162 protein-coding genes, 1 pseudogene and 1 riboswitch (2 of these 164 only partly in view) are annotated in these 230,686 nt (G+C 70.0%); of the genes and pseudogenes, 99 read left to right on the forward strand and 64 right to left on the reverse strand.

Going from position 1 to position 230,686, the window contains the following annotated elements; translation table 11 throughout:
- The 12 genes and pseudogenes from AL072_RS21610 to AL072_RS21660 all read right to left on the reverse strand — a co-directional run.
- Positions 1-1,024, reverse strand: the 5' portion of a protein-coding gene (locus AL072_RS21610; protein WP_045584261.1) for an AMP-binding protein. The gene continues 590 nt to the left of window position 1, outside the view; the window shows 1,024 of its 1,614 coding nt (coding positions 1-1,024); it begins with the start codon at positions 1,022-1,024; its stop codon lies off the left edge, out of view.
- Positions 1,025-1,036: 12 nt separating this feature from the next.
- On the reverse strand, positions 1,037-1,903 hold the full coding sequence (locus AL072_RS21615; protein WP_045584262.1) for a branched-chain amino acid ABC transporter permease: 867 nt from the start codon (positions 1,901-1,903) through the stop codon (positions 1,037-1,039).
- A 1-nt stretch (position 1,904) separates the two neighbouring features.
- The gene (locus AL072_RS21620) at positions 1,905-3,158 is read right to left on the reverse strand and encodes an ABC transporter substrate-binding protein (RefSeq protein WP_045584263.1); all 1,254 of its coding nucleotides are present in this window, start codon (positions 3,156-3,158) and stop codon (positions 1,905-1,907) included.
- 22 nt (positions 3,159-3,180) lie between these two features.
- Positions 3,181-4,758 carry a class I adenylate-forming enzyme family protein gene (locus AL072_RS21625; RefSeq protein WP_052710243.1) on the reverse strand — a complete coding sequence of 526 codons (1,578 nt, stop codon included), beginning with the start codon at positions 4,756-4,758 and terminating at the stop codon, positions 3,181-3,183.
- Between the two features lie 77 nt (positions 4,759-4,835).
- A pseudogene (locus tag AL072_RS36325) lies at positions 4,836-5,189 on the reverse strand (Zn-ribbon domain-containing OB-fold protein); the annotation flags it as partial.
- A 5-nt stretch (positions 5,190-5,194) separates the two neighbouring features.
- Positions 5,195-6,409, reverse strand: a complete 1,215-nt coding sequence (locus AL072_RS21630; protein ID WP_045584264.1) for a thiolase family protein — start codon at positions 6,407-6,409, stop codon at positions 5,195-5,197.
- A gap of 67 nt (positions 6,410-6,476) precedes the next feature.
- A complete protein-coding gene (locus AL072_RS21635) occupies positions 6,477-7,175 on the reverse strand; it encodes an ABC transporter ATP-binding protein (RefSeq protein WP_045584265.1) in 699 nt (232 codons plus the stop codon).
- Entirely contained in the window at positions 7,169-7,927 is a 759-nt protein-coding gene (locus AL072_RS21640; protein ID WP_045584266.1) for an ABC transporter ATP-binding protein, read from the reverse strand. The genes AL072_RS21635 and AL072_RS21640 overlap by 7 nt, the downstream gene beginning before the upstream one ends.
- Positions 7,924-8,922, reverse strand: a complete 999-nt coding sequence (locus AL072_RS21645) for a branched-chain amino acid ABC transporter permease (protein WP_158511088.1) — start codon at positions 8,920-8,922, stop codon at positions 7,924-7,926. Before AL072_RS21645 ends, AL072_RS21640 begins: the two co-directional genes overlap by 4 nt.
- Before the next feature lie 221 nt (positions 8,923-9,143).
- Positions 9,144-10,325: an iron-containing alcohol dehydrogenase gene (locus AL072_RS21650; RefSeq protein ID WP_052710245.1), complete on the reverse strand. Its 1,182-nt coding sequence runs from the start codon at positions 10,323-10,325 to the stop codon at positions 9,144-9,146.
- Positions 10,326-10,413: 88 nt separating this feature from the next.
- Entirely contained in the window at positions 10,414-11,622 is a 1,209-nt protein-coding gene (locus AL072_RS21655; protein WP_045584268.1) for an ABC transporter substrate-binding protein, read from the reverse strand.
- A 57-nt stretch (positions 11,623-11,679) separates the two neighbouring features.
- A complete protein-coding gene (locus AL072_RS21660) occupies positions 11,680-12,846 on the reverse strand; it encodes an acetyl-CoA acetyltransferase (protein WP_045584269.1) in 1,167 nt (388 codons plus the stop codon).
- A gap of 374 nt (positions 12,847-13,220) precedes the next feature.
- Between AL072_RS21660 and AL072_RS21665 the strand changes: the two genes are divergently transcribed.
- The 7 genes from AL072_RS21665 to AL072_RS21695 all read left to right on the forward strand — a co-directional run bounded on the left by AL072_RS21665 (position 13,221) and on the right by AL072_RS21695 (position 20,776).
- Positions 13,221-14,297: a phosphotransferase family protein gene (locus AL072_RS21665; RefSeq protein WP_045584270.1), complete on the forward strand. Its 1,077-nt coding sequence runs from the start codon at positions 13,221-13,223 to the stop codon at positions 14,295-14,297.
- Positions 14,298-14,343: 46 nt separating this feature from the next.
- Positions 14,344-15,525: an acyl-CoA dehydrogenase family protein gene (locus AL072_RS21670; protein ID WP_045584271.1), complete on the forward strand. Its 1,182-nt coding sequence runs from the start codon at positions 14,344-14,346 to the stop codon at positions 15,523-15,525.
- Entirely contained in the window at positions 15,522-16,322 is an 801-nt protein-coding gene (locus AL072_RS21675; RefSeq protein WP_082109186.1) for an SDR family NAD(P)-dependent oxidoreductase, read from the forward strand. The genes AL072_RS21670 and AL072_RS21675 overlap by 4 nt, the downstream gene beginning before the upstream one ends.
- The gene (locus AL072_RS21680; protein WP_045584272.1) at positions 16,319-17,530 is read left to right on the forward strand and encodes a CaiB/BaiF CoA transferase family protein; all 1,212 of its coding nucleotides are present in this window, start codon (positions 16,319-16,321) and stop codon (positions 17,528-17,530) included. The genes AL072_RS21675 and AL072_RS21680 overlap by 4 nt, the downstream gene beginning before the upstream one ends.
- Positions 17,531-17,594: 64 nt before the next feature.
- Positions 17,595-19,208, forward strand: a complete 1,614-nt coding sequence (locus AL072_RS21685) for an acetate--CoA ligase (protein WP_045584273.1) — start codon at positions 17,595-17,597, stop codon at positions 19,206-19,208.
- 97 nt (positions 19,209-19,305) lie between these two features.
- Complete coding sequence (locus tag AL072_RS21690; RefSeq protein WP_045584274.1) at positions 19,306-20,067, forward strand: SDR family NAD(P)-dependent oxidoreductase; 762 nt, start codon at positions 19,306-19,308, stop codon at positions 20,065-20,067.
- Positions 20,068-20,077: 10 nt separating this feature from the next.
- Positions 20,078-20,776: a histidine phosphatase family protein gene (locus tag AL072_RS21695; RefSeq protein ID WP_045584275.1), complete on the forward strand. Its 699-nt coding sequence runs from the start codon at positions 20,078-20,080 to the stop codon at positions 20,774-20,776.
- A gap of 13 nt (positions 20,777-20,789) precedes the next feature.
- On the opposite strand, the gene AL072_RS21700 is transcribed toward AL072_RS21695, so the two are convergent.
- Positions 20,790-21,617 carry a FadR/GntR family transcriptional regulator gene (locus AL072_RS21700; RefSeq protein WP_245636913.1) on the reverse strand — a complete coding sequence of 276 codons (828 nt, stop codon included), beginning with the start codon at positions 21,615-21,617 and terminating at the stop codon, positions 20,790-20,792.
- Between AL072_RS21700 and AL072_RS36330 the strand changes: the two genes are divergently transcribed.
- From AL072_RS36330 to AL072_RS21705, 3 genes are all read left to right on the forward strand, one after another.
- Positions 21,545-21,886: an aldehyde dehydrogenase family protein gene (locus AL072_RS36330; RefSeq protein WP_282183959.1), complete on the forward strand. Its 342-nt coding sequence runs from the start codon at positions 21,545-21,547 to the stop codon at positions 21,884-21,886. The genes AL072_RS21700 and AL072_RS36330 overlap by 73 nt on opposite strands.
- 81 nt (positions 21,887-21,967) lie before the next feature.
- Complete coding sequence (locus tag AL072_RS34435; protein ID WP_144428332.1) at positions 21,968-22,273, forward strand: hypothetical protein; 306 nt, start codon at positions 21,968-21,970, stop codon at positions 22,271-22,273.
- Between the two features lie 148 nt (positions 22,274-22,421).
- Positions 22,422-27,266 carry an NAD-glutamate dehydrogenase gene (locus tag AL072_RS21705; protein ID WP_052710246.1) on the forward strand — a complete coding sequence of 1,615 codons (4,845 nt, stop codon included), beginning with the start codon at positions 22,422-22,424 and terminating at the stop codon, positions 27,264-27,266.
- Between the two features lie 206 nt (positions 27,267-27,472).
- Here AL072_RS21705 and AL072_RS21710 read toward each other — a convergent pair whose 3' ends face one another.
- Complete coding sequence (locus AL072_RS21710) at positions 27,473-28,483, reverse strand: helix-turn-helix transcriptional regulator (RefSeq protein WP_045584653.1); 1,011 nt, start codon at positions 28,481-28,483, stop codon at positions 27,473-27,475.
- Positions 28,484-28,721: 238 nt separating this feature from the next.
- Here AL072_RS21710 and AL072_RS21715 point away from each other — a divergent pair, with 238 nt between their 5' ends.
- Both AL072_RS21715 and AL072_RS21720 read left to right on the forward strand, forming a co-directional pair.
- Positions 28,722-30,725 carry a TonB-dependent receptor domain-containing protein gene (locus tag AL072_RS21715; protein ID WP_045584277.1) on the forward strand — a complete coding sequence of 668 codons (2,004 nt, stop codon included), beginning with the start codon at positions 28,722-28,724 and terminating at the stop codon, positions 30,723-30,725.
- Between the two features lie 49 nt (positions 30,726-30,774).
- Positions 30,775-31,062: a DUF2218 domain-containing protein gene (locus tag AL072_RS21720; protein WP_045584278.1), complete on the forward strand. Its 288-nt coding sequence runs from the start codon at positions 30,775-30,777 to the stop codon at positions 31,060-31,062.
- Between the two features lie 160 nt (positions 31,063-31,222).
- On the opposite strand, the gene AL072_RS21725 is transcribed toward AL072_RS21720, so the two are convergent.
- The 3 genes from AL072_RS21725 to AL072_RS21735 all read right to left on the reverse strand — a co-directional run bounded on the left by AL072_RS21725 (position 31,223) and on the right by AL072_RS21735 (position 36,308).
- Positions 31,223-32,356 carry a glycosyltransferase family 9 protein gene (locus tag AL072_RS21725; protein ID WP_045584279.1) on the reverse strand — a complete coding sequence of 378 codons (1,134 nt, stop codon included), beginning with the start codon at positions 32,354-32,356 and terminating at the stop codon, positions 31,223-31,225.
- Positions 32,353-35,004 (reverse strand): O-linked N-acetylglucosamine transferase family protein, encoded by a 2,652-nt coding sequence (locus tag AL072_RS35705; RefSeq protein ID WP_052710248.1) that lies wholly within the window; start codon positions 35,002-35,004, stop codon positions 32,353-32,355. The genes AL072_RS21725 and AL072_RS35705 overlap by 4 nt, the downstream gene beginning before the upstream one ends.
- Before the next feature lie 554 nt (positions 35,005-35,558).
- The gene (locus tag AL072_RS21735; RefSeq protein ID WP_245636914.1) at positions 35,559-36,308 is read right to left on the reverse strand and encodes a helix-turn-helix domain-containing protein; all 750 of its coding nucleotides are present in this window, start codon (positions 36,306-36,308) and stop codon (positions 35,559-35,561) included.
- A 1,118-nt stretch (positions 36,309-37,426) separates the two neighbouring features.
- On the opposite strand from AL072_RS21735, the gene AL072_RS21740 reads away from it, so the two are divergent.
- The 4 genes from AL072_RS21740 (at position 37,427) to AL072_RS21755 (ending at position 42,047) form a co-directional block, all read left to right on the forward strand.
- Positions 37,427-38,374 carry a replication initiator protein A gene (locus tag AL072_RS21740; protein WP_045584655.1) on the forward strand — a complete coding sequence of 316 codons (948 nt, stop codon included), beginning with the start codon at positions 37,427-37,429 and terminating at the stop codon, positions 38,372-38,374.
- A 105-nt stretch (positions 38,375-38,479) separates the two neighbouring features.
- Positions 38,480-39,502 (forward strand): AAA family ATPase, encoded by a 1,023-nt coding sequence (locus AL072_RS21745; protein WP_045584281.1) that lies wholly within the window; start codon positions 38,480-38,482, stop codon positions 39,500-39,502.
- Positions 39,492-40,346, forward strand: coding sequence for a ParB/RepB/Spo0J family partition protein (locus AL072_RS21750; RefSeq protein WP_045584282.1), 855 nt, complete (start codon positions 39,492-39,494; stop codon positions 40,344-40,346). Before AL072_RS21745 ends, AL072_RS21750 begins: the two co-directional genes overlap by 11 nt.
- A gap of 255 nt (positions 40,347-40,601) precedes the next feature.
- Positions 40,602-42,047 (forward strand): ABC transporter substrate-binding protein, encoded by a 1,446-nt coding sequence (locus tag AL072_RS21755; RefSeq protein ID WP_245636915.1) that lies wholly within the window; start codon positions 40,602-40,604, stop codon positions 42,045-42,047.
- Positions 42,048-42,164: 117 nt separating this feature from the next.
- Here AL072_RS21755 and AL072_RS21760 read toward each other — a convergent pair whose 3' ends face one another.
- Both AL072_RS21760 and AL072_RS21765 read right to left on the reverse strand, forming a co-directional pair.
- Positions 42,165-42,632: a glycine-rich domain-containing protein gene (locus AL072_RS21760; RefSeq protein ID WP_144428333.1), complete on the reverse strand. Its 468-nt coding sequence runs from the start codon at positions 42,630-42,632 to the stop codon at positions 42,165-42,167.
- 144 nt (positions 42,633-42,776) lie between these two features.
- Positions 42,777-44,753, reverse strand: coding sequence for an ATP-binding response regulator (locus tag AL072_RS21765; RefSeq protein WP_082109188.1), 1,977 nt, complete (start codon positions 44,751-44,753; stop codon positions 42,777-42,779).
- Positions 44,754-45,003: 250 nt separating this feature from the next.
- On the opposite strand from AL072_RS21765, the gene AL072_RS21770 reads away from it, so the two are divergent.
- On the forward strand, positions 45,004-48,084 hold the full coding sequence (locus AL072_RS21770) for a PAS domain S-box protein (protein WP_245636916.1): 3,081 nt from the start codon (positions 45,004-45,006) through the stop codon (positions 48,082-48,084).
- Positions 48,085-48,169: 85 nt separating this feature from the next.
- Here AL072_RS21770 and AL072_RS21775 read toward each other — a convergent pair whose 3' ends face one another.
- The 3 genes from AL072_RS21775 to AL072_RS21785 form a co-directional block, all read right to left on the reverse strand.
- The gene (locus AL072_RS21775) at positions 48,170-50,341 is read right to left on the reverse strand and encodes a protein-disulfide reductase DsbD family protein (RefSeq protein WP_045584286.1); all 2,172 of its coding nucleotides are present in this window, start codon (positions 50,339-50,341) and stop codon (positions 48,170-48,172) included.
- Positions 50,342-50,395: 54 nt separating this feature from the next.
- Positions 50,396-51,061, reverse strand: a complete 666-nt coding sequence (locus AL072_RS21780) for a DsbA family protein (protein ID WP_045584287.1) — start codon at positions 51,059-51,061, stop codon at positions 50,396-50,398.
- A gap of 135 nt (positions 51,062-51,196) precedes the next feature.
- Positions 51,197-51,559 (reverse strand): hypothetical protein, encoded by a 363-nt coding sequence (locus AL072_RS21785; protein WP_045584288.1) that lies wholly within the window; start codon positions 51,557-51,559, stop codon positions 51,197-51,199.
- Positions 51,560-51,881: 322 nt separating this feature from the next.
- Between AL072_RS21785 and AL072_RS21790 the strand changes: the two genes are divergently transcribed.
- Genes AL072_RS21790 through AL072_RS36410 form a run of 6 tightly spaced genes read left to right on the forward strand, consistent with a single transcriptional unit; the run spans position 51,882 to position 58,472 of the window.
- Positions 51,882-53,423, forward strand: coding sequence for a cbb3-type cytochrome c oxidase subunit I (locus AL072_RS21790; RefSeq protein ID WP_045584289.1), 1,542 nt, complete (start codon positions 51,882-51,884; stop codon positions 53,421-53,423).
- Entirely contained in the window at positions 53,420-54,040 is a 621-nt protein-coding gene (locus AL072_RS21795) for a cbb3-type cytochrome c oxidase subunit II (RefSeq protein ID WP_045584290.1), read from the forward strand. Before AL072_RS21790 ends, AL072_RS21795 begins: the two co-directional genes overlap by 4 nt.
- On the forward strand, positions 54,037-55,290 hold the full coding sequence (locus AL072_RS33665; RefSeq protein WP_082109192.1) for a c-type cytochrome: 1,254 nt from the start codon (positions 54,037-54,039) through the stop codon (positions 55,288-55,290). Before AL072_RS21795 ends, AL072_RS33665 begins: the two co-directional genes overlap by 4 nt.
- Complete coding sequence (locus tag AL072_RS21805) at positions 55,280-56,365, forward strand: c-type cytochrome (protein ID WP_052710250.1); 1,086 nt, start codon at positions 55,280-55,282, stop codon at positions 56,363-56,365. The genes AL072_RS33665 and AL072_RS21805 overlap by 11 nt, the downstream gene beginning before the upstream one ends.
- A gap of 5 nt (positions 56,366-56,370) precedes the next feature.
- Positions 56,371-57,345 carry a cation transporter gene (locus AL072_RS36405; RefSeq protein WP_158511089.1) on the forward strand — a complete coding sequence of 325 codons (975 nt, stop codon included), beginning with the start codon at positions 56,371-56,373 and terminating at the stop codon, positions 57,343-57,345.
- A complete protein-coding gene (locus AL072_RS36410) occupies positions 57,228-58,472 on the forward strand; it encodes an HAD-IC family P-type ATPase (protein WP_045584291.1) in 1,245 nt (414 codons plus the stop codon). The genes AL072_RS36405 and AL072_RS36410 overlap by 118 nt, the downstream gene beginning before the upstream one ends.
- On the opposite strand, the gene AL072_RS21815 is transcribed toward AL072_RS36410, so the two are convergent.
- Both AL072_RS21815 and AL072_RS21820 read right to left on the reverse strand, forming a co-directional pair.
- Entirely contained in the window at positions 58,437-59,849 is a 1,413-nt protein-coding gene (locus tag AL072_RS21815; RefSeq protein ID WP_045584292.1) for an ATP-binding protein, read from the reverse strand. The two genes, AL072_RS36410 and AL072_RS21815, sit on opposite strands and share 36 nt — an antisense overlap.
- A complete protein-coding gene (locus AL072_RS21820; RefSeq protein ID WP_045584293.1) occupies positions 59,846-60,508 on the reverse strand; it encodes a response regulator in 663 nt (220 codons plus the stop codon). Before AL072_RS21820 ends, AL072_RS21815 begins: the two co-directional genes overlap by 4 nt.
- A 239-nt stretch (positions 60,509-60,747) precedes the next feature.
- Here AL072_RS21820 and AL072_RS21825 point away from each other — a divergent pair, with 239 nt between their 5' ends.
- From AL072_RS21825 to AL072_RS21885, 13 genes are all read left to right on the forward strand, one after another.
- Positions 60,748-62,703 (forward strand): sensor histidine kinase, encoded by a 1,956-nt coding sequence (locus AL072_RS21825; protein WP_245636917.1) that lies wholly within the window; start codon positions 60,748-60,750, stop codon positions 62,701-62,703.
- Entirely contained in the window at positions 62,700-63,332 is a 633-nt protein-coding gene (locus AL072_RS21830; protein ID WP_045584294.1) for a response regulator transcription factor, read from the forward strand. The genes AL072_RS21825 and AL072_RS21830 overlap by 4 nt, the downstream gene beginning before the upstream one ends.
- Positions 63,333-63,532: 200 nt before the next feature.
- Positions 63,533-64,330 carry a sulfate reduction electron transfer complex DsrMKJOP subunit DsrO gene (gene dsrO / locus AL072_RS21835; protein WP_045584295.1) on the forward strand — a complete coding sequence of 266 codons (798 nt, stop codon included), beginning with the start codon at positions 63,533-63,535 and terminating at the stop codon, positions 64,328-64,330.
- Positions 64,330-65,454 (forward strand): NrfD/PsrC family molybdoenzyme membrane anchor subunit, encoded by a 1,125-nt coding sequence (gene nrfD, locus AL072_RS21840; protein ID WP_045584296.1) that lies wholly within the window; start codon positions 64,330-64,332, stop codon positions 65,452-65,454. The genes dsrO and nrfD overlap by 1 nt, the downstream gene beginning before the upstream one ends.
- A gap of 25 nt (positions 65,455-65,479) precedes the next feature.
- Positions 65,480-68,587 (forward strand): molybdopterin dinucleotide binding domain-containing protein, encoded by a 3,108-nt coding sequence (locus tag AL072_RS21845; protein ID WP_045584297.1) that lies wholly within the window; start codon positions 65,480-65,482, stop codon positions 68,585-68,587.
- Positions 68,588-68,760: 173 nt separating this feature from the next.
- Positions 68,761-70,632: a two-component system sensor histidine kinase AtoS gene (gene atoS, locus AL072_RS21850; protein WP_045584298.1), complete on the forward strand. Its 1,872-nt coding sequence runs from the start codon at positions 68,761-68,763 to the stop codon at positions 70,630-70,632.
- The gene (gene atoC, locus AL072_RS21855) at positions 70,629-72,026 is read left to right on the forward strand and encodes an acetoacetate metabolism transcriptional regulator AtoC (protein ID WP_045584299.1); all 1,398 of its coding nucleotides are present in this window, start codon (positions 70,629-70,631) and stop codon (positions 72,024-72,026) included. Before atoS ends, atoC begins: the two co-directional genes overlap by 4 nt.
- A 403-nt stretch (positions 72,027-72,429) precedes the next feature.
- Positions 72,430-73,092 (forward strand): CoA transferase subunit A, encoded by a 663-nt coding sequence (locus AL072_RS21860; RefSeq protein ID WP_045584300.1) that lies wholly within the window; start codon positions 72,430-72,432, stop codon positions 73,090-73,092.
- The gene (locus tag AL072_RS21865; RefSeq protein ID WP_045584301.1) at positions 73,085-73,738 is read left to right on the forward strand and encodes a 3-oxoacid CoA-transferase subunit B; all 654 of its coding nucleotides are present in this window, start codon (positions 73,085-73,087) and stop codon (positions 73,736-73,738) included. Before AL072_RS21860 ends, AL072_RS21865 begins: the two co-directional genes overlap by 8 nt.
- Before the next feature lie 105 nt (positions 73,739-73,843).
- Positions 73,844-75,217 carry a TIGR00366 family protein gene (locus AL072_RS21870; protein WP_082109196.1) on the forward strand — a complete coding sequence of 458 codons (1,374 nt, stop codon included), beginning with the start codon at positions 73,844-73,846 and terminating at the stop codon, positions 75,215-75,217.
- Between the two features lie 105 nt (positions 75,218-75,322).
- Positions 75,323-76,498: an acetyl-CoA C-acetyltransferase gene (locus AL072_RS21875; RefSeq protein ID WP_045584302.1), complete on the forward strand. Its 1,176-nt coding sequence runs from the start codon at positions 75,323-75,325 to the stop codon at positions 76,496-76,498.
- An 83-nt stretch (positions 76,499-76,581) separates the two neighbouring features.
- Positions 76,582-76,797, forward strand: coding sequence for a hypothetical protein (locus AL072_RS21880; RefSeq protein WP_045584303.1), 216 nt, complete (start codon positions 76,582-76,584; stop codon positions 76,795-76,797).
- A gap of 48 nt (positions 76,798-76,845) precedes the next feature.
- The gene (locus tag AL072_RS21885; protein ID WP_045584304.1) at positions 76,846-78,537 is read left to right on the forward strand and encodes a methyl-accepting chemotaxis protein; all 1,692 of its coding nucleotides are present in this window, start codon (positions 76,846-76,848) and stop codon (positions 78,535-78,537) included.
- A gap of 6 nt (positions 78,538-78,543) precedes the next feature.
- Here AL072_RS21885 and AL072_RS21890 read toward each other — a convergent pair whose 3' ends face one another.
- From AL072_RS21890 to AL072_RS21910, 5 genes are all read right to left on the reverse strand, one after another.
- Positions 78,544-80,082, reverse strand: coding sequence for an AMP-binding protein (locus AL072_RS21890; RefSeq protein WP_045584305.1), 1,539 nt, complete (start codon positions 80,080-80,082; stop codon positions 78,544-78,546).
- A 54-nt stretch (positions 80,083-80,136) separates the two neighbouring features.
- Positions 80,137-81,900, reverse strand: coding sequence for an ABC transporter permease subunit (locus tag AL072_RS21895; RefSeq protein WP_045584306.1), 1,764 nt, complete (start codon positions 81,898-81,900; stop codon positions 80,137-80,139).
- Positions 81,897-82,997: an ABC transporter ATP-binding protein gene (locus tag AL072_RS21900; protein ID WP_045584307.1), complete on the reverse strand. Its 1,101-nt coding sequence runs from the start codon at positions 82,995-82,997 to the stop codon at positions 81,897-81,899. Before AL072_RS21900 ends, AL072_RS21895 begins: the two co-directional genes overlap by 4 nt.
- Before the next feature lie 25 nt (positions 82,998-83,022).
- Positions 83,023-84,123, reverse strand: a complete 1,101-nt coding sequence (locus tag AL072_RS21905) for an ABC transporter substrate-binding protein (protein ID WP_045584308.1) — start codon at positions 84,121-84,123, stop codon at positions 83,023-83,025.
- Between the two features lie 107 nt (positions 84,124-84,230).
- Positions 84,231-85,007: an enoyl-CoA hydratase/isomerase family protein gene (locus tag AL072_RS21910; protein WP_045584309.1), complete on the reverse strand. Its 777-nt coding sequence runs from the start codon at positions 85,005-85,007 to the stop codon at positions 84,231-84,233.
- A 202-nt stretch (positions 85,008-85,209) separates the two neighbouring features.
- Here AL072_RS21910 and AL072_RS21915 point away from each other — a divergent pair, with 202 nt between their 5' ends.
- Complete coding sequence (locus AL072_RS21915) at positions 85,210-86,073, forward strand: IclR family transcriptional regulator (protein WP_082109197.1); 864 nt, start codon at positions 85,210-85,212, stop codon at positions 86,071-86,073.
- A gap of 25 nt (positions 86,074-86,098) precedes the next feature.
- On the opposite strand, the gene prpR is transcribed toward AL072_RS21915, so the two are convergent.
- Complete coding sequence (gene prpR, locus AL072_RS21920; RefSeq protein WP_045584310.1) at positions 86,099-88,066, reverse strand: propionate catabolism operon regulatory protein PrpR; 1,968 nt, start codon at positions 88,064-88,066, stop codon at positions 86,099-86,101.
- A gap of 233 nt (positions 88,067-88,299) precedes the next feature.
- Between prpR and AL072_RS21925 the strand changes: the two genes are divergently transcribed.
- From AL072_RS21925 to AL072_RS21985, 13 genes are all read left to right on the forward strand, one after another.
- Positions 88,300-89,499, forward strand: a complete 1,200-nt coding sequence (locus AL072_RS21925) for a CaiB/BaiF CoA transferase family protein (protein ID WP_045584662.1) — start codon at positions 88,300-88,302, stop codon at positions 89,497-89,499.
- Positions 89,500-89,502: 3 nt separating this feature from the next.
- The gene (locus tag AL072_RS21930; RefSeq protein ID WP_045584311.1) at positions 89,503-90,420 is read left to right on the forward strand and encodes a hydroxymethylglutaryl-CoA lyase; all 918 of its coding nucleotides are present in this window, start codon (positions 89,503-89,505) and stop codon (positions 90,418-90,420) included.
- 96 nt (positions 90,421-90,516) lie between these two features.
- The gene (locus AL072_RS21935) at positions 90,517-92,064 is read left to right on the forward strand and encodes a class I adenylate-forming enzyme family protein (protein ID WP_052710251.1); all 1,548 of its coding nucleotides are present in this window, start codon (positions 90,517-90,519) and stop codon (positions 92,062-92,064) included.
- Positions 92,061-93,242, forward strand: coding sequence for an acyl-CoA dehydrogenase family protein (locus AL072_RS21940; protein WP_045584312.1), 1,182 nt, complete (start codon positions 92,061-92,063; stop codon positions 93,240-93,242). Before AL072_RS21935 ends, AL072_RS21940 begins: the two co-directional genes overlap by 4 nt.
- A gap of 13 nt (positions 93,243-93,255) precedes the next feature.
- Positions 93,256-94,137 (forward strand): branched-chain amino acid ABC transporter permease, encoded by an 882-nt coding sequence (locus AL072_RS21945; protein WP_045584313.1) that lies wholly within the window; start codon positions 93,256-93,258, stop codon positions 94,135-94,137.
- A complete protein-coding gene (locus AL072_RS21950; RefSeq protein WP_052710252.1) occupies positions 94,134-95,096 on the forward strand; it encodes a branched-chain amino acid ABC transporter permease in 963 nt (320 codons plus the stop codon). Before AL072_RS21945 ends, AL072_RS21950 begins: the two co-directional genes overlap by 4 nt.
- Positions 95,089-95,862 carry an ABC transporter ATP-binding protein gene (locus AL072_RS21955; protein WP_082109198.1) on the forward strand — a complete coding sequence of 258 codons (774 nt, stop codon included), beginning with the start codon at positions 95,089-95,091 and terminating at the stop codon, positions 95,860-95,862. The genes AL072_RS21950 and AL072_RS21955 overlap by 8 nt, the downstream gene beginning before the upstream one ends.
- Positions 95,859-96,581 carry an ABC transporter ATP-binding protein gene (locus AL072_RS21960; RefSeq protein WP_045584314.1) on the forward strand — a complete coding sequence of 241 codons (723 nt, stop codon included), beginning with the start codon at positions 95,859-95,861 and terminating at the stop codon, positions 96,579-96,581. Before AL072_RS21955 ends, AL072_RS21960 begins: the two co-directional genes overlap by 4 nt.
- 24 nt (positions 96,582-96,605) lie before the next feature.
- Positions 96,606-97,769: a thiolase family protein gene (locus AL072_RS21965; protein WP_045584315.1), complete on the forward strand. Its 1,164-nt coding sequence runs from the start codon at positions 96,606-96,608 to the stop codon at positions 97,767-97,769.
- The gene (locus AL072_RS21970) at positions 97,769-98,209 is read left to right on the forward strand and encodes a Zn-ribbon domain-containing OB-fold protein (RefSeq protein WP_045584316.1); all 441 of its coding nucleotides are present in this window, start codon (positions 97,769-97,771) and stop codon (positions 98,207-98,209) included. The genes AL072_RS21965 and AL072_RS21970 overlap by 1 nt, the downstream gene beginning before the upstream one ends.
- Positions 98,210-98,270: 61 nt before the next feature.
- Positions 98,271-99,473 carry an amino acid ABC transporter substrate-binding protein gene (locus tag AL072_RS21975; RefSeq protein ID WP_045584317.1) on the forward strand — a complete coding sequence of 401 codons (1,203 nt, stop codon included), beginning with the start codon at positions 98,271-98,273 and terminating at the stop codon, positions 99,471-99,473.
- A 1-nt stretch (position 99,474) separates the two neighbouring features.
- A complete protein-coding gene (locus AL072_RS21980; RefSeq protein WP_045584318.1) occupies positions 99,475-100,245 on the forward strand; it encodes an enoyl-CoA hydratase/isomerase family protein in 771 nt (256 codons plus the stop codon).
- The gene (locus AL072_RS21985; RefSeq protein ID WP_045584319.1) at positions 100,238-101,059 is read left to right on the forward strand and encodes an amidohydrolase family protein; all 822 of its coding nucleotides are present in this window, start codon (positions 100,238-100,240) and stop codon (positions 101,057-101,059) included. Before AL072_RS21980 ends, AL072_RS21985 begins: the two co-directional genes overlap by 8 nt.
- 31 nt (positions 101,060-101,090) lie before the next feature.
- Here AL072_RS21985 and AL072_RS21990 read toward each other — a convergent pair whose 3' ends face one another.
- The 8 genes from AL072_RS21990 to AL072_RS22025 all read right to left on the reverse strand — a co-directional run bounded on the left by AL072_RS21990 (position 101,091) and on the right by AL072_RS22025 (position 109,283).
- Positions 101,091-102,137 carry an ABC transporter permease gene (locus AL072_RS21990; protein WP_082109199.1) on the reverse strand — a complete coding sequence of 349 codons (1,047 nt, stop codon included), beginning with the start codon at positions 102,135-102,137 and terminating at the stop codon, positions 101,091-101,093.
- A complete protein-coding gene (locus AL072_RS21995; protein ID WP_245636918.1) occupies positions 102,134-103,687 on the reverse strand; it encodes a sugar ABC transporter ATP-binding protein in 1,554 nt (517 codons plus the stop codon). The genes AL072_RS21990 and AL072_RS21995 overlap by 4 nt, the downstream gene beginning before the upstream one ends.
- Before the next feature lie 65 nt (positions 103,688-103,752).
- Positions 103,753-104,841 carry a TMAO reductase system periplasmic protein TorT gene (gene torT / locus AL072_RS22000; RefSeq protein ID WP_045584321.1) on the reverse strand — a complete coding sequence of 363 codons (1,089 nt, stop codon included), beginning with the start codon at positions 104,839-104,841 and terminating at the stop codon, positions 103,753-103,755.
- Between the two features lie 104 nt (positions 104,842-104,945).
- Positions 104,946-105,917 carry a 5-oxoprolinase subunit C family protein gene (locus tag AL072_RS22005; protein ID WP_045584322.1) on the reverse strand — a complete coding sequence of 324 codons (972 nt, stop codon included), beginning with the start codon at positions 105,915-105,917 and terminating at the stop codon, positions 104,946-104,948.
- Positions 105,907-106,782, reverse strand: a complete 876-nt coding sequence (locus AL072_RS22010; RefSeq protein WP_045584323.1) for a 5-oxoprolinase subunit B family protein — start codon at positions 106,780-106,782, stop codon at positions 105,907-105,909. The genes AL072_RS22005 and AL072_RS22010 overlap by 11 nt, the downstream gene beginning before the upstream one ends.
- Positions 106,783-106,791: 9 nt before the next feature.
- Positions 106,792-108,171, reverse strand: coding sequence for an acetyl-CoA carboxylase biotin carboxylase subunit (locus AL072_RS22015; protein ID WP_045584324.1), 1,380 nt, complete (start codon positions 108,169-108,171; stop codon positions 106,792-106,794).
- Between the two features lie 4 nt (positions 108,172-108,175).
- Positions 108,176-108,412 (reverse strand): acetyl-CoA carboxylase, encoded by a 237-nt coding sequence (locus AL072_RS22020; RefSeq protein WP_045584325.1) that lies wholly within the window; start codon positions 108,410-108,412, stop codon positions 108,176-108,178.
- Between the two features lie 85 nt (positions 108,413-108,497).
- Positions 108,498-109,283: a 5-oxoprolinase subunit PxpA gene (locus tag AL072_RS22025; RefSeq protein ID WP_045584326.1), complete on the reverse strand. Its 786-nt coding sequence runs from the start codon at positions 109,281-109,283 to the stop codon at positions 108,498-108,500.
- 269 nt (positions 109,284-109,552) lie between these two features.
- Here AL072_RS22025 and AL072_RS22030 point away from each other — a divergent pair, with 269 nt between their 5' ends.
- A complete protein-coding gene (locus AL072_RS22030; protein ID WP_045584327.1) occupies positions 109,553-110,464 on the forward strand; it encodes a LysR family transcriptional regulator in 912 nt (303 codons plus the stop codon).
- Between the two features lie 50 nt (positions 110,465-110,514).
- Here AL072_RS22030 and AL072_RS22035 read toward each other — a convergent pair whose 3' ends face one another.
- The 10 genes from AL072_RS22035 to AL072_RS22080 all read right to left on the reverse strand — a co-directional run bounded on the left by AL072_RS22035 (position 110,515) and on the right by AL072_RS22080 (position 121,956).
- Entirely contained in the window at positions 110,515-111,441 is a 927-nt protein-coding gene (locus AL072_RS22035) for an electron transfer flavoprotein subunit alpha/FixB family protein (RefSeq protein WP_045584328.1), read from the reverse strand.
- A 190-nt stretch (positions 111,442-111,631) separates the two neighbouring features.
- The gene (locus AL072_RS22040; protein ID WP_045584329.1) at positions 111,632-112,381 is read right to left on the reverse strand and encodes an electron transfer flavoprotein subunit beta/FixA family protein; all 750 of its coding nucleotides are present in this window, start codon (positions 112,379-112,381) and stop codon (positions 111,632-111,634) included.
- A 5-nt stretch (positions 112,382-112,386) separates the two neighbouring features.
- A complete protein-coding gene (locus AL072_RS22045; RefSeq protein ID WP_045584330.1) occupies positions 112,387-113,256 on the reverse strand; it encodes an aldolase/citrate lyase family protein in 870 nt (289 codons plus the stop codon).
- The gene (locus tag AL072_RS22050) at positions 113,253-114,110 is read right to left on the reverse strand and encodes an HTD2 family dehydratase (protein ID WP_045584331.1); all 858 of its coding nucleotides are present in this window, start codon (positions 114,108-114,110) and stop codon (positions 113,253-113,255) included. Before AL072_RS22050 ends, AL072_RS22045 begins: the two co-directional genes overlap by 4 nt.
- On the reverse strand, positions 114,107-115,597 hold the full coding sequence (locus AL072_RS22055) for an FAD-binding oxidoreductase (RefSeq protein WP_245636919.1): 1,491 nt from the start codon (positions 115,595-115,597) through the stop codon (positions 114,107-114,109). Before AL072_RS22055 ends, AL072_RS22050 begins: the two co-directional genes overlap by 4 nt.
- Positions 115,598-115,626: 29 nt before the next feature.
- Positions 115,627-117,081: an aldehyde dehydrogenase family protein gene (locus AL072_RS22060; RefSeq protein WP_045584332.1), complete on the reverse strand. Its 1,455-nt coding sequence runs from the start codon at positions 117,079-117,081 to the stop codon at positions 115,627-115,629.
- A gap of 52 nt (positions 117,082-117,133) precedes the next feature.
- Positions 117,134-118,117: a ketopantoate reductase family protein gene (locus AL072_RS22065; RefSeq protein ID WP_045584333.1), complete on the reverse strand. Its 984-nt coding sequence runs from the start codon at positions 118,115-118,117 to the stop codon at positions 117,134-117,136.
- Between the two features lie 19 nt (positions 118,118-118,136).
- Complete coding sequence (locus AL072_RS22070; protein WP_045584668.1) at positions 118,137-119,927, reverse strand: TRAP transporter large permease; 1,791 nt, start codon at positions 119,925-119,927, stop codon at positions 118,137-118,139.
- Between the two features lie 169 nt (positions 119,928-120,096).
- Positions 120,097-120,759 (reverse strand): TRAP transporter small permease subunit, encoded by a 663-nt coding sequence (locus AL072_RS22075; RefSeq protein ID WP_245636920.1) that lies wholly within the window; start codon positions 120,757-120,759, stop codon positions 120,097-120,099.
- Positions 120,760-120,870: 111 nt separating this feature from the next.
- Positions 120,871-121,956: a TRAP transporter substrate-binding protein gene (locus AL072_RS22080; protein ID WP_045584334.1), complete on the reverse strand. Its 1,086-nt coding sequence runs from the start codon at positions 121,954-121,956 to the stop codon at positions 120,871-120,873.
- A 519-nt stretch (positions 121,957-122,475) separates the two neighbouring features.
- Between AL072_RS22080 and AL072_RS22085 the strand changes: the two genes are divergently transcribed.
- The 5 genes from AL072_RS22085 to AL072_RS22105 all read left to right on the forward strand — a co-directional run bounded on the left by AL072_RS22085 (position 122,476) and on the right by AL072_RS22105 (position 130,162).
- Positions 122,476-125,151, forward strand: coding sequence for a 2-oxoglutarate dehydrogenase E1 component (locus tag AL072_RS22085; RefSeq protein WP_045584335.1), 2,676 nt, complete (start codon positions 122,476-122,478; stop codon positions 125,149-125,151).
- A 58-nt stretch (positions 125,152-125,209) separates the two neighbouring features.
- Positions 125,210-126,910, forward strand: coding sequence for an acyl-CoA dehydrogenase family protein (locus AL072_RS22090; RefSeq protein ID WP_045584336.1), 1,701 nt, complete (start codon positions 125,210-125,212; stop codon positions 126,908-126,910).
- A 114-nt stretch (positions 126,911-127,024) separates the two neighbouring features.
- Complete coding sequence (locus tag AL072_RS22095) at positions 127,025-127,984, forward strand: LysR family transcriptional regulator (protein WP_052710253.1); 960 nt, start codon at positions 127,025-127,027, stop codon at positions 127,982-127,984.
- 137 nt (positions 127,985-128,121) lie between these two features.
- A complete protein-coding gene (locus AL072_RS22100) occupies positions 128,122-128,874 on the forward strand; it encodes a glucose 1-dehydrogenase (protein ID WP_045584337.1) in 753 nt (250 codons plus the stop codon).
- Positions 128,875-128,956: 82 nt separating this feature from the next.
- Positions 128,957-130,162 (forward strand): CoA transferase, encoded by a 1,206-nt coding sequence (locus tag AL072_RS22105; RefSeq protein WP_045584338.1) that lies wholly within the window; start codon positions 128,957-128,959, stop codon positions 130,160-130,162.
- An 18-nt stretch (positions 130,163-130,180) separates the two neighbouring features.
- Here AL072_RS22105 and AL072_RS22110 read toward each other — a convergent pair whose 3' ends face one another.
- Both AL072_RS22110 and AL072_RS22115 read right to left on the reverse strand, forming a co-directional pair.
- Positions 130,181-131,167 (reverse strand): ABC transporter permease, encoded by a 987-nt coding sequence (locus AL072_RS22110; RefSeq protein WP_045584339.1) that lies wholly within the window; start codon positions 131,165-131,167, stop codon positions 130,181-130,183.
- Between the two features lie 3 nt (positions 131,168-131,170).
- Positions 131,171-132,340: an ABC transporter permease gene (locus tag AL072_RS22115; protein WP_045584340.1), complete on the reverse strand. Its 1,170-nt coding sequence runs from the start codon at positions 132,338-132,340 to the stop codon at positions 131,171-131,173.
- 184 nt (positions 132,341-132,524) lie between these two features.
- Here AL072_RS22115 and AL072_RS22120 point away from each other — a divergent pair, with 184 nt between their 5' ends.
- From AL072_RS22120 to AL072_RS22155, 8 genes are all read left to right on the forward strand, one after another.
- Positions 132,525-132,857 (forward strand): (2Fe-2S) ferredoxin domain-containing protein, encoded by a 333-nt coding sequence (locus tag AL072_RS22120; protein WP_045584341.1) that lies wholly within the window; start codon positions 132,525-132,527, stop codon positions 132,855-132,857.
- 131 nt (positions 132,858-132,988) lie between these two features.
- A complete protein-coding gene (locus tag AL072_RS22125) occupies positions 132,989-133,903 on the forward strand; it encodes a DMT family transporter (RefSeq protein WP_045584342.1) in 915 nt (304 codons plus the stop codon).
- 33 nt (positions 133,904-133,936) lie between these two features.
- Positions 133,937-134,050, forward strand: a riboswitch (TPP riboswitch).
- A 57-nt stretch (positions 134,051-134,107) separates the two neighbouring features.
- Entirely contained in the window at positions 134,108-135,259 is a 1,152-nt protein-coding gene (locus tag AL072_RS22130) for an ABC transporter substrate-binding protein (protein ID WP_045584343.1), read from the forward strand.
- Between the two features lie 3 nt (positions 135,260-135,262).
- Positions 135,263-136,135, forward strand: a complete 873-nt coding sequence (locus tag AL072_RS22135) for a branched-chain amino acid ABC transporter permease (protein ID WP_045584344.1) — start codon at positions 135,263-135,265, stop codon at positions 136,133-136,135.
- Positions 136,136-136,169: 34 nt separating this feature from the next.
- On the forward strand, positions 136,170-137,876 hold the full coding sequence (locus AL072_RS22140) for a branched-chain amino acid ABC transporter ATP-binding protein/permease (RefSeq protein WP_144428337.1): 1,707 nt from the start codon (positions 136,170-136,172) through the stop codon (positions 137,874-137,876).
- Complete coding sequence (locus AL072_RS22145; protein ID WP_045584346.1) at positions 137,873-138,574, forward strand: ABC transporter ATP-binding protein; 702 nt, start codon at positions 137,873-137,875, stop codon at positions 138,572-138,574. The genes AL072_RS22140 and AL072_RS22145 overlap by 4 nt, the downstream gene beginning before the upstream one ends.
- A 126-nt stretch (positions 138,575-138,700) precedes the next feature.
- Positions 138,701-140,059 (forward strand): hypothetical protein, encoded by a 1,359-nt coding sequence (locus AL072_RS22150; protein ID WP_082109230.1) that lies wholly within the window; start codon positions 138,701-138,703, stop codon positions 140,057-140,059.
- Positions 140,060-140,120: 61 nt separating this feature from the next.
- Positions 140,121-141,962, forward strand: coding sequence for a chloride channel protein (locus AL072_RS22155; RefSeq protein ID WP_052710304.1), 1,842 nt, complete (start codon positions 140,121-140,123; stop codon positions 141,960-141,962).
- Between the two features lie 10 nt (positions 141,963-141,972).
- On the opposite strand, the gene AL072_RS22160 is transcribed toward AL072_RS22155, so the two are convergent.
- Together AL072_RS22160 and AL072_RS22165 are read right to left on the reverse strand one after the other, a co-directional pair.
- Positions 141,973-142,998 carry a LysR family transcriptional regulator gene (locus AL072_RS22160; protein ID WP_045584348.1) on the reverse strand — a complete coding sequence of 342 codons (1,026 nt, stop codon included), beginning with the start codon at positions 142,996-142,998 and terminating at the stop codon, positions 141,973-141,975.
- A gap of 295 nt (positions 142,999-143,293) precedes the next feature.
- Positions 143,294-143,989, reverse strand: a complete 696-nt coding sequence (locus AL072_RS22165) for a peptidoglycan-binding domain-containing protein (protein WP_045584349.1) — start codon at positions 143,987-143,989, stop codon at positions 143,294-143,296.
- 538 nt (positions 143,990-144,527) lie between these two features.
- Here AL072_RS22165 and AL072_RS22170 point away from each other — a divergent pair.
- The 3 genes from AL072_RS22170 (at position 144,528) to AL072_RS22180 (ending at position 146,613) form a co-directional block, all read left to right on the forward strand.
- On the forward strand, positions 144,528-145,709 hold the full coding sequence (locus AL072_RS22170; RefSeq protein ID WP_045584350.1) for an OpgC family protein: 1,182 nt from the start codon (positions 144,528-144,530) through the stop codon (positions 145,707-145,709).
- 109 nt (positions 145,710-145,818) lie between these two features.
- On the forward strand, positions 145,819-146,262 hold the full coding sequence (panD, locus tag AL072_RS22175) for an aspartate 1-decarboxylase (RefSeq protein WP_045584351.1): 444 nt from the start codon (positions 145,819-145,821) through the stop codon (positions 146,260-146,262).
- A gap of 54 nt (positions 146,263-146,316) precedes the next feature.
- Positions 146,317-146,613, forward strand: coding sequence for a hypothetical protein (locus AL072_RS22180; protein WP_045584352.1), 297 nt, complete (start codon positions 146,317-146,319; stop codon positions 146,611-146,613).
- A 73-nt stretch (positions 146,614-146,686) separates the two neighbouring features.
- Here AL072_RS22180 and AL072_RS22185 read toward each other — a convergent pair whose 3' ends face one another.
- The gene (locus tag AL072_RS22185; protein ID WP_045584353.1) at positions 146,687-147,313 is read right to left on the reverse strand and encodes an ATP-dependent Clp protease proteolytic subunit; all 627 of its coding nucleotides are present in this window, start codon (positions 147,311-147,313) and stop codon (positions 146,687-146,689) included.
- Positions 147,314-147,732: 419 nt separating this feature from the next.
- Between AL072_RS22185 and AL072_RS22190 the strand changes: the two genes are divergently transcribed.
- The 5 genes from AL072_RS22190 to AL072_RS22210 all read left to right on the forward strand — a co-directional run bounded on the left by AL072_RS22190 (position 147,733) and on the right by AL072_RS22210 (position 153,825).
- The gene (locus AL072_RS22190) at positions 147,733-148,617 is read left to right on the forward strand and encodes a glycosyltransferase family 2 protein (protein ID WP_045584354.1); all 885 of its coding nucleotides are present in this window, start codon (positions 147,733-147,735) and stop codon (positions 148,615-148,617) included.
- Positions 148,618-148,739: 122 nt separating this feature from the next.
- A complete protein-coding gene (locus tag AL072_RS22195) occupies positions 148,740-149,075 on the forward strand; it encodes a hypothetical protein (protein WP_045584355.1) in 336 nt (111 codons plus the stop codon).
- 105 nt (positions 149,076-149,180) lie between these two features.
- Positions 149,181-150,320 (forward strand): efflux RND transporter periplasmic adaptor subunit, encoded by a 1,140-nt coding sequence (locus tag AL072_RS22200; protein ID WP_045584356.1) that lies wholly within the window; start codon positions 149,181-149,183, stop codon positions 150,318-150,320.
- Positions 150,321-150,326: 6 nt separating this feature from the next.
- Positions 150,327-153,428, forward strand: coding sequence for an efflux RND transporter permease subunit (locus tag AL072_RS22205; protein ID WP_045584357.1), 3,102 nt, complete (start codon positions 150,327-150,329; stop codon positions 153,426-153,428).
- A 28-nt stretch (positions 153,429-153,456) separates the two neighbouring features.
- Positions 153,457-153,825 (forward strand): response regulator, encoded by a 369-nt coding sequence (locus AL072_RS22210; protein ID WP_045584358.1) that lies wholly within the window; start codon positions 153,457-153,459, stop codon positions 153,823-153,825.
- A gap of 37 nt (positions 153,826-153,862) precedes the next feature.
- Here the strand turns inward: AL072_RS22210 and AL072_RS22215 are convergent, their stop codons facing one another.
- From AL072_RS22215 to AL072_RS22250, 8 genes are read right to left on the reverse strand one after another with little or no spacing between them, the layout of a single operon-like run.
- Entirely contained in the window at positions 153,863-154,612 is a 750-nt protein-coding gene (locus AL072_RS22215) for a PIG-L deacetylase family protein (protein WP_045584359.1), read from the reverse strand.
- Positions 154,609-155,502, reverse strand: a complete 894-nt coding sequence (locus AL072_RS22220; RefSeq protein WP_045584360.1) for a glycosyltransferase — start codon at positions 155,500-155,502, stop codon at positions 154,609-154,611. Before AL072_RS22220 ends, AL072_RS22215 begins: the two co-directional genes overlap by 4 nt.
- A gap of 9 nt (positions 155,503-155,511) precedes the next feature.
- Positions 155,512-156,249: a GTP cyclohydrolase II gene (locus AL072_RS22225; RefSeq protein ID WP_052710254.1), complete on the reverse strand. Its 738-nt coding sequence runs from the start codon at positions 156,247-156,249 to the stop codon at positions 155,512-155,514.
- Complete coding sequence (locus tag AL072_RS22230; RefSeq protein ID WP_045584361.1) at positions 156,246-156,953, reverse strand: PIG-L deacetylase family protein; 708 nt, start codon at positions 156,951-156,953, stop codon at positions 156,246-156,248. The genes AL072_RS22225 and AL072_RS22230 overlap by 4 nt, the downstream gene beginning before the upstream one ends.
- 8 nt (positions 156,954-156,961) lie before the next feature.
- Positions 156,962-157,855: a queuosine salvage family protein gene (locus tag AL072_RS22235; RefSeq protein ID WP_045584362.1), complete on the reverse strand. Its 894-nt coding sequence runs from the start codon at positions 157,853-157,855 to the stop codon at positions 156,962-156,964.
- Positions 157,836-158,696, reverse strand: coding sequence for a glycosyltransferase family 2 protein (locus AL072_RS22240; RefSeq protein ID WP_052710255.1), 861 nt, complete (start codon positions 158,694-158,696; stop codon positions 157,836-157,838). Before AL072_RS22240 ends, AL072_RS22235 begins: the two co-directional genes overlap by 20 nt.
- Positions 158,693-159,409 carry a GNAT family N-acetyltransferase gene (locus AL072_RS22245; protein ID WP_045584363.1) on the reverse strand — a complete coding sequence of 239 codons (717 nt, stop codon included), beginning with the start codon at positions 159,407-159,409 and terminating at the stop codon, positions 158,693-158,695. The genes AL072_RS22240 and AL072_RS22245 overlap by 4 nt, the downstream gene beginning before the upstream one ends.
- A complete protein-coding gene (locus AL072_RS22250; RefSeq protein WP_045584364.1) occupies positions 159,409-160,203 on the reverse strand; it encodes a GNAT family N-acetyltransferase in 795 nt (264 codons plus the stop codon). Before AL072_RS22250 ends, AL072_RS22245 begins: the two co-directional genes overlap by 1 nt.
- 1,013 nt (positions 160,204-161,216) lie before the next feature.
- Between AL072_RS22250 and AL072_RS22255 the strand changes: the two genes are divergently transcribed.
- From AL072_RS22255 to AL072_RS22320, 14 genes are all read left to right on the forward strand, one after another.
- On the forward strand, positions 161,217-162,575 hold the full coding sequence (locus tag AL072_RS22255; protein ID WP_045584365.1) for a lysine N(6)-hydroxylase/L-ornithine N(5)-oxygenase family protein: 1,359 nt from the start codon (positions 161,217-161,219) through the stop codon (positions 162,573-162,575).
- A complete protein-coding gene (locus AL072_RS22260) occupies positions 162,575-163,840 on the forward strand; it encodes a lipase family protein (RefSeq protein WP_052710256.1) in 1,266 nt (421 codons plus the stop codon). Before AL072_RS22255 ends, AL072_RS22260 begins: the two co-directional genes overlap by 1 nt.
- A gap of 41 nt (positions 163,841-163,881) precedes the next feature.
- A complete protein-coding gene (locus AL072_RS22265; protein WP_045584366.1) occupies positions 163,882-164,961 on the forward strand; it encodes a GNAT family N-acetyltransferase in 1,080 nt (359 codons plus the stop codon).
- Between the two features lie 91 nt (positions 164,962-165,052).
- Positions 165,053-167,308 carry a TonB-dependent siderophore receptor gene (locus AL072_RS22270; RefSeq protein ID WP_045584367.1) on the forward strand — a complete coding sequence of 752 codons (2,256 nt, stop codon included), beginning with the start codon at positions 165,053-165,055 and terminating at the stop codon, positions 167,306-167,308.
- A gap of 28 nt (positions 167,309-167,336) precedes the next feature.
- Positions 167,337-168,251: an ABC transporter substrate-binding protein gene (locus AL072_RS22275; protein ID WP_052710257.1), complete on the forward strand. Its 915-nt coding sequence runs from the start codon at positions 167,337-167,339 to the stop codon at positions 168,249-168,251.
- Positions 168,244-170,238: a Fe(3+)-hydroxamate ABC transporter permease FhuB gene (fhuB, locus tag AL072_RS22280; protein WP_045584368.1), complete on the forward strand. Its 1,995-nt coding sequence runs from the start codon at positions 168,244-168,246 to the stop codon at positions 170,236-170,238. The genes AL072_RS22275 and fhuB overlap by 8 nt, the downstream gene beginning before the upstream one ends.
- Positions 170,238-171,350, forward strand: coding sequence for a siderophore-interacting protein (locus tag AL072_RS22285; RefSeq protein ID WP_052710258.1), 1,113 nt, complete (start codon positions 170,238-170,240; stop codon positions 171,348-171,350). Before fhuB ends, AL072_RS22285 begins: the two co-directional genes overlap by 1 nt.
- A gap of 83 nt (positions 171,351-171,433) precedes the next feature.
- Positions 171,434-172,183, forward strand: a complete 750-nt coding sequence (locus AL072_RS22290) for an ATP-binding cassette domain-containing protein (protein ID WP_342669614.1) — start codon at positions 171,434-171,436, stop codon at positions 172,181-172,183.
- Positions 172,184-172,335: 152 nt separating this feature from the next.
- Entirely contained in the window at positions 172,336-172,551 is a 216-nt protein-coding gene (locus tag AL072_RS22295; RefSeq protein WP_045584370.1) for an MbtH family protein, read from the forward strand.
- Positions 172,548-173,318: a thioesterase II family protein gene (locus AL072_RS22300; protein ID WP_045584371.1), complete on the forward strand. Its 771-nt coding sequence runs from the start codon at positions 172,548-172,550 to the stop codon at positions 173,316-173,318. The genes AL072_RS22295 and AL072_RS22300 overlap by 4 nt, the downstream gene beginning before the upstream one ends.
- Before the next feature lie 15 nt (positions 173,319-173,333).
- Positions 173,334-174,320 (forward strand): TauD/TfdA family dioxygenase, encoded by a 987-nt coding sequence (locus AL072_RS22305; RefSeq protein ID WP_045584372.1) that lies wholly within the window; start codon positions 173,334-173,336, stop codon positions 174,318-174,320.
- Positions 174,321-174,433: 113 nt separating this feature from the next.
- Positions 174,434-181,117, forward strand: coding sequence for a non-ribosomal peptide synthetase (locus tag AL072_RS22310; RefSeq protein WP_045584373.1), 6,684 nt, complete (start codon positions 174,434-174,436; stop codon positions 181,115-181,117).
- A complete protein-coding gene (locus AL072_RS22315; protein WP_052710261.1) occupies positions 181,114-187,677 on the forward strand; it encodes a non-ribosomal peptide synthetase in 6,564 nt (2,187 codons plus the stop codon). The genes AL072_RS22310 and AL072_RS22315 overlap by 4 nt, the downstream gene beginning before the upstream one ends.
- Positions 187,674-195,605: a non-ribosomal peptide synthetase gene (locus AL072_RS22320; RefSeq protein ID WP_052710262.1), complete on the forward strand. Its 7,932-nt coding sequence runs from the start codon at positions 187,674-187,676 to the stop codon at positions 195,603-195,605. The genes AL072_RS22315 and AL072_RS22320 overlap by 4 nt, the downstream gene beginning before the upstream one ends.
- Positions 195,606-195,685: 80 nt before the next feature.
- Here the strand turns inward: AL072_RS22320 and AL072_RS22325 are convergent, their stop codons facing one another.
- Positions 195,686-197,341 carry a cyclic peptide export ABC transporter gene (locus AL072_RS22325; RefSeq protein WP_045584374.1) on the reverse strand — a complete coding sequence of 552 codons (1,656 nt, stop codon included), beginning with the start codon at positions 197,339-197,341 and terminating at the stop codon, positions 195,686-195,688.
- 306 nt (positions 197,342-197,647) lie between these two features.
- On the opposite strand from AL072_RS22325, the gene AL072_RS22330 reads away from it, so the two are divergent.
- The 4 genes from AL072_RS22330 to AL072_RS22340 all read left to right on the forward strand — a co-directional run bounded on the left by AL072_RS22330 (position 197,648) and on the right by AL072_RS22340 (position 217,686).
- Positions 197,648-198,349, forward strand: a complete 702-nt coding sequence (locus AL072_RS22330) for a FecR family protein (protein WP_200909886.1) — start codon at positions 197,648-197,650, stop codon at positions 198,347-198,349.
- Positions 198,340-198,660 carry a FecR family protein gene (locus AL072_RS35350; protein WP_200909887.1) on the forward strand — a complete coding sequence of 107 codons (321 nt, stop codon included), beginning with the start codon at positions 198,340-198,342 and terminating at the stop codon, positions 198,658-198,660. The genes AL072_RS22330 and AL072_RS35350 overlap by 10 nt, the downstream gene beginning before the upstream one ends.
- A 203-nt stretch (positions 198,661-198,863) precedes the next feature.
- Complete coding sequence (locus AL072_RS22335) at positions 198,864-216,677, forward strand: non-ribosomal peptide synthase/polyketide synthase (RefSeq protein WP_045584376.1); 17,814 nt, start codon at positions 198,864-198,866, stop codon at positions 216,675-216,677.
- A 31-nt stretch (positions 216,678-216,708) separates the two neighbouring features.
- Positions 216,709-217,686, forward strand: coding sequence for an alpha/beta hydrolase (locus AL072_RS22340; protein ID WP_045584377.1), 978 nt, complete (start codon positions 216,709-216,711; stop codon positions 217,684-217,686).
- 6 nt (positions 217,687-217,692) lie between these two features.
- Here the strand turns inward: AL072_RS22340 and AL072_RS22345 are convergent, their stop codons facing one another.
- The gene (locus tag AL072_RS22345) at positions 217,693-220,197 is read right to left on the reverse strand and encodes a TonB-dependent siderophore receptor (RefSeq protein ID WP_082109202.1); all 2,505 of its coding nucleotides are present in this window, start codon (positions 220,195-220,197) and stop codon (positions 217,693-217,695) included.
- Positions 220,198-220,349: 152 nt separating this feature from the next.
- On the opposite strand from AL072_RS22345, the gene AL072_RS22350 reads away from it, so the two are divergent.
- Positions 220,350-220,883 carry an RNA polymerase factor sigma-70 gene (locus tag AL072_RS22350; RefSeq protein WP_045584378.1) on the forward strand — a complete coding sequence of 178 codons (534 nt, stop codon included), beginning with the start codon at positions 220,350-220,352 and terminating at the stop codon, positions 220,881-220,883.
- 25 nt (positions 220,884-220,908) lie between these two features.
- Here the strand turns inward: AL072_RS22350 and AL072_RS22355 are convergent, their stop codons facing one another.
- On the reverse strand, positions 220,909-221,622 hold the full coding sequence (locus tag AL072_RS22355) for an IclR family transcriptional regulator (protein WP_045584680.1): 714 nt from the start codon (positions 221,620-221,622) through the stop codon (positions 220,909-220,911).
- Positions 221,623-221,845: 223 nt separating this feature from the next.
- On the opposite strand from AL072_RS22355, the gene AL072_RS22360 reads away from it, so the two are divergent.
- The 8 genes from AL072_RS22360 to AL072_RS22395 all read left to right on the forward strand — a co-directional run.
- Positions 221,846-223,324, forward strand: a complete 1,479-nt coding sequence (locus tag AL072_RS22360; RefSeq protein ID WP_045584379.1) for an aldehyde dehydrogenase — start codon at positions 221,846-221,848, stop codon at positions 223,322-223,324.
- A 38-nt stretch (positions 223,325-223,362) separates the two neighbouring features.
- A complete protein-coding gene (locus tag AL072_RS22365; RefSeq protein WP_045584380.1) occupies positions 223,363-224,190 on the forward strand; it encodes a citryl-CoA lyase in 828 nt (275 codons plus the stop codon).
- Positions 224,187-225,437, forward strand: a complete 1,251-nt coding sequence (locus AL072_RS22370) for a CaiB/BaiF CoA transferase family protein (protein ID WP_045584381.1) — start codon at positions 224,187-224,189, stop codon at positions 225,435-225,437. The genes AL072_RS22365 and AL072_RS22370 overlap by 4 nt, the downstream gene beginning before the upstream one ends.
- Positions 225,438-225,482: 45 nt before the next feature.
- Positions 225,483-226,964 (forward strand): FAD-dependent oxidoreductase, encoded by a 1,482-nt coding sequence (locus tag AL072_RS22375; protein WP_045584382.1) that lies wholly within the window; start codon positions 225,483-225,485, stop codon positions 226,962-226,964.
- Between the two features lie 31 nt (positions 226,965-226,995).
- A complete protein-coding gene (locus AL072_RS22380; RefSeq protein ID WP_045584383.1) occupies positions 226,996-228,225 on the forward strand; it encodes an ABC transporter substrate-binding protein in 1,230 nt (409 codons plus the stop codon).
- A 165-nt stretch (positions 228,226-228,390) separates the two neighbouring features.
- On the forward strand, positions 228,391-229,479 hold the full coding sequence (locus tag AL072_RS22385) for a citrate synthase (RefSeq protein ID WP_200909888.1): 1,089 nt from the start codon (positions 228,391-228,393) through the stop codon (positions 229,477-229,479).
- Positions 229,476-230,243: an ABC transporter ATP-binding protein gene (locus AL072_RS22390; protein ID WP_045584385.1), complete on the forward strand. Its 768-nt coding sequence runs from the start codon at positions 229,476-229,478 to the stop codon at positions 230,241-230,243. Before AL072_RS22385 ends, AL072_RS22390 begins: the two co-directional genes overlap by 4 nt.
- Positions 230,236-230,686, forward strand: partial view of an ABC transporter ATP-binding protein gene (locus AL072_RS22395; protein ID WP_045583156.1) — the 5' portion only. Its footprint extends 287 nt past the window's final position; only the first 451 of its 738 coding nucleotides appear in the window; its start codon is at positions 230,236-230,238; its stop codon lies off the right edge, out of view. The genes AL072_RS22390 and AL072_RS22395 overlap by 8 nt, the downstream gene beginning before the upstream one ends.

Below are 230,686 nucleotides of genomic sequence, written 5' to 3' on the forward strand. Positions count from 1 at the left end.
CGCCGTTCGCCTCCGGACGCGCGGAGTCCGGCTTGGCATAGGTGATCAGCACCCCGCCGCCCTCGGTCAGCGAATAGAGGTTCACCATCGACAGGCCGAAGCGGCGCCGGAAGGTCTCTGGCACCCAGGGCGGCACCTGCCCGGTACAGCCGACGCTGGCCCGCACCCGGTGGTCGCGGTCGCCCGGCCCTTCCGGCTGCTGGCACAGCACGGTCACCATGGTACCGACCGGGTCGATCAGGGTGGCTCCGGTTGCCCGCGCCCGTTCCCAGAAGCGGGTGGCGCTGAACCGGCGCTCCAGCGCCGTCGGGATGTCGGCGACCAGCGGCCCCATCACCCCCAGCATCGTCCCGCCGACGTGGAACAGCGGCAGCACCGAATATTGCCGGTCGTCCGGGCGCACGTCGAAGGCGTCGCGGTAGCGGTATCCCGCCATGATGAAGGCGAAGTGCGGCAGGACCACGCCCTTCGGCCGGCCGGTGGTGCCACCGGTGTAGATGATGACGCCAGGGTCGGACGGCCGCACCGCGCAATCGGGCGGCTCCCCCTTCTCCGCCAGCAGATCGGCGAAGGGCGCGAAGCCTCTCTCGTCGCCCTCCTCCACCGGATCGGTGGTGAAGCGCGCGGCCGGCAGCGCCACCTCCGCCGGCCAGCCGTCGAAACGCCGGGCTGTCGCCTCCTCCACGACCAGCGCCGCCGGGGCGGCGTCGCCGATGGTGTGGACGAGATCGTCGCCCAGCAGCGCCGCGTTGAGCGGCACCCACACTGCCCCCAGCTTGCTGGCGCCGAACCAGACGAGGAGCTGCTCGATCCGGCCGTCCATCAGGCTGCACACCCGGTCGCCGGTGCCGACGCCTCGTCGGGCCAGCGCCGCCGCCACCCGGTCCGAGAGCCGGTCGATCTCCGCCCAGGAGGTGACGGTGCCGGCCACGTCCACCCGCGGGGCATCGCCATGCTGACGCGCCCGTGCGCGCAACAGTGCGTGCACCGACTCCCACGGAACCTCTTCACCCGCCAAATGCATGTCCTTCCTCCGTCAGAGCTTCCGGACGACCGGGGTGCCGAACAGACCGGTCGGCTTGACCAGCAGCACCAGAATGATGAGCAGATAGCTGAGGCTCGGCGCCCAGACAGCCGGCAGAACCGCCACCCACAGGCTTTCGCACAGCCCCAGCACGATGCCGCCGGCCACCGTTCCGGGAAGGCTGGCCAGCCCGCCCACCGCCGCCGCCGCGAAGCCCTTGACCAGCAGCCCGCCGAAGCTGGGATCGACCAGCGTCAGCGGCGCGTAGAGCACCCCGGCGATGCCGCCGAGCGCGGCACTCGCCGCCATGGCGAGCGCGAAGACGCGGTCGGTCCGGACGCCGCACAGCCCGGCCCCCAGCGAATTCTGGGTCATCGCCCGCATCGCCTTGCCCCAGCGTGTCCAGCGGAAGAAGACGGTCAGGACGGCCATCACCGTCGCGGCTCCGGCCACGATCAGGATCTGCTGGCCGGTGACGACCACCGGCTCCGACAGCACCGGGCGCAGACGCGGGCTGGGCGGGAAGGCGTAGGCGTCCGCCCCCCAGATCAGCGTCGCCAGCCCGTTCAGGATGTTGGCGACCGCCAGCGTGGCCAGCACCTGGATCATGTGGGGCGCCGCCAGCAGACGGCGGTAGACCGCATGGTGCAGGAACAGCCCGACCGCCACCGCCACGGCGACGGCGGCCAGCACCGCCGCCGGATAGCCGAGCCCGAAGCCCGTGACCGCCGTGACCCCGACATAGGCGCCGATCAGGATCACGCTGCCATGGGCGAAGTTGATCACCCCCGTTGCCTTGAAGACGAAGACCAGCCCCAGCGCCACCAGCGCATAGATGCAGCCGCTCACCACCCCGGCGGCCAGGAGTTGGGGCAGCATGTCAGTTGCCCCCCGCCGGCCCGCCGGCGGGACGGTCGGCCTTCTCCGTGCCGGACCAGTAGCCGGGCATGGTCGAGGTCTCCACCCCGGCCCTGACCTCGTAGATGTGCACCCCGCGCCCGCCCATGTGGTTCTCGGGCGAGAAGGTCACCGGGTAGGACAGCGCGCTGGTGGCGACGTCGCGCGTCCGGTCGAGCTCGGCCACCAGCGTTTCCGGCGTCACCTCGCGCCCGGCCTTGCGCAGCGCCTCCACCAGCACCTCGGCGGCGCCGACTCCCGACGCGACCAGCGGGTTGTAGGTGACCTTCGGGTAGGCGGCCTGCAACTCCGTCAGCAGCGGCTTCAGCAGCGGGCCGTTCAGGACGTCCGACGCCAGGGTGCTGCCGTAGTAATGGTCGAGCGCGCTCTGGGGCAGCGACCGGTAGATGCTGGAATCGGTGACCGAGGCCGAGGTGACGATCGTGGCGCGGAAGCCCAGCTCGTCCGCCTGACGCAGGAATGTCTGGGCAGGCACCTGATAGAGGAAGGCGATGACCACGTCCGGCTTGGCGTCGCGCAGCTTGAGAATCTGGGCACTGGCGTCGGTGGCGCGCGGCTCCATCGTCTCGTCGGCGACCAGCTTCTGGCCGTAGCGGGCGAGCATGTCCTCCACCCCCTGGCGTCCTTCCTTGCCGTAGACGTCGGTCTGGCCGATGAAGGCGACGCGGGCCGGCTTGAACCGGTTCATCGCGAAGTTGACGAGCCCGCCGCCCTGGGCGTGGACGGAGGTCGCCACGAAGAAGACGTTCGGCTTCAACCCGCCCAACGCCGGAGCGGAGGAGGTGTGCCCGCCGCTGGAGAAGGAGATGAAGGGGATCGCCGTCGTTCCGGCGACACTGTCGCGTACCGCGACGGCGGCCGAGGAGCAGGTCAGCCCCAGCACCGCCAGCACCGACTTTTCTGCGACCAGCTTGGTGGCCAGCCCGACCGACTGCCTGGACGAGCAGCCGTCGTCCTCGGGCACGACCTCCAGCTTGCGGCCGAACAGCCCGCCGGCCGCGTTGACCTTGTCGAAGACGAGACGGACGCCGTGCAGGCTGGGCGCCCCGTATTGGGAATAGGCACCGCTCAGCGAATCCTGGACGGCGATGCGGATGGTGGTGTCGGTGACGCCGGGCATGCCCTGCGCCGATGCCCCACCGGACGCGGCGGCCAACAGCGCCGCCAGACCCAGGCCGGCGGCAATCCGCCGCCCCTTCGTTCCTTGCCGATTCATGGATTTCCTCCCATCGGAAATGTCAGGCCATGGCTTGTTCCGCCATCTTCTTCAATTCGGATTTCCGGACCTTGCCGAGCGGCGTCATCGGGAACTCGCCGACCACGATGAAGGACGCCGGCACCTTGTATTTCGCGATGTTGTCGCCGCAGAAGCGGGCCAGTTCGTCCGCCGTGACGCTCCGCCCCGCCCGGAACTGCACGAAGGCGACCGGGCGCTCGCCCAGCCTGGCGTCGGGGACGCCGACGACATGGGCCTGCATCACCGCCGGATGGCCGGCCAGCAGCCCCTCGATCTCGACCGGGTAGACGTTGAAGCCGCCGACCAGGATCATGTCGGACACCCGGCCGGTGATGCGCAGGTTGCCGTCCCCGTCGACGGTCCCGAGATCGCCGGTGCGGAACCAGCCTTCCTGGAAGGGCCGGATCAGCCCGTCCCCGCCGTTGAAGTAGCCCAGCATGACGTTCGGCCCGCGCACGCAGATCTCGCCTGCCTCCGCCGGAACCAGCGCGTCCCGCATGTTCGGATCGACGATGCGCAGCTCGACGCCGGGCAGCGGGCGGCCGACCGTCTCCACCACCACCGGCACCGGGTCGCCGACGCGGGTGAGGGAGATCACCGCGCAGGTCTCCGACATCCCGTAGCCGTTCACGAGGTCGCGGACACCGAGCGTCTCGCGGATCGCGGCTGCGAGCTCCGGCGTGCAGGGGGCGCCGCCGACGATGCCGGCGCGCAGGCTCCGCGTCCGCTCCGGCTCGAAGTCGGGATGGCCGAGCAGCATCAGGAACATGGTCGGCACGCCGTAGATGCCGGTGCAGCCCTCCCGCTCGATGGTCGCCAGCGCCTCGCCCGCGTCGAAGGTCGGCAGCAGGACCAGGCAGGCGTCGTGCGTCCAGCTCGCCACCAGCGCGTTGCAGCAGCCGAACACCGAAGGCAACGGCGCGCCGTAGAGCACCCGGTCGCCGGGCCGGAACCCCATCGCGTCGCCGACCGCGCGCTCGGTGGTCAGGATGGCGCGGTGGCTGAGCATCGCCCCCTTGGGCGTCCCGGTGGTGCCGCTGGTGAAGATGCAGATGGCGGGATCCTCGGGTTCGACCGCCGCGAGCACGGCGTCGAGCCGCTCCTCCGTCACCGTCTCCGCTTCGGCCAGGAGGTCGTTCCAGCCGGTCACCCCGGCGTGCCGGCTGCCGTCGAGCGAGACCAGCCGCCGTCGCGCGCCGGAGCCCGACGAGTCCGGGCAGACCCGCCCGACGATGCCGTCGAGATCGGCCTGGAGGAAAGCGCGCTGGTAGATCAGCATCGCCGGTTGGGCACGCTCGAGGATGGCGGCCAGCTCCCGCGCGCCGTAGCGGGTCTGGATCGGCACCAGCACGGCGCCGACCAGCGTGACGGCCAGTTCGACCGCCACGAACTCCGGCCCGTTGGGCAGCCACAGGCAGACCCGGTCGCCGCGCGCGATCCCGGAGGCGAGCAGCGCGCGGGCGATGCGCCGGGCCTGCCGCACCAGCTCGCCGCCGCCGACGCTCCGCCCCTGGAAGGACAGGACGGGGTCGTCGCCCCGTTCCTCCAGCCGCCCGGCAAGCTCACGGAAGGTCCGCACGGCTCAGCCCCCACCGGGCCGGCGCCCACCGGCCGGAAGCGGGGCAGCGTCACCTCGCCGGCGTCCTGGAACACCACCTCGACCGGGTCGCCGATGCGGGCCTCCATCGCGCCGGGGCCGACGAGGTTGCTCATCATCATCGGCCCCTCCGCCAGTTGGATCAGGGCGACGACATAGGGAACCGCGCCGGCGAAGACCGGGGCGGAGGGGCGGTGGACATGGGTCAGCGAATGCACATGGCCGCGCCCGCCGACCGGCGTCCATTCCAGCCTTACCCCGCCGCAGGTCGGGCACAGATAGACCGGGTAGAAGGTGAAATCGCCGCAGTCCGCGCATCGCTGCATCGTCAGCCGGTGGTCCCGGCAGGCGTCCCAGAAGGGCTGGGAGACATCGGTCGGGCGCGGCGGGATGGTGGGCATGGTTCCGGTCATGATGATCAGTCCCTTCCGAGGATGCAGACGGAATGGTTGGAGGCGACGGCGCTGACCGAGGTGGCGAGCGCCACCCGTGCGTCCGGCACCTGCCGCGCGCCGCACTCGTGGCGGAGTTGCCGGACCGCCTCGATGAGATGGAAGATGCCGCCCGGCATGCCGGGGTGGGCGAAGGACAGCAGCCCGCCATGGGTGTTGACCGGCAGCTCCCCGCCCAGCTCGATGCGGCCGCCCTCGACGAAGGCCCCGCCCTCCCCCTTCTTGCAGAAGCCGAGATCCTCGAACTGCATCAGCGCGGTGATGGTGAAGCTGTCGTAGATCTCGGCAACGTCGATATCGGCCGGGGTCAGGCCGGCCTCGCCGAAGGCATCGCGTCCGGCAACCTTCTGCACCGTGGAGGTCAGGGTGAACTCGCCCTTGCGCGACGGCGGCAGCCCGACCCCGCCGGCCAGATGGCCCATGTGGTAGTAGGACTGCGCCTGGCCCGTGCCGAGCACCCGGATCGGCCGCTGCCGAAGGTCGCGCGCCCGCTCCAGCGTTGTGACGACGAAGGCGCCGCCGCCGTCGGAGATCAGGCTGCAATCGAGCAGCTTCAGCGGCGTCGCGATCCGCCGCGAATTCATCACGTCCTCCACCGTGATCGGCTGCCGCTTCTGTGCCGCCGGGTTGAGGGCGGCGTGCTTGCGGCAGGCGACGGCGATGGCGGCGAGCTGCTCCTCCGTCGTGCCGTACTCGTGCATGTGGCGCGCGGCGGTCAGGGCGTAGAAGGCCGGGATGTGAGCGCCGTAGGGCACCTCGAACTCCAGCGAATGGGCCCCCAGTTCGGTATAGGCGGTCACCCCCTTGCCGGCGCCGGGGCCGCTCAGCAGATTGTCGGCCGACACCACCAGCACCGCCCGGCAGCGGCCCGACTGCACCGCCCATTGCGCAAGCTGCAAGGCGTAGCCGAAGGCGGCGCCGCCGGTGCGCAACGTGTCGCACAGGGTCTTGCAGTAGAGGCCGAGATGCTCGGCGATCAGCATGTGGTGGCGGACGTTGTCGTCGACGACCGACGCGGTGGTCAGCAGCCCGTCGATCTCTTCCTTCGGGATGCCGCAATCCTCGATCGCCCGGCGCGCCGCCTCGACATAGAGACCGTTGGAGTGGGTGCCGGGCAGGTTGCCGACCGGTGTCTCTCCCACGCCGGCGATCGCGACCGCCACGGATGAACGCAAACTCATCGGGTGCAACTCCAAGACAGTGATGTCGGGATAGAGGCTGAGAGGGAGGCCGCGACGGGGCCGGCGGCTATCCGAGATAGGCCTTGCGCACAAAGTCGGTGGCGCCGAGTTCGGCGCTGCTGCCGGCGGCGATGACCCGGCCGTTCTCCAGGACGAAGCCGCGGCTCGCCACCGACAGCGCCTTGGCGACATTCTGCTCGGCGAGCAGGATGGCCAGCCCATCCTCCGCCAGCCGCCGGATGATCGCGTAGACCGCATCCACCACCACCGGGGCCAGCCCGAGCGACGGCTCGTCGAGCAACAGAAGCTTCGGGCGGGCCATCAGGGCGCGGCCGATGGCGAGCATCTGCTGTTCGCCCCCCGACAGCGTTCCCGCCGCCTGCCCCGCCCGCTCCGCCAACCGGGGAAAATGCCCGAAGACGCGGTCGAGGTCGGCCGCAATGCCGCCGTCCCGCCGCAGGAAGGCGCCGAGTTCCAGATTCTCGCGCACCGTCATCTGCGGAAAGACCTGCCGGCCCTGCGGCACCTGGACGATGCCCAGCCGAACCAGCCGGTCGTTGCCGATGTTGGCGGCCGGCCGGCCCTCGAAACGGATCTCCCCGGCGCGGACCGGCAGCAGGCCGGAAATCGCCAGCATCGTCGTGGTCTTGCCGGCCCCGTTGGCCCCCAGCAGGGCGGTGACGGCGCAAGCGCCGGCGTCGAAGGACAGATCGCGCACCGCCAGCGCCGCGCCGTAGCCGGCCTTCAGTCCCCGGACGCTCAGCATGGTTTCGCTCCTTCCGCATCGGACGCGCCGAGATAGGCGGCGACGACGGCCGGATCGCCCAGCACCCGGTCGGGCGCGCCGGTCGCGATCACCAGCCCGTGGTGCATCACCGTGATCCGGTCGGACAGCCGCCGGATCAAGGCGACGTTGTGCTCCACGAAGAGCACGCCGACCTCGAAACGCGAGGCGATGCGCCGCATCAGGTCGGCCAGCCGCTCGTTGTCCTTGCCGGCCAGCCCGGCCGCCGGCTCGTCGAGCAGCAACAGGCGTGGGTTGCAGGCCAGCGCGCGGGCCACCTCCAGCAGGCGCTGCTGGCCGTAGGCGAGCGTTTCCGCAGCCCGCTCCTCCAGCCCGGCCAGCCCGACCAGTTGGATCAGTTCACGGTCGTCCAGCACCCCCCTGCGCGTCCGCGGCAGCCGCTGGGAGGCAACCCGCAGGTTGTCGGCGACGCTGAGGCGGCCGAAGAGCTGCGGCGTCTGGAAGGTCCGGGCGATTCCGCGCCGGGTGACCGCCACAGGGTTGCAGCTGGGCAAGGCGGCGCCGTCGAGGCGGATGGTCCCGCCGCTCGGCTGCTGGAAACCGGAGACGCAGTTGATGACCGTGCTCTTGCCCGCTCCGTTGGGGCCGATCAGGGCGTGGATCTCGCCGCGCCCGATGGCGAAGCCGACGTCGGCCACCGCCGTCAGCCCGCCGAAGCGGACGCCCAGCCCGCTCACCTCCAGGAGCGGTTCGTCGGAAGGCCGCGCGGTCATGCCGACGCCCTCCCTTTGCGAAACATCAGGCCGGCCAGACCCCCGGGGAAGATCAGGAGGACGGCGAGCAGGGCAAGGCCGTAGGCGACCTCCTTCAGCCCGGCGAAATCCATGACCACCCGTTCGAGCAGGGTCAGGGCGGTGGCGCCGACCACCGCGCCGGCAAGGCTGCCGAAGCCGCCGATGGCGATCGCCGTCAACTGCTGGAGCGTCACCCCCAGATTGAAGGAATAGGGATCGATGAAGCCGATCATCGCAGCGTAGAGCGCCCCGGCGAGGCCGGCATAGGCGCCCTGGATGGCGAAGGCGAGCGTCTTGGCGCCCTGCGCGTTATAACCGACGCTGGCGAGCGCCACCTCCGAATCGCCCAGCGCGGTGAGGACCTTCCCGATCCGTCCCGTCTCCATCAGCCGGTAGAGCAGGATCGCGACCGCCGTCAGCGGCAGGAACAGCAGCGCCATGTCCGCCTGCCCCGTCAGCGCCACCCCGGCGACGACCGGACGCGGGACAGCCAGCCCGTCCGGCCCGTTGGTCAGCGCGTCGGCATGGACAAGGACGAACTGGAAGATCTCACCGAAGCCGAAGGTGATCATCGCCAGATAGAGGCCGCCGGACCGCCACGCAACGAGGCTCACCGCCGTCGACACCGCCATGGCGGCCAGCACCGCCAGGGGCAGCGCCGTCAGGAAGGGCAACCCGAGGCGCATCTGCGCCAGCGCCGCCACATAGGCCCCCACCCCGAACAGCGCGCCGGTGGACAGGGCGAACTGCCGCGCCACCCCGACGACCAGATTCGTGCCGATCGCCAGAAGGACGTTCACCAGCACGAGGTTGAGCGTGTGGAGTTCATACTCCGGCAGCAGGAAGGGAGTGGTGCCGAGCAGCCCACACAGAAGCAGCCCGCGGGCCAACCAGGTGCCGGTGCGGCGGCGCAACGGCGCGTCCGCGATCGTCGGCCCTATCCTCCGCTCCGGTCGAAGCTCGCGCCATGCCATTGCAGTCCTCCCCAGGACGTATTTGATGATTGATGACTCGTCAGTCATGAAATGAGGCGTCTTCAATATTGGGCAAACCCACGCCGCCCGGCATTTCAAAGTCAGTACGGAATTTTGGAAGTCAAAGCCTCAGGACCGGGATACAATCCGGAATATTTATCATCGGATTCAATAATAAAACAAGTCGAATTACGAGAAATTAAATACAATCTGTGCATGGATCAATATGACTCTTGAAGTATTTCCATCACATCCTCCAGGGTCGTCACCGGACGAAGATTCGCCCGGACGAAAGCGTTGCCGAGCGCGCTTTCCGCCACGCGTGGCAGGCAGTCCTTCGGCACCCCCAATTCGGACAGGCGGGTCGGCAGCCCCAGCGACGCGATGAGGTCGCGCACCACGGCATCCGCGGATCGCCCTGCCCCGCCACAAGCCGCGGCGATCCAGCGCTGCCGCTCCTCCGACACCGGCCGGTCATAGGCCAGCACCGCCGGCAGCAGCACGCAGGAGGTCAGACCATGCGGCACCCCGGCGACCGCACCCAACTGATGCCCCAGCCCATGGCTGGCCCCGAAGCGAATGCGCCCGATGCCCGCCCCCGCCAGCCAGGTGCCCTGCTGTCCGAGATGCCGCGCCTCCACCCCGCCGTCCGGTCCGGCCGAACGCCGAAGCCCGTCGGCCAGCAGGCACAGACCGCGCAAGGCGAGCGCGTCGGTGAAGGGATTGGCGTCGCGCGACAGGACGGTCTCGATGCCGTGATCGAGCGCCCGAACCCCCGTGGACAGCCACAGGTCGCGCGGCGTGTCGCCGGCCAGCCAGGGGTCGAACAGCACGATGTCCGGCGCGAGGCTGTCCGATTTGTACAGGTTCTTGATCCCGGTGACGCCATCCGTCGCCCCGGCGATCATGCCGAACTCGGCCGCCGAGAGGGTGGTGGGCACGGCCAGGATGGGCATCGGCCGCGTCACCGGCGACGGCCGGATCGTCCCGCCGGCATCGGGCACGGCGCGCAGCGCCAGCAACGACTCCCGGTCCGTCGCTCCGCCAGCCGCCGCCAGCGTTCCGATCTTGGCGGCGTCGAGCGCGCTGCCGCCGCCGATCACCAGGATCAGGTCCGGCTTCGTACGCCCGATCGCGGCGGCAAGCGCCAGCACCACCTCGAACGGCGTGTGCGGCTTCAGCCCGTCGAACACCGGCAGGGCTGCCGGCCCCAGGGAAGCCAAGGCCTTCAGCACCAGCGGATGGCGGCGCAGCGAGCCGGTTACCACCGGCAGGACCCGCGTGCAGGCCCGCTCCGCCACGATGGCGCCCAGCCTCTCGCCCAGCCGTACGCCGTAATGCACGTCCGGCTGGCGCAGCAGGGCCAGGGCACCACCCGTCACAAGCTCGGCGCTCTCGATCATATCCACCCTCGCTTTCCCGGTGCTCTGCGTGGTTGGGGGCGAGACGCGGCGTCTCGCCCCCGGCGGACGGCCTGGCCCGAACCGGCCGTCAGGGCGTGACCAGCGGGCAACCGCCCTCGGCCATCGGTCGATAGGCCTCCTCACCCGGCACACGGGCCAGCACCTTGTAATAGTCCCAGGGAGTCCTGGAGTCCGCGGGGCTCTTGACCTCGAACAGGTACATGTCGCGAACGACGCGGCCATCGGCGCGGATCTTGAAGTCGTTGCTGAACATGTCGTTGACCGGAAGCTCCTTCATGGTCTTCGACACGGTCGGGGAGTCGTCGGTGCCCGCCTTCTCGACCGCCTTCAGATAGTGGCGCACGGCGCTGTAGACTCCGGCCTGCGCCGCCGTCGGTGCGCGCCCCCCGAACTTCTCCATGAATTTCCGCGACCAGGCGCGCGTTTTCTCGTCCATGTCCCAGTAGAAGGATTCGGTGAACATCAGCCCCTGGGCGTCCTTCAGGCCGATGGAGTGTACGTCGGTGATGAAGATCAGCAGCCCGGCCAGCCGTTGGCCGCCCTGCACGATGCCGAACTCGGCGGCCTGCTTGATCGCGTTCACCGTGTCGCCGCCGGCGTTGGCGAGCCCGATGACCTTGGCCTGGGACGCCTGCGCCCGCAGAAGGAAGGAGGAGAAATCCAGCGTGTTCAGCGGATGGCGGACCGTGCCCACGACCTTGCCGCCGGCCTTCTCGACGAAGGCGATGCCGTCGCGCTCCTGCGAATGGCTGCCGGCGTTGTCGCCGGTCAGGAAGAACCAGGTGTCGCCACCGCGCTTGACCGAGGCCCGCGCGGTGACGTTGGCCATCGAATAGCTGTCGTAGGTCCAGTGGATGGTGGTCGGCGCGCACTGCTTGCCGGTGAATTCGGTCAGCGCCGGCCCCGACAGCATCAGCATCCGGTTCTTCTCGCGGGTGACGCTGAGCACGCCGAGCGCGGTGGCGGAATGCGGAACGTCGACGATGGCGTCCACCCCGTCCCGGTCGATCCATTCACGGGCGATGGCCGAACCGATGTCAGGCTTGTTCTGATGGTCGGCGCTGACGATGACGACCGGCTTGCCGGAGACCTTGCCGCCGAACTCCTCCACCGCCATTCGCGCGGCGACGACCGATCCTTCGCCGCCAAGGTCGGCGTACAGGCCCGACCGGTCGTTCAGCACGCCGATCTTGACGGTTTCATCCGAAATCTGCGCCGCCGCCGGGCCGCCCAAGGCGATGCCCGACGCCACGGCGGCGATGAACGCCGCTTTCATGCCGTTTCCTCCAGAATTCTCGTTTATCGGTTTTTGTTCGGATGCGGCCGCGGGGACTCAGCGCACGCGTTCCAGCACGCTGACGTAATTGGCGACCGCGGCGCCGCCCATGTTGAAGATGCCGCCCTTCGTCGCCCCGGGAACCTGGATGCCGCTGGCCGTCCCCATCAACTGCATGGCGGTCATCACATGCATCGACACGCCGGTCGCGCCGATCGGATGCCCCTTGGCCTTGAGCCCGCCCGACGGGTTGACGGGCAGCCGCCCGCCGACCTCGGTCCAGCCCTCCAGCAGGGCGCGGTGCCCCTCGCCCGGCGGCGTCAGGCCCATCGCCTCATACTCGATCAGCTCGGCGATGGTGAAGCAATCGTGCGTCTCGACGAAATCGAGATCGTCGAGCCCGAGCCCGGCCTGCGCCAGCGCCTTGTTCCATGCGACCGCGCAGCCCTCGAACCGGGTCATGTCGCGCCCGCCCATCGGCAGGACGTCGTTGGCCTGCGCCTGCGCCCGCAGCCCGACCGATTTGGCCGCACCCACCGCGACGTCACCATGGACCAGCACCAGCGCGGCCGCCCCGTCGGACACCATCGAACAATCCGTGCGGCGCAGCGGACCGGCGACCAGCGGGTTGCGGTCGGACACCGTCCGGCAGAACTCGAATCCCAGATCCTTCTGCATATGGGCCAGCGGGTTTGCCGCGCCGTTCCGGTGGTTTTTGGCGGCGATGCGCGCCAGCGCGTCCGACTGGTCGCCGTAGCGCTGGAAATAGAGCTGTGCGATGCGCCCGAAGATCCCGGCAAAGGACAGGTCGCCGCCGTCCCCTTCCGCCAGATAGCTGGCCGACGCCAGCGACGCCTGCACCTGCGCGGCCGGGGCCGCGGTCATCTTCTCGACGCCCACCACCAGCACCGACCGCGCCCGCCCGGAACCGATGGCCATGGCGGCCTGACGGATCGCGGCGGAGCCGGTGGCGCAGGCGTTCTCGACGCGGGTCGCCGGCTTGAAGCGCAGCGCGCCGTCCGCCTGAAGGGCGAGCGAGGCCGGGAATCCCTGCGGATCGAGCCCCTGGTTGAAATGGCCGACGACGATCTCGTCGATGTCGGCGGGGTCCAGCCCGGCGTCGGCGATCGCATCGGCGGCGACGCGGACCACCAGCGATTCCAGGTTTTCGCCATCCAACTTGCCGAAGCGGGTGTGCGCCCAGCCGATGATGTGTCCCAGCATGTCTTGCCCTTCGCTTCGAGAGGGGGTGATCGGGAAGCGGCCTTATGGAGCGGTCCGGAGCATTTTTCAGGGCGCAAAGGCCCGGCCGCTCACCCTTGAGGAGCTGCCTGTGCTGCATTTATCGTCGGACAATCGAACTATTGCTGCCGCGATCATTCGCTGTCAAGCGGCTTTCGGTCGGGTTCGATTTTTTGTGTCGCACAATATTCTGCGCTGCAGCGCGTTAATGAGCGTAATTTTCGATATTTTTCGCCCTCCCAAGCCTCTTGACGTTCAGCAAATTTTGAATCTACGATCCGATAGTCCGACTATAAATGCGCCGAGGCTGGCCGGCAACCCCGCCGCCCGCTCCATGCCCCTGCTCCGGATCGACCATGCCGCTTGAAGATTCGATGTTCCGCGCGCCCGATGAGACCGCCCGACTGGATTGGGCGGCGGTCACCGCCCACCTGGCGGCGCACGGGCTGCGGCTCGACCACGAAACCCCGCCCCGCCAGTTCAGCGGCGGACTGGCCAACCTGAATTTCCTGGTCTCGGTCGACGGGATCCCGGCGGTCCTGCGCTCGCCGCCGCCCGGACCGCTGCCGCCGGGCGCCAACGACATGGCCCGCGAGCACCGCATCCTCAGCCGGCTGTGGCGCGCCCTGCCGCTGGCGCCGAAGAGCCTGCATCTGTGCGAGGATGCCGGCGTCGCCGGCCATCCCTTCATTCTGCTGGAATACCGGCAGGGCGTGACGCTGGCCGGCGCTGCGCCGCCGCCGCTGGAGCGGCGGCCGGCGGCGGGCGCCCGGCTGGGACCGTTGCTGGTCGATGCCCTGGCCGACATCCACGCCGTCGATCCGGCCGCCGTCGGGCTCGACGGGTTCGGGCGGCCGGACGGCTTCCTCGACCGCGCAGTCGCCGGCTGGACCAGGCGTGCCCATCTCTCCGCCGGACCGGACGGCCCCCCGCCGCCGGCCGTCGAGCTGGCCGGCTGGCTGACGGACCGGCTGAACCGGGTCCGGCCCGGCCCGCCGACCCTGCTGCACAACGATTTCAAGCTGGACAACCTGATCCTCGACCCCGACCGGCTGGAACCGGTCGCGATCCTCGATTGGGACCAGGGCACGCGCGGCGACCCGCTCTTCGATCTCGCCACCCTGCTCAGCTATTGGACGGAAGCCGATGATCCGCCGGTGATGCACGATCTGGCGCAGATGCCGACGGCGCGCTTCGGCTTCCCGAGCCGGCGGGACGCGGCGGAACGCTACGCCGCCCGCACCGGCCGCGACCTGGCGGACTTCCGGTTCCATCGCGTGCTCGCCCTGTTCAAGCTGGCGGTGGTCTTCCAGCAGCTCCACGGCCGCTACCGCAGCGGCACCACCAGCGACCCGCGCTATGCCGGCTTCGGCGCCCTCGCGCGCGGCCTGTTCGATTTCACCCACGATATCGCCCAAGGGCGTGGCTTCTGAAACGCCCCCGTTCCACGACGATCATTGCCAGGGACAGGAACCCCCGATGGACTTCTCGCTGCCGCCCGACCTGATCGCGGTGAGGGACCGCACCCGGTCCTTCGTACGCGACGCCCTCATCCCTCTCGAAAACGACCCGCGCCAGGGCCCGCACGGGCCGTCCGACGAATTCCGCCGCGAGCTGAACGCGCTGGCCCGCGACGCCGGGCTGCTCGCCCCGCACATGCCCGGGGAGTGGGGCGGGCTGGGGCTCGACCACCGCGGCAAGGCGGTGGTGTTCGAAGCGGCCGGCTACGGGCTGCTGGGACCGCTGGCGCTCAACATCGCCGCGCCCGACGAAGGCAACATGCATCTGCTGGAGCAGGTGGCGGACGAGCGGCAGAAGCGCCGCTGGCTCGCCCCCCTGGCGCTCGGCGAGATCCGCTCCTGCTTCGCGATGACCGAGCCGCATCCGGGCGCCGGCTCCGACCCGTCGCTGCTGCTCACCAGCTACCGCCGAACCCCCGGCGGATACGTGATCAACGGCACCAAATGGCTGATCAGCGGCGCCGAGGGCGCGGGCGTCTGCATCATCATGGCGCGCGACGAGGACTCTCCCGACGGCGAACCGCGCGCCACCATGTTCCTCGCCGACATGGACCGGCCCGGCATCGTGATCGAGCGCACGCTCGACACGCTGGACCAGAGCTTCCCCGGCGGCCATTGCGTGGTGTCCTTCCAGGATCTTGTCGTTCCGGAGGAGGATGTGCTGGGTCGGGAGGGCGAGGGATTCCGCTACGCCCAGGTCCGGCTGGCGCCGGCCCGGCTGACCCACTGCATGCGCTGGCTGGGGGCCGCGCACCGCGCCCACGACGTCGCCACCGCCTACGCCCGCGAACGCCGCGCCTTCGGCAAGGCGCTGATCGACCATGAGGGGATCGGCTTCCAGCTCGCCGACAACGAACTGGATCTTCACACCTGCGGGCTGGTCGTCGCGCACGCCGCCTGGGTGCTCGACCAGGGCGGCAAGGGGCGCCATGAATCGAGCGTGGCCAAGGTGATCTGCTCGGAGGCCATCTGGCGCGTGGTCGACCGCAGCCTGCAGGTGCTGGGCGGGCTCGGCACCACCCGCGACACGGTGGTCGAGCGCATCTTCCGCGAGGTTCGTCCCTTCCGCATCTACGACGGCCCGTCCGAAGTCCACCGCTGGAGCATCGCGCGCAAGCTGGCGCGGGAGGGCGTGCAATGAGCGCCGTTTCGACGCCCACCCTGCAGCAGCGCATGGCCGGCCTGTTCGACCTGACCGGAAAGGTGGCGGTGGTCACCGGCGGCGGGCGCGGCATCGGCCGCTCGATCGCCGGGGGGCTGGCCGGCTTCGGGGCGGAGATCGTCCTGAGCGGCCGCAACACCGCCACGCTGGCCGCCACCGCCGGGGAGATGGACGCCCAGGGCGCCAAGGTCTGGTGGCACGCCGCCGACGTCGCGCGCGAGGAGGAGGTGGCGGCGCTGCTCGCCGCCGTCCTGGAACGGCACGGGCGGATCGACGTGCTGGTGAACAACGCCGGCATCAATCCGACCTACAAGGCGGCCGAAACGCTGACCCGCGAGGACTGGCAGCCGATCATCGACATCAATCTGGGCGGCGTCTTCCATTGCTGCCGCCATTTCGGCGCCGCGATGGTGGAGCGCGGAACGGGCAGCATCATCAACATCAGTTCGGTCGGCGGCCATGTCGGTCTGCGCAAGACGCTGCCCTACTGCGCGGCCAAGGGCGGGCTGGAGATGATGACCAAGTCGCTTGCCATCGACTGGGCGGCCTCCGGCGTCCGGGTCAACAGCATCGCCCCCGGCTTCGTCGAAACCGACCTGACCGCCGGCGTCCGCGAACACGAGCAGATTTCCCGCCGCCTGCTCGGCCAGACGCCGATGGGCCGCTTCTGCGGTCCCGACGAGCTGATCGGTGCCGCCGTGTTCCTGGCGTCGGCCGCCTCGGCCTACGTCACCGGGCACAGCATCCTGGTGGATGGCGGGTGGACCGCGCAATGACGGCCGCCCCCTCCCCCACCGCTCCCCCAGCCGCCGAGGCGCTGGCCGGGCTGGTCGTGCTCGACCTGACCCGCCTGCTGCCCGGCGCCTTCTGCACCCAGCTCCTCGCCGATCTGGGCGCCACGGTCGTCAAGATCGAGGAGCCCGGACGCGGCGACTACAACCGCGCCTTCGAACCGCTGAACGTCGCGGAATCAGGTTCCTTCCTGCTGCTGAACCGCAACAAGAAGAGCGTCACGCTGAACCTGAAGACCGGGGAGGGCAAGGCGATCCTGAAGCGTCTCGCCCTCCGGGCCGACGTGCTGGTCGAGGGCTTCCGGCCCGGCGTGATGGACCGGCTGGGCGTCGGCTACGAGACGCTGGCCCGCGACAACCCCCGTCTGGTCTATTGCGCGATCTCCGGCTTCGGGCAGGACGGCCCCTTCGCCAAGGCTCCCGGCCACGACCTCAACTACATGGCGATCGCCGGCGCCCTGCCGCTGTTCGCCAAGGCCGGGGAGGATCCCATCGTGCCGGGCCTGTCGATCGCCGACCAGGGCGGCGGCTCGCTGATGGCGGCCTTCGGCATCCTGGCGGCGGTGCTCGCCCGGCGGGCCACCGGGCGCGGCCAGTTCGTCGACGTCTCGATGACCGACGGGGTGGTGGCCTGGCTGGCCTACCACGCCGCCGACCGCTTCTTCGCCGGCATCGAGCCGAAGGGCGGCGAACGCCGCTTCCTCGGCCAGGCGCCCTGCTACAACGTCTTCCGCTGCGCCGACGGCCGCTGCATCACGCTGGGCTGCATCGAGGAGAATTTCTGGCACCGCTTCTGCGATCTGGCCGGACTTGGGGATCTGAAGGACCGGCAGTGGCCCGAGGGGGCGGAGGCAGCCGCCCAGATGGCGCGGGTCGGCGACCTGATGGCGAGCCGGACCTGCGCCGAGTGGATGGATCTGCTCGGCCCCGCCGACCTGCCGGTCGCCCCGGTCAACAGCATGAGCGAGGCGTTCGAGCACCCCCAGCTCAAGCACCGGGACATGCTGCTGCATATGGACCATCCGGTGGAGGGACGGATCCCGCAGCTGGGATTCCCGATCAAGTTCTCCGGCACGCCTGGGCGTCTGCGCACGCCACCGCCGCTGCTGGGCGAGCACACCGACGAAATTCTGGCCACGCTCGGCTATGGCGGCGACGATGTCGCGCGGCTGCGCGCGGATAAGGTCCTATAGGCGCCAGCGGCAATCAAGACCGCGCACAAGCGCGCATCAACCCGCCCAAGGGGGAGGAAACGCCATGCCCACCACCACCGCACCCGGCCAGCCCTTCGCGTGGAACATTCCGGAATCCTTCAACTTCGGGGCCGACGTCGTCGACCGCCACGCCGCCGACCCGGCGCTGACCGCGCTGCTCTGGTCGAATGCGGCGGGAAAGGAGGAGCGCTACAGCTACGCCGACATGGCGCGGCTGACCAACCGCTTCGCCAACGCGCTGGCCGCGCGCGGCATCGCCAAGGGCGACCGGGTGCTGGTCATGCTGCCGCGCATTCCCCAATGGCAGATCGCCCTGGTCGGCTGCCTGAAGCTGGGGGCCATCCCGATTCCCTGCATCGAGATGCTGACCGAGCGGGACATCGCCTACCGCCTCGCCCATTCCGAAGCGCGGGCGGTGGTGACGACGGCGGCTTCGACCGCGAAGTTTGCCGCCATCGCCGGGATGCCGGCGCTGCGCATCGCCGTGGGCGATCCGCCGACGGGCTGGACCAGCTGGGCGGCAGCGCTGGAGGAGGCGCCGGACGCCTTCGTCCCGGCGGCGGTCCAGGCGGAAGACCCCGCGATCCTCTTCTACACCTCCGGCTCGACCGGCCATCCCAAGGGCGTCACCCACGCGGCCCGCGCGCTCTACGCCTGGCGCGTCTCGGCCGAGCATTGGCATGGGCTCCAGCGCGGCGACGTCATGTGGTGCACCGCCGACACCGGCTGGAGCAAGGCCGGCACCAGCATCCTGTTCGGCCCCTGGAGCCGGGGAGCGGCGGTGGTCTTCCACGACGGTCCCTTCGACCCGCGCGCGCGCTTCGAGCGGATGGTGCGCCACCGCGTGAATGTCTTCTGCGCCGCCGCCACCGAATTCCGCCGCCTGGTGCAGGAGGACGTCGCCGGCCTCGACCTGTCGGCGCTGCGCCAGGCGATCTCCGCCGGGGAGTCGGTGAACCCGGCGGTGGTCAAGCGCTGGACCGCGCTGACCGGCGTGCCGCTACGCGAGGCCTACGGCCAGACCGAGACGCTGATGACCGTGCTGACCATGGCGGCGGACGAACCGCGCCCGGGCTCGATGGGCCGCGCCGCGCCCGGGTCCGACATCGCGGTGATCGACGAGGAGGGCCGCCGGCTGCCGCCCGACACCCCCGGCCTGCTGGCGGTCGGGCTGCCCAACCCGCAGGTCATGCTGGGCTACTGGAAGGATCCGGAACTCACCGCCGACAGCCGCCTGGAGGGGCCGGACGGCAGCTGGTTCCTGACCGGGGACAGGGCGACGCTGGATGCCGACGGCTATTTCCACTATCTCGGCCGCAATGACGATCTGATCAACTCTGCCGGCTACCGGATCGGCCCGCTGGAGGTCGAGAACGCCCTGATCGAGCATCCTGCCGTCCAGGAGGTCGCCGCCGTGCCCAGCCCGGACGAGGAGCGCGGCGAGGTGGTCAAGGCCTTCGTCGTGCTGCGCGCCGGCCTGTCCGGCTCGCCCGAGCTGGTGAAGGAGCTGCAGGACTTCGTCAAGACCCTCACCGCCCCCTACAAGTACCCGCGCCGCATCGAGTTCGTCGACGAATTGCCGAAGAACCCAAGCGGCAAGATCCTGCGCCGAGAACTGAAAGCGCGCGAATTCGCAGCCCATGGCGCCACCCCATGACCGCTCCGACGGTTTCCAGCGAGCCGGCGGACGGCGTCGCGCGCTTCGTCGGCTTCCGACCTCCCCCTCCGCTCCCCATCATTGAGGACAGCCGGACATGAATCCGTCGACCCATCCCGTCATCGTCACCGGCGCGGCCTCCGGCCTTGGCGCCGCCACCGCACGGGCCTTCGCCGAAGCCGGGTCTAAGGTCGCGCTGCTCGACCTGTCCGCCGACCGTCTGGCGTCGGTTGCCGCGGAGACCGGCGGCCTTGCCATTCCGTGCGACGTCACCGACGCCGCCTCGGCCGAACGCGCGGTGGCAATGGCCACCGCCGCCCACGGACCGGCACGCATCCTGGTCAACTGCGCCGGCATCGCTCCGGCCGGCCGCATCGTCGGCCGCGACGGGCCCCAACCGCTCGACGAGTTCGCCCGCGTCGTGTCGGTCAATCTGATCGGCACCTTCAACCTGATGCGGCTCGCCGCCGCGGCGATGACGACGCTGGAGCCGTTGGAGGACGGGGAGCGCGGCGTGATCGTCAACACCGCGTCGGTCGCCGCCTACGAGGGGCAGATCGGACAGGCCGCCTATGCGGCGTCGAAAGGGGGCGTCGCCTCCCTGACCCTTCCGGCCGCCCGCGAACTGGCCCGCCACGGCGTGCGGGTGGCGGCGATCGCGCCCGGCCTGTTCGGAACGCCAATGGTCACCGCCATGCCGCAGGAGGTCCAGGACGCCATCGTCGCCAACATCCCGTTCCCCCACCGCTTCGGCAAGCCGGAGGAGTATGCCCGCATGGTCCTGTCCATCGTCGGGAATCCGATGGTGAACGGGTCGGTCATCCGGCTCGACGCCGCGCTGCGCATGCAGCCGAAGTGAGGCGGGCAGGATGACGGGGCAGGAGACGGTCCGCCGCCGGATCCATCTGGTACGGCACGGGGAGGTGGCGTATTTCGACCGGTCGGGACAGCCGCACAACCCGCGCGACGTCGCGCTGACGCCGGCCGGGCGGAAGCAGGTGGAGGCGCTCGCCCTCCATCTGGCCGCTGTTCCCATCGATCGGGCGGTGTGCTCCGGCCTGCCGCGCACGCGGGAAACCGCCGGGATCCTCATCGCCGGGCGCGGGCTGCCGCTGGAGGAGGATGACGGCTTCCGTGAAATCCGCGGCGGCCGGCTGCGGGATCTGCCGGTGGACGGCATCGAGGAGCGGCTGGCCAGCGCCTACACGCCTTGCAGCGAGGAGGGAGGACGGTTCCTTGGCGGGGACGTCTTCGCCGCCTTCGCCGAACGGGTGGGCGCGGCCTTCCACCGGCTGGTCGCTGCACCGGACTGGCGGTCCCTGCTGCTGGTCGCGCACGACGGCGTGAACCGCGCCATCCTGTGCCACGCCCTCGGCTGCGGGTTGGCCGCTTTGGCGGCGCTGGAACAGGATTACGCCGGCCTCAACATCATCGACCTGGAACCGGACGATTCCGGTGGCTGGCGGCCGCTGGTCCGCACCGTGAACATGACCGCCTATGACGCCGTGAAGGCGGACCTTCACGCGACGTCGATGGAGCAGGTGGTCCGCAGCCGCCACCGCGCCTGACGGCGGCCCCCGGTCATTCGAAATAGCTGCTGTTGTCGACCGGCTGGTTCATGTCGAGATCAGCCAGCTCGTAGCCTCGCCGGAAATCCTTGATGTGCTTTTCCATCCACTGCGCCGCATGCTTGGGGTCGCGGTTGCGGATTCCGTTTACGACTTCCCGGTGGGCGGAGAGCAGGCGATCCTTGGCATTCAGCCGCGACATCACCTGATAGAAGGCGGGGTAGAACAGCAGGCCGATCGGCTCCCGCGCCAGCAGCAGAGCGCGGTTGCGCGACGCCTTGGCGACCAGGAGATGGAACTCGATGTCCAGGGCGACGAGCTTCTGTTCATGCTCCAGGCAATCGGCGGTCTCCCGAAGATTGACCTCGAGCCGTTCGATCTCCTCGTCTGTCGCGCGGATCGCCGCCAGTTCCGACGCACGGACCTCCAGCGGCAGCATGGTTTCCCACAATTCGAGGAATGTGATCTCGTGCAGGATCATGGCTTGGCTGACGCGGGAGGCCAGCTCCTGTTCCCGTGGCAGGCTGATGACCAGACGGCGAGCGCTCTTGCGGAACACGAGCCCGCTCTGCTCCAGCACGCGAATCGCTTCGCGCACGGTGGAACGGTTGACCCCGAGTTGCTTGGCGAGATCCAATTCGGAGGGCAACTGCTGCCCAACCTTGTAGATGCCTTGCATGATACATTTTTCGATGTTCGAAGCCACCAGATGATAGGCCGGCTGAACATCGACTTTCTCGAAGACCATGGGACTGTGTTCAATCAAGGATGCGTCCTCTTGGCTCCAAAGCTCTGCATCGACCCGGTCGACGGATCGAACAACGTCGGGCAGTCGGACCATCGTACCTTTTTCCCGAGCTGCCGACCAGCGCTAACGGCTTCCGCTTCGTCGATCTGTCAGAACTTGTTCGTAGCAGGGACGTCCCGGCTCGCGGCGGTCGGGCCACCCGCAAAATCCGGTCCGGGCAGGTCCATATCAACTATCCCGCCTGGGATCCCCATGCGCCTTTCGGAGGCTACAAGCAGTCCGGCAATGGACGAGAATATGGAGTCTTCGGGCTGGAAGAGTGCCTCGAAACCAAAGCCATCCCGGGCTATCACCCGTCATGAACGGCGTTGTTGCGCAAATCGGGAAACGGCCGATCGAGGAGGACTGCGGGTAAGGTCACGGCCCTCCGGCGGCACAGGCCAATGACCAGTGCCGCCGGTATGACACCCACGCCCGCCGTCTTGTCGATACGTTGTCGGAAAATGCCCCGACTTGATCGGCAAAGCCATTTGGTCAGCAATGCTGCCATTTTTTATCGCGAGCATCCCGTCTCTGCCAACGATTTGCCGGCAAAGCCGCTGCCGCACCGAATCGATTCGGCTTTCACCCATTTCCGGCAAGGGACCGACCACCGGGAGGTGCGGCAGATGGGCACTGTGCGCCTTTGCCGCGGAACCAGCGATGGACCGGATGTCAATGCGCTTTGGATAAATTCGGCAGATATGTGACTGGATTGTCCGAATCTTTGGAGAAATACCCCCAAAGGAGTAAAAATCACCGCTTGGTCAGAAATCCTGCCGTTTATTTGCCGTCGAATTGTCGGTTTGGGGGTGGTACTACCATTCCAAAGAATACCGAGAGGAGACATCCACCATCATGCGGACGGCGACGAAGGATCTGGCGGGCGACTTGCGGCAGCAACTGGCCGAACTGGTGCGCAGCCGGGTTCCGAACGCGCGGGCGGAGCGCTTCGTCAAGCGCTTCTACGCCAACGTGCCCCCGGACGACCTGCTGCGCGCCACACCGGAACAGCTCTACGGCGCGGCGCTGGCGATGTGGCAATGGGGGCAGCAGCGAGAGGCCGGCACGCCCAAGCTGCGGGTCTATACCCCGCGCCTGGACGAGCATGGCTGGCAATCCGAACGCTCGGTGGTGGAGATCGTCAACGACGACATGCCCTTCCTGGTCGATTCCGTGACGGCGGAGCTGAACCGGCAAGGCGTTACCGTCCATCTCGTCATCCATCCCGTCACCCGCGTCGTCCGCGACGCCGAGGGCCGCATCGCCGAGTTGCTGGAGCCGGGCGAGGAACGGGACGGCGCGCGCGACGAATCCTTCATGCACTGCTCGATCGACCCGCTGTCGGATCCCGACGCCCAGGCCCGGCTGCGCGAGGGGATCGAGCGGGTGCTGGCCGACGTCCGTGCCGCGGTGGAGGATTGGACGCCGATGCGCGAGCGTGTCCGCACCGCCCGCGACGGCATCGCCAACGCCCCGGACGCGGAGGAGTCGAAGGAGGCCGCCGATTTCCTGGGCTGGGTCGACGACGGCAACATGACACTGCTGGGCAGCCGCCAGTACATCGCCACCCTCGGCGACGGCGTCGGCGATCCCTGGCTGGAACTGGTCGAAGGCAGCGGGCTCGGCGTGCTGCGCGATCCGGAGATCACCGTGTTCGACGAGCATGGCCACGCCGCCGTGCTGCCCGCCGAGATCCGCGCCTTCCTGCACCAGCCGCGCGCCCTCCTGGTGACCAAGGGCACCCGGCAGGCCACCGTCCACCGCGCGGTGCCGCTCGACGCCATCCTGGTCAAGCGCTTCGACGACCGGGGCAAGGTGGTGGGGGGCACGCTGGCGGTCGGGCTGTTCACCTCGGTCGCTTACAACCGCAGCCCGCGCGAGATCCCGTTCCTGCGCCGCAAGGTCGCCCGCGTCATGGCGCGCGCCGGCTTCGACCCGCAAGGTCATGACGGCAAGGCGCTGCTGAATATCCTGGAAACCTTCCCGCGCGACGAGCTGTTCCAGACCCCGTCGGACGAGCTGTACGAGACCGCGCTCGGCATCCTGCACCTGCAGGAACGCCAGCGGCTCGCCCTGTTCATCCGCCGCGATCCATTCGAGCGCTTCGTCTCCGCCCTGGTCTTCGTGCCGCGAGACCGCTACGACACCGTGCTCCGCCGCAAGATCCAGGCGCTGCTCGAGTCCGCCTACCAGGGAGCCTGCGCCTCCAGCCACACCCAGCTGTCGGACAGCGCGCTCGCCCGCCTGCACCTGATGGTGAAGACCGAGCCGGGCAAGGTTCCCGTCGTAGACGTCGGCGAGATCGAGGCACGGCTGGTCCAGGCCTCCCGCAGCTGGGCCGACCGGCTGCGCGACGCGCTGGTCGAGGCCCATGGCGAGGAGATCGGCAACGCCCGCCTGCGCCGCTACGCCGACGCCTTCCCCGCCGGCTACCGCGAGACCTTCTCGGCGGAATCCGCGGTGCACGACATCAGCCAGATCGAACGCGCACTCACCGAACAGCGGCTGGGCATCGTGCTGTTCCACCCGCTGGAAGCCGATGGCGACGAACTGCATGTCAAGATCTACCACCAGGGCCGGCCGGTGCCGCTGTCCGACGTGCTGCCGATGCTGGAGCACATGGACCTGAAGGTCATCACCGAGCAGCCCTACGAGGTGCGCCCGGCCGGCGGTGCGCCGGCGGCCCCCCCGGTCTGGATCCACGACTTCGCCGCCCGCACCCAGACCGGCATGCCGGTCGACTGCGTCAAGGTCAAGCAGACCTTCCAGGATGCCTTCGCCGACATCTGGGACGGCCGGATGGAGGATGACGGCTTCAACCGGCTGGTGCTGCGCGCCGGGTTGACGGGTCGCGAGGTCACGGTGCTGCGCGCCTATGCGAAGTACCTGAAGCAGGCCCGTTTCACCTATGGCCAGGACACGCTCGAGGCGACGCTGGCCGCCCACCCGCAGACCGCGCGCCTGCTGGCCCGGCTGTTCGCCGCCCGCTTCGATCCGCAGGCCCGGTCCGCGCCAACGGACACGGAAAAGGGCGAGGCGCATATCCTGGAGCAGATCGAGGAAGCGCTGGACGCCGTCACCAACCTGGATGACGACCGCATCCTGCGCCGCTTCGCCAATCTGATCCGCGCCACGCTGCGCACCAACGCCTATCAGGCCGGTGCGGGCGGTGCACCGAAGCCGCATCTGTCCTTCAAGCTCGACAGCGGCTCGATCGATGAACTGCCGCTGCCGCGCCCGTGGGTCGAGGTCTTCGTCTACAGCCCGCGCATGGAAGGCGTCCATCTGCGCGGCGGCAAGGTCGCCCGCGGCGGCATCCGCTGGTCCGACCGGCGCGAGGATTTCCGCACCGAGATCCTCGGGCTGATGAAGGCGCAGATGGTGAAGAACACCGTCATCGTGCCGGTGGGCTCCAAGGGCGGCTTCGTCGTCAAGCGTCCGCCGGCGCCCGGCGCCGGACGCGAGGCGGCGCTGGCCGAAGGCATCGAGTGCTACAAGATCCTGATGCGCGGCCTGCTGGACATCACCGACAATTTCGCCGCCGATGGCTCGGTCGTGCCGCCGAAGGACGTGGTGCGCCACGACGCCGACGACCCCTATCTGGTGGTCGCCGCCGACAAGGGCACGGCCACCTTCTCCGACATCGCCAACGGGGTTTCGGTCGACCATGGCTTCTGGCTGGGCGACGCCTTCGCGTCGGGCGGTTCGGCCGGCTACGACCACAAGGCGATGGGCATCACCGCCCGCGGCGCCTGGGAATCGGTGAAGCGCCATTTCCGCGAGATGGGCACCGACATCCAGACCACAGACTTCACAGTCGTCGGCGTCGGCGACATGTCGGGCGACGTGTTCGGCAACGGCATGCTGCTGTCCCGCCACATCCGCCTGCTGGCCGCCTTCGACCACCGCCACATCTTCCTCGATCCCGATCCGGACGCCGAAGCCAGTTGGGAGGAGCGCAACCGGCTGTTCGCCCTGCCCCGCTCCTCCTGGGCGGATTACGACCGCAGCCGGATGTCGAGCGGCGCCATGATCATCGACCGCAGCGCCAAGACGGTGGAGTTGTCGGCCGAGGTCCGTGCCCGCTTCGGCATCGAGCAGGCCCATTTGTCACCGGCCGAGCTGATGCGCCGCCTGCTGACGGCGGAGGTCGACCTGCTGTGGTTCGGCGGCATCGGCACCTACATCAAGGCGTCGACCGAGACCAATGCCGAAGCCGGCGACAAGGCCAACGACGCGCTTCGCATCGACGGCGGCCAGATCCGCGCCAGGGTGGTCGGCGAAGGCGCCAACCTGGGCGTCACCCAGCGCGGCCGCATCGAGGCTGCCGGGAAAGGAGTGCGGCTGAACACCGATGCCATCGACAATTCGGCCGGCGTCGACACCTCCGACCATGAGGTGAACATCAAGATCCTGCTGGGCGACGTCATGGCGCGCGGCGACATGACGCTGAAGCAGCGCGACATGCTCTTGTCGGCGATGACCGACGAGGTGGCCGGTCTGGTGCTGGCCGACAACTACCGCCAGAGCCAGGCCCTGACCATCGCCGAGGCGCAAGGGGCGTCGCTGCTGGAGGCCCAGGCCCGCTTCATCCGCAACCTGGAAAAGACCGGCCGCCTGAACCGCGCCATCGAGTATCTGCCGACCGACGAGGAACTGGCCCAGCGCATGGCGGAACGCCGCGGTCTGACCCGGCCGGAGCTGGCGGTGCTGCTGGCCTACGCCAAGATCACGCTGTACGACGAGTTGCTGGCGTCGGAGCTGCCGGACGACCCGGCAACGGTCGAGGATCTGCTGCGCTACTTCCCGCAGCCGCTGCGCGAAGGCCAGCGCGAGGCGATCTTCCGCCACCGGCTGCGCCGCGAGATCGTGGCGACGGCGGTGACCAACAGCCTGGTCAACCGCGTCGGCCCGACCTTCGTCCGCGACATGGTGGAGAAGACCGGCCTGGGTCCGGCGGATGTCGCCCGCGCCTATGCCATCGCCCGCGACGTGTTCCAGCTGCGCCCGCTGTGGGACGCCATCGACGCGCTCGACACCGTCGTTCCGGCAGCGCTACAGACCGCGCTGATGCTGGAGACGGTCCATCTTATGGACCGGGCGGTCGCCTGGTTCCTGGCGCACAGCCCGCATCCGCTGGACATGGGCGGCGAATCCGCCGCCTTCCGTCCGGGGGTGGAGGCTCTGGCCGCCGGGTTGGACCGCTTCCTCGATGCCGAGGAATCCTCCCGCCTCGCCGCCCGCGTCGCCGACGCCATCGCCCAGGGCGTGCCGGAGGATCTGGCCCGCCGGATCGCGGCGTTGCCGGTGCTGGCCGCCGCCCCCGATCTGGTGCGGATCGCCGAACGCACCGGCCGCGCGGTCGAGGGTGTCGCCTCGGTCTATTTTGGGCTGGGCCGCCGCTTCGGCCTGGAATGGCTGCGCGACCGTGCCAGCGGCGCCAAGGTCGACAACCACTGGCAGCGCCAGGCGGTCGCCGCGATCGTCGACGACCTGTTCGCCCACCAGAGCGCGCTGACCGTGCGCGTTCTGGAAAGCGAGGGCGACGAGGCCGCCGCGGTCGATGCCTGGATCGCCAGCCGCAGCCTGGTGGTGGACCGGGTGGAACAGCTTCTGGCCGAGCTGCGCGCCCAGCCGGTGGTCGACCTCGCCATGCTGGCGGTCGCCAACCGGCAGCTGCGCGGCCTGATCGCCGGGTAACGGGATAGGAGACGGCTCGGTTCGGCCGGATCGGCCGCGCAGTTCGCGCGACCGATCCGCCGGAGCGTCGGCGCCTTCGCAAGGCACGTTCGGGCGCCGGCCTTCAGTCTCCTCGCCTCGGGCGGATCCGCTTGACCGCGGGTCCGCCCACTTTCTTTTTCGAAAGCAACCTTTGCGATTGCCGGATCGCTCCAGGACTCATCCCGTCAGCCGGCGACGGCCGGAAGGGCGATGCGGGCGCCCCGCACCTGCCGCGGGGTATGGCCGAAGCGCCGTTTGAAGGCGGTGGCGAAATTGGCCGGGCTGGAATAGCCGGCGAGATAGGCGGCCTCCATCACGCTGACGCCATCCCGTTCCAGCGCCGTCCGCGCCCGTTCCATCCGGCGCGCCCGTTCATACTCGAACACCGACATGCCATGGCCGGCGCGGAACAGCCGGTGCAGCGTGCTGACGCTCATCCCGGCATGGCGGGCGACCTCCTCCAGCCGCAGCGGCGCGTCGTCGTCGACATCGCGGCTTTCCAGATAGTCGCAGGCGATGCGCAGGCGGGCATGGTCGCGGGTGCTCAGCGTCTGCATGGCCGGCGTGTCCAGCATCCCCAGGGCGTCGGCGACGATCTCAAGGGCATGGCTTTCCAGATAGAGGCTTTCCAGCAAGGGCGTGCAGGTGGCCGGACCAGTCAGCCGTTCCGCCAGCGCGACCTGCCGTGGTGTCGGCCGCAACATCAGACTGGCACCATGCGACCGGCGGAGACGCTGCAAGCCCTTCTCTCCCGCCATACGGTCGTCGGCCGGACCGCCCGCGCCGTCGAACCAGTCCGGGGGCAGGCCCAGCGTGATCTTGCGCACCCAGTTGCCGCGCATCGCCCGCCGCTGGAACCAATCCTCTTCAGTGCGGGACAGCAGGAACAGGATCGGCTCTTGCGCGGCGGACAAGGCGTAGCGGCGCCGGCCGAGCGAGATGTCGACCTCCCCCCGCAGGAACAGCGCCACCGTCAGCCCCGGCCCGGCCACGGCCGCCGTCGTCATGTCGCGCAGGTCGACCGCATCGGTGGCGTGCAGCGACAGGCCGCTGCGCAGCATCTCCATGCGGAAGCGGCCGCGCAGGACGATGTCGTCGGGATCGAGCTCCGGCATGATCGCAGGAAGACTCTCACCGCCGCGGTTGCCCCGCACCACCAGATCCCGCCAGCGGAGCGGACTGTCGGGAACCGTCATTCCGGGCACCATCCCCTCGCCATCCGTCATCGGCCATCCCCGTCATCTGGCGATCCGGCAAAGAAGTTTGACCGGCGCGCAAAGGCATTGTCGGCGCAGCACGGGCTATACCAGCGTGAACAGCGTCCAGGACGCTGGACCAGATTTGCGAATGCGTCTCATTCTCCGATATCACGATGCCGGCCGGTGGTCCAGCGGGCGTGTGCCGGGGGTGGCGCGAAAGGATGGACCGCCGACCATGACCTGCCGATTCCGTCACCGGATCACCAGCACGACCGCCCTCATCACCCTGTCCCTGCTCGGCCTTTTCCCGGTTGCGCAGGCCGCCCCGGCCCTGGCGCACGACAAGGAGACCGCCCTCACCCTGCCCTCCGTCGCGGTGGAAGGCGAAGCACCCCGCCCGGTGGAGGCGGCGACCGTCATCGACCAGAAGGCGATCGACCGCGAGGTGCCGCAAAACCTGCGCGACCTGTTCCAGGGCGAGCCGAGCATCACCATCCCCGGCAGCAGCACCGCGGCACAGAAGATCTATCTGCACGGCATCGACCAGAGCAAGCTGAACGTCACCATCGACGGCGCCGCCCAGCGCGCCGGCATCTGGCACCACAACGGCAACCTGACGCTCGACCCCACCTTCCTGAAGTCGGTTGAGGTCGATCCCGGCGTGTCGCCGGCCGATGCCGGTCCGGGCGCACTCGGCGGTACAGTGGCCTTCAAGACCAAGAACGCCACCGACATGCTGCTGCCGGGACAGGAGGTCGGCGGCACCGCCATCCTCGGCTACGACACCAATTCCGAGACCTGGCGGACCACCGGCGCCGGCTATGCCGCCAAGCACGGCTTCGAGCTCCTGGGCATCGGCACCCTGTCGCGCGGCAGGAATTACGAGAACGGCAACGGCGTCACCGAAGCCGGCACCGGCACCGATCTGGTCAGCGGCCTGGGCAAGCTGGCCTATGAGTCCGACGGCGGCCATCGCCTGTCGGTGTCGGGCGAGCATGTGCGCGACGACGCGGTCCGCCGCCTGCGGTCCAACCTCGGCCTCGTCGGCGGGCCGACCGGTCCGCTGATGAACAGCAACACCGCGACCCGCACCACCGCCGTCGTCAGCTACGAGACCACGCAGCCGACCGACTGGTTCAACCCCGGCGTTACCTTCTCCTACACCCGCAACCGGCTGGAACGTCCGAACGAGAACCGCCGCACCACGGCGCACGGCGCCTTCGACAGCCAGGTCGACACCATCGGGCTGACGGTGAAGAACAGCTTCGCCATCCCGACCGGCACCCTGACCGCCGGCTTCGATCTCTCCCGCGACGACATCCACATTGACCGCTTCCACTTCACCACCGACGCGGACGAGCGGATCACCAATGTCGGCGGCTTCCTGCAGGCACGTCTGGCACCGCTGGAGCGGCTGCGCCTGTCGACCGGCGTCCGCCTGGACCACCAGAGTTACCGGTCGGTCGACAAGAAGACCTTTGAGAATACCGGCCTCAGCCCCAATCTGTCGGCCGACTACGGCCTGACCGACAGCCTGACCGCCTTCGGCGGCTACAGCTACAACTGGGGCGGGCTGGAGATGGCGGAGGCCGCGCTGTTCCATGCCGCCAACTACCGCTACTCCAGCGACCTGGAGCCGGTGACCGCCCACAACATGCGGGCCGGGCTGCGTTATGCCCACCAGGGCCTGCGGCTGGAGGCGGCGGCCTTCCTGACCTACATGGAAAACCCGGTCGCCTGGAACTACACCACCTACACCCGCGTCAACGGCGAGGATTTGCGCACCCGGGGCTTCGACCTCACCGTCGGCCATGACTGGAGCAATGCCGGCATCAACGCGAAATACACCCACACCGCCGTGACGTACGGCAACCGCATGGCGCTGTCGTCCGACTACAACACCGCGGTGCCGGTCGGCGACCTCTTCGCGCTGCGCGGCCATTACAGCTTCGAGGACCTGCGGCTGACGCTGGGCGCCTCGTCGGAGATCGCGCTGAAGATCGAGGACGACGCGCTCCGGGCCAACGGTTTCCGCTCCATCGACGGCTATCAGGTCGTCAATCTCTTCACCGAATGGAAGCCGATGGAAACGGCGCCCAACTGGACGCTGCGGGCCGAGGCCAACAACATCTTCGACGCCGCCTATGTCAGCCGCTCCAGCTACGGCCAGACTTCCACCGTACAGCCGGCATTGGCGGAAGGGCGGAGCGTCTACCTGACCTCGACCGTCAAATTCTGATCGGGATGGCGCCGACCGGACCGGAAACCATCATCAAGGGAGCGCAACGATGCTGACCGAAACGGCCACGGTTCCGACGGCCCTCGCCAGCCGATACCTGCAGCAGCTCTGCAAGCATTTCGCCCACAAGATCACGGTGCGCTACGACACCGCCAGCGGCGATGCGCAATTCCCGTGGGGAGCTTGCGCAATGACGGCGGCGGACGGCGCCCTGACCCTGCGTTGCGAGGCGGAGGATGCCGAGGCGCTGGCCCGGGTCAAGGCGGTGGTGGAGGACCATCTGGTCCGCTTCGCCTGGAAGGAGGGGCTGAAGCCGGACTGGACCCCGGTCGGCTGACCCGGCCAATCATTGTCGGTACGCTCCAGGCAGGCGGCATCCGGGTCGAAGCGGCGCGACAGCGCCTCGAACACGTAGCGGCTGAGCTGGGCATGCCAGTGCAGCATCTTCGGGAAGGCGTCGGGCGGCTGGGGAAAGGAGACGCGGATGGTCGGGTCGGTCATCGCGGCTCCTCCGCATCGGCTGCCGCCAGTGCAAGGATGCGGCTGGCGGCAAGGCTTGGATCGATGGCGGCGATGCAGTGCGCCTCCGCCGCGATGCAGGCGGTCGTGCAGGGCGGAACAGCCGCGGCCGGGCGCAGGACCAGCGCTCGCCCGTCCCGTCCCCCGGTCCAGGGCCGGAAACGCTCCGGCGCATGGATGTGGTTGGGGTCGCCGCCCTCGGGATGGCAGGAGAAGACCGCCACCGGCACACCAGCCGCTGCGGCCAGATGGGCGGGAGCGGAATCCATGGTGATCGCCAGCACCGCCTCGCCCATCGCCGCCGCAGCGACCCGCAGGCCGGTGGCGCCGGTCAGGTCGGTGATCCGGCCACGCAGCGCGGCGGCCAAAGCGATGGCGGCAGGCCCCTCCGCCAGGGTGCCAAGCACGGCGACCCGTGCGTCCAGCCCGGCCGCGACGGCGGCGATCACGGCGGTCAGCCGGTCGAGCGGATAGTCCCGCCGCGGGCTTGCAGCGCCGGGCGCCACGACGATCAGCGGACGGCCACCGGACGGGCCGAGCAGCCGGCGCGCCTGTTGGCGGTCCTCCGCCGTCAAACTCATTTCCAGCGGGCCGAGATCCGGACGGGCGCCGAGCGCCTCCAGCAGGGCGGCATTCTGTTCCACCTCGTGCCGGCCGGGCGGCGGGGCCAGCGCCAGGGTGAAGGCCCGGTCGAAACCGCGGTTGCCCTCGGCCTTCCAGGGCGTGACCGTCTCGGAGAAGCCGGCGACCACCCGTGCCCGGCTGTTGGCTGCGAGCGTCGTCGCCCCGTGCCGGTCGAAGTCGTAGCGCGGCACCAGCGCCAGATCGAAGCCGGCACGGTAACACTCCGCGAACAGGGCCAGCCCGCCGGGGGTGATGCCGCGGAAATCGAGGCCGCCGCCCTCCTTCGGCCGCGGCGCCACCACGCCGTCGACATGGCGGCAGGTCGCCGCCAGATCCGCCACCGCCTCGCGCACCGCCAGCAGGATGCGCGCCTGCGGGGCGGCGGCGCGCAGGCCGCGCAGGAAGGGGGTCGCCATCACGAAATCGCCGGCCTCGTCCAGCTTGACGACCAGGATGCTGCGGACGGCGGACAGGTCGCAGACGGTCATGCCCTCCCCTCCCCGTCCGGCGCCGTGACGTGGATGGCCGCCGGCGGCAGTCCGGCGCACCAGCGGCGCCAGGCGGTGCGATAGCCCGCCTCCACCGCGCGGGCGTAGCCGGCTTCGTCCATCAGGGCGGAGCGGCGCATCCGCTCGCGCAGGCCTTTGCGCTGTATCTCGAGGAAGCCGCGGTCGGTCGCCAGCCGGACGCCCATCGCCAGATAAGCGTCATCGTCCGGCGTCACCAGATCCCCCAGCCCTACGGCAGCGAGCAAGCTTGCCCCCCAACGGCCGATCTTGGTCGGTCCGGTCTGGTTCAGCACCGGCACGCCCATCCACAGCGCGTCGCAGATGGTGGTGCCGCCATTGGCGAAGACGGGATCCAATGCCACGTCGATGGCGGTGTAACCCTGGTAGGGATCGGGGGTTATGCCGCGCAGATCCAGCCGCTCCGCCGCGATGCCATGCGCGGCGAAGGCCGCCAGCAGGCGCCGGTCGGCTCCGCCGCCATTGCCCAGCCCCCGCCATTTCAGCACCAGCCTTGCGGTCGGAACGGCCGCCAGCAGCCGCGCCCACAGCGCGATGGTGGCGGCGTTGACCTTGGTGATGTTGTTGAAGGACCCGAAGGTGACATGGCCGTTGCGCGTCCAAGGCGGCCGCTCGGGCGGGGCGCAGGCCGACTCCGCCGGGCGGTAGCACAGCACGCAGCCAGGCAGCCGGATCAGCGATTCCACATGCAGCGCCTCCACCCCCGGCGGGGCGAGGCGGACATCGGCCAACTGGTAATCGACGGCGCTCAATCCCGTCGTGTTGGGATAGAGCGGCAGGCTGACCTGCAGCGGCGCCGGCCGCCGCGCCATCAGCGGCATGCGGTTTCGCGACATGTGGCCGCCGGCATCGACCAGGATGTCGATGCGGTCGTCCCGGATCCGGCGGTCGAGTTCCTCATCCGTCATCGCCGCAACGTCGCGCCAGCGGTCGGCCGCCGCCCGGAAACGGTCGGTGGTGGCATCGCGGCTGCGGTCGTTGTGGTAGCAGGTGACCTCCACCGCCGCGCGGTCGTGCCCCTCGACCAACGGCAGCAGGAAATGATAGCCCGGCCCCGGATAGCGCTGGAAATCGGGCGACAGATAGCCGATGCGCAGGCGCCGCTCCGGATCCCGGCTCTCCACCGCATGGGAGACGGCCGGCAGAGAGGGCAGATGCCGCTCGAAGCCGCGATGGTCGCGGAAGACGTCCGCCGGATCGGCGCCGTCGTCGAAACACAAGCAGAACAGCAGGTTGGACCGGATCGCCGCATCCCCGGGCGCCCGCTCCAGCGCGGCACGGAAGGCCGCCACCGCCTCGGCATGCAGGCCGAGCGCCATCCGGGCAACGCCGAGATTCGAATTGGCCAAAGCCTCCTGTCCCGGATCGGCGAGCCGCAGCGCCCGGTCGAGCGGCGGGATCGCCTCCTCCACTGCGTCGGCGTCGAGCCGATGGGTGCCGATGTTGACCCAGGCTGCGGCATCGTCCGGCCGCAGCACGAGCGCCCGGCGGTGCCAGGACAGCGCCGCATCCGGTTGCGCCGCAAGATGGAAGGCGGATCCGGCATTGGCGGCGAGCGCCGAATCCTCCGGCGCCACCCGAACCGCCCGCAGAACCGCCGGCGTCGCCCCCTCCAGCCCAAGCGTCGCCCGGGCCAGTCCCAACCCAGACAGCGCCAGTCCCGCGGACGGCGCCAGAGCCAGAATATGCCGGTAGCACCGCTCCGCCGCCGCCGCCCGCCCCTGGGCGTAGAGCCGGCCGGCGAGCGTCAGCAGCGCATCCTCCGCCATCGGGTCCAGCGCCGCCGCCCGAACCAGCCAGAGCGGACTGTCCGGCATCAGCGCCCCCAGGATCCGGGCCGCCGCCGTATGGCCGGGGACCAGCGCCAGCAGGCGGCGTGCCGCCGCCGTCGCGCCCGCCGGGTCGCCGATCCCGTGGCAGAGCTGCATGCGCTGCTCCAACGGTTCCACCATCTGCGGCGCCAGCGCGCACAACGCCTGAAAGGCCGCCGCCGCATCCTGCATCAGGCCGGCGTCGCGCAACGCCGCCCCCCGGTTGAAGGCCGCCAGGATCCGGTGCGGCTCCAGCGTCGCGGCGCGTCCGTACCAGGCGGCCGCCGGCAGGAACCGGTTGCCGTCGTACAAGGCGTCGCCCAGCGAGCCCGCGCTCTCGACATCCGCCGGCTCCAGCGCCATCGCCCGCAGCAGCGCCTGCGCCGCCGGGCCGTGCTGTCCCAGCCGCGTCCGCGCCGCCGACTCCATCCGCGGCAGCGTCGGGTCGAGCGGCGCCAGACGGGCGGCGGCGCGGAAGGCCGTCGCCGCCTCCTCCCACCGCTCCGCCGCGCCGAGAAGCCGGCCCAGATTGGCATGGAACAGCGGTTGCCGTGCGTCGGCCCTCACCGCCTGCCGGATCCGCTCGATCCCGTCCGCCAGCGCCCCGGTCTGCGCCTTGACCAGGCCAGACAGATGCAGGGCGTCCGCTTGCCTCGGCAAGCGTTTCAGCACCTGATCGTAGAGCGTCGCGGCCTCGGCCAGCTGCCCGCCCTGGTGAAGTGCGACCGCACGGGCCAGCAGGGCCTGCGCATCGGCCGTCCCGGCCGGGCGATGCGTCTGGCGATGGTTCGGTTTCATCCGCTGTCCGCATTCTTTGAGGGTCGGGCGGATAATGCTGGGCGGCCGCCGTCGATTGCAACAGCGGCGATTGCGCGCACGCGGCCAGCTCGCGCTGCCGGCCTGCCAATGCCGCTTCCCGGTCGCGGGTGCGACGGCGCTGCTCCTCCGTGCGGGCACGCAACAGCTCCTCCTGGCGCAGCCGGGCGGCCAGCCGCCGCAGATCGGCGGCGGCGCGGCTGTCCGCCGATGGTGACCGGCGGGCCAGAGCCTCGCGGAAATCGCCGAGCGTCGGAAAGCGGCTCCAACCGCTGCGGAAGCCGGCCCATACCTCGTCGAACGCCGCCATCCAGCGGTCGGCCGGCCAATCGGCCATCGCCCGCACATCCGCTTCCAGCAACTCGGCGTCCGGCAGATCCAGGGCGAAGCGGTCGGCGAGCTTTTCCAGCCCGGTCAGGACATTGTCCACCCCGATCGCGGGAGTCAGGACGCTGATGGCCTGCTCCACCCGGTCGGCAAGCGCCCCGATCTCGGCGGGCGACAGATCCTGCGTCTCGAACCTGAGGTCGGCCGCCTCAAGCCTGGCCAGCGAGGCGAAGGCGCAGGGCGGCGAGGGTCTCGCGGTTGCGGCCGGCGCCTTCGCCGGTGGACTGGGAATGTCCGGCACGCAAGGGGGCTGAACGGCGGTCATGGCGGGGCTCCCGGCGGTACTGGGGGACGGAGGGCGGCGCAGAGGACGAGATCGTGGGCGAAATCGCCGGCGGTTCGGCCGGCGCCACCAGCTCCCGCGAGATCCAGCGGCGCCATGCCGCTCCCGGATCCGGAGGCCGGTAGCCGTTGCGGCGGTGCGCCTTGCGACACCAGGCGACGAATTTCGCCGTCACCCGTCCTGCATCGACCTCCGGCCGTTCCCGAGCCGCCCAGGCGAGGTCCGATGGTTCCGGCTGCCAGTCGGCTGCCAGAGCGTCGTCGCTTCGGCTCGATCCCCCGTCCGATGGAGAGGAGGAGGATTCAGGATTCCAGGATTCCAAGGAAATGCCGGCCGGGTGACGGCTGCTGTCAGCCGGCTGACAGGAAATGCCGGCGGTTGCGCCGTCCATCCCAGCCAGCTGATAGGCGAAGCCGCGCAGGCCGCGGCGCGATCTGGCACAGACCAGTGCCGCTTCCGGTTCCTGCAGGCCCTTCAGCACGGCGTTGAACCACGCGCGGCTCTGCCCAAGCTCCTCGGCCAGTTCGCCTTGCGTGACGGTGCAGACACCGTCGGGGTCGGCGTGGGCGTAGAGCGCGGACAACACCGCGATATCGGCCGCCTGAATGCCGGGCATGGCAATCCAGCGCCTGTACATATCGATGTATGGCTTCATTGGGATACCCGTCTGTCGGTCGATCCGTGGACGGGCGAAGACAAAGGGAGAGCGTCGACGGACTCCATGGAATCCGCTTGGCTTTGTGGGCCTGCCCTGCCATCATGGAGTCGCCAAACAGCCAGATGTGGGGTGCCCGGGTTTCCCTCGGTCTCCTCCGTCCGACACGAAGGGCCCGGAGCAATCCGGGCCTTTTGTGTTTGCGGAGGCGGTTCCTCCGTTAAGTCATGGTGCGCTCCTTCAAGGCTGCACGAACCCGTGGCACCGGCCAGCAACTGGCATGGGCGCACGACGATGGCATGAGGGCGGTTTTCGCCCGTTTTTTGAAATGTGTACGTCGCGTTGCGCGTCTGTCCATGGTCTTGGGAAAACGGCGTTTCGGCGTCACTTCAAGGCGGGGCGGAGCGATTCTCCTGGAGGAATCAATAGCTTGGCTCTCCGAATGCCCGGCTCGCCGGTGCCGAGTGTCGCTGTTGTGCCGAAAGATTCGGATAGGAACGTCGCCGTTGTGCCGAAAGATTCTTTTGACTGGCGGCCTCAAGTCCAAGGATTGGCCTCGGCGAGTGTCGCCGTTATGCCGAATAATCCTGCCCTCCCCTCCCCCCACCAGCCGCGGAGCTGCCAGAATCGGCGGAGAATCGGGAGGGAATCGGCCCGACAGCCGATCTGCCGAATGTCGCCGTTCTGCCAGTCACAGGCACTATATGAAGCGTAATGGGGCCTAAGCTCTGTGGAGCGTCGGACAATATAATAGTAAAATCAATGGCTTGATTGGCGATCCTTCGTCCTCTTGCCTCTCCGCCGCGGCAGAACGGAGACGCTGCCCGCCCCTCCGGTCCGGATGACTCCCGGGCGGGAGCCGATCGCCCCGCAAACTGCGGCCACAAACAGAAAGCTGGCAGAACGGCGACATTCGGTCCGCGTTTTCCCGCCGGTTCCGGGAATCTTTCGGCAGAACGGCGACGTTTGAGCAGGAGCTGTGGAACAGGGTGGCAGGCTTGTGGATTATGGCTTTGATGGACCGCTTCACCATCCCATCGATCCCATTCCAGTTCGGACAGGAGCCGCGGAGAGACGGCATGACCCAGACCAACACCGCCGAGCTGCTCGACCGGCCGCTGCAATTGGCTCTGCGGCTGGATTCGCCGTTGACCGGCGACGTCCAGAACGACCGGCACATGATGGTCTACAGCCTGTTCGGCCTGTCGAAGGACAAGGCGGAATCGCTGCCGACCTATGATGACGGCAAGGTGCGGATCGAGGTGCGGGCGCCGAAGAATGTCGGCGTTGCGACGATCTGGGACAAGGCGGTGCTGCTCTACGCCATCTCGCTGCTGCGCGAGAAGATGGAACAGGGCAAGATTCCGGCCAAGCTGGGTGAACTGCATTTTACCACCAGCGACCTGCAGCGGATCGTCGGCAAGACCGCCGGCGGCAGCGCCTATGACAAGATCGAAGGGGCGCTGGAGCGCCTGCAGGGCACGCAGATCAAGACCAACCTGGAAACCGGCGGCGAGGGCGAGAGCGGCGCCTTCTCATGGATTTCCGACTACAAGCTGCTCTACCAGCGGAAGAAGGACGGCGAGCGGGCGGTGCGCGGGCTGAAGCTGACGCTGTCGGGCTGGGTCACCCGCGCGGCACTGGGCCACAATCTGCTGATCTACCATGACCAGTATTTCGCGCTGAAGCCGGTGGAGAAGCGGCTGTACGAGATCGCGCGGGCCCATCTGGCCCGCGGACATGCCTTCTGGATGGCGCTGGAACCGTTGCGCAAGCGCGTCGGCTCCGACAACGACCTGCGCAAGTTCAAGAACGCGCTGGGTCCCGTGCTGGCCGCCGACCGCATTCCCGGCTACGGCGTGCGCATCGTCGAGACGGCGGAATACAAGGAGACGATGAAATCCCGCGGTGCCGTGTTGGGACGTGTTCTGAACGCCGAGCTGCCGGTGCTGTTCTGGAAGAAGGACCAGGGCCAGCCGGAAAATTGGATCGACGCCCCGAAGGTGGAGTACGACGAGACCGTGTAGCGCCCCTGCCCCTTTGGCGGACACCCGTTCGGTAGACACCCGTTGCCGGAGTCGCGACAACTTGATAGGGTCGGCGCAACCGGTGACGGGGCAGGAGGACGGGGCGTGACAGGGGACCAGTTGAAGGCGTTGCGGGAACGGCGGGGCCTAACCCAGACGCAGATGGCGGCGTTCGTCAACGAACTGACCGGCCGCAAATACGACAAGCAGCGCCTGAGCAAATGGGAAACCGGCAAGGAGGCCCTGCCCCGCGATCTGTTGGGCCGGCTGCTGCTGCTGGATCTGGAACGGCCGGAAAGCCCCCTGCCCCGCCGCGGCACCACCGTCGCCGTCGGCCTGCAGAAGGGCGGCACCGCCAAGACCGCGACTTCGATCAACCTCGCCTTCATTCTGGCGCGTGCCGGCAACCGGGTGCTGCTGGTCGACGCCGACCCGCAGGGCAACGCCACCATCCATGTCGGCGTGCCGCAGACCGACATCGTGGCACTGACCGAGGCCGGCAAGGTCCTCTATCATGCACTGATGGGCAAGACGACGCTGGACGAGGTGATCCGTCCGACCAGTGTCGAGGGGCTGGACGTGGTGCCCTCCAGCATCGCGCTGGCGAGCGCCGATACCGAGCTGCCCGGCAACCTGACCAATGCACAGACGGCGCTGGCCGAGATCCTGGACGGGGTGAAGGCGCGCTACGACGTGATCGTCATCGACTGCGCCCCCAACCTGGGCGCGGTGACGATCAACGCGCTGACCGCGGCCGATTACGTGCTGGTGCCCTGCCAGGCCGAGCCGCACGCCATCCTGGGGGTCAGCGCCTTCCTCGACACCGTCGCCAAGATCCAGCGGCGGCTGAATCCGCGGCTGGAGGTCCTGGGCATCCTGCCGACCATGGTGAACCCGCGCCAGACCCAGGACCGGTCCTCGCTGGACGATATCCAGCGGCTGTGGGGTAACGACCGCCGCGTGTTCCCGCCGGTGCCGCGCGCGACGATCTACGCCCAGGCGGCCGGTGCCAATGTCATCACGCTGGATGCCGACATCGGCGCGCCGGGGGTGGAGAGCTATGCCGCCATCGCGTCCGCGCTGCTGACCGCCACGGGCCGACTGCAGGAGACCGTCGATGCCGCCTAAGAAGCTGACCCGCCAGACTGCCGCCACCGTGCTCCAGGCCAAGGAAGCCGGCTTCGCGGCTGAGACCGACCGCATGTTCGGGCTGAGCGGCGTGCTTCCCCGGCTGGTCGAGGTCGATCTCGACGTCATCGAGACCAATCCGGGACAGCCGCGCACGGTGTTCGACGACGAGTCCCTGCGGTCGCTGGCGGATTCAATCGCCCGTCACGGGTTGCAGCAGCCGGTGCTGGTGCAGGAGGGAACGGACAAGGGCCGTTACCGGCTGGTCGCCGGCGAGCGGCGGCTGCGTGCCCACCGGCTGCTCGGCCGCGGCACCATCGCCGCGATCATCACCAAGGGCCGCCCGGAAGAGATCGCGCTGATCGAGAATGTCCAGCGTGTCGACCTGGATGCCATCGACCTCGCCCGCGGCCTGTCCCAGCTGATCGAGGCGCATGGCTACACCCAGGCCGAGGTAGCAGCGGCGGTCGGTTGTTCGGAGGCGGAGGTGTCCAAGCGCCTGAAGGTGTTGCGCCTGCCCGACGATATCCTGGCCGATTACCGCGCCAACCCGGATGCGGTGTCGCGCTCCGCCCTGGTCGAGCTGGCTTTCGTCGAGGACGGGGCGGAGCTGCGCCGGCTGTGGCAGACCGCCCGCACCGGCGGGCTGACCGTCGGCGCGGTGCGGGCCGCCCGTCCGGCGGCATCCAGCTCGGCGGAGCCGCTGCGGGTGCTGGGCAAGGCGATCAACCGGATGGACAAGGATCTGGCGGCGATAGACGGCATCGCCGGGGCCCTGCAGCGCGAGCATCGCGAGCGGTTGCAGGCGTTGCGCGACCGCATCGACGCTCTGCTGAAGGCCTGAGGCTTTCGAACGCGAAAGCGCGCTGTGGTTGTTTTCACAGATCTCCTCTCCCAAGGGTTGCTTTCGAACGCGAAAGCCTCTCCCCGTCGGCCAGGGTGACCGCCTGCCCTGCCCCATGGTAAGGGTTGGGGGCAACAACATCGATGCTATGGGACGGCAATGCCGGCTGTGCGGAGACGACATTTCCTTGGCCTTCTCGGCGCCGCCGCATTGGCAGGCGCGGCGCCGCGGCCGGCCGGTGCCGCGGCCGGTGCCTTGCGCATCGGGCTCAAGTCCCTGCCCGCCCTCCTCAATCCGCTCTCCGTCAGCGATCTGGTGGCGCGGCAGGTGCTGGGCTCGATGTATGAGAGCCTGACCAGTGTCGATCCCCAGGGACGCATCCTGCCGGGCCTCGCCACCGCCTGGGAGGCGTCGGAGGATGCCCGGCGCTGGCGCTTGACCCTGCGCGAGGGCGCGACCTTCCACACCGGCCGGCCATTTGCCGCCCGTGACGTGAAACGCAGCTTCGAAGCCGCGCTGGCGACCGAGGGCGCCAACTTCGCGGTGCTGGCACTGGCCAAGGTCCGGGGCTTCCGCGAGGTCCGGGCCAAGACCGCCCGCGAACTGTCCGGCGTCGCCGTAATCGACGACCGCACCCTGGACGTCGTCTGCGACGAGCCCTGTGCCGTCTTCCCCTTTGCCCGCTTCAACATCGTCGATGTGGACGCGGTGGAGAAAGCCGGGCCCGATTGGTTCCGCACCATGTCGGCGGGCACCGGTCCCTATCGCCTCCTCCGCTCCAACGAGGGGATCCGCATCGATGTGGAGGCGAACCCCGCCTGGCGTGGCGGTGCGGTGCCGTTCGAGCGGGTGTCCTTCCTTGCCACCGGCATCGGCAATGACGGCATCACCCTGTTCAACGACAGCCAGGTCGATTTCACCTTCGTCGACACCGACGCGCTGCGCGGGGTGATGGACGATCCCGGCTTCAAGCGGTCGCTGTCCAACGTGCCGCGGATGCAGATGCGTGTGCTGGCTCTCGACCCGCGCCGGGTAAAGGCCTTCGCCGACCTGCGGGTGCGCCGGGCGATGTCGCTGCTGATCGATCGTCAGGCGATGGCCGAACGGTTCTTCCGCGGCGTGGCGACGGTCCACAATGGCGTGGTGCCGCCGGCGCTGCTGTCGAACGAACGGCTGGAGCCGTTGGCCTACGATCCGATGCTGGCAAAGCAGTTGCTTGAGGAGGCCGGCTATCCGGAAGGCCGCGGCATCGATCCCTTCACGGTGGCTGTCGTGCCGGAGTACCGGCGCGAGTTCGTCTACTATGTCTCGCAATGGAACAACGCCGGCATCCCGGCGAAGCTGGCGACGTCTCCGCGGCAGGAATTCATCGCCCGTTCCCGGCGCCGCGACTATGACGCCTTCCTGTTCGGCTGGACCGCGACCTACCCCGATCCGATGAATTTCCTGGACGAGCTGTTCACCAGCCGCAGCAGATTCAACCCGGTGGGTTGGACGAACGCGGAATTCGACGGCCTGATCGAACGGGCGATGGCCATCCCGGATCCGGACCGCCGGGCCGAGGTCTACAAGGACGCCGAGCACATCGTGATGACCGACATGCCGGTGATCCCGCTGGTGGTTCCGGACTATGTGGCTTTGCGCGGCAATGTCCTGAGCGACAACTTCATCACGCCGTTCGGCGGGCTGAACTTCGCCTGAGGCCGCCGCCGGCCGGCCAGGGGACCGTCGACGGGCAGGGTGGGGCGAGAGCCTGAAAAAAAGCCCCTGTCCGGCGAGGCGGACAGGGGCTTTTTTCCGAGCCTTCTCGGCGGCGCCTTAAGAGCGAGCTTCCCGCAGGCAGTCGGCGCCCTTCGCCTCGCGCAGGCAGTCCGCCGGCTTGGCTTCGCGGAGGCAGTCCGCGCCTGCTGCCTCGCGCAGGCAATCGGCGGTGGCGAACAGGCCGGTGCCGCCGGCGCGGGCGGCGGCCATGCGTTCGGCTGGGACGGTCGCGCCGTTGTGGTGAAGATACTCACCGTAGACCGCGTCGCAGAAGCGGGAATAGGCACGGGTGTCGGCAACGATGAATTCATGCCACAGCCCGTCGCAGGCGGCGGACTGCGGAACGATGTCGCGGTCGGGATGTTCGGCGCAGGCCAGCAGGAAAGCCTTCAACTGGGGCAGGGCGGCTTCGGAAGCTGCGCGGGGCATCCCCGCGGCGATGGCCCGCTCGACGACGTAGCCGAAGTCGAAACCGGCGATGATGTCGCGGGTTCGCGTGATATCGGTCGTAATGGCGCCGCGCATGGAATCCTCCAGGGTTGCATCCTCCGTACCCAAGGCTTGGCGGCTTGTGCTGTTCTTGGGCGATGTCCCAATGTTGTGTCACAGGGCGGGTGGCCGTGTGAGATCACTTTTGGTTCTAAGTCCTGGGTTAGAGGCGAACCCTGGTTACTTGGCCGGAGTATTAAGCGGAACGGCCTGCTCCACTGCCGTCTGTCCAGGCGGCACGTGTCCGGATGCCGCTTGCCGTGCGCCGGTCATCGCCGCCACCAGGGTCGTCAGCCTGTCGGGCAGGATCGGCTTGGCGGCGACCGTTACCCCCATCTCCGCCGCCCGGCGCGTCACCACGCCTTCCAGGCGGCCCGAAATCAGCACCGCCGGTATGCGCACGCCCAGCCGCTGCCAAATCTCGGCGATGAAATCGAGGCCGTTCTCGGTGGCGGACAGATGATAGTCGGCGATGATGGCGTCGGGCCGGACGGTGTCGTCCTCGACCGCGCGCAGCCCCTGGGCGACGGTGGCGGCGCTGACGACGCGATGGCCGGCCGTGGTCAGGAACATCGCAATGGCGGACAGCACGAAGCTGTCGTCGTCGATCACCAGGATGGTGATCCCGCTGCCGTTGGCTGCTGCGTCCGCCAATGTCGTCAGCGATGCGGTGCCGGTGTCCGTCGCGACCACTGTTTCGGCAACGGCAGCCGCATCGGGGGCTGCACCGCCTGCGGCATCGCTTGCGACACCCGGCGTGACATCGCTTGCAACATCGGGCGCCAGCGGCACCATGACCGAGAAGACCGACCCCTTGCCCAGCATCGAGCGCAGCTTCACCGGATGGTCCAGCACCGTGGCCAGCCGCTTGACGATCGACAGGCCGAGACCGATGCCGTTGTCACGGTTGCGCTCCGGGTTGCCGATCTGGTGGAACTCCTCCCAGATGGCGTCGAGCCGGTCTTCCGGGATGCCGATGCCGCTGTCGCGCACCTCGACGATCAGGGTGCCGCCCGATTCCAGGCAGGCGATCTGGATCTGGCCCGAGGGCGTATAGCGGATGGCGTTATCGATCAGGTTGCCCAGCAGGCGCAGCAGCAGCACGCGGTCGGTCACCACCGATGCGCGGGAATGCGGCACGCCGAAAGCCAGGCCCTTGGCGCGCGCCACCGGGCCGAACTGCGCCTCCAGCGCTTCGAGCAGATCGGCGATCTCATGGACGCCCATGTTGGCGGTGACGCCGCCGGCATCCAGCCGCGACACCTCCAGCAGGTCGTCCAGCAACTGCTTCAGGGTCATCACCACCTGTTCGATCTTGCGCGCCGAGTCCGCCACCGCCGGGGTCGGCGCGGTCGCGCGCAGCATGGCGGTCAGCATCAGCAGCGACTGGGCGGGCTGGCGCAGGTCGTGGCTGGCGGCGGCCATGAACTTGGCCTTCGAGGCCACCGCCTGTTCGGCCCGTTCCTTGGCGACGCGCAGGTCGATGGCGTTCTGCCGGAAGGTGCCGAGCGCCTTGGCCATGCGGCCGATCTCGTCGTCGCGGTGGCGCACCGGCACGTCGACCGTCACGTCGCCGGCGGCCAGATCGGCCATGGCGCGGGTCATGCCGGCGATGGGCAGCGTCATGCCGCGCGTCGCCCACACCACGCCCAGCACCACCAGCAGCAGCGTGAATGCACCGACTCCGGTCAGAACCAGGACATGATGGCGAATGGCCGCGTCGGTCGCGGCGGTGTCGAGCCTGACCAGCAGCGTGCCGATGTTGCGGACGGCACCGCCGCGGTCCTGATGGGTCAGCGGCACGGCGGCGGCGGTCGCGGCCGCATCGCCGATCGCCCCCGCCCCCGGCTTGCGGTAGGTGGCGAAACGCTCGCCATGGGTGCCGAGGATCACCGCTTCGGCGAAGCTGTCGATCGACCGCAGCGGGGTCAGCGCGGCCATCGCCTCCTCAGGATCGAGATCCCACAGGGCGCTGGAGACGCCGTCCAGGACGATCCTGGTCGCCATCTCCGCCCGGATGGCCAGCTCGGCCCGCGTGTTGCTGACATCGGCCTGGATCAGGACCGCCATGGGCACGGCGATCAGCACCGACACCAGCAGCACCGCCGATGCCGTCGTTCGGGCGACCAGGCTCCGCGAGAATACCTTCAACAGCATACCGACGCCTACGAGAGCATGATGACCGGGAATAATCGCCGGAACATCCTAGCCGACCCGACGCGAAAACTCGACCGCCCCGTAGTCCCCGGGAGCGGGCGTCCGGCGGAGCGGAAGCAGCCAGGATGGCAGGAGACGAAAAGGCGGTATGACTGTTTCGAATCGCGTCTTCATCTCGATTGATTGCCTGTGTAAGAGTCAGGATCGGGGATCTGGTTCCGGTGACCCGCCGGGGGGCGGAGCAATGGGAATGGCCATCATCATCGCTCTTGCGCACGGCGTCGGGCTGCTGGCGCTGGTTCTGCTCGCCTATCGATTCATATTGCGGCGGTTCGGCGCCCGGCGCCACGCCTTCCCCTTTCTCTCCGGCCTGCTGTTCGGCCTCGCGGCGGCCATCTCGATGCTGGATGCCTATCCCGTCGATGCCGGGGTTCTGATCGACCTGCGCAACACGATGGTCGGGCTGGCCGGGCTGTTCGGCGGCTGGCCGGCGGCGCTGGTCTCGGCCGGGTTGGCCGGCGCGGTGCGGCTGTGGCTCGGTGGCGTGGGCGCGCCGAGCGGTGCCGCCGGCATCCTGCTGACCGCACTGGCGGCGCCGCTGCTGGCGCGGCTTCTGGCGCGGTTGATCGACCGGCGCGCCGCGCGGAAGGGCGGGCCGCGGCAGGGGCTGGGAAAAGGCGCGCTCGGTTTCGGGCAGCTGACGCTGTTCGGGCTTGCCGTCGCGCCGCTGACGCTGGCGGCCCTGCTGCTGTTGCCCGAGATGGCTCTCGCCCTGCGGGTACTGGCGGTGGCGGCGTTGCCGCTGACCGTCTTCACCAGCCTGGGCATCGGTCTGCTGGGGACCATGCTGGCACGCGAGCACCGCCGCTTTGCCGATGAACATGCGCTCGGCGAGAGCGAGGCACTGTTCCGTGCGGTGTTCGACACCTCGGCCGACAGCCTCGTCATCGTCCGTGTCCGCGAGGACGGCGGTTTCGTCCTGCACTGCGCCAACGCCGCCGCCTGCTGCACGCTGGGCGTCTCTGCGGAGGGGGCGGAAGGGCGGCCGCTCGACACGCTGCTGTCGCCGGACCTTGCCGCCAAGGTGGTGGCCGACCTGCAATCCTGCATCGATGCCGGCGCTCCCACCCGGTTCGAGGAGCAGCATAGCCGGGATGGCGTCACCCGCTGGTGGGAGGTGTCGCAGGTGCCGATCCGCGACGCCGGCGGCACCATCGTCATGGTGTCGGTCGGCGCCCGCGACATCACCCGGCGGCATGAGGCGGAGCGGGCGATCCGCGCCAGCGAGGCACGCTACCGCCTGCTGGCGCGCAGCGTCACCGACATCATTGGCCGCATTGGGCTGGACGGCGTGCGACGCTTCTGTTCGGAGGCGGCGCGCGACAGCCTTGGTTGCGCACCGGCCGATCTGGTCGGCCGCCCGCTGGTGGAGCGCATGCATCCCGACGACCGCGCCGCGGTGGCCGCCGGGCTGGCGCAGCTGACACCGGATCATCCGACCCTGAAGACGACCTATCGGCTGCGCCACGCCGACGGCCGCTGGGTATGGGTGGAGGGCGCGGTGCGGCTGGTCACCGACGATTGGGGGGCGCCGCAGGATTATGTCATCGTCGAGCGCGACGTCACCGCCCGCAAGATGATGGAGGCCGAGCTTCAGGACGCCCGCCATGCAGCGGAGGCCGCCAGCCGGACCAAGACGGAATTTCTGGCGAGCCTGAGCCACGAGCTGCGCACGCCGATGAACGCCGTCATCGGCTTCGCCGACCTGATCGCGCGTGAATCGGAGGGACCGGTCGGCAACGCCCACTACCGCGACTTCGCCGTCAACATCCGCGACAGCGGCCAGCATCTGCTGGAGCTGATCAACGAGATCCTGGACCATGTCCGGGCGGAGGCCGGGCAGCTGGTGCTGGACGACGAGGTGGTCGACCTCGATGCCGCCGCCGTCTTCGCCATCCGGCTTCTGTCGCCGCGGGCGGCGCGCGCCGGCATCGCCATCGGGGCGCGGGTGGACCCTGCCGCCCGCTATCTGCGCGGCGACGAGCGCCGTATCCGCCAGATCCTGCTGAACCTGCTGTCCAACGCGGTCAAATACACCCCGTCCGGCGGCGCCGTGTCGCTGACCGCCGGACCGGCGCCGGACGGCGGCCTGCTGCTGGAGGTGCGCGACAACGGGGTCGGCATCCCCGAACAGGATCTTGGCCGCGTCCTGCAGGCCTACTCCCGCGTCGACAGCCCGGCGAACCGCCAGACCGAGGGTGCCGGGCTGGGACTGCCGCTGACCCGCCGGCTGGTCGAGCTGCATGGCGGCACGTTGGCCCTGACCAGCCGGGTCGGGCAGGGCACCGCCGCGATCGCCCATTTCCCGCCGGACCGGCTGGCCGACGCGAGCGGCCGGCCTGCTGGCGCTGTGCAAGGTCTGACCGGTCTGTCAATCCTGATGGTCGAGGACGACCACAACATCCTGGAGAATGGCTGCGCCCTGCTGCGCAGCTGGGGACATCGGGTGACCGGCGCGTCCGGGGCGGGGGAGGCCTTGGTGGTGCTGCGCGGCGGCGAGCCGCTCGACCTGCTGTTCAGCGACATCGTGATGCCGCCGGGCATGACCGGGGCGGAGCTGGCACGCGAGGCGCGGCGGCTGCGGCCCGGCCTGCCGGTGCTGCTCGCGTCGGGCTTCGCCGCCCATGCCGTGGTCGCCGACGATGTGGCGCTGGGCGGCTACGACATGATCGCCAAGCCCTACGCCCCGGCCGAACTGCGCGACCGGCTGAACCGGCTGCGTCCGCCGGCGGGTGCGCAGGCGCAAACGCAGGCGGACTTGCCGCCGCCGCCGCCGGTTCCGGCACCGGCCCAACCTGATCCCCCCATCGTACCGGCCGCCGACCGTTCCGTTCCGGCTTCCCCGCGCGCGGACTCCCTGCGCATTCTGGTGGCCGAGGATGTGGAGATGAACCGCTTGCTGGCGGTCACGCTGCTGAAGCAGGCCGGCCACGCCGTCGTGGCGGTGGAGGACGGCGCGCAGGCTCTGGCCGCGGTCGGGCGCGAAGCCTTCGACGTGATCCTGATGGACCTCAACATGCCGGTGATGGACGGGCTGGAGGCGACGCGGGCGATCCGCGGGTTGCCGGGGCCGGCCGGCCGGACCGCCATCGTGGCGCTGACCGCCAATGCCTTTCCGGACGACATCGCCGGTTGCCATGAGGCGGGAATGGACGGCCATGTGCCCAAGCCGATCGACCGCACCCTGTTGCAGCGGGAGATCCAGCGTTGCGTCGCCTCCCGTCGCGCAGCGGAAGCGATGACCGGCCCCTTGCAGGATCGCGGCGCCTGACGGGTGCATGGTCGTCGTGGCGCCGCCCTGCCGGATGCAGCGTATCCGATGGCGGCAGGGGCGAGCGCGTCCACGTCATCCCCGGTCAGCTCCCGGCGCCGGCTTGGCCCAGCGCGTCCAGGACGGCATTGCTGGACAGCAGTTCCGGCAGGGCGATGCCTCGGGGCGCGCCGGGGCCGTAGACCATGTTGTAAGGGATGCCGTACCGGCCATGCTGTGCCAGATAGGCCATGATGGCATCGTTCGGGCTGGTCATGTCGGCCTTCATCGTGACGACAGGGCCGTCGGACAGGGCGCCCGCCACCGGGTCGCGGTCGAGCACCAAGCGCTTGTTGACGATGCAGGTGACGCACCAATCGGCGGTCACATCGACGAAGACCGTCCGACCCTGGGCGACCAGCGGTGCGATGTCCGCTTCGTCGAACTTTTGCCACCGGGCTGACGGGGAGATGGACGGGGTGGCTTCCCCCGGCTCCGCCGTGCGAGAGAGAAGAGACGGCATGCCGGCGGAAGCCAGCAGCAGCAGGACCGCCACCGGTCCGGCGGCCCGGCGCGACCGGTCGCCGCCGCGCAGGGAGCCGACGAAGGCGGCGGCAAGGGCTGCGACGGCGGCCATGGCGGTCGCCGCGACGATCCCGGCGACCGCCATGGAAGTCTGGGCGGCGAGAACCGTCAGCAGCCAGACAGCCGTCCCACCCAGCGCCACCGCGAGCAGGCGGCGCAGCACGCCCATCCACCGTCCGGGCCGCGGCAGCAGCCGGATCGTGCCGGGCAGGGCCGCCACCATCAGGTAGGGGGCGGCAAGCCCGATGCCGAGGGCGCCGAACACCGCCAGGATTTCAAGAGGGCCGCGCGCGAGCGCGAAGCCGACCGCGGTGCCGAGAAACGGTGCCGAGCAGGGCGTCGCCAGCAGCGTGGCGAAAGCGCCCATGGCGAAATGGCCGGCCGGCCCGTTTCCACCGGCTTGGCCCAGCACGGACATCGCAGCGGACGGCAGACGGAATTCGAACGCCCCGGCCAGGTTGGCGGCGAAGACCAGCAGCAGCGCCGCCATGGCCGCGATGAAGACGGGTTGCTGGAACTGCATGCCCCAGCCGACCAGGCCGCCTGCCATCCGGGTTGCGGCAAGCATGCCGCCCAGCACCAGCATGGCGGCGATGGCGCCGGCCGCCGTGGCGAGGAAGCCATGGCGAACCCGCCGCCGTTCCAGCCCCTGCTGGCCGATGACGGTCATCAGCTTCAGCGACAGCACCGGCAGGACGCAGGGCATCAGGTTGAGGATCAGCCCGCCCAGCAGAGCAACGGCCAGCATCGGTACGAGGTCCGCAAGCCCGCCGTCCGGTGCCGCCGCCGTGACGGTGAGCGCGGTCTCCACCGCGCGGGTGCCGCCCCCGGCCGTGCGATCCACCGCTGTGATGGTCAGCGGCTTGCCGGCGAGGGGGGCGGAGCCGGGAGCGCTTGCGACCGGGATCGTCAGGACCGCCGCCCGTCCGCCATCCTCAAGCGCGACATCGGGGGTGCCGAACGTCCCGTCGCCGCCTTCTACATAGGCCTCCGGTGCGGTGAGGGGCAGGGCGGACGACGACAGGCGCAGGGTCAGCGTCCCCTGCACCGGATCGGCCGCGACCCCGTCGACCGTCAGACCGCCGGCCCCGGCCTCGCCCACGCCCCGAAGGCGGGGAACCTGTGCGTCGAAGCGGCCGATCAGGGTCGCCGCGTCCGCATCGGGTGCCGCCGGACCGGCGGGCAGGTCGAGCCGCAGGTCGTGGGTGACGGGAACGCAAATGTCGCTGCAGACCAGCAGGTCGATCCGGCCATGCAGGGTCACCGGCTCGCCCGGCCGTTCGACCGTGACGGTCAGCGGAAGGACGATGTCGCCCTTGTAGCCCAGGGTTTCGATGCCGAGGGTGGAGAAGCGATGCGGCACCGGCCAGCGAACCGCGACCGATTTCACGTTGGCGGACCCGCTCCAGTCCATCCGTGGCGGCAGGCCGGCATCCCCGGGCGAACGCCAATAGGTCTTCCAGCCGACCTTCAGCTGGAGTTGCAGGCCGGCGGGAACGGTCGTCCGGTCTCCGGCGGCGTCGACCGCGGAGACCAGCCGCGCGTCCGAGGTCGCATCGCCGGACACCGGTCCGGTGGCAGCCGCGGCGGCTCCCGGCGTCGCCAGAACGGCAAGGGCCGCGACGAAGCCCACCCCCGCAATCGCCCTCGCAAACGCTGCCGGCCGGCGGCATCCATTCAGAATCGGGATCATGTCTTCATCCATCGATGGCATCGGGCCGGTCGGTGCCGAAGGGCAGGGGAGCGTTCATCCCGGGCCTCCGGGACTCCGTTTGGCCCGGACCTTGGCGACCATGGTCCGCATCGTCTTCAGATCGAGACCGCCGGGCACCAGATAGTCGCCGATGACGAAGGCCGGCGTGCCACGCAGATCGAGGGCTTCCGCCTGCGCCGAACCGTCGTCGAGGATCGCGCCGATCTCGGTCCCGCGGTCCTTCAGGTCGCGCTCGGCGCGTGCCAGATCGAGGCCGGCACCGGCAGCCGCCTTGCGGATTTTCTCTTCGTCCAGCCGGCCATGGATGTCCATCAGGGCATCGTGCACCGCTTCGTACCTGTCCTGCCAGCGCGCGGCCAGCGCCATCCGTGCGGCGTAGACCGATGCGGCGCCGAACACCGGCCAATGCTTGTGGATCACGCGGACGCCCTTGTCCTCGGCGGCAAGCTGCTTGACGAAGGGGTGGATCCGGCGGCAGACCGGGCATTGATAATCGAAATACTCGATCAGCACGACGTCGCCGTCGCGGTTGGCAGCCACGACGGCGCTCGGCCCCCGCGCGAGATCGTCGGGGCCGAGGTCCGCGACGGCGGTCGCAGCCGCCGCCGGCTGGGCGTGCGCGACGACGCCGGCCATGAGCAGGACGGCCGAAGCCAGCAGGGCGCGAAGGCGTGAAGGTCTGGGAAAGCGAGAGGTCATGATGACGCGCTTCTCCGTGGTCGGGGATGTGCGAAACCGCATGCGCGGGAGCGAAAGCCGGCAATGGCGGGGCGCGGGCCGACGCGGGCGCCGCGTCCGGCCGCGCAGGTCGATGACCGGTGCCGCCGGCCGGTATCAGACCGCCGGGCGCGGCGGCGGCAGGTCGGGGATGGTGGAAAGTCCGCGCAGAGGTTCGTCGATGGCACGGGCATGGCGGCCGGCGTCGTCGACGGAGGGGACGGGCGACCCCGCTGCCGCGGGCAGGGCGCCGCAGGCAGGTAGGCAGGGCGTCGCCTGGCAGCGGACCGCGCCGCCCGCTGCGCTCCCCCGTTCGGAGTGGCCTTCGCAGGGGCGTTCGCCCTGCGCGACGGACCGATGATCGAGGCTGTGCATCGACAGGGCGCCGGTCCCGCCATTCCTGTCAGGCGGGAGCGTGCCGGAGGCAAGAATCAGCAGGCCGGCCAGCACGAGCAGACCGGCCGTCAGCCTTCCAAGCATGTTCGCCGCACGCGCCAATCGGCCACCCCGCAATTCCGCCGTCCGGATTGCCACCGCCCCGATTGCCACCACCCGGATGGCAATCGTCCATGGTTCCGGGCGTCAGGCTAATCCGGTTCCGGGCGCCGCCGCAACCCGGCCCGGGCCGGCGCCGCCGAAGGGGGGACCTGCGTGGCGGGGATGGCACCTTAAGGTCCATTTAAGCTTCGGCGGGAAAATGAGCCGTCCAACCATTTCGCCGATCGAACCATCGGCCGCGCGTCGGCGCCGTCCCGAACGGCGGCGCGCCATTCGTTCTGTACGGGAGATCCGCGCTTTGCCATTGACGATCGGGCTCCTGCTGGCCCTCTCCTTCGTCGTCTCGCTTCTGGCGCTGGCCTTCCTCATCTGGGCCATCGCCACGCGGCAGATCACGCTGGACGGCGGTGCCGCCGCCACCATGTTCCAACCGGGGGAGGAGGGACATCCCGACCTGGATGGAACGCACCTCTACGATACGACCGGAATCGACCGGATTTCCGCCCGGCCGGTGGCCGTGCTGCTGGGCGGGGCCATCGTCTGGCTGATCGTCGGGTCGCTGTTCGGGCTGGGTGCATCGCTGAAGCTCCACTGGCCGGACTGGCTGACGCACTATGCGCCGCTGACCTTCGGGCGGATGCGGACGCTGCACCTCAATCTCGTCGCCTATGGCTGGCTGTCGCAGGCCGGCGTGGCGGCGATGATGTGGATCCTGCCGCGCATCTTCCATACCCCGCTGCGGTCGCCGCGCCTTCCGCTGATCGGGGCGGCGCTTTGGAATGTCGCGGTCGCCGCCGGAGCCGCCGCCATCGCCTCCGGCTGGACCGACGGCGAGGAATGGCTGGAGATCCCGTGGCAGATCGACGGCCTGCTGGCGCTGGCCGGCGTGTTCTTCGTCGTGCCCCTGGTGAAGACCGCGCGGGCGCGAACCGTGCATCACATCTACGTGACCGGCTGGTATTTCCTGGCGGCGATGGTGTGGTTCCCGGTTCTGTTCGTCGTCGCCAATCTTCCCGGCATCCATTACGGGACGGAGGAGGCGACGACCAACTGGTGGTTCGCGCACAATGTCCTCGGGCTCTGGCTGACGCCGCTGGGGGTCGGGACCGCCTATTACCTCATCCCGAAGATCATTGGAAAGCCGATCTTCTCCTATTCGGTTTCGCTGCTGGGCTTCTGGGGGCTGGCGCTGTTCTACAGCCAGGTCGGCATCCATCATCTGATCGGCGGGCCGATCCCCACATGGCTGGTCACGCTGTCGGTGGTGCATTCGGTGATGATGTTCATTCCCGTGATCGCCGTCGCCATCAACCAGCATGTGACGGTGGCCCGCAACCTGTGGGCGTTGAGGGAATCGCTGCCGCTGCGCTTCATCGTGTTCGGGGCGGTGTCCTACACGCTGGCCTCCTTCCAAGGGTCGGTGGAGGCGTTGCGGTCGGTCAACACCATCACGCATTTCACCCAATACACCGTCGGGCACGCCCATCTCGGCGCCTACGCCTTCGTGACGCTGGTGATGTTCGGCGCCGCCTATCACATCCTGCCGCGGCTGACCGGGCGCGACTTCGCCCATCCCGGCCTGATCCGTGCGCATTTCTGGCTGGTGGCAGCCGGCTTCGCCATCTATTTCGTCTCGCTTTCGGTGGGCGGGATCCTGCAGGGGCTGGCCATGCTCGACGCCACGCGCCCGTTCTCCGACAGCGTGATCCTGACCAAACCCTATCTGGAGGCCCGGTCGGTCGGCGGTGCGCTGATGACGCTGGGCCATCTCCTGTTCGCGATCAACGTCATCGGCATCGCGCTGCCGCGCCGCGCCGATGCCGTCACTCCGGTGGCCGCCGAATGAACCGCTATCTTCCGCTTTCGATCCTGGCGCTCGGCATCCTCGCCTTCGCCACGCTGATGCTGGTGATCGCGCCGGGCATGCAGATGGCCGCGCATCCGGCCCCCGCCGGGCTGAAGCCCTACACCGCCCAGGAGTTGCGCGGGCGCGACCAGTATGTCGGTCTCGGCTGCGTCTATTGCCACAGCCAACAGCCGCGCTCCCCCGACCAGGGGCCGGACGGCCAGCGGGGATGGGGGCGGCCGTCCGTCGCCGGCGACTACGCCTATGATCGGCCGCACCTGCTCGGCACCATGCGCACCGGCCCCGACCTGCTGAATGTGGGCGTGCGCCTGCCGTCGCAGTCCTGGCACCTGACCCACCTTTTCCAGCCGCGCGCCATCTTCGGCTGGTCGATCATGCCGTCCTACCCCTTCGTGTTCGAGGTGAAGGACCGGGCGGAGAACGGCGACACGGTGGTGCGCCTTCCCCCCGGCTACGCCCCGCCTTCGGGCGTGGTGGTGGCGAAGCCCGAGGCCGTCGACCTGGTGGCCTATCTGCTGTCGCTCGACCGCAGCTATCCGGTTCCGCCGGACGCGCTGCGCGACGAAGGCTATGCCAAGGCGGAGGGCGGCCGATGACCGTGAAGGACAAGGGCTTGCGGCAGCGCACGGCCGAGCATTTCGAACCGTGGGAGATGCATCGGCGCGTTCCGCTTCCGGTGATCTGGGTGGCGGTCGCGCTCGGCATCTGGGGAACCGGCACGCTGTTCCACGGCGCCGGCAGCGAAACGGTCGCCCGTGCGGAAAAGGTGCAGGCCGCGGCCGAGGCGGTGCGGCCGACGGATGCGCCGTCGCCCGGAGCGGCGCTGTTCGCCGCCAACTGCGCCACCTGCCATCAGGCGAACGGGGCCGGCGTGCGCCTTGCCGTGCCGCCGCTGGCCGGGTCGGAATTCCCGGCTTCCGGGCCGGAGACGGTCGCCCGCATCCTGCTGCGCGGCATCGACGGTCCGATCCGCGTCGCCGGGTCCGACTATGACGGCCACATGCCGCGTTTCGCATTCCTGGACGACGAACGCATCGCCATGCTCGCCACCCATGTCGCCGAACGTTTCGGCGGCCGTCCGGATGGGACGGCCGCACCGCTGGCGGCGGCCGACGTGGCGGTGCTGCGCAAGGCTGCGGACGGGCGGCAAAGCTGGGCAGGGGGGGCCGAACTGGCCGGGGCCGTCGCCGGCCTGCCGGACCAGCGGGCCGCCGTGCCGGCATCCTCGCCGTCCGTCGATGCGGCGGTGTCGGGCCTGATCTTCCAAGGCCGGGGGCAGGTGTGGGCCTGCGCGAGCTGCCATGGCGATCTGGGGCAGGGGACCGGCTCCACGCCGCGGCTGGCCGGCCTGCCTGCCTCCTACATCGCCCGCCAGTTGGCCGATTTCCGCGGCGGTCATCGTGCCGGCGAGAACATGCGGGTGGTGGCCTCGGGGCTGAGCGATGGCGAGATCGCCGGTCTGAGCACCTATTACGCCGGCCTGCGGGTGCCGTCGAACGCCGCCCCGGCGCTGGGCGGCGACCTTGCGCGCGGGGAGGAGATCGCGCTGCGCGGCGACTGGCGCAAGGACATTCCAGCCTGCTTCTCCTGTCACGGCCCGTCGGGCTTCGGCGTCGCGCCCGATTTTCCGGCGCTGGCCGCCCAGCACCCGGCCTATGTCGCCGGACAGCTCGCGGCCTGGGCCGGGGGCACGCGCGGCACTGCCCGGCTCGGCCTGATGGACCGGATTTCGGCGGCACTGCCGGACGCCGACCGCCGGGCAATCGCCGACTATCTCGCCTCGCTCGCCGCCGTGCCGGCGGTTGCCACCGTCACCGCCCAGGGAGTTCCGACCAATGGCCAGTGAGCCGCAAAACGCCGGCCCGCAGCATGCCGGCCCCGCATCGCCCAATCGCGGGCGCGTCGCGAAACAGGTGATCTACGCGCTGGGCGGGGGGCTGGCGCTGGCGGCGTTCGGCGCCCTGCTGCTGGAGGCCGGGCTGGTGCCGGGCTGGATCAGCGGGCGCGGGACCGAAGCCGCAGCCCGGCCGGTGACATTCTTCCGGCCGCCGCCGGCCGACCGGCTGCCCGAGGGGCCCTTCGGCGAAGCGGTCGCCCGTGGCCGGGAGATATTCACCAATACCCCGACCAATGCCGGGCAATTCGTCGGCAACGGCCTGTCCTGCTCGAACTGCCACCTCGACGCCGGCCGGCACCCCTATTCCGCGCCGATGTGGGCGGCCTGGACGAGCTATCCCATGTACCGCTCGAAGAACAAGCAGATCAACACCATGGAAGACCGGGTGATGGGCTGCTTCACGTATTCGATGAATGCGCAGCATTCGGTGTCCGGCGGGCCTCCGCCCCACGGTCACGACATCTATCGCGATCTGGAGGCCTATTTCTTCTGGCTGGCGACCGGGGCGCCGACCAACGGCAAGATGCAGGGAGGCGGCTTCGGCAAGGTGGAGAAGGCCGACGGCGGCTACGACCCCGGGCGCGGCGCCGCGGTCTTCGCCGAGAACTGCGCCGTCTGCCATGGAGCCGACGGCCAGGGGCGCACGGACATCAACGGGCGCATCGTCTTCCCGCCGCTGTGGGGACCGGACAGCTACAATTGGGGGGCGGGCATGGCGCGGATCGACACCGCCGCCGCCTTCATCAAGCACAACATGCCGCTGTCGCAGCCGGGCCGGCTGTCCGATCGGGAGGCCTGGGACGTCGCCGCCTTCATCGACAGCCAGGAGCGGCCCAAGGATCCGCGCCAGAAGGCCGGCATGACGGTGGAGGAGGCGGCCAGGCGCTGGCATGGCGGGGCGAGCTTCTACGGCAAGACGGTGGACGGGACGCTGCGCGGGATCGGCACGCCGCCGCCGGCCCATCCGGCCGGTGCCCCCGCCCTTCCCGCCGCCGCCCCCGCCACGGCACCGAACGGAGGCTGAAGCCGGTGCGACGCCTGTTCGGGATCGGCGGACTGGCCTGCGCCGGCTGTGCGCACGGTCTGGAACGCCGCCTGCGGACGCTGCCCGGCGTCCGGTCGGTCGGGGTCCATCATCTCACGGCCTCGGCGCTGATCGACTGGGACGAGAGCCGGCTGTCGCCGGACGATCTGCGGGCGGCGACGCGGTCGGCCGGATACGACATGATCGCCCGCCACCGGCCGGAGGAGATGTCGGCCGCCCTGGGGGCCGAGATCCGCCGCCTCGGCATCCGCCTCGCCGTCGCGGTGGTGGCCGGCATGTGGTCGATGGCGCCGGCGGTCGCGATCTATGCGGCGGATCTGCCGGCATCGGTCGCGTGGTGGCTGGCGCTGGCGTCCGGACTGTTCGCCTTGCCGGTGGTATTCTGGGCAGGGGCGGGGTTCCTGTGGATGGCATGGCGGTCGGTGCGGCTGCGGGCACCGGGCATGGACCTGCTGGTCGCTGTCGGCGCTGTGGCCGCGATGGCGGTATCCGCGGGGGCGTTGGTCCAGGGATCGTCGCGGGTGTGGTTCGACACGGCGACCATGCTGGTCACCCTGCTGCTGCTGGGGCGTCTGGTCGATGCCGTCACCCGCCGCGGCGCGCTGGACGCCTTGACGGCGATGGAGGCGGCTGCCCCGGAAACCGCGCTGGTGCCGGCACCGACATCGATGCCGATGCCGGAGAACGGCGGCTGGGTGCGGGTGCCGTGCTCCATGGTGGAACCCGGCGACATCGTGGCCGTCGATGCCGGGGACGCGGTGAGCATGGACGGGGTGGTCACCTCGGGCAGCGCCTGTGCCTGCGGGTCGATCGCACCTTCGGCGAACGCGAGATCGACCGGATGGGCGGTGCCATCGCCCTGGAGGTCGCGCGACGCGGGATCGCACGATCCCCCGCGGACCGCTGGGCCGGCGGGCTTTCCCTGGCGATTCCGGCGCTCGGCCTCAATGCCGGGCTGATCGCGGTGGCCGGGGGCGCCGATGCCGGCGAGGCTCTGCTGCGCGGCCTGACGGTGCTGGTGGCGGTGTGCCCCTGCGCCCTGTCCATTGCCCTGCCGCTCGCCCGGATGCGCGCGGCGCGGGTGGCGGCCGGGCTGGGGCTGGGGCTGCGCGACCTGGATGCCTTCGCGGCACTCGCATCGGCAAGGTCCATCGTCTTCGACAAGACCGGCACCCTGACCGCCGGGGACCTGCGGGTGACGGCGCTCGATCCGGTCCCCGGCGTCGGCGGGGCGGAATTGCTGGCATTGGCCGCCCGCGCGGAAACCGGCATCGCGCATCCCATCGCGCGGGCGATCGTCGCCGCCCATGGCGGAGATGCGGGGACCGGCGGGCAGCGGCATGCACGGGGTGCGGAGGCGACCGCCGCGGACGGGCGCCGCATCAGGATCGGGGCCGGCCCGGTCCGCGGCGACGGGCGGAGCTGGCTGGCGGTGACGGTCGACGGCGACCCGGCCGGCGCCATCGCGCTGAGCGACACGCCGGCCGGCGAGGCGGGTGACGTGATCGCCGCGCTGCGCAGACGCGGCCTGACGCCGCGCATCGCCACCGGCGACGGACGCGATGCCGCGCTGGCGCTGGCGCGGCGGATCGGGCTGGACGACGGCGCCGTCACCGCCGGCTGCTCCCCTTCCGGCAAGGCGGGGCTGCTGGGCGGCTTGGCCGGCCCGGTGGTCTTCGTCGGTGACGGAGTCAACGATGGTCCGGCGCTGGCGGTGGCGGATTGCGGGATTTCGGTTGCCGGGGCGCATTCGGCGGCGGCCCAGACGGCCGGCGTGGTGGTGACCGAGGGCGGATTGCACCGGGTCGTCGCCGCCATCGACCTGTCGCGGCGGTTCCGTTCGGTGGTCCGGCTCAATCTTGGGTTGGCGCTGGCCTACAACGCGATGATCGTTCCGGCGGCCCTTCTGGGCCTGCTGGAACCGGTGGGAGCGGCGCTGGCGATGGTCGCCAGTTCGCTGTCGGTCATCGCCAACAGCGCGCGCATCGGAACCGCCCCGTCCCCGGAACCCGCCGGGGAAACCGGACACGAAACTGGGCACCGGTCCCCGTCAGGCGCCTTCGTCCGGAGCGGGATGGACGGCTGAGAGCGTCTTGCCGGCACCGGAAGCGGTGGCGGGCAGAACCAGCTCCGCCAGTTCGCCGCCGCCGTCGCGGGGCAACAGGCGCAGGGTGCCCCGCATGCGGTCCATCGCCGCCGCGACGATGGCGAGACCCAGTCCGCTTCCGGCCTCCCGGCTGCCGGCTCCGCGATAGAAGCGCTCGGTCACATGCGGCCGGTCGCGTTCGGAAATGCCGGGTCCGCGGTCGGCGATGCGGAAGACCGCCCGGCCGTCCTCGCAGTGCAGGACGGCGTCCACCGCGGCGCCGGGCGGAGAGGCGGCGATGGCGTTTTCGATCAGGTTGCGCAGCGCCGATGCCAGCAGGGTGCCGCCGGGCGTGGCCCATCGGCAATCGCCCGGATCGATGCGCAGCGCCACCCCGCGCGATACCGCCAGCGCCGACAGGTCGTCGGCGACCTCGGTCAGGACGCGGCCACCCGGTATCGGCGTGCTGCCCGCCGGATCCGGCGCGTTTTCCACCGCCGTCATGTCCAGAAGCTGGCGGACCATCCGGTCGGTCCGGTCCACCCCTCCGGCAAGTTGGGTCAGCGCCCGGCGGCGGGTCGGTTCGTCCGGGGCGATGACGGCGATCTGCGCCTGCGTCTTCAGCCCGGCCAGCGGCGTCTTCAGTTCATGGGCGGCGAAGGCGGTGAAGCTGCGCTCGCGCTCGCGCGCCAGATCGACCCGCCGGAACAGGCCGTTCAGCGCCGCGATCATCGGGCGAAGCTCCTTCGGCGCCGTTTCTTCGTCGAGCGCGCCGAGGTCGTTCGCCGTCCGCCGGGCCAGAGTTTCCGCCATGCGGTCCAGCGGGGCCAGCCCAGCCCCCACCGCCCACCAGATCAGGAAGGCGATGAAGGGCAGGACGAGCAGGGCCGGCGGCAGCAGGCCCAGCGTCACGCCGCTGACCAGCCGGTCGCGCATGGTGCGCGTGTCCCCCACCATCACGCGGATGCCCAGGCCGCGGTCGACCAGGCTGTAGACCCGCCACACCTCGCTGCCGACCGCCTTCTCGCTGAACCCCTCGTCATCGTCCGCCAGGCGGCCGTCCGGCGCGCCCTTGGACCCGCCGATCAGCCGTCCGTCCAGCCCCCAGACCTGACAGGACATCTGCCGGGCGTAATCGTGGCGTCCGGCACCGGGCAAGGCCGGGGCGCTGTCCACCTGTTCGGCCGCGGTCGCCGCCGTGACGCCGGCCTGCCCGATCAGCGAGGCGACCATATGGGCCGATTCCTGCAAGCGACGGTCGAGCACATGCTCGACGTCGTCGCGGGTCCAGGTCTGGATCCAGAGTACGGCGGCGAGCCAGATGGTTCCGATGGCAGCCAGCAGAATGACGAACAGGCGCTTGCGGATCGACATCATGCCCCGGCCGCCAGCCGATAGCCCGCGCCGCGCACCGTCTCGATGTAGCGGGCCCCCAGCTTGGCGCGCAGCTTGTGGACATGGACCTCGATCGTGTTGCTTTCCACATCCTCCTGCCAGCCATAGAGCCGCTCTTCGAGGACGGATTTGGCCAGGATGGCGCCCGGCCGTTCCATCAGGGCCAGCAGAATGGTGAATTCGTTCCTGGAGAACCCCAATTCGCACCCGTTCATCAGGCCGCGCATCCGCGCCGGATCCAGCCGCAGCCCGTTCCATTCCAGCAGATTTTCCGCCCGGCCCCTCGCACGTCTCAGCAGCGCCCGCAGCCGTGCCGCCAACTCGTCAAGTTCGAACGGTTTGCCGAGATGATCGTCCGCCCCGGCATCCAGGCCGTAGACCCGGTCGCCCAGGCTGTCGCGCGCGGTCAGGAGCAGGACGGGCAAGTCGGAGCCTCGCGCCCGCAGATCGCGCAGCAGGTCCATGCCCGATCCATCGGGCAGCATGACGTCGAACACCGCGGCCTCGAAGCCTCCGAGCCCCAGCGCGTGTCCGGCATCGGTGCAGTTGCTCACCGCCTCGGTGGAGAAGCCGGCAATCCGCAATCCGACGGACAGACCGTCGCGCAGCATGTCGTCGTCCTCCACGATCAGGATTCGCATGGTTGTGGTGCTTCCGGCAACTGGTGGGACTATCGATCCCACAGGTCTATATGGCAATGCACCTGTCGATCGCGAGCTGGGATCGCCGGCGGTGGCGGAAGGGAGCCATGCGGGATGCCGAACCGGAAGGACCGTCCATACATGCGGTTCCTTGACCTGAATCAGCGTCGGTGGCCCCGGACTGGGCTATCGCTCGGCCGATGGGACGGCGTGGTGGATCGCAGGCGGGAACCGGGTGGGTGGGTGTGTTCGGTATCGGCATTGGCGGCGGGAAGCGGGGTGGCCTCCGCCCGCCCGGCTTGGCTTTCGGCTTGGTTCCCGGCCCGGTTCTCGGGGCGCTGGGACTGCTGTGCGCGGCGCTCGGCCCGGCGGTGGCCGCCGATCCGCCGATCCGGGTCGGGGTGCTGGCCTATCGGGGCGACGACCATGCCAACGCCGTCTGGGAGCCGACCGTCCGCTATCTGGCCGACCGTTTTCCCGAGCGTGGGGCGGAGATGGTGCCGCTCGACCTTGCCGGCATGGATGCGGCGGTGCGGACGGGGGCGGTCGATTTCGTTCTGACCAACACCGGCAATTATGTGGAGCTCGAGGCGCGCCATGGCGTGACCCGCATCGCGACGTTGCATTCGGCGCGCAGCGGGCCAACGGGCGCGGCCATCGGCTCGACCCTGATCGTGCGCGCCGACCGCGACGACATCCGTGGGGTCGCCGATCTCGCCGGCCATACGGTGATGGCGAGCGACCCGGAAGCGTTCGGCGGCTTTCAAATCGCCTGGGGCCTCATGCAGAAGGCGGGCCTGGATCCCTTCGGCGACCTGCGGGACCTGCGCTTCTCGGGATTTCCGGTCGACCGCCTCGCCTTCGCCGTGCGCGACGGCGAGGCGGACGCCGGGATCCTGCGCGCCTGCGTGCTGGAGGAGCTGGCGGCCGAGGGGCGCATCGATCCCAGCCGATTCCGCATCCTCGCTCCCCGGACGGCGCCGGGCTTCGGCTGCGCGCTGTCCAGCGACCTGTATCCGGACTGGCCGCTGGCGCGGTTGGCCGCGACGCCGGAGGCGCTGGCCAAGGATGTCGTCGTCGCCCTGTTCCAGATGCCGGAGAAGCATCCGGCGGCGCTGGCCGGCGGCTATCTCGGCTGGACGGTGCCGCTGGACTACCAGCCGGTCCACGGCCTGTTCCAGGCCCTGCGCATCGGGCCGTACCGGCATCTGCGGGAGGTGTCGCTGGCCGACCTGCTGTGGCGCTACTGGAAATGGCTGGCCTTCGCCGCCGCCGCCTTGCTGTGGTGGGCGATCCATTCGCTCCGGGTCGAGCATCTGGTCAAGGTGCGCACGGCGGAATTGCGGGCTGCCAACGGCAGCCTCGTCCACGAGATGGCCGAACGCCGACGGGCGGAGGAAAGCGCCCGCGCCCGGCGGCGCGAAATGGACCATGTCGCCCGCCTGTCCATCCTGGGCGAGATGGCGAGCAACCTCGCCCATGAGCTGAACCAGCCGCTGGGCGCCATCGCCAATTACGCCCGCGGCTGTACCCGCCGGCTGGAGATGGGGGCCGGCGATCCGGTGGAGCTGGCCGGTATCACCCGCGCCATCGCCGAACAGGCCGAGCGCGCCGGGCGGATCATCGCGCGCATCCGCGGCTTCGCCCGCGGCCGGACCGGCCAGGGCGGCGGCCACATCGAGCGGGTGGACGTGAACGAGGCGGTACGTGCGGCCATCGTCCTGTGCGAAGCCAACGCGCGGAGCGACGGCATCGCCATCGCCGCAGAGCTGGCCGACGGGCTGCCGCCGGTGCAGGCCGATGCGGTGCAGGTCGAGCAGGTCGTGCTCAATCTGGTCAAGAACGCGCTGGATGCCATGGAGGGGGTGGAACCCGGCGCGGCGCGGGTGACCGTCCGCACGCATATGGAATTGCCGGGGGAAGGTCCGGGGCGGATCGGAATAGCCGTCGCCGATCGGGGCCATGGCCTGTCCGATGCGGCACGGGCGCGACTGTTCGAACCCTTCTTCACCACCAAGCCGGACGGGATGGGGCTGGGCCTGTCGATCTGCCGGACCATCGTCGAAGCGCACGGCGGCCACCTGGAGGCGTCGGACAATCCCGGTGGCGGCACCGTCATGCGCGTGGTCCTGCCCATCGCCGACAACTGCGGACCGGCCGCCGGCCCGGATCATCGGGGAGAGACGTCATCATGACCGCAACCGCCGCCGGGACTGCCGATCACGCCGCCCGCACCGTCTATGTCGTCGACGACGATCCGGCGATGCGCCATTCCCTGGTCTGGCTGATCGGCGCGCTGGGGGTGCCGGTGCTGCCCTTCGCCTCGGGGGAGGAGTTCCTGCGCGCGGTCGGCACCGGCCGGCCGGGATGCCTCGTCACCGACGTGCGGATGCCGGGGATGAGCGGGCTGGAGTTGCAGGACACGCTTGCCCGTGCGGACTCGCCGCTGGCGGTCGTGGTCGTCACCGGCCATGGCGACGTGCCGATGGCGGCGCGCAGCTTCCGTGCCGGCGCGGTGGATTTCATCGAGAAGCCGTTCAACGACCAGATGCTGCTCGACCGCGTGCATGAGGCGCTGGAGAAGTCGGCCGCCCTCTGGCGGGACCGGGCGCGCAAGGCCGAGCTGCACGCCCGGCTGGCCCGCCTGACCGCGCGCGAACGGCAGGTGGCGGAGCTGGTGGTGGCCGGCAAGCCGAACAAGGTCATTGCCGCCGAGATCAATCTCAGCCTGAAGACGGTGGAGGTCCACCGCCACAACGCGATGGAAAAGCTGGAGGTCGCCTCCATCACCGACCTGACCCGCCTGCTGATGGAATCCCGGTAGGGACGGGGAGCAAGCGCCGGAGAAAGTGCCGGAAAATCGTTCCGGTATCCCAACGGACTGCGACAGATCGTCCTTGCGGTAAACCCTAAAAACTCTAGGGGGTACCGCAATGGGCCGGCAGGCCGGTCCCCGGTAGCATCGCGGACAGAACGCCCGATGGGGACACCCATGGGCGGGATTTCCGTGCGAAGGGGCCTGCCATGGACCGATCACGACGCAACTTCTGCCTGGGAGCGGGGGCGGCCGCCATCGGCGCGGCCGCGCTGGCCCCGGCGCCGGCCGCCGCCTCCGACACCGGCCAGGCGCGCAAGGGGGGCGATCCGGCGCATCGCTGGGGCATGGTGGTGGACGTGCGCAAATGCGTCGGCTGTCAGGCCTGCACGGTGTCCTGCATCATGGAGAACGCGGTTCCCGACAACAGCTTCCGCACCATCGTCTCGACCTACGAGGTGACGGAACAGGGGGCGTCCGGCACCTACATGCTGCCGCGCCTGTGCAACCATTGCGAGGATCCACCCTGCATCCCGGTCTGTCCGACCGGCGCCACCTTCCAGCGGCGGGACGGCATCGTGGTGGTGGACAACACGGTGTGCGTCGGCTGCGCCTATTGCGTCCAGGCCTGCCCCTACGATGCGCGCTTCATCAACCACGATACCCAGACCGCCGACAAATGCACCTTCTGCGTCCACCGGGTGGATGCCGGGCTGCTGCCCGCCTGCGTCGAGACCTGTGTCGGCGGCGCCCGCATCTTCGGCGACCTGAACGACCCGAACAGCACTGTGTCGGTGCTGGTGCGCGGCCATGCGTCCGACCATACGTCCGACAGGGCGCCCGACCAGATGCCCAAGGTGCTGAAGCCCGAACAGGGCACCCAGCCGCGCGTCTTCTACATCGGCCTCCAGCCGGCCTTCGCCGGCAAGGTCGACGGAACGCCGACGCTGTGGCGCCCCAGCGACGCGCCGCATGCGCGATCCCACGCAGACAAGGAGTCCGCGTGATGGACACCAACATCGTCGAGGTCATCAACGTGACCCGCGAGGTCGCGTGGCTTCCCTGGGCCGTGCAGTATTTCTTCCTGATCGGCCTGTCGGTCGGCGGCCTGCTGCTGAGCCTGCCCGGCTATGCCTTCGCGCGCGACGCGTGGCGCAGGCTGGGACGCGTGGCGCTGCTGGTGGCGCTGACCTGCGGGCTGACCGCGCCGGTGGCCTTGCTGTCCGACCTGCACCAGCCCGGCCGCTTCTGGCATTTCTACGTGGTGCTGCGCCCCTCCTCCTGGATGTGGTGGGGATCGATCTTCATCCCGGTCTATCTCGGCGGCCTGCTGGCCTATGGCTGGGCCTGCCTGCGCGAGGAGTTGCAGGCGCATGGCCGGGTGGACAGCCGGCTGGCCCCGCTCTACCGGCTGGCCGCGCTGGGCGGCGGGCGGGACGACCGGCTGATCCGCATCACCGGCCTCGTCGCCCTGGCCGGGGCGGCGCTGGTGGCGCTCTACACCGGGTCGGAGGTGATGGTGGTGAAGGCACGGCCACTGTGGCACACGCCCTTGCTGCCGGTGCAGTTCCTGCTGACGGCGCTGGCCGGGGCGGCCGGGCTGGTGCTGGTGCTGAACCGCTTCGCTTCAGGCAACGACCGGGAGGTGGAGGTGCGGGCGAACCGCCTGCTGGCGCTCGTTCTGGGCGGCGTGATGGCCGCCGGCGCGCTGTGGCTGGCGCTCGGCCTCTTCGCGCTCGACCCCTGGCATGCCCGGGCGCTGGCCAGCGTGGCCGGGTCGGAGGCGTGGCGGGTCACGGCTGCCTGGGCGGCGGCGGCGACGCTGGTGCCCCTCGTCATCGCGATCGTCCGTCCGGCGGGCAGCGGGCTGCTGACCGGGCTGATCGCACTGCACAGCGCCTGGATGTTCCGCTGGACCGTGTTCATCGGCGGCCAGACGGTGCCGAAGACCGGGGCCGGTTTCTACGACTACACGCTGCCGGCGGGGCCGGACGGGTTGATGGGCATCCTCGGGTCGGCCGGGCTGTGGCTGTTCCTGCTGATCCTCATCACCGCGGTCCTGCCGACGCCGTCGCGGTCGCGGCCGGCGGACTCCGCTCCCGCCTTCCCCACGCCCGCCGCGGCCGAATGAACGGCCGAGTGACCGGAGACGCATCATGTCGATCAACCGTCGCCTTCTCCTGAAGACCACCGCCGCCGGTGGCGCGCTGGCCGCCTTCGCCGCCGGCTTCTCCGAAACCGGGCGCAAGCTCGCCCGCGGGGCCTGGGCCGGGGACCATCCGGCAAGCGCCCTGTCCGGCAACGCCCTTCCTCCGGAATTCCGCGTCGATCCGGCCAGCGGCGATGTCGTCCCCACGCCCGGCCAGATCGTGGCCTATACCGGCTGCATCGGCTGCACCACGCTCTGCGGCGTGCGGGTGCGGGTGGACACCGCGACCAACCGCGTGCTGCGGGTGGCCGGCAACCCCTACAGCCCGATGTCGACCGATCCCTTCCTGTCCTACGGCACGCCGGTCAAGGAGAGCTTCCGGGCGCTGTCCCGCTTCCACGAGCAGGGGCTGGCCGGGCGCTCGACCGCCTGCGGGCGCGGCAACGCGGTGCTGGAAAACGTGACCTCTCCCTTCCGTGTGACCACGCCGCTGAAGCGGGTGGGGCCGCGCGGGTCGGGCGAATGGCTGCCGATCTCCTTCGAGCAGCTGGTGCAGGAGGTGTGCGAGGGCGGCGACCTGTTCGGCGAGGGGGCGGTGGAGGGGCTGCGCGCCTTGCGCGACCTCAAGACCCCGATCGATCCGGCCGCGCCGGAGCTGGGGCCGAAGGCCAATCAGGTCGCCCTGATCTCCGGCGTGCCGGACGGCCGGGAAGCGCTGGTGCAGCGTTTCCACCAGCAGTCCTACGGCAGCATCAACTATGTCGGCCATGGTTCCTATTGCGGCGGCGCCTATCGGGCTGGGTCCGGCGCGGTGTTCGGCGACACCAAGACCCAGCCGCACGCCAAGGCCGACATCGCGAACGCCGAGTTCGTCGTCTTCATCGGCACCGCCCCGTCCAATGCCGGCAACCCATTCAAGCGGCAGGCGACCCTGCTGTCCAAGGCGCGCACCGACGGCGTGCTGACCTATGTCGTGGTCGATCCGGTCCTGACCAATGCCAAGGCGGCGGCGGCCGGCGACCGCGCCGACTGGATCCCGATCCGGCCGGGCACCGACGGCGCCTTCGCCATGGGCATCGTCCGCTGGATGTTCGAGAACGGGCGGATCGACACAAGCTATCTTGCCCAGCCCAACGGCAAGGCGGCCGAGGCGGCGGGGGAGGCCGGATGGTGCAACGCCACCCATCTGGTGGTGGTCCAGAAGGGCCACCCGCGCGAGGGGCGGATGCTGCGCGCCTCCGACATGGGATGGGGCGCGCTGGCGGAGGCGGACCGCTTTGGCGAGCGCGATGCCTTCGTCGTGCTCGACCCGGCCGGCGGCCAGCCGGCCGCCCATGACGCGCTGGCCGGACCGGCCATCCTGTTCCATGCGGGATCCGTCGCCACCCCCGGCGGCGAGGTGGCGGTGAAGACCGCCCTGACCCTGCTGCGCGAGGAGGCGATGACGCGGGATCTCGCCGCCTGCGCCGGGATCTGCGGGGTGCCGGCCGACGTCATCGCCGGGCTGGCGCGCGAGCTGACCAGCCATGGCAAGAAGGCCGCGGTCAATTCGCATGGCGGCATGATGTCGGGCAGCGGCTTCTACAACGCCTTCGCGGTCGTCACCATCAACACGCTGCTGGGCAACCTGAACTGGAAGGGCGGCACCATCGTCGGCGGCGGGCGCTTCCCGCCGGACGGCGACGGCCCGCGCTACAAGCTCGCCAGCTTCCCCGGCAAGGTCAAGCCGGCGGGCGTGCCGCTCGGCCGCAACGTGCCGTACGAGAAGACGGCGGAGTTCAAGGCCGGCAAGGCGGCCGGCCGGCCCTATCCGGCGGCGGCCCCCTGGTATCCGACCGCCCCCGGGCTGACCACGGAATGGATGTCAGGCGGCATCGCGGAGGGCTATCCCTATCCGGTGAAGGCGCTGCTGCTGTGGAACGCCAACCCGGTCTACGGCATCCCCGGCGGCCACCGCTTCCTGGAACGGCTGGCCGATCCCAAGGCGCTGCCGCTGGTCGTCGCCATCGACCCCTTCATCAACGAGACCTCGGCCTATGCCGACTATATCGTGCCCGACACGGTGCTGTACGAGACCTGGGGCTGGACCTCGGCCTGGGGGGGCGTGCCGACCAGGATGACGACGGCGCGCTGGCCGGTGCTGACCCCGCGCACCGACAGCCTGCCGGACGGCCAGCACATCCAGCTCGAACCCTTCCTGATCGCCGTCGCCAAGCGGCTTGGCCTGCCCGGCTTCGGGCGCGAGGCCATCGAGGACATGGAGGGCAACCGCCATCCGCTGGAAACCGCCGCGGACTGGCATCTGCGGGCGGGTGCCAACATCGCCTGGGCGGGCAAGCAGCCGGTGTCCGACGCCACCGACGAGGACATCGCCCTGTCCGGCGTCGGGCGGCTGCTGTCGGAGTTGCAGGCGACGCTGAAGCCGGAGGAATGGCGCAAGGTCGCCTTCATCCTGGCGCGCGGCGGGCGCTACCAGAACCAGGCGGAGGGCTTCGAGGGCGACCGCGCGACCCATCGCTTCGCCAAGCCGCTTCAGATCTACAACGAGACGGTCGGCACCTCGCGCAGCAGCATCACCGGGCGGTGCTGGCCGGGAACCGCGGCGTGGATGCCGGCGCTGTTCGCCGACGGCACGCCGGTCGCAGAGGTCTACAAGCCGGCGGACTGGCCGTTCCAGCTGGTCAGCTCCAAGTCGGTGCTGATCAGCGCCTACACCATCGCCGCCAGCCGCCTGCGCCACCTGCATCCGGACAACCCGGTCGGCATCAATGCGGAGGATGCCCGCCGCCTGGGCATCGAGACCGGCGACCGCATCCGCCTCGCCACCCCCGGCGGCGAGGCGACGGCCACCGCCATCGTCCGCCATGGCGTCATGCCGGGGGTGCTGGCGGTGGAGCACGGCTTCGGCCACCGCGAATACGGCGCGCGGGCGCACCGCATCGGCGACCGGCACCAGCCGCGCATGGAGGAGATCGGGGCGGGCCTGAACCTGAACGATCTCGGCATCGCCGATCCGACCCGCCCGGGTGGTGCGGTGTGGGTGGACCCGGTCGCCGGAACCGCGGTGCGCCAGGGCATCCCGGCCCGGCTGGAGCGCGCCGCCGCCTCGGCTTGATGCCGCGGGCGCCCAGCCCGGCCCGGGCCGGGGCCCGACCGGCCCGCCGGCCACCGTCACGGAATCGCCGTGGCTGCCCTGCGCAGCTTGGGCCTCCCGCCGCGCCGGCAAATCTGCTATCGCCGCGGGATCGGGCGGGCGGAAGCCGCGCCCTTCCGGGAGGAGTGGGCGTCATGCGGCCCCTGGAACGGTTTCAAGACTGGTTTCGCGGCTGTCTGCCGAACACCCTGCGCGGCAAGCTGCTCCTGGTTTCCCTGGTGGTGGTCGTCCTGCCGATCTCGCTGACCGGCTATCTGCTGGAGCGGGAAGGGCGTCAGGCGCTGGTCCGGGAAAAGACCGAGAAGCTGTTCGGGCTGACCCGGCTCCTGGATGCGCATCTCGGCCCCGGCTTCGATGGGGGTTTCGATGAGCTGGCGGCCGGAACTGGGATCGCGGCCACCGGCCGGGACACCGCGATCCGGGCGCTGTCGGAGCGGCTGACGCCCTTCACCGACCTCGTCGCCGGGGCCAATCCGGGGGTCGGGGTCGGCTATTACAACAAGGCGCTCGACGCCATCATCACCTATGGGCCGAGCCGGGACTACAGCGCCACCGTCGGCACCAGCATCCCGCCCGACCATCCCGGTTGGCGTGTGCTGGAAAGCGGCCGGCAGGCGGTGGAAAGCGGCCGGCAGGTGCGCGGCTTCATCCTCAACGCGATGCTGCCGATCATCCGCGACGGCGGCGTGATCGGCTATATCTGGGCCAACGAGCTGTCCGACGACGTCGAGCGTCAGGCCGCGGCGATGGACCGGGCGGTGCTGACGGTCAGCATTGCCGGCATCCTGCTGGGCCTCCTGCTGACTCATCTGCTGTCGCGCGGGGTCGGCCGGGACATCCGGCGGATCATCGACGGGCTGCTCCGCATGCGGAGCGACCTCGGCCATGCCATCCTGCCGCCGCCGGGCGAGGTCGGCGAGATCGCGGTCGAGGTCAACGGCATGGCCCGCGCCCTGCTGGACGCCCGGTCGCTGACCGAGAACATCCTGCACAGCATCGCCGACGGGGTGATCGCCGTGGATCGGGCTGGGCAGGTCACCGCCGTCAACCCGGCGGCGGCGGCGATGGTCGGGGTGACGGCCGCCGAGGTGATCGGCAAACCGTACGATTCGCTGTTCAAGCCGGATGGGCAGTTCGCCAGCCCGCTGCTGGACACGCTGAAGACCGGGCAGCCGCATGTCGGGGTGACGCTGGACTTTCCCGGCACCCGCCAGACCCTGCATCTCAACGTGTCCAGCAGCCTGCTGCGCAACAGCCGGAGCGAGGCCATCGGCGCCGTGGTGGTGCTGAAGGACCTGACCGAGCAGCGGCGGCTGCGCACGCAGATCATGCGGGCCGACCGGCTGGCGGCGCTGGGCGAGCTGGTCGCCGGCCTCGCCCACGAGGTGCGCAACCCACTGACCTCGATCCGCGGCTTCATGCAGTTCCTGGAGACGTCCGACGACGTCAAGGAATGGCAGCGCTATGCCCCGCTGATCGTGCGGCAGGTCGACAGCCTGAACCGGCTCGTCACCGAACTGCTGGAGTTCGGGCGCCCCCGGCCGCCGACGATCCGGCCGGTGCAGCTGAACGACCTGATCCGCGAGGTGTCGCTGCTGGCCGGGCGCAAGTCGAATGCCAGGATCACGCTCGACCTCGCCGCCGACCTGCCGCAGGTGGAGGCCGATGGCGAGGCGCTGAAGCAGGTCGTGCTCAACCTGATCATCAACGCCATCCAGGCGACGCCGGATACCGGCATCATCGCCATTTCCACCGCCGCCCCGGACGGGCGGGAGGCGGTCATCGCCGTGAGCGACGACGGCGAAGGCATCGCGCCGGAGAATGTCGACAAGGTGTTCGATCCCTTCTTCTCGACCAAGCCCAACGGGACCGGGCTGGGGCTTGCGATGGCGCACCGCATCGTCGATGCCCATCACGGCACCATCGCCATCGCCAGCACGCCCGGTGCCGGCACCGTGGTAACCCTGCGCATCCCCTTTCTTCACAGCCCGGTGGCCGAGACATGACGATCCGACTTCCCGCCGCGACGGCCCTGGTGGTGGATGACGACGAGGGCATCCGCCAGATGCTCGCCGCCGTGCTGTCGCGCGAGGGGCTGGCGGTCGCCACTGCCGCCGACGGGGTCGAGGCGGTCGCCGCCTTCGCCGCGCAGCGGCCGGCCGTGGTGCTGATGGACATCCGCATGCCGCGGATGACCGGCCTGCAGGCGCTGGCGGAGATCCGCAAGCTCGACCGCTCGACCGCGGTGATCCTGATGACCGCCTTCGCCGAGGTGGGAACCGCGGTGCAGGCGATCAGGGACGGCGCCTTCGACTATGTCATCAAGCCCTTCGACATCGCGGAAATCCTGCTGCTGGTCGGGCGGGCGCTGCAGATGCGGACGATGCGCGACGACATCGCCACCCTGCATCGGGAGTTGTCCAGCAGCTACCGCACCGACCGCATCCTCACCGCCAGCCCGCGCATGACCGAGCTGCTGCAGACCATCGCCAAGGTCGCCAAGAGCAACGCGACCGTGCTGGTGACCGGCGAGAGCGGCACCGGCAAGGAGCTGGTGGCGGCGGCCATCCACTACAACAGCCCGCGCAACGCCGGCCCCTTCGTCAAGGTCAACTGCGCCGCCGTCCCGGAAGGGCTGCTGGAAAGCGAATTCTTCGGCCATGAGAAGGGCGCCTTCACCGGCGCGCAGGCCCGCCGCCGCGGCCGGTTCGAACAGGCCGAGCACGGCACCCTGTTCCTCGACGAGATCGGCGACATCTCGCCCGGCCTCCAGGTCAAGCTGTTGCGGGTGCTTCAGGAGCGCGAGTTCGAGCGGGTCGGCGGCACGGATCTGGTGCGCACCGACGTGCGCGTCATCGTCGCCACCAACCGCAACCTGGAAGAGATGGTCCGCCAGGGGCTGTTCCGGCAGGATCTCTATTTCCGCCTCAACGTCGTGACGCTGCGGACGGTGCCGTTGCGCGACCGTCCGGAGGATGTCCGGCTGCTCGCCAGCCATTTCCTGCAACGCTTCGCGGCGGAGAACGGGATCGAGGTCGGGGGCATCGACGAACAGGCGATGGAGCGGCTGCTGGCCTATCGCTGGCCGGGCAACATCCGCGAGCTGTCCAACGCCATGGAGCGGGCGGTGGTGATGAGCACCGGCGCGATGATCGTCGCCGAGGATCTGCCGGAACAGATCGCCGGCCGGCCGGGGGAGGACGAGGAGGCCGTCGGGGCGACCGATGCCCGGCCCATCGCCGGCGGCGGCAGTTTGCGTGAACAGGTCAGCCGGTTCGAGGCCCGCGTGGTGGCCGAGGCGCTGGCCCGCAACGACGGCAACCGGATGCGGACGGCCCAGGAACTCGGCATCAGCCGCCGCTCGCTGCTCTACAAGCTGCAGGAATACGGCATCTCCTGAGCGGGGCGGCAGCGCCCGGGCCGGGCGGCGCCGGCCACTGCGCAAGATCTTGCGCAGCACGCACAAAGTTGCGCACCCGCCAGGGCGAAACAGGCCGACCGGCGGTCTGTTCGTCCGGCTTCCACGGCGGAAACCAAGGCTCCGGGCCACCCTGTCCCGGTGCCGCCCTCTGGCATACCCCTTGCGTATGTGTGGATAGGCCGGCCGGCCCCGACGATCCACCGCGATGGCGTGGATGTCGCGCCCGCTCCGGTCGCAGCGCTACGAAACCAAGGCCACGAAACCAAGAATGAGCGCGAGTGTCCGCCCCACCGGTTCACCGCCGGTTCCGGGCGGGTCCGCGCCCGCGGGGTTGTCGGCGGGCTCCGGCCCGCGGCACCCCGACGTCCAAGGGAGACGTCGAATGAGTAAAGTGCGAAAGCTTGAAGAGACCGTCGCCATGATTCCCGACGGCGCGGTCCTGATGATCGGGGGATTCATGGGGGTCGGCACGCCGCCCCGCCTGATCGACGAGTTGCTCCGCCAGGGCAAGCGCGGCCTGACGGTCATCGCCAACGACACCGCCCGCCCCGCGGTCGGCATCGGCCGGCTGATCGCGGCCAAGGCGGTGCGCAAGGTGATCGCCAGCCACATCGGCACCAATCCCGAAACCCAGCGCCAGATGATCGCCGGCGAGACGGAGGTAGAGCTGGTGCCGCAGGGCACGCTGGCCGAGCGGGTGCGCGCCGGCGGCTTCGGCCTCGGCGGGGTGCTGACGCCCACCGGCGTCGGCACCGTGGTCGAGGAGGGCAAGCAGCGCATCGAGCTGGACGGCACGGTCTATCTGCTGGAAAAGGCGCTGAAGGCCGATTTCGCCCTGATCGCCGCTAAGCGCGCCGACTATCTGGGCAACCTCGAATACGCGCTGACGGCGCGCAACTTCAATCCGCTGATGGCGATGGCCGCCGGATTGGTGATCGTCGAGGCCGAGGACATCGTGCCGGTCGGCGTCATCCCGCCCGACAGCGTCGTCACCCCGAATGTGCTGGTCGACTGCCTGGTCGCCAAGGAGCATCGCCATGGATGAGAAAACCCTGATCGCCAAGCGCGTTGCGCTGGAACTGCGGGCGGGCAACCTGGTGAATCTCGGCATCGGCCTGCCCACCTTGGTCGCCGCCCATCTGCCGGCCGGCGTCAACGTGTTCTTCCAGTCGGAGAACGGCATCGTCGGCATGGCCCCGGTGCCCGAGCCGGGGGCCGAGAACGAGGATCTGAGCGATGCCGGCGGCAGCCCGATCGGTGCCGTCCCCGGGGCCGCGTCCTTCGACAGTGCCATGTCCTTCGGCCTGATCCGCGGCGGCCACCTGGACGTCACCGTGCTCGGCGGTCTCCAGGTCGACGAGGAAGGCCGGCTCGCCAACTGGATGGTGCCCGGCAAGATGGTGCCCGGCATGGGCGGTGCGATGGATCTGGTCTCCGGCGCCAAGCGGGTGATCGTCGCCATGCAGCACAGCGCCAAGGGCACGCCCAAGATCGTCAAGCGCTGCGAGTTGCCGCTGACCTCGGTGCGGCGGGTCGACCTGATCGTCACCGACCTCGCGGTGATCGAGCCGACCGACAAGGGGCTGGTGCTGTTGGAAACCGCTCCCGGCGTCACGGTCGCCGACGTCTTGGCCCAGACCGGCGCCGAGCTGATCGTGCCGTCCGACGTGCAGGTCATGCCCGTCGGCTGAGCCGACCATACTCGCCGTCTGACGTTCCTTTTTGGGCATCGGGGAGGCTGGCCGCCGCGCCGTACGATGGCGCGGACGGGCCTCCCTCCTTGCCGGAGACCTGCCATGAGCGTCACCACTGCTCCCCCGCCGGCACCGGAGGCCGGCGCCCGCTTCAACCCGATCACTCCGATTTCCCGCGCCCTGACCTGGCTGGTCAGCCGCTATCTGCCCGACCCGCTGGTCTTCGCCATCCTGCTGACCGTCCTCACCTTCGCCCTGGCATGGTGGCTGACGCCGAGCGGCCCCGTCGCCCTCGTGCAGATGTGGGGCGGCGGATTCTGGAACCTGCTGGCCTTCTCGATGCAGATGGCGCTGGTCCTGGTCACCGGCCATGCGCTGGCCAGCTCCGAACCGATCCGCAAGGTGCTGGGGCGGGTGGCCTCCATCGCCAAGACGCCGGCCCAGGGTGTCATGCTGGTCTGCTTCGCCGCCGCCGTCACCAACATCGTCAACTGGGGCTTCGGCCTCGTCGTCGGCGCGATGTTCGCCCGCGAGGTGGCCCGCCGCGTGCCGAAATCGGACTACCGGCTGCTGATCGCCTCGGCCTATATCGGCTTCATGACGTGGCATGGCGGCTTCTCCGGCTCGGTGCCGCTGGTCGCCGCGACCAAGGGCAACCCGATGGAGAAGACGGTCGGGCTGATCCCGATCGGCGACACCCTGTTCACCGGCTACAACATCGGCATCACGCTGGCCCTCATCGTCGTCCTGCCGCTGATCTGCTGGATGATGCATCCGAAGGCGAACGAGGTGGTGGCGGTCGACCCGGCGCTGCTGAAGCCGGAGGCGTCGACCCGCCGCATCCTCGGCCCCGACGCCAGCCCGGCCGAGCGCCTGGAGGAAAGCCGCATCCTGGGCTTCGTCGTCGGCGCCTTCGGTCTGGTCTACCTGTTCCTGTATTTCCGGGCCAAGGGCTTCGACCTCAACATCAACACCGTCAACCTGATCATGCTGATCGCCGGCGTCATCCTGCACGGCACGCCGATGGCCTACGCCCGCGCCGTCGCCAACGCGGCACGCGGCACGGCCGGGATCATGATCCAGTTTCCCTTCTATGCCGGCATCCAGATCATGATGGAGCATTCCGGCCTGGGCGGTCTGATCACCAACTGGTTCGTGGACGTCGCCACCAAGGAAACCTTCCCGGTCCTCGCCTTCCTGTCGTCGGGCCTGATCAACTTCGCGGTTCCGTCGGGCGGCGGCCATTGGGTGGTGCAGGGGCCCTTCATCATGCCGGCGGCCCAGCAGCTCGGCGTCGATCTCGGCAAGGCGGCGATGGCCATCGCCTATGGCGAGGAGTGGATGAACATGGCGCAACCCTTCTGGGCGCTGCCGGCACTGGCCATCGCCGGGCTGGGGGTGCGCGACATCATGGGCTACTGCGCCACGGCGCTGATCCTGACGCTGCCCATCTTCCTCATCGGCCTCTACCTGTGACCTTCGATGTCTGACCGGCCGGCCGCCGCGATCCACCGGACGGACGCGGCAGCCCAGCCATCCAACTGCGATCCTTCAAGAAACACCGTTCCGGAGGAGTCCTCCATGACCGAGATCGTCATCGCCAGCGCGGCGCGCACCGCCATCGGCAGCTTCAACGGCGCGCTGGCCGCCGTTCCCGCCCACGAGCTGGGTGCCACGGTGATCCGCGAGGCGCTGTCGCGCGCCCACACCGATGCCGCCGAGGTGACGGAAGTCATCCTGGGCCAGGTGCTGACCGCCGGCCAGGGCCAGAACCCGGCCCGCCAGGCCGCCGTCGCCGCCGGCATCCCGGTCGAGAAGACCGCCTTCGGCATCAATCAGGTCTGCGGCTCCGGCCTGCGCTCGGTCGCGCTCGGCTATCAGGCGATCCGCACCGGCGACGCCGAGGTGATGGTGGTCGGCGGCCAGGAGAACATGAGCCTGTCGCCCCACCTCATGCATCTGCGCAACGGCACCAAGATGGGCACCGCCGAGATGCTGGACAGCATGATCCGCGACGGGCTGTGGGAGGCCTTCCACGGCTACCACATGGGCGTCACCGCCGAGAATGTCGCCCGTGTCTGGACCCTCTCCCGCGAACAGCAGGATCTGTTCGCGCTCGCCTCGCAGCAGAAGGCCGAGGCGGCGCAGACGGCCGGCCGCTTCCGGGCCGAGATCGTTCCCGTCACCATCAAGGGCCGCAAGGGCGACATCGTCGTCGAGGCCGACGAATACCCGAAGCACGGCACCACCATCGAGGCGCTGGCCAAGCTGCGCCCGGCATTCGCCAAGGACGGTACGGTGACCGCCGGCAATGCGTCGGGCCTGAACGACGGCGCCGCCGCGCTGGTGCTGATGACGGCGGAGAACGCCGCCCGCCGCGGCATCGCGCCGCTGGCCCGCATCGCCTCCTGGGCCACCGCCGGCGTCGATCCGGCACTGATGGGCAGCGGGCCGATCCCTGCCTCGCAACTGGCGCTCAAGAAGGCCGGCTGGGGTGTGGACGAACTGGATCTGATCGAGGCGAACGAAGCGTTCGCTGCCCAGGCGCTGGCGGTCAATGCCGGCATGGGCTGGGACGCCGCCAAGGTCAACGTCAATGGCGGCGCCATCGCGCTCGGCCATCCCATCGGGGCGTCGGGCGCCCGCATCCTGGTCAGCCTGTTGCATGAGATGGGCCGGCGCGACGCGAAGAAGGGCCTTGCCACCCTGTGCATCGGCGGCGGCATGGGCGTCGCCCTCTGCGTCGAGCGGACCTGACCGGCAGGCTTGCGGCGCATCCCCCCGACGACATGTCGGGGGGATGCGCCGCGACCATTTGTACCCTTTCGGAGGTTAGTAGTATGGTAGAGGTTATCGATGTGTCCGTCACGCTGCGCATCGCAGTCGCCGATGCGGCGGACGGGCAGGCCGCGGCCCTGCGGGCGGCGGAACAGTTCAGCCATGTCAGCCATGCCCGGATCGCCGCATTCAATGAAGTGAGCCGCGTCCATTCCGCGGACCAGGGAACCGTGGAAGCGGTCACCAGCATCGTGGCCGGTGCGGGCAGCATCCCGTGACGTCCAGCCGGTCCCGACGAGTGGGCCGGGAACAGGGAAGATAGAATCATGCGCCTCTCGGAACTGCCATTACGGTGGCGGATCGGATTTCTCGCGTCGCTGTCGATCATCGCCGCCGGTCTGGTGGCGGCGGTCGGCGGGCACTTCGTCAACCGTGCGCTGGTCGAGCAGCGGATGAACAGCGTCCGCTTCATCGCCGAAAGCGGCGGTGCCATCGCCGCGCGCTTCCACAAGCTGGCGCAGGACGGCGTGATGAGCGAGGAGGACGCGAAGGAGCGCGCGAAGACCGCGATCGGCGCGATGCGCTATGCCGACGGCGAATATCTCTGGATCTGGACCTCGCAGATCATCAGCGTCATGCACGCGAACCCCGCCCTGATCGGCAAGAGCGGCGCCGAGATCCGTGACCGCAACGGCGTCTACGTCATCCGCGAGGCGGTGCGGGGCGCCCTGATGCCGGTGCCGGAGTTCGTGACCTACGAATGGCCGCGGCCCAACGATCCGAAGGGGCCGACCTACGAGAAACTGGCCTATTCCATCCATTACAAGCCATGGGACTGGGTCATCGGCACCGGCGTCTACACCGACGACCTGCGCTCGGCCTTCCTTGGCATGATGACGGTGTTCGGGCTGGTGGTCGCCGGGCTGTCCGCGCTGGCCCTGCTGCTGGGCTGGGCGGTCGCCCGCAGCGTGACGCGGCCGCTGTCGCGCGTCCATGGCGTGATGTTGCGGCTGGCGGAGCAGGACATGGAGGCCGAGGTGCCGGAGCGCGGCCGGCGCGACGAGATCGGCGGCATGGCCCGGACCCTGGAGGTCTTCAAGGCGAGCATCCTGCGCACCCACCAGATGGAGCGGGAGAACCGCGACGCGGCGGAGCGGGCTGCAGCCGACAAGCGCGCCGCGATGCTGGATCTGGCCTCCCGCTTCGAGGCCAGCGTCGGGCGCATCGTCGATCAGGTCAGCGAGTCCGCCACCGGCTTCCAGGCGACGGCGGCCCAGGTGTCCGGCGCGGTCGAGAAGGTGGAGCGCGAATGCGTCGTCGTCGCCTCCGCCTCCGAACAGGCATCGATGAGTGTGCAGACCGTCGCGTCCGCGGCGGAGGAGATGTCGACGGCGATCCACGATCTTTCGGTGCGCGTGGCGCAGGCCGCCCAGCGTTCGAAATCGACCGCCGAACGGGCCGAGCAGGCGCGGACCCACCTGGATGCGCTGTCCTCCGCCATCGAGCAGGTGGACCAGATCGTGGCCTCGATCAACGCGGTGGCGTCGCAGACCAACCTGCTGGCGCTGAACGCCACCATCGAAGCCGCAAGGGCCGGCGAGGCCGGCAAGGGATTTGCCGTCGTGGCGAGCGAGGTCAAGAACCTGGCGAGCCAGACCCATGCGATGACCGAGCAGATCGGCCAGCAGATCGGCACGGTGAAAGCGGCGTCCGGCCGCACCGTGGAGGCGATGCGGGGGATCATCGGGCAGGTCGACCACATCGACCGCTCGACCGCCGAGATGGCCTCCTCGGTCGAGCAGCAGAGCGCCGCCACCGCCGAGATCAGCCGCAACGCCCAGCAGGCGGCGGTCGGCACCAGCGAGGTTTCGCGCAACGTGCTGGACATCCAGCGCGCAGAGCGGGAAACCGGCGATGCGACCCAGCAGGCCAAGCGGTCGGCCGACACGCTCGCGGACCGGGCGACGCTGCTGAAGCGCGAGGTCAGGGCTTTCCTGGAGGAGATCCGCGCCGCCTGACCGGCCTCATCCCACTGCCTGCCGGTCCCAGCTGTCGTTCGTGGCCGCGGACAGGCGGTGCTTCATGATGCGCTGGCTCGGCGTGCGTTCGAACTCCTCGACCAGCGCGATGTAGCGGGGGTTCTGATAGGGGGCGAGCTGGCGGCCGAGCCAATCGGAGAGAGCGGGGACATCCACCGTCGCCCCCGTCTTGGGCTTGACGAACAGCTTGATGTCCTGCTCGCCGATCTCCGCCTTCACGCCGATGACGGCGCAATCCTCGATGGCGGGATGGGTGGCGGCGATGTGCTCGATCTCCCAGGCGGAGACGTTCTCGCCCTTGCAGCGCATGCTGTCGGTCATCCGGCCGTGGAACAGCAGCGTGCCGTCCGGCAGCAGGGAGCCCAGGTCGCCGGTGTGCAGGGCACCGTCGCGCAGCGTCCGCGCCGTCGCCTCCGGATTGCGGAAATAGCCGGCGAACAGGGCGCCGGGCAGGGTGGTGCGCACCACGATCTCGCCGCGGGCGCCGTGGGGAACCGGGGCGCCGCTCCCGTCCAGCAGATCCACGGTGAACCAGGGCATCGGCCGGCCGACCGCGCCGACCGAGCCCTCGTCGTTGCAGGTGGTGATGCTCGATGCCTCGGTCATGCCGTAGCATTCGCGGATCTGCACGCCGAACCGCTCCTCGAACGGTGTCCAGGTCTCCTTCGGGCAGCCGCCGCCCCAGGCGATGCGCACCGGATGGTCATGGTCTTGCGGGCTCGGTGGCTGTTTCAGCAGGATTTGCAGGATGCCGCCCAGGTAATGGATGTGGGTGGCGCCATACGCGCGCACCTGATCCCAGAAGCGGCTGGCGCTGAAGCGGTCGACCATCGCCAGCGACACGTCGCGGATCAGCGGCAGCACGATCATCTGTGCGCCGCCGATGTGATAGAGCGGCTCCCACACGAACAGCACGTCGCCGTCGCGGGCAGTGGACACGCGGGCGACCGCCTCGCCCGCCAGCCGCATCATGCGGTGGGTGACCTGTGCGCCCTTCGGCCGGCCGGTGGTGCCCGACGTGTACATGATGGCGAACAGGTCGTCGGGGCCGGGAAGCGCCCCCTCGAGGCGGGTGCCGCACTCCAGCATCGGCTCCAGCCGCAGGGAGGCTGCGGAGGTGTCGGCGCCGGCCACCACCAGCGGCTTGCCCGACAGGTCGGCGCCGCAGTCGGCGATGACCGGGACGAGGTCGGCGTCGGCCAGCACGGCGGCGGGATCGGAATGCTCCAGGATGTAGCGCAACCCGTCGCCGCGCTGCTGGGCGTTGATCGGGACCCACACCAGCCCGGCCTTGGCGAGGCCGAACAGGGTGGACAGCACCGCCGGGCTGTTGCGCAGCATCAGCGCCACGCGGTCGCCGGGGACCAGCCCCATCCGCCGGAGTTCCGCCGCCATGCTGTCGGACTGGCGGTCGAGCGTGCCGACGGTCAGCGGGGTGCCGTTGTAGCGGGCGAACGGACGCTCGCCGTCGGTCCGCGCGGCCTGGGTCAGCAGGCCGGCGAACCCGGTGTCGAAATCGGACATGGTCGGACAGTCTCGGACAAAGGGAATGGGGGAGGGGAAGCGGGAAGGGGCGGCTCAGCGGCCGGACCGGCGTAGCCGTTCGGCGATCAGCAGGAGCGCCATGACGATGACGAAGACGACGACCGACACCGCGGCCAGGGTCGGGTTCAACTGCAGGATCATGTCGTCCCACATCTGCTTGGGCAGCGTGGTCTTCACCCCACCGCTGACGAAGATGGCCACCGTCAGCTCGTCGAAGGAGGTGATGAAGGCGAACAGGAAGGCGGCCACCAGACCGCCGCGGATCAGCGGCACCGTTACCCGCAGCAGCGTCTGGACCCGGTTGGCGCCGAGCGTCGCCGCCGCCTGGTCCAGGCGCCAGTCATGGCCCTTGACCACGGCGGCGATGGCGACGAAGGCGAAGGGCAGGGCCAGCACCGTATGGCCGATGACGAGGCCGAGGTCGGTGGCGACCAGCCCGATTTGGGCGAACAGGTAGAACAGCCCGACGGCGATGACGATGCGCGGGACGATCATCGGCGCCAGGAACAGGGCGAAGATGGTGCCGCGCCAGCGCGAGGTGGACCGGGCCAGCGCCAGGGCGGCCAGTCCAGCGACCAGCGTCGCCACGACGGCGGTGGCGAAGGCGACGCCGAAGGAGCGCAGCGTGGCCCCCAGCCACAGGTCCGAGCCGAAATAGACCTCGAACCATTTCAGGCTGTAGCCCGGCGGCGGGAAATCGAGGAAGGGCGAACTGGTGAAGGCGATCGGCACCACCACGATGGCCGGCGCCACCAGGAAGACCAGCACCAGCGCCGAATAGAGCGCCGGCAGCCGGTCGCGGCCCCGCTCGCCCAGCACCGGCGCCGTCGCCCGCGCCGCCGCGGCGGTCAGTGCCGCCATCGCCGACAGGATGCGCTGGCCGGCCCTGCGCATGGCGCCGCCGCCCTTGCCGCGCCGCGCCCCCTCGCCCGACAGGGTCGACAGGCCGAAGATGCGGTCGTAGACCCAGCAGGTGACCAGCGCCGCCGCCAGCATGAAGGTGGCGAGCGCCCCGGCGAAGGCCCAGTTCAGCATCTCCTGGATCTGGGTGATGATGAGCTGGGCCAGCATGGTCTGCTGCGGCCCGCCCAGCAGGGCCGGAACGATGAAGAAGCCTAGCGACGAGATGAAGGTCAGCAGCCCCGCCGCGGCGACGCCGGGCAGCGACAGCTGGAAATAGACCAGCCAGAAGGCATGCCCGGGGGCGGCCCCCAGCGTTTCCGCCGCCTGCACCAGCCGGCGGTCGATGCCGGTCATCACCGGCAGCATGGTCAGCACCGCCAGCGGCAGCATGGCGTGGACCATGCCGACCATCACGCCGAACTCGTTGTGCAGCATCTCCGGCGCCGGCAGGCCGCCGGCCGACAGGATGCCGCCGATGACGCCGGTGCGCCCCAGGATCACCATCCAGGCGAAGGTCTTCACCAGATAGCTGGTCCAGAACGGCACCATCACCGCCAGGATCATGGTGCCGCGCCGGCGCTCCGGCAACTGCGCCAGCCAGTAGGCGAGCGGATAGCCCAGCAGCAGGGAGAACAGCGCCGTCAGCCCGGCGATGCGGAAGGTGCCCATCAGCACGCGGAAATAGACGCCGGTGTCGACGATGCGGGCGTAATGCTCCCCCGTCCACGCGCCGGTGTCGGCATCCTGGATGCTGAGCCCCAGCAGCCGCAGGACCGGATAGAGGAAGAAGATGGCGAGGAAGGCGATGCCGGGCGCCGCCAGCCACAGCGGGCCGAAGCGCAGCCGCTGCCTTAGGCCGCCCTCGGCGGAGCCGTGCAGGAGGACGGCGCTCATGACACCAATACCCCGGCCTCGCTGCGCCAGCGCACGGCGACCCGGTCGCCCAGCGGCGGCGGGGACATGCCGCGCCGCAGCCGCACGGTGATGGTGGACCGGTCGCCCAGCGTCACCAGCACGCGGGTTTCCGACCCGGCATAGACGGTGTCGACCACCTCGCCCGACACCTCGTTGTCGCCCTCGCCCTCCAGGTCGAGCTGTTCCGGGCGGACGATCAGCGACACCTCGGCGTTGCCGGTCATCACGGCGTTGGCGGCGGGATCGGATGCGGCGGACAGGCGGAAACGGCCGCCGCCGGTCACCAGGATCGGCGCCCCGCCCTCGTCCCGCTGGACGCGGCCGCGGAAGATGTTCGACACGCCGATGAAGTCGGCGGCGAAGGCGGTCTTCGGCCGGGCGTAGATGTCGTGCGGCGTGCCGATCTGCTCGATGCGGGCATGGTTCATCAGGCAGATGCGGTCGGACATCGCCAGCGCCTCTTCCTGGTCATGGGTGACGTAGATGATGGTGGCGCCGGTCTCGCGGTGCAGCCGCTTGATCTCGTACTGCATGTGCTCGCGCAGCTTCTTGTCCAGCGCCCCCAGCGGTTCGTCCATCAGGATGACCGAGGGCTGGTAGACGAAGCAGCGCGCCAGCGCCACGCGCTGCTGCTGGCCGCCCGACAGCTCCTTGGGGAAGCGGTCGCCGAGATGGCCGAGATGCACCATGTCGAGCGCGTCGCGCACCCGGCGGTCGAGGTCGGATGCGGCGACCCCCCGCATGCGCAGGGGGAAACCGATATTCTCCGCCACCGTCAGGTGGGGGAACAGGGCGTAATGCTGGAACACCAGCCCGATGTCGCGCTTGTGCACCGGCGTCCGCGTCTCGTCGCGGCCGTCGATCAGGATGCGTCCGCCGCTCGGCTCCACCAGCCCGCAGATCATCTGCAGCAGCGTGGTCTTGCCCGAGCCGGAGGGGCCGAGCAGCGTCAGGAACTCGCCCGCCGGAACCTCCAGGCGGGTGGGTTGCAGGGCGACGACCGATCCGTAGCTCTTGGTGAGGCCGTCGACCAGCAGCTTGCAGGCGGGAGGGGCCGTTCCTTGGGAGAGGGACATGGCGGCGGGTCTCCTGTGATGAACGTCAGCCGAGGATCCAGGCGTTGAACCGCTCGCTCATCTTGGAGCGGTTGGCACCCCACCAATCCTCCCGCGCGATGGTCATGCCCTTCAGGTTGCCCGGGAAAGTCGGTAGCGCCGGGGCGCGCTCCTTAGGAATGCTGTCATAGGCCTTGAGGTTGGTCGGGCCGTAGGCCAACACCTCGGTGAAGATCGCCTGGCGCTGCGGGTCGGCGCAGAACTTGATGAACTTTCGGGCGGCGTCGGCGCGCGGGTTGCCGCGCGGGATGCCCCAGCCCTCGATCGAATAGAGGCCCTGGTTCCACGAGATCTTCACCGGCGCCCCGCCGTCGATGGCGGCCTGGGCGCGGGCGTTCCACAGGGCGATCATGTCGACCTCGCCGCTCTGGATCAGTTGGGTCGACTGGGCGCCGCCGGTCCACCAGGCGGCGATGTGCGGGCGGATGCGCTCCAGGCTCTTGTAGGCGCGCTCGACATCGAGCGGATACAGCGCCTCCAGCGGCACGCCGTCGGCCAGCAGCGCCTGTTCCAGCGTGTCGATCGGGTTCTTGCGCAGCGACCGGCGGCCGGGGAACTTCTCGACGTTCCAGAAATCGGCCCAGCTCTGCGGCGGGTTGGACGGGAACTTGTCGGTGCGGTAGGCGAGGATGGTCGAATAGACGTCGGTGCCCATCCACTGGCCGGTCAGCGCCTCCGGCATCAGGCCGGGCGCGTCGGCGGCGGCGAAGTCCAGCGGCTCCAGCAGATTCTGGCGGGCCAGGATGTCGCGGGCCGACAGGGTCAGCGTGCAGACGTCCCAGCTGTAGGACTTGGTCTCGACGATCGCCTTGAACTGGGCGGTCGGCTCGGCCTCGCGGGCGACGTTGACGACCTTGATGCCGGTCGCCTTCTCGAACGGATCGTAGAACGCCTTGCGGAAGGCCGGGCTGTAGGGGCCGCCCGGATCGGCCACGGTGATCTGCGTCGTCTGCGCCATCGCCGGCCGGCTCGTCCCGGCGGTCAGCGCGGCCGGCAGGGCGGCGGCCAGCGCGGTGCCGGCGGCGCCCGTCAGCGTGGTGGCGAGCAGGCTGCGGCGGTCGATGGCGAAATCGTCGGTCTTTCCCATGGTCTTAACCCCTGTTCGCTGGCCGGGTCTTGCGGTCGCCCGGCTTGGAAGGTTTCGTCGGTGGGGGAGGGGACGGCCGGAAGCCGTCCCTGCTTTTCAAGGGCCGGTCAGGCCGCCGTCTTGCGCGCGGCGCGCTTGGCCAGAAACTCCTCCATCATCCGCGCCGGTTCGCCCGACGCGTAGGCCTCGCGCTGGATGCGCACGCCGGCGGCCAGACAGTCGCGGAACCCGGCCTCGGTCATCTCGCGGAAGCGCTGCTTGTCGAGGCGCATGGCGACCGGCGGCTTGGCGGCCAGCTCGCCGGCCAGCTCGAGCGCCTCTTCCATCACGCGGTCCTGCGGGACGAGGCGGTTGATCAGGCCGACGGCGCGGCATTCCTCGGCCTCCATCAGCCGGCCGGTCAGGGTCAGGTCGATGGTGCGGGCCAGCCCGATCATCTCCTTCATGATCCATGGGCCGGTGGTGCTGGCGATGCCGGAATTGATCTCCGGCTGGCCCATGCGCACGCCGGGATGGCCGACGCGCAGGTCGCCCAGCAGCGCCACCTGGAAGGCCGAGCCGGCGGCGATGCCGTTCAGCGCCACCACCAGTGGCTTCGACAGGCTGCGCATGCGGTGATAGAGCCGCTCCCACTCCGCCACCCATTCCTCGGCGCGGTCGGCATCGAAGCTCTTGGTTTCGTTGAGATCCTGCCCGGCGCCGAAGGCACGGTCGCCGGCACCCGTCAGGATGAGGGCGCGGATGGAGGGATCGGCCTCCAGCCGGTCGAAGGCGACGACCAGATCGTCGCGCATCGCCTTGTTCCAGGCGTTCAGCACCTCCGGACGGTTCAGCGTGATGACGCCGACCGGTCCGCGGGTTTCGATGAGGATGAAGTCGGTCACGGGATGCGCTCCTGTCGAACGGCAGGGGAAACCGGCCCGGCGGGACGCCGCCCATGGCCGGAATGCCCCGTCGCAAAGAGGGGGTCGAAGAGGTGTCGGAAGGTAATGTATTGAATAGCAATATCTTGTATTGAATAGCTTGGCTTGCTTTGGGTACTCTGTCAACGGTATCTCTCACCGCGCACTTTCAGGACCGACCGACATGGCACCGCGCCGCTCCACCGCCTCCGCGTCCAAGGCCGGGCTTCCGGCCGACACCGCCGCCGCTGTCGAAAACGCATCGGCCGACACCGCTGGCGCCGAAGGCCGGGCTACCGACCCGCTGATGGTGATGTCGGTGGACAAGGCGTTCCGCGTGCTGCACGCCTTCGATTCCTCCCGCCCGTCCATGAGCCTGACCCAGGTCGCCGCCGCCGTCGGCATGGACAAGAGCGCGGCGCAGCGCTTCACCTACACGTTGGAGAAGCTGGGCTACCTGCGGAAGGATCCGGTGACCAAGCGGTTCGAGCTGACCGTCCGCACGCTGGATCTCGCGCACCACTATCTTCGCAGCAACGCGATGCTGGAGCGCGCGATGCCGTACCTGATGCATCTCAGCAAGACGACCGAGGAGACGATCAACCTGACCGTGATGGACGGGACGGAGATCGTCTTCGTGTCGCGCTTCATGAGCCGTCATGTGCTGAACACCGACGTCATCGTCGGCACGCGGATGCCGGCCTTCTGCACCGCCCCCGGCGTCGCCATCCTGTCGCGCCTGCCGGCGGCGGAGGCGGCGGCGCTGGTCGACAGGATGGATTTGCAGGACTTCACCCCGCACACCACCTGGCGGCGCGAGGATTTGCTGGCGAAGATCGCCAAGTCGGCGGTGCGCGGCTATGCCACCGCGTTCGAGGAGTTCTATCACGGCGACCTGTCGGTCGCCGCCGCCATCACCGGGCCGGGCGGCGTGCCGGTGGGCGCGCTGAACATCGCCGTCTCCCGCGCGCGCTTCACCCCGGAGGAGATGGAGGAGCGCTTCGCCCCGCTGGTGGTGGCCGCCGCCGGATCGGTCTCGCAGCGCTGAACGGTCCCGCCGCGATCCGGCCCCCTCAGCGGCTCCCGGCGCCGGCAGGCGGATCGATGCCCAGCTGCCGCATGCGCCGCCACAGCGTCGCCCGGCTGATGCCCAGCAGCCGCGCCGCCTCGGCACGGTTGCCGCTGCTGTGCGACAGAGCGCTTTCGATGGCGGCGCGCGGGTCGTCGCCGTCATGCGCTGCCGCCCCGGCCTCTCCCAGGCCGGGCGGTTCGGGGAACAGTTCCGGGCAGTCGTACCGCAGGATGTCGGGCGGAATGGCGGCGACGCCGCCGAACTGCAGCACCAGCATGGTCAGCCGCTCGCAGATGTTCTCCAACTCGCGGACATTGCCGGGCCAGCCATAGGCGGTGAACCAGGGCCCCAGCGGGCCGACCACCGCCGACGGCGCCATGTCCGCCTGCGCCCGCTCCAGGCAGGCGGCGACGAAGCCCTCGGCCAGAGTCGTGACATCCTCCACCCGGTCGCGCAGCGGCGGCAGGCGCAGGCGCAGCGTGTTCAGCCGGTAGAGCAGGTCGGCGCGGAAGCTGCGCTGTGCAACCAGCTCCTCCAGCGGCTGATGGGTGGCTGCGATCACGCGCAGGTCGACCGGGATCGGCACCACGCTGCCGAGCCGCACGATCTCGCGTTCCTGGAGGACGCGCAGCAGCCGGGTCTGCAGCGGCAGCGGCATGTCGCCGATCTCGTCCAGGAACAGCGTGCCGGTGTGTGCCGCCTCGAACAGTCCGACCTTGCCGCCCTTGCGCGAACCGGTGAAGGCGCCTTCCTCATGCCCGAACAGCTCGCTTTCCAGCAGGGTGTCGGGAAAGGCCGAGCAGTTGATCGCGACGAAGGGCCGGCCGGCGCGCGAACCGAGATTGTGGATGGCCTGGGCGAACAGCTCCTTGCCGGTGCCGCTCTCGCCGGAGATCAGCACGGTCAGGTCGCTTGCGGCGAAGCGTCGCGCGGTGGCGCGTGCCCGTTCGATGGCGGGGCTGCCGCCCCCGATGTCGGCCAGCGCGTAGCGGGTCGTCCGGTTGGAGCGCCGCCGCGTCTGCGAGCGCAGGCTGACGTCGGCCTCGCTGATGGTGCGGGCGTCGTAGACGGTGATCATGGCCCCGGTGATCTGGCCATGCTCGCGGATCGGGATGCGGTTGGCGATCCAGTCGCGGCTGCGGAAGCGCAGGACGCTGCCCTTGACCGCCTCGCCGCTGGCCAGCACGCCGCGCAGCGACAAATCCGGCTCCACCTCCGCCGCGATGCGGCCCAGAACGGCGTTGGGCGGGATTCCCAGCAGGGCCTCCATCGCCGGGTTGACCGCCGTCACCCGGTCGTCGGGATCGACCGCCAGGACCGCTTCCTGCACATTCTGCAGCACCCCGTTCAACTGGCCGTAGCGGGCGTTCTCCAGCCGGGCGATGCGGGCCAGTTCCAAGGCGTCGTCGAGCCCCTGGCGCACGCCCGCCACCGAATAGGCCAGGATGCCCTCCATCCCCAGCCGTTCGGTCGCCTCCACCACCACGCTCGACCCGATGATGACGGGAAAGCCGCGCTCTGCCATGCCCTTGACGCAGGCTACCGCCTCGTCCGGCGTTTCGTAGGCGCCCTGTTCCACCTCGGTGCGCAGCAAGCCCTTGATCGCATCCAGTTCCGGGATGGTGCGGCGGTGCATGACGATGCCGACGCGGTTGGAGCGCTCCCGCGCCCGCAGCAGCGCCAGCAGGATGTCGTAGCCGCCGACATTGATGGTGGCGACCGGCGATTTCAGGGTGCTGCGCAGATAGCTGGCATTGGCGCCGGCGCTGACGAAGGCATCCACCGTGCCCGACGCCTCGCGTTCGCGCGCCACGGCGAGCGCCGCCTCGTAGGCCTGGTCGATAACCTCGATCTCGGCCTTCTTGGCATATTCGTCCAGCACGCTGCGGGCCAGATTGGTCAGATGGCGGTAGCTGAGAAAGCAGAGGCGCAGGCGGCCGTTGTGCCGATGGCCCAGCAATGCGGGCATGGTTCCCTCCCGTGATCCGGCCCGGCTTCATGGGCGGACGTTTCACCCGTTTGTTTCATGAAGCGTTTCATCACGCCGTTCTTTCCGTTTCATGAAACATGGCTCGCCTGCCGCAAATGGCCAAGGAGATTGATTTTCCTTGGAATGTGCGATGCCCGGCATGTTGGCACACCCCTTGCTATTTGTTGAACAAACAAATCATCCGACAGATGAAGCATTGGGGCATGAAGGGCATGGCACCACTGAAGGGCATCCGGTTGATCGACCTGACTCACATGCTGTCCGGTCCATACGGCACCATGCTGTTGACCGACCTCGGCGCCGAGACGATCAAGGTCGAGCCTCCCGGCCGGGGCGAGGGCACGCGGCAATTGCTGGCGGGCGATCCCGATTATTCGCGTCACGGCATGGGCGCCTATTTCCTCACCCTCAACCGCGGCAAGCGCAGCGTCTGCATCGATTTGAAGAGCGAGGAGGGACGCGCGGTCTTCCTGGATCTCGTCCGCAAGAGCGACGTGGTCTTCGACAATTTCAGCGCCGGGGTGACGGAGCGGCTCGGTATCGACTTCGCCGCGCTGTCGGCGGTCAATCCCCGGATCATCACCTGTTCGGTCACCGGCTTCGGCAGCGACGGTCCCGATCCGCACCGACCCGCCTTCGATCAGGTCGTGCAGGCGATGGGCGGCGGGATGAGCATCACCGGACTGCCCGACGGGCCGCCGCTGCGCTCCGGCATTCCGATCGGTGATCTGGCCGGCGGCCTCTTCGGCGCCATGGGCGTGCTCGCCGCGTTGAACGAGCGGGCACAGACGGGGGTGGGGCGTCATGTCGACGTGTCGATGCTGGACGCCCAGATCTCGCTGCTGAACTACATGGGCACGATGCACCTGATGTCGGGCCATGTCCCGGAACGGCTGGGCAACGGGCATTTCGTCCATGTCCCCTACAACGCGTTCCGGACCGCCGACGGCTACATCATCATCGCCTGCATCGGCGACGCCTTCTTCGAGCGCCTGCTGCCGGTGATCCGGCGACCCGAACTGGAGGCGCCCGAATACCGCCTCCAGCCCGGCCGCTATGCCGACAAGGCGCGGATCGAGCGGATCGTGGAAGAGGAGCTGGTCAAGGACACCGCCGCCAACTGGCTGACGCGGCTGCGCGAGGCGCGGGTTCCCTGCGGCCCGGTCTATGACTTCGCCCAGGCGCTGTCGGATCCGCAGGTGGTCGCCCGTGACATGGTCGTCGACCTGCCGCTGTCGCAGGGCGGGTCGGTGCGGGTGCCGGGCAACCCGATCAAGTTTTCCGGCGCCGGCCCCGACAGCTTCGCGCCACCGCCCGAACTTGGCCGCGACACCGACGCGGTGCTGGGCTCGCTCCTGGGCTATGGGCCGGACCGCATCGGCGACCTGCGCCGCGCCGGACGGGTGGGGTGAGCGATGGACCAGCTGCTGCTGACCGAAGTCGCCCCGCGCGACGGGCTCCAGAACCAGCCGGTGCGGATCGCGACGGCGGACAAGCTCGATCTGCTGTCGCGGCTGGCCGCCGCCGGCCTGACGCGGATCGAGGCCGCCAGCTTCGCCTCGCCCAGGGCGGTGCCGCAGATGGCCGACGCGGAGGAGGTCGTCGCCGGAGCCCGCCATCTCGACGGCGTCGCGCTGTCGGCCCTGACCATGAACCTGCGCGGGCTGGAACGGGCGCTGGCCTGCGGGACGCCGCAGGTCGCCACCGTGGTTGCGGCGACCGGGCAGATGAACCTGCGCAACATCAACATGACGCTAGACCAGGCCACCGCCGTCGCAATGGACGTGATCGGACGGGCCATGCAGGCGGGCTGCGGGGTGCGGGCCTATGTCGCCGTCGCCTTCGAATGCCCGTTCGAGGGGCCCGTCGATCCCGGCATCGTCGTCCGGCTGGCCGAGCGCTTCGCCGCGATGGGGGTGGACGAGGTGGTGATCGCCGACACCATCGGCGCCGCCGGCCCCGCGCAGGTGACGGGCCTGCTGCGGGCGTTGCTGTCCAGCCTGCCGGCGGAGCGTATCGGCATGCATTTCCACGACACGCGCGGCTTCGGCGTCGCCAATGCCCATGCCGCCATCGAGGCCGGCATCCGGCGGCTGGACGCCAGCGCAGGCGGAATCGGCGGCTGCCCCTTCGCTCCCGGCGCCGCCGGCAATGTGGCGACCGAGGATTTGGTCCTGCTGGCCGAGACGTCCGGCCTGGCGACCGGCGTCGATCTGCACGCGCTGGTCGGTGCGGTGGATTTCGCCGGCGGGCTCCTAGGCCGCGAGTTGGGCGGCCGGGCCATGCCCTGGCTGAGACGCAGGTTCGCGTCTGCTGCCCGAGATGGTCGTTGAAGGCACCGTAACCCGTCCTGCACCATTCGGAGCCTAAGCAATCATGAGTACAAAAGGAATAAATACTTAATAAAACGAACGGGGAGGAGCAAGACGATGAGCCTGACACAAAGTTCGGCCGACAGCGCCGCGGCCCTGGTGGCGCGGGCGGCGGCATCGACGGTGGGAAGCCTGTTCGCTTCCATCGCACGCCTTCATCCGCAGCGCATCGCCGTCGAGGACGGCGACCGCGTCGTGACCTTCGCCCAGCTCGCCGAACGGGTGAACCGCAGTGCGTCGGCGCTGGCGGCACTGGGGGTCGGGCGCGGCGCCCGTGTCGCAGTGCTGTCGGAAAACCGCCTGGAATACATCGAGGTCCAACTGGCCTGCGCCCGGCTGGGCGCCATCACCGCCTGCCAGAACTGGCGCCTCAGTGCGAAGGAGCTGGACCACTGCATCGGGCTGGTCGGTCCGGTGGTTGTCCTGGTGTCGCCCCGCCATGCCGGCAAGCTGTCGGATACCGCCGCCGGCCGGGTTCCGGCGATCGAATTCGGCATGGAGTGGGAACGCCGGCTCGCCGCCGCACCCGAGGCGCCGCCCGACGTGGCGGAGCCGGAGGATCCCCTGCTGATCCTCTACACCAGCGGCACCACCGGCATGCCGAAAGGGGCCGTGCTGACCCACCGCTGCGAGCTGGCCCGCATGGGCGCCATGCCGTTCGACCTTGGAGTGCGGCCGGGCAACACCAACCTGTGCTGGCCGCCGCTCTACCACATGGGCGGCACCGAGCCGGCGCTCTACGCCCTGCTGACCGGCGGACGGGTGATCGTGCTGGATGCCTTCGATCCCGAACGCATCGCCGACAAGATCGAGACGGAGGCGTTCGAATGGGTGTCGATCATGCCGGGCACGCTGGGCCGGATGATCGAGGTGCTGGAACGCCGGTCGACGAGGCCGCGCGGCATCCGCACCTGCGGCGTGATGGCCGACCTGTCGCCGCCCGGCGAGGTGGCGCGGCTGAGCGACCTGCTCGGCGCCGATTTCCTCAACTGCTTCGGCTCGACCGAAACCGGAACCCCGCCGCTGTCGGGCCGCCAGCTGCCCTGCGGCGACACCGCCGACCTCGGCAAGGCGCCCAGCGTCGGCGCCGAGATCCGGCTGGTCGACGCGGATGACAAGGATGTGGCCGAGGGCGGCATCGGCGAACTCGCCATGCGCGGGCCGACGCTGTTCAGCGGCTATTGGAACAACGACGAGGCGACGCGCAAGGACTTCCGCAACGGCTGGTTCCACATGGGCGACCTGTTCCGCCGCCGTCCCAACGGCCTTTACGACTTCGTGGACCGGGCGAAGTACCTGATCAAGTCGGGCGGCGAGAACATCTATCCCGCCGAGATCGAACGCGTCCTGGTCGGCCATCCCGACGTGCGCGACGCCGTGGTCGTCCGCAAGAAGGACGACCGCTGGGGCGAGATTCCGGTGGCGGTCGTGGTGTCGAGCAACCCGCGGCTGGAGGCCGCCGAACTCTCCGCCCTCTGCCGCCGGGAACTGGCCGGCTACAAGCAGCCCAAGGCGATCCATTTCGTGCCGCCCGAGCGCATCGCCCGCTCCACCACCGGCAAGGTGCAGCGCACAGTCATCGAAAGCTGGGTGGAAAGCCAATGACGGACGCTCTTTCGACCTATGCCGCCGCCGACGTCGCCGGCAATGCCGACGACATCGACGCGCTGGTCCGCACCGTGCGCGGGTTCGTCGAGACCGCCCTGCGCCCGCACGAGGAGGCCGTCGACCGCGCCGACGACGTCGATCCCGCCCTGATGCGCGACCTGCGGCGGTCGGCCGCCGAGCTCGGCATCTACGGCTACAACATGCCGGAGGAGATCGGCGGACCCGGGCTGAGCCGCGTCGCCATCTCGGCCATCGACGAGGCGATCGGCCACACCAGCATGCCGCTGGCCGAGGCCTGCGGGCACCTGCCCGGCTCGCTGCTGTTCGCCGACGAAAGCCAGCGCGAGTGGTTCGTCGGGCCGCTGATGCGCGCCGAGCGCACCGTCGCCTACGCCCTGACCGAACCGGACGCCGGTTCCGACCTGAACGCGCTGAAGACGCGGGCGCGGCGCACCGACGGCGGCTGGCTGCTGTCGGGGGCGAAGACCTTCATCTCGCATGCGGAGACCGCGGACCACACCATCGTGCTGGCGGTGACCGACCGCGAGGCGCCGCTGAAAGGCCGGCTGACCACCTTCATCGTGCCGCGCGGGGCGAAGGGCTATGCGATCGACCGCCGCTTCCGCAAGCTGGGCTGGCACGGCTACCACATCTCGGCGCTGAGCTTCGACGAGTGCTTCGTGCCGGATGGCCATGTGCTGGGCGCCCCCGGCGCCGGCTTCGGCGTGATGATGGCGACCATCAACAACGACCGGCTCTTCGTATCCTGCCGCTGCGTCGGCATGGCCCAGCGGCTGATCGATCTGGCGGTGCCCCATGCCCGCGACCGCACGACCTTCGGACGGCGTCTCGCCGACCATCAGGCCATCGCCTTCATGCTGGCCGACTGCGACGTCGAGATCGACGCCGCCCGGCTGCTCTGCGCCAAGGCGGCCCGGCTGTCCGACCTGAAGCATCCGGATGCCCGCATCGCGGCGTCGCGCGCCAAGCTCTACGCGACCGAGATGGTCGGGCGGGTGGCAGACCGCGTGCTCCAGATCTTCGGCGGCGCCGGCTTCATGGCCGACCTGCCGGTCGAGCGCATCTACCGCGATGCGCGCGGCTTCCGCATCGGCGAGGGCACCTCGGAAATGCAGCGCCTGCAGATCGCGCGCAGCCTGATCGATCGGACCTGAGGGAGGCATTCGCATGGAAAGCGCACTCCTTGCCCAGTCGCTGCTTCTCGCCCTGACCACGGCCGGACTCTACGCGGCCATCGCGTCGGGCCTGACGCTGGAATTCGGCGTGACCGGCATCGTCAACTTCGCGCACGGCGAATTCGTCATGCTGGGCGCGTTCCTGACCTATTTCCTCTACGAGTCGGTCGGCGTGCCGCCGCTGGCCGGCATGCTGCTGTCCGGTCTGGCGATGACGGCGCTGTCCTGGCTGGTCTTCGACAGCTTCCTGTCGCGCGTCCTGAAGCAGGACGAGCACAACCAGATCCTCGCCACCATCGGGCTGTCGATCCTGCTGATCAATCTGGCGATGATCGCCTGGACGCCCGACGCCCGCGTCATGCATGCCCCGGCGCTGCTGCCGCCGCTGGAAATCGGCAGCGTCATCGTTCCGGGCAACAACGTGGTCGTGCTGCTGGTCGGCATCGCGCTCTATGCCGGGATGATCTGGTTCATGCGGGGCACCCGCCATGGGCTGCTGCTGCGCCTGGCCGCCGACGATCCGCAGCTCGCCGTGCTGACCGGGGTGGACGTGACGCGGATGTTCCGCCTGTCCTTCCTGATCGGCGGGCTGACGGCGGGCATCAGCGGCGGTCTCGTTGCCCTGATCCTCTATGTGCAGCCGCTGGTGGGCGTCGATCTGGTGATGCGCGCCTTCGCCATCGTGGCGCTGGGCGGGCTCGGCAGCATCGGCGGCGCGCTGATCGGCGCCGTCCTGCTGTCCGCCGCGGAGAACCTGACCGCCACCTTCGTTCCGGGGGGCGGCAGCTGGGGCTACGGCGTCGCCTTCGTCATCATCGTCCTCGTCCTGGTGGTTCGTCCCACCGGACTGTTCGGATCGGAGCGGCGGGCATGAAGACCGGCCTCACCCGCATCCTTCCCTATGCCGCCATCCTGCTGGTCACGCTGACGCTGATCTGGATCGACAGGCCCTTCTGGATCCAGCTCGCCATCGGTGTCGCCATCACCGCCGTCACGGCGCTGGCCTGGGACATCCTGTCCCGCACCGGCCAGGTGTCGCTGGGATCGGCCGCCTTCTTCGGCATCGGCTCCTATGCGCTGGCGCTGTTCGAGCCGCTGGTCGGGCTGGCGCTGGCCTGGGTCGCGGTGGTGGTGGTCTGCGCGCTGGCCGCCACCCTGCTCGGACTGCTGACCCTGCGGCTGAGGCGGATGTATTTCGCCATCGCCACGCTGGGCTTCGCCCTGTCGATGCAGGTGCTGGTCGTTGTGTTCCCCGACTGGACCGGCGGGGCCGGCGGCATCGCGCCGCCGGTGCTGGCCGGCGGCGATCCGCGCTGGCAGCTCGCGTTGATCGGGTTGCTGCTGCTGGCCGCGGCGGGGATTTCCGACCTGCTGCTCGGCCTGCGCTTCCGCCCCGCCTTCTTCATGATCCGCACCAAGCCCGAACTGGCGACCGCCAGCGGCGTGCCGGTGGTGCGGATGAAGATCTTCGCCTTCATCGTGTCGGGGGTGCTGATCGGGCTGGCCGGGGCCTGCTACGGCGGACTGTACGGCTACGTCGTGCCGACCGACGTGTTCACCACGAACTGGAGCGTGCTGCCGCTGGCCATCGCGACGCTGGGCGGGATGGACACCACGATCGGCCCCCTGCTGGGCGCCGTCGTCCTGAAGGCGCTGGAGGAGGTGGCGCGCTCGACCATCGGCGGCACCGGCTATCAGGTCGTCTACGGCGCGGTGATCATCCTGTTCGTCATCGGCATGCCCCAGGGGATCGTCGGGCTGCTGCGCCGCGGCAGGGGCCTGCTGGCCCGCTCCGGCACCGCGAAGAAGAAGGAGAGGGAGCGCCATGCCTGATACCGGAACTCCCGATGCCGGTGCCGCTGGCGCCCGCGCGGACATCCTCTCGATCCGCGACCTGACCGTGGCGTTCGGCGGGCTGAAGGCGCTGGACGGGGTGTCGCTGTCCATCGCGGCGGGCGAGATCACCGGCCTGATCGGCCCCAACGGCTCGGGCAAGAGCACACTGGTCAACACCGTGTCCGGCCAGCTTCCCGTCCGCGGCGGCCGTGTCCACCTCGAGCGCGAGGACGTGACCGGCCGGCGGCCCGACCTGATCGTCCGGTCCGGTCTGGCGCGGACCTACCAGATCCCGCGCGTGCCGCCGGCCCTGACGGTGGAGGAGGTGCTGTCGGTTCCCCTGCTCTATGCCGGGCGCGAGCGCCACCGGCTGGAGGGGCTGGACAACGCCGCCGCCATCGCCGCCTTCTGCGGGCTGGGGCCGCTGTTCCGCCGCCGCTGCGGCGACCTGTCGGTCACCGACCTTCGCCGGCTGGAGATCGCCCGCGCGCTGGCCTGCGCGCCCAAACTGCTGCTGCTGGACGAGGCGATGGCCGGCCTGTCGCACGAGGATTCGGTGGACGTCATGGCCCTCATCCGCGACGTCCATGCCCGGGGGATCAGCATCGTGATCATCGAGCATCTGATGCGTGTCATCACGACGCTGTGCCATCGCGTCGTCGTCCTCAACAACGGCCGCCTGCTGGCCGAGGGCGCGCCGGCAGCCGTGCTGGCCGACGGGGCGGTCCGCGAAGCCTATCTCGGCAAGGGGTTCGCCCAATGAGCCGCTTCGTCGGACGGATCGGCGGCGCTTCCTACGAGCGGCTGCGCGTGCTCCACCAGCTGGATTTCGCGGTGGAGAGCGGGCACATGCTGGTCGTTCTCGGCTCCAACGGCGCCGGCAAGACCACCGCGCTGCGGGCCCTGGTCGGCACCGTCGCCACCAGCGGGCGCCAGCTCTCGCTCGACGGCCGCGATCTCAGCGGCTACGCGCCCTGGCAACTGCCGGCCCATGGCGTCGTGCTGGTGCCGGACGGGGCGCGCTGCTTCCCCAACCTCACCGTCGAGGACAATCTGCGCGGCGCCCATTGCGCGGCGGCCGGCGTGCGCAGGCTGGCGCCCTACGAGCGGCTGAGGGAGACGGTCTGCGGCTATTTCCCCATCCTGCGCGAACGCAGCCGCCAGATCGCCGGCACGATGAGCGGCGGCCAGCGCCAGATGCTGGCGATCGGGCGGGCGCTGATGACGGAGCCGGCGGCCCTGATCCTGGACGAGCCGTCGGCCGGGCTGGCACCGATCATCGTCGAGGACATGTTTGCCACGCTGGCCAAGATCAAGCGGGAGAGCGGCTGCGCCATCGTCATGGCCGAACAGAATGTCGGCTACGCCACCCACATCGCCGACCACTGCATCGTGCTGGAGGAGGGGCGCACCGCGCTCGCCGGCCCGATGGCCGAGGTGGTCAACCACCAGAAACTGCGCAGCGCCTATCTCGGCATCTGACGCATCACGTTCGGAGGACACCCAATGCCGACCGTCGGTTCCGACGTCGTCATCACGGGCATCGGCGAGACCCCGGTCGGCCGCCTGCCCGGACTGTCATCGGTCGAAATCCAGGCGATGGCGGTCCTCGCCGCCCTTCGCGATGCCGGATTCGCCCTGTCCGACCTCGACGGGCTGATCAACCTCGATCCCTACGCGACGCCGAACAGCATGTTCTCCTCGACGCTGGCGGAATATCTGGGGGTGGCGCCGCGCTTCGCCTGCACCGTCGATGTCGGCGGCACCGTCACCGGCATGACCATGCTGCAACAGGCGGTCTGGGCGGTCGAAAGCGGCTATTGCGAGGTCGTCGCCTGCGTCTATGGCGAGAATGCGCTGACCGGCCGGCCGGCCGGCGCCCAGGGGCTGCACATGCGCAACCTGCTGGGCGGCGAGGAGTGGGAGGAACCGTTCGGCGTCCACGGCATGGTCATCCCCTATGCCCTGCTCGCCCAGCGCTATCTCGACCTCCATGGCGCGGGCGACGAGGATCTCGCCGCCGTCGCCCTGGTGACGCGCCGTCACGCGCTGCTGAACGACAACGCGCAGATGAGGAAGCCGATCACGCTGGAGGATTACCGGGCCAGCCGGACGATCAGCAGCCCCCTGCGCCTGCTCGACTGCTCGCTGGTGTCGGACGGCGGCGGGGCGCTGGTGCTGACGCGGGCCGGGCGTGCTCCTCAGGGCCGGTCGCGGTCGGTCAACATCCGCGCCATCGGCATGAAGACCACGCACAATTCGGTCGCCCTGATGCCCGACATCCCGCAGCTGGGCATGGCGGCGGCCGGAGCCGACGCCTATGAGGCCGCCGGCATCGGCCCGGAGGACATCCAGGTCGCCAACCTGCACGACGCCTTCACCATCTCGGTGCTGGTGTCGCTGGAGGCGCTGGGCTTCGCCCGTCCGGGAGAGGCCGGGGCGCTGGTCCGGTCCGGCGCCATGGATCTCGGCGGGCGCTGGCCGCTGAACCCCCATGGCGGGCTGCTGTCGCAGGCCCACATCGGCGGCATGCTCCACATCACCGAGGCGGTGCGCCAGCTGCGCGGCGAGGCCGGGCGCCGGCAGGTCGAGGGTGCCCGCCGCGCCCTGGTCAGCGGGAACGGCGGCATCTTCTCCGTCTGCGGCGCCATGATCCTGGAGCGAAACTGATGCTCGACCTGTTCGCCACCCCGCCCGAGCCGACCGAGGCCAGCGCCCCCTTCTGGGCCGGCTGCGACCGGCAGGAGCTGCTGTTTCCCAAATGCGGAAGCTGCGGGCACCTCTTCTACTACCCGCGCCGCCATTGCCCGCGCTGCAGCGGCACCGCGCTCGGCTGGCAGCGGCTGTCGGGCAGGGGAACGGTCTTCTCCTTCACCCATGTCGCCGTCGCCTTCCAGGGGGCGGAGTGGGAGGGACAGCTTCCCTATACCGTGGTGCTGGTCGATCTGGCCGAGGGCCCCCGCATGCTGAGCCGGCTTGTCGGCCGGTCGGACAGCGGGTCGGAAGGCCCGGCACCCGTCGAGGTGCGCTCGGGCGACGCGGTCACCGTCGTCTTCCCGCAGATCGGCGGACGGCGCTTTCCCTTCTTCGAGCGCGCCGCCGCCGGCTGAGCAGTCCGGCTGAGCAGGCCGGACGAACGCGCTGAACAACCATAAGAACCAGGAGGAAACCATGCCCATTCTGAAGACGCTCGCGGCGGGTGCCGCAGCGCTCGCCATGGCCGCCCTGTGGGTGCCGCAGGCGGTTGCCCAGGCACCGGCCCAGACGGCCGGGCCGATCAGAATCGGCGTCCCGCTGCCGTTGACCGGCGTGCTGGCGGTCGGCGGCCAGACGATCCTGTCCGGCGTGAAGTTCGCCGCCGAGGAGATCAACGCCGGCGGCGGCTTGCTGGGCCGGCCGGTCGAACTGCTGATCGAGGACACCAAGAGCGAGCCGAACACCGCCGCTACCATCGCCGCCAAGATGGTGACCGAGGACAAGGTCTACGCCTTCGTCGGCGGCTACGGCAGCACGGCCGATTTCGCCCTGCTGTCCAGCGTGAAGCGCTACAAGCCACTGTTCATCCACACCGGCTCCTCCTCGGTCCGGCTGGAGACCAGCTTCGGCAAGGAGGACTGGTACTATCACATCTACATCTGGGACTATCACCGCCAGAAGGCCGCCTCGCGCTTCCTCGCCTCCATCGAGCCGAAGGTGAACACGGTGGCGCTGGCCTATGAGGACGGGCTCTACGGCGCCGATGCGGCGAAATACGCCGAGGAGTATTTCTCCAAGGCCGGGATGAAGCTGGTGATGAAGGAGCCGTTCAAGTCCGGCTCGCCCGATTTCTCGCCGGTCCTTTCCCGCGTCAAGTCGCTGAACCCGGACGCCTTCTTCTCGGTCGGCTATTCGGGCGACAATCTCCAGCTCGTCCGCCAGATGAAGAGCCTGGGCATCAAGCCGAAGCTGACCATGGTGGTGTCGGCCGGGGACCGCCGCGCCGATTACGGCGACATGAGCGAGGGGCTGACCATGATCACCGAATGGTCCACCGCCGACCGCACCCCGGCCGCCGCCGAACTGATCCGCAAGGTTGAGGCGAAGGGACAGGCCATCGCCCCGGTCTTCCCCCAGGGCTATGCCGGCATGATGACGCTGGCGGACGCGATCAGGACGGCCGGCAGCCTCGATCAGGACAAGGTGCGCAAGGTGCTGTCGACCGCGACCTTCGACACTCCGTACGGCAAGATCGGTTACCGCGCGTCAGAGGGCGGCGGCCTGCACCAGTTGCTGTCCGACGAGACGATGGTCATCGTCCAGCACCGCAAGGAGGGCGAGGAGGTGGTCTATCCCGCCGCCAAGGCCGGCGGCAAGCTCGCCTATCCGGCGCCCTGAGATGGCCGTCCGTTTCGAACGGCGCGGGACGGTCGGGCTGGTCACCCTGTCGAAGCCCGACCGTCACAACGCGCTGGCCGGCGATCTGGTGGCGGCGCTGCTCGACACCCTCGACCGGCCGGAAGCCCGGCAGGCCAGCGCCCTGGTCATAGCCGGGGACGGGCCATCCTTCTGCGCCGGGGCCGACATCGGCGACCTGCTGCAGGCCGGATGGATGACGCCTCAGCCGTCCGGCCCGACGCCGATGGACCTGTTCGAACGGCTGGACAGCCATCAGCGCCCGACCGTCGCGGCGGTCCATGGCCGGGCGCTGGGCGGCGGGTTCGAGCTGATGCTGTGCTGCGACCTCGCCGTCGCGGCGGAGGATGCGATCTTCGCCCTGCCGGAACTGGGGCTTGGGGTGGTGCCCAACACCGGGCTCGCCCGGCTGGTGCAGATCGCCGGTCCCCGCCACGCGCTGGACCTGATCCTGACCCGCCGCCGGATCGGCGCGGCGGAGGCCGCGGCGCTGGGTCTCGTGTCGCGCGTCGTGCCGGCGGCCGAACTGGTGGACCGTGCGGTGGAGCTTGCCCGCGCCATCACCGACGGGGCGCCGCCCGGTGCCGTCGCCGCGGTCAAGCGGGCGGTGCGCCGCACCGCGCCGCTCGACTGGGCCGAGGTGCGCGGCATGCTGGCCGAGGTGCCTGCCGGGGAATGGGCGGAGGGGCTTGGCGCCTTCCGCGACAGACGGCCTCCCGACTACAGCGAATTCTGGAGAAAATCCGATGCGTAACGCCCAATCCTTCGACGTCTTCGATCTGCACCACCATGTCGGCTCGCTCGACATCGTCGGCAAGGGGCCGCAGTGCGCCGGTGACATGGTGGCCGACGCCGACAAGCGGATCGCCTTCATGGACCGCCACGGCATCGCCCAGGCTTTGCTGATGCCGTCCAACGGCTACCAGGCGCCCGACGGCATCGCCGACACCCGCCGGGTGAACGACAGGGTGGCGGAGTACCGCGACCGCTGGAGCGCCCGGTTCCCGGCGGCGCTCGGCACCGTCTCGCCGCTGGAGGGGGACGCGGCGCTGGACGAGATCGACCGCTGCGTCGAGGTGCTGCAGATGAAGGGCATCGTCTGGCACCATCGCTTCCAGGGCTGCGCCATCGACCATCCGCGGATGGACGCCCTGCTGGAGCGGGTGCGGCACCATGGCGTGCCGGCCTTCATCCACATCATCGGCGACTCCAAGCTGGAATCGCCCTGGAAGCTGGAGGTGCTGGCGGAGCGTTTTCCGGATGTCCGCTTCGTGGCGCTGGACGCCTTCTCCTCGCCCGACTTCGCCCACTGGATGCCGCACATCGCGCGCAGGCACCCCAACATCGTCTTCGATACCGGGGTGATGGTTCCGGTGTCGCACATGATCGAGACCTTCGTCCGGAGCGCCGGGGCGCACCGTCTGCTGCTGGGCACCGATTTCTATTCGTCGCCCAAGCTGTTCAGTTCGCCCTTTCCGTTGACCGAAATCCTGGCCTCCGACCTGCCGGACGAGGAGTGCGCGCTGATCCTGGGCGGCAATGCCAGACTCCTGCTGGGGCTCGCCTGACCGGCGCCGTCCGGGGCCCCGGCATCCATCATCATGCGCCCATCATCATGCGATAGCGGAGCTGGTCGAAGATCACCGCGAGGATCAGCAGGCCCCCGAGCAGGACCATCTGCAGATAGGAGCCGATCTGCGCCAGATTCATCCCATTCTGCACCAGCACGATGAAGAAGGCGCCCAGAACCACGGTTTCCACCCGGCCGATGCCGCCGCGCAGGGACACGCCGGCGATCACGCATGCGGCGATGGATTCCAGCGCAATGGTTCCGCCCAGGTTGGCTTCCCCCGATTCCACGCGGGCGGTCAGCAGCAGCCCGGTCAGCGCCGCGATCAGGGCGCACAGGACATAGGCGACGACCAGGGTGCGCCGGGTGTTGATCGCCGACAGCTTGGCGGCCTTGATGTTGCCGCCCACGGCATAGAGATGGGCGCCGGTCCGGGTGCGCGTCATGACGATCCAGGCGGCGGCGATCGCAACCGCGGCGACCATGACCGGCACCGGAATGCCGAGCCAACGGCCGAAGCCGAACATGTCGGCGAATTGCGGCGGCAGGCCGGACACCGGGACGCCGCCGGTCAGGAACAGCGAGCCGCCGGCCGCCACCGAACTGACGCCCAGCGTCATGATGAAGGGGGACACGCCGAAGACGGCGACGCCGGTGCCGTTCACCAGCCCGACCAGCCCGGCGACCGCGAAGCCGGCCAGTGCGCCGCAGGCGATCGCCAGGACCGGCATGTCGGGAAAGGCCGTGCCGAGCCCCGCCATCACCAGCGCCGACACGACGGACGTGAGGGCGACGGTCGCCCCGACCGCCAGATCGAATCCGCCGGTGATCAGCACCATCATCTGGCCCATCGACACCAGCACCAGATAGACCGACTGCCGGGCGACATTGATCAGGTTGTCCGCGGTCAGGAAGCGGTCGGACGCCAGCCCGAAGACGATCAGCGCCGCTGCCAGGAAGAAGGGCAGCACGCCCAGGCGGATGAACAGCGCCCGTCCTGCCGTCCGCAGCCGGACGGTGGTGGTGACCGGCGCTGTGTTGGAGGATGGGGGAGCGGCGGAGGAGGTGGCGCTCATGCGGGCAGTCTCGCTTCGTCGAGGGTGAAGGCGGGAGTGGAGGCGGAAGGAACCGGATCGAAGAAATGGGCGAGGATGGCCGCCTCGGTGATGGCGTCGCCTTCCAGCTCGGCGGCGATGCGGCCATGGGCGAAGACCAGCAGGCGATGGGCGAGGTTCATGACCTCCGGCAGATCGGAGGAGATCACCACCACCGCCTTGCCGGCCTCCGCCAGCTCGCGGATCAGCCGGTAGATGGCGGCGCGCGCGCCCATGTCGACGCCGACGGTCGGTTCGTCGAGGATGTAGAGATCGTAGTCGCGGCCCAGCGCCCGGCCGAACAGCGCCTTCTGCTGGTTCCCGCCCGACAGCTGGGCCACGGCACGGCCGCGGTAGGAGACCGGCAGCTCGACCCGCTCGGCGGTCGCCTCGCAGCGCCTGCGGATGCGCCGCCAGGGCAGCAGGCCGAAGCGGCTTTCGGCGCCGGCCAACTCCCCCTGCGCGAGGTTTTCGCGCGTGCTGAAGGCCAACTGAAGCCCCTCGTTCTTGCGGTCGGGCGGCACATAGCAGGCGCCTGCCCGCATCAGGTCGCCGGTGTCGGCCCCGGTGACGTCGGCTCCATGCAGCGTCACCCGTCCGCTATGGATCGGCAGCAGCCCCATCAGTGCGCGGAAGCTGCGCGACTTGCCGGACCCGACCAGCCCGGCCACGCCCAGCACCTCGCCGGGACGAACCTCCAGGTCGATGCCGTGGACGCCCCAGGCATGCAGGCCCTCGACCCTCAGCAGGGCGGGGCCGGGATTGCGGGTGATCGACGGATACACTTCGGCGATGGCGCGGCCGGCCATCATCTCCAGCAGGGCCGCCTCGCTGGTGTCGGCCATCGCCACGGTCCCGATCCGTCGGCCGTCGCGCAGGACGGTGACGCGGTCGGCGATGCGGGCGAACTCCTGCATCCGGTGCGAGATGTAGACGATCCCGACGCCGCGCGCCTTCATGCGGGCGATGACGGCGAACAGATGGTCGACCTCGCGATCGGTGAGCGACGCCGTCGGCTCGTCGAGGATCAGGATGCCGACCTCGCCGTGCAGGGCCTTGGCGATCTCGACCATCTGCTGCTCGGCACGGCTCATTGTGGCGACCAGACGCTTCGGGTCGATGGCGAAGTCGAGGTCGGCGAACAGCGCGGCGGCCTTGCGTCGCATCGCCTTGCGGTCGAGGAAGGGGCCGGTGCGCGGCTCGTCGCCGAGGAACAGGTTTTCCGCTACCGTCAGGGTCGGAACCAGCGAGAACTCCTGGAAGACGGCGGAGATGCCGGCGGCGCGGGCATCGGCGACGCCGGTGAAGCGGGCGTGGTTGCCGCGCACCAGGATCTCGCCGTCCGTCGGGGGGGACACGCCGGCCAGCAGCGAGATCAGGGTCGATTTGCCGGCACCATTCTCCCCGAACAGCACATGCACCTCGCCCGCACGCAGGTCGAAATCGATCCGGTCGAGGGCGGTGACGCCGGGATAGCGCTTGGTCAGGGCGACCGTCCGGATCAGGACGGGCGGGAGCATTGGCGGGGGCATAGGCGCGCTCCGGATGGGGGCTCCCGCGCGGACCGTCGGTCGGCCCGCACGGGATGGGGGCGGGATCACTTCACGCCGAAGATCGGGCTGAAATTGTCGGGCGGCAGGATGCTGTCGCGGGGCACGGTGCCGACGTTGGTCTTGTCGACGACGAAGATCTTCGGGCCGACATGGCGGACCAGATCCCGCTTTTCCAGCGCGCGCACCGCCTGGTCGATCGCGATCCGGCCCTGGATGACCATGGAATCGGCCGGGGCCGCCTGGATGAAGCCGCGCTTGATGCCCTGGTAGACTCCGGGGGTCATGTAGAAGGCGATCAGGCCGATCTTGTCGGTCAACCCGCGTTCGCGCAGCAGGCCCTGGGCCGCCTCGGCGGTCACGGCGGTGCCGGCGATGTATGTGACGTCGGGCGTGGCCTGCAGCACGTCCTCCACCAGCCGCAGCTGCGCCTCCTTTCCGGTGTCGCCGTAGCGCGGCTCCAGCACCTGCACCGCCGATCCGGCGACCGCCTCCTGGAATCCCTTGTTGGCGGCTTCGACCCAGCCGGCACCGGCCGGGCCGGGGAACCAGCCGACCTTCACCGGCGGGCTGCCGGCCGGGTGCTTGGCCGCGAGGTAGCGGCCGGCCTCGGCGCCCATGGTGTGGAAGGACACCAGCGACTTGGCGGTCAGTGCCGGCGAGGAGATGCCGTTGATGACGTCGATCACCGGGATGTTCTTCTTCGCCAGTTCGGCGACCAGATTGTTGAGCCCGTCGAAGGAGATGGCGCCGATCACCACGGCGTTGGCCCCGCGGGCGACGCAATCCTCGATCTGGCTGATCTGCTTGTTCAGTTCGGTGTAGCCGCCGGCCTCGACGATGTTGGCCTTCACGCCCAGCCGCCTGGCCTCTTCGACCACGCCGTAATCGACGCCCAGCCAGTAGGCGTCCTTCATGTGCGGGAAGGACACGCAGATGTCCCATGCCTTGGCCGCCTTGGCCGCCTTGGGCAGCGGGCTGTAGGAGATGTCCTTCGGCTTGCCATCGGTGGAGAAGGCGGGCGTCACCTCCACCGCCGGATAGGGAAACCACTCGGCGGCGGAGGCCGGCAGGGTGGCGGCGAGGCTGCATCCAAGAACGGTACCGGCGACGAGAGCGCGAGCAAGGGCGTTCATGCGGGTGGTCTCCACGGCATGGGATTGGGCAGTGCGGATTTTCAGGAATGCGGATTTTCGGAAGGCGGAGGGAGGCGGCGGACGGGGGCCGCCTCCGCTAGAACTCAGGCCAGGGCTTCGCGCAGGCGGGCGAGCCGCTGCGCCTCGCAGGCGCGGGCGGCCAGCGCCTGTTCCATGTCGACCTTGACGAAGCGGACGCCGGTGTGGGGCTGCATCTGGCCGATCAGGTCCATGTCGGCGGAAACCACCGCGCCCAGCGTGAAATAGCCGCCGCCCGACACGGCGTCGCGATGCAGCACGATCGGTTCGGTGCCGCCGGGTACCTGGATCGACCCGTAGGGATAGCAGGCGTCGACGATGTTGGAGGGGTTGGAGCCGGCGCCGAAGGGCTGGTCGCGTGGCTCGAAGCTGAAGGGGCGGCCGCCGCGGAAGCGGTAGCCCATGCGGTCGGCCTCCGGCGCCACCTTCCAGCTGTCCTCGAAGAAGTTGCGCCCGGCCTCCTCGGTGATGAGGCGCCAGTACAGGCCGGGCAGCACGCGCAGCTCGGCGCTCTTGCCGACCGTGCGGCGCAGCGCCTCGGGCACCTCCATCCCATGCTGGACGGCGCGCGGCGTCCCCAGCGGCACCATATCGCCGGCCGCCAGCGCCCGGCCGTGATAGCCGCCCAGCGCGCCGATGATGTAGGTGGAGCGACTGCCCAGTGCCGGCGGCGTGTCGATGCCGCCGGAGATCGCGATGTAGGCGCGGGCGCCGCCCTTCAGATAGTCGAAGGACAGCACCTGTCCGGCGCGGACCGGGAAGGCCGTCCATGCCGGGTGCGGTTCGCCGTCGACCCGTGCCGGCAGGTCGGCGCCGGCGACGGCGACGGTCGCGTCCACCTCGAACTCGAGCTGCGGGCCCATGAAGACCGCCTCCAGGGCGGCGGCGCCTTCGGGGTTGCCGACCAGCAGGTTGGCGGCGCGCAGCGCGTAGCGGTCCATCGCCCCCGACATCGGGATGCCGAGATGGAAATAGCCGGGCCGGCCGAGATCCTGGACCGTCGTCAGCAGGCCGGGGTTGAGAACCTTAAACGCCATGGAGGGTCTCCATCAGCCGCTGGTTGGTGCCGTCGATGTCCGCGTTGAAGCCGTCGAGGTCGAAGGTGACCTTGCGGATGCGCGGCTCATAGCGGTTGGCCGCGACGTCGGCGGTGATGGCGTCGTACTCCTCGCGGTCGATCGGCTTCCATTTCACGATGTCGCCCGGCCGGAAAAACACCATGAACTCGCGCAGATAGGAGACCTTCTGGGTCGGGTCGTAGATCGGCATCGGCGTGATGCCGAACATCTGGTAGCCGCCGGCCCCGCGCACGGAATAGACGCAGCCGAAGCAGCCGCCATGGCCGATGGTGTGCTTGGGCGTGTCGGTGCGCGGGCGCAGGTATTTCGGCACCTGGATCTGCCGCGACCGTTCGACCAGCTGGTAGAGGAAGGGCAGGCCGGCGACGAACCCAACCATCGAGACGAACCAGGGGGCGGCATGGTGGGCGTGGATGAACTGCTCCACCGTGTCGTAGCCGTTCATCCGCGCCGCATAGTCCAGATCCGTGCTCTGGGGATCCTGGTGCCGCTCGCGGAAGCGCCTCAGCGTCTCGGTGGTCCAGGGATCGCGGTAGAAGACCGGGACTTCGATGATGCGGGTCTCCAGCCGCTTGTCAGCCTGCTCCGCCGCCTGTTCGAGCGCTTGCAACGCGCCCATCAGGGCATCGGGCGCGATGCGGTCGGGATCGAACTTGATCTGGAAGCTGCCGTTGGCCGGGCAGATCTCGGTGATTCCCTCGATCCGCGCGGCGCGGACCGCATTGGTGATCGACATGCTCTTGAAGAAGGCTTCGAGCGACATCTCCTCGTCCATCTCGACGAAGATGTGCTCGTCGCCACCGTAGGAATAGCGGGTCTGCATCCGGTGCTCCTATTGCGCGGCCTTCGGGGGAGTGAATGCGGGGTTCCCGGCCAGCCAGCCTTCCAGGAACCGGGTGTGCGCCTTGCCCGCCCGGACATCCGGATCGGCGGCAAGCGCCTTGTGCAGCGGGATGGTGGTCTTGACGCCGGTGACGGCGAAGCCTTCCAGCGCCGCGGCGAGGCGGTCGATGGCCTCGGCACGGGTCGCGCCATGGACGATCAGCTTGCCGAGCAGCGAATCGTAGAAGGGTGGAACCGTGTAGCCCTCGTAGATCATGCCGTCGAAGCGCACCGCCGGGTCCTGCGGCACGGCCAGCCTTTCGATGGTGCCGGGATCGGGCATGAAGCCGGCTGCCGGATCCTCGGCATTGATGCGCACTTCGATGGCGTGGCCGGTCCGCATCACCCGATCCTGGGTGACGGGCAGCGGCTCGCCGCCGGCGATGCGGATCATCGCCGCCACCAGATCGATGCCGGTGATCATCTCCGTCACCGGATGCTCGACCTGGATGCGGGTGTTCATCTCGATGAAGTAGAAGGCGCCGGTCGTCTCGTCATAGAGATATTCCAGCGTGCCGGCGCCGCGGTAGCCGACGCTTTCGGCCAGATCGACGGCCGAGGCGCACAGCCGCGCCCGGGTGGCCTCGTCGAGGCAGGCGGCCGGCGCCTCCTCCCACACCTTCTGGCGACGGCGCTGGAGCGAGCATTCGCGCTCGAAGCAATGCACCGCCCGCGTGCCGTCGCCGAGGATCTGCACCTCGATGTGGCGGGCATTGTCGATGATCCGCTCCAGATAGAGCCCGCCGTCGCCGAAGGCGGCCTGGGCCTCCGACTGCGCCTGCGGGGCGAGGCGGCGCAGCTCGTCCGGCGTCTCGGCGATGCGGATGCCGCGCCCGCCGCCGCCGGCCGCCGCCTTGATCATCACCGGATAGCCGATGTCCTCCGCGGCGGCGAGCGCCGCCTCGACATCGGCGACACGCCCCTGCGAGCCGGGCACCACCGGCACGCCGGCTGCGATGGCGGCGGTGCGGGCGGCGGCCTTGTCGCCCATGCGGCGGATGGTGTCTGCCTTCGGCCCGACGAAGACCAGCCCGAACGCTTCCACCATCTCGGCGAACTCGGCGTTCTCGGCCAGGAAACCATAGCCGGGATGGATGGCGTCGCAGCCGGCTTCCCGCGCCGCGGCGACCAGCCCGGCGGCGTTGAGGTAGGAGTGGCGGGCGGCCGGACGGCCGACGCAGACCGCTCCATCGGCAAGCCGGACCGCCAGCATGTCGCGGTCGGCTTCGGAATAGGCCTGGACCGTTTCGATCCCCAGGCTTCTGGCGGCGCGGATGATCCGCACCGCGATCTCGCCGCGGTTGGCGATGAACAGGCGACGGATCGTCATCGTCTCAGCCTTCCAGTTCGACGAGGACCGCACCGGCCATCACCGGCTCCTCGTCCTCCACCGCGAAACTCAAGATGGTGCCGGCGACGTCGGCCCTGATCTCGTTGAAGCTCTTCATGACCTCGACCAGGCCGATGACGTCGCCCGGCTCCACCCGGTCGCCGACCTCCTTGAAGGGCGGCTGGTCTGGCGCGGGGCGCCGGTAGAAGGAGCCGGGCAAGGGAGAGCGGATCTCGGGCATCGAAACAATCCTTCTTGAGCGGGCCTTCGGGGGCGGGAGGAGGAAGGCCGGAGGTTCCGGGTGTGTCTGTCCGGGGCTGCGGCGATCAGGTGGAGTGGGCGGCCAGATCGGCGGCCGCGACGATGCGGATGCCGTCCTTCAGCAGGGCGCTGCGCAAGGCGGTGCCGATCGCCAGAGCCCCCGGCGTGTCGGAATGGAAGCAGATCGAGTCGAAGGCGATGTCGATGTCGTCGCCGTCGACCGTGCGGACCTTGCCGTCGCGGCAGGCACGGACGCACTTGTCGGCGACCTCCGCCGGATCGAGCGGGCGCATGCGGCGGGCGAAGACGATCGAGCCGCTGCGGTCATAATCGCGGTCGGCGTAGAATTCACGGATCACCGGCAGGCCGGCGGCCCGGGCGACCGCGCAGGTCTTCGACACCTCCATGCAGAACAGCAGCGTATCCGGGCTGGATTTCAGCAGCGCGTCGACCATCAGGCGCGACAGGGTCTCGTCCTTCGCGGCCTCCATGTAGAGGGCGCCGTGCGGTTTGACGTGCTGCAGGCGGGTTCCGTGCCGGCGGGTGAATTCGCGCAGCGCGCCGACCTGATAGAGGATGTCGTTCACCAGCTCGTCGGGCTTGGCCTGGATGACGCGGCGGCCGAAGCCCTGGAGATCGCGGTATCCTGGGTGGGCACCGAGCGCCACGCCACGTTCGACGCCCAGACGCACCACGCGATCCATCAGGTTCGGATCGCCTGCATGGAAGCCGGTGGCGACATTGGCCGAGCTGATGAGATCCATCAGCGCGTCGTCGGTGGCCTCGCCGAGAGTCCATTGGCCGTACCCCTCGCCGAGGTCACAGTTGAGATCGACCATTGTGCGAGCCAACGCCTTACTCCCTTGCTTGCTTGTGGGCCGGACTTGCCCCGAGTTGAGTTTCAAGAATGGCTGCCTTGCCATATGAGCGTATGTTGTTTGCGTTGCTTTGCAATTTTTAATTTTTTAGATTGCTTTATCGATTTTTCAGATGGGAAAATCCGCCTCGAAATCAGGCAGAAAAGCCAATTTCAGCGGGTCTTTGCCAGGAACTTTGTGTCTATGAATTAGGCATATTCTGATATTCCGATAAATGAGCACGCCAAAATCCGGGGGGCGAGATGCTGAATTTCCGCCATGTGAAATATTTCATCGCCACCGCCAATCTGGGACAGGTGTCGCGTGCCGCGCGCGAGCTGTCGATTTCGCAATCGGCGATCACCTCGGCGATCAAGGAGCTTGAAGCGGAGGTGGGCGGGCGTCTGTTCGTCCGCACCGCACAGGGGATGGAACTGACCGACACCGGCCGCCGCTTCCTGGCGGCAAGCCATCGCATCATGGCGAGCGTGGAGGAGGCCCTGCATCCTGCCGACACCGCGGCGGAGATCGCCGGCAGCCTGACGATCGGTGCCAGCTATACGGTGCTGGGATATTTCCTGCCGCAGCATCTGGAGCGGTTGGAGCGGCGCTATCCAAATCTGCGCCTCCATATCCATGAACTGACGCGTGAGATGATCGAGGACAATCTGATCACCGGCCGGCTGGACATGGCGGTGGTCCTGACCTCCAACATCAGCAATCCGGAATTGACGACCGAAACGCTGACCGGGAGCCAGCGGCGGCTGTGGGTCCCGGCCGGGCATCGGCTGCTTGAGCTCGATTCGGTGGGATTGCAGGACGTGGCGGAGCACCCCTACATCATGCTGACCGTGGACGAAGCCGCCCATTGGACGACACGCTACTGGAGCGCCTCGCCCTTCCGCCCCAATGTCCGGCTGCGCACCTCATCGATCGAGGCGGTGCGTTCCACCGTGGCCAACGGCCAGGGGGTGACCATCCTGTCCGACATGGTGTACCGGCCATGGTCACTCGAAGGGAAACGCATCGAGACGATCATCATGCGCGAGCGCGTACCGGCCATGGATGTCGGGCTGGCCTGGCGCCAGGGGGTCGAACTGACGCCGGCCATGCGCTTGTTCCGCACCCATTTCAGCGAGGTCTACCAGACCCCGCAGAGCCGCATGCCGCGGTGAGCGCATCGGCCGGAACCCGGTTGGAACCCATAATGCTCAGGGCTGCTTGATCAGAGCGCCTGTTGCAGCTCCGGCACGGCCTTGAACAGGTCGGCGACGAGGCCGTAATCGGCGACCTGGAAGATCGGCGCCTCCTCGTCCTTGTTGATGGCGACGATGACCTTGCTGTCCTTCATGCCGGCCAGATGCTGGATCGCGCCGGAGATGCCGACGGCGATGTAGAGGTCCGGCGCCACGATCTTGCCGGTCTGGCCGACCTGATAGTCGTTCGGCACGAAGCCGGCATCGACGGCGGCACGGCTTGCACCCACGGCGGCGCCCAGCCTGTCGGCCAGCGCCTCCAGCATTGGGAAATTATCGCCCGACTGCATGCCGCGCCCGCCCGACACGACGATGCGCGCGCTGGTCAGCTCCGGCCGCTCCGACTTCGACAGCTCGGCCGAGACGAAGCCCGACAGGCCGGGATCGGCCACGGCGGCGACCGGCTCCACCGGGGCGCTTCCGCCGGAGCCTGCCGCCTCGAAGGCGGTGGTGCGGACGGTGAGGATCTTCACCGGGTCGGCGGACTGCACGGTGGCGATGGCGTTGCCGGCATAGATCGGCCGCTCGAAGCTGTCGACCGAGACCACCGCGGTGATGTCGGAGATCATCGCCACGTCGAGCAGCGCCGCGACCCGCGGCAGCACGTTCTTGCCCGTCGAAGTGGCGGCGGCGAGGATATGGCCGTAGCCGGGGGCGAGCGACACCAGCAGCGCCGCCAGCGGTTCGGCAAGGGCGTGCTCATAGGCGGCATCGTCGGCGACCAGCACCTTGGCGACACCGTCCAGCCTGGAGGCTGCGTCGGCGGCGGACGCGGCGTTGCGGCCGGCGACCAGGACATGGATGTCGGAACCAAGCTTGGCGGCTGCGGTCACCGCATGGGCGGTGGCGGGCTTGAGGGTCGCGTTGTCGTGGTCGGCGAGGATCAGGATGGGCATGGGGGTTGGTCCTTTGGTAACGGAGCGGTTGAGTGTCGGCTGCGGATGCCCCCTCCCTAACCCTCCCCCGTTTCACGGGAGAGGGGACTGCCGCCGCTGCGCGAGCAATTCACGCCGGCAAGCGTCCTACCCCCTCTCCCGCGGGAGCGGGGGAGGGATGGGGAGGGGGCAAACGGGACGGCCACTCCCCTCAGATCACGCGCGCTTCGGTCTTCAGCTTGTCGACCAGCGCGGCGACATCGGCCACCTTGACGCCGGCCTTGCGCTTGGGCGGCTCGACCACCTTCAAGGTCGTCAGCCGCGGCTTGACGTCGACGCCGAGCGCGTCAGGCGTGACCGTCTCCAGCGGCTTCTTCTTCGCCTTCATGATGTTGGGCAGCGAGGCATAGCGCGGTTCGTTCAGCCGCAGATCGGCGGTGACCACCGCCGGCAGCGTGAGCGACACGACCTCCAGCCCGCCGTCGATCTCGCGCGTCACCGCGACCGTGCCGTCACCGGCGACGATCTTCGAGGCGAAGGTGCCCTGGCCCCAGCCGAGCAGCGCCGCCAGCATCTGGCCGGTCTGGTTGCAATCGTCGTCGATCGCCTGCTTGCCGAGGATCACCATCCCCGGCGCCTCCTTCTCCACCAGCGCCTTCAACACCTTGGCGACCGCCAGCGGTTCGGTCGTCCCATCGGTCTGCACCAGGATGGCGCGGTCGGCCCCCATGGCGAGTGCGGTGCGCAGCGTTTCCTGGGCCTGGGCCGGGCCGACCGACACCACGACGATCTCGGTCGCCGTGCCGGCCTCTTTCAAACGAATCGCCTCTTCGACGGCGATCTCGTCGAAGGGATTCATGCTCATCTTCACGTTGGCGGTCTCGACGCCGCTGCCATCCGCCTTCACGCGGATCTTCACATTGTAGTCGACGACCCGCTTGACGGGGACGAGGAGTTTCATGGAGGTCAGTCCTCTTGCGGCTGGGCCGCGTTCGCGGCGCGGGACAGGATGCGGCGGGCCTTGCGCGCCATCGCCTCGTCGATCATGCGGCCATCGACCACCGCGACGCCCTTGGCGCTTTCCGCCAGGATGCGGCGTGCCTGGGCGGCTTCGGCCTCGGTCGGGGTCAGGGTCGCATTGATGGTGGCGATCTGGCCGGGGTGGATCGCCGCCTTCGCGCCGAAACCAAGCGCCAGGGCGGCGGCTGTCTCCCGTTCCAGCCCGGCGGCATCGTTGAGGGCGAAGAAGGGCGAATCGACCGCTTCGATGCCGGCCAGCGCCGCGGCGTTGACCAGCCGGGAGCGCGCCGACAGCAACGGCTCCCAGGCGGTGGCGCAGCCGAGGTCGGCGGACAGGTCGGCGGCGCCGAAGAACAGCGCGGCCAGCCGGGGCGATGCGCCGGCGATGTCCTCCGCTGCGGCGACGCCGCGGGCCGATTCGATCAGCGCCACCAGCGGCAACGGGGTTCCGGCTCCGGTCAGCAGCGTGTCGATCCAGCGGATCGTCTCGGCGCTGTCGACCTTCGGCACGATGAGGCAATCGGGCCGGGCGGACTGCGGCCCGCGGATCAGCGCCAGCAGATCTTCCAGCCCATCGGGCGTGACCGGCGCATTGATGCGCAGCACCCGCAGGATCGGAACGGCCGGCGGCGTGGCCAAAGCGTCCAGCGCCGTGCTGCGCGCAGCCGCCTTGTCGGCCGGCGGAACGGCGTCCTCCAGGTCGATGATCAGCACATCGGCACCGGATCGGGCGGCACGGTCGAAACGGTCGGGCCGGGTCGCAGGGGTGAACAGCCAGCTGCGGCAGGGCTGTCCGGCAGTCAGCAGCCCGCTCATGGCGCGACCGCGAATTCGGCGGTCATGGCCGCCGCGCCGTCCGGCCCGGCGGCCCAGCCGTCGATCCGGCCGTCCCCCCTGTCCGCCGCGTTCAGGGAGATGGGCGCGGTGTCGAACAGCGGACGGCGGGCGCGGAAGCGGAAACCGCAGACCTGTCGGCTACCGATGTTGCGCAACACCAGATCCATCAACAGGGTCGCGGTCAGCGGTCCATGCACCACCAGCCCGGGGTAGCCTTCGACGTCCCGGCAATAGGGACGGTCGTAATGGATGCGATGGCCGTTGAAAGTCAGCGCCGAATAGCGGAACAGCAAGACGGGATCGGGGGTGATGCCACGGCTCCAGTCGGCGGCGGGCAGGGACTCGGTGGTGGCGGCAGCCGGCTGCTGTGCCGCTTCGCCCGGCTTCGCGGCTTCGCGATAGACGATGTCCTGCCGCTCGCGGATGGCGACGCCGGCATCGGTCGCGATCTCGTGCAGCACGCTGACGAACACCATGTCGCCCGACCGGCCGGCCTTGTGCTCCACCGCTTCGATGGTGGAGGTGCGGCGCATCTCCGCCCCAAGCGGAATCGGGGCCAGGAAACGCATGTCGCTGCCGGCCCACATCCGCCGGGGCAGCGGCACCGGCGGCAGGAAGCCGCCCGTGTGCGGATGCCCATCCGCGCCGATTTCGCGCTGCGGCGCGCGGGGCAGGAAATGCAGCCAATGGGCGAGCGGCGGCAGCTCTCCCGCCGGCCAGGGTGGGGTGTCGTGGTCCAGCGTCGCGGCCAGCCCGGCCAGCGGGGCGGCGGCGGCGATGTCGGTCCGCAGCTCGACCCCTCCGATCCAGTCCTTCAGATGGTCGAACGTCACGGCGCCACCCCGGAGGAATGCAGGATCTTGCCCGGATTCATGATGTTGTGCGGGTCGAAGGCGCGCTTCAGCGTCGCCATCATCTCCAGCTCGACCGCCGATTTGTAGCGCGGCATCTCGTCGATGCGCAGCCGGCCGATGCCGTGCTCGGCCGAGATCGAGCCGCCGAGTTCGACGACGATGTCATGGACGATGGCGTTGACCGTCGCCAACTTCGCCCGCCATTCGGCCGGGTCGCCGTCCTCCGCCTGGATCGGGTTGTAGTGGATGTTGCCATCGCCGAGATGGCCGAAGGAGAAGGGGCGGATGCCCGGGCAGGCCCGCTCCAGAGCCGCGTCGGTGCGGTCGAGGAAGCGCGCCACCCGCGAGATCGGCACCGAGACGTCATGCTTGAAGGACACGCCTTCGCGCTTCTGCCCTTCCGGGATGCCTTCGCGGATACGCCACAGCGAATCGCCCTGGGCCTTCGACGCGGCGACCACCCCGTCGAGCACCTCGCCGGCCTCCATCCCCGCTTCCAGGATGGCTTCCAGCATCTCGGCCAGCCGGTTGCCCGAATCCTGGTCGGCCAGCTCCACCAGCACGTACCAGGGATAGCGGTCGCGCAGGGGATCGGGCACGTCCGGCACATGGCGGCGGGCCACGTCGATGCAGGCGCGCTGGATCAGCTCGAAGGTGACGATGCGGTCGCCGGCCACGCCCTTGGCACGTGTCAGCAGATCGACGGCGTCGCTGGGGGCCGACACCGCGACGAGCGCCGTCGCCGTGGCGCGCGGCAGCGGCGACAGCTTCAGCACCGCTGCGGTGACGATGCCCAGCGTGCCTTCCGAGCCGATGAAGATCTGCTTCAGGTCATAGCCGGCATTGTCCTTGCGCAGGCCGCGCAGCCCGTCCCAGATCCGTCCGTCGGGCAGCACCACCTCCAGCCCGGCCACGAGGTTGCGCATGTTGCCGTACCGCACCACCTGCACGCCGCCGGCATTGGTGGCGATGTTGCCGCCGATCTGGCAGGAGCCTTCGGCGGCGAGGCTCATCGGGAACAGCCGGCCGACGTCGCGCGCCGCGTTCTGGATGTTGGCGAGAATGCAGCCGGCCTCGACCGTCATCGTGTCGTTGTCGATGTCGATCTCGCGGATGCGGTTCAGCCGGTTGGTGGAGATGACGATCTCCGACCCGTCGGCATGCGGCTGGCTGGCGCCGGTCAGGCCGGTGTTGCCGCCCTGGGGCACGATCGGCGTGCCGGTTTCGGCACAGATGCGCACGACGGCGGCGAGATCCTCGGTGCTGTCGGGCAGCACCACGGCCGGCGACCGGCCGACCCAGCCGTCCCGCCAGGATTCCATGAACGGCTTCATGGTGTCGGGGTCGGTGATCAGGCCGCGGTCGCCGACGATGGCGCGGATGGGGGCGAGCACGGCCGTCGCGAAGTCCGGCCGCAAGGCGGTTTGTCCGCTGCTCTGCCCGCTGGTTTGGATGTCGTTCGGCAAGGGAGCTCTCCCTGGGCTTCGGGCCTGCGTCACAGCGCGCGGTAGGCCGTCTTGATGATGGTGTAGAACTCGATGGCCGAGCGTCCCTGCTCGCGCGGGCCATAGCTCGACATCTTCCGGCCGCCGAACGGGACATGATAGTCGACGCCTGCCGTCGGCAGGTTCAGCATGGTCATGCCGGCCTGGATGTTGGCCTGGAAATGGCGGGCATGCTTCATCGAGTTGGTGATGATGCCCGACGACAGGCCATAGTCGGTGTCGTTGGCGACGGCCAGCGCCTCCTCGTAATCCCTGACGCGGATGACGCTGGCGACCGGGCCGAACACCTCCTCCCGGTTGATGGTCATGGCGTTGCTGGTGTCGGTGAACAGGGCCGGGGCCAGGAACCAGCCGCGGGTCGGCCGCTCCAGCCGGGTGCCGCCCGACGCCAGCCGGGCGCCCTCGCCGAGCCCGGTGTCGATGTATTGCATGTTCTTGGTCAGCTGGAACTCGTCGATCACCGGGCCGATCTGCGTTTCCGGCAACAGGGCATGGCCGATGCGCAGCGCCGCCATCCGCTCCGCCATCGCGGCGACGAAGGCGTCGTGGATGCTGTCCTCGACGATGAAGCGGCCGGTGGCGGTGCAGCGTTGGCCGGCGTGGAAATAGGCGCTGTTGACGCCGATGTCGGCGGCGCGTTCCGGATCGGCATCGCCCAGCACCACCAGCGGATTCTGGCCGCCCAACTCCAGCTGGACGCGGATCATGCGCTCGGCGCAGCGCACGGCGATGCGCCGTCCGGTGTTGACCGACCCGGTGAAGGACACCGCGTCCACCGCGTCGACCACCGCCGCGCCGACCTCCGGACCAGCGCCGATCACCAGATTGAACAGGCCGGTCGGCATGCCGTGCGCCTCCAGCGCCGCCGCGATGATGCGGGTGACGGCGATGGAGATGCCGGGGGTCTTTTCCGACGGCTTCCAGATCACCGCGTTGCCGAAGGCCAGCGCCGGGGCGATCTTCCACATCGGCGTGGCGACCGGGAAGTTCCAGGGCGTCACCAGACCGATGACGCCGACCGGCTCGCGCGTCACGTCGACCTCGACCCCCGGGCGCACCGAGCCCAGCGTCTCGCCCGGTGCCCGCAGCGCTTCGGCCGAGAAGAAGCGCGCGAGATGGGCTGCGCGGGTGATCTCGCCCAGCGCGTCGGGGATGGTCTTGCCGCCTTCGGCGGCGGCGATCCGCGCCAGCTCGTCCTTGCCGTCGAACAGCGCGCGGGAGATGGCGTCGAGCACCAGGGAACGCTGTTCGACCGTGGCGGCGCGCCAGCGCGGTTGGGCGGTACGGGCGGCGGCCACCGCCTCCGCCACGTCGTCGGCGCCGGCCAGGGAGTAGGAGCCGGCCAGCTCGTCCAGGTCCGACGGATTGAAGATGTCGAGCCGGTCGCGGCCCGGCCGCCAGCTGCCTGCGATGAAATTGGTGAGCGGACGGGTATCGGGGGGCATGTCGGGTCTTCTCCGGAAATCGGTTCGTTCGGGGCGGCGATAGCGGCCGGGATCAGCCGGTGTGCGCCACCCGCTCCTTGAGGGCGGTCAGCGCCCACAGCGTCTCGATGGTCGGCACCGGCACGCTGCGGCGGCGGGCCAACTCCAGGACGGCGGTCACGATGGGATCGATCTCCATGCTGCGTCCCGCTTCGAAATCCTGCAGCATCGACGGCTTGTGGCCGGGGACGCCGCTGCCGCGCGCCAGCCGCTCGTCGATGTCGTCGGGCAGCTCAACGCCCCAGGCGCGGGCGACGGCGAGGCATTCGCGCATCAGCCGGCCCTGGACGGCGGCCATGCCGGGGGCCTGCTCCATGGCGCCCATGGTGGCGCCGGTCAGCACGCTGGTCGGGCCGACCGCCATGTTCAGCATCAGCTTGCTCCACAGCGGCACGCGGATGTCGGCGGGCAGCCGGGCGGTGGCGCCTGCCGCGGCGAAGCTGTCGGCCAGCGCCGCCAGCCGGTCGGCATGGTCGCCCGGCCGCGGCGCGCCGAAGGCCAGCACCGGCATGGCGGTGTGGGCGACGACGCCCGGTTCGACGATGCGGGCCGGCAGCACCTCGATCACGCAGGCGGCGATCCGCTCCGGGCCGATGGCCGACCACATGGCGCCGCCGGGATCGACCACCTCCAGCGGCTCCGCCGCGACGCCGTTCCCGGCGCCGTGCAGATACCACCAGGGAATGCCGTTCTGCGCCGCCACCACCAGCGTGTCCGGCCCGCACAGCGCCGGGAAGGCCGGGGCCAAGGCCGGCAGCCCGTGCCCCTTGACGGTGACGATCACCACGTCCTGCGGACCCAGATCGGCGGCGTCGTCGCTGGCCCGCGGCCGGCAGGTCAGCGTGTCCTTCGGCGTCCGGACGGTCAGGCCGCGCTCGCGGATCGCCGCCAGATGGGCGCCGCGCGCCAGCAGCGACAGGTCGTGCCGGCCGGTTGCGGCGAGATATCCGGCGAGCGCCCCGCCCACGGCGCCGGCCCCTACGACGGCGATGCGCATATCGCTTTCCCTTCCTGTCTCACTTGAATTCCAGCGGCGGCAGCATGTCGTCCAGATTGTCGCCCAGGCCCTGGAACTGCTCCTCGATCTGCTTGTCGTCGAGTTTCACGGCAGTCGACTTGTAATGCATGACCATCTGCGGGAAGGCGATCACCAGCGCCACCATCACCAGCTGGATGACGACGAAGGGCACCGCTCCCCAATAGATCTGGCTGGTCAGGACGGGCGCCGTCTCCTTCTTCGTCACGCGGTCGATGTAGGGCAGCTTCGGCGCCACCGAGCGCAGGAAGAACAGCGAGAAGCCGAAGGGCGGGTGCATGAAGCTGGTCTGCATGTTCACCGCCAGGATGATGCCGAACCACACCAGATCGATGCCGAGCCGGTCCGCCGCCGGGGCCAGCAGCGGGATGACGATGAAGGCCAGCTCGAAGAAGTCGAGGAAGAAGGCGAGCAGGAACACCATGACGCTGACCGCGATCAGGAAACCCATTTGCCCGCCCGGCAGCGAGACCATCAGCTCCTCGACCCAGACATGGCCGTTGACGCCGTAGAAGGTCAGCGAGAACACCCGCGCGCCGATCAGGATGAACAGCACGAAGGCCGCCAGCTTCGCCGTCGAATAGGTGGCCTGACGCATCATGTCGAGGGTCAGCCGCTTCTTCGTCGCCGCCAGCGCCAGCGCGCCGACGGCACCCATGGCACCGCCCTCCGTCGGGGTGGCGAGGCCGATGAAGATGGTGCCGAGCACCAGGAAGATCAGCGCCAGCGGCGGCACCATGACGAAGGTCGCCTGCTCGGCCATGCGGGAGATCAGGCGCCGGCCGCTCGCCCGTTCCACCAGCGCGACGGCCAGGGCGTAGAGCGCACCCGCCGCAACGGAATCGCCCAGCAACGCCCAGCTGGTCCAGCCGTTCAGCGTCAGCCACGCCGCCCCCGCGGTCAGCGCCGCCGTCACCGCGGCCTGAAGGACCAGACGCTGCGCGCCGAAGGTCCGGTTGAAGGTGGCGGCCAGGAAGGCCACCAGCACTGCGACCGACAGCAGCAGCACGACATAGTCGGCACCGGACTTCACCCCGGTTCGGCCCATCACCCAATAGGCGACGGCGCCCGAGAACAGGGCGAGCAGGCCGAGCTGCCAGACGCCGCGCGTCCCGTTCGGCTCGCGATAGGCGATGGCCTCCGGCGGCAGGCCGGGAGCGGCCTTGGGGAAGACCATCGAGACGACGAAGACGTAGAGCGCATACAGGCTCGACAGCAGCAGGCCCGGCACGAAGGCGGCCTCGTACATGTCGCCGACGGAGCGGCCGAGCTGGTCGGCCATGACGATCAGGACCAGCGACGGCGGGATGATCTGGGCCAGCGTGCCCGAGGCGGCGATGATGCCCGACGCCAGCCGGCGGTCGTAGCCGTAGCGCAGCATGATCGGCAGCGAGATCAGCCCCATCGAGATGACCGAGGCGGCGACCACGCCGGTCGTCGCCGCCAGCAGCGCGCCGACGAAGATGACGGCGTAGGCGAGGCCGCCGCGGATCGATCCGAACAGCTGGCCGATGGTGTCGAGCAGATCCTCCGCCATGCCGGAGCGTTCCAGCACCAGCCCCATGAAGGTGAAGAAGGGCACCGCCAGCAGCACGTCGTTGTTCATCGTGCCGTAGACCCGCTCCGGCAGCGCCTGGAACAGGTCGGGGCGGAACAGGCCGAGTTCGATGCCGATCAGCCCGAACAGCAGGCCGTTGGCGGCCAGCGCGAAGGCGACCGGATAGCCCAGCAGCAGCATGACCACCAGCACGGCGAACATGATCGGCGCCATGTTGTGGCCGAACCAGCCGCGCCAGCCGTCCTGTTCGGCGAGCGCGCCGGCACCCGGCACCGGCAGCACATAGAGCGCCACGGCGACCGCTGCCAGCAGCAGCAGGGAGATGACGGACAGCCGGACGGCGCGCGGCGAAAGGGAGGGGGATGTCATGCTCATCGCGCGCCTACCGGCTGGGAATGGTGTCGGGATGGGTGGACCGCTCGCGCTCGGCGGCGAGCAGCCTTTCGGCCTCCGCCTCGGCAGCCGCCTGATGGCCTCCGGCCCGCTGGGCCGATTCCTCCAGATGGCCGGTCATGACCGCGGCCCGCTTGGCCAGTTCGGACAGGCCCTGGATGAACAGGATGGTGAAACCCAGCGGAATCAGCAGCTTCGCCGGCCATTGCGGCAGGCCTCCCGCATTCATCGACTGTTCCTCGATCGCGAAGGAGGCGAGGGCGAACGGCCAGGAGGTGATCATCATCACCAGGCTGAAGGGCAGCAGGAAGGCCAGATGGCCGAACAGGTCCACGCCGTCGCGCGCGCGCTTGGTCAGCATCGCGTTGACGATGTCGATGCGGATGTGCTCGTCCTCCTTCAGCGTCCAGGGCGAGCAGAGCAGGAACACGGCGGCGAACAGCACCCATTGCAGTTCCAGCCACGAGTTCGAGCTGACGTCGAACAGCTTGCGGATGACGGCGTTGGCGGCCGACACCAGGATCGCCAGCAGGATCAGCCAGGATATCGCCTTGCCCAGCCGCGCGGTGACCGCGTCGACCAGCCGGCAAGCCCCGATCAGGGCCGTCATCAGGGGGGCCGTCATCTGGGGGGAGGGGGTGGGGCTCGTCATGGGGGCAGCTTCTCCCGGAATGGCCGGTCGCGAACGCCGCGACGACGCCATGGCCGGGGCCGGCTGTGCCGAACCCGGTCATGGCTGGGAAATCGCAGGATTGGCGGCGGGTCAGCGCCGGGTCAGGCGCAGGACCGCGCTGTCATAGGCGTATTCCGATGCCTGCACCCACAGGTTCGAATCGTTCTGGAAGCGGCGGTAGCTCTCGTAGAACTTCTTGAAGGCCGGATTCTTCTCCGACAGCTCGTCATAGAGCTCCATCGCCGCCTTGTGGCTGGCCTGCAGCACGTCCTGCGGGAAGGCGCGCAGTTTGGCGCCGTTGGCGACCACACGCTTCAGGGCTGCCGGGTTCAGCACGTCGTAGCGCGCCACGCTGTCGATGTTGGCCAGTGCCGCGGATGCGGTCAGGGCCGCCTGGTAATGCTTGGGCAGGCTGTTCCAGCGGTTGGTGTTGATGAAGAAATGCTGGAGCGAGGTGCCGTCCCACCAGCCCGGATAATAATAGTTCGGCGCGATCTTGTAGAGGCCGAGTTTCTCGTCGTCATAGGGGCCGTTGAACTCGGCGGCATCGATGGTGCCGCGTTCCAGCGCCGGGTAGATGTCACCGCCGCCGACCTGCTGCGCCACCACGCCGAGCTTGGCCAGGATCTGGCCGCCCAGGCCGGAGATGCGGAACTTCAGCCCCTTGAGGTCGTCGACGCTCTTGATCTCGTTGCGGAACCAGCCGCCCATCTGGGAGCCGGTGTTGCCGCCGGCGAGCGCCTTCAGATTGTAGCCGGCATAGAACTCCTCCAGGAGCTTGCCGCCTTCGCCGTGATAGAACCAGGCGTTCTGCTGGCGGGTGTTCAGGCCGAAGGGCAGGCAGCAGCCGAAGGCGAAGGTCGGATCCTTGCCCACATAATAATAGGACGCGGTGTGGCACATCTCCACCGTGTCGTTGCTGGCAGCGTCCAGCGCCTGAAGCGCCGGGACCACCTCGCCAGCGGCGAAGACCTGGATCTGGAACTTGCCGTCGGTGGCCTCGGCGAGATTCTTCGCCATCACCTCGGCGCTGCCGTAGAGCACGTCGATGTTTTTCGGGAAGCTGGACACGCAACGCCAGCGGATCGTCGGCTCCGACTGCGCGATGGCCGGTGCGGCGAGCGTGGAGGCACCGGCGGCGACGGCGGCACCCTTGAAGAATTGACGACGCTTCATGCTGTTGTTCCTCCCGAAATTCTTGTTGTGTGACGGCATGATGCCGGCCTGGCGCGTTCTGTCTCTGTTGTCGGAAAGAGATCGCTCTTCCCGGTGACGCTGGGAAACCACCCGGTTTTCCGATCTCCGACGATGCCCGCGCTTTCTCCTTTGCGCATATTCCGCGGAGTGGATGGCGTGTGTTCCAGGGATCGGCAAGGATTGTCCGGGAACGGCCGGGGACGAAGTGTGACCCTGACAGTGGAGCAACCCACCGCACAGAGGAATGTGTTTCGTGGGCATACCAGCCATAAGCTGGGCAAGCCGTCAGTCATACGGATTATCAGGCCAAACCCGGCGGCAGGCTTCGGAACCGGGGCCGGAACGGACGGTTTGCTATGCCCGCAATGAATATCTGGTACAGGCACGCCATGCGCTCCGCACGGCGCGGCCGGCCGATAGTCTGTGGAGGATTTTTCCCAACCGCCCCTCCAACCGCCATCAACCGACGGATGTCCAATCGCATGAACGGTGTGCGCCATGTCTAGGCTGTCCTCCCCGCTCAACGCCGCCGGGGCCGCCTATCTCGAAGCGTTGCAGGAACGCTTCCGCGACGATCCCGCCTCGGTGGATGTGAGCTGGCGCGCCGTCTTCCAGATCCTGGACGAGCTGGGCGCCGTCGCTCCAGGGGCTCCGGCACCCGGTCCTGCGGTGGCCGACCCGTCGCCACTGCTGCTGCGCGAGGAGATCCGCCAGCGTGGGCATGCTGTCGCCGGCCTCGATCCGCTGGGCCGCAACGCCCCCCCTGCGGCACCGGTGTCCGAGGATGCCGAGACCGCAAGGCTGCGCCGGCTCTACCAGGGGACGCTGACGCTGGAGACCGCCCATATCGACGATCCGGCGCTGCGCTCCTGGCTGCAGGAGGCCTATGAGGGTGCGGACGCCGTTCCTCCGGCCGAGGCCCGTCGCCGGGCGCTGGCGCTGCTGAGCGCGGCGGAGGAGTTCGAAAGGCTGCTGGGCACCCGCTATCCGACGAAGAAGCGGTTCGGGGCGGAAGGGATCGAGACGCTGATCCCCCTGCTGGACCGCATCCTCGCGGCGGCTGCGGCGGCGGGCGTCACCGAGGTTCAGGTCGGCACCATGCACCGCGGCCGGCTCAGCCTGATGGCCAATGTGCTGGGCAAGCCGCTGGTCGAGCTGTTCGCCGGCATCAAGGGCATGCATCCGTTCCTGGCCGACCCGCCGGTTCCCGCCGACGTGCCCTATCACATGGGGGTGGACAGCAGCCTGTCCTTCGGCGACCGGACGCTGGCGCTGACCCTGTCGCCCAACCCGTCGCATCTGGAGGCGGTCAACCCGGTCATCATGGGCCGGGCGCGGGCACGCCAGGATCTGGCCCGCGATCAGGGCGGCGATGCAGGCCAAGTGCTGTGCGTGCTGCTGCACACCGACGCCAGCGTGATCGGCCAAGGCAGCGTGACCGAGGCGCTGCAACTGTCCGGCGTCGCCGGCTTCACCGTCGCCGGCACCATCCACATCGTCGTCAACAACCAGATCGGCTTCACCACCGAGCGTGACGAGGCGCGGACCTCGCTCCATTGCACCGGCCTGTGGAAGGCGGTGGACAGCCCCATCCTGCACGTCAATGCCGACGATCCGGACGCGGCGCTGCGGGCTGCCGACCTCGCCGTGTCCTTCCGTCAGGCGCATGGGCGAGATGCGGTGATCGACCTCGTCGGCTACCGCCGCAACGGGCACAACGAAATCGATGAGCCACGCTTCACCCAGCCGCTGGACTACAAGGCGATCGAGGGGCACCCGCCGGTCGGTGCCCTCTATGCCGGGCGGCTGGCCGCCGACGGTGTGGTCGGGGCCGATGCCGCCGAGATTCTGGCCGCCGACCACAAGGCCCGCTTCCAGCAGGCGCTGGCCGCGGCATCCGACCACCGGCCGAACCATGACGGCTTCCCCGGCGGCCGCTGGACGCCCTTCGCCTCCGGCGGCACGGCTCCTGCCGAGCCGGACACCGGCATCGCGGCCGACCGGTTGCAGGGATTGCTGGCGGCGCTGGCCGCCATCCCGGACGGGTTTGCGGCCGACCGCAAGGTCGAGCGAGTCATCCGCCGCCGTGCCGAAGAGCCGCTGGACTGGGCGACCGGTGAGGCGCTGGCCTTCGCCACCCTGCTGGCCGACGGGGTGCCGGTGCGGCTGACCGGCCAGGACGTGGTGCGCGGCGCCTTCTCCCACCGGCATTTCGCCCTGACCGATGCCGTCACCGGACGCCGCCATGTCAGCCTGAACCATCTTGGGGTGGAACAGGCCCGCTTCGAGGTGATCAACAGTCCGCTGTCCGAATATGCCGTGCTCGGCTTCGAATATGGCTATAGCCTGGAGCGGCCCGACGCGCTGGTGATCTGGGAGGCGCAGTTCGGCGACTTCGCCAACGGCGCCCAGATCATGATCGACCAGTTCATCGTCAGCGCCGAAGACAAATGGCGCCAGCCCTCCGGCCTCGTCATCCTGCTGCCGCACGGGCTGGAGGGGCAGGGGCCGGAGCATTCCTCCGCCCGGCCGGAACGCTTCCTCCAGATGGCGGCGCGCGACAACATCCGGGTGGCGCACCCGTCCACCCCGGCGAACTACTTCCACCTGCTGCGCCGGCAGATGCTGCGCCGCGACCGCAAGCCGCTGGTGGTGCTGAGCCCGAAGACGCTGCTGCGCCTGCCCGCCGCGGTGTCGGCGCTGGCCGACCTTGCGCCCGGCACCGGGTTCCGGCCGGTCGTCGCCACCGCCGGGGAGCGGGCGGAGCGCATCCTGCTGTGCAGCGGCAAGCTGGCCTACGAGTTGGAGCGCGAGCGTGCCGCCCTGGGGGCCGAGGAGGCGGCGGTGGTGCGGCTGGAGATGCTGTATCCGCTGCCGGAGGCCGAGCTGTCGGCGCTGTTCCGCCGCTGGCCGGGTGCCTCCTGCGTCTGGGTGCAGGAGGAGCCGCGCAATCTGGGCGCCTGGAGCTATCTCGACCGCCGGCTGGAGGCGGTGCGGGCATCGGCCGGCTGTGCCGAGCCGCGCGTCGCCTGCGTGGCCCGCGCCGAGGCGGCCTCGCCGGCCGGCAGCTTCCACGGCGACCATGACGCCGACCAGCGCCGGCTGGTGGAGCAGGCCTTCGCCGGGCTCGCCGTTTCCCTGCCGTCCCGCGAAAAGGCTGCTGCGGCGGAGTGACGACCCGGCCGTCCCCCGCGGCGGCCGGACTGGACAACAAGAACCGAGGAAACGCGCCATGTCTTCCACCTCCACGGCTTCCACCACCACCGGCTTGCCGCTTCTGCTTCCCGACCTGCTGCCGGCCACGGCGGCGGCGCTCGACGCGGTGGCGCGGCTGGCCCAGGCCGCCGAACGTGGCGTCGCGGCGCTGGTGGCGCCGGACGGCCGCGTGGATGCCGCAGCGCTCGACCGCCATCAGGTGGCGGCGCATGGCTTCGCCTGGGTCGCCACCTATGCCGAGGCGCTGCGCCAGATGCGCGGCTGGGCGGAGCGGCTGGACCGCGCCGGCCGGCTGGGCGAGCTGGAATCCTGCATGCTCCAGGCGGCGTTCGGCGAGTATCTGGCCCAGCTCGACGGCGGTCTGGCGATGAGCCAGGGCGAGATCGTCCGCCCCGCCGATTTCGGGCTGGACGAGGAGGAGCGGGCCGCCTTCCGTATCGATCCGGTCCGCCGGCTGATCGCCGCCGGCAACGCATCCGGCCTGCGGCTGCGCATCGCCGAACTGCTGGCCGACGCGCTGCATGGCGGCGGCTTCGGCGCCGCGGCGCTGGAGGACGAGGCGCTGGACATGGTGCGCGACCAGTTCCGCCGCTTCGTCGCCGACGCGGTGGAGCCGCATGCCCATGACTGGCACCTGAAGGACGAGCTGATCCCGCTCGCCGTCGTCGAGCAGATGGCGGAGATGGGCGTGTTCGGCCTGACCGTGCCGGAGGAGGATGGCGGGCTCGGCATGGGCAAGCTCGCCATGTGCGTGGTGACGGAGGAGCTGTCGCGCGGCTACATCGGCGTCGGCTCGCTTGGCACCCGCGCGGAGATCGCCGCCGAACTGATCCGCATGGGCGGCACCGCCGAGCAGCGGGCGCGCTGGCTGCCGCGCATCGCCTCGGGCGAGATCCTGCCGACCGCCGTCTTCACCGAGCCCAACACCGGTTCCGACCTGGGCAGCCTGCGCACCCGCGCGGTGCTGGAGGGTGATACCTATCGCGTCACCGGGGCGAAGACCTGGATCACCCATGGCAGCCGGTCGGACCTGATGACGCTGCTGGTACGCACCGATCCGGACGCCCCCGGCTATCGCGGCCTGTCGATGCTGCTGGCCGAGAAGCCGCGCGGCACCGAGGCGGACCCGTTCCCGGCCGAGGGGATGAGCGGCGGAGAGATCCCGGTGCTGGGCTATCGCGGCATGAAGGAATACGAGATCGGCTTCGACGGCTTCGCCGTTCCGCGCGGGAACCTGCTGGGCGGCGTCGAGGGCCAGGGCTTCAAGCAGCTGATGGCGACCTTCGAGTCCGCCCGGGTGCAGACCGCCGCCCGCGCCGTCGGCGTGGCGCAGAACGCGATGGAGCTAGGCCTGCGCTATGCCCAGGAGCGCGTCCAGTTCGGCCGTCCGCTGACCGCCTTCCCGCGGGTCGCCGGCAAGCTGGCCTGGATGGCGGTGGAGACGATGATCGCCCGCCAGCTGACCTATTTCGCCGCGCGCGAGAAGGACGGCGACCGCCGTTGCGACATCGAGGCGGGCATGGCGAAGCTGCTGGCGGCGCGGGTGGCCTGGTCGAACGCCGACAACGCGGTGCAAATTCACGGCGGAAACGGCTATGCCGTCGAATATCCGATCAGCCGCGTGCTGTGCGATGCCCGCATCCTGAATATTTTCGAGGGCGCCGCGGAAATCCAGGCCCAGGTCGTCGCCCGCGGTCTGCTGTCGCGCCGCAACTGAGGACTGCAACTGAGGACTGCCGGCCGGGTGCAACTGACCTGCCGCGACCACGCTTGTGCCATACCGGCGTATTCGCTATTCGACGGGGAGACCGAAAGACGAGACCCGCCCGCCATGGAACTTCTGGAACTGCGCTATTTCGTTCAGGTGGCCGACCTTGGCAGCTTTTCCAAGGCGTCGGTCAAGCTGGGCATCACCCAGCCGGCGCTGAGCCGGCAGGTCCAGAAGCTGGAGCACGAGCTGCGCACCAGCCTGTTCTACCGCCATGGCCGCGGCGTCTCGCTGACCCAGCAAGGACGCAAGCTGTATGACGTGGTGCGCCATCTGCTGGGGGCGCTGGCCGAGATCAAGGAGGAGATCCAGGATCAGTCGGAACGCCTGACCGGCTCGGTCACGCTGGGGCTTCCGCCGTCGATCTGCGCCACGCTGGGCGCCCCGCTGGCCCGCCGCTTCCACGAGAATTATCCCGACGCCACCTTGCGCATCCACGAGGTGTTCAGCGGCACGCTGCTGGAATGGGTGGAGGGCGGCAGGCTCGATCTCGCCGTTCTCTACGATGCCCGGCGCGGGCGCAGCATGCTGTCGTCGCCGCTGCTGGTCGAAAACCTGCTGCTGGTCCAGTCCGCCAAGGAGGCCGGGGCCGTCGACGACGGGCCGGTCGGGGTGGAGATGCTGGGCGACCTGCATTTCGTGCTGCCCGGACTGGAGAATGGCCTGCGCCGGGTGGTGGATGCGGCGGTGCGGCGGGCCGACATCGATCTGCAGGTCGATATGGAGATCGATTCCGTCACCGCGATCAAGCAGCTGGTGGAGGAGGGGATGGGATCGACGATCCTCCCCTTCGGCGCCGTCCACCGCGAGGTGCGCCAGGGCCGGCTGGTTGCGCGCGAGATCGCATCGAAGGACATGCACGCCATGCTGGTCACCGCGACCCCGCTGCATCAGCCGGTGTCGAAGGCCACGCGCGCCCTGCTGCGGCTGATCCATGCGGAGGTCGTCAAATGCGTCGCCAACGGCGTGCTGAAGGGCAAGGTCGTCGCCCCCGGCAGCGCGGGGGAGACCGGCGCGCCCTGATCCGGCCGGCATCCGATATGCCGGGCCCTGATATGCTTTTGGGGCTGATAGCAGTTATGACGGATGGTCCATAGCACCGCCGGTCCGGCGCGGATAGCCTCCCCCCGATCACATAATCCCTTGGGGAGGAACCGAGAATGACGAAGCGCCTGGACGGCAAGGTCGCCCTGGTCACCGGAGCGGCGCAGGGCCTGGGCCTTGCGATGGCCGAGACCTTCGTGCGCGAGGGCGCCCGCGTGGCGGTCGTGGACATCAACGGCGACGCCGCCCGTGCGGTGGCGGAGCGTCTGGGCGGGAACGCCGTCGGCATCGCCGCCAACGTGACGAAGACCGCCGACGTGGAGATGACCATCGCCACGACGGTCGAGACGTTCGGGCGGCTCGACATCCTGGTCAACAACGCCGGCTCCACCCACGCCAACGGCCCGTTCGAAGCGGTGACCGAGGAGGAGTTCGACCGTGTCTTCGCCCTGAACGTCAAGTCGATCTATCTCTATTCCAAGGCGGTGGTGGCGACGATGCGGGCGCAGAAGTCCGGCGTGATCCTGAATCTCGGCTCCACCGCCGGGCTGCGGCCGCGTCCGGGGCTGGTCTGGTACAACGCCACCAAGGGGGCGGTTCACAACATCACCCAGTCGCTGGCGCTGGAGCTGGCGCCCGACAACATCCGCGTCTGCGCGCTGGCCCCCGTCGCCACCGAGACGCCGCTGCTCGCCACCTTCATGGGCGGCGACACCCCGGAGAAGCGGGCGCGCATGCTGGGCATCGTCCCGCTCGGCCGGCTGGGCCAACCGTCGGACGTCGCCAACGCCGCGCTGTATCTGGCGTCCGACGAGGCGGCTTTCATCACCGGCGTGGTGCTGGAGGTCGACGGCGGGCGGTGCGTGTGAGGCCTCTTTGCCTGTGAGGCCGGGGCGCCGCGGCGCCCCCTCCTGATCCATCCTTTGTTCACACCGACCGGAATCCCCTCACATGTCCTCGCTGCTATCCGACCTGCGCGTCGTCGAGGTCTCGGCCTTCGTCGCCGCTCCGCTGGGCGGCATGACGCTGGCCCAACTGGGCGCGGAGGTGATCCGCATCGACCCGATCGGCGGCAACATCGATTACCGGCGCTGGCCGCTGGCGCCCAACGGCACCAGCCTCTATTGGACGGCGCTGAACAAGGCGAAGCGGTCGGTCGCCCTGGCGCTCGACCAGCCGGAGGGGCGGGAGATCGCCCAGGCGATCATCACCGCGTCGGGTGAGGATGCCGGCTTCCTGCTGACCAACCTGCCGGCCAGCGGCTGGATGGGGTACGAGGCGTTGTCCGCCAAGCGCGACGACCTGATCATGCTGCGGCTGACCGGGAACCCGGACGGATCGGCGGCGGTGGATTACACCGTCAATTGTGCCAGCGGTTTCCCGATGGCGACCGGGCACGGAGGGGAGCCGGTCAACCATGTGCTGCCGGCCTGGGACGTCGCCGCCGGCCTGTACCTCGCCACCGGGCTGTTGGCGGCCGAACGCCACCGCCGCCGCACCGGCCGGGGGCAGGAGGTGACGGTGGCGCTGGCCGACGTGATGCTGGCGACCGTCGGCAATCTCGGCTACCTCGCCGACGTGCGGGTGAACGGTGCCGTGCGTCCGCCGATGGGCAACGATCTGTATGGCGCCTATGGCCGCGACTTCGCCACCGCCGACGGACGGCGGGCGATGGTCGTCGCCATCTCCAACCGCCAGTGGAAGGCGCTGGGCAAGGCGACTGGGCTGGCCGACCGGCTGGCGATGATCGGCCCGTTGATGGGTGTCGACATGGATGACGAGGGCGGGCGTTTCCACGCGCGCGATGCCATCTCCGCCGTGCTCGCCCCCTGGTTCGCCGCACGCAGTCTGGCGGAGGTGGAGGGCGCCTTCGCCGGGGCGGGCGTGCTGTGGGGGCCGTATCGCGACTTCGGCCAGCTCGTGGCGGAGGATGCGCGCTGCTCCACCGCCAACCCGCTGTTCCGCGAGATCGACCAGCCCGGGGTCGGGCCGCTGCTGGTTCCCGGATCGCCGCTCGGTTTTCCCGGGCTGGGCGAGCGCGCCGACCATCGGCCGGCGCCCCGGCTGGGACAGGACACCGACGCGGTGCTGGCCGGCCTGCTCGGCCTGCCGTCGGCCGAGATCGGCCGCCTGCACGATGCCGGGATCGTCGCCTAGCGACGGTGCGCGGGACCGTCAGCGCTCCTTGACGTAGGGGATGCCGCTGGCCCTGGGGGCGACGGCCTTGCCGACGAAACCGGCCAGCAGCAGGACGGTCAGCACATAGGGCAGCATCTGGATGAACTGCACCGGGATGACTCCGATCACCGGCAGCGCCACGCCCTGGAGGCGGACCTGCACCGCGTCGGTGAAGGCGAACAGCAGGCAGGCGAACAGGGTGGGGCCGGGCCGCCATTTGCCGAAGATCAGCGCCGCGAGCGCCAGGTATCCCTTGCCGGCGGTCATGTCGCGGACGAAGCCGGCGCCGTGTCCGGTGGACAGATAGGCGCCGGCCATGCCGGTCAGCGCGCCGGTCACCAGCAGCGCCTGATAGCGCAGCTTTGCCACCGACAGGCCGGCGGTGTCGACCGCCGCCGGATTCTCGCCGACCGCCCGCAGCCGCAGCCCGAAGCGGGAGCGGTAGAGCACCCATTGCGTCGTCACGACCAGCGCCAGCGTCACCCAGATCAGGATGTTATTGCCGTCGATCAGCTCCCGCCAGACCATTTGCAGGGCGGGCCCCAGCACCGGCACGCCGGCCAGCGCGTCCATTCCCGGCAAATCCACTGCCGGGAGGCGGGCGGCGGACGGCAGGAGCGGGGTCTGTCCGCCCTGCTGGAACCAGGCATAGGCCAGCGTCGGAGCCAGCCCGGCGACCAGGATGTTGATCGCCATGCCCGACACCACCTGATTGCCGTTGTGGGTGACGCAGGCGAAGCCGTGGACCAGTGCCAGCGCCACCCCGGCGGCGATGCCGGCCAGCAGCCCGAGCCACGGGTTGACGGTGGCCGAGGCGACGGCGGCGGCGAAGAAGGCGCCGGCCAGCATCTTGCCCTCCAGCCCGATGTCGACCACGCCGGCCCGCTCGCAATACAGGCCGGCGAAGGCCGCCAGGACCAGCGGCGTCGCCACGCGGATCGTGGCGCCGAGCAGCTGCAACGCCAGTAGAAGCGCGTCCTCCATCGCTCAGCTCCTCCCCGTTCCGCCGGGGCCGGCTTCGGTCGGGCCGGCTGGGATCGTTGGCGCCCCGCGGCGGCGGAACAGCGCCTCGATCTGCGGCTTGAACAGGTTTTCCATGGCTCCGGCGAACAGGATGACCAGACCCTGGATGACCATCACCAGTTCGCGGTTGATCGTCGGATAGTCGAAGGACAGCTGGCCGCCGCCCTGCGCCAGGATGCCGAACAGCAGGGCCGCCAGGATGATCCCGACAGGATGGTTGCGCCCCATCAGCGCCACCGCGATGCCGACGAAGCCGACCCCGCCGGTGAAGTTCAGGATGACGCGATGCTGCACCCCCAGGATCTCGTTGACGCCGACGAAGCCGGCCAGGGCACCGGAGATCAGCATGGCGATTATGATGTTCCGGGCGGGCGAGATGCCGGCATAGACCGCCGCCCGTTCGTTCCTCCCCACGGTCCGCAGCTCGTAGCCCCAGCGGGTCCGGCGCAGGAAGAGATGGAACAGGGCGCAGCAGGCCAGCGCCCACAGGAATGACAGGTTCAGGGGCGAGGCCGGGATGGCGATGCCGAACCAGCCGAGCGCCCGGTCCATCGACGGCAGCCAGACGCCGAGATCGAACTCGCGGGTTTCCGGCGACTGGCTGCCGGGGCGGATCAGCACGTCCACCAGCAGCCAGGTCATCAGCGAGGCGGCGATGAAATTGAACATGATCGTCGTGATGACGATGTGGCTGCCGCGCTTGGCCTGCAGCCAGGCCGGAATGAAGGCCCAGGCGGCTCCGAACAGTGCCGAGGCCAGCACCGCCAGCAAGGCCACCACCGGCCAGGGCCAGCCGGTCAGCGCCAGCGCCACCAGCCCGGCGCCGAGCCCGCCCAGATAGGCCTGTCCCTCGCCGCCGATGTTGAAGAGTCCGCAATGGAAGGCGATGGCGACCGCCAATCCGGTGAAGATGTAGTCGGTGGCGTAGTAGAGGGTGTAGCCAATGGCCTCCGGGTAGCCCACCGCCTCCGTCAGCATCAGCGACAGCACGTCGACCGGATTCTCGCCGATGACCAGGATCACCAGCCCCGACAGCACGAAGGCCGCGACGAGGTTGAGGACCGGCAGCAGCGCATACCCGACCCAGCCCGGCACGGCGCCCGGCTGTCCCCTGACCGACCCGCTCAGAACCACCGGCGTCTCCTGTTCAACCCATGCCTGGAGTCTTAACCGGCAACCCCTGCGCTGACCAAGCATTTCGTCCGCAGGCGGATCGAGGCTGATCCCCAACTTAGAAGCATTACAAAAATCTTGCCGCGGCGCAGCAATCTGGCATGATCATTACCCATACAAACTGTATGGCCATGGAGCACGCCCGATGCCGCTCGACGTTCCGCAGACCTTCCGCCACCACGTCTTCTGCTGCGCCCAGCAGCGCCCGCCCGGCCATCCCCGCGGTAGCTGCGCCGCCAATGGCGCCCATCCGCTGTGGCAGCGGCTTGACCAGAAAATCCAGGGCAAGGGGCTGGCCGATATCGGCATGGCGATGACGGGATGCCTCGGCTTCTGTTCCGCCGGTCCGCTGATGGTGGTCTATCCGGAAGGCATCTGGTATCGGCCCGAAACGCCGGAGGACATCGACGAGATCGTCGACTCGCATCTGGTCAACGACGCGCCGGTGGAACGGCTGGTGATGGTGCTGACCCGGTGAGGTGTCGGCTGACGATGCCCCCACCCCGCCGAAATTCCACGCCGGTCTGACCTGCGGTTGTGGCATTGGGACGCGATGGGGATTGCCCATAATGTGGGCATCTTCCGCCATTGCCGTCCCGATTCCCTGCCATGACCGACGCCGAGACCGCCGATCTGCTGCCCGCCGAGGCCGATTCGGTTCCCTATGCCGTCGGCTGCTTCCTGATCGCCATCCTGCTGTTCGCGGCGATGGATACGCTGATCAAGGTCCTGACGGCCGATTACCCGGTGCCGCAGCTGATGTTCGTGCGCTCGCTGGTCGCCTTCCTGCTGGTGGGCGGCTATACGCTGGTGCGCGGCGGCGGGATTGCCGCGATGCGGACACGGCGGCCCTGGGGCCATGTCTGGCGCGCCTTCGCCGGCCTGATCTCGATGGGCTGCTTCTTCTATGCCTTCAGGGAACTGCCGCTCGCCGACGTCTATGTGCTGAGCTTCGCCGGTCCGCTGTTCATCACTGCGCTGTCGGCCCCGCTGCTGGGCGAGCCGGTGGGCTGGCGCCGCTGGGCCGCCGTTGTCGTGGGATTCGGCGGTGTGGTGGTGATGGCGCAGCCATCGGCCGGGGCGCCGCTGGTGCCGGTGCTGGTCGGGCTGGTCGCCGCGCTGTTCTATGCCCTGGCGGCGCTGGCGGTGCGTGGCCTGTCGCGGACCGAGACCAGCGCATCGATCGTGCTTTATCTCCTGTTGACGACGACGGTGGTCAGCGGCGCGCTCGCGGTCCCGGTCTGGACGGCGCCGACCGCCTTCGGATTGGGGCTGATGTCGCTGGTGGGGGTGCTGGGCGCCGGGGCCCAGGTTCTGCTGACCCAGGCCTTCCGCCGGGCACCGCCGGCGGTGGTGGCGCCGTTCGAATATACCGGCATGGTGTGGGCCAGCCTGTTCGGCTGGCTGGTGTTCGGCGACCTGCCGACGGTGCCGGTGCTGGTCGGTGCCATGGTCATCATCGGCAGCGGCCTCTATATCCTGCATCGTGAAACGATGATGGCACGCCGCCGGCTGGGTTCTTGACAACAGGCGCTTGGCGGCGACACTCTCGCCGCTCGTTCACGGCTGGGGTGCCTGTGCCGACGCATGCTGTGCGGACGCATGGGCTGAGACACACCCATCGAACCTGATCCGGGTCATGCCGGCGAAGGGAGCCGACCGGATCCGCAAGGCGGCTCCGTTCCTCCGCGTCGCCACGCTGCCGGCGCGCGTAGGGAGTTACAGGTCATGCGGCGCACGCTTTCCCTTCTGATCGGCCTGCTGGCGGCCACGTCGGCGCTGGCATCCTTCGGTGCATTCCCCGGCGCCCGGGCCGACGACGCCCTGTCCTTTCCGGTGCTGGTGCCGCTGACCGGCTTCCTGTCGCTGGAGGGCACCAGCCAGCGCAACGGCGCGGTGCTGGCGCTGAAGCAGACCCCGGCCGGCATCGCCATCGCATCCGAGGTGGTCGACACCGGCACCTCGCCGGAAGCGGCGGTGACGGCGCTGGAGCGTGCGGCCGGCAGCGGCAGGGTGGGCGCGGTCGCTGCCAGCATGCTCGGCACCCAGATGCTGGCGATGCTGCCGCTGGCGCAGGAGCTGAAGCTTCCGCTGGTCACCGTCTCCGGCACCGCATCGATCACCGAGCAGGGCAACCCCTGGGTCTTCCGATTCTTCCCCGGCGACGCGGTGACCAAATCCGCCCATGCCCGCTATGTGGTGGAGGAGTTGGGCAAGCGGCAGCCCGCCGTCATCTACCAGACCACCGCCTATGGCCAGAGCGGCAAGGCGCATCTCGACGCCGCCTTCAAGGCGCTGGGCGTCACCCCGGTGTTCGAGGAGGGGGTGGACCCAGCCGCCAAGGATCTGCTGCCGGTGCTGACCAAGGCGCTGGCCGCCAAGCCCGACGTGCTGGTGCTGCACCTGCATTCCGGCCCGACCGCGCTGCTGCTGAAGCAGGCGGCGTCCAGCGGTGTGACGGTGCCGATCGTCGCCGGCTCCGCCATGCACCAGCCGAGCACCGCGGCCCTGCTGGAGCCGGCGGAGCTGAAGGGCGTCTGCGCCGAGACGGCGGCTTCGCCGGTTTCCGGCGGCACACCGGAGGTCGAGGCCTTCACCGACGCCTACCGCGCCGCCTTCGGCAAGGAGCCGGACGCCTTCGCGCTCGGCCAGTATGACGGCATGACCATGGTGCTGGAGGCGGTGAAGGCCGGCGCCCGCAGCCCCGACGCCATCCGCAAGGCGCTGGCGGCCGGGACCTTCCAGGGCCTCGCCATGACCTACCGGTCGGACGGCAAGGGCAACATGGCCCATTCCGCCGTCATCGTCTGCTATGACGGGACCAGCCGCGTGCCGGCGCTGGTGAAGCGCTACGACGACCCGACGCTTGCGGCGAAGTGACGGATGGCGGCGCTTCAACTGCTGGTCAACGGCTTGGCGCTGGGGGCGGCCTACGCCCTGGTGGCGCTCGGATTCGTTCTGGTGCTGAACGCCACCTCGGCGGTGAATTTCGCCCAGGGCGACCTCGTGATGGCCGGCGGCCTGCTGGCGGTGGCGCTCGCGCCGCTCATTCCTCTTCCGGGCATCGTGCTGTTGCCGGCGGTGCTGGTCCTGATGGCAGGGCTCGGGCTGCTGCTGGCGCTGGCGGCCTATCTGCCGCTGCGGCGCCGGCCGCCGGTGTCGGTCTTCATCAGCACCATCGCCGTCGGCATCATCCTGCAGAACGGCGCCGCCATCCTGTTCGGGCCGGAGCCGCGCGCCGCCCCGCCGCTGATCGTCGACGACACTCTCCATGTCGGCGGGCTGGCGCTGCCGGTGCAATCGCTCGCCATCATCGCGGTGGCGGCGCTGCTGATCGGTGCGCAGCAATGGGTGTTCGCCCGCACCCAGCTCGGCCGCCGGCTGCGGGCGACGGCGCAGGATCCGGAGATGGCGCGCGCCTGCGGTGTGCCGGTCACCGCGATGATCCTGGTGACCTTCGCCATCGCCGCCGCCTGCGCCGGGGCGGCCGGGCTGCTGCTCGCCAACCGCTATTTCGTCACCCCGACATCGGGCGGTGACCTGATCCTCAAGGCCTACATCGCGGTGACGATCGGCGGCTGGGGGTCGGTGCCCGGCGCGGTGGTGGGGGCGCTGCTGATCGCACTGTTCGAGGTGGGGGTGTCGTCGGTGCTGTCCTACCCGGTGGCGCTGGGGGCGCTGTACCTGACGCTGCTGGCGATCCTGGTTCTGCGGCCGCAAGGGCTGTTCGGCGAAGCGGTGCGGCGCCGTGGGTGAGAGGCGCTTCCCTCGCTGGAGAGGGGCGGATGCCGTGTTGTCCGCGGCTGCCCTCGCCCTGCTGATCTATGCGTTCGCTTTCGCAACTCCCTACGGCCTGCGCGTCCTCACCGTCGCCGGGGTCTATGCGCTGGCCGGCTTCGGTTTCCAGATCGTCTTCGGGCTGGGCGGGGCGCTGTCGCTGGCGCAGGGCGCCTTCTTCGGCGTGGGCGCCTATGTCACGGGCATCCTCGGCAGCCGCTACGGGCTGGGCTTCGAGGCGACCTTTCCGCTGTCGCTGCTGGTGCCGCTGGCAGTGGCTCTGCCGGTCGGGCTGGCGGTGCTGCGGCTGGAGTCGCACTATTTCGCGCTGGCGACGCTGGGGATCGCGCAGGTGCTGCATCTGCTGGCGGTCAATCTGCCGGAGCTGACCGGCGGCGCAAACGGGCTGGCCGGGGTGCCGGGGGTGGTGCTGTTCGGCTGGGCGGTGCCGCGCGGGCTGCCGATGGCGGCGCTGGTCTGGGGATTGGTGGCGCTGGGCGGGCTGGCCGGCTGGCGGCTGACGCGCGGCCGGCTCGGCCGGTCGCTGGAGACCCTGCGCGACGACCCGCTGGCGGCAGCGACGCTCGGGCTCGACGTCGGCCGGCTGCGGCTGACCGCCTTCGGCATCAGCGCATCGTTCGCCGGGGCCGCCGGGGCGCTGGCGGTGCACACCCAGCGCGTCGTCTCGCCGGAGGTGCTGGAATTCCCGGTGATGGTCTCGATCCTCACCATCGCCATCGTCGGCGGGCGCGGACGGATGGCCGGGGCGGTGCTGGGGGCCGTGCTGCTGCTGCATCTGCCGGAATGGTTCCGCTTCCTGGAGCGCGGCTATCTGGTGGTCTACGGCATGGCCCTGCTGCTGACCGTGCTGCTGGCGCCGGATGGACTGACCGGCCTGATCGACCGCGCAGTCCATTTCCGCCTGACCGGTCGCCGTCCGCGCCCGCTGCCCGCCGCGCAGGAGCCGCCGCGGGCCTCGATCCTGGAATGTGGCCCGGCAGGTGGCATGACCGTGGACGGGCTGGAGAAATCCTTCGGTGGCGTGCGTGCGGTGGACGGCGTCTCGTTCGACCTGCCGCCGGGCGGCATCACCGGCCTGATCGGCCCCAACGGATCGGGCAAGACCACCGTCATCAACCTGCTGTCCGGGCTGGAGCGGCCGGACGGCGGGCGGGTGCTGCTTGCCGGCCGCGACATGACCGGCGCCCGTGCCGACCGACTGGCCCGCGCCGGGCTGGCCCGCAGCTTCCAGGCGGCGACGCTGCCGCAGGGCGTCGGCGTGCTGGAGGCGGTGGCCGCCGCCCGCCTCGCCATCGACCCAGACATCGAAACGGCGGAGGCGCATGCGCGGTGGGCGCTCGACCGGCTCGGCGTCGGCGATCTTGCCGGCCGCTTCTGCGACGGGTTGCCGGCGGCTTTGCGGCGGCGGGTGGAACTGGCCCGGGCAGTGGTCCGCCGCCCGGCGGTGCTGCTGCTGGACGAACCGGCAGCCGGCCTGACCGACGGCGAGAAGGCGGAATTGGCCGCCCTGCTGCGCGAGTTGGCGGGCGAGGGGATGGCGATCCTGCTGGTGGAGCACGACATGGGCTTCCTGCTGCCACTGGCCGGCCGCGTGCTGTGCCTCGACCGTGGATGGGTGATCTATGACGGCCCGGCCGACGGCGTGCGCCGGGACGCCGCGGTGGTCGCCGCCTATCTCGGCCCGGCGAGGCCGGCATGAACGCGCTGCTGTCCATCCGCGGCCTGAGCGCCGGCTATGGCGGGTCGCTTGCGCTCGACGACGTGTCGCTGACCCTTGCCGCGGGGGAGACGGTGGCCTTGCTCGGCGCAAACGGGGCCGGGAAGTCCACCTTGTTGAAGGCTTTGCTCGGCCTCGTCCCGGCGCGGGGGGAGCTGCGCTTCGACGGCGACGACCTTGCCGGGCTGGCGACGGAGGCACGGGTGCGCCGTGGCATCGGCTATGTTCCGGAGGGGCGGCGGGTCTTTCCCGGCATGAGCGTGCGCGACAATCTGGAGGTCGCCGGACTGGCCGCCGCCCGCGACCGCGCGCAGGATGTCGAGCGCGTCTTCGCCCTGTTCCCCGACCTCGCCCGCAAGAGCGGGGAAGGCGCCTGGCGCCTGTCCGGCGGCCAGCAGCAGATGCTGAGCCTGGGCCGTGCGCTGATGGGGCGGCCGCGCCTGCTTCTGCTCGACGAACCGTCGCTCGGCCTGTCGCCCAAGCTGGCCGACGAGGTCTTCGCCGCCGTCCGCCGCATCGCCGCCCACGGAACCGCCGTGCTGCTCGCCGAACAAAGCGCCGCCCGTGCCCTCTCCATCGCTCCGCGCGCTATCCTGCTGCGGCTGGGTCGTGTGGTGGCGGACGGTCCGGCGGCCGGCCTCTCGGAGGAGACGGTGCGGGACGCGTTCTTCGGAGGATAGGGGGCTCCCCTGCGTGCTCTGCGCAACAGGTGATGGCTTCCGGCAACGGTGCGGGCGGTTGCGCTTGCGGATGGCGGCGGGCGCGGATAGCTTCGCCGCCACAACCATACTATGGACTACCTCGTCATGACCGCCCGCTTCGCCGCTTCGCTGTCCGCGCTTCTCCTGCTGGGGGTGGCGCCGGTTCCGGCGATGGCCGAGCTGGTGCCGGTCGAGCCGAACATCCCCCCCGCCGCCTATTACGGCCTGCCCCCGCCGGAGGCCGAGGTGGTGATCCCCGGCGCCCCGGCGCAGGGCGCGGCCAATCCCGCCGCCAAGCCTGCTGATGCTGCCGCCGCCAATCCCGCCGACAAGCCCGATGGGCCGGGGGAGCTGATCGAAAGCTGGGACGGCGGGGCCGCCAAGAAGAAGGACGGCAGCTTCGCCTATTGCGTGGTGGAGGGCGAGTTCACCTCGGGCCATGTGCTGATGATCGCCCGCAGCCCGAAGGGGGAGACCAACATCGGCATCGGCATTCCGGGCGCCGACCTGCCCAAGGGTGGCGAATGGCCGGTGACCGTCGAGGTCGACAAGAAGCTGAAGCGCGAGCGGGTCGCCATTGCCTCGCAGCCGGACATGCTGGTGGTCTCCAACGGCAGGGACGAGGAACTGGTCGGCGCCCTGATGAGCGGGAACGAACTGGTGGTCTCCTCCGCCTCCGACCGCATCGCCTTCAAGCTCAGCGGAACGAAGAAGGTGTTGGGCGACCTGAAGACCTGCGTCGACAAGAGCGGCAACGTCCCGCCGATCAAGGTCGCCGCCGGCCGCCCGGCGGAAAAGCCGGCGGAGAAGAAGGATCGCCTGCCGGAGGGGCTGGACAGCCTGCTGACCGCCGCCGGAATCCATGATGCCGAACTGGTGCCGATGGACAAGCTGCCGCCCGAACGGCGCCCGGCCGACGTCGCCTGGCGCTTCGGCCCCATCGTCGGCGGAATCCGCGAACGCGCGGTGGGCGAGGGCTCGAAGCTCGATGAATTGTCGGACAGCTTCGCCGACGCCATGAAGCAGCGCTGCGAGGGCACGGCCACCGTCGCGCTCGATCCGCCCGAACAGGCCGGTTCCGTCTGGATCCGCACCGGCTCGGTCGACTGCGCCATGCCGCAGGGCAAGCTGCACGTCACGCTCAATTTCCTGCTGTCGCAGCGCCGGCTGTTCACCGTCCTGTTCCACGAGGCGGCCGAGCAGGACGTGCAACTGGCCGACAAGGTGCGCGAGAACCTGGCGCAGGTGCTGCGCCGCGCCGGCACTGCCGCGCCGGCCCTCGCCCCGGCGGACGGCGCGGCCTCCCCGACCACTCCCCCATCCGTCCCCCCCTCCGCCGATGCGGCACCGGCCAGCCCGCCGCCCGCCGCGCCGGCTGCTCCCTCCAACCCGGCCCCGGCTCCGGCCCCGGCAGCTCCGGCAGCGGTGAAGCCGCAGACAAAGCCGCAACCGGCCAAGCCCTGACGGAACCCACGCCCTTCCGGTCCATTGTCCTTGGACGGAAGGGCCATCAACGCGCGTGATCATGCCGGACAGCACCACCTCCATCGACGGCGTGGGCGAGAATGCCCGCGCCGGCTCGGATCCCTATGCGTCGCTCGACGCATCCGCCGCCACCAGCCTGTCGGACCGCTGGACCGTGCGCGACAGCGTGCTGGCGGTGGTGCTGCTCGCAGCATTGGTCGGCGGGGTGGTCGGGTTGGCCGTCGGTCTGCTGCATGAAGGGGTGCTGCTGATGCAGGCGCTGGCCTTCGACCTGCCGGACGGCGAGCGGCTCGGGCAGGGCGCGCCCGGCCTGCTGCGGACGCTGGGCGTTCCGGTGGCGGGCGGTCTGCTGCTGGGCGTGCTGTCGATGCTGGTGCGGCGCTGGCGTCCCAACGACATCGTCGACGCGGTGGAGGCGAACGCGCTGTATGGCGGCAAGATGTCGCTGATCGACAGCCTGCGGCTGACGGTGACGACGGCGCTGTCCAACGGCTCCGGCGCGTCGGTCGGGATGGAGGCCGCCTATACCCAGGCAGGGGCCGGGCTGGCCTCCGCACTGGGCCAGCGGCTGCGGCTGCGGCGGGCGGATTTGCGGACCATGGTGGGGTGCGGGGCTGCTGCTGCCATCGCCGCGGCCTATCACGCGCCGCTGGCCGGCGCCTTCTATGCCTTCGAACTGGTGCTGGGCGGCTATACGCTGGCGGTGCTGGCCCCGGTCGGGGCGGCGGCGGTGCTGGGGGTGGCGGTGTCCTCCCTGCTGACCGGCGGCGAGATCCCGCTGGCGCTGGGCCGGCCGGTGGAGATCGCCGGCTGGGATTACGCCGCCTGCGGCGTCGTCGGCTTCCTGGCCGGCTGGCTCAGCATCCTCGCCATGCAGGCGGTGACGGTGGCGGAGCGCGGGTTCAAGCGGCTGCCGGTCCCGCGCTGGCTGCGGCCGGCGATCGGCGGGCTGGCCTTCGGCGGCGTGGCGCTGGCGGTGCCGGCGGTGATGGGCAGCGGCCCCGGCGCCGTCCCGCCGGAACTGGCGGGCGGCGCGCTTGCGCTTGCGCTGACGCTGGTGGCCAAGATCCTGGCTTCGGCCCTGTCGCTGGGATCGGGGTTCCGCGGCGGCCTGTTCAGCGCCTCGCTGTTCATCGGCGGGCTGTTCGGCGGGCTGCTGAGCGTCGCCACGGCCAGTCTCCTGCCAGGGCTCGGCATCGACGGCGGCCTGCTGCTGCTGGTCGGCATGGGCTCGGTCGCTGCCGGCATCGTCGGCGCGCCGGTCACCATGGTGCTGCTGGTGCTGGAGACGACACAGGATCTGTGGGCGGCATCCGGCGTGCTGATCGGGGTGGTTCTGTCGACCACCGTGGTGCGGCAGGCCTTCGGCTACTCCTTCTCGACCTGGCGTTTCCACCTGCGCGGCGTGCCGATCCGCGGTGCCTACGACATCGGCTGGCTGTCGGAGCTGACGGCCTTCCGCCTCATGCGCCGCGACGCCAAGACGGTGCCGGCCGCCCTGACGGTGGAGGCGCTGCGCCGCCTCTACCCGCTGGGCTCTGCCAAGATGGTCTTCGCGGTGGACGAGGGGGGCCGGTATGCCGGCCTCGTCGACATGGCGGCGATCCACGATCCGGACCTCGACGCGGCCGCCGCCGAAACCCGCATCGCCGCGCTCGCCCGCAAGGCCGACGCGGTGCTGATGCCCGGCGACGACGCCCGCACGGTGCTGAGCCGCTTCGGCAAGGCGGAGGTGGAGGTGCTGCCGGTCCTGTCGTCCCCGACCGACCGGCGGATCATCGGCTATGTGACGGAGTCCTTCGCGCTCCGCCGTTACTCCCAGGCGCTGGAGCGCCAGCGTGGCGAGGATCTTGGCGAGCGGGGCCTGTGGGGACGCGACTGAGGAAGAAGCCTCAAACCACGCAGAGGCAGGCGCCTTCGGGATCCATCGCCACCGAATCGATGGCGACCGGCAGTTTCTCCGGCTTGGTCGGCCGCACCGCTTCGCCACGGCAGGCGTCGAGCGGCAGATCCTCGCCCTGCATCAGCGGGCAGCGTTCGAAGATCTCCGCGATCCAGTCGACGAAGACGCGGACCTTCGGCGACAAATGTCGGTTCTGCGGGTAGAGGGCGGAGATCGGCATCAGGGCCGGGCGGTATTCGGCCAGGATCTCCACCAGGGCGCCGCTGCGCAGATGGGGCAGGGCCATGAAGCGGGCGGCCTGAACGATGCCCAGCCCCTCTACGCCGCAGGTCACATAGGCATCCGCATCGTTGACCGAGACGGTGCCGGCCATCTTCACTTCATGGTCCTTGCCGTCGCGCTCGAAGCTCGGTTCATGGAGCTTGCCGGTCCGGCTGAAATATTTGACGGAGACATGGCGCTCCAACTCCTCCAGGGTCGTCGGGGTGCCGTGGGCGGCCAGATAGGACGGGCTGGCGCAGGTCACCGGGCGAAAGGCGCCGACCCGACGGGCGATCAGGCTCGAATCCTGAAGCTCGCCCACACGCAGCACGCAATCGACCCCTTCCTGGATGAGGTCGATGGGCCGGTCGCTGAGGCCCAGCATCAGTTCGATCTCGGGATAGGCGCTGTGGAACTCGTGGATGGCCGGGATGATCACCAGCCGGCCGATGGACCCGGGCATGTCGACGCGCAGCCGGCCGCGCGGCGTCTTGCGGGCGCTGGTGAACGAGGATTCCACCTCTTCCAGATCCTGCAGGATGCGGGTGGCGCCCTCCAGATAGGCAGCGCCGTCCAGCGTCAGGTTCAGCTTGCGCGTCGTCCGCTGCAGCAGCCGCACGCCCAGCGCCGCCTCCAGGTTCTGGATGGTGGTTGTGACGGAGGCTCGTGGCAGGCCCAGCGTATCGGCGGCCTTGGTGAAGCTGTTGACCTCCACCACACGAACGAAGACGCGCATCGCGTGAAGCTTGTCCATGGCCGACCTGTCCCGCTCTGGTTCACCGCCGCCTATTTAACCATGCCCGGCGATGCTGTCGACCGTCCGGACGGACATGACAGGGGCGAGCGCCATGGCCAGCCGTGGCAGAGGGGGAGGGTGCGCGGCTTGCGGCGGCCGGGGGAGGCTGCCGGCCCCCCGTTCCCCGCCATCGTCCGACGGGGGCAAAGGCCGGAAAGAACTTCACCGGCTCCGGGGCATCGGCGACGGCTTGGAGAAAGCCGCCGCGTGCCGCGGAACCGGTGTCACGGAACCGGTGCCGGTGACGTCCGCCTTATTGCTGGGTGCCGGTCTGGCCCCCGGTCTGATCCACGGAGCCTTGCGGCGAGGTCTGGTTCTGCGGGTTCCCGCTACCGGACATATCGCCCGCCGCGCCGCCGGTCGTGCTGCCGGCCGTGCCGCCCGCCGTGCCGCCTGTCGTCCGGTCGGCCGGGGTGGTCGCGCTGCCGGTGGTCCCCTGGGAGGTGTTCAGGTTCAGCGCGGCCATGGTCTGCTCGTCGGCGCGGCCGGTGGCGCGCAGGCCGTTGTCGCGCTGGAACTGCATCAGGGCGCGACGGGTGTCGGCGCCCCAGAGGCCATCCACGGAGATATCGCGGCCGTCGGTGCGATCGTTCAGCGCCTGCTGGATTTCACGGACCTGGTCGTGGCTCATGCCCTGCATCGAGGCGGTGCCATGACGGGCGGACGTACGGCTGGAGGTGCCCGAGGTCTCCTCGCGAACCTCCTTGGTGGCCCGGTCGGTCACGCGGTCGGTCTTCTTGCTGAGGCTCTCGTCCATGCTGTTGCCGGCGACCGCACCGCCGACGCCGCCGACCACTGCGCCGACCGGGCCGCCGACCACGGCGCCAGCCACGGCACCGCTGCCGGCGCCGGTCGCCGTCCGCGAGGTGTCCGTGCTGCCGCAGGCGCTCAGGGCGAACAGCGCGCCGGCGGCGGTGGCCGTCATGACGATCTTCGAAATCCCACGCATGGTTGCCATCCTTCTCGATAACGCTTCGATGTTGGCGACCCGCCGCCCGGTGCGGCCTGCACTGTCCCGCCGCACGGCAAGCGACAGCTGGGTCATATCATCAACAATCAGCAGCGGGCCTTCTTGTTCCCCGGTGTCGTGCCAGGATTTTCCTTCGGCACCGTTTCCCATGGCGTGGATGGGGGCCGGCGGTCGCAATGCTCCGCCACCGCATCGGTCTTGCGCGACCGTCAGGCCGTGGCTGCAACAGGGAACCTGTTGGCCGCCGGGGCGGATCGGGCCGATTTCGGGGGGAGGCGCACAGCGCGCGCGAGAAGGGCGTACCACCTTTCTGCCCTCCGGCCGCGATGGAAGGGGCTCCCATCGCGTTCGCCACCCGGCCGGCAAAATTGGCCATGGTGGGGTACGCCTCCGGTGGCGTGCCGGACCGATGGCGGTTCGCGATGGCCGTTCGCGATGGCGATCGATGGCGCACCCAGCCTCATGGTTCCGGGCCGGCGGCGTCCGGGAGCCGCGACAGCAGGAGAGGCATGGCTGCATGCAGCAACGTCAGACACGCGACGTCCGGCTCGATCTGTTCAAGGGCGTGGCCCTGCTGATCATCTTCGTCAACCATGTCGGCGGCAACCCGCTGGCGAAGGTGACGCCCGGCCGGTTCGGCCCGTCGGATTCGGCGGAGATCTTCGTTTTCATTTCCGGCTACGCCATCGCGCTCGCCTATGGGCCGGTGCTGGCGGAGCGCGGCTTCGCCGCCTGCCAGCGCAAGGCGCTGGGCCGTTGCCGCCAGCTATGGGCGGCCAACATCGCCACCATGCTGGCCAGCGCGCTCGTCGTCGCGCTTGCGGTCCATGTCGCCGGCCTGCCGATGGAGGCCTCCAACCGGCTGGCCAGCTTCGCGCCGCTGTTCGAGAGTCCGGCGACGGCGATGGCCTGGCATCTGGTGCTCATGTATCTGCCCTTCGCGCTCGACATCCTGGCGCTCTACATCCTGCTGGTCGCGGCGGCGCCGTTGTTCCTGTGGTCCTATGCCCGCTTCGGCATGGCGGCGGTGGCGATGTCGGTGGCCCTCTACCTGATCGCCCAGGCGGTGCCCGGCCTGATGCCGCCCAACCTGTGGGAAGGCGGCTGGAATTTCAGCCCACTGGCCTGGCAATGCGTCTTCTTCCTCGGTGCCAGCTTGGCGCTGGCGGTGCGCAGCGGCCAGGTGCCGCTGCCACGTTCCCCCTGGCTGCTGGCGGCGGCGCTGGCGGTGGTGATCGGCATGGCGCTGTGGAAGGGGGCGGCCTCCGACCTCGGCCGCGCGTTGACGCCCGACGATCTGGAGGTGTGGCTGCCGACCCGGACGATCCCCTGGGCGGACAAGGACACGCTGGGGCCGATGCGGCTGCTGCATTTCCTCGCCCTGGTCTGCGTGGCGGCGCTGCTGGTGCCGCGCGACGCGGCATGGCTGAATTCTGGCCCGGCGCGGATGCTGACCGCCTGCGGTCGGCACTCGCTGCCGGTCTTCTGCGTCGGCGTGGTGCTGGCCATCGCCGGCACGGCGGTGCTGCTGGCCGGGAAGAGCCTGCCGGTGGTGCTGGCGGTCAATCTCGGCGGGGTCGCCATCCTGCTGGTGCTGGCGACGGTGCTGGAGCGGCGGCGGACCCGGCGGCAGCCGGCGGCGCAGGTGGCATCGCCCGCCCCGTCGCCATCCGGGACGGCGGTGGCGGAAACACACTGAGCCGTTGCCCTGAACCGTGCTGCGCCGCGGCGAGACTCCGCTTGCCCTTTCGTTCGTTGTCGCTACAAACGGCCGCCAGGGACGGAACCGCTATCCAGGGGGCTGGACGATGATCAAGGTGGTGCGGGCGAAGCTGCATGGAATCCGCGTGACGGACGCCAACCTGAACTATCAGGGCTCCATCACGCTGGACCCGGAGCATTGCGAGGCGGTGGGCATCGTCCCGCTGGAGTTCGTGGAGATCTGGAACAAGAATTCCGGAACCCGCATCAGCACCTATGTGATCTATGGCGAACGCGGGTCGCGCGCCTGCGTGCTGAACGGCTCGGCGGCGCGCAGCTGCCAGCCCGGCGACGAGGTGATCATCGCCGCGTCCTGGTACTGCCAACCGACGGAGATCGCGGCGCTGAAGCCGCGCGTGCTGACCTTCAACGCCGACAACAGCATCGCCAAGGCGCTGCATTACGATGTAACGGCGCTGGAGGAGGGCCGCTACGGCTTCGCCATCCGCGATGGCCTGACCCCGGCCGACGTGCTGGAGCCAGCCGAATGACCGGCTACGGCCGGGCGTCTTGAATCCTGCGCCGGATAGGCGCATATTTCTCTTATGCAATTAAATCCGGCCATACCGTCCTACCAGGCGACGAAGCCGACCCCGCTGCTGACGCCCGCGGCGCAGATCGCCATGTCCCCGGCGGTCCAGGCGGCGCAGCAGACGGCGCCTGCGGTGCGAACCCAGACCGTCAGCGCTCCCCAGGCGGCCGGCAAGGCCGATCAGACCCGCGAGACCCGCAGCGCCACCCAGGGAAACCAGGCGGTCGACACCAACGCTGCGGCGCTGTCGGCCCAGGTGAATGGCCGGGGCTATCGTCCGCGCGGATCGCTGCTCGACGTTTCCGTTTGAATGCTTGAAAAAGAAAAGGGCCTTTCCCCGAGCGGGGAAAGGCCCTTTTCTTTGCAGATATGGACGACGCCGGTTACTTCAGCTCGTCCATCGTGTTGATGACGTGGGTCACGATGCCATAGTCCTTGGCCTCGTCCGCCATCATCCAGTAATTGCGGTCGGTGTCCTTGGAAACCTTTTCCAACGACTGGCCGGTTTCACGCGCGATGATCTTGTTCAGACGCTCGCGCATGCGGATGATTTCCTTCGCCTCGATGGCGATGTCCGTCGCCCGGCCGCCCGTTCCGCCCAGCGGCTGGTGGATCAGGAAGCGGGTGTTGGGCAGGCAGAAGCGGTCTTCCTTCTTCGCCGCCAGGAAGATGTGGCAGCCGGCGCTGGCGACCCAGCCCGTGCCCAGCATCTTCACCCGCGGCTTGATGAAGCGGATCATGTCGTGGATGGTGTCGCCCGCCTCGACATGGCCGCCCGGCGAGTTGACCACGACGGTGATGTCGTCGTCGTTCTCATGCGCGAGCGCCAGCAGCTGAGCCGACACGACCTGCGCCAGCTTCATGTCGATCTGACCAAAGATCAGGACCGTGCGCGCCTTGAACAGGCTCTGCTGCACGGCGGCGAACTGCGGCTGGGCGCTTTCCTTCGACTTCTCGTCCGGTTCCTTTTCGGGTTCGTCGTCGAACCGGGTGTATCCGACCTGCGCCATTGATGTTCTTCTCCCTCATATCGGAAGCGGGGGTATCGGGACCGGGATGCGATGTGGGGAATGCCCCGACCGCCGTCCCGCTGCCGCATGCGCCTTGCCTGTTCACCACATAGCCCGTCCGGGCTTCATGTTCAACGTCCGGAAGGTCAAAATCGAAGGGTCGGGCCGCGGCCGAATGGAACGTTTGAAACGCCGTGCAACAGTTTTCCGGCCCTGTTCCACTGTTCCACGCGCCGAACATGGGGTGTTCTCCAAGGTCGCGGGGCACGACGGTCCTTCCTATCACGCGGCGGCGGCGCGGGTAAGGGCCGGCTCCGAAATCCGTCTCGGGGCCGGGGAACGGCGCGGTTCCGGGCGGTTGACGCCGTTCGCCTTCCACGGCCAAACTTTGCCGTCAGGCGGGTGGGGAGCGCGGTGGAATGGCGGGGAACGGACCGGGGGTGGCCCGGGCGAATAGATCGGCGAACATATCGGCCGGCGTGTCGGTGATCGTCGCGGCCCATCGCGCCCACGGCACCATCGCGCGGGCGGTGCGGAGCCTGCTGGACCAGGACTGGACGGCGTGGGAGGCGGTGATCGTCAGCGACGACGGCACCGACTATCGCCCGACGCTGCGGGACGCCGGCATCGATGATCCGCGGCTGGTCTTCACCGGCACCGGCCGGGTCGGCGCCGGGGCTCCCGCCGCGCGCAATGCCGGGCTGGCGGCGGCGCGGCTGGAACTGCTGGCGCCGCTGGATGCCGACGACCGCTTCCGGCCCGGCCGGCTGTCCGCCCTGGCACCGCTGGCGCTGGCCCATGGCGCCGCCTTCGACAATGTCGCGGTGGTGCGGGACGAGGACGACCAGCCGCTGCTGCGGCTGTTCGGGGACGGTCATGCGCCCGGCCTGCTGGACGCCGACGGCTTCCTGGCGACCGTCGTCCCTATGTTTCCGCTGGTGCGGCGCGACCGGATGCCCGGCTGGGACGAGGACGTGGATTTCTGCGACGACGTGGTGTTCAACGTCCGGGTCCTGGACGCCGCCGGGCCGGTGCCGCTGGTCGCCACCCCCTTCTACGAATACCGCCAGCGCGCCGGCTCCATCACCTTCTCGTCCGACAGCGGCCGGCGGGCGGAGCGCTGCTACCGCCATCTGCTGGACCGGCTGGCCGGCGACGGGTTCGGCATCGGCGATGCCGGGCTGCGCAGCCGATTCGCCGCCGCCATCGCCGTCAAGCGTGCCCGCAACGCCGCCTTCGAGGCCGCCTTTGAGGCCGGGCGCTGCGCCAATTTCCAGGAGTTCCTGGCGCTGGGCGAAGGATAGGCCCGTTCCGGGGCAAGGGAACCGGCAAAGGCCGGATCGGTGACGGTCCCGCTGGCTTTTCTTTACCATTCCGTGTCAGCCTTGCTGCATTGCACACCGTCGCACCGGACATGGTGGAGCCCATGAATGCCCCGACCTGCTGCCTCGCCCGCATCCCCGCCAACGGGAAATTCTGGCTGAGGAATGCGCGGGTTGCCGATGGATTGCGGGACATCCGCATCGAGGACGGCCGGGTCCGCGCCCTGCTGGCGGCCGGCGAGTCGCCCTGCTGCGCCCCCGGCCTCGACCTCGACGGCGGGGCGGTGCGGCCGATGGCCGGCGACGGGCCGGTGGCGGCCGGCGATCCGGCCGACCTTTGGGTGACCCTGTGCGGCGGCCGGACGGTACCGATGCGGGCCGGCCGGCTCGATGAGAACAGGTCGCAAAATGCAGGACCTCTTGACGGTTCGGATCGCTGAACCTTCTCGACATCGGATGTGAACTGAACGATATAGTTCAGTTCACCCGGCGCGCTTTCCGGTTGCGCCGCGGCAAGACGACCCCCGTCCGGATCCCGGTCTCCCATGCGCCACACGCTTCGCATCGCAGCTCTTCTCGTCCTGGCGGCCTTGGCCGGCGGGGCCTATTGGTACTTCGTCAAGCAGGGCGGGACCGTCGCCGGGCTGACCGCGATGGTGAACGGCGCCGTTTCCGGTGCTGCTCCGGCGCCCGGCGCCTCCAACGGTGCCAAGCCGGCGGGCGGCATGCCGCCGACGCCGGTGGAGGCGGCCCAGGTCCGCATCGGCACGGTCGAGCGCACGGTGACCGCCGTGGGGTCGCTGCTGTCCAACGAATCGGTGGTGATCCGGCCGGAGATCGTCGGCCGCATCGCCGAGATCGCCTTCAAGGAAGGGCAGCGCGTCACCAAGGGAGCCGTCCTGGTCCGGCTGGACGATGCCATCGCCCGCGCGACGCTGGCCCAGGCCCAGGCGAGCATTGCCTTTTCCCGCGCCGAGCTGTCGCGCGCCGACCAGCTGGTCCGCCAGAACACCGGCCCGCTGCGCAACCGCGAACAGGCCTCGGCCAAGCTGCTGGCCGACGAGGCGGCGGTGCAGCTGGCGAAGGCGCAGCTCGACAAGCTGGTCATCGCCGCGCCCTTCGACGGGGTGCTGGGCCTGCGCAAGGTGTCGGTCGGCGACTTCGTCCAGGCCGGCAGGGACATCGTGAACCTCGAGGACATCGACACGCTGAAGCTGGATTTCCGGGTGCCGGAGATGTTCCTGCCGGCGGTGCGGATCGGCCAGACGGTGAAGGTGGCGGTCGATGCGTTCGGCGGCCGCAGCTTCGACGGCGCGGTCTATGCCATCGACCCGCTGCTGGACGTCAACGGCCGCGCCCTGGTGATCCGCGCCCGCGTCGCCAATCCGGACGGCGCGCTGCGCCCCGGCCTGTTCGCCCGCGTGTCGCTGACCCTGACGACGGTGCCGAACGCGGTGCTGGTGCCCGAACAGGCCATCGTCGCCTTCGGCAAGGACCAGTATGTGTTCAAGGTGGTGGACGGCAAGGTGGCGCAGACCCGTGTCGTGCTGGGCGAGCGCCGCAACGCCGAGGTGGAGATCGCCCGGGGGCTGGCCCCCGGCGACATGGTGGTCACCGCCGGCCAGCTGAAGATCCGCGACGGCGCCCCGGTCGCGGTGGTGCCCGGCAAAGCGACGGGGAGCTGACGCGCCATGGTGCTGTCCGAACTCTCGATCCGCCGTCCCGTCCTGGCGACGGTTATGAGCCTCGCCCTGATGCTGATCGGCATCGTGTCGTACCAGCGGCTGTCGGTGCGCGAATATCCCAAGATCGACGAGCCGGTCGTCACGGTGGAGACGACCTACAAGGGCGCGTCGGCCCAGATCATCGAAAGCCAGGTGACGCAGACGCTGGAGGACAGCCTCGCCGGCATCGAGGGCATCGACGTGATGTCCTCGATCAGCCGGGCGGAGAAGTCGCAGATCACCCTGCGCTTCCGGCTGGACCGCAATGTCGATGTTGCCGCCAGCGACGTGCGCGACCGGGTCGGCCGTGTCCGCGCCCAGCTGCCGGGCGAGATCGACGAGCCGGTGATCGCCAAGGTCGAGGCCGACGCCCAGCCGATCATGTATCTGGCCTTCTCGTCCGACCGGCATTCGCCGCTGGAGGTGACGGACTTCGCCGACCGCTACGTCAAGGACCGCTTGCAGAACCTGCCCGGCGTGGCCCAGGTCCGCATCTTCGGAGAGCGGCGATTCGCCATGCGCCTGTGGCTCGACCCGCAGCGGATGGCCGCCTACCGGGTGACGCCGCAGGATGTCGAGGCGGCGCTGCGCCGCCAGAATGTCGAGATCCCGGCCGGCCGCGTCGAGAGCGTGGCGCGCGAGTTCACCGTGGTGTCGGAGACCGACCTGCGCAGCCCGGCCGAGTTCGAGGCCATCATCCTGCGCGACGATTCGGGCTATCTGGTCCGCCTGCGCGACGTCGGCCGGGCGGAGCTGGGGGCGCTCGACGAGCGGGTCAGCGCCCGCTTCAACGGCCGCGGTGCCGTCGCCATCGGCGTGGTGAAGCAATCCACCGCCAACCCGCTCGACGTGTCGAAGGCGGTGAACGACGCCCTGCCCAAGATCCGCGCCGCGGTGCCCGCGGGCATGGGGGTGGATGTCGGCTATGACAGCTCGGTTTTCATCGCCAAGTCGATCGACGCGGTGTTCCACACCATCTTCGAGGCGATCATCCTGGTCGTTCTGGTCATCTTCTTCTTCCTGCGCTCGCTGCGGGCGACGCTGGTGCCGCTGGTGACCATCCCGGTGTCGCTGATCGGCGGCTTCGCCCTGATGTACGCCTTCGGCTTCTCGATCAACACGCTGACCCTGCTGTCAATGGTGCTGGCCATCGGCCTCGTCGTCGACGACGCCATCGTCATGCTGGAGAACATCTTCCGCTACGTGGAGGAGGGGATGGACCCCTTCCAGGCGGCGCTGAAGGGATCGCGCGAGATCGGCTTCGCCGTCATCGCCATGACCATCACGCTGGCGGCGGTCTATGCGCCCATCGGCTTCATGACCGGCCGCACCGGACGGCTGTTCACCGAATTCGCCCTGACGCTGGCCGGCGCGGTCATCGTCTCGGGCTTCGTCGCGCTGACCCTGTCGCCGATGATGTGCTCCAAGCTGTTGCGGCACGAGGCGAAGCACGGGGTCGTCTACCGCGCCATCGAACGGCTGCTGGAGGGGATGACCAACGGCTACCGCGCGCTGCTGCGCCTGTCTCTGCGGGCCCGGCCGCTGGTGCTGCTGGTCGGGCTGGGCGTCGCCGCCGCCAGCTATTTCCTGTTCACCGGGCTGAAATCGGAACTGGCGCCGGTGGAGGACCGCGGCACCATCGTCGGCATCGCCATCGCGCCGGAAGGCTCGACGCTCGACTACACCATGGGCTATGCCCAGCGGATGGAGGCGCTGTTCCGCCAGATCCCGGTACTGGAGAAGTTCTTCGTCGTCGTCGGATTCCCGGTGGTGAACCAGGGCATCGCCTTCGTCCGCCTGATCGACTGGGACGAGCGCGAGGTGAAGCAGCAGGCGATCACCGCCCAGCTGTTCCCCAAGATGTTCGGCATCCCCGGCATCCTGGGATTCGTCACCAACCCGCCGTCGCTGGGCCAGAGCCCGACCGAGAAGCCGGTGAACTTCGTCATCCAGACCTCGCTGCCCTTCGAGGAGTTGCAGGCGATGGTCAACGCGATGATGGCGGAGGCCCGCAACTTCCCCGGCCTGACCAACCTCGACACCGACCTGAAGCTGAACAAGCCGGAGCTGCGGGTGTCGCTGGACCGCGACAAGGCGGCCGACCTGGGGGTCGACGTCGATGCCGTCGGCCGCACGCTGGAAACCCTGCTGGGCGGCCGGCAGGTGACGCGGTTCAAGAAGGACGGCAAGCAGTATGACGTGATCGTCCAGGTCGCCAACATCGACCGCCGCAACCCGGACGACATCGCCTCCATCTATGTCCGCGGCGGCACCTCCGCCACCGGGGGAGCGGGACAGATGATCTCGCTCGCCAACCTGGTGAAGATCGAGGAGCGGGTGTCGCCCAAGGAGCTGAACCATTTCAACAAGCTGCGCTCCGCCACCATCACCGCGACCCTGGCGCCGGGCACCTCGCTGGGCGAGGCGCTGGCGGTGATGCAGGCGGCGGCGAACAAGGTGCTGCCGGCCACCGCCCAGACCGACTATGCCGGGCAGAGCCGCGAGTTCCGCGAATCGGCGACCGGGCTCTATTTCGTCTTCGTGCTGGCGCTGGCCTTCATCTATCTGGTGCTGGCGGCCCAGTTCGAGAGCTTCGTCGATCCTTTCGTCATCATGCTGACGGTGCCGCTGTCGATGACCGGCGCGCTGGCCGCCCTGCATCTCGGCGGCGGGACGATGAATGTCTACAGCCAGATCGGCCTCGTCACCTTGGTCGGGCTGATCACCAAGCACGGCATCCTGATCGTGGAGTTCGCCAACCAGCTCCAGCGGGCGGGCACCGACGTCCGCAAGGCGGTGGAGGAGGCGGCCGTGCTGCGGCTGCGCCCGATCCTGATGACCACCGGCGCCATGGTGCTGGGCGCCGTGCCGCTGGCCTATGCCAAGGGGGCGGGGGCGGAAAGCCGGCAGGCGATCGGCGCCGTCATCGTCGGCGGCATGACGCTGGGGACGCTGCTGACACTGTTTGTCGTGCCGACGGTCTACAGCTATCTTGCCCGCAAGAAGCCGCTGCCGGACGAGGCTGCCGGGCCGGGCCCGGCACATGGCGTCGCCCATCCGGCGGAGTGAGTGACGGGCTGCGGGATAAGGGGGCGTCTTGGCCAGCGTACTGATCATCGATGACGACGACGTGGCGCGGGCGGTGCTGCTGCGCACGCTGGCGATGGCCGGCCATGAAGCGGTCGGCGCCCGCGACGGCGTGGAGGGGATGGAGCGCTTCCGTGCCCATTCCGCCGATCTCGTCATCACCGACATCTTCATGCCGAACCAGGAAGGGCTGGCGACGATCATGCAGCTTCGGCGCAGCGCGCCGGCCCTGAAAATCATCGCGATCTCGGGCGGCGGAGCCCGCGCCTCGCTCGACGTGCTGCCGGTGGCCGAGGCGCTGGGCGCGCACCGAACCTTGCGCAAGCCCTTCACCCCGGCGGAGGTGATGGAAGCCGTACGCACCGTTCTGGGGGACTGACCGCCCAGTCCGGTGGACAAAGGCTTTCCGCAGCTCTTCACACCTTGCCGTTGCGGCGAACCGCCGAGGCGGCCGGGCGCCGCAGGGGGGCGCTCCGGTCGAGCCGGGCGATGCGGTGGGCGTCCCGGGGTTTCAGTTCCCACACCACCTCATACGTGATGGAATTGCAGAGGAAGGCGCGGCGCTCCGGCGAGAGCTGGGACGGGTAGAAAGCCAGCATGGCGGCGGTTGCAGCCGGCCGGATGCGCTGGCGTACCGCCCGCCGCCCCGCCATGAGGCACCGCAGGCGATGGTCGTGGGCGCTGAGGAGCAGGTAGGGGTGTTCGGCATAGAGCATCACCCGCCGTCGGCTGCGGCCGAGCGCGTCGAGCGCCGCGAGGAGCGCCAGCCGGTGGTCCGGATGCATGCCGACGGCCGCCGGCAGGTACAGGCACGCGGCACCGCCGGAGTCCCCCAGCCGCAGCGACAGCCAGCGCGCAGCCCGCGCCAGCAGGGCACGGTCGAGCGGTGCCCGGGCATCGTCCCAGGCGACACCGCGCACGCTCGAATCCGGCAGCCCGGCATAGTCGAACCGGTGGCCGAACGCCGCGGCCACCCTCGCGTCCTCCGCATGGCGGAGCGCCGTCACCTGCCCAGGCGGCGTGCCGTCGATGGTCGCCCGGGACCGGTCGAACAGTGTCAGCACGCGGACGGGGCGCCGGGCGCGCGCCAGCACCGTTCCCAGCGACAGAACGGCGTCGTCGCAATGCGGCGACACGACCAGGATCTCGCCGCGCCGCCCGATCATGGAAGCGGCCCCCGCGCCAGCGCATCGATCCGGTCGAAAAACCGGTGCGGATGATAGCGGTCGAGGGCCGTCGCCTCCGGACCGGTCTCTCCCGTGGCGTCAAGGGCGAGCAGCCGCTCGACGGCGGCCCGGGCGGTCAGGGCCGTGTAGCGGTATCGCGCCGGGCACCAGTCGCGGAATCCGCTATGATCGGGCACCACCGGAACGCACCCGAGCGCCACCGCCTCCAGCGCCGAAAGGCACAGAGATTCCGAAAAGCTGGTCGCCACGTAGAAGCCGCAGTGCGCCACTGCCTCCAGATAGGCCTCCCGTCGGGATTCCGTCACGATCTGCGCCCCGGCCCTCTCCAGCCTGTCGCGCCAATCGCGGTCGAGCCAGCCGATGTGGACGCAGTCGTAGCCATGGGAACGCAAGGCCCGCACCACCTCCACCTCAAGCGCCGGATTCTTGATCGGACGGAGTTGGCCGATGAAACAGACCCGGCGCCGAACCCGCCGGACCGCTGCCGGCCCTGGGTCCGTCAGCACCTGCAACGGGGCGCCGACGACGTGCAGCTTGCCGGGCGGGCTGCCGGCCGCGACCAGCTTGTCGCGCTCGCTCGCGCTGACCAGCAGGACGGCGTCGACGCGCGCGATGTTGGCGGCCTCCTCCGCCCAGTCGCCCTCGTCATCGTTGGGCGGCAGCGAGCAGGCTGCGAGGAAGTAAAGCTCGCGCCGGACCGCGGCACGCGGCGGCAGCCGGTCGCCCAGGTAGACGACGGTTCCCGTGCGGTCGTCTTCGGGTGTGGTCAGCCGGGGAATGCCGGACCACGCGGCGCAACGGTCCAGCGACGCCGCCCAGGTGACGCCGGGGTCCAGGTTGAAGACGAGGCTGAAGGAGGGGGGCGTCATGGCATCCCGTCAATCGGCTGAAACATGGTCGTGCCGCGCATAGCGGTAATGCCTCGTCTCCTTCTGCTTCAGTTCGCGCCACGCCGTGTCCGACAGGGTGGGGGACCAAACGTCGATCAGTTCGTCGACCGTGATGCCGTGCCGGCGCACCCCGTTCACCTTTTCCAGGTTCCCCGTGACGAGCCGGACGGATCCCACGCCAAGCGCCGACAGCAGCCCGGCGGCGGCCTGGTAGTCCCGGTGATCGACATCATAGCCGGCGGCCAGGTTGGCCATGTCCGGCGACAGGGGCTCGGCGACGCGGCGCCCGCCGACGACGCCGAACTGGCGGGCCAGGCAGTCCAGCTTGGCCCGCATGCCGATGCCGCGCCCCTCCTGGCGCAGATAGACGAGGATCCCGCTGCCCTCCCGCCGCATCAGGCCGAGGCTGCCTTGAAGCTGGTCGCCGCAGTCGCACAGCGACGATCCCATGGCGTCGCCCAGCAGGCATTCGGAGTGAAGCCGGGTGCAGACGCCGCGGCGGCCGGCGAAGTGATGGCGCACCAGCGCATACAGATCCTCCGCCTCGTCCAGCGCGGCGCCCGGCATGCGCAGCAGGGCGAGGTGCATGAAATCGCCCCTGTCGTGGCCGGCTTCCTCGAAGCCCAGGCACACCCAGCGCTCCTCCCGGATTTCGACGGGGGTGATCGAGACCGCCTGCAGACCGTTGGCGGCAAGAGCTCCACGCAAGTCCGACGCATCCATCATTTTGCCGCTCCTGGACTGTTGAACAGATCGATCAGGTCCCGGGCGTCCAGCCGCATCCGGCGCAACGTGAACGCCTCGGCGAGGCCGCCGCCGAGCAGTGTCGTGCCCCGATAGGTGGACAGCCCCATTCCCCCGGCCCCCCAGCCCGACGCGTCGTCCTGGCTTACGTAGCAAGACAGCGCGGCGCGCTTGCGCTCGGCCTGGGCGGTGATGTCGACGGTGAGGGCGGCATCGGCGATCGGCGTCCACACCTCGTAGCCGAGCAGCGCCGAGAGAGGGGCGCAGGGCACGCCCAGTTCCGGAAACATCGGAGACGAGGCCATCCAGAACGCCTCCTCCATCGCCGCGGCGACCAGCCGGTGCTCATGATCGCGGTCCCCGGCATGTGGACCGAGCAGCAGCGCCGGACGCGTCCGCCGCAGCAGCGCGATCAGCGGCCTTATCAGCGCTCCGGGCTCATGAGGCATTCGGTCGGGCAGGTCCAGTCCCGGAACCAGCCGGCAGCCGAGGATCCTCGCCGCCGCCTCGGCCTCCGCGCGGCGCGCCTCGCGGCAGGCGGCGGCCGTCAGGTCGGCGATGCCGGTCGAGCCGTCGAACACATGGGACACCAGCACCTCGGCACCGGCTGCGGCGAAGCCCGCCAGCGTGCCGCCGCAGCCGATGGTTTCGTCGTCGTGATGGGGGGCAAGCACAAGGACGCGCATGGGTTCCCCTAAAACTGATCGGTCAGCACGAGCACCGGCGGGACGCGCAACGCCCCGTCCGCCTCCAGGAGCTTGGCCAGGCTCCACAGGCGCTTGTCCCACAGGGCGGGGAAGCCGCCTTCCAGGAACCCGCCGCACAGCACGACCGCCGCCCGCAGCGCCAGCGTCTCCGGCGCGTCCGCCGCCAGGGGGCGGCGTTCCAGGATGCGGCGGTTCAGCGCCGCGCTCTCGACGACGATCACGCCGGCGTGGAGAAAGAGCTGGATGAGCCGGTAGTCCGCGAGGAGCGTCAGCTCCTCGATCCCGTCGAGGTGCCGGCCGGTGCGCGCCTCGGCCAATTGCGACACGTCGAAGACGGTCGATTGCGCGCGCTTCAGGAACGGATCCGCGAAAACACCGGAGTCGACCAGCCCCAGCAGCAGGGTCTCGGCCGTCGGCATGGCGGCCAGCGCGTCGGTGGTCCTGTCCAGGCCGCGCGCCAGAAGATGCCGTGCGAATCCCGTCAGCCTTGCGTGCCGCCCGTCGGTGTCGTACAGCGGCCCGCCGACCAACGTCCGCCATCGGCCGATGGGCAAGTCCGCCACGGCGCGCAGGTCGGTCCAGTCGACGGCCGCCTCCGCCATGGCGCGGCGCAGGGCCGCCGATCCGCCCGGCGCCGCGCCATGCGGGCGATAGGGTTCACCTTGCGCCGTGAAGAAGCAGTGGTTCACCGGCCCGAACAGGAGGGCCAGGGCCGTTCCCCGGTCGTCGGTGGTCTGGGGGGCGGTCTGGGGGGCGGTCTGGGGGGTGGCTCCGGCTTCGGGAGCCTGCGCGCACAGCGCCGGCAGGGCGCCGGGTTCCAGGCGGACCGCCCGCTGGCCGGAAAAGACCGCCCGGGCGGTCTCAACTACGTGGCGGGACACGGCGGGGATCCTCGTCGATGATCAGGTCGGCGCTGGTCAGCAGCCGCAGCTTCGTCCAGAGATAACCGGCGGTGTACACGCGGTTGCGGAACAGCATGTAGAGCGCCGGCAGGACGCCCTGGCTGCGGAGGGTGCTCAGCACCGAGCGGGGCACGTCGGTCAGCGTCTTGCCCAGCGCGTCGGCCAGCGCCTCTCCCACCCCGTAACGGAAGGTGCTCCGCAGGTCGGAGGCGATTTCGAGTGGCTCGTGGTGGATGAGGCAACCGTCCACCGGCCGGATGGCGATGCCCGCCTGCCGGATCCGGTGGTCGAGGTCGGCATCCTCGCGCCACACGAGGCGGCGGTCGAACAGATAGCCGCCGATGCGCGCCGCGATGCGCCGATCGAGCGCGAGCGGCGGCTTGTAGGCGGTCAGCACCTCCGCCGTGTGATGCTGGCGGGAACGGGCCACCAGACGGCTTTGCAGCCCCCCGTCGTCGCGGAACAGCACGCGGCCCTTGAAGACCTCGTCCAGCAAATTGCCGCCGTCCATGGCCGCCGCCGCCGCCTCCACCGCTCCCGCCGCGAACACGCAATCGGCGTCCATCAGCAGGACGCGATCGCCCGGCGCCATCCAGATGCCCGTCTCCAGCGCCAGCGACAGGTTGGCCTCGCCGAGCACCCGGTGACCGATGCCGTCGCGCCGGATCCGCGCCAGCACCGCTTCGGGAAAGCCGTCGGCGCAGCCGTTGAAAACGATCGCGACGGGAAAGCCGTCCGGGATCGACGCGACGCAATCGACGACGGCCCAGTCGTCCTTGCAGGGGATCACGATGGACAGGGGGATATGGGGATCGGTCATGGCTCAGGTTCGAACAGGGCGACCCGATGGCCGAAGTCGCGCTTGAAGCGGTTGATGGATTGGGCCCGCGCATCGGCCAGCGCGGGCGGGGTAAAGCCGCTGAGATCAAGGAGCAGGCCGGGGTGGCCGTTCCGGATGGCGGCGATGAGGAGGCGCATCGGCTGGAGCCGCCCGTATCGGCGGTCCACCGCCGAGAAGCGGAGGTTGACGATGTCCGGCGACCGCAGCACCAGGGCGGCCGCGCAGGCCGCGCCGTCGGGCGCGCGGGCGGCGAACAGCTCGCCCGCGCCCGCCGTCCTCACCGCGTCCGCGAGCGCGGCGAAGCGGTCGCCGTCCAGGTCGCCGCGCAGCTGCGGGTGGGGGGAGAACAGGGCCATGGCATCCGCCGCCGCGTCGCCCGACACCACCGTCACGCCCGCCCGTCGCGCCGCCTCGATCTTGCGGCGGCAGGCGGGTGAGAACCCCGCCTCATCGTCCGCCAACAGCGTGTGATAGCCCCCGGGCCGCCACTGCACCGCGTCGAGCGGACGGATGTCGCGGAACACGAAGGCGGGCCATGGCAGCCGCCGCCCGGCGGCGGGGGCCAGCTCCCAGGCGATCAGGCCACCGCCACCCAGAGCGTTGGCGAGAACCTCCTCCTCGGCCGCCGTGGCGATCCCGGCGGCGGCCAGGGCGCCGGCTACGGCGGCGCTCTGATACGGGCTGCGCCACATCACTCGACCAGGCTTTCGAAAAAGGCGGGGGTTTCCGGCGCGGCGTCCGGCGCGAGCCAGAGATGCTTGTCCATGACCATCGTGGTGGTCGCCATGTGCCGCTTGTACGGCTCGTCCCCGCGCAGGAAGTCGACGTAGCGCAGCCCGCGGCGGAACGCGTCCTCGATGACGAAGACGAACAGCCCGGTTCCCGGGGAGAGGTGGTGCCAGTGCGGGGCGAAGGCCTGCGCGTAGATTCCGATGGCGTCCCCGTCCACGAGCAACAGCAGGGCTCCAGCACACTCGCCATTCAGCCGCAGCGTCGCCACCCGCGCGATGCCGGCTCCGGCCAGCGAGCGGATCAGGGCCGCGAAATCGGGCATGGTGGCGAAGCTGTCGAGGCCGGCCTGCCCCGATCGCTGGTTCTGGAGGTCCAGCAGGGTTTCGAGGGTCTCCTCCGTCGCGGGTTCGATGGCGAAGATTCCGCCGGCCTCCAGCGCCTTCCGCCGGTAGCGGTCCAGGCGGCGGCGGCTTTCCTTGCCGCGCGATGCCCACCATGCGCTGCTCCCCATGGCCGCATCGACGCCGAGGGTCGGTTGGCAGGCGAGCGTGCGGAACCCCTCGTCCCGCCGTGCCGCGTCGCGGAGAAGCCGGCCCAGGTTCCCGGAGCGCGGGACGTGCGAGAACAGGACGAACGCACAGCCGGCGTCCCGCGCCGCGTCGAGCAGGCGGCGCAGCCCCCGCTCGTCGAACGCCTCCAGGTCCGGAAAATCGAGGTAATCGGTATGATGGACGGCGCCGACCCGCCATCCCATCGCCGACCTCCCGCCGGGCAACCGGAATGTGTCCTGGACGACGGGGACGCCGATCCGGCGATTGTCGGAACCGGGAACCGTGACGCAATGGCGCGGCGCGGCGCGGCACGCCGCAGCGACACGGTCCAGCCAAGCCGGTTCCGCGAACACTCGAAGGGGGTTTGGCAACGCTGCGCTCCTGTCGTCTCCCCGGGATGTGCCCGTCCACGGCGGCTGCCAGGAAGGCAATCCGGCTCGGCCTGAACCGGCACTTGTTCTTATCCCCATCTTGGCGGGCAGATCGCCGCCGTGGCTTTGTGCGTCGACTTCGGGAATCGGTGTCGACTTCGCGGAAACGGTGAGCAATGATTCAACAAAGACTCTGGGTATCTGGATTGAATTCACCAAACAAACCCCCATAATTTCATGAGGACTCGAAGAAAATTATGTTTTACCATCAATTGAATGAATCTTATGAGAGATAGCCATAATGATACAACAAGATTTTCGCATTGACGGATGTTTATTTTTTGAAATAGACATATTCATGCACTCGTATTTGCAAGTCTGCAAAAAGAACTTTTAGTACATGCTTGTGAGTGCGATTTCCGGCAATTAATCTTCGATGCTCGTGCGCGAGACGGTCGTCCACCTGGATGATCTTGCGCCGGTTCGGTGGCCACAACCGCAAAGCTCCGAGTGGAGCGGGAAGATCGCGTCCTGATCGGGCCGAGCGGCCGGATGCTGCGTTCTTCAAATTTCACGAGGGTGGCTGCGCTGTCGGCGTCTTGGCTCTCCTGTGCAGCCGGCAGGAGCGGCGAAGACGGCCCGGATAAGAAAGAGCCTAAATTTCCGCGTGGTGCGTTCGTCGTCTTTCAGGAATCCGGCGAAGTAAGGCGGCGGTCGGCCGATGCCGGTCGGCATCCGGCTGGAGACCCGCCCCGCCATCGACCGGCACAGGCAACAGGACCGGTCCATGCGTCCGGCAACCGTGGCGGCGTTTTTTGGGATTCTCAACAGGGGACGACGATTCCATGACTCAGTTCAGCCTCTCCGAAAAGCCCCTGGATCTTGCCGGGATCGGATTCGGGCCTTCCAACATCGGGCTGGCGATTGCCCTCGAAGAACAGGCGGAGCGCTCCGGACGGGCGCTGGACACGGCCTATTTCGACCGTCAGGCCTCCTACAGCTGGCATGGCGGCACTCTCGTGCAGCAGAGCGACCTGCAGATCTCCTTCCTCAAGGATTTGGTGACGCTGCGCAATCCGCGAAGCCCCTACAGCTTCGTGAACTATCTGCACCGGAAGGAACGGCTGATCGACTTCATCAACATCGGCACCTTCTATCCCTGCCGGATGGAGTTCAACGACTATCTCCGCTGGGTGGCGTCCCATTTCGCCGAGCTCTGCCGCTACGGCACGGAGGTGCTGCGGGTCGAGCCGGTCGCCGACCGGTCCGGCGCCATCGGCATGCTGGATGTCGTGACCCGCGGCCCCGACGGGATCGAACGGGTGCGCCGGACCCGCTCGCTGGTGGTGGGCACCGGCGGAACGCCGCGCATCCCGGCCCTGTTCGCCGGGCTGAAGGACGATCCCCGCGTGTTCCACCATGCCGACTATGTGCAGCGGATCGCCACCCAGCCCTGTACCGCCGGAACGCCGATGCGCATCGCCCTGGTCGGCGGCGGGCAGAGTGCCGCAGAGGCTTTCATCGACCTCAACGACAGCTTCCCGTCGGTGCGGGCCGACATGATCCTGCGGTCGGCGGTCCTGCGTCCGGCCGACGACACGCCCTTCGTCAACGAGATCTTCGCGCCCGCCTACACCGACGTGATGTTCAACCTGTCGGAGGACGAACGGGCGCAACTGATCCGCGACTATCACAACACCAACTATTCGGTTGTCGACGGCGAACTGATCGACCGCATCTACGGCATCCTCTACCGCCAGAAGGTGTCCGGGGTGCAACGCCACGGCTTCCTGTGCCGGCGGCAGATCGAGGCTGTCGCCTCCGACGGGGCCGGCATCACGCTCGCCCTGCGCGACCTGTCCAGCGGTACCCTGGAGGAGATCCGCTATGACGCGGTGGTGCTGGCGACCGGGTATGAGCGCAATTCCCATCGCCGGCTGCTGGAGCCGTTGGGCGACCTGATCGGCGGCCTGCGGGTCGACCGGGAGTATCGCGTCCGCACCGATCCCAAGCTGACGGCACCGGTCTTCATCCAGGGCTTCTGTGAGGAGACCCATGGGCTGAGCGACACGTTGCTGTCGGTCCTGCCGGTCCGCGCGGCGGAGATCGCCACCGCCCTCTACCGCGACCTGGCGCCGGCCGACGGCCGGTCCCGCCATCAGTCCGGACCGACCGGGCTGGTTGCCGGTGCGCTGAACCGCTGATGGACGCGATGATGCGGCACGGACGCGCCACGCTGTGGCTGATGTGTTTCCTGTCCGCCGTCTGCTCGGCCGGAGTGGCAGCCGCGCATGAACTTGTTCGCGGCGCGGTGCTCGAGGTGGCGACGCTGGCGACCTTCCGGCGGGATGCGATCGAAGCGGGGCTTGGACCACGCGCCGGCTATATCGGCCGCCCGCGCTGCGACGTCACGCTGTCGCGGGTGACCTATGCCACCATCGGCGTGCATGGCGAACCGGCGACCGCCTCGGCCATGCTGCTGTTGCCCGGCGGCCCGGATTGCGGGGAGCCGCATGAACTGCTGGGCTGGGCGCAGGGCACCCAGACGCGGCGGGACGCCAGTCAGGCCGACGACGTGCTGGCCGCGGGCGACAGTCCGCTGCTGACCTTCTATGCCGCACGCGGGGTCGCGGTCGCCGCCACCGACTATCTCGGGCTCGGCCGGTCGGACTATCCGTTCCATCCCTACCTGCATGCCGAGAGCGAGGCGTCCGCCATCGTCGATGCGCTTCGCGCCGCCCGCAGCGTGGCGGGGGAGGCGCGGATCCCGCTGTCGGGGAAGGTGATGCTGGCCGGCTACTCCCAGGGCGGCCACGCGTCCATGGCCGCCCAGCGCACCATCGAGCGTGACCACGCCGACGAGTTCCGCCTTGCCGGGACGGCGCCGATGTCCGGCCCCTATGCGCTGGAGCGGACCTTCGTCGATGGCTGGTCGGCAACCGGGCCGGCGGGGCCGAACGGTCTGGCGACGGCGCTGTTCGCCTATGCCGCGGTGGCGATGCAGCGCGTCTACGGCAACGTCTATGCCTCGCCCGCCGAGCTGTTCCGGCCGCCCTACGACGCCACGGTCGAGGCGTTCATGCCGGGCCGCCTCGACATCTTCGAAATGCTCCGGCAAGGAGTGCTGCCGCCGGGACCGGAGATGGCGCGGCTTCGCCAGGACGGCTTCACGCGGGCCTTCGACGATCCGCAAATCCCGTTCCGCCGCGCTCTTGCCCGCAACGGCCTGCTGGACTGGACGCCACGCGCGCCGATGGTCCTGTGCGGCGCCGGCCGGGATGCCGTGGTGCCCTTCGCCAACGCCCTCACCGCCCGGCAGCTCTTCACCGGCCGCGGGGCGGCGGTGGAGGTGCTGGACATGGACGGACGCATTCCGGCCGAGGTGGACGGGGTGTCGGTCCATACCAGCGCCGCCGTCTATCTGTGCTTCGGGGCGACCCGCGACCGGCTGCTCGCCTTTGCCCGGTGAGCGGACGGCGGCAGCGGGCGCAAACACTGGAAACCGCCACCATGACATCATCGCATACCCTGCCGTTGCCTGATGGCCGCCGGCTGACCGCCGGGGCGGAGCCCGGCCGTGTGCGGCTGTCCATCGACGGCCGTCCGCTGCTGTCGGCCGCCTGCGAACCGATGGAGGGCGGCGTCGCCCTTATTCCCGACCGGCCCCCGGGTCTGCCCCCCGGTCTGCCCGACCCGCTTTCGGCGGATGCCGCCTGGGCGGCGGCCTGCTGGCTGTTCACCCGCGATCCGGCCTGCCGAATCCTTGTCTGGCGCGGCATCGAGCCCGATCCGGAGGCGCTGCGATCCGGCCTGCTGCTCGCCGATGGCGGAGGCGGTGCCATCTGCCGGCGCGACGCCTTCTGGCAACTGCCCGGCCCCTGGCTGCGCGGTCCGGGCACCACCGGTTATCCGGCCATTGCGCACGGCGATGGGGCGCATCTTTGCAGGCCGCCGAAGCCGGCGGGGGAACTGTACCGCCGGTTCGACCCGGCGCTCGGCCTGTGGATTTCGCTGCGCAGCCTCGACATCGACGCCGACCTGGAGCGCTTCAACCGCTGGCAGAACAATCCGCGGGTGCTGGCCTTCTGGCAGGAGGGCGGCGACTTCCTGAGGCACCGCGCCTACCTGGAGGGGCTGGCCGGGGATCCGCATGTCCAGACGCTGATCGGCTGCTTCGACGACGAACCCTTCGCCTATTTCGAGGCCTATTGGGCGAAGGAGGACCGTATCGCGCCCTTCTGCGCGCCGGGCGATCATGACCGCGGCATCCACATGCTGGTGGGGGAGGAGCATCACCGTGGACCGCACAAGGTCCGGTCCTGGCTGCCGGCGCTGGTGCATTGGCTGTTCCTGTCCGATGCCCGCACCGGCCGCGTGGTGTCGGAGCCGCGGGCCGACAACGCCCGCATGATCGGGCACATGCAGTCCCTGGGGTTCCTGCGCGAACGGGAATTCGATTTCCCGCACAAGCGCGCCGCGCTGATGGTGCTCGACCGCCGCGACTTCTTCGACCGCTGCCCCGGCCTGTCGGAGCCGTCGTCGACGACGGCCGCGCACGATAAATCCGTACGTATGAAAGATTCCCCTTAATATTCGCCTACCCCCTTCGTCTTAGAGCCGGGAGACGGATTTCGCGAGGGAGCGGAGCCCGTCGGATAGAGCTTCAGCTGGGGGTATTGAGATGGAGATCGAGGTTGGGACGGCCGCACCGGCCGGTCGTCTGCCGACGGGCAAGCGCGGGCGTTTGAAAGCCTTCCTGCTGGCGACGACGATGGCCGGTCTGGCGCTGCTGGCGAACCAGCCGGCCGGTCTGGCGCAGCAGGCGACGGACGGCGGCAAAGCCGGCCAGGGCGACGGGCAGGCCGCCAACGGCATGGTTCTCGACCCGATTTCCGTTCAGGGCGTCGTCGGCGGCACCGAGGGGTATGTCGCGACCCGCAGCGCCGTCGGCACCAAGGTCGAGACGCCGCTGATCGAAATCCCCCAGACGATCTCCGTCGTGACCCGCAAGGAGCTGGACCAGCGCGCGGTGCAGGATTTCGCCGGTGCGGTCGCCTACTCGCCCGGCATCGCCGTGGTCGATTATCCGGGTGGCCCCGGCGCCCCGGACTTCTCGATGCGCGGCTTCCGCGACTTCAATCTGTTCGGCATCTACCGCGACGGCCTGCGGGCCGGCTTCAACAACTACGACACCAATTTCGAGCCCTACGGGCTGGAGCGCGTCGATGTCGTGAAGGGGCCCTCGTCGGTCCTGTTCGGCCAGACCTCGCCCGGCGGCGTGGTGAATCTCACCACCAAGCGACCGACCGCCAAGCCGCTGCATGAAATCCAGCTGCAGACCGGCAGCTTCGACCGCCGCCAGGCCGCCTTCGACTTCGGCGGGCCGGTCGACGGCGACGGCAAGGTGCTGTACCGCCTGACCGGTCTCGGCCGCCTGTCCGACACCCAGGTCGACCACGCGCCGGACGACCGCCTCTACATCGCGCCGGCCGTGACCTTCAAGCCGACCGACAAGACCAAGATGACCCTGCTCGCCAGCTATCAGAAGCTGAAGATGAGCGGGGCGGAGCAGAGCATTCCCCGCAATGCGCTGGACCAGATCGGCACCGATCTCTTTTTCGGCGTTCCCGGCTATTCCGACTGGAAGGTGCAGAACACCTCGGTCGGCTATGAGATCGAGCACGAGATCAGCCCGAACTGGACCGTCCACCAGAATGCCCGCTACATGCATTCGCGGGTCAACTTCGTCAGCGCCTTCAGCACCGCCTGGCCGGTGGAGGTGGTGGACGGGCGTTATTACCCGGTCGGGGTGCAGGACCGCCCGAAGAGCACCAACACCTATCTGCTCGACACCAACGTCCAGGGGAAGATGACCACCGGTCCGGTGTCGCACACCATCCTGGCCGGCGTCGACTACGGCTATTATTCCGGCAAGGAGCAGCGGCGGAATTCGCTGAACGCGCTGGTGGTCGACATCTTCAACCCGACCTACCCGGCGACGGACTTCACCTATGCCGACCCCTGGGTGAACGGGAAGAGCAACCTGACCCAGATCGGCGCCTATATCCAGGACCAGCTGCGCTACGAGAACTGGATCCTGACCCTCAGCGGCCGGCAGGACTGGGTGGTGGACAAGGAGATCGACAACCTGTCCAGCAGCTTCCAGACCGCGCGCGACAAGCATTTCACCGGCCGTGCCGGCATCGGCTACGTCTTCGACAACGGGATCGCGCCCTATGCCAGCTACGCGACCTCGTTCCAGCCGGCAACCGGCACCTATGCGCCGGAACGTGGCGGCGGGACGTTCGAGCCGACCACCGGCACCCAGTACGAGGTGGGCGTGAAGTACCAGCCGAATGGCTGGAACAGCTTCATCTCCGCATCGTTCTACCACATCACCCAGCAGAACGTGACGACCAACGACCCCGTCTTCAGCGGCTATGCCGTGCAGGAGGGCGAGATCCGCAGCCGCGGCATCGAGCTGGAAGGCAAGATGGAGCTGACCGAGGAGGCCAGCCTGATCGCCTCCTACGCCTTCGTCGATGCCGAAATCACGAAGGACAATCCGGCCGTCGGCTCCACCGCCAGCTCGGTCGGGCTGCGTCCGAAGGGGATTCCGCGCCACATGGCGTCGGCCTGGGGCGACTATACCTTCAAGTCCGGTCCGCTCACCGGTCTCGGCCTCGGGGTTGGCGCGCGCTATGTCGGCACGTCCAAGAACGCCGGCAACACCGAGACCATCCCCGACTACACGCTGGTCGACGCCGCCGTCCGCTACGACCTGGGCGCCCTGCGGTCCGAACTGGAGGGGGCCAGCGTGGCGCTCAACGTCAGCAACCTGACCGACAAGAAGTATTATTCGGCAGGCTTCTACGACAACACCGTGCTGTACGGCAACCGCCGCCAGATCCTGGCGACGCTGAAGTACAGCTGGTAAGGCGGGACCGTTGCGGCCGATGCCCGGGATGATCGGAGCCGTCGACCGGCGCCGGTTCCTCCACGCCGCCGCAGCGCTGTCGTTCGGCCTCCTGGCCGGCGGCGCGCGGCCGGCGGTGGCTGAGGCGGCCGGCGGGATTTGCGCGCTCGACTGGACGAGCGCGCAGGCCCTGCTGTCGCTGGGCATCGTTCCGCGCGGCCTGCCCGAGATCGACCGGTATCGTCGCTCCGTGATCGAGCCGGCGGTGCCGGACGGCGTTGCGGACATCGGTGCCAGGGCGGAGCCGAACCTGGAACTTCTCGACCGGCTGGCGCCGGCGCGTTTCGTCACCGACGGCATGCTGTCCGCCGTGCGCGGCCGGCTGGAACGGATCGCCCCGCTGACCCTCTATCAATCCTTCGACACCGGATCCGTCGAGGGCGGGCGACCGCGCGGTCAGCTCGCCTTCGCCATCGCCTCCCTGCGCGGGCTGGCGGACGGCCTCGGCATGGTGGATGCGGCTGACCGTGCAATCGCCCGGCTCGACGAAGCACTGGAGGAGGCGCGTGCCGGCCTGATCGGGCGGGAGCGGCGCCCGCTCTATGTTCTCAGCGTCCTCGACGGGCGCCGCGTCCTCATCCACGGGCGCAACAGCCTTTACCAGGATGTCCTCGACCGGCTTGGGATCGAGAATGCCTGGACCGGTCCAAGCGGCCCCTACGGCCACGCCACCGTGACCATGGACCGGCTTACCGGACGCCCCGATGCCGGACTGGTCAACATCGGCAGCGAGGGCAAGCGGGCGCTGGAGGCGCTGGCCGACCTGCCGCTGTTCGCCGGGCTGCCCTTCCTGCGCGAAGACCGGGTCACCATCCTGCCGCCCATCCTGTTCTATGGCGGCGTCCCGACGGCGGAACGCTTCGTCCGCCTGCTCGGCGAAAGGCTTCCGCAGCGCCATGGCTGACACCGCGATCCCGACCCCGCCCCGCCGGTTCGGTCCCGCATGGCCGGTGACCGGCCTGTTCCTGCTGGCCGGACTGGCTTCCCTTCTGGTCCTCGACCGGCAACTGCCGCCGGCGCTGTGGTGGAGGGCGCTGGTCGATCCCGATCCGGCGCGGCTCGACCAGCTTGCCGCCCATTACGTCCTGTTTCCGCGCTTCGCGGTCGCCTTGCTGGTCGGGGCGGCGCTTGGGCTTGCCGGCACCATCCTGCAGCAGGTTCTGCGCAACCCGTTGGCCGAGCCCGCCACCCTCGGCATATCCGCCGGCGCGCACCTGTCGCTGGCCGTCGCCACCCTGTGGCTGCCGGACGTTCTGGCGCTGGGGCGGGAATGGGTCGCCCTGGCCGGGGCCGGGCTGTCGGCGGCGGCGCTGCTGGCGCTGTCCTGGCGCAAGGGGTTGTCGCCGGTCACCGTCGTGCTGGCCGGCCTCGTCCTCAGCCTCTATGCCGGGTCGGTCAGCGGCGTGATGGTGCTGTTCAACCACGATTTGCTGATCGGCCTGTTCCTGTGGGGCGCCGGCTTCCTCGACCAGCAGGATTGGGGCATGGCCGCCTTCCTGGCGCCCCGGCTGGCGGTGCTGGCGGTCGCCGCCATGCTGGTGCTGCGCCCGCTGGTCCTGCTTGGCCTGGGGGAGGGCGGGGCGCGCAGCCTGGGGCTGTCGGTGGCGGGCGCCCGTCTGGCCGGGCTGCTGATCGCGGTGATGCTGGCCGCCCTGACGGTCGCCGCCGTCGGCGTGGTCAGCTTCGTCGGGCTGGCGGCGCCGACCATCGTCGGCATGGCCGGCGCCCGCCGGCTGGGGCAGCGGATGCTGTGGGCGCCCCTGTGCGGCGCCGCCCTGCTGTGGGCGACCGACGCCCTGGTGCTGATGGCGCCCATCACCTACCGGGAACTGCCGACCGGCGCCGTCACGGCGGTGCTCGGCGTGCCGATGCTGCTGTGGCTGCTGCCGCGGCTGCGCAGTTCGGCACCTCCGGCCCTGTCCAGCGCGCCACCGCCGCCACGAGCGTCCCGGCCGGCCCTGGTGCTCGCCGGGGCCGCCCTGCTGCTGCCGCTTGCCTTGTGGATGGCCGTCGCCTTCGGTTCCGGGCCGGGTGGCTGGGAGTGGAGTGCCGGCGGCGACCTTGCCGCGCTGGCATCCTGGCGCCTGCCGCGGGCGCTGGCCGCCCTGTCCGGCGGGGCCATGCTTGCGGTCGCGGGCGCGATGCTGCAGCGGATGACCGGCAACCCGCTGGCGGCGCCCGAAATCCTCGGCGTCTCATCCGGTGCGATTCTCGGCGTGATCGTGCTGATGTTCTCGGCGGACGCCCCGGACCGCGGCGCGCAGATCGCGGCCGGCGGGGCGGGGGCGGTCGCGGTGCTGGCGGCGATGCTGGCGCTCGGCCGCAAGGACGGCTTCTCGCCCGACCGGCTGCTGCTGGCCGGCATCGCCACCAGTTCGATTTCCGGCGTCGTCGTCGCCGTCCTGATGGCCGGCCAGGATCCGCGCCTGCAAACACTCGTCACCTGGCTGTCCGGTTCCACCTACATGGTGGGGTGGACCGACGGGCTGGTGGCGCTTCTCCTGGCGCTGCTCGCCATCGGCGCCATTCCCTTCGTCGCCCGCTGGCTCGACCTGCTGCCGCTCGGCGGCGGGGTGGCCGCCGCGCTGGGGGTCAGCCCGTCGCTCAGCCGCATCGCGCTGTTCAGCCTGTCGGCACTGCTGACCGCGGCGGCGACGCTGATCGTCGGACCGCTGAGCTTCGTCGGGCTGATGGGGCCGCATCTGGCCCGCATGCTCGGCCTGCAGCGGGCGGCGGCCCATCTCGCCGGCTCCGCCATGCTCGGCGGCCTGATCATGCTGATGGCCGACTGGCTCGGCCGCAGCGTGATCTTTCCCTATCAGGTGCCGGCCGGGCTGCTCGCCTCGGTGATCGGCGGACCCTTTCTTCTCTGGCTGCTGGGACGGCGCTGATGCCCCGCTTCTCCTGCGATACCGCGATCCCCCACGACCGGCCCTCCGCTGCCGCCGGCCGGCTGGTCGCCGCCGCCGAGCCCTACGGCCTGTCCTTTGTCCGGGAGGGCGGCACGCTGGCGGCGAGCGGCGCGTTCGGACGGCTGGCGCTGACCGTCGGGGCCGATGGGCTGCATCTGCGGGCGGAGGCGGAGGACCGGGGGCTCCTGGAGCGGCTGCGCGCTTCCGTCGGCGAGCAGCTGGTCGGCCTGCTGGGGGAGGATGTCGCCATCGTCTGGACCGGCGACGTGGAGACCGGACCGCTTTTCGCCGACTTCCGCGAGATCCGGGTCACCGCCGTCCTGGATCTGACGCCGCGCCTGCGCCGCGTCACCTTCCAGGGCTGCGATCTCGGCCGCTTCGCCACGCCGGACAACCTGCATGTCCGCCTCTATCTGCCGCCGGATGGGGCGACGGTTCCGTCCTGGCCGCGCCCCGGCCCCGACGGGCGGCCACTCTGGCCCGAGCCGGACCGGCGGCCGGCGGTCCGCTACTACACCCTTCGGCGCATCGACGCCGAGGCGGGCGAACTGGACATCGACTTCGTCCTTCATGCCGATGGCGGGCATCCCGCCGGAGCTTCCGATGGCGCTCCCGGTGCCGGTTTCGCCCGGCGGGCGCGGCCCGGCGACCTCTGCGGCATGTCCGGTCCCTGCGGGCTCGGCATCCGCCCGGCATCCTGGCACCTGCTTGCCGGCGACGAGACCGCACTTCCCGCCATCGCCCGCATCCTGGAGGAGCTGCCCGCCGACGCCCGCGGCATCGCCCTGATCGAGGTGGAGGACGCGGCGGACGAAGTGCCGCTTCGGACCCCTGCCGGCATCGCCGTCCGCTGGCTGCACCGCCGGGATGCCGGGGCCGACGAGGGGCCGCTGGTGGAGGCGGTGCGCGCCCTGGCGCTGCCGTCCGACCCGTCCACCCTGTTCGCCTGGGTCGCTTGCGAGTTCGACGACCTCGGCCGCCTGCGCGACCATCTGCGCGGACGCGGCATCGACCGCGACCGCATGCTGACCGTCGCCTACTGGCGGCGGACCCCGCCGGCCGCTCCATCAGACCGCAGGACTTCCGCATGACGTCTCCAGCTGCGCCTTTGGCAGCGCACCCGGCAGTGCTCCCGGCCACGCCGCCTGCCGAGCCTATGTTCCGGATCGAGGGGGTGAGCTTCTCCTTGCCCGGCCGCCTGCTGCTCGACCTGCCGTCCTGCGACCTGTTTCCCCGCCGGGTGACCGCGCTGATCGGCCATAACGGTTCCGGCAAATCGACCCTGCTGAAGATCCTCGCCCGTCAACAGTTGCCCAGCGGCGGGCGGGTGCTGTTCGACGGCCAGCCGCTGGACCGCTGGAAGCAACGGGCGCTCGCCCGCCGGATCGGCTACCTGCCGCAACACATGCCGCCGGCTTCCGGGCTGCTGGTGCGGGAGCTGGTGGCGCTCGGCCGCTATCCCTGGCACGGGGCGCTCGGAGCCTTCCGGGCGGAGGATGCCCGCAAGGTGGAGGAGGCGCTGGCGCTGACCGACACCGCGCGGTTCGCCGACCGCCTCGTGGACAGCCTGTCGGGCGGCGAGCGGCAGCGGGTGTGGCTGGCCATGCTGATCGCGCAGGACGCCGGCTGCCTGCTGCTCGACGAGCCGATCTCGGCGCTCGACGTCGCCCATCAGGTGGAGGTGCTGGCGCTGGTCCGCCGCCTGTCGCGCGAGCGCGGCATCGGGGTGATCGCGGTGCTGCACGACGTGAACATGGCGGCCCGCTTCTGCGACGACATCGTCGCCCTGCATGGCGGACGGCTGATCGACCGCGGCATGCCGGCCGAGATCATGACCTCCGCCCGGCTGGGCGCCATCTACGGCCTGCCGATGGCGGTGATCCCGCATCCGGATTCCGGAGAGCCGGTCGGGCTGGTCCGCTGACCCTCCTGCCGGTTGTTGCGAAGGAATCGCAAATTCCTCCTAACGATTCGCCGCGCTGCTTCGTCCAATAGTGCAGGAAGGCGCCGGGTGCTGACCGCGTGAGCGGCTGGACCGGGATGCCGTCCCACTCCCGACAGTGAACGAGGACAGCGATGGCGTTCGACCGCGAGGACATCACCTTCAAGGTGCTGGTCAACCACGAGGAACAATATTCCATCTGGCCGGACTACAAGGCGGTTCCGGCCGGCTGGCGCGAGGCGGGCAAGAGCGGCCCCAAGGCCGACTGCCTCGCCTTTGTCGAGCAGGTGTGGACCGACATGCGGCCGCTCAGCCTGCGCCGCCAGATGGACGAAGCCGCCGCGCGATGACGTCCGCGACCACGCCCGCTTCCGGCCGCGCGGCAGCACCGGCGATGCGGTTGCTCTGCCTCCCCTATTCCGGCGCCAGCGCGATGATCTATGCGCGCTGGAAGCGCCTCGTTCCGTCCTGGCTGGAGGTGGTGCCGGTGGAGCTGCCGGGCCGCGGCCGGCGGATGGACGAGCCGCCCAGGACCGACCTGACGGCCCTGGCCGTCGAGCTGGCGGACGAGCTGGCTCCGGAAACGCGCGGTCCCTTCGCCCTGTTCGGGCACAGCCTGGGCGGTCTCCTCGCCTTCGAGCTGGCCCATGCGCTGCGTGGGCGTGGCCTGGGGGAGCCGCGGATGCTCTTCGCCTCGGCCGCCGCCGCTCCCAGCCGGCGCGAGGACGGGCGCTGGGCCGAGCCGCTGGACGATGACGGGCTGATCGCCGAGATGCGCCGGCTCAGCGGCACGGCGGAGGAGGTGTTCGGCAACCGCGACCTGCTGGAGATGGCCCTGCCGGTCCTGCGCGCCGACTTCCTGCTGTGCGGCCGCTATGCCTACCGCCGCCGTCCGCCGCTGGACTGCCCGATCCGGGTGTTCGGCGGTATGCAGGACGACATCGCCGCCGACCGGCTGCGGGCCTGGTCGGCGGAGACACGGGGGGAATCCACCCTGGAGATGTTCGACGGCGACCATTTCTTCCTGCGCGCCCACGAGCGTCCGCTTCTCGACCGGCTGGCGGAATGGCTGGGCCGGCCGGCGGACCGCCCCGACGCCATCGCCGCGACCGCCTGATTTCATGAGGGTCCCATGGCCGAGCGTAGTTTCACGATCGAAGACTTTCCCCATGCGCGCGGCGGCCTGCCGCTGCTGGTGCGGGCGCGCGATCCGCAGGTGGACCTGCTCGACGCCTTCGCCGCCGTGGAGCCGCTGGTGCGCGACTGGCTGCCGCGCTGCGCCGGCATCCTCTTCCGCGGCTTCGCGCTGGGCCCGGCGGCGCAGTCGGTCGAGCGCTTCCGCGCCTTCGCCGCCGCCTTCGGCCATCCGCTGCTGAGCTACGAGTTCGGGTCGACCCCGCGGACCAACGTGACGTCGGGCGTCTACACCTCCACCGAATATCCGGCCGACCAGCACATCCCGCTGCACAACGAGCAGGCCTATACCCGCGACTGGCCGATGCGGATCTGGTTCCATTGCGTCCAGGCGGCTCCGGTCGGCGGCGAGACGCCGATCGCCGACAGCCGGGCGATCCACCGGCGGATTCCCGCGGACATCCGCGAACGGTTCGAGCGGCGCGGCCTGATGTATGTCCGCAATTACGGCAACGGCCTGGACGTGCCCTGGCAGCGGGTGTTCAACACCGACGACCGCGCGGCGGTGGAGGCCTATTGCCGCGACCATCGCATCCTCTGCGACTGGAAGGAGGATGGCGAACTGCGCACGCGCCAGATCTGCCAGGCGACGGCCCGCCATCCGGTGACCGGCGAGGCGGTGTGGTTCAACCAGGCCCACCTCTTCCACGTCTCCAACCTGCCGGAGGAAGCCAGGGCGGCGCTGCTCGACATCCTCGACGAGGAGGATCTGCCGCGCAACGTCTATCACGCCGACGGCGGCCCCATCGATCCGGCCGACCTCGCCGCCATCCGTGCGGTCCTGGCCGAGGAGACGGTGCTGTTCCCGTGGCAGACCGGCGACGTGATGATGCTCGACAACATGCTGGCCGCCCATGCCCGCACGCCCTTCAGCGGGCCGCGCAAGGTGGTGGTCGCCATGGCCGACCCCCATTCCGCCGGCTGACGGCTCCGCGGCCGGCGCACTGGCCGGCCTTTGCTTTACCCGTGACCGCTCCGCCCCATGATCTGCCCCATGGCCGCCGGGGGCGCGCCCTTCTGCCTGCACAGGTGACTCCCATGGACAACCGTTCAGACGCCGCCTCCCTTTCGTCGGCCCGGCCTGCGCGCATCCCCGCCGAGACGCTGGTCGGCACGTTGCTCGGACGGGCCGCGGAGACGCCCGACGGCATCGCCCTGCGCTTCATCGCCGAGGGGACGGACGACCCGCTCAGCTATGCGGAGCTGGATCGGCGGGCGCGCGCCATCGCCGTCCGCCTGCGCGGGCGGGCCGGGCCGGGCGACCGCGCCGTCCTGCTGCTGCCGAGCGGTCCCGATTATGTCGCCGCCTTCTTCGGTTGCCTCTATGCCGGCGTCATCGCCGTGCCGGCCTATCCGCCGGAATCGGTCCGGCCGCAGCATCTGGCCCGGCTCCAGGGCATCCTTGCCGATGCGCAGCCGCGCTTCATCCTGACGGATTCGGTCCTGCACGGCATGCTGCTGGAGGCATGCCGGGCCATGGCGGGCGGCGGAACGCCGGAGCTGCTGGCGGTGGACGGAGTGGATGGCGGGCTTGCCGGCGACTGGTCGATGCCGCCGCTGTCAGGCGAGGACATCGCCTTCCTGCAATACACCTCCGGCTCCACCTCGGCGCCCAAGGGGGTGCGGGTCAGCCACGGCACCCTGATCGCCAACGAGCGGCTGATCCATCACGGCTTCGGCATCGGCCCCGACGACTGCATCGTCAGCTGGCTGCCGTTGTTCCATGACATGGGCCTGATCGGCGGCCTGCTGCAGCCGATCCACACCGGCATTCCCTGCGTGCTGATGTCGCCGCGCTATTTCCTGGAGCGGCCGCGGCGCTGGCTGGAGGCCATCGGCCGCTATGGCGGCACCATCAGCGGCGGGCCCGACTTCGCCTTCCGCCTGTGCTGCGAGCGCATCGCCGACGGCGCGCTGGAGGGGCTGGATCTGCGGTCCTGGCGCCTTGCCTTCTCCGGCTCCGAGCCGATCCGTCCCGACACGCTGGCCCGCTTCGCCGAGCGCTTCGCCCCGGCGGGGTTCGATCGCCGGTCCTATTTCGCCTGCTACGGGCTGGCCGAGGCGACGCTGTTCGTCACCGGCGGCCGGCGCGGGGAGGGCATCACCCTGGCGCCGTTCGACGGGCCGGCGCTGGCGGCGAACCGGGCGGTGCCGGCGGCGGCCGGCGCGGCGGCGACGGTGCTGGCCGGCTGCGGCCATGTGCAGCCCGATCATCCCGTGCGGCTGGTCGATCCGGCCAGCGGCGCGGAGGTCGGAGAGGGAACGGTCGGCGAGATCTGGGCCGGCGGACCCAGCATCGCCGACGGCTATTGGAGCAATGCGGAGGCGACGGCCCGCAGCTTCGTCGAGCGTGACGGCATCGTCTGGCTGCGCACCGGCGACCTGGGATTTCTGAAGGACGGCGAGCTGTTCGTCACCGGCCGGCTCAAGGACATGCTGATCGTGCGCGGCCAGAACATCTATCCGCAGGATCTGGAGCGCAGCGTCGAGGAAGAGGTCGAGGTCGTCCGCAAGGGGCGGGTCGCCGCCTTCGCCGTCGAGCAGGATGGCCGCGAGGGGATCGGCATCGCCGCCGAGATCGGCAGGACGGTGCTGAAGCTGGTGACGCCGGAGGCGCTGTGCGGCGCCATCGCCGCCGCGGTGGCCGACGCCTGCCAGGAGGCGCCGGCGCTGGTCGCCCTGCTGGAGCCGGGCGCCCTGCCCAAGACCTCCAGCGGCAAGCTGCAACGCTCCGCCTGCCGGTCCCTGCTCGACGCGGGCGAACTGCCGGCCTTTCATGTCCAGCGCCGGGGAGCGGCGGCTTCGGCCGCGGACACCGCTCCCCGTCCCCTGACGGGGCGGGAATGCGAGGTCGCCACGGTCTGGGCGGAGGTGCTGGGAACCGCCGTCACCGATGCCGGGGCCCATTTCTTCGCGTTGGGCGGCAATTCCGTGTCGGTGGTGCAGGTGGTCGCCCGGCTGCGCGAGCGCTGCGGACTGGCGGCCGACGTCGCCGACCTGTTCCGCCATCCGACGTTGGCGGAGTTTGCCGGCCGGCTGTCCAACGCCGTCCCCGCCATGCTCCGGGCGGCGTCGCCGCAGACAGGCGGGACGGAGCGCATCGCCGAACCGTCGGCGGCCCAGGCCCGCATGTGGTTCAACTGGAAGCTCGACCCGCGGGACTGCGGCTACACCATTTCCGGGCGGGTCCAACTGCGCGGGCCGCTGCGACGCGATCTCGTCCAGGCGGCGGTCGACGTGCTGGTCGGTCGCCACGAGAGCCTGCGCACCGTCTTCCGCGAGGAGGCCGGCCGGCCGGTTCAGCTTGTGCGGCCCGCCGGAACGCTGCCGGTCGCCGTCCGTCTCGCCGATCTGTCCGGCGACGGGGACCGCGAAGCCGCGCTGCGCCGCCTGCTGGAGGAGGAGGTCCGCGCGCCCTTCGATCTGGTGGACGGCCCGCTGATGCGGGTGCAGCTGATCGCCTGCGACGCCGACGACCATCATCTGCAGGTCACCCTGCATCACGCCATCGCCGACGGCTGGTCGATGAACGTCCTGCTCGACGAGTTCGGCGAGGCCTATGCCGCCGGCTGCGAGGGCAGGGCGCCCGAGCTGCCGGCACTGGCCGTCCAGTATGCCGACGTCGCCCGCTGGCAGCGCGACCTGCTGGAGGCGGGGGAGGGGGCACGCCAGCTCGCCTATTGGGCCGGCCGGCTGGGCGACCGACAGCCGGTGCTGGACCTGCCGGCCGACCGTCCGCGCTCCGCCGGCGGCAGCCAGCGCGGGGCGGCGGTCCATTGCGCCATCGACGACGGGCTCGCCACCGGCCTGCGTGCGCTGGCGCGGCGGATGGGGGTGACGCTGCCGACCCTGCTGCTCGCCAGCTACGCGGCATTACTGCACCGCTATTCCGGCCAGGACGACATCCGCGTCGGCTGCACGCTGGCCAACCGGCGCAGCGTGGACAGCGAAAGGCTGATCGGCTTCTTCGTCAACATGGTGGTGCTGTGCGCCGACCTGTCGGACGATCCCGCCTTCGACGCGCTGCTCCGCCGGATCGGCGAGGCGGCGCTCGACGCCCAGGCCAACCAGGATCTGCCCTTCGACCGGCTGGTGGAGGAGTTGCAGCCCCAGCGCGACCTTGCCCACCATCCGCTGTTCCAGGCCGCCTACGACCACCAGTGGCAGCGGCTGGACGGTCTCGACCGGCTGCCGGGCCTGCGGGTGGAGTCCGTCGAGCATCTGCAGCTCGCCACCCAGTTCGACCTGATCCTGCACACCACCGAGCGGGCCGGACCGGACGGGACCGGCCGGCTCGGCGCCTTCTTCACCTACAGCCTCGACCTGTTCGAGCCGGAAAGCGTGGAGCGGATGGCGCGGCACTGGCTGACCCTGCTGCGCGGCATCGTCGCCGACCCGGCGCTGCCGGTCACCTGCCTGCCGCTGATGGATGCGGCGGAGACGGCGGCGCTGGTCGCCGGCTGGAACGCCCCCGTCCGCAACATCGCCCGCCGTCCGGCACCGCTTCCGGCCGACGCCCCCGGCCTACATGCCCGCATCGCGGCCCAAGCGCACCGGCATCCCGATGCCCCGGCCGTGACCTGCGATGGCCTGACCCTGAGCTATGGCGAGCTCGACCGCCGCAGCGACCGGCTGGCGCGGCAGCTGCGCGGGCTCGGCGTCGGGCCGGACCGGCTGGTCGGGCTGGCGGCGGAGCGCTCCTTCGACCTGATCGTCGGCATGCTCGGCATCCTGAAGGCGGGCGGCGCCTATCTGCCGCTCGACCCCTCCTATCCCGCCGACCGGCTGCTCTACATGCAGGCCGACAGCGGCATCGGGCTGGTCGTCACCCAGGCCCATCTGCGCGGCAAGCTGCCGCTGGCCGATGGTGTGCAGGCGATCTGCGTCGGCGAGGAGCCCGACGCGCCGGACGGACCGCCGCCGGATGGACCGCCACCGGACCTGGGCCGGGCCGGATCGCTCGCCTACTGCATCTACACGTCGGGGTCCACCGGCCAGCCGAAGGGCGTGGCTGTCACCCATGCCAATGTGCTGCGGCTGTTCGATGCCTGCCCGCCCGACATGCGCTTCGACCGGCACGACGTCTGGGCGCTGTTCCATTCCTATGCCTTCGACTTCTCGGTCTGGGAAATCTTCGGCGCCCTGCTGCATGGCGGGCGGCTGCTGGTGGTGCCCTACTACACCAGCCGGTCGCCGGCCGACTGCTTCGCCCTGCTGCGGGACGAGGGAGTGACGGTGCTGAACCAGACGCCGTCCGCCTTCCGGCAGCTGGTGCCGGTGGCTCTGGGCTCGCCGCGCGACTCCCTGTCACTCCGGCTGGTGGTGTTCGGTGGCGAAGCGCTGGAGATGGAGAGCCTGCGCGGCTGGTTCGAGCATTTCGGCGACAGCCGTCCGCTGCTGGTCAACATGTACGGCATCACCGAGACCACCGTCCATGTCACCCATCGCCTGCTTGCCATGGCCGACCTGCCGAAGCCCGGCGAGGTAACCGACCAGCCGGAAGCCGGTGCCCCGGTCGGCATGCCGCTCGGCGACCTGCGCTGGTACTTCCTCGACCGGCATCTCCAGCCGGTGCCGCCCGGCGTGGCGGGTGAGATCCATGTCGGCGGAGCCGGGCTGGCGCGGGCCTATCTGAACCGTCCCGGCCTGACCGCAGGGCGTTTCGTCGCCGATCCCTTCGGCGGTTCCTTTGGCGATCCGGGTGGGCGCCTCTACCGCAGCGGCGATCTCGCGCGCTTTCGGCCCGATGGCCGGGTCGAGTATCTCGGCCGGGCCGACCAGCAGATCAAGCTGCGCGGTTTCCGCATCGAGCCGGGCGAGATCGAGGCGGCGATCCGCCGCCAGCCCGCCGTCGCCGACGCCGCCGTGCTGCTGCGCGGCGATGCGGCCGACCGCCGTCTCGTCGCCTATGCCGTCGCCGACGAGGCGGCCCTGCGCGACCGGCCGGAGGAGGTGAGCGGCGAGCTGGTCGGGCAGTGGAACACGGTGTTCGACGGCACCTATTCGCGCGCGGACGCTGCGGCAGGACCGGGCTTCACCGGCTGGAACGACAGCTACGACGACCGGCCGATCCCCGAGGCGCAGATGCGGGAATGGCTGGATGCCACAGTCGCGCGCATCCTGGCCTTGGCCCCCGAACGGCTGTTGGAGATCGGCTGCGGCGTCGGTCTGCTGACCCAGGCGGTGGCGCCGCACTGCGCCGTCTATCATGGAACCGACTTCTCGGCACAGGCCATCGCCGATCTTGGCGCCTGGGCGGCCGGGAGGCCGGAACTGGCCCATGTCCGGCTCAGCCGGCGCGAGGCCACCGATTTCGCCGGGGTGGAGGAAGGCGGCTACGACACCGTCGTCATCAACTCCGTCGCCCAGTATTTTCCTGACGGCGACTATCTGCTGCGCGTGCTGGAGGGAGCGGTCCGGGCCTTGCGGCCGGGCGGGCGCATCTTCCTGGGTGATCTGCGGCCGCTGCATCTCCAGCCGCTGTTCCATGCGTCGGTGGCGCTCTGGCGGGCGGAGGCGCAGGCGAGCCCCGCCCAGCTGCGCGCCCGCGTGGTCCGCGCCACGGCCGAGGACGGCGAACTGCTGCTCGCCCCCGGCTTCTTTGCCGCCCTGCGCGGCCGGATTCCGGGGATCGGCCGCATCGACATCGACCTGCGCCGCGGCCGGGCCGACAACGAGCTGACCCGCTACCGCTTCGACGCCGTCCTGCACATCGGTGCGGAGGAGGTGGCGCCGGCCGGCGGCTGGCGCGAGGCCGGGGAAGACCTGCCCCGCCTCGACCGCCTGCTGGCGGAGGAGCGGCCCGCCGGCCTGCGGATCGCCGGGATCGCCAACCGCCGGCTCGCCCGCGACCTCGCCGCCTGGACGGCGATGTCCGCCGCATCCTCGCCCGCGGCAGACGCATTGCGGGAGCGGATCGACCGGCTGGACCCCGCCGGCGCCGATCCCGACGCCTACCGGGCGCTCGCCGAGGCGCATGGCTACCGCGCCCGCATCGGCTGGAGCGTCGGTCCGGACGGTGCCGGCGATGCGGACGGCCGCTTCGACGTGGAGATCTTCGATCCGGCGCGGCTGGAGCGTTCCCCGGCGGTGTCCGAACCGGCGACTGCCGGCGGCTGGCGCGCGCAGTGCAGCGACCCTCTGCTCGCCCGGCAGCGGCGGTCCTTCGCGCCGCACCTGCTGTCCGCCCTGCGCGGCAGCCTGCCGGCGCATATGGTGCCCTCCCAGCTGTTGCGCGTCGACCGGCTGCCGCTGACCGTCAACGGCAAGCTGGACCGCGACCGGCTGGCCGACCATGACCAGCCCATGCAGGTGACCGCCGCCGCCCATGTCCCGCCGGAAAGCCCGGTGGAGCAGGCGCTGGCCGCCATCTGGGCGGAGGTGCTTGGCCTCACCCGTGTCGGCCTGGACGACGACTTCTTCGAATTGGGGGGCCATTCGCTGCTGGCGACCCAGGTGGCCTCGCGCATCGCGGCCGATCTGGGGGTGACGCTGGACATCCGCGCCCTGTTCGAGGCGCCCGTCCTGCGGAGCCTTGCCCGCCGGGTGGAGGAGCGGCGTGCCGCCGCCCAGCCGGCCGCCGCATCCGCCATCGAAGACGAGCTGACCGCCGCGCTGAAGGCCATCGAAGGCCTGTCGGAGGTCGAACTGAACGCGCTCGCGGATGCCGCCCTGACCGGCGGCGCCAATACAGACAGTGCCAATACGGGGACCGCCCGATGACCCGCAGCCCGTCCACTCCGTCCCAGCCGACCGTCCCGGCCATCTCCCTCGACGGTCTGTCGCACAGCCAGCGCCGGGCGCTCGCCGCCGTTCTGGCCGCCAAGGGCATCGACATCCATACCCGGCTTCCGATTCCCCGCGCCGACCGGTCGGCGCCGCTGCCGCTCTCCTATGCGCAGCAGCGGCTGTGGTTCCTCTGGCGGATGGACCCCGGCGGAGCGGCCTACAACATTCCCGGCGCCATCCGGGTGACCGGGCCGCTCGACCCCGTCCTGCTGGAGGCGGTGTTCGCCCATCTGTCGGACCGGCACGAGGCGCTGCGCACCAGTTTCGCCGAGCATGACGGCCAGCCCGTCCAGGTCATCCATCCCCGGCTGGCGCCGGTGCTCGCCGCCATCGACCTGTCGGCGCTTGCCCCTGCCGAACGCGAGGCGCGCGCACGGGATCTGGTGCGCGAGGAGGCGCTGGCCCCCTTCGACCTCGGCACCGGGCCGCTGCTGCGGCTGACGCTGGTGCGGTTGGCGGCGGCGGAGCATCTGCTGCTGGTCACCCTGCACCACATCGTCGCCGACGGCTGGTCGGTGGAGCGCTTCCTGGCGGAATTCGCCAGCAGCTACGACGCCCTGCGGGCCGGATGCCCGCCCGACCTGCCGGCGCTGCCGGTCCAGTATGCCGATTACGCCCAGTGGCAGCGCGACTGGCTGGAGGCCGGGGAGCGCGACCGGCAGCTCGCCTACTGGCGCGACCGGCTCGGCACCGAGCACCCGGTCCTGTCGCTGCCGTTCGACCGGCCGCGTCCGGCGGTGCTGGGCGCCCATGGCGGCACGGTGGCCTTCCGGCTGGGCGGGCGGCGCAGCCGCGACCTGAAGGCGCTGGCCCAGGCCCGCGGCGTGACCCCCTTCGTCCTGCTGCTGGCCGCCTTCAAGCTGCTGTTGATGCATCATAGCGGCGAGACCGACCTGCGGGTCGGCGTGCCCTTCGCCAACCGCAACCGCAAAGAGACGGAAGGGGTGGTCGGCTTCTTCGTCAACACCCTGGTCCTGCGCAGCCGGCTGGACAGCCGCGAGGGCTTCGGCACCCTGCTGGCCCGGCTGCGCGACACCGCGCTGGAGGCCCAGGCGCATCAGGATCTGCCCTTCGAACAGCTGGTCGAGGCGCTCCAGCCCGAACGCCGCCTCAGCCACAACCCGCTGTTCCAGGTGAAGTTCAACTACGGCTTCGACACCTCCACCCTGCCGGCACCGGAGGGGCTGGCGCTGGCGCCCGAACCGACCGAGTTCCTGGGCGCCCATTTCGACCTGGCGCTGGATATCGCCGATGCCCCGGAGGATTTGCACGGCTCGATGACCTATGCCCGCGACCTGTTCGACGTCGCGAGCGTGGAGGGTCTGGTCGCCGACTATCGCGGTCTGCTGGATGCCGTCCTGCGCCAGCCCGACGCCCCGCTCTGGCGCCTGCGTCCGCAAGGCTGCGCTCCGGCCGGCGAGGCCGTCAGCCGGCGCGATCCGGCGCCGGGCGTGCTGGAGCTGTGGAACGCCCGTGTCGCGGCCGATCCGGAAGCCGTCGCGGTGTGCGACAACGGGCGGACGCTCACCGTGCGTGAGGTGGACGGCCTTGCCAACCGGCTGGCGAACGAGCTGCGCGAAGCCGGCGTCCGGCCGGGCGACCGGGTGCTGTTGTGTTTCGAGCGCTCCTGCGGCCTGATCGCCGCGCTGCTCGGCGTCATGAAGGCCGGAGCCGCCTATGTGCCGCTCGATCCGTTCCAGCCGGCGGAGCGGCTGCGCCGCCTCGCCCTGTCCAGCGGTGCCCGCCGTGCCGTCGCGGCGGGGGCGACATCGGCCGCCGCGCAGGCGACCGGGCTGCCTTGCCTCGACCTCGACGGTCCGCACATCGCGGCAAGGCCGGACCGCTTCGACGGCCCGGTCCCGGCCGGAGCGCTTCCGGCCTACGTCATCTACACCTCCGGCTCGACCGGCGAACCCAAGGGGGTCGTCGTCAGCCACGGCGCGCTCGGGAGCTATCTGTGCGGCGTTCTGGAGCGTCTGGCCGTGCCGAAGGGCACCTCCATGGCGATGGCCTCGACCGTCGCCGCCGACCTGGGGCACACGGTGCTGTTCGGCGCGCTCTGCCACGGCGGCGCCCTGCATCTGGCCGACGACGCCACCGCGCGCGATGCCGACCGCTTCGCCGGCTGGATGGCAGCGTGCGGCGCCGGGGTCCTGAAGATCGTGCCGAGCCATCTGCGCGGCCTGCTCCATGCCGACCGCGCCGCCGACGTGCTGCCGCGGGATCTGCTGGTCCTGGGTGGAGAGGCCTGCGACGGCGGGCTGGTGGAACGGGTGCGGCGGTTGCGGCCGGGCCTGCGCGTCCTCAACCACTATGGCCCGACCGAGACGACGGTCGGCGTCCTCACCCACGAGATTCCGGCAGCCGTGCCGCCTGTCGTTCCGCTGGGCCTGCCGCTGGCGGATGTCCGCGCCTGCGTGCTCGACGCCGACCTGGAGCCGGCGCTTCCCGGGGCCGTCGGCGAGCTGTACCTCGGCGGCGACAGCCTTGCCGACGGCTATCTCGGCCAGCCGGCCCTGACCGCGGCCCGCTTCGTTCCCGATCCGCAGCCGCGCCGGCCGGGCGACCGGCTCTACCGCACCGGCGACCGTGTCCGCCTGCGCCGGGACGGAGTTCTGGAGTTCGTCGGCCGCCTCGACGATCAGGTGAAGATCCGCGGCCACCGCGTCGAGCCCGGAGAGGTCGCCCTGATCCTGAAGTCCCTGCCCGGACTGGCGGACGTGCTGGTGGTCGCCGGCACCGCCGACCATGGCCCGGCCGCCGGGCAGCTGATCGCCTATTGCGTGCCTTCCGCCGCAAAGCCCGATATCGCGGCCCTGCGCGAGACGGCTGCGGGCCTGCTGCCGGATCACATGGTCCCGGCCCATTGGGTGACGCTGGACCGCCTGCCGCTGACCGCCAACGGCAAGCCGGACCGCAAGGCCCTGCCGGTCCCGGCCGCCGCCGAACCGGCGCCTCAAAACGTGATGACGGAGACGGAGCAACGCCTCGCCCGCATCTGGACCGAGGTCTTGAAGCGTGAGGCGGTGGATGTCGGCGCCAGCTTCTTCGCCCTGGGCGGCGATTCGATTCTCAGCCTGCAGCTGATCGCCCGCGCCCGCAAGCAAGGATTGAAGTTCACCCCGAAACAGCTGTTCGAGGCGCAGAGCATCCGCGCGCTCGCCGTCCTGTTGGATGCCCGGGCGCAAGGCAGCGCTCCGGTTCCAGCCCCGGCCCCGGCCGCGGAGCCGCAGGTCGTGCCGGAAGAGGCGGCGATACCCGCCGTGCCGCGTGGCGACAGCCTGTCCCTGTCCTCCACCCAGCGCCGCCTGTGGTTCCTGTGGCGCCTCGACCCTGCCAGCACGGCCTACACCATCTCGACGGCGCTCCGCCTGCGCGGCCGGCTCGATAGCGAAAGCCTGCGGCGGGCCTTCGCGCTGGTGTCCATGCGGCACGAGACACTGCGCACCCGCTTCATCGATCGGGGCGGCGAGCCCCGGCAGGTCATCGACGCGGATCCCGCCTTCGACTGGACGGTCGAGGCGCTGGAAGACGCCGCGCTGCTGGAAAGCCGGCTGCGCGGCGAGGCAGCCCGTCCCTTCGACCTGGAACGGGGGCCGCTGCTGCGGTTGCGGCTGTTCCGCCTGCCGGGCGGGGACAAGCATGCGCTGTCCCTGGCGATGCACCACATCATCTCCGACGGCTGGTCGATGAACGTCCTGGTGGATGAGATCGCCCAAACCTATGCGCTGCTGGCGGCCGGCCAGCCGGTGGCACTGCCGCCGCCGCCGCTCCAATATGCCGACTATGCCGCATGGCAGGAGCGCTGGATGGAGGGCGCCGAAGCGCGTCGGCAGCTCGACCATTGGCGGGGGCGGCTGGGCGGCGAACAGCCGGCGCTCGATCTGCCGGCCGACCGTCCGCGCCCGCCGATGCAGAGCCATCGCGGCGCGGCGGTGGAGTTCCAACTGGATGCCTCCCTGGTTGCCGGTCTGGTCGCCGTCGGGCGGGAACAGGGGGCGAGCCTCTTCATGGTCCTGCTCGCCGCCTTCGCCGCCCTGTTGCACCGCCACGGCGGCCAATCCGATCTGCGGATCGGCGTGCCGACCGCCAACCGCGGACGGGTCGAGTTGGAAGGGCTGATCGGCTTTTTCGCCAACACCCAGGTCCTGCGCATCGAACCCGACGGGCGCCTGCCCTTCGACCGCTTCCTGGCCCATGTGCGCGATGAAGTCCTGGCGGCCCAGGCCAACCAGGAGCTGCCCTTCGACGCCCTGGTGGAGGTCCTGCAACCCGACCGCAGCCTCGACCGCAACCCGCTGTTCCAGGTGATGGCCAGCCACAGCCGGCCGCGTTCCGACGCGCTGCGCCACCTGCCTGGCCTGGACATCGCCGAGTATCCGCGGCTTCACCACGCCGCCCAGTTCGACCTGTCGCTGCACAGCGAGGAGCAGGCCGATGGCTCCCTGCGTGCGACCCTGATCCATGCCACCGACCTGTTCGACGAGGCGACGGTCCAGCGCTTCCGCAGCCATCTGGAGCGTATCCTCCACGGCGTGGTCGAGGCGCCCACGGTGACGCTGGGCTATCTGCCGGTCCTCGACGCCGCCGACTGGCCGGAGGTGCTGCCCACCCCCCGTCATCCGGCCGGTCCGCTTGTTCCCGAGCTGATCTCCGGTCAGGCTGGTGTGCATGGCGGTCTTCCGGCGGTGAGCTTCGGCGGGCGGACGCTGAGCTATGCCGAGCTGGAGGCGCAGGCGAACCGGCTGGCCCACCGGCTGCAGGCGCTGGGCGTCGGGCCGGAGGTGACGGTCGGCGTCGCCGCGGAGCGCTCGCTGGAGCTGGTCGTCGGCCTGCTGGCGGTGATGAAGGCCGGCGGCGCCTATCTGCCGCTCGACCCGGAACTGCCGCCGGCCCGTCTCAAGGCCATGGCTGCGGACGGTGGCATCGCCCTGCTGCTCACCCAAAGCCACCTTGCCGGCCGGCTGGGCGGCGGGGTGGTGCCCCAGGCCGTGCGCCTGCTGCTGCTCGACGCCGAGGACACCGCCGGGCTGCCGGACACGCCGCCGGTCTCCGGGCTGCAGCCGGACAACCTCGCCTACCTGATCTACACCTCGGGCTCCACCGGCACGCCCAAGGGGGCGGGCAACAGCCATGGCGCCCTGCTGAACCGGCTGGCCTGGATGCAGAAGGCCTACGGGCTGGCGCCGGGCGAGCGGGTGCTGCAGAAGACGCCGTTCGGCTTCGACGTCTCGGTCTGGGAGTTCTTCTGGCCGCTGATGGTGGGGGCGCATCTGGTGGTGGCGGCTCCTGGCGCGCACCGCGACGCGGCCCGGCTGGTGGCGCTGATCCGCGAGCAGTCGATCGACACGCTGCATTTCGTGCCCTCCATGCTGCAGGCCTTCCTGGAGGAGCCGGGGGTGGAGCAGTGCACCTGCCTGCGCCGGGTGGTGTGCAGCGGCGAGGCGCTGCCTGCGGCATTGCAGGACCGGCTGTTCGCCCGGCTGCCCGGGGTGGGGCTGTACAACCTGTACGGCCCGACGGAGGCGGCGATCGATGTCAGCCACTGGACCTGCCGATCGGGCGGGGCCGGGGAGGCCGGAGCGGGCGGCAGTGTGCCGATCGGCGTGGCGATCGACAATCTGCGGCTTTATGTGCTGGACGAGTGCCTGAACCCGCTGCCGGCAGGGGCGGTCGGCGAGCTTTACATCGCCGGCGCCGGCCTGGCGCGCGGCTACCATCGGCGGGCCGGGCTGACGGCGGAGCGTTTCGTGGCCGATCCGTTCGCCGGGGACGGCGGACGGATGTACCGGACGGGCGATCTGGCGCGCCGTCGCGGCGACGGGGTGATCGAGTATGTCGGGCGCATCGACCATCAGGTGAAGATCCGCGGCCTGCGAATCGAGCTTGGCGAGATCGAGGCTGCGCTGCGCGGGCATCCGGCGGTACGGGACGCGGTGGTGGTGGCGCGGGACGGCAGCTCCGGCAAGCGGCTGGTCGGCTATGTCGCCGCCGCTGCCGAAGCGGAGCTGCCGCGGCGGTTGCGGGAGCATCTCGGCCGTGATCTGCCGGACTACATGGTTCCGGCCCATATCCTGGTGCTGGAGCGGCTGCCGCTGACCCCCAACGGCAAGCTCGACCGCAAGGCCCTGCCGGAGCCGGAGGCGGATGCCGGCGTCGTGCATGTTCCACCATCCACGGCGACCGAACATGCGCTGGCGGAGGTGTGGCGCGCGATCCTGGGGGTGGAGCGTGTCGGCGCCGCCGACAACTTCTTCGCGCTCGGCGGCCACTCGCTGCTGGCGGCGCGGGTGGCGGCACAGATCCGCGACGGCCTCGCCGTGGATCTGCCCCTGCGCACCCTGTTCGAAGCGCCGACCCTCGCTGCGCTGGCGGCACGGATCGACCGGGAAAAGGCGGACGGCGCTGACGAGGAGGAGATCGGCCGCATGGACGCCCTGCTGTCCGACCTCGAAGCCGATCTCGAGGCCATGCCGCCGGAGGCCGCGCAATGACCACGCCCGTCCAGCACGAACCGGCGCGGCAACCGGCCGACGCGCTCGACCGGATCGCCCGGCGCCTCGACGCATTGCCCGCCGACCGGCAGGAGGAGTTCCTCCGGCGCCTCGCCGAGACGGGAATATCCTTCGCCCGGCTGCCGATCCTGTCGGGCCGCCGGCCGGACCGGCTGCCGCTGTCCCATGCTCAGCGGCGGCTGTGGGTTCTCTGGCAGCTCGACCGCCGCAGCCGGGCATACCACATCCCGATCGGCCTGAGCCTGACCGGCCACCTCGACCGGGAGGCGCTTGCCGGCGCCTTCGCCGATATCCTGGCCCGGCATGAGGTGCTGCGTACCAGCTACCCGGCCCGCGACGGCGAGGCGGAGCAGCGTGTCCATCCCGCCGTTCCGCCGGACATCGGCTGGACCGACCTGTCGGCCCTGGCGCCGGCGGAACGGGACGTCCGGCTGAAAGTCCTGGCAGAAGAAACCGCTGCGACTCCCTTCGACCTGGAAGCGGCACCGCCGGTCCGCCTGCGGCTGGTGCGGCTGGCCGAGGAGGAGCATGCGCTTTTTCTGACGCTCCACCACATCGCCGCCGATGGCTGGTCGGTGAACCGGCTGGTGGAGGAGTTCGCCGCCCTCTATGCCGCCCGGCGGGAGGGGCGGGACGCCGGGCTTCACGCGCTGCCGATCCAGTATGCCGACCATGCGTTGTGGCAGGACCGGCTCCTGCGCAGCGGCGAAGGCGCCCGCCAACTGGATCATTGGCGTGGCTTGCTCGGCGACGAGCAGCCGGAGCTGATGCTTCCGCGCGACGAAGAGGATGTCGGGGATGGCCAGCAGGGGCATGACCGGCGCGAGGCCGGCATCCCGATCCTCCTCGACGATGCCCTGACCGTCCGGCTGCGCAGCGTGGCGGGCAAGGAGGGGGCGACCGTCGCCAATCTTCTGCTGGCAGCCTTTCTGATTCTGCTTTGCCGCCACACCGGGCAGGGTGACTTGCGGGTGGGGGTGCCGGTCGCCGGGCGTCACCGTGCCGAGACCGAGCGCTTGATCGGCCTGTTCGTGAACAGTCTGGTCGTCCGTGCGGACCTGCATGGCGGGCTCGGACTGCATGAGGTGCTGGCGCAGGTCCGCGGCCGGTCGGCCGACGCCCAGGCCAACCAGGATCTGCCCTTCGAGCATCTGGTGGACGCCCTGAAGCCGGAACGCCGGCTCGACCGCAATCCGCTGTTCCAGGTGATGTTCAACCATCAGCATCGCCGGCTGTCGGCGCTGGATCGGATCGCCGGGCTGACGATCAAGCCCCTGCCCGGCGGTCCCCGCGTCGCCCTGTTCGACCTGTCGCTCGAGGTCGAGGAGGATGACGGTGGGTGCATTCGCTGCGATCTGCGCTACGCTGCCGGCCGTTTTGCGGCGGAGCGGATCGCCGCGATGGCGGAGGATTACCGGCGCATCCTCGCCGCCTTCGCCGCGGAGGAGGGTGGTTCCCTCGCCACCATCCGCCTGACGGCCGACGACCGCGCGGACGCCACGCCTGCCCTGTCCGCATGGACGATTCCGGGGGCCGGCCTGTCGCCCGCGACGCAGTTCGATGTCCGCGCGACGGAGACTCCCGAAGCCGTCGCCCTGGTGGCCGATGGACGGCCGGTGACCTTCGGTGCCTTGAAGGACCGGTCGGACCGGTTGGCCCGGCGGCTCCGCGCGCTGGGTGTCGGACCGGATGTCCGGGTTGGGCTGGCGGTCGAGCCGTCGCCCGCCATGGTGGTCGCCCTGCTGGCGATTTTGAAGGCGGGCGGGGGCTATGTGCCGCTCGATCCCCGGCTTCCCCGCGACCGTTTGGCGGGTATGATCGCCGACAGCGGCATGATTCTGATGCTGGCACAGGACAGCGTGCTTGGGTCGGTGCCGGCCGGGTTGACCTGCCTGACGCTGGACACCGACGGGGCATGTGTGGACGGGCCGGAGGCCGAGGGCACTCCTCCGGCGCCGCTGGACACGGCATTGGCCTATCTGATCTACACCTCCGGTTCGACCGGGACGCCCAAGGGCGTCATGGTCTCCCACGGGGCGCTCGCCCGCCACTGTCTGGCTGCGGCCGAGGCTTACGGGATGACTGCCGGGGACCAGCTGCTGCATTTCGCCTCTTTCGGCTTCGATGCCGCGAGCGAACAGATCCTGATGCCCCTGCTGGCCGGGGCCGGCGTCGTTCTCGGCGCCATGGCCGATTCCACGCCGGAACGGCTGGCGGCGCTGATCCGGCGCGACGGCGTCACCGTCGCCGACCTGCCGCCGGCCTATCTCGCCCACCATGCCGAGGCTCTCTCGGCAGCCATGCCCGGCCATCGTCTGCGCGCCTGTATCCTCGGTGGCGAGGCCTGGGACCTGTCGCTCGCCGGCCGTCTTGCCGGCTGGGTCGACGCTGTCTTCAACGCCTATGGGCCGACCGAGGCAGTGATCACTCCGCTGGTCTGGAAGGCCGGCGGAAAGGGGCAGGCCGGAACCGCCCCCATCGGCCGCACCATCGGCGAGCGTCGGGCGCTGGTGCTCGACGGCTCGCTGAACCCGCTGCCGGCCGGAGCGGTCGGCGAGCTGTATCTCGGCGGGTCCGGTCTGGCGCGCGGCTACCTGAACCGCCCCGGCCTGACGGCGGAGCGCTTCGTGGCCGATCCGTTCGCCGGGGACGGCGGCCGGCTCTACCGCACCGGCGACCTCGTGCGCCAGCGGGCGGACGGGGTGATCGAGTATGTCGGCCGCATCGACCATCAGGTGAAGATCCGCGGCTTCCGCATCGAGCTGGGCGAGGTGGAGGCCCGGCTGCGGGCGCAGGAGGGCGTGCGCGAGGCGGCGGTGGTGGCACGGGACGGCAGCTCCGGCAAGCGGCTGGTCGGCTATGTCGTGCCGGCGGCTCGGACGGATGACGGCTTCGTCGAGCGGCTGCGCGCCGGGCTGAAGGCGGCGCTGCCGGACTACATGGTTCCGTCCCACATCCTGGTGCTGGAGCGGCTGCCGCTGACCCCCAACGGCAAGCTCGACCGCAAGGCCCTGCCGGAGCCGGAGGTGGTCTCGTCGGCGGCCCAGGTGGCTCCGCGCAGCGAGGCCGAGCGCGCCCTGGCGGCCTTGTGGTGCGAGCTGCTGCGGCTGGAGAGCGTCGGCGTCACCGACAATTTCTTCGAGCTGGGCGGCGACTCCATCCTCTCCATCCAGCTGGTCAGCCGCGCCCGTCGCCACGGCCTGTCCTTCACCCCGCGCGACGTCTTCGAGCATCAGACCCTGGAGGCGCTCGCCCGTGCCGCCCGCAGCGACACCACAGCGGCTCCGACAGCCGAGCAGGGCCTCGTCACCGGCGCGCTGGCGCTGACGCCGATCCAGCGCTGGTTCTTCGAGGAGGCGATCCCCAACCGCAGCCACTGGAACCAGTCCGTGCTGCTGCGCCTGCGCCGGCCCGTCGATCCGGCGCTGCTGGAGCGTGCGCTGGCGGCCCTGGTCGCCCATCACGACGCCCTGCGGCTGGTCTTCGCGACGGATGGACGCGCGGAGCATCTGGCGCCCGCTGCGCTGCCGCTGCTGCTGTGGCAGCGCTCCGCCGCCGATGCCACGGCACAGGAGCGGCTGTGCGAGGAGGCCCAGCGCAGCCTGGAGCTGGAGCATGGCCCGCTGCTGCGCGCCCTGCTGGTCGAGCGCGGGGATGACGGTTGCCAACGCCTGCTGCTGGCGATCCATCACCTGGTGGTGGACGGCGTGTCCTGGCGCGTGCTGCTGGAGGATCTGCAGCTGGCCTGCACCCAGCTGGAGCGGGGCGGGCCGGTGGCGCTTGCGGCCAAGACGGCGTCCTTCCAATCCTGGGGCGAGGCCCTGCGCAGCCACGCCGCGAGCGAAGCGCTGCGGAATGAGTTGTCCTGGTGGCGCGACAGCCTGGGGGATGCTCCGGCCGGGCTGCCGGGCGTGGTGGAGCCGGTGCCGGCCGATGCGCTGACGGTTGCGAAGTCGGCGGTTGCGCGGACGCGGCTGGATGCGGGCTGGACGAAGCGGCTGCTGTCGTCGGCGCCTGCGGCCTACCGGACGCGGGTGAACGACCTGCTGCTGACGGCGCTGGCGCGGGTTCTGTGCCGGTGGAGCGGCGCGGGCTCGGCGCTGGTGCAACTGGAGGGGCATGGCCGCGAGGAGCTTGTGGCGGGGATGGACCTCAGCCGCAGCGTCGGCTGGTTCACCACCGCCTATCCGGTGCATCTGCACCCCTGCGGGGAGCCCGGCGCGGCGATCAAGGCGGTGAAGGAACAGCTTCGGGCGGTGCCGGCCAACGGCCTTGGCTACGGCGTGCTGCGCCATCTCGGCGACGCGGAGAGCCAAGCGGTGCTGCGGGCGCTGCCCGAGGCGCGGGTGACCTTCAACTATCTCGGCCAGTTCGACGGCAGCTTCGATGCCCAGGCCCGCTTCGTCCCGGCCGACGAGCCGGCGGGAGCCCGTCTCGATCCCGACGCTCCGCTCGGCAATTGGCTGGGCATCGACGGCAGGGTCTATGACGGGGAGCTTGTGTTCGACTGGAGCTACAGCCGGTCCGTCCTGGCGCCGGCGGTGGTGGAGGGGCTGGCTTCGGCCTATGCGGAGGAGCTGCGGGCACTGGTGGCGCATTGCGAGGCGTCGGCGGGCGGGCTGACGCCGTCGGACGTTCCGCTTGCGGGTCTGACGCAGGGGCAGCTGGACACCCTGGCGTTGCCGGCGCGCGAGCTGGAGGACCTCTATCCGCTGAGCCCGATGCAGCAGGGCATGCTGTTCCACGCGCTGGAAGGCGCCGCGGAGGGCGAGAGCCCTTATGTGACGCAGCTCGCCGTCGAGGTCGAGGGCCTGGAGGAGGAGCGGTTCGCCGCGGCCTGGGCCTGGGTGACGTCCCGCCATGCGGTGCTGCGCACCGGCTTCCTGTGGGGCGGCGCGCTGTCGACCCCGCTTCAGGCGGTGTGGGAGCGGGTGCCCGACGCGGTGTCGGTGCTGGACTGGCGGGAGATCGGGCTTGCCGGTGACACGCTGGAGGAGGCTTTGGGGAGGCTGGCGCGGGAGGACCGTGCCCGTGGCTTCGAGCTCGGGCGTCCGCCGCTTCAGCGTGTTCTGCTGGTCCGGCTTGGGCAGGGGCGGCACCGTCTGGTGTGGACCAGCCATCACCTGCTGCTGGACGGCTGGAGCAGCGCGCGCCTGGTGGCGGAGGCGCTGGGCCGCTACCGGGGAGCGGCCGTCACCGGCGCGCCGGGCCGTTACCGCGACTACATCGCGTGGCTCTGCCGGCAGGATGCAGCGGCGTCGGAGCGGTTCTGGCGCGGGCGCCTGTCGGGTCTGGAGGCGCCGACGCTGCTGGCGGCCAGCCTGCCCTGCCGCGATCCGCAGGCGGGGCATGGCGTGGTGCGGCTGCGGCTGGATGGCGGTGCGACGCAGCGGCTGCAGGGCTTTGCGCAGGCGCAGCGGGTGACGCTGAGCACGCTGGTGCAGGGGGCGTGGGCGCTGCTTCTGCAACGCTACGGCGGTCAGGAGACGGTGGCGTTCGGAGCGACGGTGTCGGGGCGTCCGGCGGAGCTTGCCGGGGTCGAGGAGACGCTCGGGCTGTTCATCAACACGCTTCCGGTGGTGGAGCGTCCGCCGTCGGGCGAGCGGGTCGGGGAGTGGCTGCGCGGGCTGCAGCGGCGGAACCTCGAACTGCGCGAGCATGAGCACACGCCGCTGCACGAGGTGCAGCGCTGGGCCGGGGCCAGCCTCGGCACCAGCGGCGGTGCGCGGGCGCTGTTCGACAGCATCGTCGTGTTCGAGAATTATCCGGTCGACGAGGCCATCAGGGACCAGACCGACGACAGCCTGAGGTTCGGCTCCGCAGAAACCGCCGATGACACCCACTATGCGATGACGCTGACGGTCCGGGCCGGCGGCGCGCTGGATTTTGCATTCGGCTACCGGCGCGACCACTTCGACGCCGGTCATGCAGAGGAGCTGTCACAGCTGTTCGGCGGACTGCTGGACCGCATGGCGTCGAATGCCGAAACCCGCGTCGGAATGCTGGAACTGCTGGAGGGCGACCGCCGCCGCCAGGTTCTGGAGAGGTGGAGCGGCCTGACCGATCCAAATCACCCGTCCCTTCCGATCCCGCGCCTGCATCAGCTCATCGAAGCCCAGGTCCGCCGCAAGCCGGAAGCGACCGCCCTGGTCCATCCGGGCGGCAGCCTGAGCTATGGTGACTTGAACGCCCGCGCCAACCGGCTGGCCCGCCTGCTGCGCGCGGAGGGGATCGGGCCGGACGACCGGGTCGCCATTGCGCTCGAACGCTCTCCCGAGCTGGTGGTCGCCATTCTTGCGGTTCTGAAGGCCGGCGCCGCCTATCTGCCGCTCGATCCCGGCTATCCGCCCCAGCGTCTGGCCTACATGCTGGAGGATGGCGGAGCAGCGCTGCTGCTGACCTCGGAGGCGTTGCAAGGCGGCATATCCTTGCCGACCGCTCTGCCGGCGATCCGGCTCGACGCCGACCGGGACCGGCTGGCGGCCTTCGCCGACGACGACCTGCCGCCGGCCGGCACGCCCGACGACCTGATCTACCTGATCTACACCTCCGGCTCCACCGGCCAGCCCAAGGGAGCCGGGGTGACGCAGGCCGGGTTCGTGAACCTGATGCGCTGGTACTGCGACCATGTCGGCTTCGATGCCGGCAGCCGCCTGCTGCTGATGAGTTCGCACGCCTTCGACCTGACCCAGAAGAACCTGTTCGCACCGCTCCTGACCGGCGGTCAGCTGCACATGGCGGGCGACGGCTACGACCCGCAACAGCTTCTGGAGTGGATCGCCCGGCACGGCATCACCGCGCTGAACGCCACCCCCAGCACCTTCCAGCCGCTGGTGGCGCTGGAACGGGATGGGGAGCTGGAGTCCCTGCGCGACGTGATCCTGGGCGGCGAGCCGATCCGCACCGATGCGCTGCGTCCCTGGCTGGACAGGCGGGGTGGGTCGATGCCGCGCATCCACAACAGCTACGGCCCGACCGAATGCGCGGACGTCGTCGCCTTCCATCGCTGGGACGGCATCGCGGCCGACATCCCGACCGGGCGGCCGGTGCCCGGCCTTCGCCTCTACATCCTGGATGGCCGCGGCTGCCCGGTGCCGCCGGGGGTGGCGGGCGAACTGCACATCGGCGGCATCGGGGTCGGGCGCGGCTATCACCGCCAGCCGGGCCTGACCGCCGACCGCTTCGTCCCCGATCCCTTCGGCGAGCCGGGCGGACGGCTCTACCGCAGCGGCGACCTCGCCCGCCATCGTGAGGACGGCGTGATCGAGTATCTCGGCCGCATCGACCAGCAGGTGAAGATCCGCGGCCTGCGCATCGAACTGGGGGAGATCGAGGCGGCGCTGCAGGCGGAGGCGGCAGTCCGGGATGCGGCGGTCGCCGCGGTCGAAGGCCCCGGTGGCGGGCAGCTCTGCGCCTATATCGTCCCCGCCGCGGAGGAAGACCGGCAAGGCGATGCCCTCTGGCCGTTGCTGCGCCGGCGGCTGGGGGAGCGGCTGCCCGACCATATGGTCCCCACCCTCTGGGTCCGGCTGGACCGGCTGCCGCTGACGCCCAGCGGCAAGCTCGACCGGCGGGCGCTGCCCCAGCCCGAGTTGAGGCAGCGGAGCCATGTACCGCCCTCCACGGATCTGGAGCGTCGGCTGGCCGCCCTGTGGGAGGAGCTGCTGCGGGTCGAGCGGGTCGGCCTGGACGACGACTTCTTCGAGCTGGGCGGCCATTCGCTGCTGGCGGTGCAACTGATCGCCCGTCTGCGGTGCGACTTCGGGATCGCCCTGTCGCCCGGCCAGATCTTCGGCAACGCCAGCTTGCGGGCTTTGGCGGCCCATGTCGCCGAACGTCCGGCCGCGCCCGATCCCGGCAAGCTGTCGCGGATGAGCGCGCTGATGGATATGCTGGAATCCGGCTGATCGGCCGGATCAGGCAAGGGATAAGGGGCGCAACCGGCCGGTTGCGCCCCTTTCCCGTTCCGCTTTCCTTGCAGACTCAGTCACAGCGCCGGCTGGCGATCCTCCACGACCTTGCCGGCGGTCAGCCGGAGCAGATGGTCGGCCACGTCGAAATAGCGGTCGTCGTGGGAGATGACGATGATGGTCTTGCCCATCGCCTTCAGGCTCGGCAACAGTTCGGTGTAGAAGATCCGCCGGAAGGTCGGGTCCTGGTCGGCGGCCCATTCGTCGAACACCAGCACCGGCCGCTTCTCCGTCCAGGCCTGGAGCAGGGCCAGCCGCTTGCGCTGACCGGTGGACAGGTCGGTGGTGCTGAACACCCCGTCCACCACGCTGACCTTGTGGGCGATCTCCAGCCGTTCCAGATAGGCCTGGGCGTCCTCCGGCACGCTGTCGTTCGCCTGGATCAGGTCGTCGAACAGGAAATAATCGGCGAAGATGGTGGTGAACAGCTGGCGGTAGTCGTCGCGCGTCTCCGGCGTCACCGGCCGTCCGTCCAGCAGGATCTGCCCTTCGTGAGGGGGGTAGAGGCCGAGCAGCATCTTGATCAGCGTGGTCTTGCCGCAGCCGTTCTCGCCGACGATGAACAGGATTTCGCCGCGTCCGACCCTCAGCGAGACGGGGCCGAGCACGAAGGGCTCCGCATCCGGACCGGCCGGCGGATAGACGTAGCGGGCGTTCCGCAGCTCCAGCCGGTCGATCGTCGCGGGCGGGCGGGCGTCGTCCTTCATCAGCAGATGCGGTTCCGGCGAGGCGAATTCCGCCGACAGCTCTGCGATCCGGCGGAAGGCGACCTGGGCACGGCTGACGATGGGCAGGGTGCCGATCAGATGCTCCAGCGGTCCCTTCATGTAGAGCAGCACCAGGATGAAGCCGCTCAGAGTCCCGCGGTCGGTGCTGGGCCACAGCACCTCGATGCCGAGCGCCACCCCGATGACGATGAAGAACAGCGTCGACCCGAAGCCCTTGGCGATGACGAAGAGGTTGATCGAGCGGATCTGGATGTCGCAGATGCGGTCGATGGTCCCTCGCAGTGCTTCGCCCTGCAGCCGCAGCCGCCGCGGCCGGTTGATGCGCAGCTCCTTCGCCCCTTCCGCCAGGGAGCGGTAGTGCTTCTGCAACTCGTCCTCGTGGGTGCGCGCCTCGTTGAAGCCCTCGATGCCGCGGACGCGCGCCACATACTGCACGGCGCTGCCGATCAGGATGGCGGCGGCGGTCGCCAGGAACATCGGCCAGGACAGCATCGCCAGATAGCCCAGGCTGCCCAGCGTGACGCTGAGCGACACCGCCAGCGGCGCGAAGGCGAAGGCGAAGTCGCTGATGGTATCGACATCGTGGGTCAGCACGGGGATCAGCCGGTGGCTGCGGTAACGCTCCAGCTGGTCGATCGGCGCGGTCAGGATGCGGTCGCCCAGATCCTTGCGCAGCCGGGCGATGACCTTCTGCCCGATCCGGTTGGTGCCGATGTCGGACAGCACCGACCCGGCGAGCGCCAGGGCGCACAGGCCGGCGAAGGCGAGCAGAACCCCGGCGCCAGGGCTTTCCTCGGCATGCAGGATGCGGTTGATGGTGGCCAGCAGGCCGGTCACGCTGAGCCCGCCCAGCACTCCCAGCAGGGTGGCGGCGGTCAGCAGCGGCCAGAAGGGGCGGAGCAGCTGGAGCAGAGCGGCGGGGCTGGTGCGGGGTGGCGTCGGCATCGGGGTTCCTGCGGGACGGGAGCGAAGGCGGCCGGCACGAAAACCCCGCCGTGGAGGCGGATGCGCGCAGCCGTCCTGACTAGGACGAACGAGCGGGCCGAAACTGAAACCGTTCTCTTCCGGAACCGGCACCCCGATCCGTGCCTGCTCCCCCACCTGTTGCGGAAGGTCGCAGCCTTCGCCGCAGACGCGGGGTTTCCCTGACCGGACAGCTCGCGTAGAGTTCGGCATGTCCGGCTCGCCTTGCGATCCCGCTCCCGCTTGCCCTATAGCTGCCGAACGCCTTCCGGAGTCGAGCGCGCCCGTATGCCTCCGTCACATCCCTCCGACGACGACCGCGTGACCGAAGAGGCTGCGGACTGGTGCCTGCGCCTGCAATCGTCCGATGTCGGCGACGCCGACCGCGCGGCTTTCGAATGCTGGTGCCTGGCGGATCCGCGCCATCTGGCGGAATTCGACGCGATGCGGGAGATCTGGGGACTGTCCGCCGGCCTGCGCCCGCGGGTGACCATGGTTCCCGTGACGGCGGCGGTGCCGCCTGGGGCGGACGGCGGGCGGGCGGCACCGGCTGCCGTTGTCCGGGTCTCGTCCCGGCGGCGGCGCTGGGCGATGGCGGCCTGCGTGACGGCGGCCCTGGCCGCCTGCTGGCCGGTGGGTTGGTCGTTCGGCGTACTGCCCGGGAGCGTCGATGTCTTCCTCGGTGGCGGCCGGCACCGCCTGGTCGAGCTGCCCGACGGTTCGACGGTCGATCTGAACGTCCACACCACCCTGTTCTTTGCCCAGTTCCGCGACAGGCGCAGCGCCCTGATGGACCATGGGGAGGCCTATTTCGCGGTCGCGCACGATGCGGCGCTTCCCTTCACCGTCTTCACCGCCGGCCATCAGGTCCGGGTGACGGGGACGAAGTTCAATGTCTGGGCCAATGACGGCGATCTTGCCGTGACGCTGACCGAAGGCTCGGTCACGGTTGCGTCGTCCGCGGCGGCGGGGGGGAGCCCTTGCGGCTGACGCCTGGCATGCAGGGCCGTTTCGCCCGGGACAGCCGGTTCGGCAGCGTCGCGCGCGTCGATCCGCAGCATGTCCTGTCCTGGCGCGAGGGCAAGCTGGTGTTCGACAACATCACGCTGGCCGAAGCGGTCCCGTTGCTGAACCCCTATCTGTCGCAGCCGCTGCGGCTGGCGGACCGCAGGGTCGGGGCGATGCGGATCGGCGGGGTGTACGACGTCACCGACCTCGATCGCGTGGCGGCGTCGCTTCCGCGGGTGCTGCCGGTGACGCTGGCCCCCAAGGACGGCGGACTCCTCGTTTCGGCCCGCTGAATCCGGCCTCCGCCGGACATCGCCCTTTCACCGCCGGCCATTTCACGTCGGCGGGGTAAATCCGGCCATCTCTTCTTCGTCACTACTGGAGACCGCGGCGCACCTGATGGTGCGACCGCGCACAGTCTGGCCGCCCCGGTCGACCGTACCGGAACCCCGGCGGCCGGATCAGCGTCAAGCCAGCCGGCGATGGGAAATTCCAGATGGTTGCTCAAGACTCCGTGGACCTGGTCCGCCGCTTCATCGGTCTGCCGGTGGAAAAGCGCAAGCTGTTCTGGCGCGCCATGCGCGACGAGGCGGTGGATCTTTCGCTGCTGCCGATTCCGGCAGACCTCGCCCCGGCCACGGAGGCACCGCTGTCCCATGCGCAACGGCGGATGTGGGCGTTGTGGAAGCTCGATCCGGCCAGCGGCGCCAACAACATCTTCAGTGCGACGCGCCTTGCCGGAGACCTCGATCGCGCAGCCCTGTCCCGCGCCTTCGGACTTCTGCTGCGCCGCCACGCCGCCCTGCGGACGGTGTTCCGCCAGGGCGACGGCGAACCGGTGCAGACCATTCTCGACGAGGCGGATTTCCGGCTGGCCGTCGACGACCTCGGCCATCTTCCGGCGGACGAGCGAGAGCAGGCGGCCCGCCGCCTGATGGAGGAGGAGGCGCAGGCGCCCTTCGATCTGGAGACCGGCCCGCTCCTGCGCGCGCGCCTCCTCCGGCTGGCGGAGCAGGATCACCGGCTTCTGGTGACGATGCACCACATCGCGTCGGACGGCTGGTCGATGGCGGTGCTGATCCGGGAGTTCGCGGAGCTCTACCGCGCCATCCGGCAGGGCGGGCGGGTCGACCTGCCCCCGCCGCCGATCCGCTACGCCGATTACGCCCTGTGGCAGAAGAACTTGCTGGGGGCTGGCGAGGCGGAGCGGCAGCTTGCCTTCTGGCTCGACCGGCTGGGGGGAGACCGGGCGCCGCTGGAACTGCCTTCCGACCGGCCCCGGCCGGCGAGGCAGAGCCACCGCGGCGCCCTCCTGCGCTTCACGCTCGACGCGGAGCTGGCCGGAAGGCTGCGCGCCTTCGCCCGCGAGCGGGATGTCACGCTGTTCATGCTGCTGCTGTCGGCATTCTCGCTGCTTCTCCATCGCCACAGCGGGCAGGGCGACATCGCCATCGGCGTGCCGGTGGCCAACCGCGACCGTGCGGAGTGCGAGGCGGTGGTCGGCTTCTTCGTCAACACCCAGGTCCTGCGCCTGCGGATCGATGGGCGCGACCGCGTCGCCGACCTGCTCGCTCAGATCAGGCAAACGGCGCTGGAGGCGCAGGCGAACCAGGATCTCCCCTTCGAACAGTTGCTGGAGGCGCTGAGGCTGGAGCGCAGCCTCAGCTACAATCCGCTGTTCCAGGTGATGTTCAACCACCAGCGCCGCGATGGCCGGGCCTTCTCGGCGATGGATGGGCTGCGGGTGGAGCCGATGGCGCTCGACAGCGCCGTGGCCAGCTACGACCTGACCCTCGACACCGTGGAGGAGGAGGGCGGCGGGATCGAGGCCTCCTTCACCTACGCGACCGATCTCTACGACCATGACCGGATCGACCGGTTGCGCCGCCATTTCGAGACGCTTCTGTCCGGCCTTGCCGGCGATGCCGGCCGTCGGTTGGGAGAGGTGCCGCTGCTGACGGCGGACGAGCGGGCTCGGTTCGCGTCGTGGAACGCGCCGGTTGCCGCCGAAGCGTTCGAGCCGGTCCACCAGCGCATCGCCGCCGTCGCCGCCGCCTTTGCCGGCCGGCCGGCGGTGATCGACGGCGGTCCCGATGGGTCTGCCCTCGGCTTCGCCGCGCTCGACCGCCGGGCCAATGCCCTGGCATGCCGGCTGGCCGCGGCCGGCGTCGGGCCGGAGGTGCGCGTCGGCGTCGCCCTGCCGCGCGGCCCCGGCATGATCGTCGCCCTGCTGGCGGTGCTCAAGGCCGGCGGTGCCTATGTTCCGCTCGACGCCGCCTATCCGCGCGAGCGCCTCGCCTACCTGATCGGGGATGCCGGCATCGCCCTGCTGCTGACCGACAGCAGCCTCGCCGACCGGCTGCCGGTGCCGGACGGGCTGCCCAGCCTGCTGCTCGACCGCCTGCCGGCGGAGGAGGCCGACGCCCCGCCGCCGGTGGCGGTGCTTCCCGGCAGCCTCGCCTATGTCATCTACACCTCCGGCTCCACCGGGCTGCCCAAGGGGGTTGCGGTGGCGCATGGCCCGCTCGCCATGCATTGCCGGGCCATCGGCGCGCTCTATGCCATGAGCCCGCAGGACTGCGAGCTGCATTTCATGTCCTTCGCCTTCGACGGCGCGCATGAACGCTGGCTGACCGCGCTGACCCATGGCAGCCGCCTGCTGGTCCGCGACGACAGCCTGTGGACGCCGGAGCAGACCTACACGGCGATGCACCGGCATGGCGTGACGGTGGCGGCCTTCCCGCCGGTGTACCTGCAGCAGCTGGCCGAGCATGCAAGGCGGGAGCAGGCGGACCACGGGACCGCGCCGCCGCCGGTGCGGGTCTACTGCTTCGGCGGCGACGCGGTGGGGGAGGCGGCCTTCGAGCTTGCCAAGGAGGCCCTGCAGCCGCAGCACATCATCAACGGCTACGGCCCGACCGAGACGGTGGTGACGCCGCTGATCTGGAAGGCGGGGCGGGAGGACCATTGCGGTGCGGCCTATGCGCCGATCGGCCTGCGGGTGGGCAACCGCAGCACCCATGTCCTGGACGGCGACCTGGCCCCGGTTCCGCTGGGGGTGGTGGGGGAGCTGTATCTCGGCGGGTCCGGGCTGGCGCGCGGCTACCTGAACCGCCCGGGCCTGACGGCGGAGCGCTTCGTGGCCGATCCGTTCGCCGGGGACGGCGGCCGGCTCTACCGCACCGGCGACCTCGTGCGCCAGCGGGTGGACGGGGTGATCGAGTATGTCGGCCGCATCGACCATCAGGTGAAGATCCGCGGCTTCCGCATCGAACTGGGCGAGGTGGAGGCCCGGCTGCGGGCGCAGGAGGGCGTGCGCGAGGCGGCGGTGGTGGCACGGGACGGCAGCTCCGGCAAGCGGCTGGTCGGCTATGTCGTGCCGGCGGCTCGGACGGATGACGGCTTCGTCGAGCGGCTGCGCGCCGGGCTGAAGGCGGCGCTGCCGGACTACATGGTTCCGTCCCACATCCTGGTGCTGGAGCGGCTGCCGCTGACCCCCAACGGCAAGCTCGACCGCAAGGCCCTGCCGGAGCCGGAGGTGGTCTCGTCGGCGGCCCAGGTGGCTCCGCGCAGCGAGGCCGAGCGCGCCCTGGCGGCCTTGTGGTGCGAGCTGCTGCGGCTGGAGAGCGTCGGCGTCACCGACAATTTCTTCGAGCTGGGCGGCGACTCCATCCTCTCCATCCAGCTGGTCAGCCGCGCCCGTCGCCACGGCCTGTCCTTCACCCCGCGCGACGTCTTCGAGCACCAGACCCTGGAGGCGCTCGCCCGTGCCGCCCGCAGCGACACCACAGCGGCTCCGACAGCCGAGCAGGGCCTCGTCACCGGCGCGCTGGCGCTGACGCCGATCCAGCGCTGGTTCTTCGAGGAGCCGATCCCCAACCGCAGCCACTGGAACCAGTCCGTGCTGCTGCGCCCGCGCCGGCCCGTCGATCCGGCGCTGCTGGAGCGTGCGCTGGCGGCCCTGGTCGCCCATCACGACGCCCTGCGGCTGGTCTTCGCGACGGATGGACGCGCGGAGCACCTGGCGCCCGCTGCGCTGCCGCCGCTGCTGTGGCATCGCTCCGCCGCCGATGCCACGGCACAGGAGCGGCTGTGCGAGGAGGCCCAGCGCAGCCTGGAGCTGGAGCATGGCCCGCTGCTGCGCGCCCTGCTGGTCGAGCGTGCGGATGACGGGGGCGGCCAGCGCCTGCTGCTGGCGATCCATCATCTGGTGGTGGACGGCGTGTCCTGGCGCGTGCTGCTGGAGGATTTGCAGCTGGCCTGCACCCAGCTGGAGCGGGGCGGGCCGGTGGCGCTTGCGGCCAAGACGGCGTCCTTCCAATCCTGGGGCGAGGCCCTGCGCAGCCACGCCGCGAGCGAAGCGCTGCGGAATGAGTTGTCCTGGTGGCGCGACAGCCTGGGGGATGCGCCTGCGGGCCTGCCCGGTGTCACCGGACCGGTGCCGGCCGATGCGCTGACGGTTGCGAAGTCGGCGGTCGCGCGGACGCGGCTGGATGCGGGCTGGACGAAGCGGCTGCTGTCGTCGGCGCCTGCGGCCTACCGGACACGGGTGAACGACCTGCTGCTGACGGCGCTGGCGCGGGTTCTGTGCCGGTGGAGCGGCGCGGGCTCGGCGCTGGTGCAGCTGGAGGGGCATGGCCGCGAGGAGCTTGTGGCGGGGATGGACCTCAGCCGCAGCGTCGGCTGGTTCACCACCGCCTATCCGGTGCATCTGCGCCCGGGAGAGGAGCCCGGCGCGGCGATCAGGGCGGTGAAGGAGCAGCTTCGGGCGGTGCCGGCCAACGGCCTTGGCTACGGCGTGCTGCGCCATCTCGGCGACGCGGAGAGCCAAGCGGTGCTGCGGGCGCTGCCCGAGGCGCGGGTGACCTTCAACTATCTCGGCCAGTTCGACGGCAGCTTCGATGCCCAGGCCCGCTTCGTCCCGGCCGACGAGCCGGCGGGCAGCAGCCAGGATGCCGATGCGCCCCTGGGCAACTGGCTGACGCTGAACGGTCAGGTCTATGACGGGGAGCTTGTGTTCGACTGGAGCTACAGCCGGTCCGTCCTGGCGTCGCCGGTGGTTGAGGGGCTGGCTGCGGCCTATGCGGAGGAACTGCGGGCGCTGGTTGCGCATTGCGAGGTGTCGGCGGGCGGGCTGACCCCGTCGGACGTTCCGCTTGCCGGGCTGACGCAGGGGCAGTTGGACGCCCTGACGTTGCCGGCGCGCGAGCTGGAAGACCTCTACCCGCTGACGCCGATGCAGCAGGGCATGCTGTTCCACGCGCTCTATGAGCCGGGGGGAGATGCCTACATCAACCAGATGCGGGTGGATGTGGAGGGGCTGGAGGTGGCGCGCTTCCATGCGGCCTGGCAGGGAGCGCTCGATGCGCATGACAGCCTGCGGGCCGGCTTCCTGTGGGACGGTCTGGACCAGCCGCTGCAGGCTGTCATGCGCAAGGTGGCGGTGCCGCTGCGGGTGGAGGACTGGCGCGACGATCCGGACGCGGCGGCCCGCGTGGATGCGCTCGCGGCGGCCGAGCGGCAGGCCGGTTTCGACCTTGCCGCGCCGCCGCTGCTGCGGCTGGCGGTGGTGCGCACGGGTGGCGAGCGGGGTGGGGAGCGCCATCATGTGATCCTGACCAGCCACCATATCCTGCTGGACGGCTGGAGCAGCTCGCAGCTTCTGGGAGAGGTGCTGCAGCGCTATGCCGGCCATGCCCCGGCGGCGGATGGCGGGCGCTTCCGCGACCATGTGGCGTGGCTGCAGGGGCGCGACCGGGCGGCTTCGGAGGCCTTCTGGCGCGCCCGCATCGCCGATCTCGAACAGCCGACGAGGATCGTTTCGCTGCTGCCGTCCGGCTCGCAGGCGGATTCCCTGCAGGACCGGGAGGGGCAGGGTGAGCATCGCTGCGTCTTCACGGTGGAGGAAACCCGCCGCCTCACCGACCTCGCGCGGCACTGCGACGTCACGCTGAACACGGTGATGCAGGCGGCCTGGGCCGTCCTGCTGCGCCAGCATGGCGGCCAGGACACAGTCGCCTTCGGCACCACCGTTTCCGGCCGCCCGGCGGATCTGCCCGGGGTGGAGCATCGGCTCGGCCTGTTCATCAACACGCTTCCGGTGATACTGACACCCCATCCGGCAATGCAGGTGGCGGACTGGCTCCGCACGGTTCAGCGCCGCAATCTCGACTTGCGCGAGCATGAGCATACGCCGCTCGCCGACATTCAGCACTGGTCGGGTCAGACCGCGTCGGGCGATGCTGGCGGCGCCCTGTTCGACAGCCTGCTGGTGTTCGAAAGCTATCCGGTCGCCGAGGCCTTGCGCCAGGGAAGCCCGGATGGCCTGCGCTTCTCCCCGGTGATCGGCTATGAACGGACCAGCTATCCGCTGACCATCGCGATCATGCCCGCGATCATGCCCGGTGACCGGCTGGAACTGCACCACCGCTACGACCTCGCCCATTTGACGGAGCCGGCGGTGGTGGGTGTGGCCGGCCATCTGCGCCGCCTGCTGCTGGCGATGGCCGACGCTCCGGACCGGCCGCTCGGCGCCCTCTCCGGGCTGGATACGACCGACCGCGACCGCATTCCCGGCGCCTGGAACCGGCCGGAGCCGATGGATGCCACGCCCTTGCCGCGTCTGTTCGAAGCCCAGGCCGCCCGCACGCCCGATGCCACCGCGGTGATCGCCGGCACGCGGAGCCTGAGCTATGCCGATCTGAACCGGCAGGCCAACCGGCTCGCCCACCGGCTGCGCGCCCTCGGCGTCGCGCCCGGCGTGCCGGTCGCCATCATGCTCGAGCGGACGGAGGTTCTGCCGACCGGCCTTCTGGCGATCCTCAAGGCTGGTGGCGCCTATGTCCCGCTCGACCCGGACTATCCCGCCGACCGTGTCGCCTACATGCTGGCCGACAGCCAGGCGGCGCTTGTCCTGACACAGCGCAGTCTGCTGCCGCGGCTTCCCGTGTGCGAGGGCCTGCGCGTGGTGGCGCTCGACGACCCGGCGCTCGATTTGGAGCACGGCCCGGAGGATGATCCGCGGCCGGTCAACAGGGCGGAGGACGCTGCCTACGTCATCTACACCTCCGGCTCGACCGGCCGGCCGAAGGGCGTGGTGATCGAGCATCGCAACGCCTCCGCCCTTATCGACTGGGCATTGCGGCTCTACCGGCCGGAGCAGTTGCAGGGGGTGCTGGCCTCGACCTCCGTCTGTTTCGATCTTTCGGTTTGGGAGTTCTTTGTCACGCTGAGCGCCGGCGGCCATGTGGTGATGGCCGACAATGCCCTGGCCCTGCCCGACCTACCGGCCCGCGACCGCGTGCGCCTGATCAACACCGTGCCGTCGGCGATCGCCGGCCTCCTGCGCTCGGGCGGGATTCCCCCCGGTGTTCGCACCGTCAATCTGGCGGGCGAGCCGCTGGCCCAGTCGCTGGTGGACGACCTCTATGCCGCCGGTATCGCCGACGTCTACGACCTCTATGGCCCGTCGGAGGACACGACCTACTCCACCGTGACCCGCCGCGAGGCGGGAGGGCGTGCCAACATCGGTCGCCCCATCGATGGAACCTGCGGCTATGTCCTGGACGGCGACCTGACCCCGGTTCCGCTGGGTGTGGTGGGGGAGCTGTATCTCGGCGGGTCCGGCCTGGCGCGCGGCTACCTGAACCGCCCGGGCCTGACGGCGGAGCGCTTCGTCGCCGATCCGTTCTCGGCGGAGGGAGGCCGGCTCTACCGCACGGGCGACCTCGTGCGCCAGCGCGGGGACGGGGTGATCGAGTATGTCGGCCGGATCGACCATCAGGTGAAGATCCGCGGCTTCCGCATCGAGCTGGGCGAGGTGGAAGCGCGGCTACGGGCGCAGGAGGGCGTGCGCGAGGCGGTGGTGGTCGCGCGGGACGGCAATTCCGGCAAGCGGCTGGTCGGCTATGTCGTGCCGGTTGGCAAGGAGGCCGGCGGCGGTTTGGTCGAGCGGCTGCGTGCCGGGCTGAAGGCGGCGCTGCCGGACTACATGGTTCCGTCCCACATCCTGGTGCTGGAGCGGCTGCCGCTGACCCCCAACGGCAAGCTCGACCGCAAGGCCCTGCCGGAGCCTGAGGTGGTCTCGTCGGCGGCCCAGGTGGCTCCGCGCAGCGAGGCCGAGCGCGCCCTGGCGGCCTTGTGGTGCGAGCTGCTGCGGCTGGAGAGCGTCGGCGTCACCGACAATTTCTTCGAGCTGGGCGGCGATTCCATCCTCTCCATCCAGCTGGTCAGCCGCGCCCGTCGCCACGGCCTGTCCTTCACCCCGCGCGACGTCTTCGAGCATCAGACCCTGGAGGCGCTCGCCCGTGCCGCCCGCAGCGACACCACAGCGGCTCCGACAGCCGAGCAGGGCCTCGTCACCGGCGCGCTGGCGCTGACGCCGATCCAGCGCTGGTTCTTCGAGGAGCCGATCCCCAACCGCAGCCACTGGAACCAGTCCGTGCTGCTGCGCCTGCGCCGGCCCGTCGATCCGGGGCTGCTGGAGCGTGCGCTGGCGGCCCTGGTCGCCCATCACGACGCCCTGCGGCTGGTCTTCGCGACGGATGGACGCGCGGAGCATCTGGCGCCCGCTGCGCTGCCGCCGCTGCTGTGGCATCGCTCCGCCGCCGATGCCGCGGCACAGGAGCGGCTGTGCGAGGAGGCCCAGCGCAGCCTGGAGCTGGAGCATGGCCCGCTGCTGCGCGCCCTGCTGGTCGAGCGTGCGGATGACGGGGGCGGCCAGCGCCTGCTGCTGGCGATCCATCATCTGGTGGTGGACGGCGTGTCCTGGCGCGTGCTGCTGGAGGATTTGCAACTGGCCTGCACCCAGCTGGAGCGGGGCGGGCCGGTGGCGCTTGCGGCCAAGACGGCGTCCTTCCAATCCTGGGGCGAGGCCCTGCGCAGCCACGCGGCGAGCGAGGCGCTGAAGGCGGAGCTCGGCTGGTGGTGCGACAGCCTGGGGGATGCGCCCGCGGGCCTGCCCGGTGTCACCGGACCGGTGCCGGCCGATGCGTTGACGGTTGCGAAGTCGGCGGTTGCGCGGACGCGGCTGGATGCGGGCTGGACGAAGCGGCTGCTGTCGTCGGCGCCTGCGGCCTACCGGACACGGGTGAACGACCTGCTGCTGACGGCGCTGGCGCGGGTTCTGTGCCGGTGGAGCGGCGCGGGCTCGGCGCTGGTGCAGCTGGAGGGGCATGGCCGCGAGGAGCTTGTGGCGGGGATGGACCTCAGCCGCAGCGTCGGCTGGTTCACCACCGCCTATCCGGTGCATCTGCGCCCGGGAGAGGAGCCCGGCGCGGCGATCAGGGCGGTGAAGGAGCAGCTTCGGGCGGTGCCGGCCAACGGCCTTGGCTACGGCGTGCTGCGCCATCTCGGCGACGCGGAGAGCCAAGCGGTGCTGCGGGCGCTGCCCGAGGCGCGGGTGACCTTCAACTATCTCGGCCAGTTCGACGGCAGCTTCGATGCCGAGGCCCGCTTCGTCCCGGCCGACGAGCCGGCGGGCAGCAGCCAGGATGCCGATGCGCCCCTGGGCAACTGGCTGACGCTGAACGGTCAGGTCTATGACGGGGAGCTTGTGTTCGACTGGAGCTACAGCCGGTCCGTCCTGGCGTCGCCGGTGGTTGAGGGGCTGGCTGCGGCCTATGCGGAGGAACTGCGGGCGCTGGTTGCGCATTGCGAGGTGTCGGCGGGCGGGCTGACCCCGTCGGACGTTCCGCTTGCCGGTCTGACGCAGGCGCAGCTGGACGCCCTGGCGTTGCCTGTGCGCGAGTTGGAGGACCTGTATCCGCTGACGCCGATGCAGCAGGGCATGCTGTTCCATGCGCTCTACGAGCCGGGGGGAGACGCCTACATCAACCAGATGCGGGTGGATGTGGAGGGGCTGGAGGTGGCGCGCTTCCATGCGGCCTGGCAGGGAGCGCTCGATGCGCATGACAGCCTGCGGGCCGGCTTCCTGTGGGACGGTCTGGAGCAGCCGCTGCAGGCTGTCATGCGCAAGGCGGCGGTGCCGCTGCGTTTGGAGGACTGGGGCGACGATCCGGAGGCGGCTGCCCGCGTGGATGCGCTTGCGGCGGCCGAGCGGCAGGCCGGTTTCGACCTTGCCGCGCCGCCGCTGCTGCGGCTGGCGGTGGTGCGCACGGGTGGCGAGCGGGGTGGGGAGCGCCATCATGTGATCCTGACCAGCCACCATATCCTGCTGGACGGCTGGAGCAGCTCGCAGCTTCTGGGAGAGGTGCTGCAGCGCTATGCCGGCCATGCCCCGGCGGCGGATGGCGGGCGCTTCCGCGACCATGTGGCGTGGCTGCAGGGGCGCGACCGGGCGGCTTCGGAGGCCTTCTGGCGCGCCCGCATCGCCGATCTCGAACAGCCGACGAGGATCGCCACCGGGCAATCTGATGCCGGCCAAGGGCATGGAACCCTCGAACTGGTCTTCGACGAACGGGAAGCCTTGCGGCTGACCCGCTTCGCCCGTCAGAATCAGGTTACGCTCAATACGCTGGTTCAGGCCGCGTGGCTGTTGCTTTTGCACCGGCGGACCGGACAGGGCACGGTGGCAACGGGCGTGACGGTCTCCGGCCGGCCGGCCGAACTGCCGGGCATCGAGCGGCAGGTCGGCCTGTTCATCAACACGCTGCCGCTGGTCGGCACGCCGCACCCGGCCCTGGCTGTGTCGGAGTGGCTGACCGATCTCCAGGCACGCAACCTCGAGATGCGGGAACACGAACACACGGCTTTGGCCGACATCCAGCGCTGGTCCGGCCATGGCGGGGAGATGCTGTTCGACAGCCTTCTGGTGTTCGAGAATTATCCGCTGTCCGAGGCGCTCGGCCGCGGTGAAACCGGCGGACTGCGCTTCGGGGTTCCGCAAAACCATGAGCTCACCTCCGTCCCCTTGACCCTGCTGATGGGAGCCGGAGAGCGGCTGATGCTCACCTTCAGCCATTGGCGCGACCGGATCGGCGACGAGGAGGTCCGCCAACTCGCTGCACAGACCCGATGGTTTCTGCTCGCCCTGAGCGGGGATGCCGGGCGCCGGTTGGGCGAGATCGGGTTGCTCGACGAAGAAGGATCGCTGAGCTTTGCCGGATGGAATGCGTCCCGAGACGAAGGCCTGACCTCCGGCCCGCTTGTTCCCGAGCTGATCTCCGGTCAGGCTGGTGTGCATGGCGGTCTTCCGGCGGTGAGCTTCGGCGGGCGGACGCTGAGCTATGCCGAGCTGGAGGCGCAGGCGAACCGCCTGGCCCACCGGCTGCAGGCGCTGGGCGTCGGGCCGGAGGTGACGGTCGGCGTCGCCGCGGAGCGCTCGCTGGAGCTGGTCGTCGGCCTGCTGGCGGTGATGAAGGCCGGCGGCGCCTATCTGCCGCTCGACCCGGAACTGCCGCCGGCCCGTCTCAAGGCCATGGCAGCGGACGGCGGCATCGCCCTGCTGCTCACCCAAAGCCACCTTGCCGGCCGGCTGGGCGGCGGGGTGGTGCCCCAGGCCGTGCGCCTGCTGCTGCTCGACGCCGAGGACACCGCCGGGCTGCCGGACACGCCGCCGGTCTCCGGGCTGCGGCCGGACAACCTCGCCTACCTGATCTACACCTCGGGCTCCACCGGCACGCCCAAGGGGGCGGGCAACAGCCATGGCGCCCTGCTGAACCGGCTGGCCTGGATGCAGAAGGCCTACGGGCTGGCGCCGGGCGAGCGGGTGCTGCAGAAGACGCCGTTCGGCTTCGACGTCTCGGTCTGGGAGTTCTTCTGGCCGCTGATGGTGGGGGCGCATCTGGTGGTGGCGGCTCCTGGCGAGCACCGCGACGCGGCCCGGCTGGTGGCGCTGATCCGCGAGCAGTCGATCGACACGCTGCATTTCGTGCCCTCCATGCTGCAGGCCTTCCTGGAGGAGCCGGGGGTGGAGCAGTGCACCTGCCTGCGCCGGGTGGTGTGCAGCGGCGAGGCGCTGCCTGCGGCATTGCAGGACCGGCTGTTCGCCCGGCTGCCCGGGGTGGGGCTGTACAACCTGTACGGCCCGACGGAGGCGGCGATCGATGTCAGCCACTGGACCTGCCGATCGGGCGGGGCCGGGGAGGCCGGAGCGGGCGGCGGTGTGCCGATCGGCGTGGCGATCGACAATCTGCGGCTTTATGTGCTGGACGAGTGCCTGAACCCGCTGCCGGCAGGGGCGGTCGGCGAGCTTTACATCGCCGGCGCCGGCCTGGCGCGCGGCTACCACCGGCGGGCCGGGCTGACGGCGGAGCGCTTCGTGGCCGATCCGTTCGCCGGGGACGGCGGGCGGATGTACCGGACGGGCGATCTGGCGCGCCGTCGCGGCGACGGGGTGATCGAGTATGTCGGCCGCATCGACCATCAGGTGAAGATCCGCGGTCTGCGGATCGAGCTTGGCGAGATCGAGGCGGCGCTGCGCGGGCATCCGGCGGTGCGGGACGCGGTGGTGGTGGCGCGGGACGGCAGCTCCGGCAAGCGGCTGGTCGGCTATGTCGCCGCCGATGCCGAAGCGGAGCTGCCGCGGCGGTTGCGGGAGCATCTCGGCCGTGATCTGCCGGACTACATGGTTCCGGCCCATATCCTGGTGCTGGAGCGGCTGCCGCTGACCCCCAACGGCAAGCTCGACCGCAAGGCCCTGCCGGAGCCGGAGGCGGCATCGTCGGCGGTGCAGGTGGCTCCGCGCAGCGAGGCCGAGCGCGCCCTGGCGGCCTTGTGGTGCGAGCTGCTGCGGCTGGAGAGCGTCGGCGTCACCGACAACTTCTTCGAGCTGGGCGGCGATTCCATCCTCTCCATCCAGCTGGTCAGCCGCGCCCGTCACCACGGCCTGTCCTTCACCCCGCGCGACGTCTTCGAGCACCAGACCCTGGAGGCGCTCGCCCGCGCCGCCCGCAGCGACACCACGGCCGCTCCGACAGCCGAGCAGGGCCTCGTCACCGGCGCGCTGGCGCTGACGCCGATCCAGCGCTGGTTCTTCGAGGAGCCGATCCCCAACCGCAGCCACTGGAACCAGTCCGTGCTGCTGCGCCTGCGCCGGCCCGTCGATCCGGGGCTGCTGGAGCGTGCGCTGGCGGCCCTGGTCGCCCATCACGACGCCCTGCGGCTGGTCTTCGCGACGGATGGACGCGCGGAGCATCTGGCGCCCGCTGCGCTGCCGCCGCTGCTGTGGCATCGCTCCGCCGCCGATGCCACGGCACAGGAGCGGCTGTGCGAGGAGGCCCAGCGCTGCCTGGAGCTGGAGCATGGCCCGCTGCTGCGCGCCCTGCTGGTCGAGCGTGCGGATGACGGGGGCGGCCAGCGCCTGCTGCTGGCGATCCATCATCTGGTGGTGGACGGCGTGTCCTGGCGCGTGCTGCTGGAGGATTTGCAGCTGGCCTGCACCCAGCTGGAGCGGGGCGGGCCGGTGGCGCTTGCGGCCAAGACGGCGTCCTTCCAATCCTGGGGCGAGGCCCTGCGCAGCCACGCCGTGAGCGAAGCGCTGCGGAATGAGTTGTCCTGGTGGCGCGACAGCCTGGGGGATGCGCCTGCGGGCCTGCCCGGTGTCACCGGACCGGTGCCGGCCGATGCGCTGACGGTGGCGAAGTCGGCGGTCGCGCGGACGCGGCTGGATGCGGGCTGGACGAAGCGGCTGCTGTCGTCGGCGCCTGCGGCTTACCGGACACGGGTGAACGACCTGCTGCTGACGGCGCTGGCGCGGGTTCTGTGCCGGTGGAGCGGCGCGGGCTCGGCGCTGGTGCAGCTGGAGGGGCATGGCCGCGAGGAGCTTGTGGCGGGGATGGACCTCAGCCGCAGCGTCGGCTGGTTCACCACCGCCTATCCGGTGCATCTGCGCCCGGGAGAGGAGCCCGGCGCGGCGATCAGGGCGGTGAAGGAACAGCTTCGGGCGGTGCCGGCCAACGGCCTTGGCTACGGCGTGCTGCGCCATCTCGGCGACGCGGAGAGCCAAGCGGTGCTGCGGGCGCTGCCCGAGGCGCGGGTGACCTTCAATTATCTCGGCCAGTTCGACGGCAGCTTCGATGCCCAGGCCCGCTTCGTCCCGGCCGACGAGCCGGCGGGAGCCCGTCTCGATCCCGACGCTCCGCTCGGCAATTGGCTGGGCATCGACGGCAGGGTCTATGACGGCGAGCTTGTGTTCGACTGGAGCTACAGCCGGTCCGTCCTGGCGGCCCCGGTGGTGGAGGGGCTGGCTGCGGCCTATGCGGAGGAGCTGCGGGCGCTGGTGGCGCATTGCGAGGACAGCGCTGGGGGCTTGACGCCGTCGGACGTTCCGCTTGCCGGGCTGACGCAGGGGCAGCTGGACACCCTGGCGTTGCCGGCGCGCGAACTGGAGGACCTGTATCCGCTGAGCCCGATGCAGCAGGGCATGCTGTTCCACGCGCTGGAAGGCGCCGCGGAGGGCGAGACCCCCTATGTGACGCAGCTCGCTGTCGAGGTCGAGGGCCTGGAGGAGGAGCGGTTCGCCGCGGCCTGGGCCTGGGTGACGGCACGGCATGCGGTGCTGCGCACCGGCTTCCTGTGGGGCGGCGCGCTGTCGACCCCGCTTCAGGCGGTGTGGGAGCGGGTGCCCGACGCGGTGTCGGTGCTGGACTGGCGGGAGATCGGGCTTGCCGGTGACGCGCTGGAGGAGGCCTTGGGGAGGCTGGCGCGGGAGGAGCGTGCCCGCGGCTTCGAGCTCGGGCGTCCGCCGCTGCAGCGTGTTCTGCTGGTGCGGCTTGGGCAGGGGCGGCACCGTCTGGTGTGGACCAGCCATCACCTGCTGCTGGACGGCTGGAGCAGCGCGCGCCTGGTGGCGGAGGCGCTGGGCCGCTACCGGGGAGCGGCCGTCACCGGCGCGCCGGGCCGCTACCGCGACTACATTGCGTGGCTCTGCCGGCAGGATGCAGCGGCGTCGGAGCGGTTCTGGCGCGGGCGCCTGTCGGGTCTGGAGGCGCCGACGCTGCTGGCGGCCAGCCTGCCCTGCCGGCATCCGCAGGCGGGGCATGGCGTGGTGCGGCTGCGGCTGGATGGCGGTGCGACGCAGCGGCTGCAGGGCTTTGCGCAGGCGCAGCGGGTGACGCTGAGCACGCTGGTGCAGGGGGCGTGGGCGCTGCTTCTGCAACGCTACGGCGGTCAGGAGACGGTGGCGTTCGGAGCGACGGTGTCGGGGCGTCCGGCGGAGCTTGCCGGGGTCGAGGAGACGCTCGGGCTGTTCATCAACACGCTTCCGGTGGTGGAGCGTCCGCCGTCGGGCGAGCGGGTCGGGGAGTGGCTGCGCGGGCTGCAGCGGCGGAACCTCGAGCTGCGCGAGCACGAGCACACGCCGCTGCACGAGGTGCAGCGCTGGGCCGGGGCCAGCCTCGGCACCAGCGGCGGCGCGCGGGCGCTGTTCGACAGCATCGTCGTGTTCGAGAACTACCCCGTCGACGAGGCCATCAGGGACCAGACCGACGACAGCCTGAGGTTCGGGGCGACGGATCGGGTCGATGTGACCGGTTTCGCCATGGATCTGGAGGTGTCGGTCGGTGAGGAGCTGGAGGTCAAGTTCATCCACCGCCGGGACCTGATAGACGGCGACCTGTGTGACCGTATCCGAGGCCATTTCGAGACGCTTCTGTTGGGGCTTGCCGCCGATGCCGGCCGCCGGGTTGGAGAGGTGCCGCTGCTGACGGCTGAGGAGCAGGCTCGGTTCGCGTCGTGGAACGCGCCGGTTGCCGCCGAAGCGTTCGAGCCGGTGCACCAGCGCATCGCCGCGGTCGCCGCCGCCTTTGCCGGCCGGCCGGCGGTGATCGACGGCGGTCCCGATGGGGCTGTCCTCGGCTTCGCCGCGCTCGACCGCCGGGCCAATGCCCTTGCATGCCGGCTGGCCGCGGCCGGCGTCGGGCCGGAGGTCCGCGTCGGCGTCGCCCTGCCGCGCGGCCCCGGCATGATCGTCGCCCTGCTGGCGGTGCTCAAGGCCGGCGGCGCCTATGTTCCGCTCGACGCCGCCTATCCGCGCGAGCGCCTCGCCTACCTGATCGGGGATGCCGGCATCGCCCTGCTGCTGACCGACGGCAGCCTCGCCGACCGGCTGCCGGTGCCGGACGGGCTGCCCAGCCTGCTGCTCGACCGCCTGCCGGCGGAGGAGGCCGACGCCCCGCCGCCGGTGGCGGTGCTGCCCGGCAGCCTCGCCTATGTCATCTACACCTCCGGCTCCACCGGGCTGCCCAAGGGGGTTGCGGTGGCGCATGGCCCGCTCGCCATGCATTGCCGGGCCATCGGCGCGCTCTATGCCATGACCCCGCAGGATTGCGAGCTGCATTTCATGTCCTTCGCCTTCGACGGCGCGCATGAACGCTGGCTGACCGCGCTGACCCATGGCAGCCGCCTGCTGGTCCGCGACGACAGCCTGTGGACGCCGGAGCAGACCTACACGGCGATGCACCGGCATGGCGTGACGGTGGCGGCCTTCCCGCCGGTGTACCTGCAGCAGCTGGCCGAGCATGCAAGGCGGGAGCAGGCGGACCACGGGACCGCGCCGCCGCCGGTGCGGGTCTACTGCTTCGGCGGCGACGCGGTGGGGGAGGCGGCCTTCGAGCTTGCCAAGGAGGCCCTGCAGCCGCAGCACATCATCAACGGCTACGGCCCGACCGAGACGGTGGTGACGCCGCTGATCTGGAAGGCGGGGCGGGAGGACCATTGCGGTGCGGCCTATGCGCCGATCGGCCTGCGGGTGGGCAACCGCAGCACCCATGTCCTGGACGGCGACCTGGCCCCGGTTCCGCTGGGGGTGGTGGGGGAGCTGTATCTCGGCGGGTCCGGGCTGGCGCGCGGCTACCTGAACCGCCCGGGCCTGACGGCGGAGCGCTTCGTGGCCGATCCGTTCGCCGGGGACGGCGGCCGGCTCTACCGCACCGGCGACCTCGTGCGCCAGCGGGTGGACGGGGTGATCGAGTATGTCGGCCGCATCGACCATCAGGTGAAGATCCGCGGCTTCCGCATCGAACTGGGCGAGGTGGAGGCCCGGCTGCGGGCGCAGGAGGGTGTGCGCGAGGTGGCGGTGGTCGCGCGGGACGGCGGCACCGGCAAGCGGCTGGTCGGCTATGTCGTGCCGGCGGCTCGGACGGATGACGGCTTCGTCGAGCGGCTGCGTGCCGGGCTGAAGGCGGCGCTGCCGGACTACATGGTTCCGGCCCATATCCTGGTGCTGGAGCGGCTGCCGCTGACCCCCAACGGCAAGCTCGACCGCAAGGCCCTGCCGGAGCCGGAGGTGGTCTCGTCGGCGGCCCAGGTGGCTCCGCGCAGCGAGGCCGAGCGCGCCCTGGCGGCGCTGTGGTGCGAGCTGCTGCGGCTGGAGAGCGTCGGCGTCACTGACAATTTCTTCGAGCTGGGCGGCGACTCCATCCTCTCCATCCAGCTGGTGACCCGTGCACGGGCGCTGAAGCCGCTGGGAGTGTCCTTCAAGCTGCGCGACCTGATCCGCAAGCCGACCATCGCCGAACTGGCCGGCACGGCTGCGGGGGCGACGGCGTCGCAGGCCCGGCATTCGCCGATCCTGGCGCTGAACCGGCAGATGGCCGGGCAGCCGCCGCTGGTCTGCGTCCATGCCGGCTTCGGTACGGTCTTCGATTATGAACCGCTGGCCCGTCGCCTGGAGGGCCGGCGGGGCGTGCTGGCGATCCAGTCGCGCATGCTGCTCGATCCGGCATGGCGGGACCGTTCGCTGGAGGAGATGGCGCGCGACTATGTCGACCTGCTACGCGAACGGCAGCCGCAAGGCCCCTATGACCTGCTCGGCTGGTCGCTGGGGGGAACGCTTGCCGCGCTGATGGCCGCCGAGCTGGAGCGCCGGGGCGAGGTCGTGCGGCAGCTTGCCCTGCTCGATCCCTTCGTGCCATCGCCGGACATCCGTGAGCGCGGGTTGGGTGACTGGCGCGACGATCTGGCCGGCTTTCTGTCGGTGATGCTGCCGGGGGCGGCTTTTGTCCGGCCCGGGGCGGAAATGGAAGATGCCGATGCGATTCGAAGCGTCATCTCGCAGGCGTTCGATCACCCCCGTACCGGCGGCACCGAGGGATTGGGGGCCGTGATGGGAGCGGAGGATCTCACCCAGGCCTTCCTGACCGCCCGCCATCTGAAGCGGCTGTCCGGAGCCCTGCCTGCCTGCCGGCCGGTTGCCGCCGCTGTGCTGAGTTGGTGGATCGCCGGCCGCGATGCCGATCGGCTGCGTATGGAGGTGCAGCTCGGCGGACGCCCGCTGCCCTGGCGGACGCTCGGCTGCGGTCATTTCGAGGCGCCGCGCGACGAGGGCTTTTTGGACGGCTTTCTGGACGAGGGCTTTCCGGCGGCACGGCCCGACGCCACGACCACCAACCTAGCGGATGCCGCGGAATGAGCGCGCCCATCCGGACCGGGAGCACCAATCGATGCCTGTGAACCCCGATATCGCCGCCTTCCTCGCGCTCGCTGCGGGTGGACGGGAGGATGGCAGGGTGAAACCGATGCACGCCCTGCCGCCGGCGGAGGCCCGGCTGGCCTTCGAGCGGACCTCCCGCATGATGGATCCCGGCGGCGAGCCGGTCGGGCGGGTGGAGGACCTGTCCATCCCGGCCCGCGACGGCGCCGTCCTGCCGGCCCGCCTCTATGCCGCGGACCCGGCCGCTGCGGTGCCGGCACCGGTGCTGCTCTTCTTCCATGGCGGCGGCTATGTCGTCGGTAGCCTGGAGTCCCATGACGGGCTTTGCCGGGCGATCGCGTCGAAGAGCGGGGTTGCGGTCCTCTCGGTGGGCTACCGGCTGGCCCCGGAGCACCGCTTTCCCACGGCCTTCGACGATGCGCTGGATGCGCTGGACTGGCTTGGCAGGACCGGCGCCGGTCTGGGGCTCGACAGTGGCCGGCTGGCGGTGGGGGGCGACAGCGTCGGCGGCAGCCTGGCGGCGGCGATCAGCCTGCGGGCCGCCACCGATCCCGGCCTGCCGCGCCCGCGGCTCCAGGTGCTGATCTATCCGGTGACCGATGCCACCGCCGATACCGCTTCGCTGCACCGCTATGGCGAAGGGCATCTGCTGGAGCGGGCGACGCTGGACTGGTTCTATCGCCAGTATTCCCGCGAGGAGGCCGACCGGCGGGACGGGCGCTTCTCGCCATTGCTGGCGGAGCTTCCGCCCGGTGTCGCGTCATCCCTGGCGCCGGTACTGCTCGTGCTGGCCGAATGCGATCCTCTGGTCGATGAGGGGATCGCATTCGGGCGCAAGCTGGCGGCGGCCGGCGTGGACATCGATGTGCGGGTCCATGCCGGCATGACCCACGACTTCCTGCGGATGGGCGCCCTGGTGGACGAGGCGGAGGAGGCGCAGGATCTCATCGCCGATGCCTTGGTCCGGTATCTGGGAGCGTCCGGCTGACCGTCGTCACCAGCTGTAGGACAGGGTCGCCAGCACCATCCGGCGGTTTCCGTAGAAGACGGAGTTGTCATAGAAACCCGGCGAGAAATAGCGGCGGTCGAACAGGTTGGTCGCCGTCAAGGTGAGGGCGGCGCCGTCGAGCGCCGGGCCGAGCCGCCCCAGATCGTAACCCAGGCTGACATCGGCCAGCATGTAGGAGGGGACGCGCACGCTGTTCGCGGCATTGAAGGTTGCACCGACATAGCGCACCCCGATGCCGGCGGTCAGGCCGCCGGCCGCTCCCTCGTCGATATGCCGCCGCAGCCAGACCGCGGCGGCGTGGCGGGGAACCGAGGCCACGCGCTTTCCTGTCTTGTCGGTCCCGCCGGGGTAGGGGCTGTCGCGGGTGACCTGCGCGTCGGTGTAGCTGTAGGCCGCCGTCAGATCGGTGCCGGTTCCGAGCGCCGCCTTCGCCTCCAGCTCGACGCCGCGCGACCGCACTTCCCCGGTTTGGACGGAGTAGCCGGGATTGTCCGGGTCGGCGGTGGTGAGGTTGCGTTGGACGGCACGGAACAGCGACAGGGTGAAGAGTCCGTCGAAGCCCTTGGGCCGGTAGCGCAGACCGGTTTCCAGCTGTGTCCCCCGGCTCGGCGAGAAGGGACGGCCCTGCACGTCGCTGTCGCTGTTCGGCTGGAAGGAGGTCGAATAGCCGGCATAGGGCGTCAGGCCGCCTTCGAACCGGTAGGCCAGCCCGATGCGTTTGGTGAAGGCCCGGTCGAACTGGGTCGTCTCCACCAGCGGACCGTCCGACAGACGGCCGACCGCCCCGGTGCTGCTCCAGTCCAGCCGTCCGCCGAGCGTCAGCCGCCAGTTGCCGGCGGCGATCTGGTCCTGGGCATAGAGGCCGGTCTGGCGGATGCTGTCGGTCAGGTCGCGGGCAAGCGTCGTGTCCCAGCCATAGGCGCCGCCATAGACGGGATCGAAGACGTCGAGCGCGTCGGCCACCGTGCCGTTCCGCCGCGTCTCGTGCGCCCGGTAGCGGCCATGGTCGATCCCGGCCAGCAGGCTGTGACGAAGCGGGCCGGTATTGGCGTTGCCTTGCAGGTTGGTATCCACCAGCAGGGTCGAACTGGTCTTGGGCCGGTCCTGCAGCCCGAAACGATAGTAGCGGTCCGCCTCCAGCAAGCCCGACGACGCCCAGCTCGACAGATAGCCGACGCGGCTGCGGCTGTAGCGCAAGGTTTGATTCAGCGTCCAGTCCCCGGCCAGGGCATGCCGGATGTCGTAGCCGGCCGACAGGGTGCGCGAGCGGTAGGAACTCAATCCCGGATAGCCCAAAAACAGGCTTGAGCCCAGGCGGCCATAGGGATTGTCCAGCACGGTTCCCGATGCCGGAAAACTCTGCTCCGCACCCATCTTGCGGAAATCGAGATAGCTGGCGAGCAGCGTGATGTCGGTTCGATCGCCGGTGGACCAGGACAGGGCGGGCGCGACATAGAGCCGGTCGTCCGGCGTCCGATCTACCTGTGTGCCGCTTCGCCGTGACAGCATCGTCAGGCGGTAGCGAAGCGTCCCCTCGGCATCGAGCCGGTCGCTGAGGTCGGCCGTGACCTGCCGCCGGTCATGGCTGCCGCCCTGCAACTGGAGCCGATGGAGCGGGCTGTCGGTCGGGCGCTTGCTGACCAATGCGATGGCTCCGCCGGGCGGCATTGCCCCGTAGAGCGTGGAGGCCGGGCCCTTCAGCACCTCCACCCGCTCCACACCGAAAGGCTCGTACTCAAGTCCATAAGGGTTGTAGCCGCTTCGCAGCCCGTCAATCATGACGGATTCCGAGCTTTGGCGGAAGCCGCGCACGAAGACGTCGATGGCGCCCTGGCCACCGGGATAGTCGATGGGGCGGACCCCGGCGCTGTAGGCGAGGGCACTGTTGATGTCCTGGGCGTCGCGCTGGTCCAGATCTTCCCGTGTGACGATGGAAAGCCCTTGCGGCAGATCCTCGACAGGGGTTGCGGCTTTGCCGGCGCTGCGGCTCTGGCCGGGGATCCGCGGCGCGCCTGCCGACGGTGTGCGGCCTTCCACCGTCAGACCCGGAAGAAAGCCGGGATTCTCCTGCAGCCGGCCGATCGTCACCATCCGGTCCCGCATCTCGAAGGCGAGGTCGGTTCCGCTCAGCAGAATGGAAAGGGCGACCGCCGGGTCCATTCGTCCCGACAGTGCCCGCGACCGCTGGTCGGACAAGACGTCGGGGCTGTAGAGAATCTGCAGGCCGGTCTGGCGGCCGAAGCTGGTCAGCGACTCCCGAAGGGGGAGGGCAGGGATCTCCAGCAGCATCTCCTGCACTGCCGGCCGATCGATATCGGTTGGAGCGGGAGCCGGATCGGTGGAGGTCGAAAGGGCATGAGCCGGCAAGCCCGGCAACACCGTCCAGCCGCCCGCGACCCAGAAGACCGTCAGCCAGCCGAGCGCAGGCGCCCTGCGTCCGGCACCGTGGCGCCGTATGGTCGGGCGGAGCCCTGCGAGACGATCGGTCATCCAAAGCCCCTACAACGCACGCTGGAAACCGCGCAGGGAAATTCTGCTATTTCCCTGTTTGCAAATGATTGTCAGTTGCATTAACTTGCGGCAGCTTGTCAAGCCATAGGGATTGCAGTCCCGCTACCGCTTCCCTCTGCAAGGAGATCTCCATGCGACAGGTAGGATCCGTCGAAAGCCAGACCCTGTGCGACGTCTTCACCACGCACCGGCGCTCGTTGGTCGGCATAGCCGAGCGGATCACCGGCTGTCGTCACCATGCCGAAGATGTCGTCCAGGATGCCTTTCTGAAGCTGTTGGGAGCAGAGTCGACCAGTTCCATCCGGGCCAAGGCGGGCTACCTTATGATGGTCGTCCGCAACCTGGCCATCGATCATTACCGCCGGAAGGGCATGGAGTCACGCCTGCTCGCAGCGGAAGAGGAAGGGCAGGCGGTAAGCACGCCGGACGCAGCATCGCCGGAAAGCGTGAGCGTAAACCGCCAATTTCTACAGACGCTCGAATTCGCCTTGGCCGATCTGCCGGAGCGGACCCGCTATGCCTTCGAGATGCACCGGATCCATGGCCACAGCCAGAAGGACATCGCGGCCAGTCTCGGCGTATCGCCGACGCTGGTCAACTTCATGATTCGCGACGCGCTGATCCATTGCCGCAAGACGATGAAGCGACTCGACCCGTCGTCTTGAAGAGCGGGTTCTTCCTGACGAAATTTCAATTTGGATAATGCCCACCCAGAGTCTCCGACAGCCGGTGGCCGGCAGCCAGCAGCAGGCGCGCCATCACCGTCACACGCTCCTCGGTGAAACGGGTCAGCGGGCCCGATAGGGTAAGGGCGCCGATCAGCCCTTCCCGCTGGGAAAAGACCGGCACGGCGGCGGCCCCGGTTTCGGACTCGCGTTCGCCGAAAGAGAGCAGGGGCAGGGCGGCAAAGTCGGCCGCCGATACCGTCCCGGCGAAGCGCGTGAGCACATGGCCGGCCGCCCCCCGATCCAGGGGCAGGCGGTCGCCTTCGTGGACATGGTCGCGGATCGCCTGCGTGGAATCCTCGCGGAATGCGCAGATGCGCCAAGCCCCTTCGCGCCGGAAGAAGGACGCGCTTTCCCCGCTCTCGCGCATCAAGCGGCGCAGCACCGGCCGGACATGGTCCTCCAGCCGCAGCGAACGCTGGTAGAGCCCTCCCAGCCGCATCAACTCCGGGCCGAGCCGATAGGATTTGTCCTGATGGCGGACGAGATAGCCGGCCTTCTCCAGCGACACGGTCAGCCGCAGGATGGTGCTCTTATAAAGGCCGGTCCGTGCTGCGATCTCCGTCAAACTCAGCGCGTGATCGCCCGCCTGGAAGCAGCCGACGATGCTCAGCGCCCGGTCGACGGACTCCACCCCGCCGGCGGATGCGGTGGTCGTGTTCGGCTTCGCGTCGGTCATCTCGCATCCTTCATTGGCAGCCTGGGCCATTGGCAGCCTGGGCCATTGGCAGCCTGGGCGCGCATTTTTCCCCGACACCACCATCGGACGTCAAGGATGGCCGGCGCAAGGCACAGGCCGGAAAAGTGGGGAGGCAAACGGTTCGGACTTGACGCATTTAGCATGCGTATGTTCTCTTAGATGAAACATGGTTCTATCTAACAGAACTTTTGCGAGGCGAAGGGTGGAACGCTACAAGCTGTTCATCGATGGGGACTGGTGCGATCCGGTTTCCAACGAGTGGTTCGAAACGACGGAGCCCTTTTCGGGGCTGGCCTGGGCGGAGATCCCGCGCGGCACCCAAGGCGATGCCGACCTTGCGGTCGAAGCGGCGCACCGTGCCTTCCTGTCGCCGGAATGGGCCGGGCTGACCGCGACCCAGCGCGGCGCCCTGCTGCGCCGGCTGGCCGAACTGATCGAGAGCAACGTCGACCGGCTGGGCGCCATCGAGCAGCGCGACAACGGCAAGCTGATGGCCGAGGTCAGCGGACAGGTGCGGAACGTCGCCCAGTGGTTCCATTACTATGCCGGCCTCGCCGACAAGGTTCAGGGCGCCGTCGTGCCGATCAACAAGGCCGACGTCTTCAACTATGTGAAGTACGAGCCGCTCGGCGTCGTCGTCGCCATCACGCCGTGGAACTCGCCGCTGGCGCTGACCACCTGGAAGATGGCCCCGGCGCTGGCGGCCGGGAACACCATCGTCATCAAGCCGTCGGAATACACCTCCGCCTCCATCCTGGAGCTGGCGAAGCTGGCGCATGAGGCGGGATTCCCGCGCGGCGTCGTCAATGTCGTCACCGGTTTCGGCGGCGAGGTGGGCGAGCCGCTGGTCCGCCACCGCCTGACCGCCAAGGTCGCCTTCACCGGCGGTGACATCGGCGGCCAGCGCGTCAACGAGGCCGCGGCGCCGGGCCTGAAGAAGGTGACGCTGGAACTGGGCGGCAAGTCGCCGAACATCGTCTTCGACGACGCCGACCTCGACCAGGCGGTGAAGGGGGCCATCTCCGGCGTGTTCGGCGCCTCGGGCCAGACCTGCATGGCCGGTTCGCGCCTGCTGGTGCAGAAGACCATCCACGACGCCTTCGTCGGGAAGCTGGTCGCGGCGGCCGGCGAGGCCCGCATCGGCGACCCGTCGTCGATGGAGACGCAGATCGGCCCCATCGCCACCCGTCCGCAATGGGAGAAGATCCTGCGGATGATCGACATGGCGAAGGCGGAGGGGGCGGTCTGCGCTCTCGGTGGCCATGCCCTGTCGGGGCCGGATTACGGCCAGGGGCAGTTCGTGGCGCCGACCATCTTCACGCAGGTGCGCAACGACATGCGCATCGCCCAGGAGGAGGTGTTCGGCCCGGTCCTCTGTGTCATCCCCTTCGAGGACGAGGACGATGCGCTGCACATCGCCAACGACGTCGAGTTCGGTTTGGCGGCCGGCGTGTGGACGCGCGACCTGCACCGCGCGATGCATTGCGTCGACCGGCTGCGCGCCGGGACGGTGTGGGTGAACAACTACCGCTCGACCAGCTTCACCACGCCCTTCGGCGGCTACAAGCGCTCCGGTCTCGGCCGCGAGGGGGGAGTGGAGGCGATCAAGGAATATCTCCAGACCAAGAGCGTCTGGATCACCACCAAGCCCAACCGCGCCAACCCCTTCGTGCTCGGCTGAGGCCGGGCCTGCAGGGGCATTGCCCCGGGAGCATTCCCATGTCCGAAGCGACCATCGATACCGCCGCCGGCTGGTGGCGGACGTCGATCATCGACATCCATCCGGGTTCCATCCGGGTGCGCGGCTACGCCATCGAGGAACTGATCGGCACGATCGGCTTTCCCGACATGGTCTGGCTGATGCTCCGCGGCGAATTGCCGTCAGAGGCGCAGGGCCGGCTGCTGGGTGCCGCGCTGGTGGCGGCGGTGGACCACGGGCCGCAGGCGCCGTCCATCGCCACGGCCCGCATGGCCGCCACCTGCGGCGTCGGGCTGAACAACGCCATGGCCTCCGGCATCAACGCGCTGGGCGACGTCCATGGCGGCGCGGGCCAGCAATGCATGGAGCTGTACGCCGCCGTCGCCGCACGCATGGCCGAAGGCATGCCCGCGGCCGTGGCGGCGGAGAGCGAGATCGCCGGCCGGCTGGAGCGGCGCGAGCATATCCCGGGCTTCGGCCACCGCTTCCATCCCGTCGACCCGCGCGCCGGCCGGCTGCTGGCCCTGGTGGAGACGGCGAAGGGGGAGGGCGCCGTGACGGGAGAGGCTGCCGCCATCGGCCGTGCGGTGGAGGATGCCCTTGCCTCGCGCAAGGGCAGGCGGCTGCCGATGAACATCGACGGAGCCACCGCCGTGGTGTTCGCCGAACTCGGCTTCCCGGCCGGGCTGGGGCGCGGGCTGTTCGTGCTGTCGCGCTCGGTCGGCATCCTGGCGCATGCCTGGGAGCAGTCGCAGCAGGGCGGCCGCATCAAGGGACCGATGCCGCCGTCCATCCCCTACCGCTACGACGGAGCGTCGCCGCGCCCTGTTCCAGGAGACGGCGCATGACCGACCAGTCCCCCGCCCGATCCCCCGACAAGCCGCTTCCCCTGGCCGGCGTCAAAATCCTCGATTTCGGCCACACGGTGATGGGGCCGTCCTGCGCGATGATCCTCGCCGACCTCGGCGCCGACGTGGTGAAGATCGAACCGGTGCCCAACGGCGAGCCGACCCGCCATCTGAAGGGCTTCGGCACCGGCTATTTCGGCTATTTCAACCGCAACAAGCGCTCCTTGGCGGTCGACCTGAAGACGCAGGAAGGCCGCGACATCGCACGCCGTCTCGTTGCAGAGGCCGATGTGCTGGTGGAGAATTTCGCCCCAGGCACGATGGAGCGGCTGGGGCTGGGTGCCGACGCGCTCACCCGCGTCAACCCGCGCCTGATCTATGCCAGCCTGAAGGGATTCCTCGACGGCCCCTATGCCGGCCGCCTCGCGCTCGACGAGGTGGTGCAGATGATGACAGGGCTCGCCTACATGACCGGGCCGAGCGGCCGGCCGCTGCGGGCCGGCACCTCGGTCGTGGACATCACCGGCGGCATGTTCGCGGTCATCGCCATCCTGGTGGCATTGCGCGAGCGTGAGCGGACCGGCAAGGGCCAGGCCATCGAAACCGCCCTGTTCGAGACCACGGTGTTCCTGATGGGGCAGCATCTCTGCTACGCCGCCCAGTCGGACGGGCCGATCCCGCCGATGCCGGAGCGCGTGTCGGCCTGGGCGGTCTACGAGACCTTCCGCACCGCCGACGGGCGGCCGATCTTCGTCGGCATCACCACCGACAGCCATTGGGAGCGCTTCTGCGCCGTCATCGACCGGCCGGACCTGCGCGACGATCCGGAATTCCGCACCAACAACGACCGCATCGCCGCCCGGCCGCGCCTGCTGCCGCTGCTGACCGCCCTGTTCGGCGGCCTGTCGATGGAGGAGGCCGTGTCGGTGTGCGAGCGCGCCCGCATTCCCTTCGCGCCCATCGCCCGGCCGGAGGATCTGTTCGACGACCCGCACCTGCAGGCGACCGGCGGGCTGATGCCGACCACCCTGCCCAACGGGGTGCGGACCGCCCTGCCGCGGCTGCCGATCCATGTGGCGGACGCCGACCTGGCCATCCGCCGCGATCCGCCGCGCGTCGGGCAGGACACGCGCGCGGTGCTGGCCGAACTCGGCTACGGTCCGGCGGCGATCGAGCAACTGACGGAGGCCGGAATCGTCGTGGCCGACAGCGAACCCGACAGCGACCGGAAACGCCTCGCGGGATAATGCGGGACAGATCGGGAGATCAATCAAATGACGGAGGAAACACGGATGTCTGACTACGCCATCAGCGATCTGGCCATCAGCGATCTGGTCATCGTCGGCTGCGGCATCGCCGGGCTCTCGGCGGCGGTGACGGCGCTGCAGGCCGGCCTGTCGGTCACCCTGTTGGAGCGGGCGCCCGAGGAGGATTTCGGCGGTAACTCGCGCTGGACCGAAGCCTATATGCGGATGAAGAACGATTCCGAGATCGCCGACGATTTCGAGGAGCATTTCGCCGCCAACGCCGGGCTGAACATTGACCCCAACGTGCTGGCCGCCGCCGCCGAGCCCTACGAGCATTGGCCGGACTATGTGAAGGCCCACCCCTTTCCCGATCCGGAGGTGATCTCCCGCTTCGCCGAGCGGGTGCCGCCGACCATCGCCTGGCTGAAGGGCTTCGGCCTGCGTTTCGAACCGCAGCCGATCTATCTGCTGACCCAGAACACCCAGCGCATCGCGGCGCAGGGCGGCGGCCTTGCCATGATCGAGCGCCTGATGGCCGAGGCGAAGGCGCTCGGTGCCCGCGTGCTCTACCGCACCACGGCGCTCGGTCTGTTGCGTGACGAGGAGGGCCGTATCGGCGGCGTTCACGCTACCGGGACGGACGGACTGCGCGTCGCCATCCGCGGCCGTTCGACGATCCTGGCCTCCGGCGGCTATCAGGGCAATCCGGAGATGATGACCCGCTACATGGGCCAGCGTGCCAAGCATGTGCGGCCGGTGGCGCGCGGCGGCTACTACAACCGCGGCGAGGGCATCCGCATGGCGCTCGACGCCGGGGCGGCGCCGGCCGGCGATTTCGGCTCCTACCATGCCGAGCCGGTCGACCCCCGCTCCCGCCAGCCGGAAGCGGTGATCTTCATCTGGCCCTATGGCGTGCTGGTCAACAAGCGCGGCGAGCGCTTCCTCGACGAGGCGCCGGGAACCGCCGACGCGACCTACGACCACATCACCCGCATCGTCGCCGACCAGCCGGACGGGATCGCCTATGTCCTGTTCGACGATCAGGTCGAGGACATCCCGCGCTGGCGCACCAGCATCCGCAGCGACGTGCCGGCCATCGAGGCGCCCACCCTCGACGCCCTGGCCGAGAAGCTGGGCCTGCCGCGGGAGGCCACGATGGCGACGGTCGCCGCCTACAACGCCGCCTGTCCGGCCGACGCCGCCCGCTTCGACCCGACGCGGGTGGACGGGCTGGCGACCACCGGGCTGAGCCCGGCCAAGACCAACTGGGCGCGCCCGCTGGTCAAGGGGCCGTTCCGCGCCTTCCCCATCGTATCCGCCAACTGCTTCACCTTCGGCGGGCTGAAGGTGGATTCCGACGCCCGCGTGCTGGACGGCAACGGGCGGCCGATGCCGGGACTCTATGCGGCGGGCGAGACGGTGGGCCTCTACCACCAGGTCTATACCGGCTCGACCTCGGTCCTGCGCGGCGCCGTGTTCGGGCGGTTGGCCGCCCAGCATGCCGCCGCGTCCAGGGACGCCGGCTGAGCACTCAATAAAGAACCTTCGGGAGGACATCATGAACCGTTACGCCGTGACGGCGGCCGTCGCCGCCTGCCTGCTCGCCCAGACCTTGCCCCAACCGGCGCTTGCCCAAGGCGCGGCCTACAGCGACGGCAAGATCAAAATCGGAATCCTGACCGATCTGTCGGGCCAGCTGTCCGACAGCACCGGGCAGGGTTCGATCACCGCGGCGCAGATGGCGGTGGAGGATTTCGGCGGCGCTATCGGCGGCACGCCCATCGAACTGATCTTCGCCGACCACCAGAACAAGGCCGACGTCGGTGCCTCGACGGCGCGGCGCTGGTACGACGTCGATCAGGTCGACGCCATCATCGATGTGCCGAACTCCGCCGTGGCGCTGGCGGTGCAGCAGATCACCAAGGAGGCGAACCGCGTCGCCATCTTCTCCTCGCCGGCCAGCTCCGACCTGACCGGCAAGGCCTGCACGCCGAACGGCATCCACTGGACATACGACACCTATGCGCTGGCCCATGTGACCGGCGAGGCGGTGGTGGCCTCGGGATTGGACAGCTGGTACTTCCTGACCTCCGATTATGCCTTCGGCCATGCGCTGGAGCGCGACACCGGCGCCGTCGTCGAAAGCCAGAAGGGCAAGGTGCTGGGAAGCGTCAGGATGCCGGCCAACAATGCCGACTTCTCTTCCTTCCTGCTCCAGGCCCAAGCGTCGCCGGCCAAGGTCGTGGCGCTCGCCACCGCCGGGGCCGACACCCAGAACGCCATCAAGCAGGCGGCGGAATTCGGACTCGGCCAATCCGGCAAGAACATCGTGGCGCTGCTGCTCGCCATCAGCGAGGTCCACGCGCTGGGCCTGCCATCGACGCAGGGCATCATGCTGACGACGCCCTTCTACTGGGACATGAATGACGACACGCGCGCCTTCTCCAAGCGCTTTTTCGAGAAGCGCAAGGCGATGCCGACCTTCTACCAGGCCGGCGTCTACGGTGCGGTCAGCCATTATCTGAAGGCGATCAAGGCAGCCGGAACCGACGCCGCCCCCACCGTCATGAAGACGATGAAGGCGACGCCGGTGAACGACTTCATGACGAAGAACGGCACTGTGCGCGAGGACGGCCGGGTGCTGCGCGACATGTCTCTGTTCCAGGTCAAGACCCCGGCCGAGTCCAAGGCGCCCTGGGATTATTACAAGCTGGTCCGCAGCGTTCCCGCCGACCGCGCCTTCCGGCCGCTGTCGGAGAGCGAATGCCCTCTGGTCAAGAAGATGTGAGCGGCACCCCGCAGGGCACCGGCCCCTGGCGATGCATAACTGATGGTAATGCGCCGCTTACATAAACGAAGTTGAGCCGGAGGGCGGATTGCTTAGGATTTCCATCGAATCCGCCGCAGCCCTTCCGGCGGTGGCGCCCCTCACCCCTTACCGGACAGCATGACGATGGAGCGGATATCGGCCGCCGATACCAGCCTGAGCGGGGGCGACCCGGCGACGGGCGAGATGGTGATGCGCGGGCATCGCCTGCCCGACCTGATCGACCGCTCCTATGAAGAGGTCGTGGCGATCCTGTGGGATGCGGAGATCCCGGCGCGGATGAGCCTGGATGCGTTGGGAGCAGCGAGATGCGACGCCTTCGCGCGGCTGTCTCCCCGTTTCGCGGTGATGCCGTCCGATCTCACCGTGATCGAGCTTCAGCGCTGGCTGCTGGCCTCGCTGCCGGGGGCTGCGATGACGCCGCTGCTGCTGGTGGCCGGGACCGCCGTCGCCGCCGCTTCGGCCATCCGGCTGGTTCGCGGTCAAGCTCCGGTGGCGCCGGACCGCTCCCTGCCGCATGCAGCCGACCTGCTGCGCATGATCCATGGTGCCACCCCAGGCGAGACGGAAACGCGGATGCTGGACCGTTATCTGGTCGCCATGGTCGATCATGGTGTGAACGCCTCGACCTTAACGGCCCGCGTGGTCGCCTCGACCGGGGGCGGCTTGTCGGCCGCCGCGTTGGCGGCACTGGGCGCGCTGGAAGGACCGCTGCATGGTGGCGCACCGGGGCTGGTCCTCGACATGCTGGACGCCATCGGCAAGGCAGACCATGCGGAAGACTGGGTGGTGGCCGCGCTCGCCCGGGGGGAACGCCTGATGGGCTTCGGGTCGCGGGCCTACCACATCCGCGATCCACGCGCGGACATCATGAAGGACAGCGTGCTGGCGCTGCAGCGGTCCGGCGCGAGCTGGGCGCCCGATGGTCGGCTCGCCTTCGCCGAAACGGTCGAGCGGACGGTGCTGTCGGTGATGGCATCGCGGCGTCCCGACCGGCCCCTGCACACCAATGTGGAATTCTACGCCGCCCTGCTGCTGGAGGCGCTCGGTGTGCCGCGGGCCGGCTTCACCCCCCTCTTCGCGGCCAGCCGCGCGGCTGGATGGGCGGCGCATGTGCGCGAACAGGAACGGACCGGGCGCATGCTGCGACCGACATCACGCTATGTCGGTCCGCCGCCGGTCGACCGACCCAAGACCGGGAAAGAACAGGAATGACCACCGGAGCCACCGACGACATCATCCTGGAAGCGCGCAACCTGACGAAGGAGTTCAAGGGCTTCGTCGCGGTCAAGGAGGTGAACCTGCAGGTTCGCCGCGGCACCATCCATGCGCTGATCGGCCCGAACGGCGCCGGCAAGAGCACGGTGTTCAACCTGCTCACCAAGTTCCTGACGCCCACCCGCGGCCAGATCCTCTACAAGGGCCGCGACATCACCCGCACCAAGCCGGCCGACATCGCGCTGATGGGCTTGGTGCGGTCCTTCCAGATCTCGGCCGTCTTCCCGCATCTCAGCGTGCTGGAGAATGTCCGCGTCGCGCTCCAGCGCCCGCTCGGCACCAGCTTCCATTTCTGGAAGTCGGAGTCGTCGCTCTACGACCTGCACGATCGCGCGCTGGAGCTGATCGAGGCGGTCAACCTCTCCCCCTGGGCCGGGCACACCGCTGCCGAGCTGCCCTATGGCCGCAAGCGGGCTCTCGAGATCGCCACCACCCTGGCGCTCGACCCCGAGGTGATGCTGCTCGACGAGCCGCTGGCCGGCATGGGCCATGAGGACATCGAGGGCACCGCGGCCCTGATCAAGCGCGTCGCCGCCGACCGCACCGTGCTGATGGTCGAGCACAACCTGTCTGTCGTCGCCCATCTCTCCGACACCATCACCGTGCTCCGCCGCGGCGAGATCCTCGCCGAGGGGCCCTACGAGGTGGTGTCGAAGAACCCGCAGGTGATGGAAGCGTATATGGGGACCGGACATGCCTGAGGGGATGAACACCAAGACCGCCCGAGTGGGAACGGCCATGCTGGAGATTTCCGACCTGCACGGCTTCTACGGCGAGAGCCATGTGCTGCACGGCGTCAGCCTGGAGGTGCGGCAGGGCGAGGTGGTGACGCTGCTTGGCCGCAACGGCGCCGGCAAGACCTCGACCATGCGCGCCGTCATGGGCATCATGGCCAAGCGCACCGGCTCGATCCGCTTCCAGGGCCAGGAGCTGATCGGCATGGCCCAGCACAAAATCCCGCGGCTCGGCATCAGCTACGTGCCGGAGGAGCGCGGCATCTTCTCCTCGCTCAGCGTCGACGAGAACCTGACGCTGCCGCCGGTGGTGAAGGAGGGCGGCATGACCGTCGCCCAGATTTACGAGCTGTTCCCCAACCTGAAGGGGCGCGGTTCGACCCAGGGCACGCGGCTGTCGGGCGGCGAGC

Source organism: Azospirillum thiophilum, assembly GCF_001305595.1.
Classification (GTDB): domain Bacteria; phylum Pseudomonadota; class Alphaproteobacteria; order Azospirillales; family Azospirillaceae; genus Azospirillum; species Azospirillum thiophilum.

Coding starts and splice junctions, on each gene's coding strand:
- AL072_RS21615 (WP_045584262.1), bottom strand. CDS start 1,903: ATGCTGCCCCAACTCCTGGCCGCCGGGGTGGTGAGCGGCTGCATCTAT.
- AL072_RS21620 (WP_045584263.1), bottom strand. CDS start 3,158: ATGAATCGGCAAGGAACGAAGGGGCGGCGGATTGCCGCCGGCCTGGGT.
- AL072_RS21630 (WP_045584264.1), bottom strand. CDS start 6,409: ATGAGTTTGCGTTCATCCGTGGCGGTCGCGATCGCCGGCGTGGGAGAG.
- AL072_RS21635 (WP_045584265.1), bottom strand. CDS start 7,175: ATGCTGAGCGTCCGGGGACTGAAGGCCGGCTACGGCGCGGCGCTGGCG.
- AL072_RS21640 (WP_045584266.1), bottom strand. CDS start 7,927: ATGACCGCGCGGCCTTCCGACGAACCGCTCCTGGAGGTGAGCGGGCTG.
- AL072_RS21645 (WP_158511088.1), bottom strand. CDS start 8,922: ATGGCATGGCGCGAGCTTCGACCGGAGCGGAGGATAGGGCCGACGATC.
- AL072_RS21650 (WP_052710245.1), bottom strand. CDS start 10,325: ATGATCGAGAGCGCCGAGCTTGTGACGGGTGGTGCCCTGGCCCTGCTG.
- AL072_RS21655 (WP_045584268.1), bottom strand. CDS start 11,622: ATGAAAGCGGCGTTCATCGCCGCCGTGGCGTCGGGCATCGCCTTGGGC.
- AL072_RS21660 (WP_045584269.1), bottom strand. CDS start 12,846: ATGCTGGGACACATCATCGGCTGGGCGCACACCCGCTTCGGCAAGTTG.
- AL072_RS21665 (WP_045584270.1), top strand. CDS start 13,221: ATGCCGCTTGAAGATTCGATGTTCCGCGCGCCCGATGAGACCGCCCGA.
- AL072_RS21670 (WP_045584271.1), top strand. CDS start 14,344: ATGGACTTCTCGCTGCCGCCCGACCTGATCGCGGTGAGGGACCGCACC.
- AL072_RS21675 (WP_082109186.1), top strand. CDS start 15,522: ATGAGCGCCGTTTCGACGCCCACCCTGCAGCAGCGCATGGCCGGCCTG.
- AL072_RS21680 (WP_045584272.1), top strand. CDS start 16,319: ATGACGGCCGCCCCCTCCCCCACCGCTCCCCCAGCCGCCGAGGCGCTG.
- AL072_RS21685 (WP_045584273.1), top strand. CDS start 17,595: ATGCCCACCACCACCGCACCCGGCCAGCCCTTCGCGTGGAACATTCCG.
- AL072_RS21690 (WP_045584274.1), top strand. CDS start 19,306: ATGAATCCGTCGACCCATCCCGTCATCGTCACCGGCGCGGCCTCCGGC.
- AL072_RS21695 (WP_045584275.1), top strand. CDS start 20,078: ATGACGGGGCAGGAGACGGTCCGCCGCCGGATCCATCTGGTACGGCAC.
- AL072_RS36330 (WP_282183959.1), top strand. CDS start 21,545: ATGCGTCCTCTTGGCTCCAAAGCTCTGCATCGACCCGGTCGACGGATC.
- AL072_RS21700 (WP_245636913.1), bottom strand. CDS start 21,617: ATGGTCCGACTGCCCGACGTTGTTCGATCCGTCGACCGGGTCGATGCA.
- AL072_RS34435 (WP_144428332.1), top strand. CDS start 21,968: ATGACCAGTGCCGCCGGTATGACACCCACGCCCGCCGTCTTGTCGATA.
- AL072_RS21705 (WP_052710246.1), top strand. CDS start 22,422: ATGCGGACGGCGACGAAGGATCTGGCGGGCGACTTGCGGCAGCAACTG.
- AL072_RS21710 (WP_045584653.1), bottom strand. CDS start 28,483: ATGACGGTTCCCGACAGTCCGCTCCGCTGGCGGGATCTGGTGGTGCGG.
- AL072_RS21715 (WP_045584277.1), top strand. CDS start 28,722: ATGACCTGCCGATTCCGTCACCGGATCACCAGCACGACCGCCCTCATC.
- AL072_RS21720 (WP_045584278.1), top strand. CDS start 30,775: ATGCTGACCGAAACGGCCACGGTTCCGACGGCCCTCGCCAGCCGATAC.
- AL072_RS21725 (WP_045584279.1), bottom strand. CDS start 32,356: ATGACCGTCTGCGACCTGTCCGCCGTCCGCAGCATCCTGGTCGTCAAG.
- AL072_RS35705 (WP_052710248.1), bottom strand. CDS start 35,004: ATGAAACCGAACCATCGCCAGACGCATCGCCCGGCCGGGACGGCCGAT.
- AL072_RS21735 (WP_245636914.1), bottom strand. CDS start 36,308: ATGCCCGGCATTCAGGCGGCCGATATCGCGGTGTTGTCCGCGCTCTAC.
- AL072_RS21740 (WP_045584655.1), top strand. CDS start 37,427: ATGACCCAGACCAACACCGCCGAGCTGCTCGACCGGCCGCTGCAATTG.
- AL072_RS21750 (WP_045584282.1), top strand. CDS start 39,492: ATGCCGCCTAAGAAGCTGACCCGCCAGACTGCCGCCACCGTGCTCCAG.
- AL072_RS21760 (WP_144428333.1), bottom strand. CDS start 42,632: ATGCGCGGCGCCATTACGACCGATATCACGCGAACCCGCGACATCATC.
- AL072_RS21765 (WP_082109188.1), bottom strand. CDS start 44,753: ATGCTGTTGAAGGTATTCTCGCGGAGCCTGGTCGCCCGAACGACGGCA.
- AL072_RS21770 (WP_245636916.1), top strand. CDS start 45,004: ATGGCCATCATCATCGCTCTTGCGCACGGCGTCGGGCTGCTGGCGCTG.
- AL072_RS21775 (WP_045584286.1), bottom strand. CDS start 50,341: ATGATCCCGATTCTGAATGGATGCCGCCGGCCGGCAGCGTTTGCGAGG.
- AL072_RS21780 (WP_045584287.1), bottom strand. CDS start 51,061: ATGACCTCTCGCTTTCCCAGACCTTCACGCCTTCGCGCCCTGCTGGCT.
- AL072_RS21785 (WP_045584288.1), bottom strand. CDS start 51,559: ATGCTTGGAAGGCTGACGGCCGGTCTGCTCGTGCTGGCCGGCCTGCTG.
- AL072_RS21795 (WP_045584290.1), top strand. CDS start 53,420: ATGAACCGCTATCTTCCGCTTTCGATCCTGGCGCTCGGCATCCTCGCC.
- AL072_RS33665 (WP_082109192.1), top strand. CDS start 54,037: ATGACCGTGAAGGACAAGGGCTTGCGGCAGCGCACGGCCGAGCATTTC.
- AL072_RS21805 (WP_052710250.1), top strand. CDS start 55,280: ATGGCCAGTGAGCCGCAAAACGCCGGCCCGCAGCATGCCGGCCCCGCA.
- AL072_RS36410 (WP_045584291.1), top strand. CDS start 57,228: ATGGGCGGTGCCATCGCCCTGGAGGTCGCGCGACGCGGGATCGCACGA.
- AL072_RS21815 (WP_045584292.1), bottom strand. CDS start 59,849: ATGATGTCGATCCGCAAGCGCCTGTTCGTCATTCTGCTGGCTGCCATC.
- AL072_RS21820 (WP_045584293.1), bottom strand. CDS start 60,508: ATGCGAATCCTGATCGTGGAGGACGACGACATGCTGCGCGACGGTCTG.
- AL072_RS21830 (WP_045584294.1), top strand. CDS start 62,700: ATGACCGCAACCGCCGCCGGGACTGCCGATCACGCCGCCCGCACCGTC.
- dsrO (WP_045584295.1), top strand. CDS start 63,533: ATGGACCGATCACGACGCAACTTCTGCCTGGGAGCGGGGGCGGCCGCC.
- nrfD (WP_045584296.1), top strand. CDS start 64,330: ATGGACACCAACATCGTCGAGGTCATCAACGTGACCCGCGAGGTCGCG.
- AL072_RS21845 (WP_045584297.1), top strand. CDS start 65,480: ATGTCGATCAACCGTCGCCTTCTCCTGAAGACCACCGCCGCCGGTGGC.
- atoS (WP_045584298.1), top strand. CDS start 68,761: ATGCGGCCCCTGGAACGGTTTCAAGACTGGTTTCGCGGCTGTCTGCCG.
- atoC (WP_045584299.1), top strand. CDS start 70,629: ATGACGATCCGACTTCCCGCCGCGACGGCCCTGGTGGTGGATGACGAC.
- AL072_RS21860 (WP_045584300.1), top strand. CDS start 72,430: ATGAGTAAAGTGCGAAAGCTTGAAGAGACCGTCGCCATGATTCCCGAC.
- AL072_RS21865 (WP_045584301.1), top strand. CDS start 73,085: ATGGATGAGAAAACCCTGATCGCCAAGCGCGTTGCGCTGGAACTGCGG.
- AL072_RS21870 (WP_082109196.1), top strand. CDS start 73,844: ATGAGCGTCACCACTGCTCCCCCGCCGGCACCGGAGGCCGGCGCCCGC.
- AL072_RS21875 (WP_045584302.1), top strand. CDS start 75,323: ATGACCGAGATCGTCATCGCCAGCGCGGCGCGCACCGCCATCGGCAGC.
- AL072_RS21880 (WP_045584303.1), top strand. CDS start 76,582: ATGGTAGAGGTTATCGATGTGTCCGTCACGCTGCGCATCGCAGTCGCC.
- AL072_RS21885 (WP_045584304.1), top strand. CDS start 76,846: ATGCGCCTCTCGGAACTGCCATTACGGTGGCGGATCGGATTTCTCGCG.
- AL072_RS21890 (WP_045584305.1), bottom strand. CDS start 80,082: ATGTCCGATTTCGACACCGGGTTCGCCGGCCTGCTGACCCAGGCCGCG.
- AL072_RS21895 (WP_045584306.1), bottom strand. CDS start 81,900: ATGAGCGCCGTCCTCCTGCACGGCTCCGCCGAGGGCGGCCTAAGGCAG.
- AL072_RS21900 (WP_045584307.1), bottom strand. CDS start 82,997: ATGTCCCTCTCCCAAGGAACGGCCCCTCCCGCCTGCAAGCTGCTGGTC.
- AL072_RS21905 (WP_045584308.1), bottom strand. CDS start 84,123: ATGGGAAAGACCGACGATTTCGCCATCGACCGCCGCAGCCTGCTCGCC.
- AL072_RS21915 (WP_082109197.1), top strand. CDS start 85,210: ATGGCACCGCGCCGCTCCACCGCCTCCGCGTCCAAGGCCGGGCTTCCG.
- prpR (WP_045584310.1), bottom strand. CDS start 88,066: ATGCCCGCATTGCTGGGCCATCGGCACAACGGCCGCCTGCGCCTCTGC.
- AL072_RS21925 (WP_045584662.1), top strand. CDS start 88,300: ATGGCACCACTGAAGGGCATCCGGTTGATCGACCTGACTCACATGCTG.
- AL072_RS21930 (WP_045584311.1), top strand. CDS start 89,503: ATGGACCAGCTGCTGCTGACCGAAGTCGCCCCGCGCGACGGGCTCCAG.
- AL072_RS21935 (WP_052710251.1), top strand. CDS start 90,517: ATGAGCCTGACACAAAGTTCGGCCGACAGCGCCGCGGCCCTGGTGGCG.
- AL072_RS21940 (WP_045584312.1), top strand. CDS start 92,061: ATGACGGACGCTCTTTCGACCTATGCCGCCGCCGACGTCGCCGGCAAT.
- AL072_RS21945 (WP_045584313.1), top strand. CDS start 93,256: ATGGAAAGCGCACTCCTTGCCCAGTCGCTGCTTCTCGCCCTGACCACG.
- AL072_RS21950 (WP_052710252.1), top strand. CDS start 94,134: ATGAAGACCGGCCTCACCCGCATCCTTCCCTATGCCGCCATCCTGCTG.
- AL072_RS21955 (WP_082109198.1), top strand. CDS start 95,089: ATGCCTGATACCGGAACTCCCGATGCCGGTGCCGCTGGCGCCCGCGCG.
- AL072_RS21960 (WP_045584314.1), top strand. CDS start 95,859: ATGAGCCGCTTCGTCGGACGGATCGGCGGCGCTTCCTACGAGCGGCTG.
- AL072_RS21965 (WP_045584315.1), top strand. CDS start 96,606: ATGCCGACCGTCGGTTCCGACGTCGTCATCACGGGCATCGGCGAGACC.
- AL072_RS21970 (WP_045584316.1), top strand. CDS start 97,769: ATGCTCGACCTGTTCGCCACCCCGCCCGAGCCGACCGAGGCCAGCGCC.
- AL072_RS21975 (WP_045584317.1), top strand. CDS start 98,271: ATGCCCATTCTGAAGACGCTCGCGGCGGGTGCCGCAGCGCTCGCCATG.
- AL072_RS21980 (WP_045584318.1), top strand. CDS start 99,475: ATGGCCGTCCGTTTCGAACGGCGCGGGACGGTCGGGCTGGTCACCCTG.
- AL072_RS21985 (WP_045584319.1), top strand. CDS start 100,238: ATGCGTAACGCCCAATCCTTCGACGTCTTCGATCTGCACCACCATGTC.
- AL072_RS21990 (WP_082109199.1), bottom strand. CDS start 102,137: ATGAGCGCCACCTCCTCCGCCGCTCCCCCATCCTCCAACACAGCGCCG.
- AL072_RS21995 (WP_245636918.1), bottom strand. CDS start 103,687: ATGCCCCCGCCAATGCTCCCGCCCGTCCTGATCCGGACGGTCGCCCTG.
- torT (WP_045584321.1), bottom strand. CDS start 104,841: ATGAACGCCCTTGCTCGCGCTCTCGTCGCCGGTACCGTTCTTGGATGC.
- AL072_RS22005 (WP_045584322.1), bottom strand. CDS start 105,917: ATGGCGTTTAAGGTTCTCAACCCCGGCCTGCTGACGACGGTCCAGGAT.
- AL072_RS22010 (WP_045584323.1), bottom strand. CDS start 106,782: ATGCAGACCCGCTATTCCTACGGTGGCGACGAGCACATCTTCGTCGAG.
- AL072_RS22015 (WP_045584324.1), bottom strand. CDS start 108,171: ATGACGATCCGTCGCCTGTTCATCGCCAACCGCGGCGAGATCGCGGTG.
- AL072_RS22020 (WP_045584325.1), bottom strand. CDS start 108,412: ATGCCCGAGATCCGCTCTCCCTTGCCCGGCTCCTTCTACCGGCGCCCC.
- AL072_RS22030 (WP_045584327.1), top strand. CDS start 109,553: ATGCTGAATTTCCGCCATGTGAAATATTTCATCGCCACCGCCAATCTG.
- AL072_RS22035 (WP_045584328.1), bottom strand. CDS start 111,441: ATGCCCATCCTGATCCTCGCCGACCACGACAACGCGACCCTCAAGCCC.
- AL072_RS22040 (WP_045584329.1), bottom strand. CDS start 112,381: ATGAAACTCCTCGTCCCCGTCAAGCGGGTCGTCGACTACAATGTGAAG.
- AL072_RS22045 (WP_045584330.1), bottom strand. CDS start 113,256: ATGAGCGGGCTGCTGACTGCCGGACAGCCCTGCCGCAGCTGGCTGTTC.
- AL072_RS22060 (WP_045584332.1), bottom strand. CDS start 117,081: ATGCCCCCCGATACCCGTCCGCTCACCAATTTCATCGCAGGCAGCTGG.
- AL072_RS22065 (WP_045584333.1), bottom strand. CDS start 118,117: ATGCGCATCGCCGTCGTAGGGGCCGGCGCCGTGGGCGGGGCGCTCGCC.
- AL072_RS22070 (WP_045584668.1), bottom strand. CDS start 119,927: ATGGCGCCGATCATGTTCGCCGTGCTGGTGGTCATGCTGCTGCTGGGC.
- AL072_RS22075 (WP_245636920.1), bottom strand. CDS start 120,759: ATGACGAGCCCCACCCCCTCCCCCCAGATGACGGCCCCCCTGATGACG.
- AL072_RS22080 (WP_045584334.1), bottom strand. CDS start 121,956: ATGAAGCGTCGTCAATTCTTCAAGGGTGCCGCCGTCGCCGCCGGTGCC.
- AL072_RS22085 (WP_045584335.1), top strand. CDS start 122,476: ATGTCTAGGCTGTCCTCCCCGCTCAACGCCGCCGGGGCCGCCTATCTC.
- AL072_RS22090 (WP_045584336.1), top strand. CDS start 125,210: ATGTCTTCCACCTCCACGGCTTCCACCACCACCGGCTTGCCGCTTCTG.
- AL072_RS22095 (WP_052710253.1), top strand. CDS start 127,025: ATGGAACTTCTGGAACTGCGCTATTTCGTTCAGGTGGCCGACCTTGGC.
- AL072_RS22100 (WP_045584337.1), top strand. CDS start 128,122: ATGACGAAGCGCCTGGACGGCAAGGTCGCCCTGGTCACCGGAGCGGCG.
- AL072_RS22105 (WP_045584338.1), top strand. CDS start 128,957: ATGTCCTCGCTGCTATCCGACCTGCGCGTCGTCGAGGTCTCGGCCTTC.
- AL072_RS22110 (WP_045584339.1), bottom strand. CDS start 131,167: ATGGAGGACGCGCTTCTACTGGCGTTGCAGCTGCTCGGCGCCACGATC.
- AL072_RS22120 (WP_045584341.1), top strand. CDS start 132,525: ATGCCGCTCGACGTTCCGCAGACCTTCCGCCACCACGTCTTCTGCTGC.
- AL072_RS22125 (WP_045584342.1), top strand. CDS start 132,989: ATGACCGACGCCGAGACCGCCGATCTGCTGCCCGCCGAGGCCGATTCG.
- AL072_RS22130 (WP_045584343.1), top strand. CDS start 134,108: ATGCGGCGCACGCTTTCCCTTCTGATCGGCCTGCTGGCGGCCACGTCG.
- AL072_RS22135 (WP_045584344.1), top strand. CDS start 135,263: ATGGCGGCGCTTCAACTGCTGGTCAACGGCTTGGCGCTGGGGGCGGCC.
- AL072_RS22145 (WP_045584346.1), top strand. CDS start 137,873: ATGAACGCGCTGCTGTCCATCCGCGGCCTGAGCGCCGGCTATGGCGGG.
- AL072_RS22150 (WP_082109230.1), top strand. CDS start 138,701: ATGACCGCCCGCTTCGCCGCTTCGCTGTCCGCGCTTCTCCTGCTGGGG.
- AL072_RS22155 (WP_052710304.1), top strand. CDS start 140,121: ATGCCGGACAGCACCACCTCCATCGACGGCGTGGGCGAGAATGCCCGC.
- AL072_RS22160 (WP_045584348.1), bottom strand. CDS start 142,998: ATGGACAAGCTTCACGCGATGCGCGTCTTCGTTCGTGTGGTGGAGGTC.
- AL072_RS22165 (WP_045584349.1), bottom strand. CDS start 143,989: ATGCGTGGGATTTCGAAGATCGTCATGACGGCCACCGCCGCCGGCGCG.
- AL072_RS22170 (WP_045584350.1), top strand. CDS start 144,528: ATGCAGCAACGTCAGACACGCGACGTCCGGCTCGATCTGTTCAAGGGC.
- panD (WP_045584351.1), top strand. CDS start 145,819: ATGATCAAGGTGGTGCGGGCGAAGCTGCATGGAATCCGCGTGACGGAC.
- AL072_RS22180 (WP_045584352.1), top strand. CDS start 146,317: ATGCAATTAAATCCGGCCATACCGTCCTACCAGGCGACGAAGCCGACC.
- AL072_RS22185 (WP_045584353.1), bottom strand. CDS start 147,313: ATGGCGCAGGTCGGATACACCCGGTTCGACGACGAACCCGAAAAGGAA.
- AL072_RS22190 (WP_045584354.1), top strand. CDS start 147,733: ATGGCGGGGAACGGACCGGGGGTGGCCCGGGCGAATAGATCGGCGAAC.
- AL072_RS22195 (WP_045584355.1), top strand. CDS start 148,740: ATGAATGCCCCGACCTGCTGCCTCGCCCGCATCCCCGCCAACGGGAAA.
- AL072_RS22200 (WP_045584356.1), top strand. CDS start 149,181: ATGCGCCACACGCTTCGCATCGCAGCTCTTCTCGTCCTGGCGGCCTTG.
- AL072_RS22205 (WP_045584357.1), top strand. CDS start 150,327: ATGGTGCTGTCCGAACTCTCGATCCGCCGTCCCGTCCTGGCGACGGTT.
- AL072_RS22215 (WP_045584359.1), bottom strand. CDS start 154,612: ATGATCGGGCGGCGCGGCGAGATCCTGGTCGTGTCGCCGCATTGCGAC.
- AL072_RS22220 (WP_045584360.1), bottom strand. CDS start 155,502: ATGACGCCCCCCTCCTTCAGCCTCGTCTTCAACCTGGACCCCGGCGTC.
- AL072_RS22225 (WP_052710254.1), bottom strand. CDS start 156,249: ATGATGGATGCGTCGGACTTGCGTGGAGCTCTTGCCGCCAACGGTCTG.
- AL072_RS22230 (WP_045584361.1), bottom strand. CDS start 156,953: ATGCGCGTCCTTGTGCTTGCCCCCCATCACGACGACGAAACCATCGGC.
- AL072_RS22240 (WP_052710255.1), bottom strand. CDS start 158,696: ATGACCGATCCCCATATCCCCCTGTCCATCGTGATCCCCTGCAAGGAC.
- AL072_RS22245 (WP_045584363.1), bottom strand. CDS start 159,409: ATGTGGCGCAGCCCGTATCAGAGCGCCGCCGTAGCCGGCGCCCTGGCC.
- AL072_RS22250 (WP_045584364.1), bottom strand. CDS start 160,203: ATGGGATGGCGGGTCGGCGCCGTCCATCATACCGATTACCTCGATTTT.
- AL072_RS22255 (WP_045584365.1), top strand. CDS start 161,217: ATGACTCAGTTCAGCCTCTCCGAAAAGCCCCTGGATCTTGCCGGGATC.
- AL072_RS22260 (WP_052710256.1), top strand. CDS start 162,575: ATGGACGCGATGATGCGGCACGGACGCGCCACGCTGTGGCTGATGTGT.
- AL072_RS22265 (WP_045584366.1), top strand. CDS start 163,882: ATGACATCATCGCATACCCTGCCGTTGCCTGATGGCCGCCGGCTGACC.
- AL072_RS22270 (WP_045584367.1), top strand. CDS start 165,053: ATGGAGATCGAGGTTGGGACGGCCGCACCGGCCGGTCGTCTGCCGACG.
- AL072_RS22275 (WP_052710257.1), top strand. CDS start 167,337: ATGATCGGAGCCGTCGACCGGCGCCGGTTCCTCCACGCCGCCGCAGCG.
- fhuB (WP_045584368.1), top strand. CDS start 168,244: ATGGCTGACACCGCGATCCCGACCCCGCCCCGCCGGTTCGGTCCCGCA.
- AL072_RS22285 (WP_052710258.1), top strand. CDS start 170,238: ATGCCCCGCTTCTCCTGCGATACCGCGATCCCCCACGACCGGCCCTCC.
- AL072_RS22295 (WP_045584370.1), top strand. CDS start 172,336: ATGGCGTTCGACCGCGAGGACATCACCTTCAAGGTGCTGGTCAACCAC.
- AL072_RS22300 (WP_045584371.1), top strand. CDS start 172,548: ATGACGTCCGCGACCACGCCCGCTTCCGGCCGCGCGGCAGCACCGGCG.
- AL072_RS22305 (WP_045584372.1), top strand. CDS start 173,334: ATGGCCGAGCGTAGTTTCACGATCGAAGACTTTCCCCATGCGCGCGGC.
- AL072_RS22310 (WP_045584373.1), top strand. CDS start 174,434: ATGGACAACCGTTCAGACGCCGCCTCCCTTTCGTCGGCCCGGCCTGCG.
- AL072_RS22315 (WP_052710261.1), top strand. CDS start 181,114: ATGACCCGCAGCCCGTCCACTCCGTCCCAGCCGACCGTCCCGGCCATC.
- AL072_RS22320 (WP_052710262.1), top strand. CDS start 187,674: ATGACCACGCCCGTCCAGCACGAACCGGCGCGGCAACCGGCCGACGCG.
- AL072_RS22325 (WP_045584374.1), bottom strand. CDS start 197,341: ATGCCGACGCCACCCCGCACCAGCCCCGCCGCTCTGCTCCAGCTGCTC.
- AL072_RS22330 (WP_200909886.1), top strand. CDS start 197,648: ATGCCTCCGTCACATCCCTCCGACGACGACCGCGTGACCGAAGAGGCT.
- AL072_RS22335 (WP_045584376.1), top strand. CDS start 198,864: ATGGTTGCTCAAGACTCCGTGGACCTGGTCCGCCGCTTCATCGGTCTG.
- AL072_RS22340 (WP_045584377.1), top strand. CDS start 216,709: ATGCCTGTGAACCCCGATATCGCCGCCTTCCTCGCGCTCGCTGCGGGT.
- AL072_RS22345 (WP_082109202.1), bottom strand. CDS start 220,197: ATGACCGATCGTCTCGCAGGGCTCCGCCCGACCATACGGCGCCACGGT.
- AL072_RS22350 (WP_045584378.1), top strand. CDS start 220,350: ATGCGACAGGTAGGATCCGTCGAAAGCCAGACCCTGTGCGACGTCTTC.
- AL072_RS22355 (WP_045584680.1), bottom strand. CDS start 221,622: ATGACCGACGCGAAGCCGAACACGACCACCGCATCCGCCGGCGGGGTG.
- AL072_RS22365 (WP_045584380.1), top strand. CDS start 223,363: ATGTCCGAAGCGACCATCGATACCGCCGCCGGCTGGTGGCGGACGTCG.
- AL072_RS22370 (WP_045584381.1), top strand. CDS start 224,187: ATGACCGACCAGTCCCCCGCCCGATCCCCCGACAAGCCGCTTCCCCTG.
- AL072_RS22375 (WP_045584382.1), top strand. CDS start 225,483: ATGTCTGACTACGCCATCAGCGATCTGGCCATCAGCGATCTGGTCATC.
- AL072_RS22380 (WP_045584383.1), top strand. CDS start 226,996: ATGAACCGTTACGCCGTGACGGCGGCCGTCGCCGCCTGCCTGCTCGCC.
- AL072_RS22385 (WP_200909888.1), top strand. CDS start 228,391: ATGGAGCGGATATCGGCCGCCGATACCAGCCTGAGCGGGGGCGACCCG.
- AL072_RS22390 (WP_045584385.1), top strand. CDS start 229,476: ATGACCACCGGAGCCACCGACGACATCATCCTGGAAGCGCGCAACCTG.